Source organism: Burkholderia sp. S-53, from assembly GCF_025560745.1.
Classification (GTDB): Bacteria; Pseudomonadota; Gammaproteobacteria; order Burkholderiales; family Burkholderiaceae; genus Burkholderia; species Burkholderia pyrrocinia.
The window spans coordinates 747,056-977,741 of the sequence record NZ_CP090482.1; the positions used below are offsets into that span (position 1 = coordinate 747,056).

The 230,686-nt window shown below is 65.4% G+C and carries 202 protein-coding genes and 4 pseudogenes (1 of these 206 only partly in view); 102 read left to right on the forward strand and 104 right to left on the reverse strand.

Features of this window, described 5'->3' with window-relative positions; translation table 11 throughout:
* Positions 1-1,974, reverse strand: partial view of a LamG-like jellyroll fold domain-containing protein gene (locus LXM88_RS03035; protein WP_262530464.1) — the 5' portion only. 240 nt of this gene lie to the left of the window's left edge; 1,974 of the gene's 2,214 nt are visible here — the first part of the coding sequence; the start codon lies at positions 1,972-1,974; the stop codon falls past the left edge of the window.
* Between the two features lie 453 nt (positions 1,975-2,427).
* Between LXM88_RS03035 and LXM88_RS03040 the strand changes: the two genes are divergently transcribed.
* Both LXM88_RS03040 and LXM88_RS03045 read left to right on the forward strand, forming a co-directional pair.
* Complete coding sequence (locus LXM88_RS03040; RefSeq protein WP_262530465.1) at positions 2,428-4,032, forward strand: glycoside hydrolase family 28 protein; 1,605 nt, start codon at positions 2,428-2,430, stop codon at positions 4,030-4,032.
* A gap of 448 nt (positions 4,033-4,480) precedes the next feature.
* A complete protein-coding gene (locus tag LXM88_RS03045; RefSeq protein ID WP_262530466.1) occupies positions 4,481-6,676 on the forward strand; it encodes a TonB-dependent siderophore receptor in 2,196 nt (731 codons plus the stop codon).
* A 29-nt stretch (positions 6,677-6,705) separates the two neighbouring features.
* Here the strand turns inward: LXM88_RS03045 and LXM88_RS03050 are convergent, their stop codons facing one another.
* Positions 6,706-7,512, reverse strand: a complete 807-nt coding sequence (locus tag LXM88_RS03050) for a response regulator transcription factor (protein WP_262530467.1) — start codon at positions 7,510-7,512, stop codon at positions 6,706-6,708.
* A gap of 1,090 nt (positions 7,513-8,602) precedes the next feature.
* Here LXM88_RS03050 and LXM88_RS03055 point away from each other — a divergent pair.
* Positions 8,603-12,196, forward strand: coding sequence for a YadA family autotransporter adhesin (locus LXM88_RS03055; protein ID WP_262530468.1), 3,594 nt, complete (start codon positions 8,603-8,605; stop codon positions 12,194-12,196).
* A gap of 88 nt (positions 12,197-12,284) precedes the next feature.
* Here the strand turns inward: LXM88_RS03055 and LXM88_RS03060 are convergent, their stop codons facing one another.
* The 5 genes from LXM88_RS03060 to LXM88_RS03080 all read right to left on the reverse strand — a co-directional run bounded on the left by LXM88_RS03060 (position 12,285) and on the right by LXM88_RS03080 (position 19,062).
* Positions 12,285-13,397 carry a Rieske 2Fe-2S domain-containing protein gene (locus LXM88_RS03060; RefSeq protein ID WP_262531627.1) on the reverse strand — a complete coding sequence of 371 codons (1,113 nt, stop codon included), beginning with the start codon at positions 13,395-13,397 and terminating at the stop codon, positions 12,285-12,287.
* A 24-nt stretch (positions 13,398-13,421) separates the two neighbouring features.
* Positions 13,422-15,122, reverse strand: a complete 1,701-nt coding sequence (locus tag LXM88_RS03065; RefSeq protein WP_262530469.1) for an NAD(P)/FAD-dependent oxidoreductase — start codon at positions 15,120-15,122, stop codon at positions 13,422-13,424.
* A 51-nt stretch (positions 15,123-15,173) separates the two neighbouring features.
* Positions 15,174-16,259 carry a monodechloroaminopyrrolnitrin synthase PrnB family protein gene (locus LXM88_RS03070; protein WP_262530470.1) on the reverse strand — a complete coding sequence of 362 codons (1,086 nt, stop codon included), beginning with the start codon at positions 16,257-16,259 and terminating at the stop codon, positions 15,174-15,176.
* Positions 16,259-17,875, reverse strand: coding sequence for a tryptophan halogenase family protein (locus tag LXM88_RS03075; protein ID WP_262530471.1), 1,617 nt, complete (start codon positions 17,873-17,875; stop codon positions 16,259-16,261). The genes LXM88_RS03070 and LXM88_RS03075 overlap by 1 nt, the downstream gene beginning before the upstream one ends.
* A gap of 587 nt (positions 17,876-18,462) precedes the next feature.
* Positions 18,463-19,062, reverse strand: a complete 600-nt coding sequence (locus LXM88_RS03080) for a LysE family translocator (RefSeq protein WP_262530472.1) — start codon at positions 19,060-19,062, stop codon at positions 18,463-18,465.
* A 483-nt stretch (positions 19,063-19,545) separates the two neighbouring features.
* On the opposite strand from LXM88_RS03080, the gene LXM88_RS03085 reads away from it, so the two are divergent.
* The 10 genes from LXM88_RS03085 to LXM88_RS03130 all read left to right on the forward strand — a co-directional run bounded on the left by LXM88_RS03085 (position 19,546) and on the right by LXM88_RS03130 (position 35,288).
* A complete protein-coding gene (locus LXM88_RS03085; RefSeq protein WP_262531628.1) occupies positions 19,546-19,701 on the forward strand; it encodes a hypothetical protein in 156 nt (51 codons plus the stop codon).
* A gap of 580 nt (positions 19,702-20,281) precedes the next feature.
* Positions 20,282-22,153, forward strand: a complete 1,872-nt coding sequence (locus LXM88_RS03090; protein ID WP_262530473.1) for a hypothetical protein — start codon at positions 20,282-20,284, stop codon at positions 22,151-22,153.
* Between the two features lie 280 nt (positions 22,154-22,433).
* Positions 22,434-23,477, forward strand: a complete 1,044-nt coding sequence (locus tag LXM88_RS03095; RefSeq protein ID WP_262530474.1) for a LacI family DNA-binding transcriptional regulator — start codon at positions 22,434-22,436, stop codon at positions 23,475-23,477.
* A gap of 240 nt (positions 23,478-23,717) precedes the next feature.
* Complete coding sequence (locus LXM88_RS03100; protein ID WP_262530475.1) at positions 23,718-25,712, forward strand: hypothetical protein; 1,995 nt, start codon at positions 23,718-23,720, stop codon at positions 25,710-25,712.
* Between the two features lie 47 nt (positions 25,713-25,759).
* On the forward strand, positions 25,760-26,911 hold the full coding sequence (locus LXM88_RS03105) for an ABC transporter ATP-binding protein (protein WP_262530476.1): 1,152 nt from the start codon (positions 25,760-25,762) through the stop codon (positions 26,909-26,911).
* Between the two features lie 79 nt (positions 26,912-26,990).
* The gene (locus LXM88_RS03110) at positions 26,991-28,229 is read left to right on the forward strand and encodes an ABC transporter substrate-binding protein (protein ID WP_262530477.1); all 1,239 of its coding nucleotides are present in this window, start codon (positions 26,991-26,993) and stop codon (positions 28,227-28,229) included.
* Positions 28,230-28,287: 58 nt separating this feature from the next.
* Positions 28,288-29,211: a carbohydrate ABC transporter permease gene (locus tag LXM88_RS03115; protein WP_412524078.1), complete on the forward strand. Its 924-nt coding sequence runs from the start codon at positions 28,288-28,290 to the stop codon at positions 29,209-29,211.
* Complete coding sequence (locus tag LXM88_RS03120) at positions 29,212-30,063, forward strand: carbohydrate ABC transporter permease (protein WP_262530478.1); 852 nt, start codon at positions 29,212-29,214, stop codon at positions 30,061-30,063. It begins immediately after the preceding gene.
* 4 nt (positions 30,064-30,067) lie between these two features.
* The gene (locus tag LXM88_RS03125; RefSeq protein ID WP_262530479.1) at positions 30,068-32,221 is read left to right on the forward strand and encodes an alpha-galactosidase; all 2,154 of its coding nucleotides are present in this window, start codon (positions 30,068-30,070) and stop codon (positions 32,219-32,221) included.
* Positions 32,222-32,528: 307 nt separating this feature from the next.
* Positions 32,529-35,288, forward strand: a complete 2,760-nt coding sequence (locus LXM88_RS03130) for a UPF0182 family membrane protein (RefSeq protein ID WP_262530480.1) — start codon at positions 32,529-32,531, stop codon at positions 35,286-35,288.
* Between the two features lie 36 nt (positions 35,289-35,324).
* On the opposite strand, the gene LXM88_RS03135 is transcribed toward LXM88_RS03130, so the two are convergent.
* Positions 35,325-36,695 (reverse strand): MFS transporter, encoded by a 1,371-nt coding sequence (locus LXM88_RS03135; RefSeq protein WP_262530481.1) that lies wholly within the window; start codon positions 36,693-36,695, stop codon positions 35,325-35,327.
* A 132-nt stretch (positions 36,696-36,827) separates the two neighbouring features.
* Positions 36,828-37,361, reverse strand: a complete 534-nt coding sequence (locus LXM88_RS03140) for a toxin (RefSeq protein WP_262531630.1) — start codon at positions 37,359-37,361, stop codon at positions 36,828-36,830.
* A gap of 283 nt (positions 37,362-37,644) precedes the next feature.
* Between LXM88_RS03140 and LXM88_RS03145 the strand changes: the two genes are divergently transcribed.
* Both LXM88_RS03145 and LXM88_RS03150 read left to right on the forward strand, forming a co-directional pair.
* Positions 37,645-38,409 (forward strand): SDR family oxidoreductase, encoded by a 765-nt coding sequence (locus tag LXM88_RS03145; RefSeq protein ID WP_262530482.1) that lies wholly within the window; start codon positions 37,645-37,647, stop codon positions 38,407-38,409.
* Positions 38,397-38,948, forward strand: a pseudogene (locus LXM88_RS03150) (AMP-binding enzyme); the annotation flags it as partial. The gene LXM88_RS03145 and the pseudogene LXM88_RS03150, both read left to right, overlap by 13 nt.
* A 20-nt stretch (positions 38,949-38,968) precedes the next feature.
* On the opposite strand, the gene LXM88_RS03155 reads toward LXM88_RS03150, so the two are convergent.
* Positions 38,969-39,208 (reverse strand): hypothetical protein, encoded by a 240-nt coding sequence (locus LXM88_RS03155; protein WP_262530483.1) that lies wholly within the window; start codon positions 39,206-39,208, stop codon positions 38,969-38,971.
* A 65-nt stretch (positions 39,209-39,273) separates the two neighbouring features.
* Between LXM88_RS03155 and LXM88_RS03160 the strand changes: the two genes are divergently transcribed.
* Positions 39,274-39,732, forward strand: a complete 459-nt coding sequence (locus tag LXM88_RS03160; protein ID WP_262530484.1) for an enoyl-CoA hydratase/isomerase family protein — start codon at positions 39,274-39,276, stop codon at positions 39,730-39,732.
* 245 nt (positions 39,733-39,977) lie between these two features.
* On the opposite strand, the gene LXM88_RS03165 is transcribed toward LXM88_RS03160, so the two are convergent.
* From LXM88_RS03165 to LXM88_RS03180, 4 genes are all read right to left on the reverse strand, one after another.
* Positions 39,978-41,069 (reverse strand): hypothetical protein, encoded by a 1,092-nt coding sequence (locus tag LXM88_RS03165; protein ID WP_262530485.1) that lies wholly within the window; start codon positions 41,067-41,069, stop codon positions 39,978-39,980.
* A 399-nt stretch (positions 41,070-41,468) separates the two neighbouring features.
* Positions 41,469-43,166: a M4 family metallopeptidase gene (locus LXM88_RS03170; RefSeq protein WP_262530486.1), complete on the reverse strand. Its 1,698-nt coding sequence runs from the start codon at positions 43,164-43,166 to the stop codon at positions 41,469-41,471.
* An 843-nt stretch (positions 43,167-44,009) separates the two neighbouring features.
* A complete protein-coding gene (locus LXM88_RS03175; protein ID WP_262530487.1) occupies positions 44,010-44,909 on the reverse strand; it encodes a hypothetical protein in 900 nt (299 codons plus the stop codon).
* 99 nt (positions 44,910-45,008) lie between these two features.
* Positions 45,009-45,683, reverse strand: coding sequence for an RNA polymerase sigma factor (locus LXM88_RS03180; RefSeq protein ID WP_262530488.1), 675 nt, complete (start codon positions 45,681-45,683; stop codon positions 45,009-45,011).
* A gap of 544 nt (positions 45,684-46,227) precedes the next feature.
* Here LXM88_RS03180 and LXM88_RS03185 point away from each other — a divergent pair.
* From LXM88_RS03185 to LXM88_RS37245, 3 genes and pseudogenes are all read left to right on the forward strand, one after another.
* Positions 46,228-46,485: a transposase gene (locus tag LXM88_RS03185; protein WP_262530489.1), complete on the forward strand. Its 258-nt coding sequence runs from the start codon at positions 46,228-46,230 to the stop codon at positions 46,483-46,485.
* A gap of 409 nt (positions 46,486-46,894) precedes the next feature.
* Positions 46,895-46,972: pseudogene (locus tag LXM88_RS37240) on the forward strand (hypothetical protein); the annotation flags it as partial.
* The gene (locus LXM88_RS37245; protein WP_412524079.1) at positions 46,950-47,180 is read left to right on the forward strand and encodes an integrase core domain-containing protein; all 231 of its coding nucleotides are present in this window, start codon (positions 46,950-46,952) and stop codon (positions 47,178-47,180) included. The pseudogene LXM88_RS37240 and the gene LXM88_RS37245, both read left to right, overlap by 23 nt.
* 259 nt (positions 47,181-47,439) lie before the next feature.
* Here LXM88_RS37245 and LXM88_RS03190 read toward each other — a convergent pair whose 3' ends face one another.
* Positions 47,440-48,378 (reverse strand): response regulator, encoded by a 939-nt coding sequence (locus LXM88_RS03190; RefSeq protein ID WP_262530490.1) that lies wholly within the window; start codon positions 48,376-48,378, stop codon positions 47,440-47,442.
* 244 nt (positions 48,379-48,622) lie between these two features.
* On the opposite strand from LXM88_RS03190, the gene LXM88_RS03195 reads away from it, so the two are divergent.
* Positions 48,623-49,096, forward strand: a complete 474-nt coding sequence (locus LXM88_RS03195) for an acyl-CoA thioesterase (RefSeq protein ID WP_262530491.1) — start codon at positions 48,623-48,625, stop codon at positions 49,094-49,096.
* A gap of 13 nt (positions 49,097-49,109) precedes the next feature.
* Here the strand turns inward: LXM88_RS03195 and LXM88_RS03200 are convergent, their stop codons facing one another.
* Positions 49,110-50,552: a sensor histidine kinase gene (locus LXM88_RS03200; RefSeq protein WP_262530492.1), complete on the reverse strand. Its 1,443-nt coding sequence runs from the start codon at positions 50,550-50,552 to the stop codon at positions 49,110-49,112.
* 637 nt (positions 50,553-51,189) lie between these two features.
* Between LXM88_RS03200 and LXM88_RS03205 the strand changes: the two genes are divergently transcribed.
* Complete coding sequence (locus LXM88_RS03205; protein WP_262530493.1) at positions 51,190-52,392, forward strand: WG repeat-containing protein; 1,203 nt, start codon at positions 51,190-51,192, stop codon at positions 52,390-52,392.
* 9 nt (positions 52,393-52,401) lie between these two features.
* Here the strand turns inward: LXM88_RS03205 and LXM88_RS03210 are convergent, their stop codons facing one another.
* From LXM88_RS03210 to LXM88_RS03230, 5 genes are all read right to left on the reverse strand, one after another.
* Positions 52,402-52,959, reverse strand: a complete 558-nt coding sequence (locus tag LXM88_RS03210; protein WP_262530494.1) for a hypothetical protein — start codon at positions 52,957-52,959, stop codon at positions 52,402-52,404.
* 81 nt (positions 52,960-53,040) lie between these two features.
* Complete coding sequence (locus tag LXM88_RS03215; protein WP_262530495.1) at positions 53,041-54,438, reverse strand: hypothetical protein; 1,398 nt, start codon at positions 54,436-54,438, stop codon at positions 53,041-53,043.
* 25 nt (positions 54,439-54,463) lie between these two features.
* Positions 54,464-54,871, reverse strand: coding sequence for a hypothetical protein (locus LXM88_RS03220; protein WP_262530496.1), 408 nt, complete (start codon positions 54,869-54,871; stop codon positions 54,464-54,466).
* Positions 54,872-55,005: 134 nt separating this feature from the next.
* Positions 55,006-56,601 (reverse strand): DUF7822 domain-containing protein, encoded by a 1,596-nt coding sequence (locus LXM88_RS03225; protein WP_262530497.1) that lies wholly within the window; start codon positions 56,599-56,601, stop codon positions 55,006-55,008.
* A 61-nt stretch (positions 56,602-56,662) separates the two neighbouring features.
* Entirely contained in the window at positions 56,663-57,433 is a 771-nt protein-coding gene (locus LXM88_RS03230; protein WP_262530498.1) for a hypothetical protein, read from the reverse strand.
* 309 nt (positions 57,434-57,742) lie between these two features.
* Between LXM88_RS03230 and LXM88_RS03235 the strand changes: the two genes are divergently transcribed.
* Entirely contained in the window at positions 57,743-58,039 is a 297-nt protein-coding gene (locus LXM88_RS03235; protein ID WP_262530499.1) for an H-NS histone family protein, read from the forward strand.
* Between the two features lie 22 nt (positions 58,040-58,061).
* Positions 58,062-58,271: a hypothetical protein gene (locus LXM88_RS03240; RefSeq protein ID WP_262531631.1), complete on the forward strand. Its 210-nt coding sequence runs from the start codon at positions 58,062-58,064 to the stop codon at positions 58,269-58,271.
* 669 nt (positions 58,272-58,940) lie between these two features.
* Here LXM88_RS03240 and LXM88_RS03245 read toward each other — a convergent pair.
* The 3 genes from LXM88_RS03245 to LXM88_RS03255 all read right to left on the reverse strand — a co-directional run bounded on the left by LXM88_RS03245 (position 58,941) and on the right by LXM88_RS03255 (position 61,883).
* Positions 58,941-59,255, reverse strand: a complete 315-nt coding sequence (locus LXM88_RS03245) for a helicase (RefSeq protein WP_262530500.1) — start codon at positions 59,253-59,255, stop codon at positions 58,941-58,943.
* Between the two features lie 487 nt (positions 59,256-59,742).
* Positions 59,743-60,792, reverse strand: a complete 1,050-nt coding sequence (locus LXM88_RS03250; protein WP_262530501.1) for a PDDEXK nuclease domain-containing protein — start codon at positions 60,790-60,792, stop codon at positions 59,743-59,745.
* Positions 60,793-61,118: 326 nt separating this feature from the next.
* Positions 61,119-61,883 (reverse strand): TetR/AcrR family transcriptional regulator, encoded by a 765-nt coding sequence (locus tag LXM88_RS03255; protein ID WP_412524080.1) that lies wholly within the window; start codon positions 61,881-61,883, stop codon positions 61,119-61,121.
* A gap of 343 nt (positions 61,884-62,226) precedes the next feature.
* Between LXM88_RS03255 and LXM88_RS03260 the strand changes: the two genes are divergently transcribed.
* The 7 genes from LXM88_RS03260 to LXM88_RS03290 all read left to right on the forward strand — a co-directional run bounded on the left by LXM88_RS03260 (position 62,227) and on the right by LXM88_RS03290 (position 72,526).
* Positions 62,227-63,393 (forward strand): efflux RND transporter periplasmic adaptor subunit, encoded by a 1,167-nt coding sequence (locus LXM88_RS03260; protein ID WP_262530502.1) that lies wholly within the window; start codon positions 62,227-62,229, stop codon positions 63,391-63,393.
* Between the two features lie 23 nt (positions 63,394-63,416).
* Positions 63,417-66,560, forward strand: coding sequence for an efflux RND transporter permease subunit (locus LXM88_RS03265; RefSeq protein ID WP_262531634.1), 3,144 nt, complete (start codon positions 63,417-63,419; stop codon positions 66,558-66,560).
* Positions 66,560-68,026, forward strand: coding sequence for an efflux transporter outer membrane subunit (locus LXM88_RS03270; protein WP_262530503.1), 1,467 nt, complete (start codon positions 66,560-66,562; stop codon positions 68,024-68,026). The genes LXM88_RS03265 and LXM88_RS03270 overlap by 1 nt, the downstream gene beginning before the upstream one ends.
* Before the next feature lie 129 nt (positions 68,027-68,155).
* A complete protein-coding gene (locus LXM88_RS03275) occupies positions 68,156-69,490 on the forward strand; it encodes a paraquat-inducible protein A (RefSeq protein ID WP_111021528.1) in 1,335 nt (444 codons plus the stop codon).
* Positions 69,491-69,529: 39 nt separating this feature from the next.
* Entirely contained in the window at positions 69,530-71,125 is a 1,596-nt protein-coding gene (locus LXM88_RS03280) for a PqiB family protein (protein WP_262530504.1), read from the forward strand.
* 26 nt (positions 71,126-71,151) lie between these two features.
* Positions 71,152-71,823: a PqiC family protein gene (locus tag LXM88_RS03285; protein WP_262530505.1), complete on the forward strand. Its 672-nt coding sequence runs from the start codon at positions 71,152-71,154 to the stop codon at positions 71,821-71,823.
* 175 nt (positions 71,824-71,998) lie between these two features.
* The gene (locus LXM88_RS03290; RefSeq protein WP_096476057.1) at positions 71,999-72,526 is read left to right on the forward strand and encodes a TetR/AcrR family transcriptional regulator; all 528 of its coding nucleotides are present in this window, start codon (positions 71,999-72,001) and stop codon (positions 72,524-72,526) included.
* A 75-nt stretch (positions 72,527-72,601) separates the two neighbouring features.
* Here the strand turns inward: LXM88_RS03290 and LXM88_RS03295 are convergent, their stop codons facing one another.
* From LXM88_RS03295 to LXM88_RS03320, 6 genes are all read right to left on the reverse strand, one after another.
* Positions 72,602-73,126 (reverse strand): hypothetical protein, encoded by a 525-nt coding sequence (locus LXM88_RS03295; RefSeq protein ID WP_262530506.1) that lies wholly within the window; start codon positions 73,124-73,126, stop codon positions 72,602-72,604.
* A 266-nt stretch (positions 73,127-73,392) separates the two neighbouring features.
* Positions 73,393-75,318: a molecular chaperone DnaK gene (dnaK, locus tag LXM88_RS03300; protein WP_262530507.1), complete on the reverse strand. Its 1,926-nt coding sequence runs from the start codon at positions 75,316-75,318 to the stop codon at positions 73,393-73,395.
* 81 nt (positions 75,319-75,399) lie between these two features.
* A complete protein-coding gene (groL, locus tag LXM88_RS03305; RefSeq protein WP_262530508.1) occupies positions 75,400-77,022 on the reverse strand; it encodes a chaperonin GroEL in 1,623 nt (540 codons plus the stop codon).
* Between the two features lie 183 nt (positions 77,023-77,205).
* Entirely contained in the window at positions 77,206-78,129 is a 924-nt protein-coding gene (locus LXM88_RS03310) for a hypothetical protein (RefSeq protein ID WP_262530509.1), read from the reverse strand.
* Positions 78,130-78,529: 400 nt separating this feature from the next.
* The gene (locus LXM88_RS03315; RefSeq protein WP_262530510.1) at positions 78,530-78,907 is read right to left on the reverse strand and encodes a hypothetical protein; all 378 of its coding nucleotides are present in this window, start codon (positions 78,905-78,907) and stop codon (positions 78,530-78,532) included.
* A 106-nt stretch (positions 78,908-79,013) separates the two neighbouring features.
* Positions 79,014-79,397 carry a hypothetical protein gene (locus LXM88_RS03320; RefSeq protein WP_017335030.1) on the reverse strand — a complete coding sequence of 128 codons (384 nt, stop codon included), beginning with the start codon at positions 79,395-79,397 and terminating at the stop codon, positions 79,014-79,016.
* 249 nt (positions 79,398-79,646) lie between these two features.
* On the opposite strand from LXM88_RS03320, the gene LXM88_RS03325 reads away from it, so the two are divergent.
* From LXM88_RS03325 to LXM88_RS03340, 4 genes are all read left to right on the forward strand, one after another.
* A complete protein-coding gene (locus LXM88_RS03325) occupies positions 79,647-80,087 on the forward strand; it encodes an Hsp20/alpha crystallin family protein (protein ID WP_262530511.1) in 441 nt (146 codons plus the stop codon).
* A 15-nt stretch (positions 80,088-80,102) separates the two neighbouring features.
* Positions 80,103-80,510, forward strand: coding sequence for an Hsp20/alpha crystallin family protein (locus LXM88_RS03330; protein WP_262530512.1), 408 nt, complete (start codon positions 80,103-80,105; stop codon positions 80,508-80,510).
* Positions 80,511-80,588: 78 nt separating this feature from the next.
* Positions 80,589-80,870, forward strand: coding sequence for a DUF6566 family protein (locus LXM88_RS03335; RefSeq protein ID WP_262530513.1), 282 nt, complete (start codon positions 80,589-80,591; stop codon positions 80,868-80,870).
* Positions 80,871-80,920: 50 nt separating this feature from the next.
* Complete coding sequence (locus LXM88_RS03340) at positions 80,921-81,472, forward strand: Hsp20/alpha crystallin family protein (protein WP_262530514.1); 552 nt, start codon at positions 80,921-80,923, stop codon at positions 81,470-81,472.
* Here LXM88_RS03340 and LXM88_RS03345 read toward each other — a convergent pair.
* Positions 81,469-82,560: an IS630 family transposase gene (locus LXM88_RS03345; RefSeq protein WP_262530515.1), complete on the reverse strand. Its 1,092-nt coding sequence runs from the start codon at positions 82,558-82,560 to the stop codon at positions 81,469-81,471. The two genes, LXM88_RS03340 and LXM88_RS03345, sit on opposite strands and share 4 nt — an antisense overlap.
* A gap of 294 nt (positions 82,561-82,854) precedes the next feature.
* On the opposite strand from LXM88_RS03345, the gene LXM88_RS03350 reads away from it, so the two are divergent.
* Complete coding sequence (locus tag LXM88_RS03350) at positions 82,855-83,163, forward strand: hypothetical protein (protein WP_262530516.1); 309 nt, start codon at positions 82,855-82,857, stop codon at positions 83,161-83,163.
* Between the two features lie 72 nt (positions 83,164-83,235).
* Here the strand turns inward: LXM88_RS03350 and LXM88_RS03355 are convergent, their stop codons facing one another.
* From LXM88_RS03355 to LXM88_RS03380, 6 genes are all read right to left on the reverse strand, one after another.
* Positions 83,236-83,550: a hypothetical protein gene (locus LXM88_RS03355; RefSeq protein WP_262530517.1), complete on the reverse strand. Its 315-nt coding sequence runs from the start codon at positions 83,548-83,550 to the stop codon at positions 83,236-83,238.
* A 139-nt stretch (positions 83,551-83,689) separates the two neighbouring features.
* On the reverse strand, positions 83,690-83,944 hold the full coding sequence (locus LXM88_RS03360) for a hypothetical protein (RefSeq protein WP_262530518.1): 255 nt from the start codon (positions 83,942-83,944) through the stop codon (positions 83,690-83,692).
* Positions 83,945-84,052: 108 nt separating this feature from the next.
* Positions 84,053-85,675, reverse strand: coding sequence for a chaperonin GroEL (gene groL, locus LXM88_RS03365; RefSeq protein WP_262530519.1), 1,623 nt, complete (start codon positions 85,673-85,675; stop codon positions 84,053-84,055).
* Positions 85,676-85,752: 77 nt separating this feature from the next.
* On the reverse strand, positions 85,753-86,070 hold the full coding sequence (locus tag LXM88_RS03370; protein WP_262530520.1) for a co-chaperone GroES: 318 nt from the start codon (positions 86,068-86,070) through the stop codon (positions 85,753-85,755).
* A 168-nt stretch (positions 86,071-86,238) separates the two neighbouring features.
* Positions 86,239-86,877: a diguanylate cyclase gene (locus LXM88_RS03375; RefSeq protein ID WP_262530521.1), complete on the reverse strand. Its 639-nt coding sequence runs from the start codon at positions 86,875-86,877 to the stop codon at positions 86,239-86,241.
* Between the two features lie 157 nt (positions 86,878-87,034).
* On the reverse strand, positions 87,035-87,955 hold the full coding sequence (locus LXM88_RS03380; protein ID WP_262530522.1) for a LysR family transcriptional regulator: 921 nt from the start codon (positions 87,953-87,955) through the stop codon (positions 87,035-87,037).
* A gap of 132 nt (positions 87,956-88,087) precedes the next feature.
* Between LXM88_RS03380 and LXM88_RS03385 the strand changes: the two genes are divergently transcribed.
* The 10 genes from LXM88_RS03385 to dctA all read left to right on the forward strand — a co-directional run bounded on the left by LXM88_RS03385 (position 88,088) and on the right by dctA (position 97,995).
* Entirely contained in the window at positions 88,088-89,038 is a 951-nt protein-coding gene (locus LXM88_RS03385; protein ID WP_262530523.1) for a ketopantoate reductase family protein, read from the forward strand.
* Positions 89,035-89,427, forward strand: coding sequence for a VOC family protein (locus LXM88_RS03390; RefSeq protein ID WP_096476049.1), 393 nt, complete (start codon positions 89,035-89,037; stop codon positions 89,425-89,427). The genes LXM88_RS03385 and LXM88_RS03390 overlap by 4 nt, the downstream gene beginning before the upstream one ends.
* A 2-nt stretch (positions 89,428-89,429) precedes the next feature.
* Positions 89,430-89,888, forward strand: coding sequence for a MaoC family dehydratase (locus tag LXM88_RS03395; protein ID WP_262530524.1), 459 nt, complete (start codon positions 89,430-89,432; stop codon positions 89,886-89,888).
* Positions 89,888-91,108 (forward strand): CaiB/BaiF CoA transferase family protein, encoded by a 1,221-nt coding sequence (locus tag LXM88_RS03400; protein WP_096476047.1) that lies wholly within the window; start codon positions 89,888-89,890, stop codon positions 91,106-91,108. The genes LXM88_RS03395 and LXM88_RS03400 overlap by 1 nt, the downstream gene beginning before the upstream one ends.
* On the forward strand, positions 91,108-91,941 hold the full coding sequence (gene aroE / locus LXM88_RS03405) for a shikimate dehydrogenase (RefSeq protein WP_262530525.1): 834 nt from the start codon (positions 91,108-91,110) through the stop codon (positions 91,939-91,941). Before LXM88_RS03400 ends, aroE begins: the two co-directional genes overlap by 1 nt.
* A gap of 17 nt (positions 91,942-91,958) precedes the next feature.
* The gene (gene aroQ, locus LXM88_RS03410) at positions 91,959-92,402 is read left to right on the forward strand and encodes a type II 3-dehydroquinate dehydratase (protein ID WP_262530526.1); all 444 of its coding nucleotides are present in this window, start codon (positions 91,959-91,961) and stop codon (positions 92,400-92,402) included.
* Positions 92,403-92,609: 207 nt separating this feature from the next.
* Positions 92,610-94,037 (forward strand): MFS transporter, encoded by a 1,428-nt coding sequence (locus LXM88_RS03415; RefSeq protein WP_262530527.1) that lies wholly within the window; start codon positions 92,610-92,612, stop codon positions 94,035-94,037.
* A 122-nt stretch (positions 94,038-94,159) separates the two neighbouring features.
* The gene (locus LXM88_RS03420) at positions 94,160-95,362 is read left to right on the forward strand and encodes an MFS transporter (protein WP_096476418.1); all 1,203 of its coding nucleotides are present in this window, start codon (positions 94,160-94,162) and stop codon (positions 95,360-95,362) included.
* Positions 95,363-95,721: 359 nt separating this feature from the next.
* Entirely contained in the window at positions 95,722-96,645 is a 924-nt protein-coding gene (locus tag LXM88_RS03425) for a LysR family transcriptional regulator (protein ID WP_096476043.1), read from the forward strand.
* 33 nt (positions 96,646-96,678) lie between these two features.
* Entirely contained in the window at positions 96,679-97,995 is a 1,317-nt protein-coding gene (dctA, locus tag LXM88_RS03430) for a C4-dicarboxylate transporter DctA (protein ID WP_262530528.1), read from the forward strand.
* A gap of 40 nt (positions 97,996-98,035) precedes the next feature.
* Here dctA and LXM88_RS03435 read toward each other — a convergent pair whose 3' ends face one another.
* On the reverse strand, positions 98,036-98,818 hold the full coding sequence (locus LXM88_RS03435) for a substrate-binding domain-containing protein (protein ID WP_096476417.1): 783 nt from the start codon (positions 98,816-98,818) through the stop codon (positions 98,036-98,038).
* A 54-nt stretch (positions 98,819-98,872) separates the two neighbouring features.
* On the reverse strand, positions 98,873-100,168 hold the full coding sequence (locus LXM88_RS03440) for an MFS transporter (RefSeq protein ID WP_096476041.1): 1,296 nt from the start codon (positions 100,166-100,168) through the stop codon (positions 98,873-98,875).
* A 217-nt stretch (positions 100,169-100,385) separates the two neighbouring features.
* Between LXM88_RS03440 and LXM88_RS03445 the strand changes: the two are divergent.
* A pseudogene (locus LXM88_RS03445) lies at positions 100,386-100,490 on the forward strand (phosphate ABC transporter substrate-binding protein PstS); the annotation flags it as partial.
* 569 nt (positions 100,491-101,059) lie between these two features.
* On the opposite strand, the gene LXM88_RS03450 reads toward LXM88_RS03445, so the two are convergent.
* Positions 101,060-101,809, reverse strand: a complete 750-nt coding sequence (locus tag LXM88_RS03450) for a TetR/AcrR family transcriptional regulator (RefSeq protein WP_096476040.1) — start codon at positions 101,807-101,809, stop codon at positions 101,060-101,062.
* 136 nt (positions 101,810-101,945) lie between these two features.
* Here LXM88_RS03450 and LXM88_RS03455 point away from each other — a divergent pair, with 136 nt between their 5' ends.
* Genes LXM88_RS03455 through LXM88_RS03470 form a run of 4 tightly spaced genes read left to right on the forward strand, consistent with a single transcriptional unit; the run spans position 101,946 to position 106,423 of the window.
* Positions 101,946-102,356, forward strand: coding sequence for a hypothetical protein (locus tag LXM88_RS03455; RefSeq protein WP_231944195.1), 411 nt, complete (start codon positions 101,946-101,948; stop codon positions 102,354-102,356).
* A gap of 12 nt (positions 102,357-102,368) precedes the next feature.
* The gene (locus tag LXM88_RS03460) at positions 102,369-103,439 is read left to right on the forward strand and encodes a VOC family protein (protein ID WP_262530529.1); all 1,071 of its coding nucleotides are present in this window, start codon (positions 102,369-102,371) and stop codon (positions 103,437-103,439) included.
* Positions 103,440-103,475: 36 nt separating this feature from the next.
* Positions 103,476-104,432: a fumarylacetoacetate hydrolase family protein gene (locus LXM88_RS03465; protein ID WP_262530530.1), complete on the forward strand. Its 957-nt coding sequence runs from the start codon at positions 103,476-103,478 to the stop codon at positions 104,430-104,432.
* Positions 104,429-106,423: an acyl-CoA synthetase gene (locus tag LXM88_RS03470; RefSeq protein ID WP_262530531.1), complete on the forward strand. Its 1,995-nt coding sequence runs from the start codon at positions 104,429-104,431 to the stop codon at positions 106,421-106,423. The genes LXM88_RS03465 and LXM88_RS03470 overlap by 4 nt, the downstream gene beginning before the upstream one ends.
* Before the next feature lie 13 nt (positions 106,424-106,436).
* On the opposite strand, the gene LXM88_RS03475 is transcribed toward LXM88_RS03470, so the two are convergent.
* Positions 106,437-107,528, reverse strand: a complete 1,092-nt coding sequence (locus LXM88_RS03475) for an IS630 family transposase (protein ID WP_262530515.1) — start codon at positions 107,526-107,528, stop codon at positions 106,437-106,439.
* Between the two features lie 173 nt (positions 107,529-107,701).
* On the opposite strand from LXM88_RS03475, the gene LXM88_RS03480 reads away from it, so the two are divergent.
* From LXM88_RS03480 to LXM88_RS03495, 4 genes are all read left to right on the forward strand, one after another.
* A complete protein-coding gene (locus LXM88_RS03480; protein ID WP_262530532.1) occupies positions 107,702-108,439 on the forward strand; it encodes an OmpW/AlkL family protein in 738 nt (245 codons plus the stop codon).
* A 54-nt stretch (positions 108,440-108,493) separates the two neighbouring features.
* On the forward strand, positions 108,494-111,472 hold the full coding sequence (locus tag LXM88_RS03485) for a molybdopterin-dependent oxidoreductase (protein WP_262530533.1): 2,979 nt from the start codon (positions 108,494-108,496) through the stop codon (positions 111,470-111,472).
* A gap of 10 nt (positions 111,473-111,482) precedes the next feature.
* Positions 111,483-112,352 (forward strand): 4Fe-4S dicluster domain-containing protein, encoded by an 870-nt coding sequence (locus LXM88_RS03490; RefSeq protein WP_262530534.1) that lies wholly within the window; start codon positions 111,483-111,485, stop codon positions 112,350-112,352.
* Between the two features lie 143 nt (positions 112,353-112,495).
* Positions 112,496-112,741 carry a hypothetical protein gene (locus LXM88_RS03495; RefSeq protein WP_262530535.1) on the forward strand — a complete coding sequence of 82 codons (246 nt, stop codon included), beginning with the start codon at positions 112,496-112,498 and terminating at the stop codon, positions 112,739-112,741.
* A gap of 126 nt (positions 112,742-112,867) precedes the next feature.
* Here LXM88_RS03495 and ltrA read toward each other — a convergent pair whose 3' ends face one another.
* The 12 genes and pseudogenes from ltrA to LXM88_RS03555 form a co-directional block, all read right to left on the reverse strand.
* The gene (ltrA, locus tag LXM88_RS03500; protein WP_262530536.1) at positions 112,868-114,115 is read right to left on the reverse strand and encodes a group II intron reverse transcriptase/maturase; all 1,248 of its coding nucleotides are present in this window, start codon (positions 114,113-114,115) and stop codon (positions 112,868-112,870) included.
* 571 nt (positions 114,116-114,686) lie between these two features.
* Positions 114,687-115,442 carry a histidine utilization repressor gene (gene hutC / locus LXM88_RS03505; RefSeq protein ID WP_262530537.1) on the reverse strand — a complete coding sequence of 252 codons (756 nt, stop codon included), beginning with the start codon at positions 115,440-115,442 and terminating at the stop codon, positions 114,687-114,689.
* Positions 115,443-115,499: 57 nt separating this feature from the next.
* The gene (locus tag LXM88_RS03510) at positions 115,500-116,993 is read right to left on the reverse strand and encodes an HAL/PAL/TAL family ammonia-lyase (protein WP_262530538.1); all 1,494 of its coding nucleotides are present in this window, start codon (positions 116,991-116,993) and stop codon (positions 115,500-115,502) included.
* 7 nt (positions 116,994-117,000) lie between these two features.
* Positions 117,001-117,792, reverse strand: a complete 792-nt coding sequence (locus tag LXM88_RS03515) for an ABC transporter ATP-binding protein (protein ID WP_262530539.1) — start codon at positions 117,790-117,792, stop codon at positions 117,001-117,003.
* Positions 117,793-117,819: 27 nt separating this feature from the next.
* On the reverse strand, positions 117,820-118,566 hold the full coding sequence (locus LXM88_RS03520) for an ABC transporter permease (protein WP_262530540.1): 747 nt from the start codon (positions 118,564-118,566) through the stop codon (positions 117,820-117,822).
* A 12-nt stretch (positions 118,567-118,578) separates the two neighbouring features.
* Positions 118,579-119,301, reverse strand: coding sequence for an ABC transporter permease (locus LXM88_RS03525; protein ID WP_262530541.1), 723 nt, complete (start codon positions 119,299-119,301; stop codon positions 118,579-118,581).
* Between the two features lie 107 nt (positions 119,302-119,408).
* Positions 119,409-120,239 (reverse strand): transporter substrate-binding domain-containing protein, encoded by an 831-nt coding sequence (locus tag LXM88_RS03530; RefSeq protein WP_262531635.1) that lies wholly within the window; start codon positions 120,237-120,239, stop codon positions 119,409-119,411.
* Positions 120,240-120,699: 460 nt separating this feature from the next.
* Positions 120,700-121,011: pseudogene (locus LXM88_RS03535) on the reverse strand (glyoxalase); the annotation flags it as partial.
* Between the two features lie 60 nt (positions 121,012-121,071).
* Positions 121,072-121,518: a DoxX family protein gene (locus LXM88_RS03540; protein ID WP_262530542.1), complete on the reverse strand. Its 447-nt coding sequence runs from the start codon at positions 121,516-121,518 to the stop codon at positions 121,072-121,074.
* A 1-nt stretch (position 121,519) separates the two neighbouring features.
* A complete protein-coding gene (locus tag LXM88_RS03545; RefSeq protein WP_262530543.1) occupies positions 121,520-123,415 on the reverse strand; it encodes an amidohydrolase in 1,896 nt (631 codons plus the stop codon).
* 19 nt (positions 123,416-123,434) lie between these two features.
* A complete protein-coding gene (locus LXM88_RS03550; RefSeq protein WP_047904242.1) occupies positions 123,435-123,602 on the reverse strand; it encodes a DUF1427 family protein in 168 nt (55 codons plus the stop codon).
* 165 nt (positions 123,603-123,767) lie between these two features.
* Complete coding sequence (locus tag LXM88_RS03555; protein WP_262530544.1) at positions 123,768-124,454, reverse strand: hydrolase; 687 nt, start codon at positions 124,452-124,454, stop codon at positions 123,768-123,770.
* Positions 124,455-124,763: 309 nt separating this feature from the next.
* Between LXM88_RS03555 and LXM88_RS03560 the strand changes: the two genes are divergently transcribed.
* Together LXM88_RS03560 and LXM88_RS03565 are read left to right on the forward strand one after the other, a co-directional pair.
* The gene (locus tag LXM88_RS03560) at positions 124,764-125,033 is read left to right on the forward strand and encodes a XapX domain-containing protein (RefSeq protein ID WP_262530545.1); all 270 of its coding nucleotides are present in this window, start codon (positions 124,764-124,766) and stop codon (positions 125,031-125,033) included.
* A 318-nt stretch (positions 125,034-125,351) separates the two neighbouring features.
* Positions 125,352-126,260 (forward strand): LysR family transcriptional regulator, encoded by a 909-nt coding sequence (locus LXM88_RS03565; RefSeq protein ID WP_096476026.1) that lies wholly within the window; start codon positions 125,352-125,354, stop codon positions 126,258-126,260.
* Between the two features lie 59 nt (positions 126,261-126,319).
* Here LXM88_RS03565 and LXM88_RS03570 read toward each other — a convergent pair whose 3' ends face one another.
* The 3 genes from LXM88_RS03570 to LXM88_RS03580 all read right to left on the reverse strand — a co-directional run bounded on the left by LXM88_RS03570 (position 126,320) and on the right by LXM88_RS03580 (position 130,175).
* Complete coding sequence (locus LXM88_RS03570) at positions 126,320-127,783, reverse strand: mechanosensitive ion channel family protein (protein WP_262530546.1); 1,464 nt, start codon at positions 127,781-127,783, stop codon at positions 126,320-126,322.
* A 365-nt stretch (positions 127,784-128,148) separates the two neighbouring features.
* Entirely contained in the window at positions 128,149-129,942 is a 1,794-nt protein-coding gene (locus LXM88_RS03575) for an ATP-binding protein (protein WP_262530547.1), read from the reverse strand.
* 65 nt (positions 129,943-130,007) lie between these two features.
* A complete protein-coding gene (locus LXM88_RS03580; RefSeq protein WP_262530548.1) occupies positions 130,008-130,175 on the reverse strand; it encodes a hypothetical protein in 168 nt (55 codons plus the stop codon).
* A gap of 271 nt (positions 130,176-130,446) precedes the next feature.
* On the opposite strand from LXM88_RS03580, the gene LXM88_RS03585 reads away from it, so the two are divergent.
* Entirely contained in the window at positions 130,447-131,088 is a 642-nt protein-coding gene (locus tag LXM88_RS03585; protein WP_262530549.1) for an HD domain-containing protein, read from the forward strand.
* 58 nt (positions 131,089-131,146) lie between these two features.
* Here LXM88_RS03585 and LXM88_RS03590 read toward each other — a convergent pair whose 3' ends face one another.
* From LXM88_RS03590 to LXM88_RS03600, 3 genes are all read right to left on the reverse strand, one after another.
* Positions 131,147-131,968, reverse strand: coding sequence for an alpha/beta fold hydrolase (locus tag LXM88_RS03590; RefSeq protein WP_262530550.1), 822 nt, complete (start codon positions 131,966-131,968; stop codon positions 131,147-131,149).
* Between the two features lie 75 nt (positions 131,969-132,043).
* Positions 132,044-132,469 (reverse strand): DUF3331 domain-containing protein, encoded by a 426-nt coding sequence (locus tag LXM88_RS03595; RefSeq protein ID WP_262530551.1) that lies wholly within the window; start codon positions 132,467-132,469, stop codon positions 132,044-132,046.
* 220 nt (positions 132,470-132,689) lie between these two features.
* Positions 132,690-132,839 carry a hypothetical protein gene (locus LXM88_RS03600; protein ID WP_262530552.1) on the reverse strand — a complete coding sequence of 50 codons (150 nt, stop codon included), beginning with the start codon at positions 132,837-132,839 and terminating at the stop codon, positions 132,690-132,692.
* Between the two features lie 190 nt (positions 132,840-133,029).
* Between LXM88_RS03600 and LXM88_RS03605 the strand changes: the two genes are divergently transcribed.
* A complete protein-coding gene (locus tag LXM88_RS03605; protein ID WP_262530553.1) occupies positions 133,030-133,851 on the forward strand; it encodes an alpha/beta fold hydrolase in 822 nt (273 codons plus the stop codon).
* A 151-nt stretch (positions 133,852-134,002) separates the two neighbouring features.
* Here LXM88_RS03605 and LXM88_RS03610 read toward each other — a convergent pair whose 3' ends face one another.
* Entirely contained in the window at positions 134,003-135,583 is a 1,581-nt protein-coding gene (locus tag LXM88_RS03610) for an MFS transporter (protein ID WP_262530554.1), read from the reverse strand.
* 83 nt (positions 135,584-135,666) lie between these two features.
* Between LXM88_RS03610 and LXM88_RS03615 the strand changes: the two genes are divergently transcribed.
* The 4 genes from LXM88_RS03615 (at position 135,667) to LXM88_RS03630 (ending at position 139,442) form a co-directional block, all read left to right on the forward strand.
* On the forward strand, positions 135,667-136,695 hold the full coding sequence (locus LXM88_RS03615; RefSeq protein WP_412524081.1) for an HlyD family secretion protein: 1,029 nt from the start codon (positions 135,667-135,669) through the stop codon (positions 136,693-136,695).
* Positions 136,692-138,116, forward strand: coding sequence for an efflux transporter outer membrane subunit (locus LXM88_RS03620; RefSeq protein WP_262530556.1), 1,425 nt, complete (start codon positions 136,692-136,694; stop codon positions 138,114-138,116). The genes LXM88_RS03615 and LXM88_RS03620 overlap by 4 nt, the downstream gene beginning before the upstream one ends.
* A gap of 269 nt (positions 138,117-138,385) precedes the next feature.
* Positions 138,386-138,667, forward strand: a complete 282-nt coding sequence (locus LXM88_RS03625; protein ID WP_262530557.1) for a DUF3303 domain-containing protein — start codon at positions 138,386-138,388, stop codon at positions 138,665-138,667.
* Positions 138,668-138,704: 37 nt separating this feature from the next.
* Entirely contained in the window at positions 138,705-139,442 is a 738-nt protein-coding gene (locus LXM88_RS03630; protein WP_262530558.1) for a hypothetical protein, read from the forward strand.
* A gap of 156 nt (positions 139,443-139,598) precedes the next feature.
* On the opposite strand, the gene LXM88_RS03635 is transcribed toward LXM88_RS03630, so the two are convergent.
* From LXM88_RS03635 to LXM88_RS03645, 3 genes are all read right to left on the reverse strand, one after another.
* Entirely contained in the window at positions 139,599-140,273 is a 675-nt protein-coding gene (locus LXM88_RS03635) for a response regulator transcription factor (RefSeq protein ID WP_262530559.1), read from the reverse strand.
* Between the two features lie 106 nt (positions 140,274-140,379).
* Positions 140,380-140,751 (reverse strand): response regulator transcription factor, encoded by a 372-nt coding sequence (locus LXM88_RS03640; protein ID WP_262530560.1) that lies wholly within the window; start codon positions 140,749-140,751, stop codon positions 140,380-140,382.
* Positions 140,752-140,854: 103 nt separating this feature from the next.
* Positions 140,855-142,333: a winged helix-turn-helix domain-containing protein gene (locus LXM88_RS03645; protein ID WP_262530561.1), complete on the reverse strand. Its 1,479-nt coding sequence runs from the start codon at positions 142,331-142,333 to the stop codon at positions 140,855-140,857.
* 15 nt (positions 142,334-142,348) lie between these two features.
* Between LXM88_RS03645 and LXM88_RS03650 the strand changes: the two genes are divergently transcribed.
* Positions 142,349-147,775 carry a trifunctional serine/threonine-protein kinase/ATP-binding protein/sensor histidine kinase gene (locus LXM88_RS03650; RefSeq protein WP_262530562.1) on the forward strand — a complete coding sequence of 1,809 codons (5,427 nt, stop codon included), beginning with the start codon at positions 142,349-142,351 and terminating at the stop codon, positions 147,773-147,775.
* 27 nt (positions 147,776-147,802) lie between these two features.
* Here LXM88_RS03650 and LXM88_RS03655 read toward each other — a convergent pair whose 3' ends face one another.
* Positions 147,803-149,074 carry an NAD(P)/FAD-dependent oxidoreductase gene (locus LXM88_RS03655; protein ID WP_262530563.1) on the reverse strand — a complete coding sequence of 424 codons (1,272 nt, stop codon included), beginning with the start codon at positions 149,072-149,074 and terminating at the stop codon, positions 147,803-147,805.
* Between the two features lie 218 nt (positions 149,075-149,292).
* On the opposite strand from LXM88_RS03655, the gene LXM88_RS03660 reads away from it, so the two are divergent.
* From LXM88_RS03660 to LXM88_RS03695, 8 genes are all read left to right on the forward strand, one after another.
* Positions 149,293-149,565, forward strand: a complete 273-nt coding sequence (locus LXM88_RS03660) for a ubiquitin carboxyl-terminal hydrolase 14 (protein ID WP_262530564.1) — start codon at positions 149,293-149,295, stop codon at positions 149,563-149,565.
* Positions 149,566-149,631: 66 nt separating this feature from the next.
* A complete protein-coding gene (locus LXM88_RS03665) occupies positions 149,632-150,756 on the forward strand; it encodes an FAD binding domain-containing protein (protein ID WP_262530565.1) in 1,125 nt (374 codons plus the stop codon).
* Between the two features lie 415 nt (positions 150,757-151,171).
* Complete coding sequence (locus LXM88_RS03670; protein WP_262530566.1) at positions 151,172-152,452, forward strand: c-type cytochrome; 1,281 nt, start codon at positions 151,172-151,174, stop codon at positions 152,450-152,452.
* A complete protein-coding gene (locus LXM88_RS03675; protein ID WP_262530567.1) occupies positions 152,449-152,949 on the forward strand; it encodes a (2Fe-2S)-binding protein in 501 nt (166 codons plus the stop codon). Before LXM88_RS03670 ends, LXM88_RS03675 begins: the two co-directional genes overlap by 4 nt.
* Positions 152,949-155,210: a xanthine dehydrogenase family protein molybdopterin-binding subunit gene (locus tag LXM88_RS03680; protein WP_262530568.1), complete on the forward strand. Its 2,262-nt coding sequence runs from the start codon at positions 152,949-152,951 to the stop codon at positions 155,208-155,210. The genes LXM88_RS03675 and LXM88_RS03680 overlap by 1 nt, the downstream gene beginning before the upstream one ends.
* A gap of 76 nt (positions 155,211-155,286) precedes the next feature.
* Positions 155,287-156,204: a LysR family transcriptional regulator gene (locus LXM88_RS03685; RefSeq protein WP_262530569.1), complete on the forward strand. Its 918-nt coding sequence runs from the start codon at positions 155,287-155,289 to the stop codon at positions 156,202-156,204.
* 442 nt (positions 156,205-156,646) lie between these two features.
* A complete protein-coding gene (locus LXM88_RS03690; RefSeq protein ID WP_262530570.1) occupies positions 156,647-157,864 on the forward strand; it encodes an MFS transporter in 1,218 nt (405 codons plus the stop codon).
* 164 nt (positions 157,865-158,028) lie between these two features.
* Positions 158,029-159,141 (forward strand): alkene reductase, encoded by a 1,113-nt coding sequence (locus LXM88_RS03695; RefSeq protein ID WP_262530571.1) that lies wholly within the window; start codon positions 158,029-158,031, stop codon positions 159,139-159,141.
* An 87-nt stretch (positions 159,142-159,228) separates the two neighbouring features.
* Here LXM88_RS03695 and LXM88_RS03700 read toward each other — a convergent pair whose 3' ends face one another.
* From LXM88_RS03700 to LXM88_RS03710, 3 genes are all read right to left on the reverse strand, one after another.
* Positions 159,229-159,900 (reverse strand): phosphohydrolase, encoded by a 672-nt coding sequence (locus LXM88_RS03700; protein ID WP_262530572.1) that lies wholly within the window; start codon positions 159,898-159,900, stop codon positions 159,229-159,231.
* Positions 159,901-159,998: 98 nt separating this feature from the next.
* Positions 159,999-161,888 (reverse strand): amidohydrolase, encoded by a 1,890-nt coding sequence (locus LXM88_RS03705; RefSeq protein WP_262530573.1) that lies wholly within the window; start codon positions 161,886-161,888, stop codon positions 159,999-160,001.
* A 164-nt stretch (positions 161,889-162,052) separates the two neighbouring features.
* The gene (locus LXM88_RS03710; RefSeq protein ID WP_262530574.1) at positions 162,053-164,944 is read right to left on the reverse strand and encodes an ATP-binding protein; all 2,892 of its coding nucleotides are present in this window, start codon (positions 164,942-164,944) and stop codon (positions 162,053-162,055) included.
* A gap of 397 nt (positions 164,945-165,341) precedes the next feature.
* On the opposite strand from LXM88_RS03710, the gene LXM88_RS03715 reads away from it, so the two are divergent.
* On the forward strand, positions 165,342-166,256 hold the full coding sequence (locus tag LXM88_RS03715; RefSeq protein WP_262530575.1) for a helix-turn-helix domain-containing protein: 915 nt from the start codon (positions 165,342-165,344) through the stop codon (positions 166,254-166,256).
* Between the two features lie 60 nt (positions 166,257-166,316).
* On the opposite strand, the gene LXM88_RS03720 is transcribed toward LXM88_RS03715, so the two are convergent.
* Together LXM88_RS03720 and LXM88_RS03725 are read right to left on the reverse strand one after the other, a co-directional pair.
* A complete protein-coding gene (locus tag LXM88_RS03720) occupies positions 166,317-167,258 on the reverse strand; it encodes an MBL fold metallo-hydrolase (RefSeq protein ID WP_412524098.1) in 942 nt (313 codons plus the stop codon).
* Positions 167,259-167,466: 208 nt separating this feature from the next.
* Positions 167,467-168,117, reverse strand: coding sequence for a DsbA family oxidoreductase (locus tag LXM88_RS03725; RefSeq protein ID WP_262530577.1), 651 nt, complete (start codon positions 168,115-168,117; stop codon positions 167,467-167,469).
* 120 nt (positions 168,118-168,237) lie between these two features.
* Between LXM88_RS03725 and LXM88_RS03730 the strand changes: the two genes are divergently transcribed.
* On the forward strand, positions 168,238-169,143 hold the full coding sequence (locus tag LXM88_RS03730; protein ID WP_262530578.1) for a LysR family transcriptional regulator: 906 nt from the start codon (positions 168,238-168,240) through the stop codon (positions 169,141-169,143).
* A gap of 33 nt (positions 169,144-169,176) precedes the next feature.
* On the opposite strand, the gene LXM88_RS03735 is transcribed toward LXM88_RS03730, so the two are convergent.
* From LXM88_RS03735 to LXM88_RS03745, 3 genes are read right to left on the reverse strand one after another with little or no spacing between them, the layout of a single operon-like run.
* The gene (locus tag LXM88_RS03735; RefSeq protein WP_262531636.1) at positions 169,177-170,640 is read right to left on the reverse strand and encodes an alginate export family protein; all 1,464 of its coding nucleotides are present in this window, start codon (positions 170,638-170,640) and stop codon (positions 169,177-169,179) included.
* Positions 170,640-171,581: a VOC family protein gene (locus LXM88_RS03740; RefSeq protein ID WP_262530579.1), complete on the reverse strand. Its 942-nt coding sequence runs from the start codon at positions 171,579-171,581 to the stop codon at positions 170,640-170,642. Before LXM88_RS03740 ends, LXM88_RS03735 begins: the two co-directional genes overlap by 1 nt.
* A gap of 48 nt (positions 171,582-171,629) precedes the next feature.
* A complete protein-coding gene (locus tag LXM88_RS03745) occupies positions 171,630-172,367 on the reverse strand; it encodes a YoaK family protein (protein ID WP_262530580.1) in 738 nt (245 codons plus the stop codon).
* 352 nt (positions 172,368-172,719) lie between these two features.
* Here LXM88_RS03745 and LXM88_RS03750 point away from each other — a divergent pair, with 352 nt between their 5' ends.
* The 4 genes from LXM88_RS03750 (at position 172,720) to LXM88_RS03765 (ending at position 176,644) form a co-directional block, all read left to right on the forward strand.
* Entirely contained in the window at positions 172,720-173,439 is a 720-nt protein-coding gene (locus LXM88_RS03750) for a TetR/AcrR family transcriptional regulator (RefSeq protein ID WP_262530581.1), read from the forward strand.
* Positions 173,440-173,580: 141 nt separating this feature from the next.
* The gene (locus LXM88_RS03755) at positions 173,581-174,456 is read left to right on the forward strand and encodes an alpha/beta fold hydrolase (protein ID WP_262530582.1); all 876 of its coding nucleotides are present in this window, start codon (positions 173,581-173,583) and stop codon (positions 174,454-174,456) included.
* A 39-nt stretch (positions 174,457-174,495) separates the two neighbouring features.
* Complete coding sequence (locus LXM88_RS03760; RefSeq protein ID WP_262530583.1) at positions 174,496-175,638, forward strand: FAD binding domain-containing protein; 1,143 nt, start codon at positions 174,496-174,498, stop codon at positions 175,636-175,638.
* A gap of 163 nt (positions 175,639-175,801) precedes the next feature.
* Positions 175,802-176,644: a hypothetical protein gene (locus tag LXM88_RS03765; protein ID WP_262530584.1), complete on the forward strand. Its 843-nt coding sequence runs from the start codon at positions 175,802-175,804 to the stop codon at positions 176,642-176,644.
* Between the two features lie 145 nt (positions 176,645-176,789).
* On the opposite strand, the gene LXM88_RS03770 is transcribed toward LXM88_RS03765, so the two are convergent.
* Positions 176,790-176,999, reverse strand: coding sequence for a hypothetical protein (locus LXM88_RS03770; protein ID WP_262530585.1), 210 nt, complete (start codon positions 176,997-176,999; stop codon positions 176,790-176,792).
* Between LXM88_RS03770 and LXM88_RS03775 the strand changes: the two genes are divergently transcribed.
* Positions 176,986-177,222 (forward strand): hypothetical protein, encoded by a 237-nt coding sequence (locus tag LXM88_RS03775; RefSeq protein ID WP_262530586.1) that lies wholly within the window; start codon positions 176,986-176,988, stop codon positions 177,220-177,222. The genes LXM88_RS03770 and LXM88_RS03775 overlap by 14 nt on opposite strands.
* Positions 177,223-177,257: 35 nt before the next feature.
* A complete protein-coding gene (locus LXM88_RS03780; protein WP_262530587.1) occupies positions 177,258-177,734 on the forward strand; it encodes a hypothetical protein in 477 nt (158 codons plus the stop codon).
* Between the two features lie 83 nt (positions 177,735-177,817).
* Here LXM88_RS03780 and LXM88_RS03785 read toward each other — a convergent pair whose 3' ends face one another.
* Positions 177,818-178,816, reverse strand: a complete 999-nt coding sequence (locus LXM88_RS03785) for an ABC transporter substrate-binding protein (RefSeq protein WP_262530588.1) — start codon at positions 178,814-178,816, stop codon at positions 177,818-177,820.
* Between the two features lie 53 nt (positions 178,817-178,869).
* On the reverse strand, positions 178,870-179,214 hold the full coding sequence (locus LXM88_RS03790) for a DUF3088 domain-containing protein (protein ID WP_262530589.1): 345 nt from the start codon (positions 179,212-179,214) through the stop codon (positions 178,870-178,872).
* Between the two features lie 487 nt (positions 179,215-179,701).
* Between LXM88_RS03790 and LXM88_RS03795 the strand changes: the two genes are divergently transcribed.
* Positions 179,702-180,886 carry a porin gene (locus LXM88_RS03795; RefSeq protein ID WP_262530590.1) on the forward strand — a complete coding sequence of 395 codons (1,185 nt, stop codon included), beginning with the start codon at positions 179,702-179,704 and terminating at the stop codon, positions 180,884-180,886.
* Between the two features lie 191 nt (positions 180,887-181,077).
* Here LXM88_RS03795 and LXM88_RS03800 read toward each other — a convergent pair whose 3' ends face one another.
* Entirely contained in the window at positions 181,078-182,313 is a 1,236-nt protein-coding gene (locus LXM88_RS03800) for a DKNYY domain-containing protein (protein ID WP_262530591.1), read from the reverse strand.
* Positions 182,314-182,731: 418 nt separating this feature from the next.
* On the opposite strand from LXM88_RS03800, the gene LXM88_RS03805 reads away from it, so the two are divergent.
* Entirely contained in the window at positions 182,732-183,013 is a 282-nt protein-coding gene (locus LXM88_RS03805) for a helix-turn-helix domain-containing protein (protein WP_047904202.1), read from the forward strand.
* Positions 183,006-184,307, forward strand: a complete 1,302-nt coding sequence (locus LXM88_RS03810; protein ID WP_262530592.1) for a HipA domain-containing protein — start codon at positions 183,006-183,008, stop codon at positions 184,305-184,307. The genes LXM88_RS03805 and LXM88_RS03810 overlap by 8 nt, the downstream gene beginning before the upstream one ends.
* 239 nt (positions 184,308-184,546) lie before the next feature.
* Here the strand turns inward: LXM88_RS03810 and LXM88_RS03815 are convergent, their stop codons facing one another.
* Both LXM88_RS03815 and LXM88_RS03820 read right to left on the reverse strand, forming a co-directional pair.
* Positions 184,547-184,759: a twin transmembrane helix small protein gene (locus tag LXM88_RS03815; RefSeq protein WP_006489184.1), complete on the reverse strand. Its 213-nt coding sequence runs from the start codon at positions 184,757-184,759 to the stop codon at positions 184,547-184,549.
* Positions 184,756-185,106: a hypothetical protein gene (locus tag LXM88_RS03820; RefSeq protein ID WP_262530604.1), complete on the reverse strand. Its 351-nt coding sequence runs from the start codon at positions 185,104-185,106 to the stop codon at positions 184,756-184,758. Before LXM88_RS03820 ends, LXM88_RS03815 begins: the two co-directional genes overlap by 4 nt.
* A 236-nt stretch (positions 185,107-185,342) precedes the next feature.
* On the opposite strand from LXM88_RS03820, the gene LXM88_RS03825 reads away from it, so the two are divergent.
* On the forward strand, positions 185,343-186,101 hold the full coding sequence (locus tag LXM88_RS03825) for a YoaK family protein (protein WP_262530605.1): 759 nt from the start codon (positions 185,343-185,345) through the stop codon (positions 186,099-186,101).
* Positions 186,102-186,187: 86 nt separating this feature from the next.
* A complete protein-coding gene (locus LXM88_RS03830; protein WP_021158209.1) occupies positions 186,188-186,373 on the forward strand; it encodes a ribbon-helix-helix protein, CopG family in 186 nt (61 codons plus the stop codon).
* Positions 186,374-186,417: 44 nt separating this feature from the next.
* Here the strand turns inward: LXM88_RS03830 and LXM88_RS03835 are convergent, their stop codons facing one another.
* Together LXM88_RS03835 and LXM88_RS03840 are read right to left on the reverse strand one after the other, a co-directional pair.
* On the reverse strand, positions 186,418-187,254 hold the full coding sequence (locus tag LXM88_RS03835; RefSeq protein WP_262530607.1) for a spermidine synthase: 837 nt from the start codon (positions 187,252-187,254) through the stop codon (positions 186,418-186,420).
* 41 nt (positions 187,255-187,295) lie between these two features.
* Complete coding sequence (locus LXM88_RS03840) at positions 187,296-187,640, reverse strand: zinc ribbon domain-containing protein YjdM (RefSeq protein ID WP_031401187.1); 345 nt, start codon at positions 187,638-187,640, stop codon at positions 187,296-187,298.
* A 426-nt stretch (positions 187,641-188,066) separates the two neighbouring features.
* Here LXM88_RS03840 and LXM88_RS03845 point away from each other — a divergent pair, with 426 nt between their 5' ends.
* From LXM88_RS03845 to LXM88_RS03855, 3 genes are all read left to right on the forward strand, one after another.
* A complete protein-coding gene (locus LXM88_RS03845) occupies positions 188,067-188,318 on the forward strand; it encodes an HPr family phosphocarrier protein (RefSeq protein WP_262530614.1) in 252 nt (83 codons plus the stop codon).
* Positions 188,319-188,383: 65 nt separating this feature from the next.
* Positions 188,384-188,605 (forward strand): hypothetical protein, encoded by a 222-nt coding sequence (locus tag LXM88_RS03850; protein WP_262530615.1) that lies wholly within the window; start codon positions 188,384-188,386, stop codon positions 188,603-188,605.
* 197 nt (positions 188,606-188,802) lie between these two features.
* The gene (locus LXM88_RS03855) at positions 188,803-189,345 is read left to right on the forward strand and encodes a carboxymuconolactone decarboxylase family protein (protein WP_096475959.1); all 543 of its coding nucleotides are present in this window, start codon (positions 188,803-188,805) and stop codon (positions 189,343-189,345) included.
* A gap of 113 nt (positions 189,346-189,458) precedes the next feature.
* Here the strand turns inward: LXM88_RS03855 and LXM88_RS03860 are convergent, their stop codons facing one another.
* Complete coding sequence (locus LXM88_RS03860) at positions 189,459-190,283, reverse strand: MBL fold metallo-hydrolase (protein WP_262530617.1); 825 nt, start codon at positions 190,281-190,283, stop codon at positions 189,459-189,461.
* Positions 190,284-190,537: 254 nt separating this feature from the next.
* Here LXM88_RS03860 and LXM88_RS03865 point away from each other — a divergent pair, with 254 nt between their 5' ends.
* Positions 190,538-191,158 carry a helix-turn-helix domain-containing protein gene (locus LXM88_RS03865; RefSeq protein ID WP_262530619.1) on the forward strand — a complete coding sequence of 207 codons (621 nt, stop codon included), beginning with the start codon at positions 190,538-190,540 and terminating at the stop codon, positions 191,156-191,158.
* A gap of 249 nt (positions 191,159-191,407) precedes the next feature.
* On the opposite strand, the gene LXM88_RS03870 is transcribed toward LXM88_RS03865, so the two are convergent.
* Together LXM88_RS03870 and LXM88_RS03875 are read right to left on the reverse strand one after the other, a co-directional pair.
* Entirely contained in the window at positions 191,408-191,794 is a 387-nt protein-coding gene (locus LXM88_RS03870; RefSeq protein WP_262530620.1) for a RidA family protein, read from the reverse strand.
* Positions 191,795-192,514: 720 nt separating this feature from the next.
* A complete protein-coding gene (locus LXM88_RS03875) occupies positions 192,515-193,516 on the reverse strand; it encodes an AraC family transcriptional regulator (RefSeq protein ID WP_262530622.1) in 1,002 nt (333 codons plus the stop codon).
* Between the two features lie 617 nt (positions 193,517-194,133).
* Between LXM88_RS03875 and LXM88_RS03880 the strand changes: the two genes are divergently transcribed.
* The gene (locus LXM88_RS03880) at positions 194,134-194,673 is read left to right on the forward strand and encodes a GNAT family N-acetyltransferase (protein ID WP_262530623.1); all 540 of its coding nucleotides are present in this window, start codon (positions 194,134-194,136) and stop codon (positions 194,671-194,673) included.
* Between the two features lie 47 nt (positions 194,674-194,720).
* Here LXM88_RS03880 and LXM88_RS03885 read toward each other — a convergent pair whose 3' ends face one another.
* Positions 194,721-195,203 carry a DUF1641 domain-containing protein gene (locus LXM88_RS03885; protein WP_262530625.1) on the reverse strand — a complete coding sequence of 161 codons (483 nt, stop codon included), beginning with the start codon at positions 195,201-195,203 and terminating at the stop codon, positions 194,721-194,723.
* A gap of 368 nt (positions 195,204-195,571) precedes the next feature.
* Here LXM88_RS03885 and LXM88_RS03890 point away from each other — a divergent pair, with 368 nt between their 5' ends.
* On the forward strand, positions 195,572-196,225 hold the full coding sequence (locus LXM88_RS03890) for a hypothetical protein (protein WP_262530626.1): 654 nt from the start codon (positions 195,572-195,574) through the stop codon (positions 196,223-196,225).
* Between the two features lie 18 nt (positions 196,226-196,243).
* Here LXM88_RS03890 and LXM88_RS03895 read toward each other — a convergent pair whose 3' ends face one another.
* The 7 genes from LXM88_RS03895 to LXM88_RS03925 form a co-directional block, all read right to left on the reverse strand.
* Positions 196,244-196,642, reverse strand: coding sequence for a RidA family protein (locus LXM88_RS03895; RefSeq protein WP_262530627.1), 399 nt, complete (start codon positions 196,640-196,642; stop codon positions 196,244-196,246).
* 89 nt (positions 196,643-196,731) lie between these two features.
* Positions 196,732-197,508, reverse strand: a complete 777-nt coding sequence (gene benD, locus LXM88_RS03900; RefSeq protein WP_262530628.1) for a benzoate diol dehydrogenase BenD — start codon at positions 197,506-197,508, stop codon at positions 196,732-196,734.
* Positions 197,505-198,527, reverse strand: coding sequence for a benzoate 1,2-dioxygenase electron transfer component BenC (gene benC / locus LXM88_RS03905; RefSeq protein ID WP_262530629.1), 1,023 nt, complete (start codon positions 198,525-198,527; stop codon positions 197,505-197,507). The genes benD and benC overlap by 4 nt, the downstream gene beginning before the upstream one ends.
* 39 nt (positions 198,528-198,566) lie before the next feature.
* Entirely contained in the window at positions 198,567-199,055 is a 489-nt protein-coding gene (gene benB, locus LXM88_RS03910) for a benzoate 1,2-dioxygenase small subunit (RefSeq protein ID WP_262530630.1), read from the reverse strand.
* Positions 199,052-200,410 carry a Rieske 2Fe-2S domain-containing protein gene (locus LXM88_RS03915; protein WP_262530631.1) on the reverse strand — a complete coding sequence of 453 codons (1,359 nt, stop codon included), beginning with the start codon at positions 200,408-200,410 and terminating at the stop codon, positions 199,052-199,054. Before LXM88_RS03915 ends, benB begins: the two co-directional genes overlap by 4 nt.
* 113 nt (positions 200,411-200,523) lie before the next feature.
* Positions 200,524-201,459, reverse strand: a complete 936-nt coding sequence (gene catA / locus LXM88_RS03920) for a catechol 1,2-dioxygenase (RefSeq protein ID WP_262530632.1) — start codon at positions 201,457-201,459, stop codon at positions 200,524-200,526.
* A 51-nt stretch (positions 201,460-201,510) separates the two neighbouring features.
* A complete protein-coding gene (locus LXM88_RS03925) occupies positions 201,511-202,647 on the reverse strand; it encodes a muconate/chloromuconate family cycloisomerase (RefSeq protein WP_262530633.1) in 1,137 nt (378 codons plus the stop codon).
* 660 nt (positions 202,648-203,307) lie between these two features.
* Between LXM88_RS03925 and LXM88_RS03930 the strand changes: the two genes are divergently transcribed.
* The 3 genes from LXM88_RS03930 to LXM88_RS03940 all read left to right on the forward strand — a co-directional run bounded on the left by LXM88_RS03930 (position 203,308) and on the right by LXM88_RS03940 (position 207,252).
* Positions 203,308-204,780, forward strand: a complete 1,473-nt coding sequence (locus LXM88_RS03930; RefSeq protein ID WP_262530635.1) for a benzaldehyde dehydrogenase — start codon at positions 203,308-203,310, stop codon at positions 204,778-204,780.
* 14 nt (positions 204,781-204,794) lie between these two features.
* Positions 204,795-205,922: an NAD(P)-dependent alcohol dehydrogenase gene (locus LXM88_RS03935; RefSeq protein WP_262530637.1), complete on the forward strand. Its 1,128-nt coding sequence runs from the start codon at positions 204,795-204,797 to the stop codon at positions 205,920-205,922.
* 160 nt (positions 205,923-206,082) lie between these two features.
* Positions 206,083-207,252 carry a helix-turn-helix domain-containing protein gene (locus LXM88_RS03940; RefSeq protein ID WP_262530638.1) on the forward strand — a complete coding sequence of 390 codons (1,170 nt, stop codon included), beginning with the start codon at positions 206,083-206,085 and terminating at the stop codon, positions 207,250-207,252.
* A 107-nt stretch (positions 207,253-207,359) separates the two neighbouring features.
* On the opposite strand, the gene LXM88_RS03945 is transcribed toward LXM88_RS03940, so the two are convergent.
* Positions 207,360-207,797, reverse strand: coding sequence for a hypothetical protein (locus tag LXM88_RS03945; protein WP_262530640.1), 438 nt, complete (start codon positions 207,795-207,797; stop codon positions 207,360-207,362).
* A gap of 247 nt (positions 207,798-208,044) precedes the next feature.
* The gene (locus LXM88_RS03950; RefSeq protein ID WP_262530642.1) at positions 208,045-208,620 is read right to left on the reverse strand and encodes a hypothetical protein; all 576 of its coding nucleotides are present in this window, start codon (positions 208,618-208,620) and stop codon (positions 208,045-208,047) included.
* A gap of 303 nt (positions 208,621-208,923) precedes the next feature.
* On the opposite strand from LXM88_RS03950, the gene LXM88_RS03955 reads away from it, so the two are divergent.
* A complete protein-coding gene (locus LXM88_RS03955) occupies positions 208,924-209,373 on the forward strand; it encodes an ester cyclase (protein WP_262530644.1) in 450 nt (149 codons plus the stop codon).
* 106 nt (positions 209,374-209,479) lie between these two features.
* Here LXM88_RS03955 and LXM88_RS03960 read toward each other — a convergent pair whose 3' ends face one another.
* Positions 209,480-211,528: an alpha-galactosidase D gene (locus tag LXM88_RS03960; protein ID WP_262530646.1), complete on the reverse strand. Its 2,049-nt coding sequence runs from the start codon at positions 211,526-211,528 to the stop codon at positions 209,480-209,482.
* A 13-nt stretch (positions 211,529-211,541) separates the two neighbouring features.
* Here LXM88_RS03960 and LXM88_RS03965 point away from each other — a divergent pair, with 13 nt between their 5' ends.
* The gene (locus tag LXM88_RS03965) at positions 211,542-211,670 is read left to right on the forward strand and encodes a hypothetical protein (RefSeq protein WP_262530647.1); all 129 of its coding nucleotides are present in this window, start codon (positions 211,542-211,544) and stop codon (positions 211,668-211,670) included.
* 321 nt (positions 211,671-211,991) lie between these two features.
* Here LXM88_RS03965 and LXM88_RS03970 read toward each other — a convergent pair whose 3' ends face one another.
* The gene (locus tag LXM88_RS03970; RefSeq protein WP_262531637.1) at positions 211,992-212,894 is read right to left on the reverse strand and encodes a LysR family transcriptional regulator; all 903 of its coding nucleotides are present in this window, start codon (positions 212,892-212,894) and stop codon (positions 211,992-211,994) included.
* Positions 212,895-213,052: 158 nt separating this feature from the next.
* On the opposite strand from LXM88_RS03970, the gene LXM88_RS03975 reads away from it, so the two are divergent.
* Positions 213,053-213,829, forward strand: a complete 777-nt coding sequence (locus LXM88_RS03975) for an SDR family NAD(P)-dependent oxidoreductase (RefSeq protein WP_262530648.1) — start codon at positions 213,053-213,055, stop codon at positions 213,827-213,829.
* A gap of 121 nt (positions 213,830-213,950) precedes the next feature.
* On the opposite strand, the gene LXM88_RS03980 is transcribed toward LXM88_RS03975, so the two are convergent.
* On the reverse strand, positions 213,951-215,162 hold the full coding sequence (locus LXM88_RS03980; RefSeq protein ID WP_262530649.1) for a sugar transporter: 1,212 nt from the start codon (positions 215,160-215,162) through the stop codon (positions 213,951-213,953).
* A 207-nt stretch (positions 215,163-215,369) separates the two neighbouring features.
* Between LXM88_RS03980 and LXM88_RS03985 the strand changes: the two genes are divergently transcribed.
* Positions 215,370-216,044: an HAD family hydrolase gene (locus LXM88_RS03985; RefSeq protein ID WP_262530650.1), complete on the forward strand. Its 675-nt coding sequence runs from the start codon at positions 215,370-215,372 to the stop codon at positions 216,042-216,044.
* A 48-nt stretch (positions 216,045-216,092) separates the two neighbouring features.
* On the opposite strand, the gene LXM88_RS03990 is transcribed toward LXM88_RS03985, so the two are convergent.
* The 7 genes from LXM88_RS03990 to LXM88_RS04020 form a co-directional block, all read right to left on the reverse strand.
* Entirely contained in the window at positions 216,093-216,470 is a 378-nt protein-coding gene (locus LXM88_RS03990; RefSeq protein ID WP_262530651.1) for a DUF5594 family protein, read from the reverse strand.
* Between the two features lie 37 nt (positions 216,471-216,507).
* The gene (locus tag LXM88_RS03995) at positions 216,508-218,040 is read right to left on the reverse strand and encodes an FAD-dependent oxidoreductase (RefSeq protein ID WP_262530652.1); all 1,533 of its coding nucleotides are present in this window, start codon (positions 218,038-218,040) and stop codon (positions 216,508-216,510) included.
* A 280-nt stretch (positions 218,041-218,320) separates the two neighbouring features.
* Entirely contained in the window at positions 218,321-218,569 is a 249-nt protein-coding gene (locus tag LXM88_RS04000; protein WP_262530653.1) for a hypothetical protein, read from the reverse strand.
* A 32-nt stretch (positions 218,570-218,601) separates the two neighbouring features.
* Complete coding sequence (locus LXM88_RS04005) at positions 218,602-219,057, reverse strand: DUF1269 domain-containing protein (protein ID WP_262530654.1); 456 nt, start codon at positions 219,055-219,057, stop codon at positions 218,602-218,604.
* Between the two features lie 129 nt (positions 219,058-219,186).
* Positions 219,187-219,384: a hypothetical protein gene (locus LXM88_RS04010; protein ID WP_262530655.1), complete on the reverse strand. Its 198-nt coding sequence runs from the start codon at positions 219,382-219,384 to the stop codon at positions 219,187-219,189.
* Positions 219,385-219,425: 41 nt separating this feature from the next.
* A complete protein-coding gene (locus tag LXM88_RS04015) occupies positions 219,426-219,875 on the reverse strand; it encodes a phosphate-starvation-inducible protein PsiE (protein WP_262530657.1) in 450 nt (149 codons plus the stop codon).
* Complete coding sequence (locus LXM88_RS04020; RefSeq protein ID WP_262530658.1) at positions 219,872-220,249, reverse strand: helix-turn-helix domain-containing protein; 378 nt, start codon at positions 220,247-220,249, stop codon at positions 219,872-219,874. Before LXM88_RS04020 ends, LXM88_RS04015 begins: the two co-directional genes overlap by 4 nt.
* A 376-nt stretch (positions 220,250-220,625) precedes the next feature.
* Here LXM88_RS04020 and LXM88_RS04025 point away from each other — a divergent pair, with 376 nt between their 5' ends.
* The 5 genes from LXM88_RS04025 (at position 220,626) to LXM88_RS04045 (ending at position 228,766) form a co-directional block, all read left to right on the forward strand.
* Positions 220,626-221,693 carry a Dyp-type peroxidase gene (locus LXM88_RS04025; RefSeq protein ID WP_262530659.1) on the forward strand — a complete coding sequence of 356 codons (1,068 nt, stop codon included), beginning with the start codon at positions 220,626-220,628 and terminating at the stop codon, positions 221,691-221,693.
* Positions 221,686-222,501: a family 1 encapsulin nanocompartment shell protein gene (locus LXM88_RS04030; RefSeq protein ID WP_262530661.1), complete on the forward strand. Its 816-nt coding sequence runs from the start codon at positions 221,686-221,688 to the stop codon at positions 222,499-222,501. Before LXM88_RS04025 ends, LXM88_RS04030 begins: the two co-directional genes overlap by 8 nt.
* Before the next feature lie 105 nt (positions 222,502-222,606).
* The gene (locus LXM88_RS04035) at positions 222,607-222,876 is read left to right on the forward strand and encodes a hypothetical protein (RefSeq protein ID WP_262530664.1); all 270 of its coding nucleotides are present in this window, start codon (positions 222,607-222,609) and stop codon (positions 222,874-222,876) included.
* Between the two features lie 636 nt (positions 222,877-223,512).
* Positions 223,513-226,362 (forward strand): ATP-dependent Clp protease ATP-binding subunit, encoded by a 2,850-nt coding sequence (locus tag LXM88_RS04040; protein WP_262530665.1) that lies wholly within the window; start codon positions 223,513-223,515, stop codon positions 226,360-226,362.
* 124 nt (positions 226,363-226,486) lie between these two features.
* Positions 226,487-228,766, forward strand: a complete 2,280-nt coding sequence (locus tag LXM88_RS04045; protein ID WP_262530668.1) for an FdhF/YdeP family oxidoreductase — start codon at positions 226,487-226,489, stop codon at positions 228,764-228,766.
* Between the two features lie 133 nt (positions 228,767-228,899).
* On the opposite strand, the gene LXM88_RS04050 is transcribed toward LXM88_RS04045, so the two are convergent.
* Positions 228,900-230,321 (reverse strand): purine-cytosine permease family protein, encoded by a 1,422-nt coding sequence (locus LXM88_RS04050; protein ID WP_262530670.1) that lies wholly within the window; start codon positions 230,319-230,321, stop codon positions 228,900-228,902.
* Between the last annotated feature and the right edge of the window lie 365 nt (positions 230,322-230,686).

The window sequence follows — 230,686 nt, forward strand, 5'->3', positions numbered from 1 at the left end:
CCATTGTCCGGCCGGCAGTGCGGCGTTGCCGTCGATCGCGCGTTCGCCATGTCCGCCGTTGGTCGTGATCGCGAAGCGCATCGTCCCGCCATGGCTCCTCGGCGTGACGAACAGATAGCGTCCGGTGCCCGAACCGAAATCGAACAGGCGCGCCCACGTTTGTCCGCCGTTCCAGTTCACCCAGGCCGCGATCGTGAAATCCGACACGTCGGCGACGATGTCGTTCGGCAACGCAACGTAGCCGGTCGAACCGTCGAGCGACACGGCGTCGCCGGTTTTCCCGGGCCCACGCGAAACGCCACCGGCGAGCGTACCCGCGTGACCGTTGCCGGATGCGTCCGCTGCGGCCGTGCCGCCGGTCTCGTCGAACGTCAGCAGCGTATGCAATTGCAGTGCCGTCGACGCGGCGACTTCCGCCGAATTCGCGGTTTCGCCCGACGCGGTCTGCCCGCTGATCACGTAGTACCAGATGCCCGTCGCCGGGCTGTCCGTGTACGTCAGCGGATCGGCGATGCCGCTCGCGATGGTCGTGTAGGGGCCGCCCGACGCGGATGCGCGCTTCACGTTGTAGCTTGCGGCGTTCGCGACGCCCCACCACGACAGCACGACCTGTCCGGCGCCCGGCCAGGCGGTCAGGCCGCTCGGCGCGGCGGCGGGCGCGACGGGATCGCGCGTGCAGGTGAGCGTGCCGTAGCCGAGCTGATCGTAGCCGCCGCTCGCTTCGCCGTAATTGCCGCCGCCGCCTTCGGGCTGGATCGCGAGCGCGAACTTCGTCGACCAGGGCGCCGACAGCCCCTTGCGGTTCACGTAATGGTTGTAGACGAGTGCCCAGCACGGGCGGATCGTGCCCTGGCCGGCTGTCGAGAATTGCGTCTGGGTCACGTCGACATTCGAGTACGACGCGTACGGCACCGGCAGAAACGTGCCGTCGGGCCGCACGAGATTCGCCTTCGCGACGTATTCCGCGCCCGCGAGAAAACGGTTGTTGTCGTAACCGTACAGGTCGATGCCCTGGTTCCACGCCATTTCGCAGATCGCGCCGCCCAGCGCGATGCCGAGCGTGTTGTGCCCCTGGTCGCGGCCCGACTCCTGCCACTGGCCCAGATGGCCGGGGTGCAGGTAGTAGACGGCCTGCGCGATCGCGCCGTTGCCCGGCCCGTCGATGAAATAGTTGACGGCCTCGTCGAACTTCGCGTGGTCGTCGCACAGCACGCCGATCCCCATGATCGATGCGAGGTTGCACAGATCCCAGTTGGCCCAGTAGTGCGTGATGTCCGTGTTGTTGTGGCGACTCAGGAAGTCGGCGTTGATCGGGTAGAACTTGTCGGCCATCATCGTCTGGAACGCGGCGAAATCGGTCGCCGCCCAGCCGGGATAGGTGCGCATGATTTCGCCGGCGTTGGCGAATTCGTAGCCGTAGATGCCGGCTGCCAGGTCGACGTTCGAGTCCCCGGCGAGGTTCTGCAGCGTGGCCGACCACGCATTCATGATCTGCACGGCCTTGTCCGCATAGGCGGCATTGCCCGAGATCTTCCAGCGCAGCGCGCACGCATAGGCGGCTGCGATGTCCTTGTACAGCACCGGGTAGTTTTGCGTGCCGGTGCCGCCGCGCGTCACGACGGCCTGCGGTCGCGGCGACCACGACAACTGCGCATGACCGTTCGTGACGAGCCGGTTCCAGCCGTCGAGCCAGGGCGACGCGGCGGCCGATACCTTCCGCGCGATCCGGTCGAAATCGGCTTGCGTGTGCAGCAATCCCGGATGTGCGAACGCTTCACGCGTTGCGACGGTCGCGGTACCCGTCGCAACGCGTGCGAGCGCACGGTTACCCGCCGCGGCAACTGCGATGCCGGGGGCGCTCCCGGTCGCGTCCGCGCCGCCGCAGGCCGACAGCGCGAGCGCACCGACGCTGTAAAGGAAGGTGCGCCGGGAGATGCCTGCACCGGATCCGGGCCGAAATCGCGTGTCGTTCATGGTTGTGTCGTTCCTTGACGAGACCCGCTCGCGGGCACCGCGGGCGAGCGGGGCGACCGACCGCCGAGCGTCATCTTGAGCGTCATTGAAATCAGTCATCGCATGACGACGCGGAGTGTAGCGGAAGCATCACTGTTCCGGAATAAAAAGTTGTCACGAAACAATCATTCGATCCGATAGCGATTGTGACGAATCAGTTGATTAACATGCTAATAAAACGGAAATAAATGTTGATTGATACGTTTGCGAGATATTATCGTCGCCGGCCCTGCGAACAGCAGACACGTCAGGTGTGCCGATCGATGCCAGTTCGCTATTTTTATTGTTGTCACACAACTGACAATTAAATGATGTTCTGCGCATCGCATGCCGGTTCGCGGGCCGGTACGACTTCATGCCGGCGCAGCAACGCCGGCGTCGCTCGACGCATGAAAAAAACCGGAGAACAACACGATGACGAGAAGAATCGCAGTCCTTGACGATCGATTCGCGCGACGCGCGGTGCGGATGGCTTCACTTGCCGCGCTGGCCGGCGTCGGCGCGATGGCGGTGCCGGCCACGGCGGCGACGACGGTCGGTACGCAGTGGGGTACCGTGAGCGAACCGGTGCTGCCGACGAGCGTATGCGGCACCGTCGCGGCGCAGCTCACGCCGGTCGGCGGCTCGGTCGACGCGCTCGATTCGACCGCGTCGAATTCGGAGCACGATACGACGCGGATCCAGAACGCGATCGCGCAATGCGCGGCCGGCTCCGCCGTGCATTTGACGGCCGGTGCGAACGGCCAGACGGCGTTCATCAGCGGGCCGCTGACGCTGAAATCGGGCGTGACGCTGTGGCTCGACAAGGGCGTCACGCTGTTCGCGTCGCGCAATCCGGCGCTGTACGACAACGGCGTCGGCACGTGCGGCACGGCGACGTCGAGCAGCAAGAAGTCGTGCAACCCGTTCATCAGCGCGTCCGGCACGGCGAACGCGGCGATCGTCGGCGACGGTGTAATCGACGGGCGCGGCGGCAGCCTGCTGACGAGCGGGCCGAATGCGGGCCTGCGCACGTGGTGGGACGTCGCGTACCAGAACAAGACGCAAGGCCTGAACCAGCAGAACCCGCGGCTGCTGGAAGTGAAGGGCGGCAGCCACTTCACGCTGTACCGGATCACGCTGCAGAACTCGCCGAACTTCCACGTGGTGACGAACGGCGTGACCGGCGTGACCGCGTGGGGCATCAAGATCGTCACGCCGAGCGCGGTCTATACGCGCAGCGGCTATGCATGCCCGAGCGGCACGCAGCCCAACGAGACGACCCCCGCCACCTGCTTCACGCCCGACACGGCGAAGAACACCGACGGTTTCGATCCGGGGCAGTCGAGCCAGGTGCTGCTCGCGTTCTCGTACATCAGCACCGGCGACGATCATGTCGCCGTGAAGTCGAGCGCGTCGCCGGGCGCGAAGCAACTGACGATCGCGCACAACCATTTCTACTATGGCCACGGCATGTCGATCGGCAGCGAAACGAATGCCGGCGTGTCGGACGTGGATGTGCGCGACCTGACGATGGACGGGTTCGACAGCCCGAACGGCAACGGCCTGCGGATCAAGTCCGATTCGTCGCGCGGCGGCCTGGTGACCAACGTGCGTTTCGCGCAGGTCTGCATGAGGAACGTCGCGCGGCCGCTGGTGTTCGATCCGTTCTACAGTTCGTCGACCGGCACGCTGTATCCGGATTTCACGAACATTACAGTCCAGGACTTTCACGACGTCGGCAGTGCGAAATTCGGCGGCGGAAAGGTCACGTTCTCCGGCTATGAAGCGAACGGGCAGCACTTTCCGCTCGGCATCGCGCTGAACAACGTCGTGTTCGACGGCACGCAGCCGACGTTCGAGAAGGACGCCGCGACGCACTATACGCTCGGGCCGGGCGCCGTGAGCTTCTCCGGCTCGATCGTTACGTCGAGCGCGAACGACGTGACGGTCACGGGCACGCCGGGCACGTCGACGCCGTACGACTGCAGCGCCGCGTTCACGACGCTGAAATCCGTCGCGCCGACTTCGCCGATCTGATCCGGCCGGCGTGCGCGCGACGCCGGCGATGGCGTGGCGCGCACGCCGCCGGTTCGGCGCGTTCTCCGTCGAACCGGCACGTCACGCATTCCGCTGAGCGGCGTTCCAGGGGCCGGCGCGTGGCGGCGGATCGGCTTCGATGCGCAATTTCGATTTGCCCGGAACGCTTGAGATGTGCGACTTCGCATGCCGTCATGCCGCGATCGGAGGCGGCATGAATCGCAGAATGCGCACTTTCAAACGTCCACGCATTTTTTTAAAGACCGTGCCGCGTTCGACCGGTATGATCGCTGCGCTCGCGAACGGCGCGATCGGCCAGTGCATGCCGATTCGCGCGCGACCGACATCACCAGCACGACAATCACGACAGCGCAGGACGGACGCCGGCGGCGCACCGTGCCTCGATCCGGCCGAACGGGCCAAGACAGCACGACGGAGTATTCAAACGATGTTGATGGAGACAGGGGCGGTGCGACGCGCATGGGCGATCGCTGCCGGGGGAGCGTTGTGCGCGGCCGCAGCGGGCGGCGCGCACGCGCAGGCGTCGAACTCGGCGGCGGCGGTGCCGCAGGCCGGCACGGCGACGGCCGTGCTGCCGCCGATCGACGTGACGGGAAAGGCCGGCCGATCGTCGGTCGGGCTCGTCGGGCTGCGCACCACCGTCGGCACGAAGACCGACACGCCGGTGGCCGAGATCCCGCAGACGATCAACATCGTCACCGCACAACAGATCGAGATGACCGGCGCGGCCGACCTGAACCAGGCGCTGCGCTACGTGCCGGGTTTCTCGACGTTCGGCGCCGACAGCCGGACCGACTGGTATGCGGCGCTGCGCGGCTTCACGCCGACGCTGTACGTCGACGGCGTGCCGGCGCCGAATACGGCCGTGATCGCGAACTGGCGTGTCGACCCGTACACGATCGACTCGATTGCGGTGCTGCGCGGGCCGACGTCGGTGCTGTACGGCGCGGGCGAGCCTGGCGCGATCGTCGACGCCCACACGAAACTCGCCGACGGCGAGCGCGTGCGCGAAGCCGGCGTGCAGATCGGCAACGATGCGCGCAAGCAATTCATGCTCGACGTCGGCGACCGGCTCGATCCGGACGGCCGGTATGCGTATCGCTTCGTCGGCGTGGCGCGCGACGGCAATGCGGTGACCGGCCCGAACGGCGACCGTCGCGTCGCGCTCGCGCCGTCGTTCCGATGGCGGCCGAACGCCGACACGTCGCTGACGTTCTCCGCGTCGTTCCTGCAGGATAGCGGCGACATCTCGTCGAACTTCCTGCCCGCGTCGGGCACGGTACTGCCGAACCCGAACGGCCGCCTGTCGCAGGACATCTACATGGGCGACCCGGGGTTCAACGACTACCGGAAGAAGCAATGGTCGCTCGGCTATGCGCTGGAGCACCGCGTGAATGCGATCTGGACGCTGCACCAGGACGTGCGCTGGTCGCACCTGTCGCTCGACGATGCGACGGTGTTCGGCAACGGCCTGGCGCCCCGCAGCACGACGAACATGATGCGTTTCGCGGGGCTGTTCCAGCTCAACTACAGCCGGCTCGATATCGACAACCACGCGCAGGCGCGCTTCGGCACGGGGCCGCTCGAACATACGCTGCTGCTCGGTACGCAGTTCGACCGGCAGACGACCACCAACAGCGTCTGGCTCGCGCTGGCGCCGTCGCTGAACCTGTACCATCCCGTCTATCGGCCCGTCACGGCCGCGATCTTTTCCGGCCCGACGTCGCTCGGCCATGTCGACCAGTACACCGCGATGAACGCGGTCGGCGTGTACGCGCAGGACCAGATCCGCTGGCAGCGCTGGACGCTGACGCTCGGCGGCCGCGAGGACTGGGTCAATGCGCGGTTCGACGACCGGACGGCCGGCAAGCAGACGCAGCAGGACGTCAGTGCGTTCTCCGGGCGCGTCGGGCTCACCTATCAGGGCGATGCCGGGTTGTCGCCGTATGTGGGTTATTCGACGTCGTTCGATCCCGTCATCGGCGTGCGAATGGTCGGCGGCGGCCTGCCGAAGCCGACACGCGGCACGCAGACGGAAGCCGGGCTGCGCTGGCAGCCGCCGGGCAAGAACCTGATGCTGAACGCGGCCGTCTACCAGATCGACCAGACCAACGTCGTGACGCCGACGCCGGTGAATCTCGACCCCACCGGCACGACGTCCGTGCAGACCGGCAAGGTGCGCTCGCGCGGCATCGAGCTGAGCGCGGTCGGCAAGCTGACCCGCGAGCTGTCGGTGGTCGCGTCGTATGTCTATCAGGACGTCAAGAACGTGCAGGCAAACGACGCGTCGCTGAACCACTGGCCGGTGGCCGTGCCGCTGCCGCGGCAGATGGCGTCGATGTGGGCCGACTGGACCTGGCATACGGGCGCGCTGTCCGGGCTCGGAATAGGCGCCGGCGTGCGCTACCAGAGCGCATCGGCCGGTGCGCCCGACAATTCGCTGACGGTGTCGAGCTATACGCTGTACGACCTGGCGATGCACTACGAGATGGCCCACTGGCGGTTCGCATTGAACGTCGCGAACCTGTTCGACCGGCGTTACGTCAGCGGCTGCCAGTCGTACGCGGTGTGCGTGTTCGGCAACGAGCGGACCGTGCTGGCCAGCGCGAAATACAACTGGTAGCGGGTAGTCGCGAGCATGCCGAACGCGGCCTACGCGCCGCGCTGCGGTTCGCGGGTCGAGGCGCGCCGGCCCGCGTGGCGCTGGCGCCGCCACTCGGTCGGCGTGATGCCGAAACGTTCGCGGAATGCGGTCGCGAAGTTCGCCGGCGTGGAAAAGCCGATTTCCTTGGCGATGCTGGCGATGCTGAGCGACGTCGAATCCAGCAGGTCCTGCGCGATCCGCAGCCGCTCGTGCCGCAGATACTCGAACACCGTCTGGCCGAGATTGTCGCGAAACGCGCGCGACAGCCGTTTTTCATGGGTGCCGACCGCGCGCGCCAGCTGCTCGACCGTCGGCGGATCGTTCAGCGTCCGCGACAGGTGGCGAATGGCCGCGCGCACGATGATGTCGTCGTCCTTGCCGGCCGCGAACGGGCTCTCCGTCTCGACAGGCCGCTCACGCCTGGTTCGTGCGAGCTGCACGCGAATCCGCGCGAGCACTTCGGCCGGCTCGAACGGCTTCACCACGTAGTCGACGCCGCCGATTTCGAGCCCCTCGAGGCGCTCGTGCAATTCGCCGGCCACGGTCAGGAAGATGACCGGAATCGCGCTCGTCAGCGGATCGGCGGCCAGCAGCCGGCACGCGGTGAAACCGTCCATGCGCGGCATGCGGACATCCATCAGGATCAAGTCGGGCATCAGCGCCTGCGCGCGCTGGCACGCCTGCGCCCCGTCGGATGCGATGGTGATCCGGCACCCCGTGCCGCGCAGGATGTCGATCAGCAAACGGAGCTGGTCGGGCTGATCGTCGACGATCAGCAGATGGGCGTTGCTCAATGCGGAGATCGATGGAGGCATCGTGCACCTGTTCTGGAAAGGCGGCTGGCTGCGATCCCGCGGGTGGCCTACCCGGTTGGGGGAATCGTCGGAAGCCGCTCTATGTCGACGCGCAACCGCATCGCTCGCTCGCATCGATATTCGGATTGGGCCGGACTGCGCGGCAGGCAACCGGTCGGCGCATGACACGGCGTTCGTTGTTTTGATCACTGAGCCGGTTAAGACGCGGACGATTGCCGTGGTCGCGTCGTGAATGGTCGCGGCTGCCGGTATCGATGCGAGCGAAATTGTAGGAGCATATTTCGAATCCCGCCAGATGGGTTGTCGATATTCGCACCATGTCGTTTTATGCGGCTTCGAAATGTGCTGCGGTTTACGCCTGCAGTGTTGCCGCGTTGATGTGCGTCAAAAATCGTGGGCTTGTCCGATTTTGTTTAATTCAAATCCGCTTCGGCAAAGTATTTATCCTCTCCTAAAAAGATTCCTATTAATCTATATTATGCGCAATCGTTTGCGAGACGCTCATATTTATCGTAACGCATTGAATATATTGGGTTTTACAATCTATAAACAATGCCGACTTTGATATTCATTGATCGTGTCTCATAATTCGTCCGAACTTTGAGCGACGGATGGTGCAGACCAACGGAAGGCACGACGAACCGCGGCGGACGTTGCGCGATTCGAGTCCGGAGCATCAGTTGATGCATGCCTGAGCGAATGTCCTGCACATCGGAACGGAAATCCGGTTGCCGGAGATGAAATAAAAGAAACGGGGTTGGTCGCGATCGGCGCGACGTCGGATTCCGGGTGGTTATAAAGACGGGTTGAATCTCCGGATTCAGTCGGGGTAGCGCTCGTCCATAAATAACAATACGTATTCCTAATGCATGTAACGAATTAACGGAACGGGCTGTCAAGAGACGGCGTGCCCGGGCTTTCGAACGCCCTGCCGAATTGCGCGGTCGGTGCGTGTCGCGTTCGACACGGCCGGGCCGCGCATCGTGAACGGGTTCCGCACTGAAGTCGTAATCGCAATCGAAGTCGAATCTGTAAATAAAAGTAAGTAGTCCGTATTCAAACCTTACGATACAAAACGGAGCAGAACAGCATGAAGAGGAACCAGATTTCGGCGCTTGTCGCCGCCATGTTCACGGGTGCAGGCGTGTTGATCGCGGGAGGCGCGCACGCGGACAATTTCGTCGACCGTGGCAACCCGGACAACGCGTTGAACGGCCAGTGCATCGACGGCACGAACCCGCTCTGCGTGGCAACGAAGAGCGGGAGTTTCGTGGCGGTGAGCACCTCGAACGTCACGCAGGGAACGAATGCCAGGGCCGGCACCAGCGGTATCGCGATCGGTGACCAGTCGAACGCAAGCAGCAAGGGCGGCACCAGCAGCGGTGGCGCGATTGCGATCGGTGTCGGCTCGCAGGCGCTGGCGAACTCGGCGACGGCGATCGGCACGGTGGCGGTTGCGCAAGGCAATACGTCGCTTGCGGTCGGTCGTCAGTCGGCGGCGATCGGCGACTTCTCGATGGCGCTCGGCAACGTCGCCGACGCGCACGGCACGAGCTCGATCGCGCTCGGCCACTCGGCGCTGGCCAGCGGCGATCGCTCGATCGCGATCGGCGGCGCCAACCCGACGTCGAGCGACGGCGTATCGAATGGCGCCGCGTACGACGCGGCGACGCAGACGCGTGCCGGCGGCACGCAATCCGTGGCGATCGGCGCGGGCGCGCAGACGAACGACAACAACCAGGTGGCGATCGGCTCGGGCAGCGTCGGCGCGAACAACGGCGGCACGCCGGTCTTCGGCGGCACGGCAGCGCCGGTCGGCGGCGCGGTGTCGTTCGGTGCGCTCGGCAACGAACGCCAGCTCAAGAACGTCGCGGCCGGCGCGGCCGATACGGACGCCGTCAACGTCCAGCAATTGAAGAACGTGAACAGCGCGCTCAGCACGAGCATCGGCAACGTCGACGCACGCGTGACGTCGGTCGGCGATTCGCTGTCGACTTCGATCACGAACGTCGACCAGCGCGTGACCAGTGTCGGCAACAGCCTCAGCACCAGCATCGTCTCGGCAACGAAGAACGTCGTGAAATACACGGACGATTCGCATGCGGCGATCACGCTCGACGGCAGCAACGGCACCACGATCGGCGGCGTCGCGGCCGGCGTTGCCGATACCGACGCGGTGAACGTCGGCCAGTTGAAGGGCAGCGTCGCGCCGCTGCAGACGTCCATTTCGACGGCGGCTTCGAACATCACGAACCTGCAGAACAGCGTGTCCGGCATCAACACGTCGCTGAGCACGGCGGCCTCGAACATCGGCAACCTGCAGGCGGCCGATACGCGCAACGTGAAGTACGACGGCGCGAGCGGGTTCGATTCGGTGACGTTCGCCGGCACGAACGGCACGACGCTGCACAACGTCGCGGACGGCAAGGACGTGCACGACGCGGTCAACGTCGGCCAGCTGAACGGCGGCCTCGCATCGCTCAGCACGAGCGTGACGAACAACCTCAGCACGACGCTCGGCAACCTGAGCACGTCGATCACCAGCCAGATCGGCAACGCGACGAAGAATGCGGTGCAGTACGACGACGACGCGCACGGCGGCGTCACGCTCGGCGGCAAGGGCGCGCAGGCGCCGGTCGGCCTGCACAACGTCGCGGACGGCATCGCCGCGGGCGACGCGGTGAACGTCGGCCAGCTCGGCAAGGCGACCGACACGCTGAATCAGTCGATCACGACCGTCGGCAACCAGGTGACGACGAACACGGGCAACATCGCGGCGCTGCAGCAGGATGCGCTCCAGTGGAACGCGGGCCTCGGCGCCTACGATGCGAGCCACGGCGGCAACGGCCCGCAACGGATCAGCAACGTCGCGGCCGGCAAGAACGGCACGGATGCAGTCAACGTCGACCAGTTGACCGCGGCAGTTCAGAACGGCACGAGCCAGCTCGATGCGCTGGCCGTGAAGTACGACGATGCGAGCAAGCGGCAGGTGTCGCTCGGCGCGGGCAACGGCGGGAGCCCGGTGCGCGTGACCAATGTCGCGGAAGGCAACGTGGCGTCGGGCAGCACGGACGCAGTGAACGGCGCGCAGTTGCGCCGAGCGATCGGCGGCACCGCGGCCGCGCTCGGCGGCGGCGCGACGGCGAATCCGGACGGCTCGATCAGCGCGCCGGCATACAAGGTCGGCGGCGGTTCGTTCAACAACGTCGGCGACGCACTCACGAACCTCGACGGCCGCGTCGGCAGCAACACGACGACGCTCGAGAATCACGAAACGCGCCTCGGCAACGCCGAAACGAACATCGCCGGCAACACGGCCGCTATTGCCGGGCTGCAGCAGGACGCGCTGCAGTTCGACCCGAAACTCGGCGCATACAGCGCGGCGCGCGGCGGTGCGCCGACGAAGCTGACGAACGTGGCCGACGGCAACGTCGCCGCGGGCAGTACCGACGCGGTGAACGGCGGCCAGTTGTCGGGCGTGAAATCCGATCTCGAACAGCAGATCACGCAGGTGTCGAACCAGACCGGCGAAGCCGTGAAGAACGTCGTCAAGTATGACGTCGACACGAACGGCAACCGGCTGAATTCGGTCTCGCTCGTCGGCGGCGACGCCAATTCGGCGGTCGTGCTGAAGAACGTCGCGGCGGGCACCAGCGATACCGACGCGGTGAACGTGAAGCAGCTGAAGGACGTGCAGTCGAATCTCAACCAGCTCGGCGCGCTCGCGGTGCAGTACGACGACAGCTCGAAGAGCACGATCACGCTCGGCGGCGCCGGCGGCACGCGCATCACGAATGTGCAGGCCGGAACGCTCAGCGCAACCAGCACGGACGCGGTAAACGGCTCGCAGCTCTACGCGACCAACCAGCAGGTGTCGAAGAACACGACCGACATCTCGAACCTGCAGGGCAGCGTGACCAACATCGCGAACGGCAAGGCCGGCCTCGTGCAGCAGCAGAGCCCGAACGGCGCGATCACGGTCGGGAAGGACACGGGCGGCACCAGCGTGAACTTCTCGGGCACGGCGGGCGACCGCGTGCTGACCGGCGTCGCGGCGGGCGTGAACGACAACGATGCGGTCAACGTCGGCCAGTTCAACACCGCGTTGAAGAGCGTGGCGGCCAACGACAAGATCCGTGCGGCGGTCACCGATGCGAACACCACGTGGATCGCGCGTGCCGATGCGGGTGCGATCGGGTCGACGGCAACCGCGACCGGCAAGAACGCGGTGGCGGTCGGCCAGGGCTCCGTCGCCGATCGCGACAACTCGTTCTCGGTCGGCGCGAAGGGCAGCGAGCGCCAGATCACGAACGTCGCGGCCGGGACGGCGCCGACCGACGCGGTGAACGTGCAGCAACTGAACGACAACTTCACGGCCGCTTCGACGCAGGCGAAGAGCTACACCGACCAGCGCATCGGGCAGGTGTACAACTCGTTCAACGACCTGAAGAAGGACATGTACGGCGGCGTCGCGTCGGCGATGGCGGTGGCCGGCTTGCCGCAACCGACGGGTGCGGGCCGCTCGATGGTGTCGGCAGCGACCGCGAACTATCACGGCCAGCAGGGCTTTGCCGCCGGGTACTCGTACGTGACGGAGAGCAACCGCTGGGTCGTCAAGGCGTCGGTGACGGGCAACAGCCGCTCGGACTTCGGCGCGGTGGTGGGCGCGGGTTACCAGTTCTGATCAACGGTCCGGCCAGGGGCGGCAAGCGCCGACGGGGCAAAACGGCCAGGCGTGGAGCCTGTCGTGAACCTGGATCACGCATCGCCGCTCACTCGCGGCGGTGCGGTCGAGCAGCCGTCTCGGCGACGCGGTCGACCCAGCCCCGGTAGAACGCGCGGTACTTGAGCACGAGCTTGTCGTACTTGCTGTACGCGCCGCCGCCGTCCGGCTTCATTCCGTTCCAGATCTTGACGTCGTACCCCGCGGCCTGTCTGGTCTGCAACCCGAACAGCACGTAGTCGGTCGCGCGGCGCAGGGCGCCGCCGACCTTCTTGATCGAGATGAGCATGTGCATGACGTTTTTGCCGTCGCTCACCGGCGTCACGCACTGGAGCAGCTTGTATTTGAAGTCTCCGTCCAGCGCGACGGTCATGACGCACCCGCCCGGGTAGCCGTCGAAGTGCAGGTTCATCTGCGACATGTTCAGGCCGAGCGCGCGCGACAGCATGCCGAGGGGCCCGAAGTACCGGTCCACGGTGAAGTCGATCCCGGCACCGAACCACGCGCTCGCCCGGGCCAGCGACTCGACCTCCGGCCACTGGCGCCAATCGTCGAAGAGCTTGAGTTCGAAGGCCGAGATCGGGAGCGCGTGCACGGGGGTCGCGTGCTGCGCGTCGTAGAAGTTCTCGACGATCCGCAAGACCGCCGTCGTCGTCTCGAACGCGAAGTGCAGGTGCATGAAGTCGCCGTTGTCGACGTCGGCCGCGGCGATTTCGGGCAGCGGGTGCAGCGGCTGCGGCGAGCCGTACCAGACCCACACGTAGCCGTATCGCTCGGCGGTGACCAACGTCGGCTGGCGCGCGCCGCGCGGGACGGGCTCCAGCCGGCACACCGCCGGGCTGTGGCCGGGGATGTGAACGCACTGGCCCTGCTCGTCGTACCGCCAGTGGTGAAACGGGCACTGGATGCACCCGTCCTTGACCCGCCCGTCGGCCAGGTTCGCGCCGAGGTGCGAGCAGTGGCGGTCCATCACCACCGCCCGCCCCGTCGCGCCGCGCCACGCCACGCACGGACGGCCGAAGAGCGTCAACGCCGTCGGCTTGTCCTTGAGGTCGTCCGAGCGCATCGCGACGTACCAGCTCGCGGCCAGGCGCGTGGTCGCGTCGTAAGCCCCCGGGAGGTGCTCCTTGGCGACAGCTTGATCCAATTGAACGTCGTCCATCGTTTTCATGTAGGTGTCGGCTGACTACTTCAGCGCCAGGCCGATGCGGGTCGTGATGTACGCCTTGAGCAGCGCGAACATCGGGTTGTAGTCGAAGTACTTTTTCACTTCTGCCGGCGCGCTGGTTTGCGTCCAGTGCATCAGCTTCAGCGCCGGCAGCAGGCTGTACTTCGAGTTGTTGAGCTGCGGCCTGGCCCCGGTGATGCAGTACCCGAAGCCGAACATCGGCCTGGCGAAGTCTCGTTCGTCGATGAGCGCGTGAATCCGCGCCGCGGCCTCGTCGGCCGGCTTGCGCCCGGCGCTCACGGCCTCGACCTCGGCTTTGGCGTCGTTGAACAACTGGTAGTACCCCTCCATGTCCGCGCACAGGTACCCGAGGTACGGCGGGTCGTTGTCGAGGTGATCGAGGTCACCCTCGTCACGCGACGCGCGGAACCTCGCGTGGGCTTGCACGAGCCGGAACTGCCCGAGGATCGTGCCGACCGCCCACAGCCGGTGGAACGCGTCCCACAGGCGGAAGTCCGAGAACGCCGTGTAGCAGCAGCTGACGAAGTCGTCGTTGTGGTCCAGAAGCTTCTGCTGCAGGCGCTCGATGTACTCGAAGCGCTCGGGGGAGAAGTCGTCGTCGCGCAGCGCCTTGATGAGGCGCGCCGCGAGCGCGTGGATGGTCACCGCGGTGTTCTCGAGCCCCCGGGAGAAGAGCGGATCGATGAACCCGTTCGCGTGCAGCATCAGGCAGTAGCGGTCGCCGACGCAGGCGTTCGACGAGAATTGCAGGCGGTCGGTCTTGACCCAGTCGCGCACCGGCACGGCGTCCCGGAACTGCGCGCCGATGCTCGGGAACCGCGCGAGGAACTCGTCGAATTCCTGCTGCGCGGAGATGTCCGTTTTCGGGTAGACACGCGGGTCGAGCTGCAGGCCGACGCTCACCAGGTTGTTGGTCGACCGCGGGTGGTTGTTGAACGGAATCACCCAGAGCCAGCCGCCCGCGAACATGTGGTGCAAGGTCCCCTCGTGCCAGCGCCAGCGCTGCCCCTTGACCTTGAAGATGTCGTCGAACGGCTTGACCCCGAGCATGTGCGTGTAGAGGCTGCGCGAGTGCGTCTTGAAGCGACACGGCTCTTCGCGGAGCTTGAACTTGGTCGCGAGCGGCGCGCGGGGGCCTCCGCAGTCGATCATGTACCGGCCGGTGAACCGTTCGCCCTGGGCGGTGGTCACCGCGACGCCGTCCTTGTCGGCGTGGTATTCGGTCACGTTCGTCTTCTGGCGGACCGTGCAGCCGTATTTGATGGCGGCTTGCAGCAGGTAGGCGTCGACGTCCTGCCGGTAATAATGGCTCTCCGGACCCCACGGCAGCTCGGGAATCACGCACTGCGTGAATTCCTTCGGGTCGTGCTCCTGGCCGGGCTTGTGGAACACGAAGCCGAAGTTGCGCTTGATGCCCGTGCTCGACGCGACGTAACGCTGCGTCGAGTAGAACGACGTGATGCGGTCGAGCTCCGGAATGCCGTAGCGATCGGCGATGATGCGATTCATGAGAGACGTCTCGGGGATCGACGATTCGCCGATCGTGAACCGCGGGTGCGACGACTCCTCGACGATCAGCACGCGAAACTGCTGGTTGGCCAGGATGGCCCCCATCTGGGTGCCGGACATGCCCGAGCCGAGGATGATCACGTCGAAGTGGTTGCTGTCGCGCCCGTTCGCGGGGCTCTTCTGAGTCATGGGGGCACACTCTCCTTGTGAGATGGAACACATGGCTGCACGCGTGGTGCGTCAGGGTTTGTCGAGCGCGGCGCGGATGCGGGACCGCGCGGCACGCGTGAGCGTGAGCAGATCGACGAGCGCGCTTGGCGCGTACCCCCCGCTGCCGATCGTGGGGCCGCTTTGCCCGACTTCGTACGCCCGCTCCGCCAATTTGAGGTGAGGCGCGCGGAAGCGCAGCAGGACCTCGAAAACTCGGTCGAGGGCCGCCAGCCCGGCCCTGACTGGCTCGCCCCGCGCGCCGGCCGCTTGCACTTCGTCGAGCACGCGGTCGACGAGCGCCGGCTCCCCGGCGAACCGGGCGTAGACCGTCCTGAACGCGGGAAGCACGTAGGGCAGGTACGTCTCCTTGAATTCCCGATAACCAGGGTGGTCCGACTGCGAACCCCACAGCACGTGCTCCAGCACGAAGAGGGGCATTTCCACCGCACCGGGGCCGAGGTAGCTCCGGCCCCCGACCCGAATCGGTTCGTAGTACGGGCGAAGCTCGTCGTAGAAAACCTGCACCGAGATATAGCGGTAGGCGTAAACGATCGATTCGACCATCTTGTGGAGATAGTCCGCCAGTTCGTCGCACCCTTCGGCGAATGCCGGCGACCGCAGGGGCACGTCGTACAACTCGACGGTCAGCTCGATGGCCGCCTCGAGGGCCGCCATCGAGATGCGCACGCTCTCGAGCAGGTGCGCTTCGTCGCGCAGCCCGGTGTAGCTCCGCTGCGCGTCGGCCGCCGCGGGGTTCCAGACCGTCACATGCAGGAGCGTCTCGCGCGGCGGCAGGTCGGTCGCGCGCGCCAGGTCGAGCAGCACCGGCTCGAGCCCGGGCACCACGTCCGCAGGCTCGTGTCCGTGCCGCTTGAGCGAGCCCAGGAAGAAGCCGATGTCGCGCATCGCGGCGGCGGCTTCGACGAAACCCCAGCCGGCAGGCACGCCGCGTGCCGGCAGGAACTCGCGCAACAGGCCGACGATGCCGGGCACGTCCTTTTTACGGTTCAGGCCCGGCAGCTGCAGAACGAGCGCCCGCGCCCGCAGCGGATCGCAGGCCGCCACCGCGGCGTGCGTGGCCGCGAATGCGCATACCCGGTCGAGAGTGCGCTCCACTACAGGAATTCCGGCGTCGCGAGCGTCGGCCCGGGCTGGCCGCGAGACAGCCCCGCGTCGCCCTCACGCAGCGAGCGCAGGTAGTCGTAGTTCGTCGGCAGGCTCGTCCGCAGACGCTCGGCCTCGCGCCGGATGCGGGCGAACATCGCCTCGGCCTTGTCGATCGATTCCGGCCGGTGCCGCAAGAGCGGCAGCGACCGGTCGGGCAGCATGCCCAAGCCGGCAAAGATGCAGTAGTAGTTTCCGTTCAGCCAGAAGTTCTTGAATTCGTAGTCGAACGTTTCGTAGTACGTAGAATCGTCGAACGACGTGGTGGTCAGCGGCAGCCCTGCCTTGTAGCGCTGAACCTTCTCCTTGATGGCGTCCGAGAGCCGCAGGTCGTGCCGGTTCGCGAGCCAGAACGGCGTGTCGTCGCGCGACGTGGCGAAATAGTGCGCCTGGACGAAATCCCGGCAGTCGTCGAACATGTGGACGATCTCGGCGTTGAACGCGTCGGTCAAGCGCGGATCGAACGAGGTATCGGGGAAGTGCTTCACGAGCTGGTAAAGCGCCGCGTAGATGAAGTAGATTCCCGTCGATTCCAGCGGCTCCAGGAAGCACGACGACAGCCCGATGGCGACGCAGTTGTTGACCCAGGCCCGCCCGTTGCGCCCGACCCGGAACTTGATCTGGTTGAGCGGCTGCTTGTCCGAGAGGCCCCAGAGGTTGAGGAAGTCGGCGGTGGCCTGGTCGCGCGACGTGAACTTGCTCGAGAAGACGTAGCCGCTGCCGAACCGGCCCAGCATCGGAATCTTCCAGGTCCACCCCGAGTTCATGGCGATCGCGGAGGTGTACGGCTCGATCCCCACGCGCGCGTCGGCGTTGGGCACGGCGCTGGCGACCGCGCTGTCGCACAGCAGGTAGTCGGACATGTCGATGAAGGGCTCCTTCAGGGCCTGGTTGATCAAGAGCCCCCGCATGCCGGAGCAGTCGATGAACAGGTCCGCCTCCAGCGCGCGCCCCTCCTTGGTGGACAGGCTGGAGATGTAGCCGCGGTCGTTCAGGCGAACCTCCACGACTTCGTCGACCACGCGTTTCACCCCGCGTTCGATGGCCCAGCGCTTCAGGAAATCGGCCACCAGGTGCGCGTCGAAGTGCCACGCGTGGGACATCTGGCGGGTGCCGTCGGGCAGGCACGGTGCCAGCTTGCCGTCGAGCGCGTCGGGCTGCGGGTAGCAGGCGTACTCCATCGGCTGCTGGAAGCCCTGTTCGCGCTTGCGCAGCCAGTAGTGGGTAAGCGGCACGCCGTCGCAGTTCGGCACGCTGCCGAACAAATGGTAGAAGTGATCGTCGCGCGAGCGCTCGGGTGACTTCCTCCAGTTCACGAACTTGATGGCGGCCTTGAACGCGCCGTTCACCTGGGGCATCCACTCCCGCTCAGGTATCCCGAGGAAGTCGAAGAACACCTTCTGCAAACTCGGGATGGTCGCTTCGCCCACGCCGATCCGGGGGATCGCCGCAGACTCGACGAGCGTGATGTTCGTCTGCTGTTGGAGCGCCCTGACGAGGTACGAGGCGGCCATCCAGCCCGCGGTGCCGCCGCCCACGATGACGATATTCTTGATCGGGTTGCTCATGACACTCTTCTCATAGGATTTAAAACCTGATTGGATAGTGCCGCCTTGTCGAGCCGAACTCGCAACTCGTCCGATCCGGGGCTGTTCCTTTCTCGATTCAAATGGAAGCACAATCGAACAATGCGAGGCGCCCGTCGCATCGGCGGCACGCCGCGTAAGGGATGCCGCATCAACAGATTGATTTGCCGATGCGGCTAATCGCCATTAGCGCATCGAGATGCACAGACAACTTCAGCTTCGCGAGGCTTGCCATGCCATGCACGTAACCTCTGCGATACACCATAACAGTGTTCACGATGGCACAGCTCGCAAAATTTCATATCAATCTCAATTGATCCAGAGGAATACTCAATCCGGAAAATATTGGAGAAATATTTTCCGGCAAACTATTTACCTTTTTAAAAGTGAATCATCTTTTTAATTTTTATCGTGCGCGCCGTTATTGTATAAAAATGCGAAATGAACGACTGAATTTACGGAAAAAATAGGGTCGTCGCCATTTCCGAAACAAAGATGTCAACCTTTGCGCATCTCGGCGGTCTTGACCTGCTCCCCGCGTTTGGAGAGTGTTATGAACTTCGGGGGCTCTAGCGGTTGAGTACGGAAAACGCCAGCGTGCCCGCGAACATCACCAGCACTACCGACGCACCGCGAAGCAGCGTTCCGGTATGGGTGGCCAGAGACCGGCGCGCCGTCAAGACGCCGCCGATGGTGAGCCACATCGAACCGATCGTCACGGCGAGCGCCGTGAAGACCGCGATCGAGCAGAGATAGAACGGAACCGATACGAAAGCCTGCGGGGGAAAGATCGCAGTGGCGAACAATAACGCCTTCGGGTTCATGGTCGTCGCGACGAACATGTCGCGAAAGCCGATGCTACCCGACCGGATGTCTTCAAAGCGTGGGCTTTTCCATAGCTGCAGGGCGAGATAGAAAATATAGGCCGAGCTCCCCAGCTTCAGCACATCGTAAAGCCATGGCCGTGTGGCCGCGAATGTCGCCAGGAAGAAACCCCACAGTGATATCGCGAAGCCATAGCCCGCTGCCTCTGCAGCCAGGAGAGGCGACGATTTCCGGAAGCCGACCTTGATTCCCGAGGACAGCAGCAGGGTATTTGTCGGCCCGGGCGTGGCCAGGACCAGCGAAACGTAGAGTGCCATCCTCAACATCACCTGGAATGTCGGCATCTTGCTTCCTTGGTGTCGATGACGGTCGCCGCGCGTCGGCGCGAACCGTCGTATTGGTTGTCAGTCGTTGCTGTTGGCGTTCGCAATAAGTGCTGGCAGCGCTCGGTAACCATGATGACGGCGATCAATCGCAATCCGTCCGGTTTCGAGGAGTTTGGGGGAAATGGCGCATTTGTCACAGTATTTTCGTTGCGCAACCAATAATGCGAGCTCTGTTCACTAACTTTGCTGGCGCTCCTGTGAACACTGCTAGCGTTAATTGCGAACGCCTACACTTTCCGCGTCACAAACTCTCGCCGGTCTCTCGTGTTGGCTTTTCCGCGGCTATTCGTAGCGCGCGATAAATCGATTAAAGACGATGGGTGGGTTCAGAACCTCGGCGGATTCGTTCTCCAGTGCCTCGGCCCCGTCGTCATCACTGATCGTGACGAACAGCGTGATCGTCTCGCGGTCGATACTCTGGGTCAGTTGCTGGCACTGCATGTGACACCGGCCGACGATCAGGATCGCGCACAGGTCGAGCAATTGGCCCATGCGGTACAGGAATTGGCCGGCCGGAGCGTGGCGCTTGCGTACGTGGATCGGGGCTATACCGGCGAAGCGGCTCGTCACGCAGCACAAAGCCACGGCATTGAGTAGGAGGTGGCCAGGCACACCGAGGCCAAACGCGGTTTCGTGTTGCTGCCCAGACTCCGGGTGGTCCGGCGCAGCTTCACATGGGCTGCGCGCTTTCGACGCCTCGCGCGCGACGATGAACGCTTGCCTCACGCGCTGGCCGGATTTCATTTCCTCGCCTTCGCCTGCCTGATGCTGCCCAAAATCATCGACATCATTCAGATAGGGTCACCACAGACTCTAGGGAAACCCCTAGGCCGGCCGATCTTGACTTGATGATGCAAGATTCTAAACTAACGCGTATTAGTTGCTGAGGCTCCAGGCCGAGAACATTTTTCGCCATTGCTTGTCATCGAGCATGGACGTTCATATTGTGGGCTGGAGCTTTTATTTTGCTTCGTAACTAACGCGAGTTAGTAAGCCGCATCGGATTTCGGCCCGGCATTGCGCCGGCTTGCATTGACAGCGCGAGCGTGTCGTTCCCGGCAACGGCTCCCGCCGTCACGTGTTTCGAACTGCGAATCATTGTCCGCGGATGAGCGGAAGAGGTGAGCCGTACCGGGAGCGCCGGATTGCGCTTGTCAATTATGCAAGGAGAGTCACGATGGACGTCCGTTCAACGGGGCGCGCGGTTGCGCGCTTGAATCTCAAACGCATTGCAAGCGGTTCGGAAGCCGGCGGCGGAACCGCGCCCCATCGGCTGCGCGTGCTTGCCGCCGTTGCCGCGAGCGTGTTCCTGTTCGGATGCGACGGGCAATCGGACAATCCGGTCGCGCGCTCCGTCGCGGCACTGAATGCCGCGGTTGCGATCGACAATGGCGAGCTGACCGCGCATGCCAGCAGTTCCGATTCCGCGAATTCCGCTGCGGCACTAGCCACGGCATTCAACCAGGCTGTCGTCGAAGCCCGCAAGCTGAACTTCGTGGCCGACAACTGGACCTTCTTCAGCACGCCACAGCCGGCCGGCCTCGGATGGCCGAGCGCTTCGAGCGATGCGCGTTGTCCGTCGTCGGCGCAGGATCTGCAGCCGGGTTATCTCGCGGGGCTGCAGAATCGTTGCGCGTACTACTCGCGAGACTATGTCCATCATGCGACCGGGGCGTACTACCTCGGCTTCTACGAACAGAACTACCAGATGGCCGATCACTTCGTGAAGCTCCTGCACGACAACGGTGGCGCGATGGCGCCTTACTGGGCAATCGGTGCGAACGGAACCGTATACGAGCAGAACGACGAATCGCCGGCACCGTTCGAGATCGGCGAGAACATCGCGAGGATGTACCGGTTGACTGCAGACAGCCGCTATCAGGGGGCGGATTTCACGAACTATACGAACAACCTCAACAACGGCTTTACCAATGTCAGCAACAGCAGCTACATCAATGCCGAGGGTTTCCGGATGGCGCGGGCCCAGACGAACGGCGAGGCGGCGACCTACAACGAGTTCGTGTACGACCGCGGCAACAACCTCCCGAGCAATCTCGTCATCCTGCTGGGCGGCGATATGGCGGCAAGCGAGATTGCCTACTACCGCGAGATCTCGGCTTATCCGTCGCTGCTCGCGCAAGGCGATGCGACCAACGTGACGACCCGGTTCGGCACGCTGTCGACGAGTTTCAATGGCGACTGGTACCTGCCGGCCGCGCAGCATTTCTCGGTGGGGCTCGTCGGCACGACGAGCACGACGTACAACGCATCTAATTACCAGACCCTGCAGTACTACGATTACTACGCGCAGGAGCCCAATCTCTTCCCGCTTTACAAGGGCGTGATTACCGATCCGGGGAAACTGGCGAACCAGGCGAACTACGTCGATACGCAGTCGGAAGCGCTCTATCAGGCACACGGCCTCGCGTATCCGGGCATCGAATCGCATACCTATCTGCCGACGGCGTTCTACAACGCGAACCAGCCGGATACGGCATGGAAATGGCTGACGCGGCTTGCGTCGTGGGAATCCGGCCATGGCGTCACGGGCTATCCTGAAGTCGCGTTCGCGATGATTTCCGATGTGATCACGAAGGTGCTGGGTCTCGATTTCGATGCGCCCAACAAGAAACTCGTCACGCTCGCCCGTCTTCCGTCGTCGTTCCAGGCCGGCAACAGCGTCGCCGTCAACAACATCCCGCTGTACTTCCATGACGCCGGCAACACGATCACGGTCAAGGCGGGCATTGCGCAGACGATGACCGCGAACGGCACGATCGAGACGGATTTCACCTACAATTCCGATCCCGTCGCCCAGCCGAGAAGCGGGTTCCGCTGGCTCGTGAAGTTCCCGTCGAAGGGCAGCAATACGCAATGCAAGGTCGTGCAGACCTGGGCCAACGGCACGCAATCGACGGGGTACTACGCGCTGACATCCGATTCGAACGGGGTGCCGACCTGCGGCGGCAGCGATGGTTCGGGGATCTGGATGAGCACCGGCGATCCGAACTGGACCGTGACGAAAATGGCGGTCACGCTGTCCTCCTGAACTGCGATCCGGAGCGCATGCGGATGCATCACGCATGCGCACGCCGCGCCGGCTGACCGGCGCGGCAGCCCTGCGCCGGTCTAAGGGTATTCACTCAATTTCGTTTCCTTGACCTGTTGCGTGCCGTCTCTATACTAAACCGCGTTAGATGGCGGTTCGGCGCGATGCGGCGGTTGCGCCGACAGCGTCGGGTATATTGGGGTCGACGATCAACCTGGGGCGGGGATGACCTGCGCCAGCCTTCCAGGCCGTAACTAAATCGAATCAGGAGCAGTTCGTCGTGAGTCGCGTAACGAGTACCCAGGTCGCCCAGCTTGCCGGCGTATCGCGCACGACGGTGTCGTTCGTGCTGAATGGCGTCACCGGCATGGGAATCAGCGAGGAAACGCGCGAGCGCGTGATGATGGCCGCAAGGCAGCTCGGTTACGTGCCGAACGCGATGGCCCGATCGCTCGCCAGCGGCTCCACGAAAACGATCGCGCTCCTGATGCCGCATGGCGATCACGTGCATGTCGACGTCGACGCCTATCTGCCGCGCTTTCTCGCCGGCCTCAGTGTCGCGTGCCATGCGCACGGCTACAAGGTCATGCTCGAACCCGTGCAGGAGACCGACCGGCCCGGCGCCTTCCTCGATCTCGTCGACAGCGGGCGCATCGACGGCCTGGCCGTCCTGAATCCGCGACGGCTCGACGAAGGCCACCTGCACGAGCTGGCCGAGAAGGGGTTCCCGCTCGTCGTCTTCGGTTCGAACCTGGCCGAGCAGCGTACCGTGTGTGCGATCGGCGTCGACAACCGCGCGGCCGCGAAGCAGGCGACGGAACACCTGCTGGAGCTCGGTCACGAGCGGATCGCGCACATCGGCTTCGCATCGGAGGACTATCAGGTCGTCCGCGATCGCCTGGACGGTTTCCGGCACGCGATGGCGATGCATCGCGTGGACGTGCGGCCCGAATGGATCGCCTTTGCCGATTACAGTTCGCAGAGCGGTTATGACGCGATGCGCGCGATGCTCGCCGGTTCGCCGCGCATGACGGCGCTGTTCGCCGGAAACGACACGATCGCGTTCGGCGCAATGGCGGCGATTCGCGAAGCCGGGCTGCGCATTCCGGAGGACATCGCGATCGTCGGTTACGACGACATTCCGCTGGCGGCGTTCGCGACGCCCCCGCTGACGACAGTTCGCACCGAGCCGTTCCAGGAAGGGCGCGACGCGGCGGCCACGCTGGTCGGGATCATCTCGGGAGATGCGCCGGACGGCCTGTATACCCGCGATATCGCGCCGCTGATCGTCCGGCAATCCTGCGGCGCGAGCCGCAAGACGTAGCAGCGCGTACGCGGCGCGACCGGGGTCACGCCGCCGCTTCGCCGCCATGCGCGGCAAGCCGGCGCCGGGCACGAGACAAGCAATCGCCGGAAACGGAAGCTCGACGTAGTCCCGTGCGAAGAATTTTTCAAAACAGTAAGGAATGCGAATATAAACGAGGATTGAAAAATCATGAGAAGAGACAATCGGAAAGGTGCGATCGCACAGCGCAAACTTCACGCGACGATACTCGGCGCAGCAATGCTTCATGCCGCCGGATTCGCGCACGCCGCATGCCCGGCCAACTTTCAGAGTCTGCAGTTCGGCGATCCGGGTTTCGAATCGGCGGGGGCGACGGGTTATGCGTGCCCGACGTCGTGGACGGTCACATCCGGCGCCGGATGCGCGTCGAACAATCCGCATGGCGGCGGGCGCGCGGCATTCCTGAACGGCGGGGACGGCTACTCCGTGTCCCAGACCGTGACGGCGCCTGTCGCGGGCAACTTCGATATCTCCGCGTGGATCGCCACGTCCGCGAACGGCACGGGAGGTACCTTCTCCGTCCAGGTGGCCGGCCAGACGGTTCAGACCGTCACGCTGCCGTCGGCGATCGCGAATTCGAACTACATCAAGTACACCCTTCCGCACGTTGCCGTTGCCGCGAATCAGGCCGTGACGATCGCATTCACGTCGTCGAGCGGGCGCGCGTGGATCAACATCGACGATATCGAGGTCGCCCCTTCCGCACCCAACGATCCGCAACTGTCGTCGGACAACACGACCGTCGTCGCGCTGTTCAACTGGGCGAAGGTCAAGGCGAATTCGTGGACGCGCATGGCCTGCACGACCGGCGTGACCAACATGGACGAATCGCACCTGAGCGGGCAGGGCGCCGCGACCTACGCGCCGTCGTACTGGGCCGGTTATCCGTTCCGCTCCTATTACTACGCGCGCGATTTCGCGCATCAGTTCGTCGGCGCGCACATGCTGGGGCTGGATGCGCAGAACAAGGCGATGCTGGCCGCGTTCACCGCCACCGCGAATGCGGCACGCGGCGGCTACCCTGTCTGGGCGCTGAACTTCGACGGATCCATCGGCCTCACCGACTATTCGAGCGATACGTCGTTCGTGCGGGAGCTGCCCGCACCGTTCGAGCTTGCGCAGCGCATCGCGGACGGCTACCGCTGGACCGGCGACACCGACTATGCGGCATCGGGCGGCCCGTTCTATGCATTCGTCACGAACACCGCGAGTGCGTTCGTCGACGCGCACTACGGACCGCTCGTCGACGGCACGGCCAACGGCCGGCAGGTCAAGGTCGCGCAGGAAAGCGGCGCCGACATCTGGGCCGGCGTGGCGAGCTACAACGAAGGCGCACCGGGCAATCCGGTCGAAGCGGCCGACGCGCTGTCCAGCCAGTACCGTGCGTACGTCGCGATGCAGCAGCTCGCGACGGCGGCAGGCGATACGACGACGGCGAACACCTATGCGACCCGGGCCGGCGATCTTAAGACCTATTACAACGCGCCTTGGAGCGTGGTTTCGTCCACCGATTCGACCGACGTGGTGCGCTCCTACGATCCGTCGGCGGTCAAGTCGATCGCGTGGGGCGGCGAGATGAGCTGGTTCCCGCCGATGAAGGGGATCATGAACGCGGGCACGCGCCGCGACCAGTACATGGGATGGCTCAACACCACCGCGCTTGGCCAGGCGCCGGCCAACCTCGAAGCCGCGACCTATCTGCCGGACGCATTCTTTGCGGTTCACGACGGCACCACCGCGTGGGCGTGGATGCAATACGTGTACAACCGCATCAACGACGTCCACGGCGGCTACGGCAACAACTTCGTCAACGGAGACTATCCGGAGGTGTCGTTCACGCTCGTCGGACAGGCGATCGCCGGGCTGCTCGGCGTCGAGCCCGACGCTGCCGCCGGCAAGCTGACGACCCTGTCGCAACTGCCGGCCACCGGCATGGCCTGGCTGCAGGTCTCGCACGTTCCGATCGGCGCGGGGAAAGTCACCGTCCGACACGACGGCGCCACGCGCAGCACGCTCGCCAACGAGAACCCGGCGGGCGGAACCTCCTATGCATGGCATGCGCGATTCGCGGGCAACTACCCGACCGTCGTCGTCAACGGCGTGGCGCGCGCGGCGAGCACCGAACAGCCTGAAGGCAGCGGCGGACCGACCTATACCTACGTCGACGTGACGGTCGCCCCGCAAGGCACCGCGGTCGTACAGGTGTCGAAATAGGCCCGCGACATGCGCGTGAACAACAAGACATTCAAGTGGAGACTGGCATGGCAAGCGTAGTACTGAGAGGCGTGTCGAAGGCATACGGCAGCGGTGTGCCGATCGTGCGGGATGTCGATCTCGACATCGCCGAAGGCGAGTTCTGCGTATTCCTGGGCGCATCGGGCTGCGGGAAATCGACGTTGCTGCGCATGATCGCCGGGCTCGAGGACATCACCGACGGGGAGATCTTCATCGGCGACCGGCGGATCAACGACGTGCCGCCCGCGCGGCGCGGCGTGTCGATGGTCTTCCAGAGTTATGCGCTCTTTCCTCACATGACCGTCCATGAAAACCTGTCGTTCGGCCTGACGCTGTCGCGCGTCGACAAGGCGACGATTCGCGACAAGGTGCTCGGTGCGGCGCGCGCGCTGCAGATCGAACACCTGCTCGATCGCAAGCCGCGGGCGCTGTCCGGTGGCCAGCGGCAGCGGGTTGCGATCGGGCGCGCGATCGTGCGCGAGCCGGGCGTGTTCCTGTTCGACGAACCGCTGTCCAATCTCGACGCCGCGTTGCGCGTGCAGACGCGCCACGAGATTGCGCGCATCCACCGCGAGATCGGCCGTGTATCGACGGTCTACGTGACGCACGACCAGGTGGAGGCGATGACGCTCGCCGACCGTGTCGTGCTGCTCAATTCGGGCGAGGCGACCCGTCAGCACGGCAGTCTCGCGCAGGCCGGATCGCCGCTCGAGCTCTATCACCATCCGCGCAATCGCTTCGTCGCCGGTTTCATCGGGTCGCCGAAGATGAATTTCATCGACGCCGTGCTGGTCGACGCCGGCGAGCGGCAGGCGCGGGTGCGTCTCGCGAGCGGCGAAGTGCTGTCGGCGTGCGTCGATGCCCGCCGGTTGCGCCCGGGCGAACCGCTCACGCTCGGCATTCGCCCGGAGGATTTCGCACCCGGCGGCGACCGGCAGCATCTCGTGCGCGAGGCGACCTGGCAGGAGCGGCTCGGCGAAGCGACCTACGTCTACCTGCGCGGCGACGATGCGGGGCAGCAGTGGATCGCCAGGCTGCCCGGTACGACGAACATCGGTGCGGGCCACCGTCTTTCACTGTTCATGCCGCCCGACAAGCTGCATGCGTTCGACAGCAGCGGGCAGGCACTGCGGCGCTGCATCGACGAGGAAGCGCCGCTGCTGGCCTCGTACGCGTGAACCGCGCGTGAACCAAAAGCAATCGACGCAACGATACGAGCGGCGCGACGCCGCCGCGAACCACCAGGAGGAGATCCCCATGAATACACGCAGGAACGTGTTGACGACCGTGTTGTGCACGTTGGCGGCCACGGCCGCATTGAATGCAGGCGCCGCAACGCTCGTCATCAACACCGATACGTCCGATGTCGCGGTGAAGGCCGCGTTCGACGCCGCGGTGGACGGCTTCAAGGCCGAAAATCCCGATGTGCAGGTCAAGGTCAACCGCTTCGACCACGATGCGTACAAGACGGCGATCCGGAATTTTCTGACCGCCGACGCACCCGATGTCGTGAACTGGTATCCGGGGCACAAGATGGAGCCGTTCGTGCATGCGAAGCTGTTCGAGGACGTGTCCGATCTGTGGGCGAAGGGGAATCTCGACGTCAAGCTCAAGTCCGCGTCGGCGGCGATGACGCTGGACGGCAAGAAGTGGGGCATCCCGTACACGTATTACCAGTGGGGCATCTATTACCGGAAGGACATCTTCGCGAAGTTCGGCATCGAGCCGCCGAAGACGTGGCAGGAATTGCTCGACGCGTGCGCGAAGCTCAAGACGAACGGCATCACGCCGTTCGTGATCGGCACGAAGGAGCCGTGGACGAATCTGGCGTGGTTCGACTATCTCGACCTGCGCGTGAACGGCTTTCCGTTCCACATGGCGCTGACGAGCGGCAAGGTGCCGATGACGGACCCGCGCGTCAAGGCCGTGTTCGATCGCTGGGATCAGCTGACGAAGCCGGGTTATTTCCTCGCCAATCACGCGTCCTACACGTGGCAGGAGGCAGCTGCGTCGCTCGCGCAAGGCAAGGGCGCGATGTACCTGATGGGCAACTTCGTGGTGGCGCCGATGAAGCAGGCCGGCCTCGGCCCGGACAAGCTCGGCTTCATGCCGTTCCCGACGATCGACCCTGCGGTCCCCCGTGCGGAGGAGGCGCCGATCGAGTCGATCCATATCCCCGCCAACGCACGTAACAAGGCCGATGCACGCCGCTTCCTCGCGTACATGGCGCGCGCGGACGTGCAGGCCCGGTTCGGCGAGCGCACCGAGGAACTGCCCGTCAACCAGGATGCGCCGCCGCCGAGCGATCCGTATCTGAAGGCGGGCGCGGCGCTGCTCGCGAAGGCGCAGGGGCTGTCGCAGTTCTTCGACCGCGATGCCGCGCCCGAACTCACCCAGGCCGCGATGGACGGCTTCGAGCGATACATGCTGAAACCCGACACGCGCGGCGAAGTGCTCGACCGGCTGGAGCAGGTGCGCCAGCGCGTCTACAAATAACGATTGAATCGTGCCCCGGACGGATGCGGTGTCGCGTTCGTCCGCCACCGGAGGTTTCGTGCAATCCACTGTCACATCCGTCGGCGCCCCGCGCGTCACGTTCTGGGAGCGTCACCAGCGCGCGATCGCGCCCTGGCTGTTTCTCGCGCCCGCGCTCGTGCTGTTCGCCGTGTACGTCGTCGTGCCGATCGTCCGCTCGATCGGCTTCGGCTTCTATGCGTGGGACGGCTTGAGCACGCCCCGCTTCGTCGGGCTGGGCAACTACCTCGAGCTCCTCGGCGATCCCGATTTCTGGACGGCGTTCAGGAACAACATCGTCTGGCTGGTCGGCTTTCTGCTGGCCGTCCCGGCCGGCTTGTTCTTCGCGCTGTTCCTCAATCAGAACGTGTTCGGGATGCGCGCCGTCAAGTCGATGTTCTTCTTTCCGTTCGTGATCTCGCAGGCCGTGATCGGGCTCGTGTTCGGCTGGTTCTACGATCCGTCCAACGGCCTGCTGTTCCACGTGCTCCACTGGTTCGGCATCCCGCCCGTGGCCGTGCTGTCCGACGAGCGTTACGTCACGTACGGCATCGTCGCCGCCGGGCTCTATCCGCAGATCTCGTACTGCATGATTCTCTATCTGACGGGCCTGTCGAACGTGCGGGCCGACCTGATCGAGGCAGCGCGCCTCGAAGGTGCGCACGGCTGGTCGATGCTGCGTCGTGTCGTGCTGCCGCAGTTGCGCTCCGCGACGTTCGTGGCGATCGTCGTGACGGTCGTCGGCGCGCTGCGCAGCTTCGACATGGTGTCGATCATGACCCAGGGCGGCCCGTACGGATCGTCGAGGGTGCTGGCCTATTACATGTACGAGCAGGCGCTCGGCGATTACGGCTATCGGGTCGGCTACGGCTCGGCGATCGCGACGATCCTGTTCCTGCTGATGCTCGTCTATATCGGCTTCGTCATCGTTCGCGTCTACACGCAGGAAAAGGAGCTTGCCTGAATGTTTCCCACACCGATCGAACAGGCAAGCCGTTCCGCGCAATGGCTGTACCGCGCCGTGCTCGCCGTCGCGCTCGTCGTCTGGCTGCTGCCGCTTCTGGCCGTCGCGCTGACGTCGATACGCGGCTCCGCCGACATCTTCGCCGGCAACTACTGGGGGTGGCCGACCGAGTGGCGCGTCGTGGAAAACTATCGCGCCGTGTTCACGGATACGCCGCTGGCGCGCTATCTCGTCAACACCTGCCTGATCACGCTGCCCGCGGTGATCGGCGCGGTGGCCCTCAGCTGCATGGCCGGCTTCGCGCTCGGCGTCTATCGGTTCAGGCTGAACCTGCCGGTCTTTTTCCTGTTCCTGGCCGGCAACTTCGTGCCGTTCCAGATCCTGATGATTCCGGTCCGGCTGATGAGCCTGCAACTGGGGCTCTACAACTCCGTGCCGGGCCTCGTGCTGTTCCATGTCGCGTTCAATACCGGCTTCTGCACGTTCTTCATGCGCAACTTCATCATCGAGCTGCCGCGCGAACTGATCGAAGCGGCGCGCATGGACGGCGCGACCGAGTTCCAGGTCTTCTACAAGGTCGTGCTGCCGCTCGTGCGGCCGGCGATGGCGGCGATCTCGGTACTGGTCTTCACCTTCGTGTGGAACGACTACTTCTGGGCCACGGTGCTGGTGCAGGGCGATCACGCGATGCCGGTCACCGCCGGGCTGAAGACGCTGAGCGGCATCTGGGTCGCTCAATGGCATCTCGTCGCGGCCGGGTCGATCGTCGCAGCCCTTCCGCCTGTCCTGATCTTTTTCTTCAAGCAAAAACACTTCATTGCCGGCCTCACGATGGGGGCCACCAAAGGGTAAGCCTATGCTCGATACGAAACTGGTGTGCCTGAACGGCTCCAACGTCTGCATTGCACTGGAGGAGTCGTCCGGCATGCCGCCGATATGGCGTCACTTCGGCGCGAAACCCGATGAACGCGCCGGCTTCTGGCGCGCGGCGAGCGCGCGACCGCACCCGCCCACGGTGCTAGACGGCGATCCGCCGTTCACCGTCCTGCCGACGCACGGGTTCGGCTGGTTTCACCAGCCTGCACTGGCAGGCGCCCGCCCGGGGACGGACGGCGATACGGACTGGGCGCAGCAATTCCGGCTCGACGAAGTCCGCCGAAACGAACACGGCTTGTTGCTGACGCTGAGCGACGAGCAAGCTGCGCTGGGCATGACGCTGGGTTATGCGATCGACCCGGCGTCGGACGTCGTGACGATGTGGGCCGAGGTGGAGAACCGCGGCGAGACGCCGTTTCGCGTGGACTGGCTGGCCGCGGCGTCGGTGCCGTTGCCGCCCGACGCAGACCAGGTACTGGGTTTCTCCGGGCGCTGGACACTGGAGTTCCAGGAAACGCGCGAGCGCCTGGGCGTCGCGACGTGGCGCCGGGACAACCGGCGCGGTCGTACTTCCCACGACTCGTTTCCGGGCGTGATGATCGGTTCGTCGCTCGGGGACGATGAAGGCCATGTTTATGGCGCCCATCTGGGATGGAGCGGCAACCATTCGATCGTCGTCGAACCGATGGCCGACGGTCGCCGGCAACTCCAGTTGGGCGAGTGGCTGGCGCCGGGTGAAGTCGTGCTGCGCCCCGGGCAACGCTATCGCACGCCGTGCGCATACCTGTCGTACGGCGAACGTGGCCTGAACGGACTGAGTGCCGGGTTTCATCGCTTCGTTCGCGCGAACATGCTGAACTCGCCGCAGCAACCCATGCGCCCGCGTCCCGTCATGCTCAATACCTGGGAGGCCGTGTATTGCCAGCATGATCCGGCGGATCTCGAGGAACTGGCCCGTGCCGCCGCGCGGCTGGGCGTCGAGCGCTTCGTGCTCGACGACGGCTGGTTTCATCGACGCAACAACGATCGTGCGGGGCTGGGCGACTGGTGGCCCGATGCCGACAAGTATCCGCGCGGACTCGCGCCGCTCGTCGAGCGCGTGCGCGGCCTCGGCATGGAATTCGGGATCTGGATGGAGCCGGAGATGGTCAATCCGGATAGCGAACTGTATCGCGCCCATCCCGACTGGGTGCTCCGGCTCGACGGCAGGCCGCTGGTGACGGGGCGCAACCAGCTGGTGCTCGATCTCGCGGAGCCCGATGTGGACGCGCATCTGTTCGAGCAGGTCGGTGCGTTGTTGCGCGAGCATCCGATTTCCTACGTCAAGTGGGACATGAATCGCGATCTCGCGACCGCGGGCCATCGCGGCCTCGCGGCCTACCGTCGCCAGACCCGTGCGTTCTACGCATTGCTGGACCGGCTGCGTCGCGCGTTTCCGTCGGTGGAGATCGAGAGCTGCGCATCCGGCGGGGGGCGTGCCGATTATGGCGTGATGGAGTACGTGCAGCGGATCTGGACGAGCGATTGCAACGACGCGCTGACCCGGATCGGCATCCAGCGCGGCTTCCTGCGTTTCTTTCCGCCCGAAGTAATGGGCGCGCACATCGGCGCGGAATGCTCTCATACGACGGGGCGGCGGCATACGCTGGCATTCAGGGCCGCCGTCGCGATCTTCGGTCACCTCGGGCTCGAAATCGATCCGCGAACCTTGTCCGTCGAGGAATTCGACGAAGCCCGCCACTGGATTGCGCTGTACAAGACGTGGCGGCCGGTCCTGCACGGCGGAACCCTGCGGCAGGGGCATGCCGGAAGTGCGTTGGCGTGGACCCAGGCCGTCGCCGACGACGGGATGTCATCGCTGCTGGCGGTCTATCGATTGCACGAGGACGACACGCGCTATGCATTGCCGCTGCGCATCGAGGGACTGCGGCGCGATGTCGTTTATCGCGCCCGCTTCCTTCATGTGCCCGTCGCGCCGCACTTCGTGCACCAGACCGACCTGTTTGCCGCGATGGCCGGCGAAGGGGCAAAGTTTTCGGGGGCGACGTTGCTGGATATCGGCGTGCCGCTACCGCCGATGCCGCCCGAATCGTGCACGCTGATCGCGCTGGAGCCGGTGACGAACACGGCGTAAGCGGTCGGTTCGACGAGCCCTGCACCGAGCGCCCGTTCGTGACGGTTCGTCAGCAGGGAGGCGATCTCGTGCGGGTCGTCTACCCACGCTTCGTATGGCGTACCGAGAGCGGGATCGAACGAATTTGCTGCACTGCACTGCGATCGATCGTCGCAAGTGACGCCGCGCACGCCGTTGGATGGCGACGTGCCGGCAACGGGCGTAGCATTCAGACATGCGGCCGGCCGCGATCCAGACTGACGGATCGGCGGCACACCCCGATCCGGCCGCAGCCGGCCACGCACGATGGCCCGGCAAAGGAGCCTCGATGCGCTCGCAAGCAACGTCCGCCTCGCGCCTGAGGCGCTATGGGATCGCGGCTGCGGTCGTCGTCGCGTGCCTGATCGTCATCGGGCGCATCACCGGTTTCCTGGTCGACTGGCTTTGGTTCGCGTCGGTCGGCTATGCCGGCGTCTTCTGGACGATCCTGTCGGCGAGGGTGCTGCTGTTCGTCGCGGTGTTCGCCGCGTCGGCGGCCGCGATCGGCGCGTCGGGGTTGATCGCGCATCGTCTTGCAAGGCCTGTCGATGTCTGGCAGGTGGAAGACACGTCGTCGACGCGTGCGGAGGACGTCCTTCGGGCGCTGGCAGGGGAGGTCGCGTCGCACATTCCATGGCGCGCGGTGATCGCCGCGGGCGCCGCCCTCCTCGGGCTTGCGATCGCCGCCGGTGCGATGTCGAACTGGGATGTTGCGCTTCGCTTTCTGCATCGGGTGCCGTTCGGCACGAACGATCCGATCTTCGGCAAGGACATCGGTTTCTATCTGTTCGCGCTACCTGTCTGGATCGTGCTGAAGAATTTGCTGCTGCAAGTGGTCGTCTGCTGCACGATCGTCGCGGGCAGCGTCTACTGGCTGCGCGGCGACGTCATGCTCCGTCCGCCGAAGGGGCTTTCGTCGGCTGCCGCCGTTCACGGTTCGGCGCTGCTGGCGCTGTTCTTCGTGCTGAAAGCCTGGTCCTGGTGGCTCGAACGCTTTCTGCTGCTCTACGACAACAACGGCGTCGTGGTCGGCGCCGGCTATACGGATGTCCACGTGATGCTGCCGGTGCTGTGGCTGCTCGTCGGCCTCGCCGCTGCGTCGGCCGTTGCGATGCTGGTCAACATGCGCCGGCCCGGCTATCGGCTGCCGGCCGCTGCGGTGCTGCTGGTGTTCGGCACTTCGTTTGCGCTCGGCATCGTCTATCCCGCGCTGTTCCAGCGCTTCTACGTCAAGCCGAGCGAACTGCAGCTCGAGACGCCCTTTATCCGGCACAACATCGCGTTGACGAGGCAGGCTTACGGTCTCGCGCAGATCGAGGTCAAGCCGTTTGCGGCCGAGCAGGGCCTGAGTCTCGCGGCGCTGCAGGCCAATCGCGCGACCGTCGACAACATCCGCCTGTGGGATGTGCAGCCGCTGATGGATACCTATGCGCAGTTGCAGGAGATCAGGACTTACTACAAGTTCTTCTCCGTGAACATCGATCGCTACCGGCTCGACTCCGGCTACCGGCAGGTCATGCTGTCGGCGCGCGAACTGGAGCAGACGATGCTGCCGGAGAACGCGCGAACCTGGGTGAACCTGCATCTGCTGTTTACCCACGGCAACGGCGTCGTGATGTCGCCGGTCACGGAGAAATCCACGGAAGGCCTGCCGTCGCTGTATCTGCGCGACATTCCGCCGGTCGCGGATGGCGGACCGGCGATCCGCGAACCGCGCATCTACTTCGGCCAGGGCGGGCAGGGTTATGTGATCGTGAAGGGCAGCGTGCCCGAATTCGACTACCCGAAGGGAGACAGCAACGTCTATACGTCCTACAGCGGGCGCGACGGTGTCGCGATCGGCGGCGCGGCGCGGCGCAGCCTCTTCGCGTGGCAGTTCGACGATCCCAACATCCTGCTGACGCACTACATCACGAACGACAGCAGGATCCTGTTTCACCGCAACATCCGGGACCGGATACGCACGATTGCGCCGTTTCTCGCGCTCGACCACGACCCGTATGTCGTCGCAAGCAACGGACGCCTGTTCTGGATGCAGGACGCCTATACGACCAGCCGCTGGTTCCCGTATGCGCCGCCCGGCGTCGGCGACGGCGCCAACTACATTCGCAACGCGGTCAAGGTGGTGGTCGACGCATACAACGGCACGGTCGATTTCTACGTCAGCGATCCTGCCGATCCGCTGGTGCGGACTTACGCGCGGATCTTCCCCGGCATGTTCAAGCCGCTCGACGCGATGCCGCAGGATCTTCAACGGCATATCCGCTACCCCGAGGATCTGTTTCTGATCCAGGCGAACCTCTATCGCGCTTATCACATGGATGCACCGGAAGTGTTCTATAACCGCGAGGACCTCTGGCAGTTTCCTCGCGCGCTGGGCGATATCGACGGGGGCGACGCCACGAACACGCAGATGGCGCCGTACTACACGATCATGAGGCTGCCCGGCGACGCGCAGGCCGGCTTCGTGCTCATGCTGCCGATGGTGCCGAGCCAGCGCGAGAACATGATCGCGTGGCTGGCCGCGCGTTGCGATCCGCCCGGATACGGCAAGCTGATCGTCTACGCGTTCCCGAAGGACAAGCTGATCTATGGGCCGTACCAGATCGAGGCGCGCATCCAGCAGAGCACGGAAATCTCGCAGCAGATCTCGCTGTGGAACCAGATGGGCTCACGCGTGATCCGCGGCCATCTCGTGGTCGTGCCGATCGAGCACTCGATTCTCTACGTGTCGCCGCTTTATCTGCGCGCGGCGTCGGGCCAATTGCCCGAACTGAAACGGGTGATCGCAGCCTATGGCGATCGCGTCGTGATGGAGGAAAACCTGAGCGACGCGCTCGCGGCGCTCTTCAAGGAGACGGGGCCGAGGCCGGTCGCGGCGCCGGCCGGCGGTGCCGCGGATGCGCGCGCCCGCGACGCGCTGGCCCATTACGACCGCGCGATCGCGCGGCTGAAGGCGGGGGATTGGGCCGGCTTCGGCGCGGAACTCGAAGCGCTCCGGCCGTTGCTCGAAGCGCTGGGCGCCGTTCGCGCGGACAACAAGAAATAAGCAGCATCCTCGATGGCTCGATCGCCGGCCACGCTGTCAGGTCAGCGGCGGCGCGTGCCCGTGATCCTCCAGACCGCGCGCATCGTCGTATTCCCGCGAAATATCCTTGTTCGTGTAGTCTCCGAGCTTCGACGCGGCGACCAGGCTCATCACCGCGCACACCAGCACGTACACCGCGATCGCATACCCGGAATGGTAGTAGGCGAACAGCGCGGTCGCGATCAGCGGTGCCGGGCCACCTGCAATGACCGACGCGAGCTGATAACCCATCGACGCACCGCTGTATCGCAACCGCCCGGTAAACGACTCGGCAATCAATGCAGCCTGCGGCCCGTACATCATCGAATGCGGGACCAGCGACAGCACGATGGCCGCGAAGATCCATGCCGGATTCCGGCTATCGACCATCGCGAAGTAGAGGAATCCGAACACCCCGACGGTGGCCGCTCCGATCATGTACATCCGCCGCCGCCCGATCAGATCCGACACGTGCCCGAACAGCGGAATGGTGAAGAACTCGACCGCGGATGCCACCAGCACCGCGGTCAGCAGCAGTTCGCGCGTGACGCCCAGCGCCGTGATCCCGTAAGTGAACACGAACGCCGTGAAGATATAGAACGGCGCCTGTTCGGCCATCCGCGCAAACGCCGACAGCACGATATCCCTCGGCTGCTTGCGCAGCACTTCGAGCATCGGCGCCTTCTCGATCCGGCGCTCGGCCAGCAGTTTCGCGAAGATCGGCGTCTCGAGAATGTTCAGGCGGATATAGAGTCCGATCGCGACCAGTACGATGCTGAGGAAAAACGGCACGCGCCAGCCCCACGCGAGGAAACTGCTGCCGGAAAACCAGCTCATGGCCAGCACGGCGAGGTTGGCGAGAAACAATCCCGCCGGCACGCCGAACTGCGGCCACGACGCGACGAAGCCGCGATGCGCATTGGTACGTGCCCACTCCATCGACATCAGGACCGAGCCACCCCATTCGCCGCCGACGCCGACGCCCTGGATGAAGCGCAGTACCGTGAGCAAAACGGCACCCCAGATGCCGATCGTTGCGTAGGTCGGAACGAAGGCCACGGCGAACGTGGCGACCCCCATCAGCAACAGGGTCACGATCAGCGTGGCCTTGCGTCCGATGCGGTCGCCGTAATGGCCGAAGATCGCCGCGCCGACCGGTCGCGCGATAAAACCGACGGCATAGATCAGGAACGCTTGCAGCGTGCCGACGAGCGGGTGGGACTGGGGAAAATACAGCTTTGCGAAGACCAGGCCGGTGACCGTGCTGTAGAGGAAAAAGTCATACCATTCGATCGTGGTGCCAATCGTGCTGGCTATGACGGCGCGGCGCAACTGGCGCCGGGCTTCCTCGTCGGAGAGGGGCGTGGCCGCGGTTTGCATGGCAGCCATTTTGATATCTCCCGGAAAAGGGAAACAGACAAATAAACCATACGCCGCGCAATAGGTTCCGGCAAGTGCAAGCTACGAACGGTTTGCACTGTGTTCAGGCCTTTCGGTCAGAAGTCCTGATATATCGAAAGCTCAACCGCTGGCGCGGGCGTGCATGTCGATGAACGCGCGGGTACGCGCCGGCTCGGTGATTTCCGTCCATTGCAGATGCGCGTATTTCGGATCGTCGCGCAGGGTGGCGAACTTGACGCGGTTCTTGTCGAAGGTGGTGTATGACCACAGCAGCACCGAGTCCCGGGAGCAGAAGGCCATCCGCAGCGACTCCCGGTTGCCGTGGGAAAGCGCTGTGCGCATGAGTCCGCGGCTTACCGTGCGCCAGAGCACCCGGGAGAATACCGTCCATCGCCCGAAGTTGAGCCAGACGACGTGCGTGGCCCTCGACCAGAGCACATCGCGCACGGCGCTGTAGTTGCCGTCGGCGACCCATCGGTCGCCGGCCGTCGCGGCCAGCACGGCGTTCTCGAACTGTTCCGGCGGCACGGCCGTCCAGTCGGGGCCCCAGTAGAGTTGGTCCAGTTCGATGTACGGGCAACCTGCAGCGGCCGCCAGCGCACTGGAGAAGGTGGATTTCCCCGACCCGCTTGTTCCGACGACGACGAAGCGCATGTGTTTTACCGCGATCGAATTTCGAAGCCGCGTATTGTGCCTGATGCGTGCCTGGTGCGTCGAAGCGGCGGATCGTTGCCGATCGGTTCCAGGCCATTCGAGAATCGCCTGACGGATTCCGCTATGAGTTGCCGGCTCAAGATCGCTTGAGACGTTTTCTATTTTCCTGGCCGGCAGCCAGCCATGGAAAATTCCGCCCGAATTTAATAGCAAGAAACGGAATGTTTGCGCGGCTGGATGCGACCAGACTAACCACCGATCAATCCGAACATGAGAAAAGACAATGAACGTGCTTGCAAACAAAGTCGCCATCGTCACCGGCGCCAGTTCCGGAATCGGACGCGCGACCGCGTTGCTTTTCGCTAGCGAGGGCGCAGCGGTGGTCGTTGCCGCCCGTCGCAAGGCCGAGCTGGAAAGCCTTGTGAAGGAAATCACTGCACTTCAAGGAACGGCGATATGCGTCGCGGGCGATGTCAGGGATGAGGCTTATGCGCAGACGCTCGTCCAGACGGCCGTCGACCGCTTCGGCGGGCTGGACATTGCGTTCAACAACGCGGGGACGCTTGGCGAAATGGGGCCCACGCCACACATATCCGAGACGGGTTGGGGCGAGACGATCGACACCAATCTCACGAGCGCGTTCCTCGGCGCGAAGCATCAGATCCCCGCGATGATGATTCGTGGCTCGGGAAGCGTCATCTTTACTTCGACTTTCGTCGGGTACACGGTCGGCTTTCCCGGTGTTGCGGCCTACGCCGCCAGCAAGGCAGGATTGATCGGGTTGACCCAGTCACTCGCCGCGGAGTTTGGGCCGAAGGCCATTCGCGTCAACGCAATCCTTCCTGGCGGAGTCGACACCCCGATGGGGCGCGCAATGAGTGCGTCGCCCGAAGCAATGGCGCATGTGGCGGGACTACACGCGCTCAAACGTATTGCTACACCGGAAGAACTTGCGCAGTCGGTCCTCTACCTGGCTTCCAGCGCCTCTTCATTCATGACCGGCGGGGCGCTGCTGGTTGACGGGGGAGTATCGATCAATCGCACCTGATGTGCAAGGTAGTCGACGTGGACGGGAAGGTCGTGCCGGTCGGAGCGACGGGCGAGCTGTGCACGCGTGGCTACTCGGTCATGCTCGGCTACTGGGATGACGAAGCGCGAACGCGGGACGCGATCCACGACGGCTGGATGCACACCGGCGACCTTGCGACGATCGATGCCGACGGCTACTGCAATATCGTCGGGCGCGTGAAGGGCATGCTGATTCGCGGCGGCGAGAACGTCTACCCGCGCGAGATCGAAGAGTTCCTGTTTCGCCATCCCAAGGTGCAGGCCGTGCAGGTGTTCGGGGTGCCAGATCAAAAGTATGGCGAGGAGATTTGCGCGTGGATCGTGCTCAAGCCGGGCCAGGATGCGTCCGAGGACGAGATCCGCGATTTCTGCCGGGGCCAGATCGCGCACTTCAAGATCCCGCGTTATATCCGCTTCGTCGACGATATGCCGATGACCGTGACCGGAAAGGTGCAGAAGTTCGCGATGCGCGAAAGCATGATCCGGGAACTCGACCTGAATGTAAGCAGAACTGCCTGATCAAGGAGATCCACATGAAATCAGTCCGATTCGAGCGTCACGATTCCGTCGGCCACATCGTGCTCGGCAACCCGCCGCTCAACCTGATCGCCACCGCGTTTTCCGAACACCTGGGCGAAGCCATCCACGCGGCCAGCGAAGCGAACATCCGGGCGCTTCTCGTTCGCGCGGAAGGCCCGAACTTCAGCCAGGGCGGCGATATCCTCGATTTCATCGACATGGAATTCAATGCGTGGCACACCTTCATCCGCGACATGCATCACGCGTATCGCAAGATCGAAGCGCTGCAGATTCCGACCGTGTGTGCGGTGCGCGATTCGAACTGGTGCTCGCGTGCGACCTGGTCGTCGCGGCGGATAACGCATCGTTTCGCTGCATCGAGCCGTCGGTCGGCACCATACCCGTGTGCGGCGCCGTTCAACGGATTGCGGAACGTGCGGGGCCGGCACGCGCGGCGCGCTACGTGATGTTGAGCGAGGTCATGTCGGGTACGACGGCAGGTGAACTTGGCATTGCCGCATTCGTGGTTCCGGAAGCCGAGGTGGAACAGGCTGCGCTGGATCTGGCGATCCGGCGTTCGAATGGTCCGACGCGCTCGTATGCGGCCACCCGCGCGCTGCTGAAAGCCTGGTCGGCGGGCGGTGTGCCCGGCGCCGACCAACTGGTGCTCGATCTCGGGATGCCGCTGCACAACACCGAGGATGCGCGACGCGGACGGACGGCGCGCGTCGACGCGATGAAGCGGGGCGTGGAACCCGAACCGGTCGTCTTTTACGGGCGATGATGCGAGTTTGAATGGTTCGTCGGTGTACGGGGTTCGAGAAGCCGTAGTGCGGATGCGCTCGGGCTCTGTGCCGACTGAAGAGAAGACCAGGCGCTCAATCTGCCATCGACGGATTTCGGTGCGGCGCGCCGCGACGCCAGACGCTGTATCGCGCCTCGCGTCCGCAGAATCGCTTGCGTCGCGGCCGGCAAGCGGGACCGTTGCCCGAGCCCGTTACTCGCCAGCCGAAGACGGATTGCTTCCGCTCACTTGAGCGACACCACCATGTTTTGCGTGTTGCCGACGCGGACGTAATCGAAGTTGAGGAGCGCGTCGGTCGATTGCGGTACGCCGTCGACGGCGACAACCCGCTTGCTCAGCATGGCCGATTTCTCGATCGCGCTTCCGGCGCCATAGAGGGTGAATTTACCCTTGCTCTTGGATTGCGGGGTGGCTTGAAAATTGAACAGCCCCTCGGGGTATTTTGTATCGCTCAGAAAATCGAAAGGCTTGCTGCCGGAATACGTTTCGAATTCCACATTGGCGTCATGAGCGATGGAAAATGTTGCCGTCGACGCGCTGTCATAAAAATCAACCGAGTCGGTGACGAACCTGGCATTAGCGTTGTCCTGGGCTGCGACCCCAACCCTTCTGCGCAAGATGATCTTCTTGCTCTTCATCGAGCTCTTTGCATTCTTTCCGAAGGCGAGCCGCGACTCGGCGATTTCCATCGTGCCGCCCGTCGATTCCATGTCCAGCGAATAATCGCCGCCCGGAAGTTGGGGCAGGAGCGTCGGCGAAACATAATATTCGCTGAACGTCAGCACGATCTCTTCGGCCCGGACATTGACCGCGGAACGATCCTTGACATGCAACTTCTTGGTGCTGGCGTAGATTCGGCAGTCGACGTGATAGCGGCTGGTGCCCGCCATTTGCAGATCGAGGAGCAGGTCGACGTTCACGCCGAGCAACGGCGGGACAGGGCCGCCGGCATTCACCGTATCGAAACGGCTGACCTCGAACGATGCGTCGAGAATCCGGAGGTTGACGAACGGATGACCGATAAATTTTTGTGCATACGGCCCCATCGTGAAATCGACGCCCTTCGAGACGCTGGACAATCCGCGCATGACGAGCTCGCCGCTACGAAGATCGATTTCGACCGGCGGGATCCTGTCGTCGACACTCCCGCCCCACACTGACGACTGCCTGGAAAGCAGCGTCAGCGTTCCGGCGGGGGGGATCATCGAGAAGGATTTGCCAGCATCCTTGTCAAAGGAGGGGGCGCTCGATTCATTCTTCCCCGGGATGTTGTAAACCTGGTTTTCATGGGGATTCCAGGTGAAGATTTCCGGCATGATTTTCTCCTGATTCATTCGAACGAAATGTGCGGGATTGTCGATTTCTTCCGCATCAATTTCGTGGCCAAATGAAAGATGACTGGCGGCTGAGCAGCTCTATTCGCAGAACCTGAAAATGGGCGGCTTGCGAATGAGTGACACCAATATAGGAGCGTTTTTTTCCGGAATCGACTACACCTGATTACACGGACATCGCGCCGGCGGCGCTTTCGCGAACCCGCAGTCGCGCCACACGGATGAATTGTCCGTCGATCAGCCGCCTGCCATCGCAGGCGGCTGATCGACACCTGCCTTTCTCACGCCCGAGCGCCGTGCGACCTCGATCGGCTCGTTTTCCTCCGAACCGAAGTACCGCCACGCGACCTTCCGGCGTTCAACACACCCGCACAAGCGCGCTCAATTCACCCCGACCGCACTCCACGCGCGCGCGACCGTGGCGCTCTCGGCCGAGTTCGCGCCATACAGGTCGTTTGCCGCCTGAATCGATGCTCGCCGCGCGCTCGGGTAGCTCGAGTTCGCGTTCAGGTACACGGTCAGCGTCCGGTACCAGATCTTGCCGGCCTTCTCGCGGCCCAGGCCGCTGAAGGTCGTGTCGCCGTTGCAGACCAGTTGCGTCCTCGACAGGCCGGTGTCGGTCGACGGCACCGCCGGGCCTTCCGACAGCAGGTAGAAGAAGCGGTTGCCGACGCCCGACGTGAAGTGCGGATCGTGGCGCGGATTCGACCACGAGAAGCCGCCGGACGGATAGCAACTGAACGACCGGCCATCGAGATCCTGCTTGTACATCTTGCGCAGGCCGCCGCTCACCACGCGCGCACCGATCACGTAGTTGCCGGGATCGTTCGGGTTGTTCGCGTAGAACTTCACGAGCGTGCCGAAGATGTCCGACGTCGACTCGTTCAGGCCGCCCGCGTCGCCCGAATAATCCAGGTTGGCGGTGGCCTCGGTCACGCCGTGGCTCATCTCGTGCCCGGCCACGTCGACCGACACGACCGGTTTCGGCAGGCTCGTGCCCGACTGGCCGTCGCCGTATACCATGATGTGCGACGGCATCCATGCCGCGTTCGCGCCGGTCGTGCCGCTGCCGGTGTCGAACACCACGTGCGCGAAACTCTTCACGCCGCGCCCGTCGTTGAAGATGCCGTTGCGGTTGTGCGCAGTCTTGTAGTAGTCCCAAGTCAACGCGAGGCCGTAGTCGATGTCGGCGGCGACGGTCTGCCGGTCGGTGGTCGAGCTGTTGCCCCACACGTTCGTGCTGCTCGTGAAGATCGGCAGGTCGGTCGCTTGCTCGACGTCCTCCGCGATCAGCCCGCGGCCGTCGTAGACGGAGCCGCTGCCGCGGGTCGGATCGAGCATCCGGTACGCGTTCGTGCCGGTCTGGTCGGTGGTCAGCGTCAGGTTGCCGTAGTACAGCGAGCGGCCGGTGCCGTTCGCGGCGGCAGTCTTGATCAGGTCCTGCGCGTCGAGCACGGTGCCCGTGCGCGCGTCGACGTAGTACAGCACGGCATCGCCGTGCGTATCGGTCGCCTTGCCGTACACGCGCACCGCGTAGGCCAGCGTCGGCATGACGTCGCGCGCGAACACGACGAGTTCCGCGTCATCGACACGGCGCACGTCCGACGCGAAACGCGCGGCCGCGATGCGCTTGACCCTGGCCGCGCCAACGTCGGGCGCGTTGCGCACGACGAAGCGGTCGCCGACCTTGCCGATCTTGCCGGCGAGATTGATCGGCGCGGGCTGGGTCAGGCTCGCTTGCTTCAATTGCCCGTGGTTCGAGTGCACGACGACATCGCCGCCGATCACGGGCAGACCCGCGTAGAAGCGGTCGAAGCGCACGTGCTCGGTGCCGTCGGGATCGACGACCACGTCGCGTACCTGGAACTGGTCGCCGTCCGTCGGCGTGCTCGCCTGCGGCGCCGCGAACTTCAAGGTGCGTGCGGCGCTGCCGGTAGCCAGGCTGAAGGCGGACGGGTTCTGCTGGATCAGTTGCAGCGCCCTGTCGACCGCGGCCGGCTGGTCGCCGGCTTGGGCAAAAGCACTGAGACTCGCGAGGGTAATCGCGGTGATGGACAGCAGACGAGACAGTTTCTTCATGTAATCCCCCAGATTATGAATAAAGGCGTGATTTTCGAGGAATGCATCAAGGACCAACCTTGATATAAGACATGTCGCGAACCGCAGGGGCATGCTAGAAGGTCGCTCTTATAATTACAAGATATTTTCTGTCGGGTTAATTATTTATTCTTTCCATGTTAATCACGTCAGGATTTGGTGAGAAATATGAAATGATCTTGTCGGCCGCATTGGCGGGATCGGAAACATCGCGTGAGGGAGGGTGCTTGGGGAGCGTAGGGAGAATCTGGCGTGGAGCGAGGCGGGGCGTGACGCTGCTCGAACGGAGCGGGAAATCTGAAGCGGAACGACAACGACTGCCGTGATTTACTTTATTAAATATTCGCCATGATTGTTGCCGTCTTTTTTGCGGCAATTCAATTGATCCACGGTTCATCGTTTTTCATTCGTGATGAATGTCTTCAGGTGCGAAATGGACGTATGGGGAACAACCGGCGGTCAGGTTTCGACGATTGAAACAACACGGCAGGCGATTACAAGGACCGCGCGTCGATGTGCTGGATCGCGTATGCGGCATCGGTACCGTTGCCGGCAACCCATCACGACCTGCTGGCGCGGGCCGACGCGGCGAGGTCGAGCGCACGCTGCATGTCAAGACACGGAGTCTGTCCGCCCGTTCCGATCCGTGGACCGATCGAAATCCGGGCTGGCATGAATGGCCTGATGTCGCCATCCGGCACCCGCCAGCCCGGCACATGCTTCAGGGTTTGACCCAGCGTTGCGCGGTATAACGCCGAACCGCGTAGTTGCTCCCGGACATGTCGATCTCGACGGATCGGCTCCAGGCGCCCCCCGTTGCCGTGATTACGGGGTGACCCATTTCTGGGCCTGATACTTTCGTGTGGCCGAGTTCACCGTGGTCAGGTTGATTTCGATCGCCCGGCTACGCGCCGTGCTGAAAATGGTCGAGGTGACGATATTCTGCTCGAACCAGACCAGCACCGATTCGACCGGCGTCAATTCGGCCACCCCGGACACCATGGCTTTTGGCGCAACATAAATAGGCGTGCAGATCAGCTTGCCGTTGATGCCCGTCGAGACCTGGTTCAGGCCGGGATGGATGGAGCCGTACTGATTGTCGAGCGTAATGGCCGTCGGTTTGCCTTTGGTTTTCGGCTGGTTCAGGATGCCGTTGTCATCCAGCAAGCTTGTTTCGCCGATGCCGATATCGACGACATTGCTGCTGACATCCACCTCGATGTTGTCCTTGAAGGTGTTGCTGCCGAACAGCTGATACATCGGAGTCCACGAGAAGGTGTTGGTGGCCACGAATTTATCGTAGCTTTGCCAGACCACGTTGTAGTCGCCTTCGGCCACCTTCTTTGCGAAGCACAAGCGATAGCCGTTCTCTTTCAGGTCCTTCAGATCTTCGAGTGCGATTTCGATTCGCACCGATTTCTGCACGGCGAGCAAGGAGGCTTGAAAGGCCGTCACGGCACGGCCATGCACCAATTGCTCGCCCGTCAGCTCCACCGAGCTCTTGGGCGCGAATGTCGCGACCCCGCCCTTGTCAGCGCCGGTGACGCAAGGATACCAATCGACGGGTGGCTTCTTTCCTTGCGCGACGAGATAGGAGTGGCCCTGTTTGACCTTGCCGTCTTCGATATCCACCGACCAATTCTCGTCCTTTGAAATATCCCCATCGCCATCTGCGGCCCACGACGGATTGCCTCTGAAGTTGGTATAAAAATGCAGTTTCGACATGACGATAACTCCCGATTGGCTCTACTGGAAAACGCACATGGCACGAGCCGGGATCATGTGCGCGCTACACCTGTTCGATCCATTGAGGGTGAAGTATTTCTATTCGCGCATGGCCAAATGGCTTTCAGCTTGATCGAGTTCGATTCGTGCATGGGTCGCCGGATTGAAAGCGACGGAATCCTCAACCAGAATCGATTCGAGCGATTTCTTGATCAGGGTTTTGGCAAGCTGCAATCGTTTCCGGACCGCATCATCTGATAGTCCCGTGCAGGCGGCGATGTCACGTGATGGCAGTTCCTCCACGTACCGGAAAATTGCGATTGCCTTCAGATTGGGCGGCAGTGCGTCGATTGCCTGTTTCAGGTGGAATAAAATTTCCGAGTGCAAGTAGAGCTCCTCCGGAGAGGGCGCGGTCATGCTTTCGAAATCGATCTGAAAAAAATACTTCCTGATCCTTGCGGCTTCGGCGGCCATCTTCCGCCGCTCGTCTATATGCTGGTAAAGCGCGACTTGCCTCAGCCATCCACCGAGGTGCTTGATCTTGATGAGATTTTCCGAGTCCTCGGTAAGCAAGCGAAGGATGATCACCCCATATAAATCCTCGCTGGCGCTTCGATTTCCGTTGCAAAGCCTTTTGCACTGGTTCAACAGATACAGCTGATATCTGCGAAGCATTTCGTCAAATGCGCCGGTCTCCCGCCGGGCCAATCCGATAATGAGTTGCGTTTCCGTGCAGGTATCCCATTTCCCGTGCGTTGCATCAAGCTGGGCCATTTTTTTCTCTCTCCGGACATGCTTGCGTGGGCTTTTGAATTTTTTCGGCAACTTCCTAGGTCGGATATGACCTAGCCTCGGCGCAGTTGCGACGCGCACCCGGTAAGACGGAAGCACGAGAGAAAATGTGAGGTCCGGTAGCCGACGGCGAATCGAGGACGACAAACGTCACCGATTCCGCGGCTTGGGAAGGATCGCAGCGGTGTCGATCCGTTCGATCCGGCATGAGACGCGTACTGCCGGCGCAGCAACCGCAACGGTTATCTGGTAAGCGCGCGATCGTGCATGCGACCGATTTGTGGCCGCTCGAGTGGGGCGGGGAACCGCGGGGGAAGGTGGGTGCGGCACGGCCTGAAGAAACGGCAGAACGACAACCGTGTGTGCGAAGAGGCGGGCAAGCGTGCGACGCGCCGATGCCGCTGCGCGTCGTGCCGCTCACGCTGGAAATCGCGCCGGCCGACACGCCGCTGATCGCACGTCTCGCGCCCGGCGACGCACTGCACCCGGACGTGGTCTGACGGCTGTTCAACGGGATTTTGCGCAGTTGGCGACGTCGTACCCGGACGCGGCCGCGGACCTGCGCCGCAAGCACGGCATATCGGATGCGACGCTCGATAACTGGCGTAGCCGCTACAGCGGGATGGATGTCACGGAGGCGCGTCGTCTTCGGCAACGGGACGAAGAGAACCAGCGGCTCGAGCGGCTGGTCGCTGAGCCAGCGCTCGACATCCAGGTGTTGCAGGACGTTCTCGGAAAAAACCGGGTTCGCCCGCGCAGCGCCGGGAGGTCGTGCAACAGGTAATGGAGCAGCACGGCTACCCGGAGCGCCGGACGTGCGCGCTCGTTGGCTCGAATCGACGGACGTTTCGGCGGCCGGCGCCGGCAGATGTCGACCGTGCAGTTCGGCATCGTCTGCGCGAACCGCACAGGAGCGGACTCGGTTTGGTTCGCCGCGCCGGCACGTTCTGCTGCATCGAGAACGATTGGTTCAGAACCACAAACGGACCGAACGGCTGTACCGCTAAGAAGATCTGTCGCTTCGCTTGAAGCGTCGAAAGAAGCACCCGAGCCATCTGCGCGTGTGCTCGAGCAGTCAACGCAACGAGGCCGATGTCCCAACCCGATTCAGGTTGACAACGGGCCGGAGTTCGTGAACAAGGCACTCGACGCCCGGGGGCACAAGCATGGCGTGAAGCTGCAAGCCGCTCGAAAACGCGCACATTGAGCGCTTCAACGGCCGACTGCGCGAAGCGTGTTTGAACCCGTATGCGTTCGTCAGTTTCGACTGATGCACGCAGGCGTATCGACGCGTGGCGCCCGGACTACAACTCGGTGCGTCAGCATAGTGCTGTGGGGAAACTGGCGCCGGACCCATTCCTGCAACTGCATCTGCTGAAAACCAGTGAGCCACTCACTGACGAATGGTGTACTCGGCGGGGTAAGGTCAGGTCCGCCAGTCGGAAATTGACGGATCGCTTGGCGCTGCGGCTTTCGTGAAGCGTGATGACAACATCAGATCGAGAATCGATCGATATTGGGAGGCGGCGCAGACCGCTGGGCAACGGCCTGCTCTGATTGGATGTGCCGTCTGATTGGAATAGTGGGTGGCCCTCGGAATAGGGTGCTATTGGAACAAAAGTCCGTGCCGATGATAACTGTCAACATTGACAGGGATTGTTCCCATTCGCGTTGCTACCGAGTCGACGACAGCACCGCTTCGCCTATCCGCTCCGTTTAGGGACGGGCGGTTGATCTCTTACGCGTGACGCCATTTTGCCAACGTGGGCAGCTCGCGCTCGGTGGCTGCATCATCCAGACGGGTCCAGCTATAAAACGTGCCGCCCCATCCCGGAACGGGTAGCGGGGCCGCGCAGTGAATGTCCACAAGGCCCGGCCGATAGGCCTGAGATGGCCAGAACAGCGGCATGATGCGGCGCGCTTCCATGCCGTGGCGCAATTCGGCCGGCCCGTCCGCGTCGGACACGATATCGCAGTGGAACGACCAGTCCTCTTCGTTCCAGGCGAGCAATACACTTGGCGCGCCGCCGGCGTCGAACATCAGCACCGCGTCCTGATTGGGGCGCCAGTAGTATTCGACGATGCCTTCCCGCGCGGCCACCTCATCGATCAGTTTGACGATCCGCGGATCCCGGTAGGTCGCCCCCGCTTCATGCAGGCTGATGTGCCCGCGGGCCGCGCAGTGCTTGCGTTTCGCGTTGTCCAGCACGGTTGCCAGCTTACGCGCCATCTCGACGTCGGTTTTCTTCAGATAGCAATCGATCAGTCCCGCGTTGAACGCGTCCACCGCCACGCGCTCATCGGCGATGCCGGTGAGCAGGATTTTCATGCAGTTCGCGTTGCGGATGGAGGACAGAAACTGGATGCCGTCGACCTCCGGCATGGAATAGTCGACCACCACCGCGCCCACTGCCTCGAATCGGGCGGGATCGGTGAGCGCATCCTGGCCGATCGCGTTTCCGCCTTTTTTCTCCGCACCGAAATAGTCCGCGGCCGTTGGTGGCATCTCCGCGTCACGCGACGACACGAAGTCGAGCGCCGCCTGCGGTTGCGTAAAAAAGCGGTTCAGGTGTTCGTCCGGAAATGCGCCCCGCAGCGCCTGCAGGAAATCCGGATTGTCGTCGACAAACACCACGGACACGGGATAGAGCACCGGCTGCCTAACGAAGGGTTGCATACGAGTCTCGATAAATCAGCAGAAGAAGAGGCGGTACCGGAGACGCATTACCGCGAATGACGGTCGCGTTGCACGACCGCGCCAATTATCCGGCGAAAGTGGGATGCATTTCAACTGCTCGTCAGCCGCGAATTCGGCACGTTTTAACCGCACCGCTCAAAGGAATTGCACGGGGAGAATCGGGCCATTCCTTCTCGTTGAAGGAATGCGCCGCTACCGCCAGTAGCGATTCAAGGAGTTATCCATGTTGACGCAAGACGCGATTCTTCACGTCCTTTCCAACGAAACGGCACATCTGTCCGAGAAAACCTTCCACCACGTGATCGACATTTACCTCAAGGATTCCAATGCCTTCATGAATACCTATTTCGCACGCTACTTCGAATGGCAGGGTGTATGCCGTGAACGCTGGTTTCACGAATGCATCCACAACAACCTGCTGGCGGCCGGCGGGTCGTTCGTGACGAAGCGCGCGCATCAGGAATATGTCCACGAGACGTTTCCGTTCCAGCGGGTCGATTGCTTGCTCAATACGTTCGAGGTTCGGCAGTGTTCGGCCTATCTGCTGTTTCGCTTCTACGTTGACGGACGACAGGTGTCGCTGGGGTATCAGCAGATCGTGTTTGCCGGTCCCGACAAGCGGATCCGCCGGTTTCCGCCGGGCATCATCGAGCGGGTCAAGGCGTATGAACTGATCCTGCCGTCCGCCGCGAACTGAATGTGAGACCGCCTTACCCGATGCGATAGCGCCGGGTGGGCGCCGGCGGATCGCGCAATGCCTGGTCCGCCGGCGAACCGGGCTCCGGCAGCCGAATCGTGAACGTGGTCCGGACGCCGGGGATGGATTCGCACGCGATGGTGCCGCCGAGCGCTTCGCATACGCGGCGACAGAAACTCAAGCCCATGCCGGCGCCGCGACCATGCGATTTGGTCGAGAAGAAGGCGTCGAAGATTCGAGGGAGTACATCGGGGGCGATGCCCGGGCCCGTATCGCTGAAACGCACCACGCAGTAACCGTTGCTGCGATGGGCGTCGATCTCGATCTGCCCGCGGCCGTTTGCGTGGATCGCGTACAGCGCGTTTTTCAGCAGATTGAAGATGACGAAGATCACGAGCGAGTCGGATCCGGAGAACCGAAGGTCCGGATCGATCGCGCCGACCGATACGCGGTCTCGCTCACCCGGACGGAAGGGAAAGCGATCCACCGCGGCGTCGACACAGGCCCGTATCGGATAGGCCGCGAAGCCGTGTCGATCGAGTCGGTCCAGCGTAAAGGACGCCAGGGACATTTCGACCACCGTACTCGTGGTGTCGACCTGGCGCCGGATCGACGACGCGAGCGTCGGCAGCCGCTCCAGCTGCCCAGGATACAAGCCGTCGGCGCACAACCGGTGCTCCACCGCCAGCCGATACCCGCGCAGCAGCACCGGCAGGACGGTGCGCAGCTCGTCCGCGTGCAGGCCGATCGCCGCCAGCGGCGTGGCCACTTCGTGCGCAACCGTCGCGGCCAGGAGATAGGGGCCCATCAGGCCATAGCGGACGATCGATGTCGCGAGAATCCCGAGACTGATCGCGATGAACAGCACCCCCACCGGATAGAACTCGACACCGTAGTTCACCGCATAGTCGGTGGCTGCGAGCGAGTAGAGGCCCAGGCTGACGAGACATTGAGTGAGCAGTTGCCGGACGTCTCGCGCTCGCGCCTGTCGTCTTGCGTCGATCAGGAGCCAACCGCTGCGGCCGACCAGGAATACCGTCTGCACGACGTGCAACGGATGCAGTGGGCCCGCCTTGGGATACGCGCCAAAGAAATGCGGGCGGAATCCATCGACGACCATATTGCTCGTGACCAGCAGCACAGCCAGCAGGACGCAGAGTCCGTAGGATGCGAACATGATCGGCCGCTCGTCCCGACGCGACACGATCTCCGTCACGAAATGATAGAAGGTCGTCGGCAGAAAAAGGATGAACAGATAGCCTGCCTTGACCAGCAAGTTGGCGACGTCCGCCTCGGTCGTCTGGAACAGGAAGGCCCATGTTCCCTGCCAGACGAAGGTCGTCGCGCACATCAAGACGAACGGGACGGATACGCGCGTGAGACCCTTGGTGGCCAGCACGTAGAGGCCAAACCCTAGAAACAACGCAGATACGAACGCGGGCAAGATCGAGTACATGATGCGTGAATCCACAATGTTCACTGGTCGCGCACCACTGAACTGTCTTGGCCGGTGCCATTGACGAGAGCAGCACGCAGCGGTAGGCGAGCGGGCGCGGCGGGTTTGCACACGGGGTCTCCCCGCATCACGATTGTTGATCACGCGCGCGACGGAGCCCGAACAGGATAGCCGAATGCCATCATGATCACGAACTGGCCATAGAATACAACCTGGCCGCTCAATCGACGCGAGACTCACTGCCTGACTGGCTACAAAATTCCGCCTCAGGTCAACCCAATGCGGCATGAATAAAAATCCGGCAGAGAGTATTCGATTTTATTGGATATTATTGTAGGCGCGGATCGGAAGCCCTTATCACGCTTCATCAGGCTCCCGCGGTGAAGTGCATCGGAATCAAGGGAATCCCGGAAAGGTAGAAGTTCAGTTGCTTCTGGCGTGGTTGCACGAGACAAAATCGCACTGTGAAACCCATTCCGCCCGCTGCATCGCTCGATGGCCCGTTTCCGTTGCGCGGAATCCGGCTGCGACGCTTGATTTGCTGTCGATCAGACGCCGGAAAACGTAACGCCGGCAGACATGACATAAGCATCCGGACGCTGATTTGCCAACGCGTCACTCATGACAAGGAACCTCGATGGCGCATCGCATGTACATGTTCAATCTGCAAGACATCGGTCCGGCCGACACGCCATGTCTGAACATGGTGGAGTGGAACTACGACTTCCCGACGGTGTTGAGTCCGCTGCTGGCGGTAGCGCCATTCCTTGCACGCAATCGTTGCAACGATACCGGCAATGACGACGGAATGTATGCCGAAGCGGAGGGCGGCAAAGCGCGGATGGCCAGGTTGTACGCGTTTCTGGAGCGTCATGCCGACCGCCTGATCGACGATCTCGACGCGTTCCGGGAAGCCAAGCGCAAGATATTCGCATTCCTCGAAAATCGCGCGATCCACCGGTACTTTCATCTGAACGGATGGGATGTGTTCAACCTGTCGGCGGAGCCGCACGTCGAACTGGCCCAGGCGTTGCTGGCACGCATCGAGCGCGACAACGCGAGAATCGAGCACGCGATCGAGGCCGACGATCCCGCCATACTCGACCAGTGCGAGGGTCTGGCGGAAGAAGATGTCACCAGTTTTCGCGAACTGATCAACCAGGACCACTACGACTACGGGTGGGAACCGTTGACCTCGATTTACTACGAGCAAGTCGAAGTGTTCGAGCAAGACGGGAAGATGGGCGTGATGGCCATCACGGGCGAGACGCTGGTGCCACCGCGCTACGACGAGATCTGCTTCGATTCATGGATGGAAGTTGCAATCGTGCGGCAAGGCGACCGATACGGACATATCGATAGCCACGGGAACGCGATTACGCCGGTGCAGTACGAGCGCGTATGGGCGTTCTGGCGCGGGGAATATGCGCGGGTGCAGTACGACGGAAAGTTCGGGGTGGTGGATCGCAACGGGGTACAGGTCATCCCGTGCCGTTATACGGCCTTGACCGTGCTGCTGCACTCCGGCAGCCGATGCTGGGCCGCCTGCGAACACGAGCGATGGGGCGTGCTCGATGCTTCAGGGCAATGGCGTCTGCCGGCCGATTACGAATCGATCGACGACTCGATCGGCCGGATCGTGGGGACCCGTCCCGGCAAGGACGTGCCGGACATCTTTACCCGTCGCTTCGTGCGGCTCGGCACATTGCCCGACGACGATATCGTGGCGTTCGAGGTCGAACACGACGAGGACAGCAAGGTGTTTCGCTATGAAGTCAAGCAGGCGGGCACCGAAACGGTCACCGTGTTCGACGAAGATGGCCAGCCGGTCGGCACCTGACACGACGAATCAATCGTGCCTGTTCGCCGGATGTGCGGGTGGCGGGCGCCGGTGTGCAGGCGAGGGCGAACAGGCCGCCTTGAGGCGGTCGATTTTCGCCTTTGCTCCGCGCAACGGAAGCGCAATATCGCGGTCGCGCGTGACAATATGGAGATCCCCGGTTCCGTCGAACAGTCGGTAGAACCTCGCGAGATCGCGGACCTCGCCGTTCGCATACATGTCCAGGTCGGATAGCTGGGCGGTTGCGCCGATCAGAAGCTTTCCGGAGTTCGACGAGAGTCTGATCGTCGCGTGCTGACCGTCTTGCCATTCGCTGCCGTCGACCATCACGGAGACACCGATCCGCCCGGCGTCGCATACGACATAGAGCACGTTCCCGTCCGTGTCGGGATCGCCGTATTCAAGCACGGTTCCGGATTCGTGCCAGCGTCCTGCATGGTCGACCGTGCTGCCGGAGTCTGCCCCTTGGCCCATGACAGGCATTGACGTCAGGATGACGCTTGCCAGGATCGACAATCTTGCAAAGCGGATGTGCATGTCGTTCTTCGTTTTATCCGTCTGATTCATATCTTGCGCGACTTGAATTGCGGATCACGTTGCGATGGAATGCTGAAATCGATCCCGTGCCATTCGTCATGCACGCGGAATTCAGTCCAGCGGATAGCGCTCGATCACCGTCTTGTCGCCGTGCACTGCGTGAATCAGCAGCGCACCGCCCGCATCGTCCAGACCCAGCAGCGCACCTTCCTGCTCCTGCGACAGACGGAACGGTTGCCAGGTCTTGCCCTCGTCATGCGAACGGAAGAAGGTTGTCGTGTAGGTGTCGCCCGAGAGCAGGTGATCGGCCAGCGTCGAGACCACCCACGCGTGACGGCCGAACCAGGCTTGATCGATGCGTGCCGTCGTCCCGCGCACGTCGGGCGTCGTGGCAACCTGGCGCCAGGACAGCGTGGGTTTGTCCAGGCGGTAGATGCGGTTGCCGATCGTCCCGAATACCGTCTGGTCTACCGCGAGCTGCCGATACCGATCTTGCTCGGGCACTTCATGAATGCCCGGCGTGACGACGATATCCGGAGGTCCACCATTGCGGAACCGCACCTCGAAGCGGCGTGTCTCGAGCGTCTTGCCGCGAACGTTCGAGTTGGGTTGCACGAGCTGACGCCAACTCCAGCCGACCGCACGCTCCGCATCCACCGGGTACAGTGACCAATCGTAGGTCAGGCTTTCGGTAGCCTGCGTACCGGCTCTTTCTTCGTATGCCCGATCGAGCGTTTCCGCATCCGGCCAGACGCGTTCGGTGATCGCGATGGACGACCAATGCCGCGCGCCATCCGTGCTGTAAAGCAACTGCTTGTCCTCCATCGCAACGATGCGATTCTCCGTGAGGAACGCCGGATACGTCAGCGTCGGGGACAACACGATATCGGGATCGTAGCGCCAGTGCGTTCCCAGATCGTCCGAGCGGAACGTGTCCCACGCAGTGGGCTGCCCGTTTTCGCCAGAGTGGCGGATGGTGCTCGTGACCAGATACAGCGTGCGGCCCTGCGGCGTGCCGATGAGCGTCACGCCGTTGCTGCTGCCGACCGACGCCAGCAGATCAAAACCGCCGGCCGGCCGGTCACGATAGACCACGCTGCGCTTCGTGTCTTCCATGGCGGCCTTGCCGGCAACGATCATGTTCGCGGCAAGATCCGTGTGCCCGTTTACCAGCGCATTCGCCGCACCGGCCACGACCAGTTGCCGTTGCTGCGCCAGCAGCCGTTCTCGCAGCGCCGGCACTTGCGTATCGAGCACGGCGGCACGTTCGAGTTGCGCGATGTCGTTCGGCGACACGGTCGTTTCGGTGGTCAGCAGCAGACGACCTGCATCACGGTACGTCACCACGCGTGTGTAGGGGCCGAACGCCGGACCATCGAGTTCGCCGATCACCTCGTGACGCCCGAGCGGTTCGCCCATGGGCATGATCTGGTAGAGGCCGTAGGCAAGGGCGCCCGCAACCGTAATCGCGATGACGGAGAGGGGGAGTGCGATGCGGAGATGGAACATGCGGCGTGTCGTTGTCATCGTGTGATCAAGCCGAGGTTGCGGGTTTCATGAAATACGTGTGGAATGCCCGCAGCGCGGACGCTACCCATTCGCGCTCGTCCTCCGACACGTCGTCGAACGGCGTGCCGATCTTGTCCTTTGTGTAGTGATCGCCAAGTGCGCCGCGAATGCGCCGGTTGGCGCCTTCGGCGTCGAGCAGGGTGCGTTCGATCCGTACCGCTCCTTCCAGCGCATATAGCGTGAAGCGAAAGCGCAGGCTTGCGACATCCGTCAAGATCCGCTTCAGGTCAAACTGCAACCGATCCGGAAAGACCGTGAAATAGATGAAGTCCTCGCGGTCCTCCGGCGTGCCGAAACAATCGATCGCGTGCCCTTCGGGCTGACCATGGCGCTTCAGGATGGCGCTCAGTAACGTGTGGTCTTGGATATCCATTGCGTGTTGTAATTTTTTGCGCCGCCTCGTACCACGGCACGACGGCGACAATTGGAAGGGCCTGTCCTTGCGCCAACGCACGTCCGGATCGGCCGGCGTGACACACCGAACGGCACCGCGCAGACGCGCGATCCTTACTTCGGCAGCCAGTCTTTCAGGCCTTCCGTGAGCATGTTCACGCAATCGGCACGGGTTTCGCCGGTCTCGGTGAAACTGTAGTCGCTCAACGCGACCCAGATCGCTCGCGCGTCCATGCCTTCGTGGTCGAACGCCAAGACCTGGTTGTTCTTCACTATCGGCGTCCAGATCCACGGCTTCATGTCGCACTCCGGCGCCGCCAGCAGGACACCGTCGGGCGAGTAGAAATGAGGGCGCCCGTCCGCCGTAATCGCCAGCAACTGGCGCCCGTGCAGGAGCTTCGGTGGCTGCTTGTAAGCGTGATGGATGTGTGCGTATGTGCAGGGGATGACCAGCCGGCCGCTTTCGTGCACCACACCCTGCAGGACGCCCGGATGGCCCGGCGACGGCTGTTCGGGCGGACACCACTCGACCACCGCGAGGCGGAGCTTCCGGTGGAACGCGAACACGTTCTTGTAACGCGTGTCGAATAGCGGCTCACCGGTTACCGCATCGAGAGCGGACACCGTATCGTCGGCATGGAAGATGCGGACCTTGCCGTCATCGTGGAGCATCCCGCCGGTCAGGTCGTCGAACAGCGGCTCGCCACCGGGCCAACGAAGCAACTCGACCGTCCTGTCCATTCCTTCGGACCGTGGCGAACGTCGCCCCAGCGCCAGCGTTCGTGTGAGGGGAGACAAATCGACGTAGCCGGCCGATGGCGGTACGAACCACCGGCCATTCAGGTCCTTGAGGCCGCCGGGAATCCCGGCATTCCAGTCACCGTGTTGCCTGATGACGATATAGCCTGCCTCGACGTCGATCCATTCCGCTCCGTCGTCGGGGTGCACGAGCCAGCGTCCATATGGCGTGACGAGCCCGGCCGCGGCGCGCACTCGATCGGAGTCGGCTGGAGCCGATTCGCCGGCGGCGCGATCGAGTCGCCTCACATAGTACGCCTGCACCTCGTCGACCCAGGGCTGCCAGTCCCTTGCCGGCTCGTAACACGCCCGCAGATCATCCGGCCATTCGTCATGAGGCTGCGCTTCGATCGTGTAAATGCGTTCGATCACGTTCGGATTCCACCATCCCCATTGCCCTGTCGCGTCGCTCAGCAACGGCAACAGGATGGGCGGCAGGTCGCCGGCGCCCGGCTCCGCTACGGCGCCCCATTCGGCACAGCGTTGTCGCACCTGCTGCAGGAATGCGTCCATGTCGGGCGTGCCGATGGCCGCGTCGCACAACGGGCTGCAGTCGAGGATCAGCCATTCGCGCGTCGTCGTGGCGACGGTGGCATGCATGTGCGCCCATTGCGCCCGGGCGTCGTCCGGCAATTGCGGCAATCGCGGCCGCATGTGCCGATCCAGCGCATGCCAGCGTTCCCGCACCTCGGCCATCGGCGCCATCAGGCAGGCGGGCGACTCGACATCGCCGAACATCGCGCACGGTGCGACTTGCGGCAGATTCGCTGCGTCGCCGATCAGATAGAGGAACAGTTGCGGAATCTGCTCGAACCATTCGGCCCAGCCGTCCATCTGGCCGTTGTCGATATCCCACACGCTGTTGGGTGTAGACGGGTGGTCGTGAGCAAACAGGCAAGCATAACGAAGCATTTTCCCGGAATCTCTCTCGTTTGGTTATGTGTGTAACTTCGGTCGTCCACGACCGGCAAGGTCAGATCCGGTCGAAGTTGAAAGGCGTCACGTCGGGCAAGCCGTCGATCCATTGTACGTCGACGCCGCACCAGGTACTGATCATGTCCGCCATGTGACGCGCGCCAGCGCCATCGTTGACCCGGCCCATCAGGTCGATCGGCTTGCGGTCGCGAAAAACCAGCACGAGTTGCACCAGTTCGCTCTGGAGCAGCGTCAGCGAGCCGCCCACGACTGCGCCATCGACGCTTCGCCGGCCGCCCACCAGCAGACGCTCCAGATCGCGGCACGCGTACGTATTCAGTATCGGCTTGCGTAGCAGGCGGGTCGTGCTGATATCGATCCAGCGTTCTCCGTCGCGCCAGCAGAAGCGGGTTTCGTGCAACGGGCCGGCAAACCAGCGCGCGCGCATCAGCTTGCGGCCGATCCAGATCAGCAACACGCCCACGCAGACGATGAATACGCCCGTGATACCAAGACCGAGCCATTCGTACCATGCACGTGGTTCGTCTTCGGTCAGCGGCCCAACGAGCGCGGGTACGCAGATCACGCAGGCCAGCCCCAGGGCGCCGAGGCCGAAGCCGAGCGACCACCAGACGAAATGGCTGAAGCGCAGGCGGCGCGGCGACAGGATCAGGTTTCGGCCGTCGGGAACGCATGCATAGCCGGCGTCGAACACCCACCGGTCCGGGGTAAGCGGCCAGATCATCATGCAGAGCAGACCGAGTGCGCCAAGCACGATGGCGGCCCAGCCAAAGATTGCTTCGATGAAAGGAGGCATTTGCACGCCCAATTGAGATCCGCCGCGTCGCACGAAAGGACGTCAGAGCGGATTCGGTCGTCGCGATTCTGTCCGATCTCGGGACGGGCGGCAAGCGAATCGCCGGGATCGCCGCTGTGAAACCAAACCGGCTGGCTGCATGGTCGGCTCCCGCATATCCGCAGAAGCAGGCAGCTTGCCAGCTCAAACACCGCGACATTTCAATTTAGCGGGAAGTTCGCGGGAATATAATGTGCATGCATCGTAGTCAACAGCCTTTCGCCATCCCGGGACGCTATTCACTCACTGACCAATTTTCCAAGAGGATATCCCGTCACACTCATGGCTACCTATCGCGAACTTAAAGCGCAGGCAGACGCGCTGGCACAGCAAGCAGAAGAAGCGCGGCTCGCCGAGCTGGACAGCATCATCACGACGATGCGTGAGCAGATCGCCGAATATGGCATCACACCGGAGCAGCTTTTCGGGCGGCGCCGTGCGGTTGCGACGAACACGCGGGCGCCGATCGCGCCGAAGTATCGCGACCCGAAGACCGGCGCGACCTGGAGCGGGCGTGGCAAGGCTCCCCAATGGATTGCGGGCGCGAAGAACCGCGATCGGTTCTTGATCGAACAATAAGCCCGAAAGACGGTTGAGCACGATGTCGACATCGTTACCCGATGGGAAATACTGGGCGACGTGTCGTGAGCGGACAGTCTTTGCCGCCACGGCAAACGGGCATGGCGACATATTTCCGCGCGCAGAGATGATCGTAAAAGATGGATGGGCTACGTTCACCCGTGACGGCGTCGAAGTGTGGAACTGCAGCGCGCGCTACGCTGCTGCGCACTTCGACGTTCAGTCCGCTTAGGAGCAACTGCCGATGAGCCAGCTTGTTCAGATTGCGCCTGGCGTTGTGTTCTCATCCGATGTGCTTGGCGTCGATTGGGTGCGGAAGTTTCGACAGGACGACGGGGATACTCAGTCCACGGAACGACAGGGCCCGGCGGTAAAGGAAAGCGATCAAGCAGTTCGCACAAGCATACCGGCTCAGTTGTCGTTGTTGTAGAGAACCGTGGGCGACAGACACCTTGAGACTGTCGGGCTTCGCGATACCGCCGACGTTCCCTCCCGAGTCGGTGCCCGACGCCTGTACCTGTTTCGTTCGTGAGTGCGTGCCGGGCCTGACCAAACGTCAATTACTAGCGCGCACGCGCGCGAGAGGTTGGACGCCGGCGTGGCGCCCTCTGACGCATTGTGTGCGGGAGGGGTTTGAAGCGTTTGCCTTCGACTTGATCGTCGATGGGGCGCACGTCCCTGTGGTCGCCTGGATGCAACGTGTAGGGAAAGATGTCGAACGCGTCTGGGTACCCATTCGAGATCCACGGCAGCTCCCCCTGTTTTAATAGCGGCGCAGCTCGATTCAGCCCGACGCGCGCGTCCAACTCGAGGCAAGCGTATCCGAAAGCGTGCACTGGATAATCGGACCCGGCTCCAGAACAGGCGCAACGCTCCCGCCGGCTTCCGTTCTGACCGCCTGTTACGCGTCGTTCAGCCAGGGCATTTCCACGGGTGACACGACCAGTTGCCGGAATTCGCGTTTCAGATCGAAGATGAACCCGACCAGAATCATGGAGTCGGCGTAAGGAATCGGAAAGACATGCGGATTTTCCGGCGTCCGCAGGGGGCGCTCGGGCGTGTCCGCTGTCGCCGCGGCGTTCTCGCGAACGCTTTCCAGTTCGTCGGCCATGGCGAGGCCACTGATTTTCAACACACGGCTACGGAGATCGCTGAAGGGCTCGATGCGCGCAGCGTCTTCGTGGTATTCGGGCACTTCGTAAACGAACCAGGACATTGTCGTCTCCCATGAGAAGGGGCGCTATTCTAACGCTGCGCGAGAATCCACCGAAAATCGGCCATGTCGTGCGATCGCCGCGGTCGCTGCAGGGTGGGCTAACAGGGGCGATTCTGATGAGGCGGGCCGCCGCCGCGGCGCTGGAAGCGTAGCCTTGCACAAGACCGTGAGCCCGTTTCTGCCGTCGTCCAACCTGGACTTGCACTGCCATGCCGCGACGGCTGGGCGTTGCTTGCATGGCGTTCAATGCCGCTAATTCGGATTAGCGGCATGGTGTTTCTGTCGCCTGTCGCAACGCCCTCCGTGCACCACAAAACGACCAGTCTGGTTTCAGCGATGACAGGCTCTTCATGCCTGGCGTCGGCGGTCAAGCATCGACAGGGCGCTGAGATCCGGCCTGCACGGCCCCGTGGACAAGAATTCTCCCACGACCTGATCTAATTTCAGTTCTTTCATTGCAGCTCATTCGAGTTATCGGCCTTGCGCGTTATGCAGTGGCATCTGGAAGATCGGGACGGAGCTCGGCCTCGATCTGATCGATGGTTGGCAGACCTGTCTCCAGCGACGCCGGTACCTCCCGCATGAGCTGATACTCGGCCACGCCCATCGGTTTGGCCACGCCGCGCAGCGCATATTCCGCGACAAGCCGATTTTTCTCCTTGCACAGAAGCAGACCGATGGTTGGCTGATCTTCCGGCGCCTTGACCTGCGCATCGAGCGCGGAAAGGTAGAAATTCAGTTGCCCCGCGTATTCGGGCTTGAACGGCGTCGTTTTCAGTTCGACGACAACATAGCAGCGAAGCTTGAGATGGTAGAAGAGGAGATCGATGAAGAACTCGTCGCCGCCCACCTCCAGGCGGTACTGACGCCCGACAAATGCAAACCCGGCGCCCAGTTCGAGAAGGAAGCGCGTAATGTGCTGCGTGAGCGCACGTTCGATGTCGCGCTCCTGGGCATTCTCGGTCAGGCCGAGGAAGTCGAAGATGTAGGGGTCCTTGAGCGCTTCGCGGGCGAGATCCGACTGCGGAGGCGGCAGCCGATCGGCGAAATTTGTTACCGCGTTGCCGGCGCGCGCATGGGCGGCCGTTTCGATCTGCATTGTCAACATGCTGCGTGACCAGCCGTGCTCGAGCGACTTTTCCGCATACCAATGCCGCTGCGGGGCGTCGTCAAGTTTGTCGAGCAGTGTCACGACGTGCGACCAAGGTAATTGTGCAACGGGCTGTTGCACAAATTCGGGCTGCGGAAAAGCTTGAGCCAGGGCGCGCATGTACTTGAGGTTGCGCGGAGAAAACCCGCGCATGTCCGGAAACGCCGCCTTGAGATCGCGCGCAAGTTGGTCGACGACGCCGGCACCCCAGCCTTGTTTTTGCTGCCGGTCGAGAATGTCGCGGCCAATCTGCCAGTACAGCGAGACCAGCTCGCGATTCGCGCTGGCCATGGCGCGCTGTCGCGCACGCTCGACGCGCTGCTTGAGCTCGGTGAACCAGCGGCGATAATCTTCAGCCCACGCGGGCGTGCCCAGATCTTTGGTCATGTGTTCCGTTGGCAGGCACCGGCGGGCGCCCGAAAGGAAATTATCTCGGCGGAGCCGGCAACCGACAAGCGTGGCCGACGTGAAGCCTCAATTTTAACACCGACCCCATTTTGTCGATAATTTAGCTTATGTCAAATAAAGTGAAGAGTATCGACGCGCTCGACGATCAAACCTCCTTTTTCATACCGTTCGCCGAGTCGCCCAACACTCCTGCTGCGATATCCCGCAACCGCGGATCAAATTGAGCCCGGCGGTGTGCTCGCCGCCGGACATGATAGTGGTTACTCAACTGGATCAGCCGGACATGCGCCGGCGGCACCCAACCGTCAACTGCTCTCAGCGGCGGTGAAGTCGCCGGGCGGCAATGGTCGGTTCGCCACGTCCTTTGCTTCGGCGCGCGTCAGGCCGAGCGTCTGCAATACCATTGCCGCAGCCCGCTCGGGGAGCCGGCCTTCGTCTCCCCCCGGCTTCCTCGCATCGCCCGCAGCCGTGTCGGCCGCGTAGCACTCCGCCGCGATCGCCGCCAGGATCGTCCCCGTCATTGCGAGCACGCTCATGAACGGATCGCCGACGACGAAGCGGCGTACCGCGATTCCGCGCTCGCTGTCCCGCCGCAAACGCCGGCCCAGCCCGTGGTCGAGCGCACGCGCGGAAAAGCCCTCCCGCATCAGGAACCGTCCCCAGAGCCGCTCGCGGCGCGCGCGCATCAGCGTGTGACGCACGCAAACCGACACGACCTCGGCCGGATCCGACAGACCGCTCGCAAGACGCTCGAGCCCGTCCGCGAAATCGTCGAACACCCACTCGGTCAGCGCGGCGAAGATGCCGTCCTTCGATTCGAAGTGGTAGTAAAACGAGCCGAACCCCACATCCGCCGCCTCGGTGATCTCGCTGATCGCGACGTTGTCCCTGCCCTTTTCCGCCATCAGGCCGAACGCCGCCCGCAGCAAGCGCATACGTGTCGCCTCCTTGCGCCGGGCACCGCGCGGTTGACGCTGTTCCGCTTCGGCCACTGACGCGTTCGGGCGACGCGGCCGGACCGGTTTGTCGTCCACGAGCGCACCTTCCCTTTCCATAAGAATTTTCTGCATGCTGCAATTTTAGATGACTCACTCATACTTGACAATATTATCAGTTATGAGTCTAATCTCGAAAATGGCAGAACCGGTTCCTGTCCAGACACTGTTCCGGACCCACGCCAGCGAGCGTCGGTGACGCGCAGGCGGCCCCGTCGGCACACTCGGCGGCGCATCGTCGTGCGCAAGCCGTGTCATGTCGGCAATCGGAACGATCTGCACCTCAAACGTCGGAGTACTGATTGATCGTCATGCGCACCGTCGGCGGAGACGCCCGCGCGCGCCTGCATAAACCGGGGTGACCCGACGTGGTCGCCGAACCATTTTTAGTTAGACCCTCACTTGTCTTGGAAACATCGTGAAATCACCCGGACTTGACGCGCGGACTTCAACGCGCCCGTTTCTGACACGCATCGCGCCACCGCTTCGGCGCGCCCCGATCGCATTCGCCTGCTGTGCGATTCTTCTCGCGGCTTGCCACTCGCACGAGGCCCCGGCGCCCGAACTGCAACCGGTGGTCGCGCTGCCGGTTCATGCGGACGACGGCGCAGTGCAGCGCGTGCTGCCCGCGCAGGTTCAGGCGCGATATTCGACGCCGCTGTCGTTCCGGGTCGGCGGCAAGATCGTCGAGCGGCGCGTGCGAATCGGCGACACCGTCAAGGCCGGCCAGACCCTCGCGATGCTCGATCCGGCCGATCTGCACAACACGTTGCTGAACGCGCGTGCGCAGCTCGATGCCGCCGAGCATCGCCTCGCCTATGCGAAGCAGCAACTGGATCGCGACCGCGCGCAGGCTCAGGCCAACCTGATCGCGCCCGCGCAGCTCGAGACAACGCAGGACGCGTATGCATCGGCGGTCGCGCAACGCGATTCCGCGCTCGCGCAAATGGCGCTCGCGGGCGATCACCTGCGCTACGCGACGCTGGTCGCGGATCACGGCGGCGTCATCACGTCGGAGGATGTCGATACCGGGCAGAACGTCGAGCCCGGCCAGGCGGTGTTTCATCTGGACTGGAGCGGCGACCTCGACATCGTCTGCGACGTCGCGGAGCGCGATCTGCGCGGTCTCGCGGTCGGCCGCACCGCGCACGTCAGCCTGACGGCACTGCCGGGCAAGGTGCTCGACGCACGCGTGCGCGAAGTCGCGGCGGCGGCTGATCCGCAAAGCCGCACCTGGCGCGTGAAGCTGACGCTGGTCGCGCCGGGGCCGGACGTCCGCTCCGGGATGACCGCCAGCATCTCGTTCGACGGCGCCGCCGACACCGCCGCGGACCACGCGATCACGCTGCCGGCCACCGCACTCTTCCATCGCGGCGAAGCGCCGGCGGTCTGGGTCATTCGCAAAGGCAGCGACACGCTGGAACTGCGCCCGGTAACGGTCGGACGCTACGACGAGCGTACGGTCACGGTCACGTCCGGCCTCGCGGAAAACGAGCGCGTCGTGATGCAAGGCGTCCATACGGTGAGTACCGGCCAGCACGTGCGCGTCGTGCCGCCGCTGCATGCGGAGGACTTCGCATCATGAACGCTCCAGAACACCGGTCCTCGATGGACGGTGCGCTCGGCGCACAAAGCGGTGCCGCGTCGCGCGACGACGGCCATTTCAATCTGTCGGCATGGGCGCTGAACCATCAGCAACTGGTGATCTTCCTCATCGGCCTCGCGACGATTTTCGGCATGATCGGCTATACGCGCCTCGCGCAATCGGAGGATCCGCCGTTCACGTTCCGCACCATGGTGATCCAGACCTATTGGCCGGGCGCCACGGCGCGCGAAGTGCAGGAACAGGTCACGGACCGGATCGGCCGCCAGCTCCAGGCCGCGCCTTACGTCGACAACATCAAGAGCTATTCGCGCCCCGGCGAGTCGATGATCTTCTTTGCGATGAAGGATTCGGCGCCGGTCGACCAGGTGCCGGAAACCTGGTATCAGGTGCGCAAGAAGGTCGGCGATATCCGGGCGACGCTGCCGAAGGGCACTGTCGGCCCGTTCTTCAACGACGAATTCGGCGACGTCTATACCAACATCTATGCGCTCGAAGGCGACGGCTACTCGCCCGCGCAACTGCACGATTACGCGGACAAGCTGCGCACCGTGCTGTTGCGCGTGCCGGGTGTCGCGAAGGTCGACTACTTCGGCGACCCCGCCCAGCACGTATTCGTCGAGATCTCGAACGCGCAACTGACTCGGCTCGCGATCACGCCGCAGCAACTCGCGCAGGCCATCGATGCGCAAAACGCCGTCGCACCGGTCGGCACGATCACGACAGCGGACGACCGCGTGTTCGTGCGGCCGAGCGGTGCGTTCAAGGACACGCAGGCGCTCGCCGACATGCTGATCACGGTGAACGGCCGGACGTTCCGGCTCGGCGACGTCGCGAAGGTCACGCGCGGCTACGATGATCCGCCCGTCACGCAGATGCGTACGAACGGTCACGCGGTGCTCGGCATCGGCGTCACGATGCAAAAAGGCGGAGACGTGATCGACCTCGGCAAGGCGCTCGACGCGAAGGCAGCCGAGCTCCGGGCTGGTTTGCCCGCAGGACTGAAGCTGGCCGCGGTGTCGAGCATGCCGCATGCCGTCAAGCACTCAGTGGACGATTTCGTCGAAGCGGTCGGCGAAGCCGTCGCGATCGTGCTCGTCGTCAGCCTCGTGTCGCTGGGCCTGCGCACCGGCATGGTCGTCGTCATCACGATTCCGATCGTGCTCGCCGTGACGGCACTGTGCATGCACGTGTTCGGCATCGGCCTCGACAAGGTGTCGCTCGGCACGCTGGTGCTCGCGCTGGGGCTGCTGGTGGACGATGCGATCATCGCCGTCGAAATGATGGCGGTGAAGCTCGAGCAGGGTTGGAGCCGCGCGCGCGCTGCGGCCTTCGCCTACACGAGCACGGCGTTCCCGATGCTGACCGGCACGCTCGTCACGGTATCCGGCTTCCTGCCGATCGCGCTCGCGAAATCGAGCACCGGCGAATACACGCGGTCGATCTTCGAGGTGTCCGCGATCTCGCTGATCGTGTCGTGGTTCGCGGCCGTCGTGCTGGTGCCGCTGCTCGGCTACCACATGCTGCCCGAGCAGCAGCATCACGACGCTCATGCACATGGGCAGGACGTTTATGAAACGGGTTTTTACCGGCGGCTGTCCGGATGGATCTCGGCGTGCATCGAGCGCCGCTGGGTGGTGCTGGGCGTCACGGCCGTGCTGTTCGCGATCGCGATGGCGGCATTCACGCGCGTGCCACAGCAATTTTTCCCGAACTCGGAGCGCCCCGAACTGCTGGTCGACATGCGTTTGCCCGAAGGCGCTTCGTTCGACGCGACACTGCGTGAGGCCACGCGGCTCGAGAAGGTGCTCGACGGTCGGCCTGAAATCGATCACGTGGTCGATTTCGTCGGCACCGGTGCGCCGCGCTTCTACCTGCCGCTCGACCAGCAGCTCCAGCAGCCGAACTTCGCGCAGTTCGTGATCACGGCCAAGGACGTCGAATCGCGCGACCGCTTGTCGCATTGGCTCGAGTCGACGCTGGCAAGCCGCTTCCCGACCGTGCGCACGCGCGTCGCGCGCCTCGAGAACGGGCCACCCGTCGGCTTTCCGATCAAGTTCCGCGTGAGCGGCGACGACATCGCGACCGTTCGCGGCATTGCCGAAAAAGTCGCGGACACGATGCGCGCCGATGCCCGCACGCGCAACGTACAGTTCGACTGGGACGAGCCGGCGGAGCGATCGGAGTCGTTCGAAATCGATCAACTGAAGGCACGCCAGCTCGGCGTGACGTCGGAAGACGTGTCGAGTTTCCTCGCGATGACGCTGTCCGGCTATACGGTCACGCAGTATCGCGAACGCGACAAGCTGATCGACGTCGACCTGCGCGCGCCGAAGCGCGAACGGATCGCCCCGTCGCAGCTCGCCGGCCTGGCGATCCCGACGCCGCACGGCCCGGTGCCGCTCGGCACGATTGGCCACGTGCGCGACACGCTCGAATACGGCGTGATCTGGGAACGCGACCGCCAGCCGACCGTCACGGTGCAGGCCGACGTTCGTGGCGAAGCGCCGAGCATCGGCGTGACGCGCGCCATCGACGGCACCCTGGCTACGCTGCGCGCCACGCTGCCGACCGGTTACCGGATCGAGATCGGCGGTGCAGCCGAGGAGAGCATGAAGGGCCAGACGTCGATCAACGCGCAGATGCCGCTCATGATCATCGCGGTGCTGACGCTGCTGATGATCCAGCTCAAGCGCTTCTCGCGCACCTTCATCGTCGTGCTGACGGCTCCGCTCGGCCTGATCGGCGTGGTCGCTGCGCTGCTGCTGTTCGGCAAGCCGTTCGGCTTCGTCGCGCTGCTCGGCGTGATCGCGATGTTCGGGATCATCATGCGCAACTCGGTGATCCTGGTCGACCAGATCGACCAGGACATCGCGGCCGGGCAGCCACGCTTCACCGCGATCGTGGGCGCGACCGTGCGCCGCTTCCGGCCGATCATGCTGACCGCCGCGGCCGCGGTGCTCGCGCTGATTCCGCTGTTGCGTTCCGGCTTCTTCGGCCCGATGGCCACCGCACTGATGGGCGGCATCACGATCGCGACGGTGCTGACCATCTTCTTCCTGCCGGCCCTCTACGCGACCTGCTTCAAGGTGCGCAGCGACGAACGCGAGTCGCGCGCGATGGACGTCGCGTCCTCGGAGACATGCTGATGAAATTTCCCCTTACCACATCGGTGCTCGCCGCGAGCGCGGCGCTCTGCCTGAGCGGCTGTGCAATGGCCCCGAGCAGCACGCCGCCGGCGATGCCGTCGCCGGCGCACTACGGCGCGACGCCTCAGGCGCCGCGCACCGCCGAAGCGGCAGGCGTCGCGCAGCAGTTCGACGTCGGCGCCGCGCCCGTTCCGCAATGGTGGCGCCTGTATCGGTCCAGCGCGCTCGACGCGCTGGTCGACGAAGGCCTGCGCGCGAACCCGACGCTGGCCGCGGCGGAAAAGACGCTCACCGCCGCGCAGGAGGAGCTGCGCGCGCAGATCGGCGCGTCGACGCTGCCGTCGATCGACGCGAACGCGCAGGTGGCCCGCACGCGCACGCCGGACATCTCCGGCGCAGGCGCGCAAAGCCTGCGCTACAACGTATTCGTCGGACAACTGCAGGCGCATTACACCTTCGATCTGTTCGGCGCCACGCGATATGCGAACGAGGCGAGCGCCGCGCGCGTCGACGTGCACGGTTGCGAGCTCGAAGCGGCAAGGCGTGCGCTGGCGGCCAACATCGTCGGCACCGCCATCCGCGCCGCGACGCTCGACCGCCAGATCCTGCTGACGGAGCGCCTGGTCACCGTTGCCGAGGCATCCGCACTCGAAGACCAGCAGCGTTACGCGCTCGGCGCGGTGTCCCACGTGCAGGCGTTGGCGTCGACGCAGGTCGCGGCGTCGCTCGCCGCGACGCTGCCGCCGCTGCGCCAGCAGCGTGCGAGCGCGGTTCACGCGCTGGCGATCCTGCTGGGCCGCACGCCCGACGCGCCACCGCCGGTCCCCTCCTTCACCGGACTGTCGCTGCCGGAACACGTGCCCGTGGTCGTGCCGTCCGACCTGCTGAAGGCACGGCCGGACATCCGCGCGGCCGCGGCAGCCGTGAAGGCGGCATCGGCGGACGTCGGCGAGGCGACCGCCCAGTTGTTCCCGAGCCTGTCGCTCACTGCGACGATGGGGCGCGGCGGCTTCAGCTGGCCAGCGCTGTTGTCGGGCGCGGGCGGCCTGTGGGCCGTCGGCGCCGGGCTGTCGCAGCCGATCTTCCACGGCGGTGCGCTGCTGGCTCACCGGCGGGCGTCGCGCGATGCGTACGACGCCGCGGTGCTGCAGTACAGGGCGGCGGTGCTGTCCGCATTCGGCGACGTCGCCGATTCGCTCGCCGCGCTGGACAACGACGCGCAAGGACTGGCCGCGAACGAACTCGCGGCGCGCGCGGCAGGCGAGGCTTTCCATGAAACGGCGCAACGCCGCACATTGGGTGCCGTTCCGATGTCCGCGCAACGGTCGAGCGAACAACTCTATCTGAACGCGGAACTCGATGCGGTGCGTGCCGCGAGCCGCCGGATGACCGATACGGCGGCGCTGCTGCAGGCAATGGGCGAACTGCCGCCCGCTACTGGCACGACGGTTGCGGCCCGGCAATAGCCGCTGCTTGCGTCGATGGACCGGCCGCGCGCCTTCGGGCCGCACCGGTCCGCAATCTCGAAGCCCGGTGCCCGGCGTACCGTGCATCGCGCGGCGCCGCGCCTTCATTACCCGCATGGTTGATTCCCGATGAAATCCGACAACCTGGTCGCCTGCCACGAATGCGACCTGCTGATTCAGCGTCCGCCGCGCCTGCGCGCGCTCACGGCACACTGCCCGAGATGCCGCGCGCGTGTGAGCGGTGCGGCGCACGGCCGCCGCTCGCTCGACCGGCTGTGCGCATTGACGGTCGCCGCGCTGGTGACGTGTTGCGTCGCGCAGGCCTTTCCGATCGTTGCGCTCGATGCGGCCGGCATCGCGTCGCATGCGACGCTCGGTGACGCGGTTCGCGCGCTATGGTCGAACGGTCAGCCGCTGGTGGCCGCGCTCGTGTTCTGCACGACGATGCTGTTTCCAATTCTGGAGCTCGCCGCATGGCTGTACCTGCTCGCGCCGCTGCGCGCGGGCCGCGTACCGCTCCACTTCGCACAAGTGCTGTGCGCCATTCACCGATTGCGGCCGTGGAGCATGGTCGAGGTGCTGATGCTCGGCGTGCTCATCACGATCGTCAAGCTGACGAGCCTCGCACACGTGCTTGCCGGGCCCGCGCTATTCGCGTTCGCCGGGCTTACCGTGATGCTCTGCGTGCTGTCGACGATCGAACCGGCCCGACTGTGGGAAGCGCACGACGAACTCGTCGCACTGCGGTCAGGCGATGCCGACCGTACGAAACCGCCCCGCCCCGACACGACGCGACATGCTGCGCCCCGGGCCGCGGAAAGCAGCGGATCGGCGGGCATGACGGCCAGCGCCGCGGGATGGATCGCCTGTCACCTCTGCGCGCGCGTGCAGCCGGCACACACATGCGGCGAGCGCTGCACGCGCTGCGGATCGCCGCTGCACGCGCGCCGTCCGCACAGCATCGCGCGCACGGGCGCGCTCGTCGCTGCCGCTGCGTTGCTCTATATCCCGGCGAACCTGTTGCCCGTCATGCACGCGACCTCGCTCGGCCGGGCCGAGGACGACACGATACTCGGCGGTGTCGCGTACTTCTGGACGTCCGGCGACTGGGCACTCGCCGTCATCGTGTTTATCGCGAGTGTGCTCGTGCCGATGCTCAAGCTTGCGGCCCTCGCATTCCAGGCGATCGCCGTCCATCGCGGCGTGCAATGGCGGCCGCTCGAACGAGCCCGGCTGCATCGGCTGGTCGAGCGCGTGGGCCGCTGGTCGATGCTCGACGTATTCGTCGTCGCGCTCACGATCGCGCTCGTGCATTTCGGCTCGTTCGCCGACATCACGCCCGGCCCCGGCGCGCTCGCGTTCGGCGCCGTGGTCGTGCTGACCATGTGCGCGTCGATGCAGTTCGACCCGCGGCTCATCTGGGACGGTGCGCCCCGCCCCGTCGCCGCCCATCACCAACCTTGAACCGGCGCAAGCGCCCGCTTTATTTCGAATCCCAAAACGATGTCTTCTTTCGATTTTTCTCCACCCGAGATCCGGCCGCGCAGCCGCTGGATCCCGTCTCTCGTCTGGATCGTGCCGCTCGTTTGCGCGCTGATCGGGCTGTCGCTCGTAATCCGGACCGTCACCGCCAACGGTCCGACGATCACGGTCACGTTTGCAAACGCCGAGGGCCTCGAAGCCGGCAAGACCAAGGTCCGCTACAAGGACGTCGATATCGGCTCCGTCCAGACCATCACGCTCACCCCCGACTTCAAGCGCGTGGTCGTCGGCATTCAGCTGACGCACGACGCCGCGCGCTTCGCGAACCGCGATACGCGCTTCTGGGTCGTTCGACCGCGCGTCGGTGCCACCGGCATTTCCGGCCTCGGCACGCTGCTCTCCGGCGCATTCATCGGCGCGGATCTCGGCCGCTCGCCGCAGAAGCAGACCGATTTCACCGGTCTCGAGACGCCGCCTGCCGTCACCGCGGACCAGCAGGGCCGACGCTACCTGCTGCACGGCGACTCGCTGGGCTCGGTCGACATCGGCTCGCCGGTGTTCTATCGGCATCTGCAGGTCGGTCAGGTCGTGGGATTCTCGCTCGACAAGGACGGTACCGGCGTTGACGTTCAGGCGTTCGTGAAGGCGCCCTACGACAAGTACGTCAGCGTCAATACGCGCTGGTGGCACGCAAGCGGCGTGGATCTTCGGCTCGATTCGAGCGGCCTGAAACTCAACACGCAGTCGCTGGCGACCGTGATCGTCGGCGGTCTCGCGTTTCAGTCGCCGCCTGGACAAGCGGACGCGCCGCAGGCAGCCGACAACACGTCGTTCCGGCTCGCACCCGACCAAGCGGACGCGATGCGCGACCCCGACGGCACGCCGCTGATGGTCGTCATGCGCTTCGACCAGTCGCTGCGCGGGCTGTCGGTCGGCGCGCCGGTCGATCTGCGGGGCATCGTGCTCGGTCAGGTCACGAACATCGGGATCGAGTACAACGAACACACGCGCAACTTCAGCATGAAGGTCGCGATGGCGCTGTATCCGTCGCGACTGAGCCGACACAGCGATACGGCGCTGCCCGCGCCCGATACGGCCGGCGGCCACGAACTGCTCCAGCACCTGGTGCTCCAGGGGCTGCGCGGGCAGTTGCGCACCGGCAGCCTGCTGACCGGTCAGCTCTACGTGGCGCTCGACATGTTCCCGAAGGCGCCGCACGCGAGCGTCGACGCGCGCCGCACGCCGGTGGAACTGCCGACCGTGCCCAACACGCTCGACGAACTGCAGGTGCAGATCGCCGACATCGCGCGCAAGCTCGATCAGGTTCCGTTCGACCGGATCGGCAACAATCTGAACGGCGCGCTCGCGCATGCGAACCAGTTGTTCGGTCACCTCGACGAGCAGGTCGTGCCGCAGGCGCGCGACACGCTGGCCGCCGCGCAACGCACGTTCAGCGCGGCAGAGTCGACGTTGGGGCAGAATTCGCCGATGCAGTCGGACGTTCATGAGGCGATGCAGTCGCTCACGCAAACGCTGCAGTCCTTGAATGCGCTTGCGGACTATCTGGAACGTCATCCCGAATCGCTGCTGTTCGGCAAGAAGGGGGACCGCCAATGAAAGCGCGTTCGTTTGGTCGTCTCCGTATGCCGGCGCGCATCGCGACGTGCGTCGCACTCGCGGTACTGAGCGCGTGCGCGTCGCCGCCGGTGCATTTCCATACCCTCGCGGTGACAGACGATGCGGGTGTTGAGGCCACCGCTGCGCATCCCGCCTGGCTGATCGACATCCAGGCCGTGCACGTCGCGGCGCCTGCGGACAGCAACCGGCTCGTCGTGCAACGCGGCCCCCAGCGGACCGACATCCTGGAGCAGGAGCGCTGGGCTGCGCCGCTCGGCGACGAAATGCGCGGCGGACTGTCGACACGCGTCGCGTCCGTGCTCGGCACGATCGATGTTCACCGCGTCGCCCACCCGGACGGCACGCCCGTCTACCGGGTCGCGGTGGACATGCAGCATGTCGAGTCGTGGCCGACGTCGCACGTGCTGCTCGATGCGGCCTGGAGCGTAAGTTCCGGGGTCGGACAGCCGGCACTGACGTGCCGCAGCATCGTTCGGGCCGATACGTCGGCGGGCTACGATGCACTCGTCGATGCGTATCGCCGCGCGCTGGATGCGCTCGCGCTCGGGATCGCCGCGGGCATTCGCGCGGCGGCCACGCACGCCGCGCCGCCGGCCGATTGTCGAGCGGGCGCATTCAAGCGCCCGATCGCGTCCTCCGCTGTCAATCGCGGCGCGTCGGACGCGCTCGACGATTGAATCGGCGCCGTGACGACGCGACAGACCGGACCATCGACACGATTCCGATCACCGGCTTCAGCAGAATCTTCAAGACCGGAGCTCGTCCATTCGTTCCAGCTCCAAGCCGACACGACATTTCGCGCGGCGCGATATTGCGCCGCTTCAATCATTTCCACCGCACGGACAGCACAGGATGAAACCCGCCCGCCTCACCCGCATGCAACGCCGGCTCGACACCCGCGAGCGGCTCATCGTCGCCGCTCGCGAATGCTTCATCGCGAAGGGCTTCGCCGACACGACCGTCGAGGATATCGCGGAGCGCGCGGGTTACACGCGCGGCGCGTTCTATGCGAACTTCGGGCACAAGCGCGAGCTGTTGATCGAGATCCTGCGCCGCGACCGCGATCGACTGCTGACGAAGGTGCGGCCGGCGACGCGCACGCGTTGCGGTTCTCGTACGGTCGCCGACTACGCGGACATTGCCGCCAGTTGGGAATGTTTCCCGCTGTGGGTCGAGGTCCATCTGTACGCGCTGCGCGATGCCGGATTCCGGCAGGTCGTCGACCGCCTGCATGCCAAACCGGCCGCGCCACCGGATATGGCAGGCGGCTTGGCGGGTGCCGCGGACACGATGCCGTTCCCGACCGAATGGGCGGCCGCGCTCGGCGTTGCGCTGCTGAGCGTCGGCGCGCGATGCGCACGGCGTGACGATGCGGCGTAGCGGACGGGCCATGCGAGCGCTCGTCGGGGCCGTCGCCGTACCTGATGCCGTCGTGGGTCCAGACGGACCGTGTTGTTAGCGGATGGTCTTCGTTCCACTCACGTCTGTCTCCCTCCTTTCGAGACGCAGAAAGGTGTCTGCGGCCACCAGTCCGAACACGATGTGGGCAATGAGGCTGATCCAGCTCCTGGCGTCTGCGAACCAGGGAAACAACCGGGTCATGCCGTAGAAGTCGACCAAGTACACGGCGACACCGAATAAAGCCCCCACCAGCGAGGCCATTCCGATGCTCGAATCGAAGCTGAACGGCGCCATGATCACCGCAAGAATGAGCGCGAAAACGATCGATAGCGCAAAATGGACGACGAGCGCCACCAGCATGATGCCCGGGTCAAACGTGGCAGGCTGGGCAAGCGCATCACGTCCCAGGGCGATTGCCGCGATCATTCGCGGTGGTCCCCATGGGCTCTGCCCCGTGACCCACATGGCAAGCAGTTCGAGCACCAGGAAAACCACGCCTGCGACACAGCCGCCGATCACGGCTGCGCGCCAGTCAGGCGGACGGCGAGTGATATGGTGCGAATGCATGTGAAGTTCCATGGCGACCTCCTTACAGTAACGCGGCTCACCTGTACCGCTCGCGCGAGCTGCCGTGGACGTGATTGGCGAGCTTGCTCCCCGATTGATACATCCCAGGTTCCCGAAAGCGTGCTTCGACGTGATACTTCTGCCTTCGACGTTTCGTTTTGCACGAAATCGTGTCCGCCGCAACAGCGAATGACATGAACTGGCTATTACGAGATGTCCGTGCCGGGTATCGGTTCGTCCACGCCTGGAATCGAGCCGAAGCATGACTTTGCTGCGGTTTACCGCTTTGTCTTTACCTCCTTGAACTCCGCATCCACTACATCGTCCTCTTTTGTCGCGCCATCGGCTTCCTGACCGGTCGGGCCGCCTGGGCCTACGGCTTGCGCGTCGGCATACAGCTTTTCGCCGAGTTTCTGCGAGGCCGTGGCGAGCGCATGCACGCGGGCGTCGATCTCGGCCTTGTCGGATCCCTTGAGCGCCCCCTCGAGCTCCTTGACCGCGGCTTCGATCTTTTCCTTCTCGCCCGCCTCCAGCTTGTCGCCGTACTCGGTGAGCGCCTTCTTCGTGCTATGCACCAGCGCATCGCCATGGTTACGCGCGTCAACCAGCTCGCGCATTCGGTGATCTTCAGCGGCGTGAGCCTCGGCATCCGCCACCATCTTCTGTACTTCCTCCTCGGACAGACCTGAATTGGCCTTGATGGTGACGCGGCTTTCCTTGCCGGTCGCCCTGTCTTTGGCCGACACATGCAGGATGCCGTTCGCGTCGATGTCGAATGTCACCTCGATCTGCGGCACGCCGCGCGGCGACGGTGGGATGCCTTCAAGGCTGAACTCGCCCAGCAGTTTGTTGCCCGTGACCATCTCACGCTCGCCCTGATAGACCTTGACCGTCACGGCAGGCTGGTTGTCGTCGGCGGTGGTGAAAATCTCCGAGAATTTGGTCGGGATGGTGGTGTTCTTCTCGATCATCCTGGTCATCACGCCGCCCTGTGTTTCGATGCCGAGCGACAGCGGGGTGACGTCGAGCAGCAGCACGTCCTTGCGCTCACCTGCGAGCACCGCGCCCTGGATGGCTGCGCCCACCGCCACGGCTTCGTCAGGATTGACGTCCTTGCGCGGCTCTCGGCCGAAAAACGCCCGAACCTTGTCCTGCACCCTGGGCATGCGGGTCATCCCGCCCACCAGAATCACGTCATCGATCCTGTCCACTGCCAGGTCGGCGTCCTTGATGGCGATGCGGCATGGCGCCATCGTGCGCTCGATCAGATCTTCTACCAGTGCTTCGAGCTTGGCCCGCGTGAGCTTCAGCGTGAGATGCCTGGGGCCGCTCGCGTCGGCCGTGATATACGGTAGATTGATTTCGGTCTGCTGGGTCGACGACAGCTCGATCTTCGCCTTTTCGGCGGCTTCCTTCAGACGCTGCAGTGCGAGCACGTCCTTCGACAGGTCGACGCCTTGCTCCTTCTTGAACTCGCCGATGATGTAATCGATGATGCGCTGGTCGAAGTCTTCGCCGCCGAGGAACGTGTCGCCGTTGGTCGACAGCACTTCGAACTGTTTCTCGCCCTGCACGTCGGCGATCTCGATGATGGAAATGTCAAAGGTGCCGCCGCCGAGGTCGAACACGGCGATCTTGCGGTCACGGTTTTCCTGCTTGTCCAGGCCGAACGCGAGCGCCGCCGCGGTCGGCTCGTTGATGATCCGCCTCACTTCGAGGCCCGCGATGCGACCGGCGTCCTTGGTCGCCTGGCGCTGGCTGTCGTTGAAGTACGCCGGCACCGTGATCACGGCATCCGTGACGGGCTCGCCGAGGTAATCCTCGGCGGTCTTCTTCATCTTGCGCAGCACTTCCGCCGATACCTGCGGCGGGGCGAGCTTCTTGTCCCGCGCCTCGACCCATGCGTCGCCGTTGTCGGCCTTGAAAATTCTGAAAGGCATCAGGCCGATGTCCTTCTGCACTTCCTTCTCTTCGAAGCGGCGGCCGATCAGCCGCTTGACGGCAAACAGCGTGTTCTTTGGATTGGTCACGGCCTGGCGCTTCGCCGGTGCGCCGACGAGCACTTCGTCCTCGTCCATGTACGCGACGATCGACGGCGTGGTGCGCGCACCTTCCGAATTTTCGACTACCTTGACCTGATTGCCTTCCATCAGCGCCACGCACGAGTTCGTGGTGCCGAGGTCGATGCCGATGATCTTGCCCATGGTGTTCACTCGCTCGATCTGGTTCGGGGATGGTCACGTGAGTCCCGCTCCGTCACGCCGCCATCCCACCGCGCATCCCGGTCAATACTCCATCTCGGGCGGTGACACGGCGGGTCGGGCCTCTTCCTTCGGCAACTCCGCCACCACCGCGTCCGTAGTGAGGATCAGCCCGGCGACCGACGCGGCGTTCTGCAGGGTCGTGCGCGTCACTTTCGTCGGATCGACCACCCCCATCTCCATCAGGTCGCCATAGGTATCGGAGGCCGCGTTCCAGCCGAAGTTGCCAGACTGCTCCTGCACCCGATTGAGCACGACCGAGGGCTCTTCGCCCGCGTTCAACGCGATCTGGCGCAGCGGTTCCTCCAACGCGCGCAGCACGATCCTGATGCCGGCATCCTGGTCGGTGTTGGCGCCCCGTAGTTCCTTGAGTGCCGCACGAGCGCGCAACAGCGCAACGCCGCCGCCCGGCACGATGCCTTCCTCGACGGCCGCACGCGTGGCGTGCAGCGCATCCTCCACGCGCGCCTTCCGCTCCTTCATTTCGACTTCGGTGGTCGCTCCTACCTTGATGACCGCGACGCCCCCGGACAGCTTCGCGATGCGCTCCTGCAACTTCTCCCTGTCAAAGTCGCTCGTCGTCTCTTCGATCTGACGTCGGATCGCCTGAATGCGTCCGTCGATCGTCTTGCGGTCGCCCGCGCCGTCGATGATCGTGGTGGCTTCCTTCTCGACCTCCACCCGCTTGGCGCGTCCTAGGTCTTCCAGCGCCACGTTCTCGAGCTGCTTGCCGGTTTCCTCCGAAATCACCAGGCCGCCGGTCAGCGTCGCGATGTCTTCCAGCATCGCCTTGCGGTGATCGCCGAAGCCCGGCGCCTTCACCGCCACCGTCATGAGGATGCCGCGCAGCGAGTTCACCACAAGTGTGGTTAGGGCCTCGCCCTCGACGTCCTCGGCGATGATCAGCAACGGCTTGCCCGCCTTGGCGACCGCTTCCAGCACGGGCAGCAGGTCGTGGATGCTCGAGATCTTCCGGTCATGCACGAGAATGTACGGTTCCTCGAGCACGGCGAGCTGCTTCTCGGGCTCGGTGATGAAATATGGCGAGAGCCAGCCGCGATCGAACTGCATGCCTTCGACTACCTCCAGTTCGCTCTGCAGCGACTTGCCTTCTTCAAGGGTGATCGCGCCATCCTTGCCGACCTTTTCCATCGCTTCGGCGATAATCTGGCCAATCTCCTCATCGGCATTCGCCGAGATGGTGCCGACCTGGGTGATTTCCTTGCTGGTCGTCACGGCTCTCGAGAGCTTCCTGAGCGCGTCGACAACGACCGCCGCAGCCTGGTCGATACCGCGCTTCAGGTCCATCGGATTCAGGCCGGCCGCGACGTACTTCATGCCTTCACGCACGATGACCTGGGCGAGCACGGTGGCAGTGGTCGTGCCATCACCGGCGACATCGGAGGTCTTCGCGGCGACCTGCTTGACCATCTGGGCGCCCATGTTCTCGAACCGGTCGCGCAGTTCGATGTGCTTCGCCACGGTCACGCCGTCCTTGGTGACCGTCGGCGCGCCGAACGAGCGCTCGAGCACGACGTTGCGTCCCCTTGGACCGAGCGTGACCTTGACCGCGTCGGCAAGCAGATTGACGCCCGTCAGAATGCGGTGGCGGGCGAGATCGTGAAACTTGACGTCCTTGGCTGCCATTTTCCAGTTCCTCCCGACATGTCGGACAAAATACAACACCGTGCGATGGTGCCGCCATCGATCTCCTCATGGAGCGGAATCTGCAGTCACCACCGCCAGCAGGCATGGCGATTCCGCGCAGGGTGCTCAGCCAGCCCCCGAAGTCACCGCGGGGCGCCTGATCGCGGATCGTCCGCAGGTTGACTAGATCCCCTGGCCGGGTGCTACAGACGTACGGTTTGCTCGTCTCGACGCCCGGCGTGTCCGCGGCGCGCCCGCCTCGGACGCCAGCGTGCATGCATGGCGTCGCTGGACGGAAAGGTTTCCCGCAGCGCCTCGTCGAGCAGCGCGTCTGCATGGGCGAGGTCCGAGTGTGGCGTCCTGAGGGTCTTCATCGTTCACCTCCATGCTCTCGTCATCGTCTTCGTGCGGCTCGCGCAACTGAACCGGCGGTCCGCCTTCCAGGGAGATCCATCGGCCCTCGTCGGTCTGCCGGCGGCTCACTTCCTCGGCGAGCACGTCGAGCGCGATCTGGTAGAGCCACTGTCTCGGCTCGAGCTTGCGTCGACGCTGTGCGAGTCTTTCGCAGGCGCGGGCCAGCGTCTCGTCGACGACCTCATCGACGGCAGGGTCCCCCGTTGCGAGATCGCCGCGCGCCTGCAGGTAGGCAAGTTCGCGTTCCACGAAGCGCTTGAGCTCCGGCAGCAATGGGCGCACGAGATCGCTGAATAGCGCCAGCCCGGCGCCAGCGGGACCGGTCGCCGTGTCTTTGAGGCGCAGCAACCCCGCGCGGCGCTCCTTGCGGCGCCAGTTGTCCTCGTGACGCAGATGGGCGATGTGGCGCTCGAGTTGCCGCTCCAGTTCCGCGAAGGAGAGTTCGAGGGCTTTGCCGAGCTCGGGCGATTCGTCTGAGCAGGCGAGTGTGGCGCTCGGAAATCCAAGTCGGAGCCTTGCCCGGTAGAGCCTGCGATGGCCGCTTCGTTCGAGGGTCGCACGCAACCGGACGAGTTCGGCGGGGAAGTGCGACAGGTGCGGCTGGAGGTGTCGGCCGAGGAGATTGCCAATCAGGCCTTTCAGGTCGGGGCGGGCAAGCTCCGAAATGTTCCGGTAACTGATCGCCGTTTTCATGACAGCCCTGCACGTCTTCCACTGGCCGCCGCATCGGAGGCGGCCGTCACTCTCTCAGGGGCGGGCGCGCGATCGCCGGCGGGACCACCGGCCCGACGCTTGCGCTGCGAGGCTCACCGCATCCGGCGAGATTTCGCTTCGCACCCCTGACTCTGCCCGCTCGCCGTGTTTCCCAGACACGCGTCATCCGACGTCACGGGCATACGCCATTTGCCCTTCATCGCTATCCGGGCTGGCAAAACAAAATATAAAAACAGTGGCGAAAAAATCAAGGTCGTCGATGCACTGTTGGACATCGCGGGCGACTGCAACGACATCCGCCCGGTGCGCGGACCGAAGCCGCGCGGAAAATGGACGCCGCGCTCGGTAGCGCATGCGCCTTGGAAGCTCTTCCGCCGGCTCAGTAGATCGGGAATACGAAGTCCGGCGTCGGTGCAAACTGGATTCCGGAATCCGGGCAGGTAATGCGCCCTTTCACCGCGACCCGCTGGTTCAGATACGGCAATAGCAGCAAGTGTTCGGTGGTGCCGGCCTGGCCGAGCAGAATGTCGGTCACGACCTTGTCGTTGCACGGTGACGCGGCCGGACGATCCAGCCGGATCGTCGTATAGTCCCCCGGGGCGAACTCCCCGTTGCCCCGCTGGATCGTGCCGGAGATCCAGATGTCCTGCAGGGCCGGCAATGTCCGCGGCAGCGGCGCCACGGCAACCACCGCTCCAGGGAAGGCACCCGCGGCCAGGGCGGCCGCGGCGAGTAGCCCGCGTGAACTTACTTTCATGATGGTGCTCCCATTCCGCGATCGTTGCCGCCGCGCCCGCCCCGCGCTGGCATGGCAGGAGACGCGAACCTGTGCCGGCCATATGGCGGAGCGCTGGACCGATCGGTCATTGGATCGGCGGTGCCGCACCCAGCTTCTCTGACAACATTCGCTCGTACACACCGAAGTGTAGATCGACCTCCTTCTGTGTGACGTGAGTAACCGTGATGTTGATCTGGTCAGGCAACAGGCCCAGCACAACCGCAACCGCGGCTTCAAGTTGCGGTGCACAAACCTTGTCCTCCGCCATCGTCGTGCCGACCAGCACGTCGTAGGTCTTTTCATGCCGGCAGACGACCTCGACGAGTCGCGCCCGCGCGCTCATGTTGTTGTCGATCGCGAGCCTGACGACCTCGGTCACAGTGCGCATCGTCTCGGTTGGAAAGCCCTTCATCGAGCGCAGCCGGATACGATGCCTGCCCAGCGTAAGCCAGTCCGTGTCGAATTCCATGGCGTCCTCCGCATGCAGTAACGAGCCGCTGCGATGATAGGTGCCAGCACCGAAATTTCAAGTGCAAAAATCTGCCGACGCCCCTTGAAATTTTCCGCAGAGTGCCTATCTTAAGTTTCGCTCAGGCAGCCGCGCGGATCGCTTCATTCCGTGCGCTGCGTGTTTCGATTTGTTTGCCAGCAGTCCGGCAGGCGAACTGGAGCGCGTAGGCCCGTTCGCCTCCCGGCTGCACTCAAGGAGGATACGATCATGAGCGATCTTTACTTCGGAACCGATCTCTTCAGCGAGTTCGACCGTCTGCAGCAGCAGATGGCGCAACTCTTCGGCGGTTTCCCGTCCAGCATCCGCGCCGGCCGGCTCGGCGCGTTTCCTCAGATCAACATCGGCGCGACCGACGAGTCGATCGAGATCGTTGCCTTCGCCCCGGGCATCAACGCCACCGAACTCGACGTATCGATCGACAAGGGCCTGCTGACCATCAGCGGCGAACGCAAATCGACGCAACCCGACACTGGAAGCGAGTCGCGCACCTATGCGCAGGAGCGCTTTGTCGGCACCTTCCGGCGCGTCATCGAGCTGCCCGACACCGCCGATCCCGACAAGGTCCAGGCACGCTACGAAAATGGCTGCCTGTCGATCAGTGTCGGCAGGCGCGAATCGTCCAAGCCGCGCGCCATCACCATCCAGTAATCCGAGGAGCCGATCATGACTGACACGACCCAACTGGCCGAACGCGACCCATCCACCGGAGCACGTCGCGACACTGAACAGTCCACGCGCCGGATGACGCTCGTCCCGGCCGTCGATATCTACGAGGACAGCCAGGGCGTCACGCTATGGGCGGATCTGCCCGGTGTAACGAAGGACAAGCTGGACGTCAAAGTTCACGACAACAGTCTCTCGATCGAGGCCGAGGCGGTGGTGCCGACGCCGGCAAATCTGCGGCTGCAGCATGCCGAGGTCCGCGAACCGCACTTCGCCCGGACGTTCACGCTGTCACCGGACTTCGATACGTCAAGGATCGAGGCGAGCCTCCAGGACGGGGTGCTGAAGCTGACAATCCCGCGCCGCGACGAGGCGCGCCCACGGCGCATTGAAGTCAAGTCCGCCTGACCGTCAGCAACGGCAGGTCAGAAGCAGCGGCGGAAGCGATCGCGCTGCCGTCGCTGCGAATTGGGAGCAGAGGCACCGGTGTCTGATGTCATGCAGGAGTCCTGGAAAGGACATGCGATTCGCATCCGTACGATTCCCGTGCGACAGATCGTGACACACATGTCCATACCGGACGGCTATATCGCGAACGTCCGGATCGACGGGAACGATGAGGTGTTGGCCGACTGGCATCTGCCGCGCTTCAGCGAACGCTGGGGAACCGCGGCCGAAGCGCAGCGTGATGCGCTCGAATACGCGGTGAAACTGATCGATCGCGGCGTGCCTGGAGCAGTCGAAGCCCAGGGCGCGCTCGCTGCCTGATGGGCTGGCCGCCACGCTCAAATCAAGTTGAAGCTGAATCGGAGGACGCTATGAATACCGATCTGAAAAAGTGGAACCCCTTCAAGTTCCTTCGCGGAGCTGCTCGCAAGTCCGATGCAGAAGGCCCGGAAAGCCCGCCGACAAGCGAACAGTGGATGGCCTCGTGGCCTGACGTTCCGCGGCTGTTCTCGCGTGCAGTGGAGGAGTTCTTTCATGACCCGTTTGCAGGCCGTGGCGCGCTCGAACGATGGTTTGGCGATTTCAGTTCATCGCGCTTCCAGCCGCGCATCGACGTCGCCGATGAAGGGAAGGTGCTGCGCGTGACCGTCGAACTGCCCGGCATGGAGCGCGAAGATCTGAAGGTGAGCGTCGAGGATGGGGCAATCGTGCTGCGCGGAGAGAAAAGGCAGGATGTGCGCAGCGAGGAAAATGGCTGCTACCGGCTGGAGCGCGCCCACGGAAGCTTCATGCGCACGATCCCGATGCCGGAAAACGCCGACCCCGATCACACCTTGGCAAAGTTTGATAACGGTGTACTCACGTTGACCGTGCCGAAATCGGAGCCGGCGCAGTCCGCGAGTCGCACGATCGACATCGGCTAGTGTCCTGTTCCGCTGATTCGCGAACAAAGTCTGTGCAGCTTTTCGAGGATGGAATCGGCTGACGCGGTCCAGACGAACGGTTTGCAGTTTTCGTTGTAGTGGGAGACGAATTGATCGATACGGTTGATCAGTTGTTTGACCGAGCTGAACGAGCCTCTGCGGATCGCTTTGTCAGTGATCAGCGCAAAGAAGCGTTCGACCTGGTTAAGCCACGAACTGTAGGTGGGGATGAAATGCATGTGCCAGCGGGGGCGGGCTGCCAGCCACGCCTTGACCTTCGGATGCTTGTGACTGCCGTAGTTGTCCACGATGCAGTGCACGTCGAGATCAGCCGGGACAGCCTTGTCGATTTCACGCAGGAACGACAGGAATTCCTGGTGTCGATGACGTGGCTTGCAGGTCGCGAGCACGGCGCCATTGAGCACGTTCAGTGCAGCAAACAGCGTGGTGGTACCGTGACGAACATAGTCGTGCGTGACGCCTTCGACGTAGCCGAAACCCATCGGCAGCATCGGTTGCGTGCGCTCGAGCGCCTGACACTGGCTCTTCTCGTCCACGCACAGCACCAGGGCGTTCTCCGGTGGGCTCAAGTACAAGCCGACCACATCGCGCAGCTTCTCGATGAAGAACTGATCGGTCGAGAGCTTGAAGCTTTCGCTGCGATGCGGTTGCAGACCCAGCAGCTTGAAGTAACGGTGCACGCTCGTTGGCGAGATGGCAGTTTCGGCGGCAATCGTGCGCACGCTCCAGTGAGTGGAGCCATCTGCTGGCTTCGTGTGCAGGGTCTTATGAATCAGTTGAGCCAGCCGCTCGTCGTCGATCGTGCGTGGCTTGCCGGGGCGTACTTCGTCATAGAGTCCGTTGATTCGCTGCTCCAGAAACCGCAGACGCCACTTGCCCACCGTGGCACGCGTGAGTTGCAGGCGTTGCGCGATCGCGCTGTTGGGTTCGCCGTCAGCAGCCGCCAGCACGATGCGCGCCCGCGCGACCAGCGCAGCCGAAATCGAACGAGAACGTGCTATCGACATCAGCTGAGAGCGCTCGTCTTCGCTCAGCACCAGTTCCGCCTTCGGTCGTCCCATCGCCATGCTGACGTCTCCCGTTCCGTTGACGTCAACATGCTACGTGAACATAGATCAGTTAACAACAGAACAGGACACTAGGGCAAGCACGCAAAGTGCCACGGTGGCGGACCCACGGGGCGGATATCGGACGAAACGCGCCATCAACGCGGGCTGTCTCGACGACACCGGTTCGCCGGCGCGCTTCTTTGCGTGACGGGTCGCGCTGCATGGTAGCGCGGCCCCTATACGGCCTGCACGACGTGTCGTTTTTCTGCACCGTTCCCCTGCATTCGGGACCATGTTTTACGGGAGACGGAGATGCTCAGTCCACACGAATTTGCGACCTTGATGCTGGTTCGCCAGGCGCCGGAGCAGATTGACATGAATCGCGCCGAGCTTGACGCGCTGCTCGAACGCCAACTGGTAATGCTGGAACATTGCGCCGCGGGCGCACGCCGCGCGTACCTGACCGAGAAGGGCGAAACGTTCCTCGACGCGCTCCACCCGAGCGACACACCACGCCGAAGCCGGAAGACCGCCGGCAACGGCGGTGGGGAAAGCACGGAGACGCCTTCCGTGCAGGATGGCCGCACAAAGGAGATCGTGGCGCCTGGACGCGCAGGCTGAATGGCTGCGCGATCGCAACGACAAGCTTGTCGTCGCCCCCGTGCTTAAGATAGGAAATTGCGCTTACCTTGCTCATCCCCCCATGAAGCTGGAAACGCTCGACGCATATCGCACTGCGTCGTCCTCTGAACCTGGCTTGATCTCGCACCAGAATTCCTGATGACGGGCACCGAGACGCCGGGCGGCCTCATAGCGGTGAAAGTGACTGGCGAGCCAGAACCGGCAGCCATCAAAGAAGACCTTCATTGCCGGCCGTGCCGCACGCATTGAACCAGCGCGAATGGCGCTCATGGCTTCCTCCAGCGCTTCGTCGCCGAGTGACGCCTCGCCGAGAAGCTCATCATCAACCGAAAGTTGTAGAAACTTGAGGTAGTCGATTCCGAGCACGCCAGCAGGAAGCCGAACCGATGAGCGGACAGACGAACGAGAATCGCTGGGCATCGTGATGTCTGATTCTGCGGGACAGCAAGACAGTCGAGACACGGATCTATGTCGCCACCGCCCTAACCTGCCTGGTCGGGCAAGTTCATTCGTCGGCCATGAGATGACGGATGACCAGCGCCGGGTCTGCGATATCCAGAATCAGCCGGCGAAGTATGCGTCTGCGCATGTGCTCCTCGTCGAGACTCCAGGGCTCGCCCTTTTCGCTGAGGTAGCGCGCAAGTGTGTCCTTGTTGTCTGCACCTGCGGGCAGGTTAAGTCGGGCGGTCAGCAGTCCTGCCACGACGTCGTCGAGCTCGATTTCAAGCGGTTTTGCGTCGATGCGAAGTTCGAGTTTCATGTTGGTTCCCGGCAAAAAGCGGCGCCGCATTACGAGGTCAGCGTGCGGCGCCGAACGCATTGCGCCGGCTGCGACTGTTGACCGGCGTATGCACGACCCGCTGCCGGGTCAGTACTCGAGTTCCGGTGTGGCGGACTGCACCGGCATTTCGTCTTTCGGCGCTTCGGCAACCGTTGCATCCGTCGTCAGGATCAGCCCGGCAATCGATGCGGCGTTCTGCAGAGCCGTACGCGTGACCTTGGTGGGATCGACCACGCCCGCCTCGACAAGATCGCCATACTCGCCGGTGACCGCGTTGTAGCCGAAGTTGTCCTTGCCTTCGAGTACCTTCGCGATGACCACCGAAGGCTCATCCCCCGCGTTCGAGGCGATTACGCGCAGCGGTGCTTCGAGCGCGCGCAGCACGATTTGGACACCGGCGTCCTGATCACCGTTGGCGCCTTTCAGGCTCGTCACCGTCGAACGCGCTCGCAGAAGCGCGACGCCACCACCCGGCACGATGCCCTCCTCGACCGCCGCGCGTGTGGCATGCAGCGCGTCGTCCACACGGTCCTTCTTCTCCTTCATCTCGATCTCGGTCGCCGCCCCGACCTTGATGACGGCTACACCGCCCGCGAGCTTCGCCACGCGTTCCTGCAGCTTCTCGCGATCGTAGTCGCTCGTGGCTTCCTCGATCTGCGTACGGACGGACTTCACACGCGCTTCGATGCGCTTCTCGTCGCCCGCGCCGTCGATGATGATCGTGTCGTCCTTGCGCACCTCGACGCGCTTGGCACGTCCGAGATCCTCGAGTACGGCCTTCTGCAGTTGCTTGCCGGTTTCTTCCGAGATCACGGTCGCGCCGGTCAGGATGGCGATGTCCTCGAGCATGGCCTTGCGCCGGTCGCCGAAACCGGGCGCCTTGACCGCCGCCACCTTCAGGATGCCTCGCATCGCATTGACCACGAGCGTGGCCAGCGCTTCGCCATCGACATCTTCCGCAATGATCAGCAGGGGCTTGCCTGCCTTGGAAGCCGCCTCGAGGACCGGCAGCAGATCCCGGATGTTCGATATCTTTCTGTCGTGCAACAGGATCAGCGCGTCGTCCAGATACGCGGCCTGCTTTTCCGGATCGTTGATGAAGTACGGGCTGACGTAGCCGTGGTCGAACTGCATCCCTTCAACCACATCCAGCTCGTTCTCGAGCGACTTGCCATCCTCGACCGTGATGACACCTTCCGTGCCGACCTTCTCCATGGCGTCGGCGATTATCTTGCCGATCGTCTCGTCGGCGTTCGCCGAGATCGAACCCACCTGCGCGATCTCCCGGTTCGTGGAGATCGGCTTTGACAGCTTGCGCAGCTCGTCGAGCACGGCGGCGACAGCCTTGTCGATGCCGCGCTTGAGGTCCATCGGGTTCATGCCGGCGGCAACGTGCTTCATGCCTTCCTGCACGATTGCCTGCGCGAGTACGGTGGCCGTGGTGGTACCGTCGCCGGCGACATCGGCGGTCTTCGATGCGACCTGCTTGACGATCTGCGCGCCCATGTTTTCGAAACGATCCTTCAGCTCGATTTCCTTCGCGACCGACACGCCATCCTTGGTGATGATGGGTGCGCCGAAGCTGCGCTCGATCAGCACATTGCGGCCCTTCGGCCCCAGCGTGACCTTCACGGCATCGGCGAGGACGTTCACGCCTTTGACGATACGGGCGCGGGCGCTGTCATGGAATCGGACGTCTTTTGCACTCATGTTGTTGCTCCGGGTAGTAGTCGTTGACTCAACGCGCCGCGAACAATCCGTCGGGTGTTCGCGACCGGCTCAGGATTTCAGGCGGCCTTGCGGGAAGCGCCGATGTCGGCCTCGAGGAGGCCCATGACGTCTTCCTCGCGCATGACGAGTAGTTCCTCGCCATCGACCTTGACGGTCTGGCCTGCGTATTTGCCGAAGAGAACCTGGTCACCGACTTTCAACTGGAGCGCGCGCAGCGTCCCGTCATGCAGCAGCCGGCCGCTGCCGACTGCGACGACTTCGCCTTGTTCTGGTTTTTCTGCCGCTGAATCGGGTATCACGATGCCCGAAGCCGTCGTCCGCTGCGTCTCGATTCGCTTGACGATAACCCGGTCGTAGAGGGGACGAATCTGCATTTCCATCTCCTGAGCGATTAAAGGATCACCAATAAGGGAATCCGGCTGCATACCGGGGCGCATGGAACGCCGCAGTGCAGCCGAGCCAATGTCTGGCAGATTGCGAAATAGAGGCGCCCATCGCGTGCTTCAAGAGGGCGTGAAAACGGCTCTTTGTAACAAATTGTTTCAGCGCGGCAGCAGGATGCGATGGACCCTGCCGAGGCGATATACGGTGCGGCCACGTCCCTCCGGGCGGCGAGGCTCAGGCGGCACGGGACAGGGGGGCTGGCGTCCGCCATCGGCGTCTAGGGTGTCGTCGGGCTCGTCGAGCGTGCGCCACAGGCCGCTCTTGACGGGCCGGAACAGCCAGCGAACATAGCCCCTGCGTGCAGCGAGTTGCATCAGTTCGTCGCGAGCGGTCTCGTCAATGAGAAGCTGCAGGTTGCGGGCCACGTTCTCTCCGTAGTCGCCGAACGCCTGACGGCACGCGAGCGCCTCCGCAGCGCTGGCGCCGATCACGTTGCAGCCGCGCCGCTCGACGCGCTCGACCTCCCATGCTCCGGATCGCCAGGCGGCATCGAGCAGCATGGCATCCACGGCCTCGAAGCTGTGCCACGGCGCATCGATCTGGACGGCCGAGCCCGGAACCGGTCGTGGCGGGATCTCGACGCCGGGCAGGACGAGCGGTGTCGCGCGCCGGAATCCGTGCCAGTGGAGTATCGCAAGGAGCGGCGTATTCACCTGTGCGGCCGCCGTGAGCGTGACGGCAAAGAGCGGCATGCGCACACTCTCGATCTGTTCCTGAAGCCTGTCAAAAAGGTCCATGAAGCCTCCCGGATGATGTTGCAGGGCCTCTTGAAATTTCCATCGCTTGCGCTATTTTATGCATCGCTCAGGCAGCCGCGATTAGCGCTGCGCGTTTCGATTTGTTTGTCAAACGGGATCCCCGGGCAGCGAACCGGAGCGCGTGGTCCGGTTCGTTCTAATGCGATGCACCGAACAATCGAATCACGACGCCGCGCAGCCACCGGTTGCCCGCCTCATGGTGATAGCGCGCATGCCAATGCTGCCGTACCGCGAAGCCTTCGACCGGGATCGGACACGCATGAACCGCCAGATCGCTCGCCTGAGCCAGTGTCTGGCCGATATGACGGGGTAGCGTCGTGATCAGGTCGGTCGTCTGGACGATCGCGCCCAGACCCAGAAAACCCGGCAACTCCAGCACCACATCTCGCTCGATGCGCGCCTGCCGCAGCGCCTGTTCGAGGAGTTGCGCCCCGGTTCCCGCGGTAATGGCGACGTGGCCTTCGGAACGATACTGCTTTGCCCCGAGGCGACCGCGAATCCTCGGATGATGCCGGTTGGCCAGACATACCCAGTCCTGGTCGTACAGCTTCTGCTGATAGATGCCGCCACCTAGCCACGGCACATAGCCGATCGCGAGATCGGCTTCGCCGGATTCGAGCGCGCGTTCCGTATTGCCGTCGATCCGTGCGGCTTCCAGCCGGACACCGGGCGCCTGCGCCCGGACATGGGCCAGCAGCCTTGGAAGCAGCGTGATGTGGCTCGCGTCGGTCATGCAGATGCGAAAGCGTCGCTGGGCCGTCGCTGGATCGAACGCGATCTCCCACGCGGTGAAGCGCCGCAGGGATTCGAGAATTTCCCGGCATGGCCCGATCAGCGCGTCGGCTTGCGGTGTCGGCGCCATGCCGCCGGGTGTGCGGATAAAGAGCGGATCGTGCAGGTGTTCCCTCAAGTGCCCGAGCCAGATGCTGACCGTCGGCTGGCTCTGGCCAAGTTGCTCGGCGACGCGCGTGACGCTGCGCACGTCGTACAGGAGATCGAAAAGCTGAAGCAGCTTCAGGTCGGGCAGGTCGGCGGGCATCGTGGCCTTATTGTCCATAGCAATGACGCCATTGTATCCATTGCATTGTCGGCATGAGCGGCGACTCCTATCGTGAGGCCATACGTCAGATTTGCATGGGACCAGAGTAAGGCGCCAAAGCGCCAACTCTGGTCGACAAAGGAGAAGCCATTGAAAATAGCAATTCTGGGCGCTGGCGCACTGGGCTGCGCGATCGGCGCCACCCTTACCCAAGGCGGCCACGAGACCTGGCTGATCGACCGCTCGCCTGCACACGTCGATGCGATGCGCCGTGACGGCCTGCGCGTCGACGACGCGGGCGGCACCCGCCACGTACGCGTCCACGCGACGACCCAGGCTGCCGATGTCGGCGTGGCCGACCTGGTGGTGGTGCTGGTCAAGTCGTTCCAGACCGATGCGGCCATCCGCGGCGCCCAATCGCTGGTGGGGCCGGATACCGCCGTGCTGTCGCTGCAGAACGGCCTCGGACACGAGGACATCCTGATCGACGTCGTCGGCCGCGAGCGCGTCCTCGCGGGCAAGACCTACGTCGGCGGCGTGCTGCGCGGCGCGGGTCATATCGAATCCGGCGTGATCGGCAAGTACACGTATATCGGCGAACTCGACGGCCGCATCACGCCGCGCGTGCAGGCGATCGCCGACGCGTTCAATACCGCCGGCCTCGCCACGACGATCAGCGACAACATCGTCGGCACGATGTGGGACAAGCTGCTGGTGAACGTCGCGACGGGTGCGCTGACGGGGCTGACCGGCCTCACCTACGGGCAGCTTTACGACGAAGCGCTGCTGAAGGCGACGTCGCTCGCAGCCGTGGCCGAGGCGATCGCGGCGGCGCTGGCAGCCGGCGTGAAGCTGTCGATGACCGATCCCGAACAGGCATGGACGTTGGCCGCCGAGGGGCTGCCCGCGACCTTCAAGACGTCGATGCTGCAAAGCCTGGAGAAGGGCTCGATCACCGAGATCGACTTCATCAACGGTTCGGTCGTGCGCTGCGGGCAGCGCTACGGCGTGCCGACCCCGGTGAATGCCACGCTCGTCGCCTGCATCAAGGGGCTCGAGCGCGCGATGGCCGATCGCCAACGGCAGGAGGCCGCCGCATGAATGCCACGAAAGCCTATCTCGAACACGTTGCGATCTGGGTCAAGGACATCCGCTGGCACATCCGCTTCTTCGAGGACGTGCTCGGCATGACCCTGCGCGAAGTGGACGGCACGCTCGACGCGCCGCGGCAGTACTGGACGCTCGGTGGCCTGCAGTTCATCCACGCGCCGGAACACGATGGTCCGGAAGGCCGCCTCGCCCATCTCGGCGTGATGTGCGAAGACCTGGAGGCCGCGCTGGCCGCAGCGCAACGATTCGGCGTGACGGAGATGCCGCAGGGGCGGAACTGGCTTCGCCTGCCCGACGGGCTTGCCGTCGAACTGATCCAGGCCAGACCGGCTTCCTGCGTGGCGCAGGCGCTGGCCATTGACCCGCGCTCGGAGGCGTGACCATGACGATCGTCGAGAAATACTGGGACGACGCCCGCGAGGGTGACATATGCACGAGCCCGAGCTACACCGTGACTAAGGCGCGCATTCTCGCGTACGCCGACCTCACGGGCGACCATACGCCCGTCCACGTGGACGAGGCATACGCAAACGCGAGCCATTTCGGCTGCCTCGTCGCGCACGGGCTGTTCGGCTTGTCCATCGCCGACGGCCTGAAGACGCAGAGCGACTATCGCTTTCTGCCGGGCATGTCGCTCGGCTGGAGCTGGGATTTCCTGCTGCCGATCAAGGTCGGCGACGTGCTGCACGTGAAATTCCGCGTCGGTTCGATGCGGGCCAGCAAGAGCCGCCCGGATTGGGGCATCGTCGTGCTGCCGTCGGAGCTGATCAATCAGGACGGTCAGGTCGTTCAACACGGCGAGCATCGCCTGATGGTGCCGCGCCGCCCGGAGGCACTGTGATGCAGGCTCGCCCACTCGAAGGCATTCGCGTCGTCGACTACAGCCACTTCCTTGCCGGGCCGTATGTCGGGCGCTGCCTGGCCGCGCTCGGCGCCGAAGTCATCAAGGTCGAGCGCCCCGGGTCAGGCGACGCCGGACGCCAGCACGCGACCGTGCTCGACGACCAGCAAAGCGGCTACTTCCTGCAGCTCAACATGGGCAAGCGCGGCGTGAGCGTCAACATGAAGGACGCGCGCGGCAAGGCGTTCATGCAGCGGCTGTGCGACTCCGCCGACGTGTTCATCGAGAACTATCGGCCGGGCGCACTGGACAAGCTCGGGCTCGGCTATGCCGAATTGTCGGCGCGCAATCCGGGCCTCATCTACTGTTCGATTTCGGCGTACGGGCATACCGGTCCCGATGCGCATCGCGCGGGCTTCGGGCTGATCGCGGAAGCCAAGAGCGGAATCATGCAGATGGTGGGCACGCCAGGCGAGCGGCCGCCGCTACTGCGCATCTCGCTCGGCGACATGTACACCGGCATTCATGCGGTCGCGGCCATCAACGCCGCGCTGCTGGGGCGCGTGAAGAGCGGCCGCGGGCAACACATCGACATGGCGCTGTACGACACGCTGGTATCGATGCACGAATATGCGGTGCAGTGCTACACGCTGCAGGGCGTGCTGCCCGAGCAGACCGGGCACGACATGCCGACCTCGACGCTCTACGGCGTATTCCGTGCCGCGGACGGCGATCTCGTGATCGCCGCGCAAGTCGACGACGCGTGGAAACGCTTCGCCGATCTGATCGCGACGCACGGCGGCCCGGCGGACTTCGGCGCCGACACCCGGTTTCGCGACAGCACCGGCCGCAACGCGTACCGCGCGGAGATTCTGTCGGTGGTCGAGCCGTGGGTGGCCGCGCGGTCCGTCGCGTCGGTGCTCGAACTGCTGGACGGCATCGACGTTCCGTGCGCGAAGGTGCAGCGCATCGACGAGGTATTGAACGATCCGCAGATCCAGGCCAGAGGCATGGTCGTCGAACAACAGCATCCGCGCTACGGGACGCTGCGCCTGCCCAACCTGCCGTTCCGGTTTTCCGATTGCGATACGACGATACGCGAGGTCGCGCCCGATCTCGGGCAGCACAACGCGGAAATCGCGCTTTCCCTCGGGTTCGATTCGGCCGAAATCGACGCGATGCAGGCCGACGGCGTCCTCTATTCAAAAGCGAGCCAATGATGACCGACCAATACGCGGTGATCGGCAATCCGATCGGGCACACGAAATCCCCGTTGATTCACGGCCTCTTCGCGCAGGAGACGCGGCAGGACATCAGCTATACGGCCATCGAGGGGCCGATCGAACCGGCAGGCGCTTTCGCTGCCGCGGTTCGTGCGTTTTTCGAGGGCGGCGGCAAGGGCATCAACGTCACAGCGCCGTTCAAGCTCGACGCGTTCGCGATGTCGGACGAACGCAGCGAGCGTGCGCAGCTCGCGGGCGCGGCCAACGCGCTCAAGTTCGACGGCGGCCGCATCCTGGCCGACAACTTCGACGGCATCGGACTGGTTCGCGATATCGAAGCGAACCTCAATCTTCCGATGGCCGGCAAGCGTGTCCTGGTGCTCGGTGCAGGCGGCGCGGCACGCGGCGCGCTTTTGCCGTTCCTCGAAGCCGGACCGGCTGAACTGGTCATCGCGAATCGCGACGTCGACAAGGCGCGCGCACTGGTCGCGCAGGTTGCCGGACGCGGTCCGCTCGTTGCCGGCGGCTACGCAGACCTCGCACGGATGGGGCGTTTCGACCTGGTCGTCAATGCGACGTCGGCCAGCCTGACCGGCGACCTGCCGCCGGTCCCGCCGAGCGTGTTCAGTCCGGCCGGCACGGCCTACGAACTTGCATACGGCAAGCGTCTGACGCCGTTTCTTCGGCTCGCGAAAAATGCAGGCGTACACGGAATTGCGGATGGCGTCGGCATGCTGGTCGAGCAGGCGGCCGAAGCGTTCGCGTGGTGGCGCGGCGTACGCCCCAAGACCAGTTCGGTGATCGATCGGCTGGCCGTGCCCTTTGATTGAACACGATGGAGATTCGCATGAAGAAGATCCTGATGCTGCACGGCATCAATCACAACATGTTCGGCAAGCGCGACCCGGCACAGTACGGGACGATCACGCTCGCGCAGATCGATGCACGGCTGCAAGGACTGGCGACGGAACTGGGTGCACAGGTGGAATCGTTCCAGACAAACAGCGAAGGAGCGATGTGCGAGCGCATTCATCGCGCTTTCGAGGAACGCCAGGACGCGGTGCTGATCAACGCGGGCGCATGGACGCATTACAGCTACGGCATTCGCGATGCCCTTGCCATCCTCACGTGCCCGATCGTCGAACTGCACATGTCCAACATTCATGCACGCGAGCCGTTCCGGCATCACTCCGTCCTGGCCGAGATCGTCAGCGGGCAGATTTGCGGCTTCGGCGTCCAAAGCTATCTGCTGGCGCTGAGGGCCGCGGTCTCGGCGCTCGGCGAGGCATAGGCCGATTCACGCATCGGCTGCCGATGCGGGACCGACGCACATGCACAGCCGTCCCCTGGTGCACGGCGTGGCGCACCGCGGTGGTTCGCCGTGCGTCGTATCGACGGGCCCCGGTCAGGTCACACAACGGAGTCGATACATCGGGCAGTGACGACTCCACGCATCACCCGCGTTGCCCGGCACACATATCAATATCTGGAGACGACGATGACCACGACCTTGCGAGACACGCCCAGGGGCAGGCAACAATCGAGAAAAGCCGCCGTCAGCGGCTGGATCGGCTCGGTGCTCGAATACTACGATTTCTTCATCTACGCCACGGCATCGGCGCTGATCTTCCCGCAGATATTCTTTCCGCACGGCAGCCCCACGACGGCCATCATCGCGTCGCTGGCCACTTACGGTGTCGGCTATGTGTCCCGCCCGATCGGCGCGTTCGTGCTGGGTCATCTCGGCGACACGCGCGGACGGAAAACCGTCCTGCTCTTCTGCATGTTCCTGATGGGAATCTCGACCGTCGGAGTCGGCCTCCTGCCGACCTATCAGCAAGCCGGGCTGATCGCGCCGGCGTTGCTGGTGGCGCTTCGCCTGCTGCAGGGTTTCGCCGTGGCCGGCGAGATCACCGGCGCGAGCTCGATGATCCTGGAGCACGCGCCGTTCGGTCGGCGCGGATACTTCGTCAGCTTCACGCTACAGGGCGTGCAGGCCGGGCAAGTGCTGGCCGCCGCCGTGTTCCTGCCGCTCGCCTACTACATGCCGTCCGCAAAATTCGATAGCTGGGGCTGGCGCATTCCGTTCCTGCTGAGTGCGCTGGTCATCGTCGCGGGTTTGATCATTCGCCGCGAGGTCGACGAGTCGCCGGCCTTCGATGAAGCGGTACGCAACCGGTCGCAAACCGGCTCGCCCGTTGCCGACGCTTTCAGGCACCACTTTCCCGATATGGTGCGCGTTGCCTGCATGTCGATGATGAACGTGATTCCGGTCGTCGCCACGATCTTCGGCGCAGCCTATGCGGTCCAGCCGGCGTATGGAATCGGATTCCAGAAAGATATCTATCTCTGGATCACGGTGGTGGGCAATATCGTTGCGATGATCGTGATTCCGTTCGTCGGCAACCTGTCCGACCGGGTCGGACGCCGGCCGCCGATCATCGTCGGCTCGCTGGCGGCCGGCCTGCTCGCGTTTGCCTACCTGTATGCGATCAGCATCCGCAACGTGCCGCTCGCATTCGCGATGTCGATGCTCATGTGGGGTGTCGTGTATCAGGGCTACAACGCCGTATTTCCCGCCTTTTACCCGGAACTCTTCCCGACCCGCACGCGCGTCTCGGCGATGGCAATCGCGCAGAACCTCGGTACCGCGGCCACGGCGATGCTGCCCGCGCTTTTCACGGCGGTCGCGCCGCCCGGCGCACATCACGTCTGGCTGATCGTCGGTGCGATCGCGTTCGGCATCACCGTGATTGCGTCGCTCGCAGCCTTGAGCGCACGCGAGACCCATCGTGTCCATATGAACGACCTGGGACGAGCGAACGCTCAACCGGTCGACAAGGCAGAATACGACCGGTTGCGCGTCGCGGCGATGTCGCGCCATCGCATCGTGCGCGAACACGTGCCAGGATCCGTCGGCAGCTAGGCTGCGTTCGACGGGGCGTCGTGTTCGGCGCCCCATCCGCCAATCATTTCCAGCTTGCGCCGCGCCCTCACTGACAGAGCCCGCTTGCGTTACCGATGCCTGATACCGTGCCGAAAACCGTCATGCCGGACACCATGCGCCCGGCTCGCCTGAACTTCGCGCTCATGTTGCCGCTTCTGCTGGCGGCCCAGCCGGTGGCGACCGACAGTTACCTGCCGGCGCTGCCTGAAATCGCCGCAACGCTGGGATCCGCCAGCGTCAGCCTCACGGTTTTCGCATTGATATTCGGTATCGGGCAATTGCCGATGGGCAGCCTGTCCGACCGATTCGGCCGCCGTCCCGTGTTGCTGAGCGGCCTTGCGCTCTATGCGATGGCAGCGCTCGCGGCTGCGCTCGCCTCGAGCGCAGCGATGCTGGTAGCCGCTCGCGCGATGCAGGGTTTTGCCATGGCCGCGATCCTGGTATGCGCGCGCGCGACGGTGCGCGACCGGTATTCGGCAGCCGATGGCCCGTACGTGATGGCACGTGGTTTCATGGGAATGGGGATGATGGCGTTCCTCGCGCCGATTCTCGGTGCGTATGTCGCACAGCATGCCGGATGGCGATGGGTGCTCGCGGGGATGAGCCTGTATGCATTCGGGCTGCTCGTCATGTGCTGGTACGGCTTCGAGGAAAGCTTCGTCAGAATCGCTTCGAACCGAGGCTCGATCCGGGACGTGCGCGAGATATTCGGCAATGCCACGTTCAGGGTATGGGCGTTGCTGGCCGCCTCGACGTACACCGGCATGTTCTGCTTTCTCCTGCTGTCTCCTGCAATCTACATCGGGCAGCTCGGCATCTCGCCCCAGCGTTATGGCTGGATACCGGCGGGCGGTACGCTCGTCTATGTCCTGAGTACGTATGGCTGCCGCCTGTTGTTGCGACGTCAGAGCATGCTGCGAACGGTGCGGCAAGGCGCAACGCTGAGCCTCTGCGGCGCGGTGATTCAGGCATTGGGGTGTGCGCTGCTTCCCGGCAGCATCTGGCCGCTGCTCGCCGGGCATGGCGTGTATTGCCTCGGCCACGGGATCCATCAGCCGTGCGGGCAAGCAGGGGCGGTCAGCGGCCTGCCTCACCTTGCAGGCCGCGCCGTATCCTGGTCCGGCTTCATCATGATGTTCTTCGCCTTCAGCGTAGGACAGACGGCAGCCGGATTCGCCGATCCGCGTTATCAGTGGGGCGCGTGGCCCATGGTCGTGCCGATGCTCGTCGTCGGCGTGACGCTGGTAACGATTGCGTATGCGTGGCTGCCAAAAATCATCCACGCGACCTTGGTCGCCAGGTAATCTCCTCGATTTCCATGATCCGACGATCTGCCGCAGCGCAAGGATCACACGCCTCGACGAGACCGGGCTTTCACCGGCCCGTTACCTGCTGGCTGCGCGTGCCGGGCGTGCGACGGCACTGCTGGAGCGGTGCCGACTCGCCGCTCGAACGGATCGCCGAACGATCGGGATCCGGAAGCGCGGACGCGTGACAGCGTGCGTTTGAAAAATGCGTCGGCGCATCGCCGCGGGACTATCGTGCGCGGTTCGGGCAACAACGGCGGGCAAACCCGAAGACATCGGGTTTCAGGCAATGCAACGCGCATGGCGCCGGCAGAATCATGCACAATGCTCAGCATCTGAGTGGCGGAGATCTGCCTGTGGGGATCAACTTCGACTTAACCGACTTGCAGGCATTTCGCGCCGTTGTGGAAACGGGAAGCTTCCGAAAGGCCGCCGACGCAGTCAACATTTCCCAGCCGGCCTTGAGCCGTCGTATCGACAAGCTCGAGGAAGCGCTCGGCGTACGACTATTCGAGCGCACCACGCGTAGCGTCTCGCTCACCACAGTCGGTCGCGTGTTCGCGCAGAGTGCCGAACAACTGCTCGACGATCTCGACGCCGCCCTGCTCGGCATTCGCGACGTTTCATCGAGCCGCCTGGGCCATGTGACGATCGCATGCGTGCCGTCGGTCGCCTACTACTTTCTTCCCGCCATCATCGCGCGCTATCATCAGCGCTTTCCGCGCATCAGGGTGAAACTGCTCGATGCAAGCGCCAACGAGGTGCTCGGGGCCGTCATCAGCGGCGAGGCGGATTTCGGCGTGAGCTTCATCGGCAGCCAGGAGGCGGAGATCGAGTTCAAGGTGTTGCTCCAGGAACGGTTCGTTGCCGCCTGTCGCCGCGACCACCCGCTCGCTCGCAAGAAGCGCGTGACCTGGAACGAACTTTACGAGCACGAGTATGTGTCGGTCGACAAGACTTCCGGCAACCGCCTGCTGCTCGACCAGGCGCTGACCGCCGTCGCCCCGCACGTACCGAGCGTCTGCGAGACACGCCACGTGACGACCCTGCTCGGATTGATCGAAGCGGGGCTCGGCGTCGCCGCGGTACCCTCGATGGCGATGCCCGGGCATGACCACCCTATTCTCACGAGCGTGCCGCTCGTCGAACCGGTCGTCAAACGACGTGTGGGAATCGTGAAGCGGCGCGGACGACCGCTCACACCAGCCGCCGAGGCATTTCATCGGATGGTCATCGAGGCGAAGCGTGGCGGTATCGCACGCAGCGGCGCATCGGTGTAACGACGACAGAGAGACACGAAGGAAGAACGGACAGTGAGGTTGGCCAGGCTGCTTAGATCGCTTTACGTGCAGGTTCTGCTCGCGATGATGCTCGGCATGGGCATCGGTCACGCATGGCCGGCGGCGGGCGCGATGCTCAAGCCCCTCAGCGATGCGTTCGTCGGCCTGGTCAAGATGACCATCGCCCCGATCGTCTTTTGCACGATCGTCTCGGGCATCACGTCGCTGGCGAACGGGAAGGCAATCGGCCGCACGATCGTGCGGGCACTGGCGCTCTTCTATCTGTTGACGGCCGCCGCGCTCGCGCTCGGGCTCGTCACCGCATACGTGCTGCAACCCGGCGCCGGCATGCACATCGATGTCCACCACCTGGATGCGAGCATCCTCGCTCCGTATGCGAAGCATGCGGAACCGCGGGGGCTTGTTGCGTTCGGGCTGAGCGTGATTCCGGACACGATGCTCGGCGCGTTCGCCAAAGGCGACGTGTTGCCGGTGCTGCTGCTGTCGCTGTTGTTCGGCTTCTCGTTGAATGCGCACCCGCGGGCCGGCCGGCCCGTTCTTGCGCTGATCGACGGCGTCGCCCAGGTCGTCTTTCGCGTGCTCGCGATGATCATGCGGCTCGCGCCGCTCGGCGCATTCGGCGCGATGGCCTTCACAGTGGGCCGTTTTGGCATCGGTTCGGTCGGCTCGCTTGCGAAGCTGATGGCGTCCTTCTATGTGGCCTGCGTGTTGTTCGTCACGCTGGTGCTCGCACCGTTTGCGCGACTGCACGGTTTCGCGCTGTGGCGGCTCCTGCGCTACCTGCGCGAAGAATTGCTCATCGTCCTCGCGACGTCGTCCACGGAGCCCGTTCTGCCGCGTCTGATCGTCAAGCTAGAGGCACTCGGCTGCGACAAGGGTATCGTGGGACTCGTGCTGCCGGCGGGCTATTCCTTCAATCTGGACGGTACCGCGATCTACCTGACGCTCGCCGCATTGTTCATCGCGCAGGCGTGCGACGTGCCTCTCTCCGCGTCGCAGATCGCGGTGATGCTCGCCATCATGCTGCTCACATCAAAAGGTGCGGCCGGTGTTTCCGGTAGCGGGCTGGTTGCGCTGGTCGCCACGCTCGCCGTCATGCCCGACCTGCCCGTCGCCGGGGTGGCGATGCTGGTCGGCATCGACCGCTTCATGTCCGAGGCGCGCGCGCTGACCAGCGTGATCAGTAATGCCTGCGCGGTGATCTTCGTGTCGTCGTGGGAAGGCGCGTGCGATCGTACACGTCTTACGCAGAGGCTCGCCATGTCTGACCCGGCATCCCCGAACGGAGCCGATGACAACACGGTCACGGCAGATGCCGGCCGGCGGTGACGGGAAGGCGGTCTGACGCAGGCCTTCCCGCCGATCGGGCTCAATGAGCGGAAGCGGAATCCAGCCCGGTCGATTTCACGTCGGCCTGCACGTCGGGCGACACAAGATAGTCGAGCAGCGCCTTCGCTTCCTTCGGATGCTGCGCGCCAACGGGGATGCCGGCGGCGAAGCGCGTGACGGACTGCAGCGATTCGGGAATCTTGTCGACGAAGGTCGCCCCCTTGACCGGCAGCAGCTCGCTGACCTGCTGGAAGCCGATTTCGTAGTCGCCGTTCGCGACGACAGAAGCGACCGGAATCCGCGGAATCATCTTCGCCTTCGACTTCACCTGGTCCTCGATGCCGAGCTTCTTGAACAGCTCGCGTTCGATATACACGCCGCTCGCACTGTCCGAGTAGGCGATCGACTTCGCGTGCAGCAGCGCCTGCTTGAGACCTTCGGCGGTGCTGATGTCGGGCTTTGCCGCGCCGTCGCGCACGACCATGCCGATGCGCGAGTCGGCCAGTTCGACGCGGGATCCGGGGATGACCTTGCCTTGCTTGATCAGTTCGTCCAGCGCGTAGCCGACCATGATGACGGCGTCGGCGGGCTCGCCGCGCGCGAGCCGGTTCGGAATCGCTTCGGGCGACTGGCCCATCGACGGGCCGAGCGCGGTATCGAGCGTATTGCCGGTCGTGGACGCGAACCGGGGGCCGAGCAGTTTATAGGCGGCGGTGAAGCCACCCGAGCTCATCACGTGGAGCTCGGCCGCCTGCACGTTGACCGCAAACGCCGCGGTGGCGACGAGCGCGGTCGCGCAAAATTTCAGGAGCTGATTTCTCATGGTCGTGGTCATGCGAACTCGTGTGTGTTGGTGAAGTTCCGGATGGGCCGAACGTCAATGCGCCGGCGTGAGCGTTGCCGTGCGGTGACGGTAGAGCGCGAACGTCGCGAGCAGCGCGCACACTGCGGCGAAGCTCATCCAGTAGCCGGGTGCTGCCTTGTCGCCCGTCATGTGAATGAGCCCGGTCGAGATGGCCGGCGTGAAGCCGCCGAACACGGCCGTCGCGAGGCTGTAGGCGAGCGAGAAGCCCGCGACACGCACCTGCACCGGCATCACTTCGGTGAGCGCGACGACCATCGCACCGTTATAGATCCCGTACATGAACGAGAGCCAAAGCAGGACGAGCAGCATGTTGGCGAACGACGGCGCGTGAGCGAGGAACGACAGCGCCGGATAGGCGGTCAGGACGGTGAGCATCGTCATGCCGACCAGCAGCGGCCGACGGCCGATCCGATCGGACAGCGCACCGCCGAGCGGCAGCCACACGAAGTTCGACACGCCTACGCAAAGCGTCACGAGCAGGCTGTCGGCGGTGCTCAGATGCAGCACCGTCTTGCCGAAGGTCGGCGCGTACACCGTGATCAGATAGAAGCTCGTGGTGGTCATCGCGACCAGCATCATGCCAGCGACCACGACGCCCCAGTTCTGGACCAGCGTACCGAACACTTCCTTCATCCCTGGACGATGCTTGCGGGCCTTGAACTCCTGGGTTTCCTCCAGGTTGCGGCGCAGCATGAAGATGAACGGCACGATCATGCAGCCGACGAAGAACGGCACGCGCCATCCCCAGGCGGCGATCTGCGATGCGTTCAGCCACTGATTGAGCGCGAAGCCGAGGCCCGCCGCGATGACGATCGCAACCTGCTGGCTGGCCGATTGCCAGCTCGTGAAGAAACCCTTGCGGCCAGGCGTCGCCAGTTCGGCGAGATAGACCGATACGCCGCCCAGTTCGGCACCTGCGGAGAAGCCCTGCAGCAACCGCCCGATCAGCACGAGCACGGGCGCCAGCAGGCCGATGGTCGCGTAGCCCGGCACGAACGCAATCAGGATGGTGCCGCTCGCCATGATGGACAGGGTGACGATAAGACCCTTGCGGCGGCCGACTTCGTCGATGTACGCGCCCAGCACGATGGCGCCCAGCGGGCGCATCAGGAAGCCGGCGCCGAACACGGCGAAGGTCATCATCAACGAGGCGAACTCGCTCTGCGCGGGGAAGAAGACGTTGGCGATCTGCGTGGCGTAGAAGCCGAACAGGAAGAAGTCGAACTGCTCGAGAAAATTGCCGGCCGTGACGCGAAAGATCGCAGCGGCCTTCGAACGTTCGGCCGGAAGGCTGGACGAGGGGTGCATCTGGGTGTCTCCTGAAAAACCTGAAATACGCGGGATGAGGCTGGTCGATTGTCGTTTTCTGGAATGTTCGCCCGGCATCGATCAAACGATAAGTGCGATTTTTGGAAGGATTGATGCAATGTGGTTATCAATCGACGCGACCTCGCCTGTTTCGATCAGCGCCTGGCCCACCGAACGTCGCGCCGCACGGGGTCACGATGGCACGATCCTCGCCCGCAAGGGCAACGACGGCGTCGCGGCCTTCGTGCAGCGCCTGCCGGGCGCGATCGGCTACGTCGAATGGGCATACGCGAAGCGGAACAACGTGGTCTACACGGCCCTGTAGAACTCGACTACATAGACATCGGCTTGCGTTCCGGTGCATCGACCAGGATCGGCGACACCGCATGCAAGCTCGACCGGATTTCGTCCGACGGAATCGGCAACAGTCAGAATGGCATGCTAGCGCATGCGAGCCAGTTGTTCGGCCCCCCCCCCGACGAGCGGGGCGTGTCGCGCACGGGACACGCTGGCCGCTGCACAACGCACGTTCAACGCGTTTGAGTCGACGTTGCAGCAGGATTCGCCGATGCCAACCGTCGTCCACGAGTCCATGCTGGAGCTGACCCGTACGCTCCAGTCGCTCAATGCACTCGCGCACTATCTGGAGCGTCATCCGGAATTGCTCGTATTTGGCAATAAAGGAGGTCAGCGGGTTAGCCGCGAAAGCGACCTTTCGTGCGACGTCCGGATGGCGAGCATCCGATATGACGCCCGCATCGACCATGCGCTGCCCCGCTTCGACGTGTGCCGGCTGGACGAAATACGCCAGGCTCGGCGCAACAAGTCAGCTGACGGGTACTGCACAAGCGCTTGCGATGGTCTCGCCGGCGCTTGCGTCACCTCGTTGTGTCACTGTGCCGTCTCAGCCGCCTCCACGACCGGCAGCGGCCGGCTTGCGATCTTCTCGGCTTCCGCACGCTTGAGCCCCAGCGTATGCAGAAGCGTCGCCGCCGTGCGCTCCGGAAAATGCTCTCCGCTGAAGCCGAGTTCCTTGAGAACACCGGCCGCCGGCGCGCCCGGAGCGACGAAGTTGAGCTCGGCGGCAATCGCGGTCAGCACTGTACCGCCAACCGAAAGGAAGCCGATGAATGGGTCGGCAACGACGAAGCGCTTCTCGGCGATACCGCGCTCGATGTCCCGCAGCAGGCGTTGACCCAGGCCAAGCGTCAGGACGCGCGCCGAAAAGCCCTCGCGTATCAGGAAGTGTCCCCATACCGGCTCGCGCCGCGCACGCATCAGCGTATGTCGCACCGAGACGGAGATGATTTCCGCCGGGTCGGACAGGCCGCTTGCCAAGCGATCGAGCGAATCCGCGAACTCCTCGAATACCGATTCCACCAGAGTGGCGTAGATCGCCTCCTTCGATTCGAAGTGGTTGTAGAACGAGCCGAAGCCGACGTCGGCGGCCTCGGTGATCTCGTTGATGGCGACGCCTTCCATGCCCTTTTGCGCCATCAGTCTGAGCGCGGCGTCCAGCAGGCGGGCACGGGTCTCCCGCTTGCGGCGCGCGCCACGCGGCTCACGCTCTTCGGCGACCGCGGGACTGGATGCTTCCGGAGCGGAGCGCTTTGGTGTCCGGCGACTCGGGGTATTCGTCATGACGTTTCCGATGCTTGTTCGTGCCCAAGTATAGATTCAAACGTCTACATTGACAAAATTATCATCTATGACTTTAATGTCACAAAAGGTGGCTGACAAACCCTCAAGAACCGATCGAACGACGAATGGAGATACGGTGGAGACACAACTGCACACGGGCGCCCGCGCGTCCATTGACAACAACTCGCGCTCTTCGACCGAGCGTGCGCTGCCTTTGGCGCTCGGCACACTGATCGCAGGATTCGGCGCATTCGGCGCCGCAATGGCCAATCGGCGGGCTCGTTACGAAGTCAACGTCTTGATCGTCGACAAGGCTGCCGAGATACGCGTCGCCCCACGCGCAATCGCACTCGGCGACGAAGCGCTGCGGACTCCCGGCACCTGCGACGAGGAGCGCCGCCTCCATGCGAAATCGACGATCGACTTCGCAATCTTCACGGGCCGGCAAGTCACGTCGTGCCGCGATTCGATTGCATGCCTGTCGTTGCGCGGCAAGCCCCTCGGTGCGACGGCGTGTGCCTTCGCGAGCACCATTCGATCCGCCTGATTGTCATCCGCCATGAAACTGACCACCACACAACCGGCTCGCCACCCACACCCCACAACGAAGGCGTCGGCGCTCGCCTATCTGATCTTCGATCGTCCCGATCTCGACGAGGCGGAGCACTTCCTCAACGACTTCGGTCTCCGAACGGTGCTTCGGAACGACTCGCTGTTGCTGCTGCGTGGAACGGGCACCGCACACTTCTGCTATGTGGTTCGCCAGGCGCCGAAGGCCCGCTTCGTGGGCTTCGGATTGCGGGTCGACAGCCGTGCCGATCTGGAGGCGCTCGCCAAAGTCCCTGGCGCGTCGGCGATCGAGGCATCGGATTGGCCCGGTGGCGGCCACCGGGTGCGTCTCGCCGATCCGTCGGGTTTTCGGGTCGATGCGATTGCCGGCCAGACACGCGCCGACACGTTGCCGCATCGTGCTCCGCTCCCGTTCAACTCAGTCGACACCCCCGTGCGGATCAACGAGACGCAGCGCCCGCCGGTGCGCGCGCCCGAGATCATTCGGCTCGGGCACGTCGTGCTCGAACTCGCCGACTACCAGGAAACCTGCGCGTGGTACACGCAGCATTTCGGGTTTATCCCCAGCGACGTCCAGGTGCTGCCGGACGGCTCACCCGCCGTTGCGTTCATGCGGCTCGATCTCGGCGAGAGGCCGGCCGATCACCATACGCTCGCGCTCGCTCAAGGGTTCGTGCCGACGTATAGCCATAGCGCGTACGAACTGGTCGACGCCGATGCCGTCGGCATGGGCCAGCGCATGCTCCGCGACAACGGGTGGACGCACGCGTGGGGCATCGGCCGGCACATTCTCGGCAGCCAGATCTTCGACTATTGGCAGGACCCGTGGGGCGACAAGCACGAACACTATTGCGACGGCGATCTGTTCACGGCCGACGAGCCGACGGGCGTGCACGCGGTCAGCCGCGAAGCGATGGCGCAGTGGGGCCCGACGATGCCGCGCAGCTTCACGAAGCCACGGCTCACGCCGTCGAGCCTCGCGGCGCTGTTCCGCAACCTGCGCCGCAGCCCCGATCTGACGGTCAGCAAGCTGCTGACCCTGGCGAAGCTGTTCGCCTGATCCCCAACCGCCCATTCGACTCACGAGAGATCATTCATGTCACTGCATGTCCTGCACTTCCGGCATCATGGCCGCGCCCAATGGGGTGTGGTCGCCAACGGCGCCGTCACGCCGATTCCCGGCGACTTCGAGACAACCGCGGGCTTTCTCGCGGCGAATCCGGTTGAACGACTCGCCACGCTCGACGGATCGACGATTCCGGAGTCAAACGTGGAGTGGCTGCCACCGGTCACAGCCAACCAGCAATTCGTTTGCCAGGGCGCGAATTATCGTCGCCACATGATCGAATCGGGCATGGATCCGGACGCGAAAAAGTTCAACATGATCTTCACGAAGGCGACGAGTTGCATCGTCGCCGCCGACTCACAGGTCGTGAAACCGAGGCACGTCCGGTTTCTCGACTACGAAATCGAGCTCGGCCTCATCCTCAAACGCGACATCACGTCTCACCGGCAGATCACGGACGCGAACTTGCACGACTATGTCGCCGGCACCGTGATCGTCAACGACTATTCCGCGCGCGATGTCCAGATCCCGCAGATGCAGTTCTACAAGGGCAAGAGCTTCCGGACGTTTGGCCCGGTCGGCCCCTATCTGTGCCTGCTCGAGCGGCGTGACTTCCCGAAGCTGAAGGCGCTCGACCTGACGTTGACCGTCAACGGCGCGGTGCGCCAGCAGGACTCGACATCGAACCTCGTCTACGGTCCGGCGGAAACGTTGACCGAGTTGTCGGGCGTGCACGACCTTCGCGCCGGCGACCTGCTCGCGACCGGCACGCCGGCCGGCTGCGCACTCAGCATCCCGTCGCCGCTCAAGCAGCGAGCCGTCGCGCTTTTTCCCGAATCCGTCAAATGGAAGATGTTCATGAAGGTGCAGGCGGGGCGAGCGCAGTATCTGAAGGCCGGAGACATCGTCGAAGCCCGGATCGCGAGCCGCGACGGGTCGATCGACCTGGGCGTGCAACGTAACGAGATCGTGGACGAAGCAGCATGAACGGTATCGCGACCCAGGACGACGTGCTGGCAATCGAAGCGCAGGGCCTTCCGGCCAACCTTCCGGCCAGCACGTACGAGATGATTTGCGCCGGTGCGGCCATCGATCCGTCCGCCCCCGCCCTCTCCTTTTTCATGACCGCCGACGCGCACCGCGACGCCGAGTGCTGGACCTATCGCGAGCTGGTCCGCGACATCACGCGCACGGCCAACATGTTCGCGCGCCTCGGTGTGAATTCGCAGTCGGTGATCGCTTATTTGCTGCCCAATCTGCCCGAAACGCATTTCGTGATCTGGGGCGGACAGGCGACCGGCATCGTATGCGCGATCAATCCGCTGCTTGAAGGTGAAGCGATCGGTCAGCTGCTCAAAGCCGCCGGCGCCAGCGTGCTCGTGACGCTCGCGCCATTTCCCGGGATCGATCTCTGGCAAAAAGTCGCGGACATCCTTCATGAGGTCGAGCCGCTGCGGCATCTCGTGCTGGTCAACCTGGCCGATCGCGTGCGGGGCATGGCGCAGTCAACGGCACGCACGCTCCAGCACGACGCGTGTGCGCAGCTGTACGGCGCTGGCGGTTTGCGCAGCGCAGTGCCTGCGCACATCCAGATCCACGACTTCGGTACGGCAATCGCGCGGGAATCCGGTACAGCGCTCGACAATGTGCGCCGCATTCAACCCGGCGACATGTCCTCCTTCTTCTGTACCGGTGGAACCACCGGGTTGCCGAAAATCGCGATGCGCAGTCACGGCAACGAAGTGGCGAATGCCTGGAGCGCCGGCCGGTTCCTCGCCGACAGTATCGGCCCCGGCAAAACGACTTTTTGCGGCTTGCCGCTCTTTCACGTCAACGCCGCGATGGTGACCGGCCTCCTGCCATTCTCGCGCGGTGCCCATGTCGTGCTCGGCACACCGCAGGGTTACCGGGGCGACGGCGTCGTCAAACGCTTCTGGGAAGTCGTCGAACATCATCACATCAATTTCTTCAGTGGCGTCCCGACGCTTTATGCTTCGCTGCTCGACATTCCCTCCGAGGATCATGTCATTGACTCGCTCGAATACGGCCTGTGCGGTGCCGCGCCGATGCCGGTCGGCGTCTTCAGGGCCTTCCAGGAAAAAACGGGCATCCGGATTCTCGAAGGTTACGGCCTGACCGAAGGAACGTGCGTGAGCAGCGTCAACCCGCCGAACGGCGAGCGTCGGCTGGGATCAATCGGGCTTCGCATCCCCTTCCAGGCGATGAAGGCGGTCGTCGTGGACGATGCGGGACGGTATCTGCGCGACTGCGCGGCTAACGAGGAGGGGTTGCTCGTGATCTCCGGGCCGAACGTGTTCACCGGCTACACGCGTCCCGACCAGAACGAGGCCCTGTGGCTCGATCTCGGCGACGGCAAGCGCTGGCTCAACACCGGCGACCTCGGCCGCTGCGACATCGACGGTTACTTCTGGCTGACCGGCCGCAAGAAGGATTTGATCATCCGCGGCGGACACAATATCGACCCGGCGACGATCGAGGAACCGCTGCATCGACACCCGGCGGTCCAGATCGCCGCGGCAATCGGGCGCCCCGATGCGTATGCCGGCGAGTTGCCGGTCGCGTATGTTCAGCTCAAGCCGGGCATGACCGCTAGCGAACACGATCTGGAAATGTTCATGCAGCAGGAGATCGCGGAACGCGCCGCCCTGCCCAAGCACGTCCGAATCGTCGAGGCGATCCCGCTCACCGGCGTCGGCAAGATATTCAAACCGGAACTCAAGCGCCGCGAGACGAGTGACGCACTCCGCGCGGCATTGGACCAGGGTGGAGCGCCAGGCGCATCAGTCGACGTCTCGACCAGCGGTTCCGGCGGAGTGTCGGTCTCGGTCGAGCTGAGCAATCCCGGGCTCGAGACTGCCGCGCGCTTCGTGCTAGGACGTTTTCCGTTTGCGTTCTCGATCTCGTTCGCAGCGGAACCCATTCGGTCGTCCGGTCCGGCAGCAACAGATCTGCGGTGACGGAGGCGCGCGACTAGTGTCCTGTTCCGCTGATTCGCGAACAAAGTCTGTGCAGCTTTTCGAGGATGGAATCGGCTGACGCGGTCCAGACGAACGGTTTGCAGTTTTCGTTGTAGTGGGAGACGAATTGATCGATACGGTTGATCAGTTGTTTGACCGAGCTGAACGAGCCTCTGCGGATCGCTTTGTCAGTGATCAGCGCAAAGAAGCGTTCGACCTGGTTAAGCCACGAACTGTAGGTGGGGATGAAATGCATGTGCCAGCGGGGGCGGGCTGCCAGCCACGCCTTGACCTTCGGATGCTTGTGACTGCCGTAGTTGTCCACGATGCAGTGCACGTCGAGATCAGCCGGGACAGCCTTGTCGATTTCACGCAGGAACGACAGGAATTCCTGGTGTCGATGACGTGGCTTGCAGGTCGCGAGCACGGCGCCATTGAGCACGTTCAGTGCAGCAAACAGCGTGGTGGTACCGTGACGAACATAGTCGTGCGTGACGCCTTCGACGTAGCCGAAACCCATCGGCAGCATCGGTTGCGTGCGCTCGAGCGCCTGACACTGGCTCTTCTCGTCCACGCACAGCACCAGGGCGTTCTCCGGTGGGCTCAAGTACAAGCCGACCACATCGCGCAGCTTCTCGATGAAGAACTGATCGGTCGAGAGCTTGAAGCTTTCGCTGCGATGCGGTTGCAGACCCAGCAGCTTGAAGTAACGGTGCACGCTCGTTGGCGAGATGGCAGTTTCGGCGGCAATCGTGCGCACGCTCCAGTGAGTGGAGCCATCTGCTGGCTTCGTGTGCAGGGTCTTATGAATCAGTTGAGCCAGCCGCTCGTCGTCGATCGTGCGTGGCTTGCCGGGGCGTACTTCGTCATAGAGTCCGTTGATTCGCTGCTCCAGAAACCGCAGACGCCACTTGCCCACCGTGGCACGCGTGAGTTGCAGGCGTTGCGCGATCGCGCTGTTGGGTTCGCCGTCAGCAGCCGCCAGCACGATGCGCGCCCGCGCGACCAGCGCAGCCGAAATCGAACGAGAACGTGCTATCGACATCAGCTGAGAGCGCTCGTCTTCGCTCAGCACCAGTTCCGCCTTCGGTCGTCCCATCGCCATGCTGACGTCTCCCGTTCCGTTGACGTCAACATGCTACGTGAACATAGATCAGTTAACAACAGAACAGGACACTAGCCGCGACAACACAAACTCCGAGAGCGGCTCGTCACGATCAATAAGGTATCCAAATTAACTGCAGTTAATTAATCGGACCGAGACAGAGGAGACGCAAGATGAAATTGAGGCGAACGACGAGTTTCGCAGGTGCGGTGGTTTGCATCTGCACGGCAGCACTTGCCGACAACGCAGATGCGCAGACCGCCGGAAGCATCACTACGTCGGTTGGATGGCTGCACGTCGCGCCCCAGGGCGACGCGACGCCCCTGACCGTGCAAAGTGTCGGCGGCGTAACGGTGAATCAGCAAATGGCTGGTACCGGGGCGCATGCCAGCTCGACGGATACGATGGGCATCACCACCGAGTACTACGTCACCGACAACATTGGTGTCGCCATGCTGTTTGGACTGCCACTGACAGTCAATCTGGTCGGTGACGGGACGTTGCAGAAGTACGGAACCCTCGGCACGACAAGGCCGATGCCGCCCGCCATCGAACTTCGATATCACCTGTTTTCAGCTGAATCGAAATTCCGTCCGTACGTAGGACTTGGCGTCAACTACACGTGGTTCACCCAGGTTCGGGCGACCAATCGCCAGTTCGTCACCGACAGCTTCGGGCCGGGCGGCTCGGCGCGCGCGACACTCAGTTCATCGTGGAACCCGGTGTTCGAGCTCGGGGCGAGTTACGCGATGACCAAACACTGGTCGGTCGGTGCTTCCGTCGGCTACATGCCGGTGAAGACCCATCTCACGTTATACGGACAGACCGCGACCGGGACGCAGATCGTTTCCACATCGACGCTCCGACTCAATCCCGTCAACGTTTTCCTGAACGTCGCTTATACGTTCTAACGGGTGCGCCCCGATGCCAGTCCCCCGCATGGAAGCAACACTTTGGATCGAACGATGAAACGACAGGCTCTCAAGACCATTCTTTTTGCCTTGCCCAAGGTTCTGGACCTGACGGCGCGCCGCTTCCCCGCCTATCGTGATCGCCTCAAGGAGCGCAATCTCGTCGCGTGGATCGGGCTCATGGATCAAAGCATCGGTCGCGCCATCGAGTTCAGGAATGGCCGCATTCGGTCGCGCGCCGGCAAGCATCCGCGGCCCGACGTGCGCATGGCCTTCAAGGATGTCGCCACGGCCCTGAAGTTCCTTTCGCCCAGCCCGGACCAGGGCGAAATCGTCCACGCCGCCAAGAACTTCAAGGTGGTCACCGAGGGCGACGACGAACTGCTGGTTTGGCTCATGCAAACCCTGAGCATGATGCGCACCGTCGGCCTGCCGATGGGCACGCCCATGCGCGACGGCACCAGACGCTACACCACCTGTACCAATGGCGGGCCCTTGTTCGTCTACGTCAAGGATGGACGCATCGTCCGCGTGACCCCCATCGAGCTGGACGATACCGATGCGTCAAGTTGGGTGATCGAGGCACGTGGACGCCGCTTCAGCCCACCACGGCGTGGATTGGTCGCGCCCCACGCGTTGACCCTCAAATCGCTGGTCTACTCCGACAAGCGCATCCTTCACCCGATGAAACGCGTCGACTTCGACCCTGACGGCGAGCGCAATCCGCAGAACCGCGGCAAGTCCGGCTATGTGCGTATCAGCTGGGACGAGGCCCTGGACATCGTTGCCAAGGAAATCAACCGGCAGAAGCGTATTTACGGCCCCGGCTCCATCACGTTCCCGATGTCGTCCCACCATCAGTGGGGTAACGTGGGCTACTACCTCAGCGCGCTGACGCGCTTCGCCAACCTGATCGGCTTCACCCGGGTCGCCGCGAATCCGGATAGTTGGGAAGGCTGGTACTGGGGCGCCATGCATCATTTCGGCAACTCGATGCGCGTCGGCGTGCCCTCCGGCTATGGCGGCCTCGAGGATGGTCTCAAGGAAGCCGAAATGATCGTCTTCTGGTCCTGCGACCCCGAAAGTACCAACGGGGCCTATGCCGGATTCGAAGGAACGCCGCGCCGCCTGTGGGCCAAGGAGCTCGGCATCGAATTCGTTCACATCGACCCGCACTGCAATCCGACCGCACAGCTGCTGGGCGGCCGCTGGATCCCGATCCGGCCGCAAACCGATGCCGCCCTGGCGACCGCCATCATGTACGTCTGGACCGTGGAGGGCCTGTACGACAAGGATTACGTCGCGACGCGCACGACCGGCTTCGACGATTGGAAAGCCTACCTTCTGGGCGAGACCGACGGTACCCCGAAGACTCCCGAGTGGCAGGAGAGCGAGACCGGCGTGCCGGCCAAGGACGCCCGTGCGCTTGCGCGCCTATGGGGCAAGAAGAAGGTGCATCTCGCCGTCGGGATGACCGGCGCGGGATTCGGTGGCGCGGGCCGCGGCGCGACCGGGGCGCAATGGGCGCGCTGCATGATCATGATGATGTCCATGCAGGGCTGGGGCAAGCCGGGGGTGAATTTCGGCTGCCTCGAAATCGGTGTCCCGCACGATCTCCAGTTCTACTTCCCTGGCTACGCGGACGGCGGAATTTCGGGCGACCTGGCGTGGACCGCCAATGCGGTGGACAACTACCAGCGCATGCCGCATATCCTGACCATGAATCCCGTCAAGCAGATGGTGCCGCGACAGCAGATGCCCGATGCGATTATCAACGGTCACGCCACCGGTTATCTCTGGGACGGCATGTCCCAGGAAGCCCAGTTTGCGCCGTTCACCTACCCGATGCCCGGCTATCCGCCGATCCACATGATCTATCGCTACGGCGGATCCGCGTTCAGTACCGTGACGAATTCCGGACGCTGGACGGAGGCCTACCGGCACTCGAGCATCGAATTCGTCGTCAATCAGTCGATCTGGATGGAAGGCGAAGCCCAGTTCGCCGACATCATCCTGCCCGCGTGCACTTCACTGGAGCGCTGGGACATCGGGGAATGGGCGAATTCGGGCGGCTACGCCCACCATGGGTATGGCACGGTCAACCATCGCATGCTGACGCTGCAGCACAAGTGCATCGAACCCTTGGGCGAGTCCCGCTCCGACTACGACATTTTCACCGCCATCCTGACTCGGTTGGGCCTGGGTGGCATTTTCACCGAAGGCTGTGGCGATCTTGACTGGGTCAAGCGCGTGTTCGACTCGTCGGATCTGCCCGATCACATTTCGTGGCGCAAATTCTGCCGCAAGGGCTACTTCGTCGTACCGCCCGAAAAGCCCGAGCTACGCCATCCCGTGGACATGCGTTGGTATGCGGAAGACAGGAGGAAGGACCTGCCGGAACCTCATCCGCTGCCGTCACAGTTCTCGGAAAAGTTCGGCAGGGGCCTTCAGACGCCAAGCGGCAAGCTGGAGTTCGTGCCCGAGTTGCTGAAGCGGCACACTGCGGACAATCCCGAGCGGCCACCGCTCAACCGATATATCCCCTCCTGGGAGGGCCTGCGCTCGGACCAGGCTCGGCGCTACCCGCTGCAATTGATCGCCACTCACAGCCGCTACAGCTTTCATACCCATTGTGACGGCAAGAATTCCGCAGTGAACGGCATCGACGATCATCGCGCACTGATCGCAGGGCACCGGTTCTGGCTGCTGAGGCTCAATCCGGCTGACGCCGCCATTCGACGCATTGCCCATCGCGATCTCGTCAAAGTGCACAACGACCGCGGCGCCGTGATTTGCGCGGCCGATGTCTCGCCCCTGGTGAACGCTGGAGTGGTGAAATCCTACGAGGCGAGCGCTGAATTTCAGCTGATCGAAATCGACGGCGAGCAAGTCGAGATTGGCGGTTGCATGAACATGCTTACCCCCGACCGGCCGCAGACCTCCGGCACCAGCAGCATGAGTCCGAATTCCTGCCTGGTGCAGGTCGAGAAATGGCGCGGTGCCGAGGCGTTCATGCTCGGTCGCGCAGCGTGAGGAATTTCAAATGAGCAAGTGGAACCTGATTATCAAAGTCGGGCGTTGCGAGAACTGCCAGAACTGTGTGATCGCCGCGCGGGACGAGCACGTCGGCAACGACTTCCCCGGTTACGCGGCACCCGCTGCGGCCAGCGCCGAGAGCCCTATCCGCATCCTGCGTCGTGTACAGGGTGATTCGCATATGATCGAGACCACTTATCTGCCGGTCATGTGCAACCACTGTGACGACGCGCCCTGCATACGTGTGGGCGGTAGCGCCATTCGTAAGCGCGCCGACGGCATCGTCATCATCGATCCGGACAAGGCGCGAGGCCGAAAAGACATCGTGAAGGCGTGCCCCTACAAGGCGATCGTCTGGAACGAAGAACTGCAACTGCCCCAGATCTGGATCTTCGATGCTCATTTGCTCGACCAGGGGTGGTCCCGTCCGCGTTGTCAGCAGTCGTGCCCCACCGATGTTTTCGAGACGGTCAAGCTCGATGACGCAGCGATGACTGAGAAGGCCCGACGCGAGGGACTCAAGGTATTGCGACCCAACCTGGGCACGAAGCCCCGCGTCTGGTATAGCGGCCTCGAGCGTTGGGAAACGTGCTTCGTCGGCGGAAGTGTCAGTGTCCAGGCAGGAGACGTGGTCGAGTGTGTCACGGATGCGGCCGTCACCTTGTACGTCGGCAATCGGCAGGTAGCCGAAACCGTCTCGGACGGCTTCGGCGATTTCCGGTTCGACGGCCTAGCCAGGGGCAGCGGCCCCTACCGAGTCAAAATCCGACATGCCCTCGGCAACGCTTGGCGCGAGTGCGAATTGGACGACAGCACCTACCTGGGCGAGATCAGGCTCAGTCAGTCGACAAACGCCGTGGCGATCGAGTGCTCATGATCCGAGCAAGGCTGGCCGCTGCGGCAGTCGCACCGGTCTCCGTAGCACCGCCCGCTGGTTGCATGAGAACTTCACCGACCACAGCCAGGCGGCTACCGTCTCCGGTGGCCGTGACCAAACTTCATTGAATCGGAATATCCGGGATGACACACCTGCATGCCGATTTCAGCAACATCGGCGATCCATCGGTAAGCCGACTGCTCGCGGCTTCGATCGGTGCAGCGCACAAGGGGGTCAATCCTTCAATTGAAATTGCCGGCCATGACCTTGCTGCCGAGCAGCTGGACCATCTCAATAGTCCCGAGTTCGCCGTGGTACGAAGCTCGGAATCGCTCGCCTGCCCCACTGTATCGTATAGTCAGCAAGCCTATGATTATTTTGACTATTAAATTGGGGCCTTGACGCAAAGGACCGCCAGGCCGAGGTGGATCTAACCGGAAAGTCGAGTAGCGCACGGGAATCGCACCCGCACGCTCTCACAGAACCGGACGTGAACCTCTCGATTCATCCGGCTCCTATCGTCCAACCGTAGTCTCCATAACCCAATGCGCGAACAAGCTCGGCTGCCGGGACTTAATGTCCTTCAACCATGCTGCGGCGCGCACCTTCCGGCCGTGGAGGTGTTTGTATTTCCGTTGAGCCCAACGGACCAGAGCGGCATCAACCGCAAGGAGTACCTGGCCCAGTGCGGACCGATAAAATCGACCGTAGTACTGAATCCAGCCAAGCAAGGTCGGACGCGTTCGGTCCGCCAACTCAGACAGACTCAGATCATGACGGTGCAATGCACTGCGGCGACGCAATTGCTGCCGAATCGCCTTCGCAGCCTTGTTGCTGACCGCAGGCAGGAAGCCTACCGTCAACTTACCCATCCGATTCCTGACACTTCGCGGTCTGAACGTATAGCCCAGGAAGTCGAACTGACAGAGCGGATAGCTGGCTGACCGGTTGGCCTGCTTGCAGTACACGATTTTGGTCTTTTCCGGATGCAGTTCCAGCTTGCATTCGATCAGCCGCTTCTCCAGTCCCTGCCTGAGCTCGCGCGCCTGCGCTTCGCTCTTGCAATGACAGATGGCGTCATCAGCATAACGTTCGAATGGCACACCCGGGTGATGCTTCTGCATCCACCGGTCAAACGCGTAGTGGAGAAACAGGTTGGCCAGCAATGGACTGACGACACCGCCTTGCGGCGTGCCCCTGTCCGGATGCACCACAGACCCGTCAGGCATTTGCACGGGCGCCTTGAGCCAGCGCTCGATATAAAGCAGCACCCACGCACAATCCGTATGGCGACGCACCGCCCTCATCATCAAGTCCCATTCGATACTGCCGAAGAAGTTCTTGATGTCGAGGTCCAGCACCCACTCGTACTCCCAGCATCGCTGCCGGGTCGCGTCGAGCGCTTGATGCGCCGAACGTCCGGGACGATACCCGTATGAGTCGCTGTGGAACACAGGCTCCACGAGCGGCTCCAGATATCGCTTGACCACCGTCTGCGCGATGCGATCAGAGATCGTCGGTATCCCCAACGGCCTCGTACCCGCACCTCCCGCTTTGGGTATGTCAACCCGCAGAACCGGCGGCGGCATGTAGCTGCCGGAAGACATGCGATTCCAGATCCGATACAGATTGTTTTTCAGATCCACCTCGAACTCCGCCATCGACTGCCCGTCCACGCCCGCCGCCCCACGGTTGGCCTTCACCTGCTGATACGCTTCCCACACCTCACGTTTGGAAATACAAAACGGTTTTGCCTTATCCATGCGGGTCCTCCCCTTGCGGGTTGCCCGCAGGATAAAGCCAGACGATGACGCCCCTTCGGTCCAGTCCCATTACGGGCCCCTCAACCCTACTACGGACGTCTCCGCCCCTGTGTCCCGCATCGGTACTCTCATCCTTGCGGAGGCCTTCCGCTTGGATTTCTCCCTTCGCATCGGGACGACAGGTTCCCAAGTTCCTTACCGAAGCCTGAGTCAAAGTCACGCCGCCTTTATGCCGGATGCCGAATGGGCCGTCAGCAGGCATCGCCCAAACTTGTCCCGGAGCATGCAATCCCCCCGGTTTTGACATCGAATATGATTTTTACGACACGTCATCAGCGGTTCACTCACGTTCGTCTCTTTGACTCCCACCTGCCGGGAGTGCCCCCGGCTTTTCCAACAACGCTCACCACGAGGGCTCTTTACCCACGCAGCTTGTGGCGGTTTGAAGCCTGCTCCTGCAAGCCGACTTCGAGGGGCCGTCCCTCATCTTCGGTAAAGCATCGCAAGCATCGGTCAGTTGATGCCCGCGTTCTTGGCACACATTGCACAGAAATCAAAGGCCTCCCCCTCCCTAAACCTTCCCCGCCAGATGAAACCGCGACGCCGGATGCCACAACCGCACCGACGTCGCGACCTGTTCACCGACCCAAGTCCGCCGCCTGAGCAACAGGCATGGCTCGCCGATTTCCATCACCAGATGCCGGCGCACCTGCGCGTCGGGCTTCTGCGCATAGATCCGGAACTCCGCGCGCTGGATCGGCGCAAGCCGCACCATGTAATGATTCGGCGTCTCGACCGTGAAGTCCTGTTCCAGATACGCGGGAAACAACGCCGGATTGACGTAACGATCCTCGAACTGGATCGGTTCCTCTTCTTCGTAATGCACGATGCGCGAATGGAACACGGGCCCCGACCGCAGCCCGAGCGCTTCGACCGCCTCCTGATCGTCGCTGCGATCGATCAGCAATACGCGTGCGCTGTGCCGATGGCCGCGTTCCGCGATCTCGTCCGCGATGTTGCGGATCTCCAGCACCGTCGATTCGTAATGCCGCCGTTCGACGAACGTGCCGGCGCCCTGGATGCGGGTCAGCACGCGCTCGGCGGTCAGCTCGCGCAGTGCGCGCGACACCGTCATCCGCGCGACGCCGAACTCCTTGACCAGCTCGGCTTCGGTCGGAATCGCACCGCCGGGCTTCCAGTCGCCGTTCGCGATCCGCTCGACGACGTAGCGCTTGATCTGCTGGTACGCCGGCAACGCGCGCGCCGGCACGTCGTCGCCCGACGCGACCGCCAGCGTGGCGGGAAGGTGTCGTTCCGTCTGGTTCATGCGCCCTCGATCGAATGATTTATGGATGCGTCGCCAATCGTTTTCCATCGCGCCCCGTCACAGCACCGGCGGCGGCACACCCGCGACGATGCCGGCGGCGATCGCGATGTCGTCCGCGAGCGGCCGGTCGTCCTGGTACGCCGGCACGCGTTCGCGCACATGCCGCCACAGCGCGTCGGTGGGTGCGGCTCGCGGCGCGCCGTCGGCCTGCAGATCGTAGGCCTGCGCGGCAGCCAGCAACTCGATCGCCAGCACGCGCGTCGTGTTCTCGATGATGTCGAGCGCCTTCAGCGCGGCCGGCGTCGCATGGCACAGATGATCTTCCTGCAGGCCCGACGTGATGCCGCCGTCGAGGCTCGCGGGCGCCGCGAGCCGCTGGTTCTGCGCGACGAGCGCGACGGCCGTGTACTGCGCAATCATGAAGCCGGAGCACGTGCCGCCCGGCATTGCGAGAAACGCCGGCAGCCCGCTCACGAGCGGATTGACGAGCCGGTCGAGACGCCGTTCGGCGATTGCCGCGACCTGCGCCATCGCCGCCGCGAGACTGTCCATCGCGAGCGCGATGCCCGCGCCGACCGCATGCGCCTGCGAATGGACGGTCGGCGCGTCGCGCGTGCCAGCCACGATCGGATTGTCGGTCACCGACGCCAGTTCGCGATCGACCACCTCCGCCGTCACGTCGAACACGTCGCGCGCCGCGCCGTGCACGTGCGGAATCGTGCGCAGGCTGAGCGGATCCTGCGTATGCCGGCCGCTGGCCGCCGCCAGCATGCCGCTGTCGGCGAGCAGCGCACGCAGCCGCGCGCCGACGTGCCCGATGCCGGGCGAAATCCGCAACGCGAGCGACGCCGGATCGAACGCGGCGAGTTGCCCGCCGAGGTTCTCGAAACTCATCGCCGCCACCCAGTCGGCCCAGTCGAGCAACCGCTCCGCGCGGGCAAGCGCGAGCGCGGCCAGCCCCGTCACGCACGGCGTGCCGTTGACCAGGCTCAGCCCTTCCTTCGCACCGAGCACGAGCGGCGCGCGGCCGATGCGGCGCAATGCGTCGTCGCCGCGAATCCGCTCGCCGCGGTGGCGCGCATGGCCATGGCCGATGCAGACGAGCGCGACATGCGCCATATGGGTCAGATAGCCGACCGAGCCGTGCGCCGGCACCTCCGGCAGGCAATCGTGTTCCAGCAACGCGACGAGCTGGTCGACGACGTCGGCGCGCACGCCCGAATGCCCGTGCGCGTAGTTGTTGATCGCAGCGGCCATGATCGCGCGCGTTTCCGCCGCGCCGAGCGGTGCGCCGACGCCGACCGCGTGGCTCATCAGGATGTTGCGCGACAGCGTGCTCTGCTGCGCCGGCGACACGATCACGTTGCACAGTGCGCCGACGCCCGTGTTGACGCCATACGCGCGGATGCCGCGCGCGACGATTTCGTCGACGAGCTCGCGCGCCGCGACGACGCGTACGCGCGCCGCATCGGCCAGCGCGAGCGGCTCGCCGGCCGCCACTGCCGAAACCTGCCGCCAGTCGAGCGGCTTTGCCGAACGGAATACGGTCATCGCGGCCTCAGTTCGTGGTGCGGTCGTGGTGGCTCGACACGAACTGCCGGAAGCGCTCCGAGCACTGGCCGCCGAACAGATCGCCGGGCGCGCCGTCCGAATCGACCTCGCCCTGATGCAGGAACATCACGCGGTTCGACACGTGCCGCGCAAAACCCATCTCGTGCGTGACGACCAGCATCGTGCGCCCTTCCTCCGCGAGCGAGCGCATCACGCGCAGCACTTCGCCGACCAGTTCCGGATCGAGCGCCGACGTCGGTTCGTCGAACAGCATCACCTTCGGATGCATCGCGAGCGCCCGGGCGATCGCGACACGCTGCTGCTGGCCGCCCGACAGGTGCGCCGGATAGTAGCCGCGCTTGTCCGCGAGGCCGACGCGCGCGAGCAGCGCCTCGGCTTCCTCGACCGCTTCCGCGCGGCTGCGCTTCTGCACGCGCAGCGGGCCTTCGACGAGGTTGTCGAGCACCGTCATGTGCGACCACAGGTTGAAGTTCTGGAACACCATCCCGAGTTGCGACCGGATCCGGTCGACCTGACGCCGGTCGCCCGGATGCAGCTTGCCGTCGCGCGTACGCTTCATCTTCAGTTCCTCGCCGGCGAGCGCGACGGTGCCGTCGTCGGGCGTCTCGAGCAGGTTCAGGCAGCGCAGAAACGTGCTCTTGCCCGAGCCGCTCGCGCCGAGGATCGAGATCACGTCACCCTCGTGCGCATCGAGCGAAATGCCCTTCAGCACATGGTGATCGCCGAACGACTTGTGAATGTTCCTGACCGACAGGGCAACGGGAGCAGCGGTGTTCATCGGATTCTCCGGGAAGGAAGGATGCGCTCAGGACGCGACGCGCCGGGCATTGCGCGTCGCCGCGGCGGATGCGCCGGCCTGCTTCGGCGCGCGCAGGTGGCCCGACAGCCGCCATTCGAGCGCACCGAGCAGGCGCACGACGATGAAGTTCAGGCCGAGGTAGATGAGGGCCGCGCACACGAACACCTCGGTCGTGCGGTAGGTCTGCTGGATGATCTGCTGCGCGACGCCCGTCACTTCCCACACCGTGACGAGGCTGGCCAGCGCGGTCGACTTGACGAGCAGCACGGCTTCGGTCGAATACGCGGGCAGGCACTGGCGCAACGCGATCGGGCCGATCACGCGCCGCAGCAGCGCGAAGCCCGACAGGCCGATCGAATAGCCGGCCTCGATCTGCCCGACCGGCACGGCCATCAGCCCGCCGCGCAGGATCTCGGCCGTGTAGCCGGCCGTGCACAACGCGAGCGACAGCACCGCGCATACGTACGGTTCGCGCAGCAGCGGCCACACGAAGCTCTCGCGAATCACGCCGAACTGGCCGAGCCCGTAGTACACGAGGAACATCTGGATCAGCAGCGGCGAACCGCGAAACACGAGGATGTATGCGCGCGCGAAGCGGTTCGGCAGCCAGTGCGGCGACACGCGCATCGTGACGATCACGAGCGACAGCAGGCCGCCGAGCACGAGCGACGCGAAGAACAAACCAAGCGTGGTCGGCACGGCCGCGAGCAACTGGCGCAGCGTGTCGAGGAGGAAGTCGAAATCGATGGACATGCGTGCTCTCCGTCAGTTGCGCGCGAAATTGCGGCGGAACGAGCGGCCGACGATCGCTTCCGCCCGGTTGAACACGCGATTCGACAGGCCCGTCATCACGAGGTAGAGCGCACCGCCCGCGACGAAGAACACGAAGTACTGGTGCGTCGAGTTCGCGGCGATCTGGCTCGTGCGCAGCAGCTCGGCGAGCCCGGTGACCGAGATCAGCGCCGAATCCTTGAGGCTCAGTTGCCACACGTTGCCGATGCCGGGCAGCGCGAAGCGCAGCACCTGCGGAATCAGGATGCGGCGCAGCACCATGCTGCTCGGCATGCCGATCGAGCGCGCGGCTTCGAGCTCGCCCTTCGACACGGCCAGCACGGCCGCGCGGTAGACCTCCGCCTGATACGCGCCCGAGATCATCCCGACCGCCAGCGCGCCGATCACGAACGGCGGCACGCCGATGAAGCCTTCCGCGCCGAACCACTGGCCGACGGTCGTGACGAGCGTCGAACCGCCGAAATAGAACAGGTAGATGACGAGCAGTTCGGGCACGCCGCGAAACACCGTCGTGTAGAGATCGCCGAGCAGGCGGGCGCTGCGGTGGCGCGACAGTTTCGCGGCCGCGATCGCGGCGCCGATCACCGCGCCGACCGCGAGCGCGGAGAGCGTCAGCGCGACCGTCATCAGTGCGGCGAGCAACAGCACGCCGCCCCAGCCTTCGGTTCCGAAGCCCAGCATTTCAAGGATCGCCATGCGTGCCTCCCGGCAAGCGTTGAATGGATCGTCAGGATGTGCGCCGCCGCGCGTCGCGGTGTCGTTGCGTCGTGACGTCGACTACGCGACGGCGGCAGGACCTGCGCTTACGGCGTGACGTCGGTCTTGAACCACTTGTCGGCGAGTTTCTTCACGGTGCCGTCCGCGAGTGCCGCGCCGATCGCCGCATCGAACTTCGTCTTCAGGTCGGCATCCTGCTTGCGGAACGCAAGACCTTCACCCGGCCCCCAGATCGGCCCGCCGAGCTTCGGGCCCGCGAGCACGATCGACGCGTTTTCCTTTTTCTCGATGTTCGCCGCGTAGTACGTGACGTCGTCGAACGACGCGTCGATGCGCCCGGCGACGAGGTCGAGATCGCGCTCGGGCGAAGTCTTGTACACGCGGATCGACGCGATGTCCTTGAAGCTGTCGTTGATGAATTTCGTATAGACGGTGCCCGACTGGATGCCGATCGTCTTGCCCTTCAGCTGCTTGCGCAGCGCGTCGACGGTCGGCTTGTCGGCGTTCGCGTCGCCGGTCAGCTTGACGGCCGGCGCGCCGGGCGCGGCCTTCGGGATGATCTTCGTGTCGGTGACGGCGAACGTCGCCGGCGTGGCCGCATACGGGCGCGAGAACAGCAGGATCTTCTCGCGCTCAGGCGTGATCGAGATCGCATCCATCAGGACATCGAACTTGCCGGCCTGCAGGCCGGGAATCATCCCGTCCCAGTCCTGCGCGACCATGTTGCACTGGACCTTGATCCGGCCGCAGACATTCGCGAGCAGTTCCGGCTCGAAGCCGCCGAGCTTGCCGCCCGGCAGCGTGAGGTTCCACGGTGCGTAGCCGCCTTCGAGCGCCACCGTCACCGTCTTCCATTCCTTCGCCTGCACCGGTGCGGCGAGCGTCGCCGCCGCGGCCGCGATGGCGCCGATCGTCATGATTGCCCACTTGATGCGCTTGCCGTTCACGAGATTTCTCCTTGCGTTGAAGTTCGTCGTCATCCCTTCGGTCATGCAAGCCGCCTCAGGAATTTGTCTATACAAGCATGCAAGAAGAAAAACGGCGGGACAAGCGCTGATCAAAAAAAACGGCGTAAACGCGGGAAATCCCCTAAAAACAGGCCTCCGATGCGCATCGTTGTGGGGAATCCGGGCACGAATTTGGTGCAGCGGACATGGACAAATCGCAAGGATGACTAGACAAATTTCGAATTCGATTGCCTGGGGGATTGCGAATCGGCGCGTGGAGCCCGACATGTCGGACTGACCGACATGAGGTCTTCGGATGGGAGATCCGGTCCATGCTCGATCGAGTGTTCCGGGCCACGCTTCGACATCACGCGAGTCCCGGCTTGGTCGCGCCCATGTCGGTCGCGAGGTAATCCATGCGCTCCGATCAGAACGCCCGGGGGATCGGTGTCTTGAAGACGAACACGGAAATCTTGCCGGATGGGGTAGAGACGAGCCGAGGCAGAGTCTGGTTCGGCGCGGGCGTCACCTGGAAGACGCCCTGCTTTGACTTGCTGCCGCGAAACGTCGCGACGAAGGGGGCGGTGAAGCGGTCGATATCTTCGGCGACGACGTACACGTGCGTCGTGTCGTATCGCAGACCTGCCGCGAGCGCAGGTGCAAGCGTAGCGGCGGGCTTGGGAAGCGTTGCGAACGAAGCGAAGGGGCGACGAAGCGGTCCGCCGGCGTCGGCGCAAGCGATGCCGCGCGAACCTGCCCCAGGATTGAGTTTTCTTCCTGCGTCAATGCGCCGGAAAAACGATCAGGCGCGACCGTCCCCTTCCCCGCTTCGAACATCGCCAAGCATGGTGACGAGGACGAGCGCGGCAATCAGGCCCAGGTGCTCGAAAAAGCTGTTGAGCGCCATGAAATGCTCGGCGCCCGCGCGGTTCCAGAAATCGTTCGCCACCAGCATCGCGACGAGCGTCAGCATGCCAAGGCTGCCGGCGCCGAGCCACGTGAAGCGGCGAAACACCACACACAGCGAACCGCCGATCTCGACCACAACCGCCAGTGCAGCCCAGAGCGCGGGCGGGTGCAGGCCGAAATGCGCCTGCTCCGCGATCGCATCGTCGAAGTGCATCGCCTTGTTGACGCCTCCGATCAGAAAGGCGGAAACCAGCGCAAGTCGTACCAGCACGCCGACCCACGGCTGAGCAAGCAGCACACGAATCCACCCGGGGCTGTACCGGCCGGTTGTCGTCGGCATGTCAGACCGCCCAGCACGAACAGCCGAACGCGCCCCAGAAGCCCTTCGCGTCCGATGTCGGCAACGTGCGGCCCCACGCGCTCGCATGTGCATGCTCGTGTACGTTGCACGCGCTCGCGCAACCGCACATCGCGGCAGCGGCAGCCGCCGCGCGCTGCAGCGGTGCACCGTTGCGCTGCGTCGCGCCCCAGCCACCATAGCCGCCGTACTCGCGCACCGGCGACCAGTCCGGCATCGCGGGCGGAATCGGCGCGTCGTGCGACGCGAACGGCCCTGCGCCCCACACGATCTTTCCGCCGACCACCGTCAGCAATGCAGTCGTGTCCGCGATATCGTCTTCCGCGCACGCGAAGAAATCGCGATCCGGGACCACCAGGTCGGCAAGCTGCCCGACCGCGATGCGCCCTTTCTTGCCCTCTTCGTTCGAGAACCACGTCACGTATTCGGTCCACATCCGCAGCGCAGTCTCGCGATCGAGCAGGTTGCGCTGCGGGTACATGCGCATCCCGCCGACCGTCTTGCCCGTCACGAGCCACGCGAGCGACACCCACGGGTTGTACGACGCGACGCGCGTCGCGTCGGTGCCGGCCGACACCTTGATGCCCTTCGACAGCATCTTCGCAACGGGCGGCGTCGCTTCGGCCGCCTGCGCACCATAGCGCTCGACGAAGTATTCGCCCTGGTACGCCATCCGGTGCTGCACCGCGATGCCGCCGCCCAGCGCCGCAATACGATCCATCGATTTCTCGGTGATCGTTTCCGCGTGATCGAAGAACCAGTTCAGCCCGTCGAGCGGGATGTCCTTGTTGACCTTCTCGAACACGTCGAGCGCGCGGTCGATCGTTTCGTCGTAGGTCGCATGCATGCGCCACGGCCAGCGGTTCTGGGCGAGCACGCGCACGACGCCTTCGAGATCGTCCTCCATCTGCGCCGGCAGATCGGGACGCGCGACGCGGAAATCCTCGAAGTCGGCCGCCGAGAACACCAGCATCTCGCCCGCGCCGTTGTTGCGAAAATAGTCGGTGCCGTCGTGATACTTCGTGCTCTTGGTCCAGTTCACGAAGTCTTCCTTCTCCGCATTCGGCTTCTGCGTGAACAGGTTGTACGCAATCCGGATCGTCATCTCGCCTGCGTCGTGCAGCTTGCGGATCACTTCGTAATCGTCCGGGTAATTCTGCGACCCGCCACCTGCATCGATCACGCCGGTCACGCCGAGACGGTTCAGTTCGCGCATGAAGTGGCGCGTCGAGTTGTACTGGTATTCGAACGGCAGCTTCGGCCCTTTCGCGAGCGTCGCGTAGAGGATCGTCGCGTTCGGGTTCGCGAGCAAGAGCCCGGTCGGGTTGCCCGCCGCGTCGCGCAGGATCGTGCCGCCCGGCGGCTCCGGCGTGTCCTTCGTGTAGCCGACCACACGCAGCGCGGCCGCGTTCAGCAGCGCGCGGTCGTACAGGTGCAGGATGAACACCGGCGTATCGGGCGCGGCCGCGTTGAGTTCTTCGATCGTCGGCAGGCGCTTCTCGACGAACTGGTGTTCGGTGAAGCCGCCGACCACGCGCACCCATTGCGGCGCGGGCGTGATCGCGACCTGCCGCCTGAGCATGTCCATCGCAACCGCGAGCGACGGCACGCCATCCCAGCGCAGTTCCATGTTGTAGTTCAGGCCGCCGCGAATCACGTGGCAGTGGTTGTCGATCAGGCCCGGCAGCACGGCGCGGCCCCCGAGGTCGACGACCTTCGTCGCACGGCCGGCAAGCGGCATCACGTCCGCTTCGTTGCCGACCGCAACGAAGCGGCCGGCGGCGATCGCTACCGCTGTCGCGGTGGGGTTTGCGCGGTCGAGGGTCGTGAACCTTCCGTTGTGAAGGATCAGATCCGGTTGGGACTCGGTTGCGGTCATGTACATCACCTCGTTTCGATCAGAAGCCAAAGAGCTGTTTGAGGGCGGGGATGGCCTGCACGCCGATCACCATGCCGAGCAACCCGACCAGTGCAATCAGCGGCGGTGCCGGGGAGCGAACCTTGATTGCGCTGTAAATGACACCGATCAGCAAGCCCGCACCAAGGGAAACCAGATAAGGTTCCATACGATCAATTTCTCGGACAGGTTGGAATGCAGGTCGTAACGTCCTGGCAAACACGCGGCGGGCGACATCCGTGAATCAACCACGTACCGCCGCCCGCGATTTCATGGTGTCGATGCCGCGGGTTCTCGTGGAACACGCGGCATCGACGGTCGCAGCTGTCTGCGATTACTTCGCCGGCACGGGCGCGATCGACTCGTGCGGCGTCGCGGTGCGCTGCGGTGCCTTGTGGACCATCGTGTACGCGTAATCGACACCCATCCCGTACGCGCCCGAGTGCTCCTTCGCGATCGCCATCACGGCGTCGTAAGTCTCGCGGTGCGCCCAGTCGCGCTGCCACTCGAGCAGGACCTGCTGCCACGTCACCGGCACCACGCCGGCCTGCACCATCCGCTGCATCGCGAAGTCGTGCGCATCCTTCGACGTGCCGCCCGATGCGTCGGCGACCATGTAGATCTCGTAGTCGCCTTCGAGCATCGCGCACAGCGCGAACGTCGTATTGCAGACCTCCGTCCACAGGCCGGAGACGACCACCTTCTTGCGACCGTTCGCGGCCAGCGCGTCGCGCACCTTCTGGTCGTCCCACGAGTTCATCGACGTGCGTTCGAGCGTCTTCTGGTTCGGGAACACATCGAGCAGCTCGGGATAGGTATGACCCGAGAAGCTCTCGGATTCCACCGTCGTGATCGTGGTCGGGATGTTGAAGACCTTCGCGGCCTTCGCGAGCCCGACGACGTTGTTCTTCAGCGCCTGGCGATCGATCGACTGCACGCCGAATGCCATCTGCGGCTGCTGGTCGATGAAGATCAGTTGGCTGTTGTGGGGGGTGAGTACTTCAAGCTTCGGATTGCTCATGGCGGTCATGTCCTTTGACGTGGAGAAAAAATTGCCTGCCTCGCCGGCAAACCGGGAGGCGCCCAATGCGCTGTGCCGGGAGGTTCGCCTGCCAGCCGTTGTCATTCAACACGCGAATTCATGGTAACGCCACTTAATCAATTCTATTAATAAAATCCCTAAAACCAGGCCTTAAAAGATCTTAAAACCATCGAATTGAATGATCACATCAGAAAAGACCTGCTACGCTATCGAATGAATTCATGCTCGTCTCCGGATCGGTAGTTATCCGTATTTTTCACACGGTTGTCATTCACTTGAACCTGAATCATGAAGCCGTATATTTCGTCGCTACTTGCCGGCATTCTCGCCGGCGCCGTCTACTACCTGATCGGCGTGCAATCGCCCGCTCCACCCACCATCGCGCTGGCCGGCCTGCTGGGCATCCTTGCGGGCGAACAGATCCTGCCGATCGCACGAAGGATGCTCGCAGGGATTCATCTGAAAACCGCGTGGAGCGACGCGAAGTGCAGCCAGCACATGTTCGGCTCCCTGCCCGGCGCCCAGGCATCCGAAGCCGCCGCGAAAAAACGTCAATAGACACCGTGGTACCCCACGCTGATCGACCGGATTCGGTGGGGCCGATCGGTGGGCCAACCGATCTGCCGACGACGACGACACGCGGGTAAACCAAAACGCGCAGCACCCGCGAAACCCGGCGCACGGCCCCCCCGTGCAATGACGCTCCGGAAATGGCGCACATCACCCATACCGATCGGACGCTGCAAGCGCGGGCGGCCATTCTGCCCGGAACAGGAGGGTGCGCGGCCCCGATCCACGGATGAATTGCCCTGTTCGTATTGGACTCGGCGGTGCTTGGCGATAACATGTCAGCCCGACGCCCCCGTGGAAACCATCATGAAGCTGTCATTCGAAGCGCTCGAGGCACTCGACGCGATCGACCGCACCGGCACGTTCGCCGAAGCCGCGGAGCTCCTGCACCGCGTACCGTCCGCGCTGACTTATCTCGTACAAAAGCTCGAAAGCGACCTCGACGTCGCCCTGTTCGACCGGAGCGGGCGCCGGGCGAAGCTCACGCACGCGGGTCGCGTGGTCGTCGAAGAGGGCCGCCGGCTGCTGCATGCCGCCGAACAGCTCGAACTCAAGGCGTTGCGTGCCCAGCAAGGCTGGGAAACCGAGGTTCGCATCTGTATCGACGAGATCCTGCCGTTCGAGGCGTTGTGGCCCTACGTGCATACGTTCTACGGACTCGAGATGAATACGCGGCTGCGCCTGTCCACCGAAGTGCTCGGCGGCACCTGGGATGCGCTGATCTCGCGCCGCGCGGATCTCGTCGTCGGCGCGGCGGGCGAGCCGCCGGAGTTGCCGGACATCGTCGCGCGGCCGATCGGCACGCTCAAGCATGTATTCGCGGTCGCCCCGACCCATCCGCTCGCGGCGTTGCCCGAACCGCTGTCGATGGCGTCGGTCGTCGAGCATCGCGGCGCCGTCATCAGCGATACCTCTCGCGAACTGCAGCCGCGCTCGGTCGCCGTCGACGCCGGGCAGCCGTATCTCGCGGTCCCCACGCTCGCCGCAAAACTGGCCGCGCAGTGCGAAGGGCTCGCCGTGGGCACGCTGCCGGATTGCATCGCGGCACGCGCGATCGCGCAGGGCAAGCTCGTCGCACGCCAGGTGACCGGCATGCGCGACACCACGCATTGCTATATCGCGTGGCGCGGCGACGAGGCCGGACGTGCGCTGCACTGGTGGGTCGATCAGCTCGCCCGCCCCGATCTCGTCGACCGCTTCACCGCGCTCGCCTGATTCCGCCACGCGTCGGCCGCGCCGCTCGATCGAACGTTTCCCCGCGATCTCCCGCCGCATCAGCCGAACGCATCGTGCAGGCGCTTCATCTCCTTCTCGAGCCATTCGATCAGGTTGAACGACGCATGCGCGTTCGCGGCCGGCGGGATCATCATCTTCTCCTCGGTCGCGATGTGCTCGGTCAGGGATTCGCACATCAACCGTCCGAGTTCCGGTTTCCTCGCGATCAGCGGCGTCAGGTCGCGGCTGCTCAACTGATAGGCCGTCACGGCGGTCACCGCGTACACACTCGCATGCAGTTGCGTGCCGGCCAGCACGACGGATTGGCCGATCGCGTCGCCGGGCGCCATCCGCCTGACCTCGATGTCGCCGGTCGCGCCCGGCACGAACACCGACGCGACACCGGACCCGACGATCGTCAGCAGGCGCGTATCGGAATTCGACGCGTAGATCACCTCCCCTTTGTGGAATACGCGTGACGCGAGCGCATCGGCCAGCACCGCCAGATCCTCGTCGCCGAGTTGCCGGAAGAGTTCGACCGCGCGCAGCAGCCGTTGACCGCGCGACACCGGTCGGTGAGTAGCAGCCGTCCCGCCGAGCGGGCGCAGCGCGATGTCCGCGGCGGCCAGGTGCCGGTGCGCCAGATCGTAGAGCCGGTTACGCACCGCCACCTTTTTTTGCAGCGCGTCGACGTAACAGACGAGTTCGTATTCGACGGAGTTGGTCCTGAATGCCTTGACGACCGAGACCGGCGCGGGGCTGGCCAGTACGTCGAGCGAACTGGCGGCAGCCCGGTCGAGCGCATCGACGACGACGGCCGGCCGCACTTCAGGATCGATCTCGATCGTCAGCGTCACGCCGTGCACGCTCGGGGGTTCGCTCAGGTTGACGATCGTCGCCTTTGCCGCCGTGCTGTTCGGCACGACGACCAGGTTGCCAAGGCTGTTGATCATCTTGGTCGCGCGCCAGTTGCTCTCGACGATCCGCCCTTCCAGCTCGCCGATGGCCACCGTATCGCCCAGGCGAAACGGCTGGGTGGTATTCAGGACGAGGCCCGAGAACACGTCGTTCAGCGTGTTCTGGACGGCCAGGCCCAGGATCACGGCCACCGCGCCCGAGGTCGCGACCAGGCCGCTCAGCGGCAGGCCCAGTACATAGCCCAGCGCGGCCACCGCGGCCGCACCGAACACGGCGCCTGCGGCGATGTCATGAAACAGCCGCTGGTTGCGCCACGCGCGCGGCAGCAGCAGATGGTCGAGCATCAGGCTGAACACCAGCGCGCACTGCAGCCACCACGCGACCCCGATCGCCTGGATCGCCAGCCGGTCGAACCGGTCGGGCGACGGCGGCACCGCGAGCGGGCTCACGCCGGTTGCGAACAGCACATAGGTCAGCGCGGCGAACGACGCACAGCGCCAGAGCGCTTTCGTCGTCGAACGGCCGGGCCCGAGCAACCGCCATGCAACGAGGTCGGCAACGACGAGCGGCGCGCCGTAGGCGACCGTGACGGACAGGTTCAGCATGCCGGAACGGGCCGCGTGCGCGCGGCGCGACGGGCGGGGAAGCTGCGCGATCGCATGGCTCGCGCTACCCGTTCCGGCGAGCGGCCGCCGGCAGCGAAGCGTGGCGAGACAGGTCGGACTGGACAGGTTTCATGCGCTTGTCGTTCGATGACGCGCGAAGTCGCCGGCGGCAACGCAAGTGCCGGCCGCCGCCCCACGCTGGTATTCAGTGGCGTCGCGACATCGATGCGCAGAGGTACGAGCCGGCCTGCTGCCCGCACGCGCGCAAATCGCCGACGGTCTCCGTGCATGCAATGTAGACGCACCGACCGGCCAAGTCCTGAGTTCAGGCTGAAACGTTCTGAATTCGCCGGCGGCGCGCGCCCTTACGATTCGCGCGGCGGCAACTCGGCCTCGCCCGCCTCGAACCCGAACGCGTGCACTTCGGACCACGCGTCGTGCACGATGTGCGTCGGCCCCGAAGTATGAGCGAGCGCGGCGGCATAGGCGGCCAGCAGGCGCACGCGCGCAATCTCGCGCGCCCGTGTCTCGTCCATGTTCCGCATTGCATCGAGCGCCGCGCGTGCCCGTTCGCGACATTCGTCCACCAGCGACAGGTCGAACAGGCACGGGACCGCGACAGCCGCCAGCGCGATGCCGACGTCCGCATCGCCATTCGGCGAAAACGCCCAGTCGAGCGCCGCGCGCAGATTGCCGAGTTCGCGCCGGACCACGTCGAGCCGCGATTCGGCCCGCGGCCCGTCGTCGGCACCGGGCGCAAGCCTGAACAGCGTATGGAAGTAGTTCGCATGCGCGCGTGCCGCGGCCGCGCATTCGCCGTTGTTCTCGAGCTGCTGCAGCGCATAGGCGCGCGTCGTGGTCAGCAGCCGGTAGCGCGGTGCGCCGTGCGCGCTCTCGAGGCTCAGCAGCGACTTCGACACGAGGCCGGCGATCGTATCGAGCAGGTCCGCATCGGCCAGCCCCTTCGTTCCGACGATATCCCGCACCGCGTCGATCGAAAAGCTGTCGCGGAACACGCCGAGCCACCGCAACAGCAGGCGCTCCGCGTCCCCGAGCAAGCGGTAGCTCCAGTCGTACATCGCCTGCAGCGTCTGATGACGCGGCAAGGCCGTACGAAAACCGCCGGTCAGCAACCTGAAGTGGTCGTCGAGATGCGCGGCCAGCACGTCGATGCCGAGCACGGCCGCGCGGGCCGCCGCCAGTTCGATGGCGAGCGGCAGACCGTCGAGACGCCGGCACACCGACGCCATCAGCGCCACACTGCGTTCGTCGAGCGGAAAGCGGGGATCGGCGGCACGCGCGCGCGCCGAGAACAGTTGCACCGCGCTGGCGTTCAGCGTCTCGGCATCGTCGGCGCCTTCGCCGGGGACATCGAGCGGCGGAACCGGACACAGCCGCTCGCCCTGGATACGCAGCGCCTCGCGGCTGGTCGCGAGGACGTACAAGCCGGCGTCGGACTCGGTCAGTGCAGTCGCGATCTGCGCGGCGGCGTCGAGCAGATGTTCGCAATTGTCGAGCACCAGCAGCATCCGCCGGTTCGCCACGCTCGCCAGCACCGCTTCGAGTGTCAGCGATCCGGCCGGCTGCACGATGCCGAACGCACCCGCCAGTGCGTCGGGCACGAATCGCGGACACGCAACCGTGGCCAGCGACACGAACGCGGCGCCGTCCGGAAAGCTCGCCTCGGCCCGCATCGCCGCTTCGAGCGCGACCCGCGTCTTGCCGATGCCGCCCGCCCCGACCAGCGTCACGACGCGCGCGGTGTCGAGCGCCGCAAGGACGTCGGCGACGGTCTGCTCGCGGCCGACGAGCGCGGTCGGCGCAGCCGTCAGCCGCGACATCGCGGGACGCGCGGGCGCCGCGCCTTCGGTCTGGCCGCCGACCAGCCGATAGCCGCGCCCCGGCACCGTGACGATCAGGTTGCGATCGTCGGCCAGCGCCTTGCGCAGCGCGGCGATATGCACCTGCAGGTTGTTTTCCTCCACGACCGTGTGCGGCCACACGCGCTGCATGATCTCGTCTTTCGACACCAATGCGCCGTTCGCCCGAATCAGGAGTTCGAGAATTTCGAATGCGCGGCTGCCGATACGCAGCAGTCTGCCGTTCGAGCGAATTTCACGCCTGTCAAGAAAAACGTGAAGCGTTCCAATCCGGATCATGGGAATTTTCAATCGATTGCGTACATCGATGCCCTGTCAAAAATGACATCGATTGGACGCCAATGCTACGGCATTTGCCTGTTGAGATGATTCAAATAATCAGAATCCAACGAGCAAAATTTTTGAATCGATGAAAACCACGATTTGCCCGATGGCTCCCGTGCGTGCGCCCGCCTCGCCTCGCGCGGCGCGGCATCACGCATTTGCAATGCGCGAAACAGTGATTCACCCATGAACCTGTTTCGTAGGATAAAACATCCGATTTGCCGAAATTGATTTCTCTATCTGGTTAATCGAAATGGCGCCTCGCACGATCGGCCTATAAAAACCAGGTAAAAAAGACGTGCAACGCGCAATGAAACCGATTCCGGGCGAAATGGCCGGTCGGATTTTCCGTTCAGAACGATTCAGCCGCCGCTCAGGACATTCAGCGGCGCGGCGCGCGACGATGGTTCCACGGCTTCAGCGTCGAGCGACCGCCGTCACGCCGAGAGGAACACGACCATGGGCAACCGCATCGCCGGCATCCGGATTCCCGACGGCCCGATCGCACGGGAGGCCGCCGCGACCGTGCGCGCCGGCGAGCCGGAACTCCTGTTCCGGCACGCGATGCGCGTGTTCGCGTTCGCGTCGATCATCGGGCTGCGTCGCGGCATCGCATTCGACGCCGAGCTGCTGTATGTCGCCGCGCTGTTCCATGACTTCGGACTGACGGAGCGCTACCGGCATTCGCGCCGGCGCTTCGAAATCGACGGCGCGAATGCCGCGCACGCATTCCTCGGCGGATACGGCGTCGCCGACGACGATGCGGCGGAGGTGTGGCGTGCAATCGCGCTGCATACGACCTTCGGCATTCATCCGTACATGACGCCGTTGACGGCGTTGCTCGGCGCAGGCATCGAGACGGATCTCTTTGCACGTCATTTCGACGAAGTGAGCCGGTCCGAACGCGACGAGATCGTCAACGCGTGGCCACGCGGCCCGTGTTTCAAGGAACTGTTCCTCGAGGCGCTCGCCGCGGGCACCGTCCATCGCCCTGCGACTGCATTCGGCAACGTCTGCGCCGACGTGCTCGAGCGGTGCGACCCGGACTATCGCCGGACGAATTTCTGCGGCCTGGTGCTCGGGTCGACATGGACGGAGTGAGCCGGCCGGTCGATCCGGCTCCGCCACGTCAAGTCACGTCACTTCAGCTCCCGCCGGGTCATGCGCGGGCGAACGCCAGCAGTTCGTCGTTCAATCGCTGCGCGTGCGTCAGATACAACGCATGCGGCCCGCCCTCGTAAACGCTCAGCGTCGCGTGCGGCACGCGCTTCGCCGCGGCGGCGCCCGTGAGCGCGAGCGGCACCGTCTGGTCGTCGTCGCCGTGAATCACGAGCGTCGGCACGTCGAACCTGTCGAGATCCGCCCGGAAATCGGTTTCGGAAAACGCGCCGACGCAATCGAGCGTGCCCTTCAATCCGGCCTGCAGCGCCATGAAGGACGTCCAGTCGAGCGTGGCGCGCGAGATCGCCGAAGCGGCCCGGTTCGAGCCGGTGAACAGCGGCCAGAAGTGCTCGAAGAATGCCGCGCGGTCGGCCGCGATGCCCGCGCGAATGCCGTCGAACACGGCGACGTCGACGCCGTCCGGATGATCGTCGCGCCGCGCGACCAGCGGCGTCACCGACCCGATCAGCACGGCCTTCGCGATGTGCCGCGTGCCGTGCCGGCCGATGTAGCGGGCCACTTCGCCGCCGCCCATCGAAAAGCCGACGAGCGTCACGTCGCGCAGCCCGAGCGTCTCGATCAGCGTCGCGAGATCGTCCGCCAGCGTGTCGTAGTCGTAGCCCGTCCACGGCTGGCCCGACCGGCCGAAGCCGCGCCGGTCGTACGCGATGCAGCGCAAGCCGTTCGACGCCAGATGATGCATCTGGACGTCCCACATGTCCGCATTCAGCGGCCAGCCGTGAATGAACACGACCGGGCGCCCTGCTCCCCAGTCCTTGTAGTGAATCGAAACGCCGTCGCGTGTCGTGAACGTGCTCATGCGAATTCCTTCCTCAGCGGTGAAAATGCAGCGGCCGCCGGCCATGCTCCGATGGACGGCGCGCAGCGCTCCGGGTCATGAACGGGACAGCCTGACGATGAACCGCTCCAGTTCGGCAGCGAGGATCACCTCCCGGTAGTTCGCGGGGCGCTTCGCGCCGCGCCATTGCGGCTTGTAGATCGCATCGCCGGTATGAATCGTGATGCCGGTCAGCGCGCAGCGCCCGAGGGCGCGGGATTTTGCGCTGATCCAGCGCTGCTCGTCGTACCGGCAGCGCGTCGGATCGCTCCACGAGATCAATACCGACGAATCGGTCTGCCGCTCGGCGGCGACGATCGCGCACCGGCGGCGCACGCCACCGCTCGACGCGGGCGGCGCATCGTCGCGATGGCGACGGCGCGCGGGTTCCGGGTCGCGAAGATACGGCGGCGCACAGCGGCTCGCGTCCGGCGACGGGTCGAGCAGCGTCATCACGTGCTCCCAGCGATTGAATTCGTCCATGGCGGCGTACCCAGGCAAGTGGCGAGGGGTCCGGATGTTGCACACCCGCCCGCGTCGCGATCGCCATCCGCCGACGCGAACCGGCAACGACCCGCGACGGGATGACCTGATGCTGACGATAGCGAGCCGCCGCTGAAGAGTCTTTATTCCGGGCTTAATTTTTCTGGCCGATTCGGCCGCACGGGCGCGCGGCGTGCACCGCAACCGGGTTCACGAAAATTCAGCGGGATTTCAGTACACGGCGCATGGCCGCGGGATAGGCTCCTGTCGGCGTTCGTTCGCTGCCTTCGCGCGCCTGCCGGCGCGCGACCGTGAACGCCCGCCGGCTGCCGGCGAAATTGCCGCATGCGGGCAGATCCGAACCATCCATCCAACGCGGCATCGTTCCACCGCACGTTCAAGGAGTCCCAATGCGTCCCGCAGACATCGACGCCGTTCCCTCGGCGCGTCGCCGAGACATGCTGCTTGCCGGCGCGACCGCCGTTGCAGCCGCCGCGCTGCCGGCTGCCGCCGCAGCAGCCCCCAAACACGCCGCTTCCGCCCATCAAGGAGCCCATGCGATGAATACGATCACCACCAAAGACGGTACGCAGATTTACTTCAAGGACTGGGGCAGCGGCCGCCCGGTCGTCTTCTCGCACGGCTGGCCGTTGTGCGCCGACGCGTGGGACCCGCAGATGCTGTTCCTCGTGCAGCACGGCTATCGCGTGATCGCGCACGACCGCCGCGGTCACGGCCGCTCGAGCCAGCCGTCGCAAGGCAACGACATGGACACCTATGCCGACGACCTGGCGGCGCTGATGAATGCGCTCGACCTGCGCGAAGCCACGCTCGTCGGCCATTCCACCGGCGGCGGCGAAGTCGCGCACTACATCGGCCGTCACGGCACGAAGCGCGTGTCGAAGGCCGTGCTGATCGGCGCCGTGCCGCCGCAGATGGTGAAATCGGCATCCAATCCCGGCGGCCTGCCGATGGACGTATTCGACGGGATCCGCAAGAACGTCGCCGAGAACCGTTCGCAGTTCTACAAGGATCTCGCCGTGCCGTTCTTCGGCTTCAACCGTCCGGACGCCAAGGTGTCGCAGGGCACGATCGACGCGTTCTGGGCGCAGGGCATGATGGGCGGTGTCTACGGCCAGTATCAGTGCGTCAAGGAATTCTCCGAGATCGACTACACCGAGGACCTGAAGAAGATCGACGTCCCGACGCTGATCCTGCACGGCGACGACGACCAGATCGTGCCGATCGACGATTCGGCCCGACTGTCCGCGAAGATCGTGAAGCACGCGCAACTCAAGGTGATCCCCGGCGGATCGCACGGGATGTGCGTCGTCAACGCCGACCGGATCAATGCCGAACTGCTCGCGTTCCTGAAGGCGTAAGCGCAAGCGTCACCGTACGGCGCGCCCGGCCATCGTGCCGGCGCGCCGTTTAGTGCGTTTCAGGATTTTTCAGGTCGTCGCGATTCCGTTGCGGCGTGCGCGATCGCCAAGATCGTCGATGCGCGACCTGCGCCGATCCGGCGTCGGGCGCTCACGGCGCCCGCGCCGGCCTGAGCAGCATGCCGATCAGCGCTCCCGCGACCGCGAACGTCATCGCGACACGGAAATTGTCGGCGAGCGCGAGCGTCGTCGCCTGGACGCGGACGGCCCGATCGAGCAACACGTAGGCCGCCTGGTCGCCCGTCGCGAAGGTCGCGCCGTGCGACACGAGCGACGCCGCGCCGGCCCGCAGGCGCTCCAGCGTTTGCGGATCCGACAGCGTGACATGCAGACCGACGAGATTCGAATGGGTAGCCTCCATGATGCGCTGGACCACCGCGATCGACGTCGTGCCGAGCTGCCCGCTCAGCAGGCGTGTCGTCTGCACGACCGCGCCGAACGTGAGCGCGTGCTCGGCCGTCACGTGCTTGCCGAAAAAGAAAATGACCGACGTGAGCGCCATCGTCTGCCCCAACGCCTGGAGCAATTGCGACGGGATGAAGTCGGGTTCGGCCCAGACGGGCGTGAGTTGCGCACCGAGCGCGAACGCGACCGCCACCATCGCGAAGCCCGCCACGATCAGCCGGCGCGGATCGACGCGTTGCAGCAGCCACGCCACGCACGGCGCGAACAGCAGTTGCGGCATCGCGATCCAGCGCAGCGTATCGCCGATCTGCAGCGGGCGCAGCCCGTAGGTGCTTGCGAGAAACGCCGACGGAATGAAGCTCGTGTTGAGCACGGTAAAGCGCACGAGGCCGACGAGCAGGATCAGCAACGCGACGTTGGGCAGCGCGAGATAGCCGAGATCGAGCCCTGCCCGTCGCGACGCCAGTTCGTGGATCAGGAACGCGGCCACCATCACGATGCCGATGCCCAGCAGCGCGACGATCAGCGGCGACTGGAACCAGAACAGCCGTTCGCCCTGATCGAGCGCGATGCACAGGCATGCGAACCCGCCGGCGCCGAGCACCATGCCGCGCGTGTCGATGCCGGACGCGAAGCGCTTGATCGGTTCGGTGGACAGCGACAGCATCAGGCAGACGATGAACGGCACGGTCAGCAGTGCGTTCTGCCAGAACAGCCAGCGCCAGCTCAGGTGTTCGCTGTACCAGCCTTCGAGCGTCGCCGACAGGTTGAGCGACATCTCGAGGTTCATCGCATACGCGGCGATGCCGAACGGAATCAGCCGCGGCGGCAGCGTGCGGACGACGAACCCGACGGTCAGCGGCACGAACACGCCGGACGCGAAGCCGGCCACGCTCTGGAACACGATGAACGTGCCGAAGTTCGTACACAGCGGCAGCACGCTTTCGACGACCAGGAATACCGCGGCGCCCGCCAGCAGCACGCGGCGCGTGCCGAACACGAAGGCCGCCGCGATCGCGAGCGGCCCGACGAACATCTGCGACGCGATGAACGCGGTGTTGATCCACGCGCCCTCGTCGAACCCGACGCCGAGCGCGCCGCGCACGTCGGCGAGCCCGAGCGACGTGATGCGCGACGTCAAGGTCGAAATGATCGCGCCGAGCAGCACGGCCGCGATCGCGGCGATCGAACGAAACGTCGGTATGTCGGAGTCCGGCGCTGCGGCCGGCCCCGGTGTCGCGCCACCGGGGGCGAACGTGGTGTTCATCGTCGAGCGGCTCCCGCACAAAAAGCTCGCGCAAGCATAGCGCGATGCGAAAAACCCTGTTTTTTCGATGGAGTATCCCGATCGTGACCACGAACTCGCCGGACGTGCCGCCCACTTCCACCGCACGGTCGCGAAAGTGGCCGGTCGTACTGATCGCCGGATGCGCGCTGTTGCTCGTCGCGCTGCTGGTCTACGAATTCGACGCGCATGACCGCGGCACCGACGACGCGTACGTGACGGGTCACCTGCACGTGATCTCGCCGCGCGTGGCCGGCACGGTCGAGCGTGTGCTGGTGAACGACAACCAGTTCGTGCACGCGGGCGACCCGCTCGTGCAGCTCGACCCGCGCGATTTCGACGTGCGCGTCGCGCTGCAGCGGGCCCGCGTCGCGCAAGCGCACTCGGATGCGAACCGCGCGAAGGCGCTGGTCGAACAAGCCGACGCGGCGCTCGTGTCGGCGCACGCGGACGCCGAGAAGGCCGAGCTCGACTACGCACGGGCACGCGAACTGACCCGCGAAACGCCGCGCGGATTGTCGCAGCAGGAATTCGATGCCGCCAACGCGGCACGCAAGTCCGCCCGCGCGCGCATCGAGGCGGCCGAAGCGCAGCAGCGCAGCGCGCAGGCCGCGCGGCAGGCTGCCGATGCCGTGTCGAACCAGAACGACGCCGAGTTGCGCGATGTTGAGCTGCAGCGCCAGTACACAATCGTCGTGGCGCCGTCGGACGGCCACGTCGGCAAGAAGACGGTCGAGACCGGCGAGCATGTCGCGCCCGGCCAGGCGCTGCTCACGGTTGTCGAACCGCACCCGTGGGTGGTGGCGAACTTCCGCGAAACCCAGCTTCGGCACGTCCGCACCGGCGACGTCGTGCAGCTGCGCTTCGACGCGCTGCCGGACCGGACCTTCAACGGACACGTCGACAGCCTGTCGCCCGCGACGGGCGGGCAGTTTGCACTGTTGCCGCCCGACAACGCGACCGGCAACTTCACGAAGGTCACGCAGCGGGTGCCCGTCAAGATCCTGCTGGACGGCCCGGCCTCGGCCGAACCGCGCATTCGGCCCGGCCTGTCGGTCATCGTCTCGCTGCAACGCGGCCGCACGCAGCCATGACCCGCATCGCCGCCCTGCTCGCCGCCGGCCTGCTGAGCGCGTGCACGATCGCGCCGCAGCCGCTCGCCCCCGTCGCGGTCGGATCCGACCGGTTCCGTCATGCGGATGCGCCCGGCGAACCCGCACCGTCGCTCGTCGAATGGCCCGCATCGTTCGGCGATCCGTCACTCGTCGCACTCGTCGACGCCGCGCTCGCCGGCAACCACGACATCCGCGCCGCCGCGGCGCGCGTCGACCAGGCGCAGGCGCTGCTCGGGGTGCGTGAAGCCGCACTCGCACCGACCGTCGGCGTCGATCCGTCGTTCAGCCGCTCGCGCGTATCCGGCACGGTCGACAACGCATTGCCGAAACGCACGATGCACAACTGGTCGGTGCCGTTCAACGCCAGCTATGAAGTCGATCTGTGGGGGCGCCTGCGCGGCGATGCGGAGATCGGCAGGCAGAACGCGCTGCAGGCGGACGCGGATCGTGCGGCCGTTCGACTACGCGTCGCGACCGACGTCGCGAGCGATTACCTGACGCTCCATTTCGTCGAGCAGGATCTCGCGACGCTCGCCCGCGCGATCGAGTTGCGACGCACCGCACTCGACGTGATCGCCGCGCGCGTGCGGGCCGGCGCGGCAAGCGATCTCGACGCGCTGCGCGCGGCAGCCGATCTCGATACGGCTCGCGCCGATCTCGCGGACAGCCGGCGGCTGCGCGAAAACCTCGTCGACGCGCTCGCCGTGCTGACCGGTGTCTCGCCGACCGCCTTCACGGTCGCGCCGACCGCCTCCGCCATGCGCGTGCCGGAGGTGCCGCCCGGCCTGCCGTCCGCGCTGCTCGCGCGACGCCCGGACGTCCATGCGGCGGCGCGCCGCGTCGACGCGGCGTCGCTCGAAATCGGCGTCGCCCGTACCGCGTGGCTTCCGACCTTGACGCTGACCGCGCAGGGCGGGTTCGCCAGCCGCGACCTCGGCACGTTTCTCGACCGCAACAGTTCGCTGTGGGGCCTCGGCGCGAGCGTGGCCGAAACGGTGTTCGACGGCGGCAAGCGCGAGGCCGCAGTCGCCGCCGCGACGGCCGGCGCGGCACTCGCCGACGCGAACTATCGCTCGACCGCGCTGGGCGCGCTGCGCGAGGTCCAGGACGCGCTCAACGACATCGCCGCGCAGAAAGAGCGGATCGTGCGCTACGACAGCGCGGCGCGCGCCACCGAAGCAGCGGCGCGGTTGTCGCTGAGCCGTTACGGGCACGGCTACGTCAGCTATCTCGAGGTCATCGACGCGGACCGGGACGCGCTGACTGCGCAACGCCAGCTGATTCATAGCCGCCAGGCACTCGCCATCGCGACGGTCAATCTCGTGCGTGCGCTGGGTGGAGGATGGACGCCGCCTGCAGCGAAACCGGCGAACGTCGCGAATCGCGAAGAGCGGTTCTGAGAAAACATCGACGTGCCGTCGGCCTTCGCTCGATCGGCCTCACGCATTTTTTTATCGCTCGTAAGCTTACCTAACGTTTTTTGTATTTCCCGGTTCCGGCGTGCCGCATGAATTGATCGTATCGAGTCCGCCGAAGCGAGGACCTGTCACGATCTTCTCCTGGCGTCGACTTGCGTCGCAGTGCACACGCCCGATTGCACCCACCCGTAAGCCGTCATCGCGCGTATAAATTGAAGGAGGTGGACGAGCCACCTTCAGGAGACACAGCCATGAAATTCATGATGACCTTCCACTGGGCACCGGATACCCAGCAGCGTGCCGAAGCCATCGAGCGCTTTCAGCGAACCGGCGGGCTCCCGCCCGACGGCGTCCGGTTGGTGGGCCGGTGGACACGAGCCGATCTGAGCGCAGGGTTCGATCTGCTCGAAACAGATGATATGAAGAAACTCACCGAATTCGCCTATCAGTGGAGCGACCTGATGGAGCTGGACATCGTCCCGGTGCTTGACGACGCCGAGTTGGGCGAGGTGCTGGGGCGCGTAATGAAATAGAGGGGTCAACGCACGTTCGATATCGACGCCATTCGACATGAACACAACCGGGCGCCCCCGCAGCCACGACCTGCGGCACCGCGCGATCCTTTCGGCTGGACCGGGACGCCGGCGACGGACGATCCTGGCCCTGCTCGTCGTTCTGATCGGCTATGCCGCCGCCGATCTCTTCTGGCCGTTGCACCGTGACCTGAGCCGCTTCGATCCCGTCGCGACGGGGACACTCGAAACGAAAATATGGCGCTCCTACTATGAGCGCCAGCACGTCGCGCTTTTTCTTGAATTGGCGCAATCCCTGCGCACGCAATACCACCTTCCGTGGCTAAGGTCGTACGCCGGCGCTTACTACGGCGCATCAGCCGCATTCACGTTCAAGGAGGGCAAGGAACGCAGCGATTACGAAAAAGCGTTGCCGGCGCTGCATACCTATTTCAGCCTGATCCGCAACACCGGGAACCGCGACTTCGATGTCTCGCGCACGACCGCGCTCGAACTGGAATGGTGGATCGTGCACCGGCAGCGTGGACGTTATCCGCCCGGCGCGTTGGGCAGCGCGTGCGCTGAAGCCGCCGCGTCGCTGTACAGGGTGCCCGCGGTCTCGACTCTCGAACACGGCCAGTTGCGCGCGCAAGCGATGCTGCTTCGCGACGCCCGTGAAGATGCGGGCAGCGTCACCGACGCCGATTGGGCAACCATCGAATCGCTGCTGCACCGTAGCTACCTGTCGCTCGGTCATGCCGTTTCATCGACCAATGCGGTCGCCGGCGCGCGATGAGCGACGCGCATCTCGCTGGCCTGTGCCGCGACGCCGGGAGCGCCGTACCCACGTTGAAGCGGAAGTGGCCGCATGAACGCCGTCGTTCGCGCCATCGCGGCCCGGCCCGCCACGTCGAAGCCCGCGCCGCCGCGTCGAACGATCCGGCGCGCCCGCTCAGTCGCGCGCGCCGGCCGGGCCCACGCCCAGCGCTTCGGCTTGCCGCACGAGATCCGGCAGCGTGCGGACCTGCATCTTCTTCATCACCTGGGCCCGATGCACCTTCACCGTGATTTCCTGCAGGCCGAGATTCGCTGCGATCTGCTTGTTCATCAGGCCTGCGACCACCTGGCTCATCACTTCGCGTTCGCGTGGCGTCAGCGACGCATAGGCCCGGCGCACCGCGTCCAGCGCACGGTCGCGCGCGAGGCGCTCGCCGTCGCGGGCCAGTGCGCGGCCGACGGCATCGAGCATCGTTTCGTCGTCGAACGGCTTGGTCAGGAAATCGAGCGCGCCGCCCTTCATCGCCTTGACCGTCGTGGCCACGTCGCCGTAACCCGTCATGAAGAGGATCGGCACGTTCAGGCCCGCCCGCACCGCTTCCTCCTGAAGGGCCAGCCCGCTCTCGTCGGCAAGACGCACGTCGAGGATCAGGCAGCTCGGCACGGCGGGCCGCTCGAACGCGAGAAACGCCCGCGACGACGCGAAGGTCTCGACGCGCCATCCCGCCGAACGCAACAGCGAGCTCAACGCGCGCCGCAGCGTTTCGTCGTCGTCGACCACATAGACGATCGGCGCGGAGTCGCCCGCGCCCCGGTTGCCGATCGACGTCATATCCGGCGTGCTCGCCATTGCTTTCCCTGTGTAGACATCCGCTTCATTATCGAATGATAAACTAAGAAAAAGCCGAGCGGAACTGCCGCGCCGCTCGCGGCGCGGCCGGTCGACGGGCCGCCGCTCACGCAGGCGGCGCGCCGGATGCGATGTGATCGATCAGGTTGAGCATATCGTCCGATGGAAACGGCTTGCGCAGGAACGCGACCGCGCCTTGCGCAAGCGCGCGGCGGACCGACTCGTCGTCGCCGTGCGCCGACATGAAGATGACCGGCAGCGTCGCGTTGCGCTCGACCAGCAGGCGCTGGACGTCGAGACCGCTCATCCCCTTCATCTTCAGATCGACCAGCACGCAAGCCGCGTCGTCCAGCGGGCCGGCCGCAAGGAATTCCTCGCCCGACGCGAACTGCAATGCGGTATGACCAGCCGATTTCAGCAGGCTGGCGAGACTCCTACGGACCGACGCATCGTCATCGATGATGCAAACAATGGCCATGAAATGGGAACCTGAAAATTGTGTCAATCCAGAACATCGCGACACAGCTTACGCCGCGTCGACAGGCGTTACCGCTGCGCGCCACGCCCGCGCGTCCCGTGTGTCATGCCCACGACCCTGCCGCCAGCCGCGGTTGCGCGGGCGCGGCCGGCGCCGGCGTAGCCGAGCGCTCTTCGCCGACGAAGGACGCGCACCGGGCATGGATGCGGCCGGCTTCGCCCGATTCCGCCAGCTTCTCGAGCGCATACGCACGCACGACCTCGAGCAGCGAATAGCGCTTCGAGAGTCCGACCGAATGGACGACCAGCAGCGATTTCGATGCAAGGCTGACCAGGCAGTCGAGCACCCGGGCGGCGCCCAGTTCGTCGCAGGCCGCCAGCGCGCACGCCGCGTCGAGCCGGAACGCATCCGGAAACGCCGCGAGGCGGCACAGCACGGTGCGCTCCGCTTCGCCGAGCAGCCTATAGCTCCACTCGATGGTGGCCCTGAGCGTCTGCTGGCGCGGATGGGCCGTACGCAGGCCGCCGGACAACGACAGCACGGACTTGTCGAGATCGGCTGCCAGCCCCTGGATCCCGAGCAACGCGACTCGGGCCGCGCCGAGTTCGAGCGCGAGCGGCAGGCCGCTCAGGCGGCGGCAGATGGACGCGATCGCGTCCAGCGTCTTCGCATCCGCGGGAATGTCGGTGCCCATTGCGCGCGCCCGGGCCAGAAACATGCGGACGGCGCCGCACGCGACGATCTCGCCGTCGTCCGCGCCGGCCGGCGGCACGGGCAGCGGCCCGACGCGATAGACGCGCTCGCCGGCGACACGCAGCGGTTCGCGGCTGGTCACGACGAGTATCGCGCCGGCATTCGCGTCCGCGATCGCTTCGCAGAGATCCGCCAGTTCGTCGACATGCTGCTCGGCGTTATCGAGCACCAGCATCACGCGCTGCCCGGCGATCGCGCGCACGACATCGGCCGGCCCGGCGGCCGGGCCGCCCGGCAGGTCGAGCGCGTCCAGCACCATGGACTCCAGCGTCGCGCCGCCCTGCCAGCCGGCGAGATCGATCCGGACCATCTCGATGCCGCGCACCGCCGACCAGGCCGTGGCGACCTCCAGCGCGAGATGCGTCTTGCCCACGCCGCCGGGGCCGACCAGCGTGACGAGCGCCTCGCATTCGAGCAGCGCGTGCAGCTCGGCCGCTTCCTGCTCGCGGCCGATCAGCGGACATTTGCGCGGCGCGGTGCCCGCGCGGGCGCCGCGCGCCGGCTCGATCCCGTCCGGCTGACGGTCGACATAGGCCAGGTCGGCCGGCGGCGCGAGCCGATAGCCGCGACCCGATTCGGTCCGTATCCACCCGTGCTTGCCGCCGAACAGCTTGCGCAGCGTCGAGATATGCACCTGGATGTTGTTCTCGACCACGATCGTGTTCGGCCACACCGCTTGCATGATCTCGTCCTTCGACACGAGCCTGCCCGCCGCCTTTACCAGCAGCTCGAGAATCTCGAATGCCCGGGCGCCGATATACCGTGGCTGCCCGTCGACGCAGACTTCGCGGCATTCAAGGGAAACCGTCACCTGCCCGAACGTATACATGATCCGCACTCGCTTATGCTGCTCCGCACCTTGCGCCGCCTCGCGAGGCGACACCCCCTGTTCCGCCCGCCGGACACGCATCGATGCGTGTCGGGAGGCTTGAAGCCATCGTATGGTGCGGCGGGCGCGCCGGCCATTATCTATAGGTTTAGTCGGGTACCGGCCGGCCCGGTCGTCGGGAACGGTGTGTGGCGGGTACTGCAAATTTCCTCAGGCTGGCGGACAATGCACGGGGCCGCCCGGACGGGCGCAACCCAGCCCGGCCGACCCCGTTTTTACGACCCGTTTTCACCCTGCTCCACCCAGCCTGCCCCCACCGTGAACCAACCCTTGCGCGACCCGGACCACATGAACCGAATGGATGCCGACTGGCTGGCACGCGCCCGCCTGTCGAACGCCGTCCGCTCGGGCGACGTGCTGCGGTTCGACCTGACCGACGCCGGAACGGGGCGCGAGTGGTCCGCGTGCCAGACCGGGTGGGAATCCGACCAGCGCTGCCGGCAGTTCGAGCACGAATATGCATTGAACGCAGCGCTGGAACCGGCGTGGGCGCTCATGCCGGTTGCGCTGATCCGCGCCGCTGACGGCCCGGTGCTCGTCTATCCTCGCCCGGACGTGCGTGCGTTCGACACGCTGGCTGACGGGCGGCTGCCGCTCGACGTCTTTCTCGACGCGGCGATCCAGGCCACGCGCACGCTCGGGGAGCTTCATCGGCGCGGCTGGCTGCATGGCGATCTGCAACCGTCCAGTTTCGTCATCGCACCGGACGGCACGGTCATGCTCCGCTCGTTCGCCCATGCGTGGGACCGTCGGACGGAACGACCCGCGGCGAGCACGATGCGCACCGATTTCGCGGCCTACGCGGCGCCCGAAGTCTCCGAAGACTCGTACGTCGACGAGCGCTCCGACCTGTATGCGTTCGGCATCACGCTGTTCCGCCTGCTGACGGGCTCGATGCCTTACAAGGCCACGTCGACGTCCGAATGGGTCCACGCGCACGTCGCCATGCAGCCAGCGCCGGCCACGGCCTTTCGCAACGACCTGCCTGCCGTCCTGAACGACCTGATCCTGAAACTGATCGCCAAGGAGCCCGCCGATCGCTACCCGTCCTGCGAAACGGTGCAGCACGATCTCGAACGTATCCTGCGCGACTGGCGGGCGGCCGGCCGCGTCGAGCCGTTCGCGCTCGGCGGCAGCGATCCGCTCGCCGGCTTGCATGCGCCCGACCTGCTGGTCGGCCGCGAAGCCGAATCCCGCCGGCTCGAAGCGGTGCTGGCGGCCGTATCGCGAACCGGCGAGACGGCCATCGTGCTGATCGACGGGCCGGCCGGCGTCGGCAAGACCGCGCTGGCGGAGGACTTCATGCGCCATGCGCGTGCGGCGTCGCATACGGCCTGGTGTACGTCGGCGAAGATCGATCAGTTCCAGCCCGCACGGCCCTACGCGCCCGTGCTGCAGGCATTGCGCACGCTGTTCGGCAGCGCGCTGGCCAGGCCCGACGACGAAATCGCGGCGATCGCCGCGCGGCTGCGCGACTGCGTGGGCCGTCAGGCCAGCCTGCTGTCCGGCATCTTCCCGGAGATTGCGTGGCTGCTCGATGTCGAGCCCGTCGCGTTCGACCATACCGATGCGATTCCGGAATTTCATCTATGCCAGATCGTCGTGAATGCGTTCCGTGCGTTCGCCGCGCCAGCCGAACCGCTCGTCATGGCGCTGGACGACATCCAGTGGGCCGACGACGCGACACTCGCGTTTCTTGCGTCGATCGCGGTCGATCCGCCGGCCAATTTCTGCATCGTGGCCGGTTATCGAAGCGGGCCGCAGCACGACCACTCGCCGGCCTTCCACCGCTTCCTGCAGCAGCTCGACCCCACCCGCCTGTCGGCGCTGACGCTGGCGCCGCTCGACGCACCCGATGTCACGCACATGCTGGCCGGCATGCTCCGGGAAGCGCCGGCCCGGCTGTCCGGGCTCGGCGACATCGTTCACCGCAGGACCGGCGGCAATCCGTTCTACATCCAGCAACTGCTGCGCACGCTGATCGACGAGCGGCTCCTCAGCTACGACCCGGCGGCGCAAACGTGGCAGTGGCATTCGGCCGACATCGACGCGCGCCACGTGACCGAGAATGTCGTGAGCCTGCTCGCGATCCGGATGCAGCGGCTGCCGCCTGAATCGAGAACGCTGCTGACGCTGCTGGCTTGTATCGGCACTGACGCCGACGACGCGCTGTTGTGCGCCGCCGCCGGCAAGACGTGGGCCGAACTCCGCTTCTGGATGGACCCTGTGCGGCAGGCGGGCCTCGTATCGCTCTCCGGCAACCGCTGGCGCTTCGTTCACGACCGCATCCTCGAGGCCGTCTACGCAGTCACCGGGCGGGCGGAGCGCACGCTGCGCCACGCCCGGATCGCCGCCGCGATGCTCGCGCGCATGGACGCGCAGTCGACCGAATCGCTGCTGGAACTCGCCGCCCAGATCGAGCAGGCGAAAACCGCACCGCTCGACGGCGCGCTCGCGCTCGCTTTCGCGAATGCGCTGGTCGCAGCCGCGGAAGCGGCGGCAACGGCCGCCGCGCGAGATCGCGCGCTGTCGTTGCTCGCGTCTGCGCAAGCGCTGCTCGGTCCGCACGCATGGTTGCAACACTACGGTCTCGCGAGCCGGATCGGCATCCTGCGCAGCGGACTGCTGCTCGCGACCGGCGAAGCCGCTCAGGCATCCGACGCGATCGACGAACTCATGGCACGTACGCGCACGCCGGCAGATCGCGCGGAGGCGCACCGGCTGAAGGCCGCGCAGCTCACGGTGGAGTCGCGCTACCGGCAGGCCGTCGACGTCGCGCTGGCCGGGCTGGCGCTGCTCGGCGTGAAACTGCCGGCCGAGCCGGCCGAGGCCGATCTCGCGGCGGCCTGCGATGCCGTGCGGGAAGCGCTCGACGGCCGCGCCATCCGCGATCTCGTCGACCTGCCGGTGATGACCGACACGCGCGTCGAAGCCACGATGGCGCTGCTGACCGCACTCGAAGCCGCGATGTTCTATCCGAGCGGCGGGCTGATGTTGCTGCATTTCGCGACGATGGTCCGGCTGACCCTGCGCCACGGCGTCACCGCCGCGTCGGTGCAGGGGCTCGCGTGGTACGGCGTCAGCATCGCGGGGCATCACGACGCGTACGAAGACGGCTTCGAATTCGCGAAGGTCGCGCTCGCGCTGGTCGATCGCCACGGCTTCGAGCGCTACCGCTCCGCGACGCTGATCGCGCTCGACCAGGTGAGCGTCTGGACCCAGCCGCTGCCGTACGCGCTCGACCGCGCGCGCGATGCGAAAGCGGCGGGCAATGCGAGCGCCGAGCTGCGCTGGATGTGCTACAGCTGCAACCATATCGTCAGCGATCTGCTGTCGATGGGCGAAGCGCTGCCGGCGATCCGCGACGAAATCGATCCGCTGCTGCAGATCGCGCGCGGCGCGCGTTACGACGACATCGTCGACCTCGTGTCCACCCAGTCCGAATTCGTCGATGCGCTGCAGCTCGGCCACCACCGGCCGATCGGCACCTGGCGCGCCCGTGCGTCGACGAAGACGCCGATGTCGGTCCTGCAGTTCTGGACCGACGTGCTCGCCGGCCAGGCGGCCTTCATCTACGGCGACGCGGATGCGGCGCGTGCGTCGCTCGATGCAGCCGCATCGAGCGCGTGGTCGACGCCCGCGCACATCATGCTGTCCGACTTCCACCTGTTCGGCGTGCTGGCCGGCATCGCGAGCGACCGCGGCGCCACGCCGCCCGAGCGGCTGCTCGAACGCCATGCGCCGCAACGCGCCCGCTTCGCCGCGTGGAGCGAACGCAATCCGGCGACGTTCCGCAACAAGCTCGCGCTGATCGATGCCGAATTCGCGCGCGTGCGCGGCGACCATATCGTCGCGATGCAGCAGTACGAGGCATCGGCCAGCCTCGCGGCGGAACACGGTTTCGTGCACGAACAGGCGCTCGCGCACGAACTGGCCGCGCATCACGCCACGTCGCTCGGGCTCGCCGGCCCCGCGCGCCACCAACTGCGGCTCGCCCATGCGTGCTACCGGCGCTGGGGCGCGGCCGGCAAGGCGCAGGCGATGGAAGCGCAGCATCCGTTCCTCGTGATGGACCCGTCGCCGGGCGGCCCGGCCATGCCCGCGCGCGAAGATCTCGATTTCTCGCTCGCGATGCGCGCGGCCCATTCGCTGTCCGAGGAGATCGTGCTGGAGCGCCTGATCCAGACGCTGATGCGCAACATGATCGTGTACGCCGGCGCACGCCATGGCCTGCTGCTGCTCGCCCGGCACGACCGGCTGACGATCGAGGCGACCGCGCGCATCGTCGGCAGCGACGTGATCGTCGATATTGCCCGCGGCGAACCCACCGAGCAGGATGTCCCGCTGTCGATCCTGAACACCGTCGCCCGGACCCGCAAGCCGGTCGTGCTCGCGAACGCGCAGCGCGAAGGCGTGCCCGACCACGCCGACAGCCTGCGCGCGCACCCGACGCGCTCGCTGTTCTGCCTGCCGTTGTTGAAGCAGGGTGCGCTGATCGGCGTGCTGTATCTCGAGAATGCATTGTCCAACGGCGTGTTTTCGCCGCGGCGCATCGCGATGCTGGAAGTGCTCGCGCCGCAAGCGGCCAATGCGCTCGAATCCGCCCGGCTCTATGCGGAACTGATCGACGAGAACGCGCGCCGGCTCGAGACCGAGGCCGCGCTGCGGCATGCACGGACCGAGCTCGCGCGCACCGCGCACATGACGGTGATGGGCGAACTGGCCGCGTCGATCGCGCACGAGATCAATCAGCCTCTGACGAGCATCGTGTCGAGCGTCGGCGCGTGCATGCGCTGGCTGCGCGGCACGCAACCCGATCTCGGCGAAGCGCTCGCGAGCCTCGAGGACATCCGCGCGTCCGGCGTGCGTGCGGCCGACATCGTCCGCGCGTTGCGATCGCTCGCGCGCCAGGCACCGCCCGCACTGGCGCCGCTCGCGATCGACGACCTGATTCGCGACATGCTGCATCTCACCGCGACCGAAATCGACGCGAAGCAGGTCGCGCTGCGCGTCGACCTGAATTGCAACGACATCCGCGTGATGGCGGATCGCACCCAGCTCCAGCAGGTGATCCTGAACCTGGTCACCAACGCGCTCGACGCGATGGACGGACTCGCCACGGCGTGCGAACTCGAGATCGCGTCGCACGTTGACGACGGTTACGCAGTCGTCTCCGTTGCCGACCGCGGCCCCGGCATCGATGCCGGGATCGCGAACCGGATCTTCGATCCGTTCTTCACGACGAAATCGCACGGCATGGGGATGGGCCTCGCGATCTGCCGATCGATCGTCGAAGCGCATGGCGGCACGCTCGAAGCCGCGCCGCGCGACGGGGGCGGCACCGTGCTGACGTTCCGGCTGCCGATTTCCGTGACACGCTGACGCAAGGAGCGAACGCGCGGCTCAGGCTCAGGTGCCGCTCCGCCGATGCGCGTCTTCGCCGAGGAACCGGTGCACGAACGTCACGGCCATCGCCCCTTCGCCGACCGCCGACGCCACCCGCTTGACCGACCCCGACCGGACGTCGCCCGCCGCGAACGAACCGGGCACGCTCGTTTCCAGATAGTAGGGCCGACGCTCGAGCGGCCACACGCGCTCGAATGCCGGGCAGTCGTACAGATCGCTGCCGGTCACCAGATAGCCGCCCGGATTGCGGATGATGTTCGTATCCCGGGCCCATTCGGTGTTCGGCGCACCGCCGATGCAGACGAACAGGTGCGTGGCCGGCAGCACGTCGCGCGCACCGTCTTCCGAACGAATCACGATCGCTTCGAGCCGGCCGTCGCCATGCAGCGCGTCGACGGTCGAACAGTACCGCACCGTCACGTTCGGCATGCGCTCGATGCGGTCGATCAGGTAGCGCGACAACGTCGCCGCCAGCGACGTGCCCCTGACGATCATCGTGACTTCGCGCGCGTGCCGCGCGAAGTTCATCGCGGCCTGCCCCGCCGAATTGCCGCCGCCGACGATGAACACATGCTTGCCTTCGCACATCGGCGCTTCGCTCGACCCCGCGCCGTAGAACAGGCCGGCGTTGAGAAACTTCTGTTCGTCGGGCAGGCCGAGACTGCGGTATTCGATCCCGGTTGCGCAGATGTTCGAGCGCGCGGTCAGGATCGAGCCGTCGGCCAGGTCGACGCGAATCTTGCCGTCGACGAACGTCGCGTGCACGCCCTCGCGCATCATCAGCAACTCGACGCCGAACTTGACCGCCTGCTGGCGCGCGCGCTCGGCCAGTTCGGCGCCCGGAATGCCCTCCGGGAACCCCATGTAATTCTCGATCAGCGAACTCGTTCCGGCCTGCCCGCCGATGGCGTCGCGTTCGATCACGACGGCCCGCAGCCCTTCCGACGCCGCGTAGACGGCCGCCGACAGGCCGGCCGGACCGGCGCCGTAAATCGACACGTCGTACTCGATGAAACGCGGCCGGGCGACCCAGCCGAGCTTGGCGGCAATCTCCGGCAGCGTCGGCTGGAAGATGCACGAGCCGTCCGGAAAGATGACGGCCGGCAACCGGATGTCGCGCAGCGGCGCGATGCCCAGCTCGCGCGCGCAATCGCTGTCGGACGTCAACTCGCACCATTCGTACTCGACCACGCCGCGCTTCAGGAAGTCGCGGATTGCATAGGCCTCCTTGCTGTTCGGCAAGCCGATTACCTTGACATGCTGCGACTGAGTCATAAGCGCCTCCCGATGACCGCCATGTCGGATCCCGGCCGGATATCGGGCCGGCCGCACTCGTGACTGTACGTCCCCCTGCCCTCCGGGCCGACACGCTTCATAAGAATTAAGGTCGCGCTCGCGACACGACCGTCCACAATGAACCGTATCCAACCCAGCTTGCAGCTTCGCGCCGGCCGCGCTGCGAGCGATCTCCGGCGCCGGCATCGGAGCGAAAGATGGCCACGACCTGCACCCATCTTGCAGAAGCACGCATCCTGACCACCGACAAGGACTACTGCGAGGAATGCGTGAAGTCCGGCAGCCGGTGGGTGCATTTGCGCCTGTGCCTGACCTGCGGGCACGTCGGCTGTTGCGACTCGTCACCGAATCGCCACGCCAGCCGGCATTTTCACGAAACGACTCACCCGCTCGCGCGTTCGATCGAGCCCGGCGAGCGCTGGGTCTGGTGCTATGCGGACGACGTCGTGGCCGGCGAAATCGCGTCGTAGCGCACAACGCATCACGCCGACCGGCCGGCGACGCGCGCCGCCGGCCGAACACGGGAGTCACGCACGATGAAGATAGTCATTGCAGGCGGATCGATCGCGGGGCTCGCGGCCGCGCTGACGCTCGATTGCATCGGACACGACGTCACGGTCTGCGAGCGCTCGCCGTCCCCGCTGCGCGGCCAGGGCGGCGGCGTGGCCGTGCTGCGGCGCATGATGTCGTTTCTCGAACAGCATGGCCGGCATTGCCGCCAGATGATCAGCGTGCCGACGCATCGGCGGCGCTGGATCGATCGCGACGGCGTCGTCACGCGCGACGAACCCGAAATGCTGCCGTTTTCGTCGTGGGACGCCGTCTACCGCTCGCTGTGCGAGACGCTGCCGCGCGGGCGCATCCAGTACGGCCGCACGGTCACCGGTTTCGACCAGGACGCGGACGGTGTCGACGTACACGTCGACGACGAACGCATCCGCGCGGATGTGCTGATTGCCGCCGACGGTGCCGGCTCGCACCTGCGCGCGCACCTCTTCCCCGGCTATACGCCATCGTTTGCCGGCTACCTCGCATGGCGCGGCATCGTCGACGAAGCCGAATTCGACGCCGCGTCGATCGCATCGCTGGTCGAGAACATGACGCTTCACAAGGCGCCGGGCGAGCTGTTCATGGCATTCCTGATTCCCGCGCTCGACGGCTCGCTCGCGCCGGGCGCGCGCCGGTTCAACTGGCTCTGGTATCGCAACGAAGCCGATCGCGACGCGCTGCGCCGGCACCTGACCGATCGCGCCGGCCACGTTCATCACGCGTCCGTGCATCCGGGGCAGCTTTCCGACGACACCGTCGCGACGCTGCGGCAACTCGCCGGCGAACGGCTGCCCGCATCCCTGTCGCAACTGGTGCTCGCGACGTCCGCGCCATTCAACCAGGCGATTTTCGACGCACTGAGTCCCGGCTTCGTCGGCGGCCGCGTCGCACTGATCGGCGACGCGGCCTGCACCGTGCGCCCCCATACGGCTTCCGGCACGTCGAAGGCGGCGAGCGATGCCGTGTCGCTCGCCGAAGCGTTGCCGGCCGATGCGACCGATGTCGTCGAGCGCCTCGCGCAATGGTCGGCCCGGCGGCGGGAGGAAGTGACGTCGTTGCTCGACAAGGGTCCGCAACTTGCCGCGGCGTTCGGCCTCGGCACGCCGCGCTGACGCATGAACGCAAGCGCCGGAACGGCCCGTGCGCCCGTTCAGAACGTTTCAGCGCAGCTTCAGGAAATGGCGTCGGCGCCCGCGTAGACTGCCTCCACCAACGAGCGCGCAGGCCACGGCCCGCGCGCGGCCACCACCCCTGGAGTAACGACATGATCTCCGTCGCGAATCGCTGCCGCCGGGCAGGCTTGCCATCGCCGAATCGATCGGCGATGCAGCGCCGCCATCCGGCGGCGCCGACCGGAACGACCGTCGCGAGCGCGCGCAAGTCCGGCCACGCACGCTGGCCCGCCCGTCGCGGCAACCGGATCCGCAGTGCCGCGTACGATCGTCATGCGGGCACGCGCAGCCGATGTGCTGTCTATTGCCCGGCCTGTCGAACGATGCCGGACGCACCGGTCCGCGTGGAGCGCGCATGAAGCACAAACGGCTCTGGTTTGGCGCCGCAGGCATCGCGATCGTCGGCCTGGCGGTCGCGATCGGCATCATGGTTCGGCCGTCGATCGCGCCGATCGATCCGCCTGCCCGCGCGTCGTTCGATCCGCAACTGATCAAGGCCGGCGCGCGCGTGGTCGCACTCGGCGATTGCATCGTCTGCCACACCGCGAAGGACGGCAAGCCATTTGCCGGCGGGCTGCCGCTCGCGACGCCGTTCGGCACGATCTACGCGACCAACATCACGCCGGACGCCGACACCGGCATCGGCCGCTGGTCGCGTGACGCGTTCGCGCGCGCGCTGCGCAGCGGCATCGCCCGCGACGGCCATCCGCTCTACCCGGCGTTTCCGTACATTCACTTCACGCGTATGTCCGACGACGACATCGCGGCCGCGTACGCGTACCTGATGACCCGCGAGCCGGTCCAAACGAAGACGCCCGCGAACGACCTGATCTTCCCGCTCAACTTCCGGCCGCTGGTCGCGTTCTGGAACGTGCTGTTCCTGCGCGAGGGCGCGTACCGGCCGGACCCGTCGCAATCCGCGCAATGGAATCGCGGCAAGCTGCTCGTCGACGGCCTCGGACACTGCGCATCCTGCCATTCGCCGCTGAATGCGATCGGCGGAGAAGAGGCCGGCAAGGCGTTCGACGGCGGCATCGTCGACGGCTGGGAAGCACCACCGCTCAATACGCTCGGCAACGCGGTCCACCCGTGGACGCAGGCGCAACTGGTCACGTACCTGCGCACCGGCCGCGCGAGCGAGCACGGCGCGGCCGCCGGACCGATGCTGCCCGTCACGCGCGATCTCGCGACGGTGCCGGTCGAGGATGTCGAAGCCATCGCGGCCTATGTCCTGTCGATCCAGAAGCCGGCCGCCGCACGGCCCGCGACGACCGCCGTCGAGCGCCATGCGACGACGCCCGCCGGCCAGCGCGGTGCGGTGCTGTTCCAGGCGTCGTGCGCGCAGTGCCACGGGCCTGCAGCGCCGATGCAGTCGATCGGCGAGCGGCCGACGCTCGCGTCCAGCACGGCGATCGCCGCCGACACGCCGCGCAACGCGATCCAGATGATGTTCAACGGGATCGGCTGGCATGGCGAGGACACGCTGAACTACATGCCGTCCTACCTCGACCAGTACGACGACGCGCAGATCGCGGACCTTGCCGCCTACATCCGCGAGACCTACTCCGATCGCCCCGCGTGGAGCGGCATCGATACCCTGGCCGCGAAACTCAGAAAGGAGGACAGCGCGCGATGATCACCCTCACCGTGAATGGCGTGCGGCACACGCTCGACATCGATCCGTCCACGCCGCTCCTTTACGCGCTGCGCAACGACCTGCACCTGCACGGCGCGAAGTTCGGCTGCGGCCTCGGACAATGCGGCGCGTGCACCGTGATCGTCGACGACAAGCCGATGTTCTCGTGCCTGATCCCGGTCGCCGCGATCGCCGAGCGCCGCGTCAGGACCGTCGAGAGCCTCGGCACCGCCGAGCATCCGGGCAAGCTTCAGCAGGCGTTCATCGATCATCAGGCGGCGCAGTGCGGTTACTGCATCGCGGGCATGATCATGCGCGCGCAGGCGCTGCTCGAACGCAAACCGAAACCGACCGAACAGGAACTGCGCACGCACATGGAACCGAATCTGTGCCGTTGCGGCACCCACATGCGGATCCTGGCGGCCGTGCGCCAGGTCTCGGGCTTGCCGGACCCGGAACCGGCAGCCGCTCCGGTCATGATCAGCAAGGGGCTCTGATGAACCCACCCGACGACATCGACGAAGGCCGCCGGCACTTCATGGTTTCCGGCGCGCTCTTCGTCGCGTTCAGCCTCGCGCCGGCCGCGCGCGCCGCCGCCGAGGTCGTGATCGCAGACGAAGGCGCCGCCGTCCACGTGGCCAAGGCCACCGAAACGCTGGCCGGCAGCCTGAAGACCAATCCGCTGCTAGACGCGTGGATCAAGATCACGCCCGACGGCAAGGTCACCGTGTTCACCGGCAAGGTCGAGCTCGGCACCGGCGTGCGTACCGCGTTGCTGCAGGTGGCCGCCGAGGAACTGAACATGAAGCCGTCGCTGATCACGTTCCTGACCGCCGACACCGGCGCGTCGCCGGACGAGGGCTTGACGGCCGGCAGCCACACGATGGCGGACAGCGGCTCCGCGTTGCTGAACGCCGCCGCGCAGGTGCGCGGGCTGCTGGTCGACGGCGCGGCGAAGCAGTTCGGCGTCGAGCCGCGCCTGCTTACCGTCGCCGACGCGGTCATCAAGGCGCCGGACGGCCGCACGATGCGCTACGGCGACGCGGTCCGGACCGTCGACCTGCATCGCAACGCGACGCCGACGTCGCCGTTGAAGAGCCCGGCCACGTTCGCCGTGATCGGCACGTCGCTGCCGCGCGTCGACATCCCGAACAAGGTCACGGGCGGCGTCAGCTACGTGCAGGACATGGAACTGCCCGGCATGCTGCATGCGCGCGTCGTGATGCCGCCGGTGTACGACGCGAAACTGCTGTCGTTCGACGAAGCCGCGATCCTGAAGATGCCGGGTGTCGTGCGGATCGTGCGCAACGGCAGCATGCTCGCGGTCGTCGCGCAGGGCGAATGGCAGGCGGTCGTCGCGCAGCGCGCACTGGCCGCCGGCTGCCGCTGGTCGCCCGGCCGGGCGCTGCCCGATCGCAATACGGTTCATCAGGACCTGAAGCGGATCGCGACGCAGCGCATCGAGATCGCCAATACGCATGCGCAAACCGCGCCGGCCGCGAAGACGCTGAGCGCCACGTTCCTGAAGAACTACCTGCTGCACGGCTCGATCGGGCCGTCCTGTTCGGTCGCGCATCTCGAGAACGGCACGCTGACCGTGTGGACCCACTCGCAGGGCGTGTACCCGCTCCGCGATGCGCTCGCCGAGATGCTGTCGATGCCGAAGGCGAGCGTTCGCTGCATTCACACCGAGGGCTCCGGCTGCTACGGGCACAACGGCGCGGACGACGTAGCCGCGCATGCGGCGCTGATCGCGGCCGCGATGCCCGGCAAGCCGATCCGCGTCCAGTGGATGCGCGAGCAGGAACATACGTGGGACCACTTCACGCCGGCGATGGTCACGGAGCTCAGCGCATCGCTCGACGCGAGCGGCCGCATCGTCGACTGGAACTACGCGCTGTGGAGCAGCTCGCACAACGAGCGCATCGTCAATGCCGGCCGGCTGCTGCCCGCGCGGATGCTCGAACCGCCGTTCGTCTCCGCGCCGTCGACGCCGATGCTGCAGCCCGAGGGCGGCGGCGATCGCAACGCGATCCCGCTGTACGCACTGCCGAACATGCACATCGTCAACAACTTCTCGCCGACGATGCCGCTGCAGACTTCGGCGATGCGCTCGCTCGGCGCGCACACGAACGTCTGGGCGATCGAGAGCTTCATGGACGAGCTGGCGCACGCCGCCGGCGTCGATCCGGTCGAATTCCGGCTGCGTCACATGCAGGATCATCGCGCGAGCCAGGTGATCAAGCTCGTCGCGACCAAGTTCGGCTGGCCCCGGCCGCCGCGCGAACGCAACCGCGGCGTCGGCTTCGCATTCGGCAAATACAAGAACCTGATGGCCTACGTCGCGATCGCGGTCGAGGTGTCGGTCGTTCCGGAAACCGGCCAGGTGACGCTCGAACGTGCGGAAGCGGCCGTCGACGCCGGCCAGGTCGTATCGCCCGACGGCATTCGCAACCAGATCGAGGGTGGCATCATCCAGTCCGCGAGCTGGACGCTGTACGAGGCACTGAAATACGATACGCAACGCGTGCGCAGCTTCGACTGGAGCAGCTATCCGATTCTCCGCTTCGACGCCGCACCGCAAAGCGTCAAGGTGCATCTGATCAATCGTCCGAGCGCACCGTTCCTCGGCGCGGCCGAGGCGTCGATGGGGCCGACCGCGGGCGCGCTCGCAAACGCCATCTTCGACGCGACCGGCCAGCGCGTGCGCGAAATGCCGTTTGCCGGCGAAGGGCTCAGGAAACGCATCGACGCGTAGCGGCATCACACGACCACGACAAATCGCGCCGGCATGCACAGGCGCGGGCAACAAACAGGCTGGAGAGCTCTGAACGATGGATACCTTGCTTTCGATGCGCGTATTTACGCGCATCGTCGAGACGGGCAGCTTCACGCGCGCGTCGGACACGACCGGACTCACGACGCCGCGCGTGTCCGCGCTGCTGAGCACGCTCGAACAGCATCTCGGCTGCCGGCTGCTGAACCGCACGACCCGCCGGATTTCACTGACCGAGGACGGGCAGGCCTATTACGAACGCTGCGTCGGCGTGCTGCGCGAAATCGACGACATGGAAGCGGCCGTCTCGCAGGCGCGCAACGTGCCGCGCGGCCGTCTGAAAGTGAACCTGCCGCCGGCCATGGCGAAGCAGATCATGGTGCCCGCGCTGCCCGAATTTCTCGCTGCCCATCCGGGCATCATGGTCGAACTCGGCGTGACCGATCGCCAGATCGACCTCGTCGGCGAGGGTGTCGATTGCGTCGTGCGGATCGGCGCGCTCGACGATTCGGGACTGGTCGCGAAACGGATCGGCAGCCTGACCACCTGCACGTGCGCGGCCCCCGCGTATCTCGAACGATGCGGCGCGCCCGAAACGGTGGACGATCTCGCGCAGCACATCGCGGTCAGCCACATCTCGGCCGATACGGGCCGGCCCCGGCCCTGGGATTACGTCGTCGACGGCGAAACGCGGATCATCCAGATGTGCGGCACGGTCGCGGTCAACGACGCCGACACCTACATCGCGTGCGGCGTCGCAGGCATCGGCCTGATCAAGACCTCGCTGTACCTGGTCGAGCCGTATCTGCAGTCGGGGCGCCTGCGTGAGGTGCTGACCGATTTCAACACGCCGCCGCGGCCGATCTCGATCCTTTATCCGCCCAATCGCCATACGCCCGTCAAGCTGAAGGTCTTCGTCGACTGGCTCGCGGGGCTGTTCGCGCAGATTCCGACGCTGCAGGGCAAGCGCAGCTGAAGCCGGCGCGTCGTGCCGCCGCGCGCACCGCATGAAACAAGTGATTTAAGACGCGGTTTAAGACTATTCAGTCGGCTCGATCCAGACTGGCCTCATCGGGCTTCGCGATCCGCGATATCCGCGCCGGAAGCCCGTTTCGAGAGGCGCATCATGACGATCGCGACCGCCGCACCGTCCGTCCAGGCGGTTTTCGATGCCCTCAGTCCGCCCTTCGCCGCCGGCCGCTTCGCGTCGGCCAGCCTCGGCGCGTGCGCATGAACCCGCGCACGGTCCGGCCGCTTTGCGCGGCGCGCAATGCTCGATTGCGCGCCAGGCGTATTCCCTTTTTATCGATCGATCAATAATCTTGACGGCAATGCGGCGGCTTCCGTTTCGCCGCGACGGCAATCGTAACGCCCGCCCGACGAACGGGCACCCGACATCTCTTTCCAAGGAGTCGACCATGTCAGCAGAATCCACCCCGGTCGCGGCCCACGGGCACGCGACGAAGCTCACGCAGGGCCTCATCCTGCTGTTCGCGTTCAGTTGCGGCGCGATCGTCGCGAACCTGTATTACGCGCAACCGATCACCGAACTCATCGCGCCCAGCCTGCACATGTCCGGCGAAACCGCGAGCCTGATCGTGTCGCTGACGCAGATCGGCTACGCGCTCGGCCTGTTCTTCATCGTGCCGCTCGGCGACCTGCTCGAGAACCGCAAGCTGATGATCGTCACGGCCGTCGTGTCGATCGCGAGCCTCGCGGCGGCCGCGGTCGTGCAGACGCCCGGGCTGTTCCTCGCGATCTCGCTGCTGGTCGGCTTCAGCTCGGTCGCCGTGCAGATCCTGGTGCCGCTCGCCGCGCACCTCGCGCCGGATCATTCGCGCGGCCGCGTGGTCGGCACGATCATGAGCGGGCTGCTGCTCGGCATCCTGCTCGCACGCCCGCTGTCGAGCGTGGTGGCCGACGCGTTCGGCTGGCGCTTCGTGTTCGCTGCCGCCGCCGTGCTGATGACGCTCGTGACGGCCGTGCTCGCGCTGACGATCCCGTCGCGCCAGCCCGATCACCGCGCAACCTACTTCGAACTGATCGGCTCGCTGCTGCATCTGGTCCGCACGATGCCGGTGCTGCGCCATCGCGCGTTCTACCAGGGCCTGATGTTCGCGTCGTTCAGCCTGTTCTGGACCGCCGTGCCGGTCGAGCTGACGCGTCACTACGGGCTGTCGCAAACCGCCATCGGCCTGTTCGCGCTCGTCGGTGCGATCGGCGCGACGTCGGCGCCGGTCGCCGGCCGCCTCGCGGATGCCGGCCATACCGTGCGGGCGACGCTGATCTCGCTGGTTGCCGGCACGCTGTCGTACGCGGTCGCGCTGATCCACGGCGCCGGCCTGTATGGCCTCGTGGTCACCGGCATCGTGCTCGATTTCGCGGTGCAGATGAACATGGTGCTCGGCCAGCGCGAGATCTACGCGCTGCATGCGGCGAGCCGCAACCGCCTGAACGCGCTGTACATGACCAGCATCTTCGTCGGCGGCGCCGTCGGCTCCGCGCTCGCGAGCCCGCTGTACGAGCATGGCGGCTGGCCGCTCGTCGCCGCGGTCGCCGGCGCGTTCCCGATCGTTGCGCTTGCTCACTACCTCGTGATCGGGCGTCCGCACGCGGAACGCCACGCACGGACCTGAACCGGCGCCGGCACCGGTTCACGCGCGACGCCCGCCCGGGCCGTTCGCGCGCCGGAACGCCGCCGGAACGCTGCCGGCACGTCACCCGCGTCACACCCGAACTTTCCGCAGGGCCCGCCGGACCATACGCGGCGCCGCCCTGCTCCACGCCAAAGGAATCCATCATGTCTTCCCTGCTCAGCCACTACGACCTGCGCGGCCTGCCGCTTCCCAACCGTGTCGTGATGGGGCCGATGACGCGTTCGCGTGCGCCGTCGCGCGGCCAGCCGACCGAACTCATGGCCGAATACTACGCACAGCGCGCATCCGCCGGCCTGATCGTCACCGAAGCGACCAACGTCAGCCCGGCCTCCGCATCGTTCGAACTGACGCCGGGGCTCGTCACCGACCAGCAGGCGGTCGGCTGGAAGCAGATCACGGACGCGGTCCATGCGAACGGCGGCCGCATCTTCGCGCAGTTGTGGCACGGCGGCCGGGTCAGCTCGCTGACGCTGCTCGGCGGCGCCGCGTCGCTGTCGCCGTCCGGCGTCAACGACGATCTCGAGCAGTTGCAGGTGTGGGCGCAGTTGCAGAACGGCTATTACACGAAGATCCACGCGACGCCGTCGCGTGCGATGACGACGGACGAAGTCGCCGGGACGGTCGACGAATTCCGCCAGGCGGCCGTCCGCGCGATGGCGGCCGGCTTCGACGGCGTCGAGATCCACGCAGCCAACGGCTACCTGCCGCACCAGTTCCTGTCGTCGACGCTGAACCGCCGCGACGACCGTTACGGCGGCTCGGTCGCGAACCGCACGCGCTTCCTCGAGGAAATCGTCGACGCGGTCGGCGGCGTGATGCCGCTCGACCGCGTGGGCGTGCGCATCTCGCCGTACGCGAAGTACAACAACGTGCGCGACGCCGATCCGGATGCGACGTACGCGTACGTCGGCCGCATGCTCGACGAAGCCGGCGTCGCCTATCTGCACGCGGCGGACACCAACGGCTGGAGCGGCGAGCCCGACCTGCCGCGCATCGTCGAGAACACGCGCAAGGCCTTCGGCGGCACGCTGATCGTCAACGGCGGCATTGCGCCGGAGGCCGCGAATGCGCTGATCGATGCGGGCGACGCGGATCTCGTCGCGTTCGCGCGCGCGTACATCGCCAACCCCGATCTCGTCGAACGCCTCGCGACGAATGCGCCGCTTGCCGCGCCGAAGGCGGTCGGCTGGTATGGCGGCGACCGCGCGGGATACGTCGATTATGCGCGTCACGACGCGGCGGGCCGGAACGCCTGAACGCCGCACCGGCGGCAGCCCGACGGCATGACCGGCGGGCTGCTCCGACTGCCGCCGAAGCCGGCGGGTCGTTCCGCACGGATGCCGTCAGGCGCCTTTCCAGCGCGCGCCCAGCACGCGTCCGCAAAAATTCGGCCGGTGAAAATCCGGATCGGCGCGCTCGAGCACGTCGGCGCTCCACGTGCCGAACGTCGACGCCGGCCGGTGCGCGACGCCGCGCGCGATCGCGTCGAGGAACGCGTCGCTGAACCCGTCGCCGCGCGGGTACGCGGCGAGCAGCGCCCGCCGCTCGTCGGCCGAATACGCGTCGAAGTCGGTGGCCATCAGGTCGGTCGATACGGCGGACGCCAGCACGCGCGCGAGCGGCGACACGCGCGCGGCCACGCCGGGCGTCGTATGCAGCGCGATCGCGCGCCACACGTCGTCGCGCATGCACTGCGACGTCTGGTGACGCAGCAGGAACGCGTCGGCGGCATCGGCGCTGTCGAGTTCGTAGCGCTCGGTCGAGCGGCCGTACGCGGTGCTCAAGCCCATGTTCGCGTACATCGCGGCCACGTACAGCGCATCGGCATCGCAGGTCTCGCCTGCGCGGCGCGCGGCCAGCGACGCGAGCACGAACACCCGGCAAGCGTGATCGGTGATCACCTGCGGTAGCGACGCGCATGCCGCGTCGGCGGCCTCGATCGCCATCGGCGTCCGGGGAATGCGGACGCCGGCGACTTCGTCATCGACCCGTGCGCAGGTGTGCGCAGTACTCATCTCGTCTCCTTCTGCCCCGCGCCGGGGGCGAAAAATTGTCCATGCATGTCGCCGCGCGGCACGACGCGTGCCGACATGCCCGTTGAAACAGCGTCAACCTAACAGGCGAAACCGGGGTAGCCGGATGCTTCGCACTGCTCGACAGCCTCCATCGCGGCCGCATGAAGGCGCTGCACGAAACGACGCCGGTGAGCGCGTGCGGAACCGGCGTCCGGGCCGTCTGCCGCCGCCGCGCGCGGCTGCGCCGACGCGGCCGGACGACGCTGGCCGATTCCGCCGACACCGCCGAATTCGGCCACCGGCGACCACGCGGGGCTGACCGGCAGCGGCGGCGGCGCGAGCGGCGCGAACTCGTCGTCCGCATGCACGACCTTGCCGTCGACGACCGTCAGCACCGACGACAAGGATTTGATCAGGGGTTCGTCGATCGTGAAGTAGTCGTCCGTCAGCACCGCGAAATCCGCATACTGGCCGGGCACCAGCGCGCCCTTGCGGTCGTCCTCGTTCGAGAACCATGCGCTGCCGACCGTGTAGCGGCGCAGCGCTTCCATCCTGCTGAGCCGGTTGCGTTCGGGATAGAGCGCCGTGCCGCCGACGGTGCGCCCGGACACCATCCAGTACAGCGACACGAACGGGTTGTAGCTCGCGATGCGCGTCGCATCGGTGCCCGCGCCGACCGGCAGCCCGGCCGCCAGCATCGCGCGGATCGGCGGCGTGCGCGTGGCCGCGTCGGCGCCGTAGCGCGCAATGAAGTACTCGCCCTGGAAGGCCATCCGGTGCTGGACCGTCACACCGCCGCCGAGCGCGGCGATGCGTGCGATGTTCGCATCCGAAACCGTCTCGCAATGATCGAAGAACCAGCGCAGCCCGTCGAACGGCATGTCGCGGTTCACGGCTTCGAGCACGTTCAGGAAGCGGCCGATCGATTCGTCGTAGGTCGCGTGCAGCCGGAACGGCCAGCGGTGCCGCACCAGCAGCCGCACCACCGCGGCCAGTTCGGCCTCGAGCGCTGCGGGCAGATCGGGGCGCGGTTCGAGAAAATTCCCGAAATCGGCGGCGGAGTACACCAGCAGTTCGCCGGCGCCGTTCATCCGCAGGAACGCGTCGCCGTCGCCGGGCTTCGCCAGCGTCACCCAGCGCGCGTAGTCGTCGAGTTCGCGTCCGGGATGCTGCACGAACAGGCTGTATGCGATGCGCACCGTCAGTTCGCCGCGCTTGGCGAGCGCCAGGATCGCGCCATTGTCGTCCGGATAGGCCTGGAAATCGCCGCCCGCGTCGATCGCGCTCGTCACGCCGAGACGGTTCAGTTCGCGCATGAAATGCCGCATCGAATTCATCTGGTCGTCGTGGCCGAGCTTCGGGCCCTTCTCGAGCGCCGTGTGCAGGACGGCCATGTCCGGTCGCGCGATCAGCATGCCGGTCGGCCTGCCGAGGCGATCGCGCTGGATCTCGCCGCCGGGCGGATCGGACGTGTCGCGGCCATAGCCGATCGCGCGCAGCGCGGCCGCGTTCAGGAGCGCGCTGTCGCCCAGGTGCATGATGAAGACCGGCGTGTCGGGCGCGATCGCGTTGAGTTCGGCCACCGTCGGCCCGCGCTTTTCCGCGAACTGGAATTCGGTCCAGCCGCCGACCACGCGCACCCACTGCGGCGCAGGCGTGCGCAGCACCTGGCGACGCAGCATCGCGAGCGCATCGGCCAGCGTCGGCACGCCGTCCCAGCGCAGTTCCAGGTTGAAATTCAGGCCGCCGCGAATCATGTGCAGGTGCGAATCGTTCAGCCCCGGGATCACGGTGCGGCCGTTCAGGTCGATGCGCAGCGTGTCGGCGCGCGCATGGCGCATCACGTCGTGCCCGCTGCCGGCCGCGAGGATCCGGCCGTCCTTCACCGCGAGCGCGGTCACGAACGACTGCCGGTCGTCCTGCGTCGCGATCTTGCCGTTGCATACGATGAGGTCCGCCGCTTCGGCGGGTTCCGTCGCCTTAAGCACTGTCGTGCCTCCCGCTTGCGCCGAAAGCCGGCATACGGCCGCACGCGGCATGCACCCGGATTGACGATACACGGACCATCCACTTCCCCTTGAACGTTGATCGATCGGCCCGGCAGGCCGCGGCGCGATGGCGCGGCGGCGTCCTGCGCGGGCCGGGCGTGCCGCTACGCCACCTGCTGCATCGCATCCGCCGTCTCGTGCCGCATGCGCGTACGGGACGTCGACGGTGTCGTCTCCGGGCGAACGAAGTTCTGCACGCGTGCCAGCCGGCGCACATCGAACGCGCGCGATTGCGGGTCGAAATGCCCCGACAGATTCGCTACCAGCGACGAAGCCTGCGCGGTGCGCCCGCGCTCGATCAGGTGATCGGCGAGATCGAGCGTGCCGCGCAGCGCCCACATCGCGGCCCCTTGCCCGTTCGCGGTATGGATCCCCATCAGCAGATGACGGTGTCCGTCGGCTTCGCAGGCGATCGCGACGTCCGCATCGGCGCTGCGGGCCTGTTCGAGCATCGCGAGCCCCCGGGCGCGCAACAGTTCGGGCACGAACAGATGCTCGCCGTGCGCGCGGCAGCGCGCGAGCGTCGCGTCGAGCTTCGTGCAGGCCTCGGCCGCGCGGCCCGTGCGCGTCAGTCCTTCCGCGTACGCGACGGTCAGCGGCGCGAGCACGCGCCGGAATCCGCTCGTTTCGATGCGCCGCAGCGCGGGCTCGAGCCGCGCGAGACCGGCGCCGGGGTGCCCGGCCTGCATGTCGAACTGCCCGGCCAGACATTCCGCGTGGCTGAGCCAGATGTCGAACCCGTTCGCGTCGGCGGTCGATCGCAGCGTGCCGAGATAGTCGGAAATCACGTCGTGATCGCCATAGCGCAATGCAATCGGTACGGCTGCGGCGCCGAGCACGACGCACAACGCCAGCCCCGACCCGGCGCGGCGCGCGCATTCGACCGCCTGCGCAGCCAGTCGCATCGCATATTCCGGATCGCCCTGCATCCACACGAGCCGCGTCAGCATCGTCCGGCCAAGCGTCGCGACGTCGATGCCCAGCGCCGCCTCCGCGCACGACGGTTCGCCGACCTCGGCCAGATCGGCCATCGCCGCCTCCAGCCGCTCGCGCGCCTGCGCGTGCTCGCCGAAGTAATGCAGCGAGGTCGCGACCATCGCGTTCGCCAGCAGTCGCTGCGACCGGTCGCCCCGCCGCTCGGCGGCGCGCTCGAAGCGCGTCGCGTAGCGCAACGATTCATGGATGTCGGAGCGCGTCAGCATCGTGTTCCACAGCCCGACCAGCGCGCGCGCATCGAACGCCTCGTCGCCGATCCGGCCCGCAAGACCGAGCGTCCTGTCCCACATCGCGGCGGCCGTATGCGTATCGCCATCGGTATGCAGCAGCGCCGCCGCATAGGCCGCGCGCAAGCGCATCTCGCGCGCCGCGTCGACGACCGCGGCCCCGTCGGACTCGATCGCGTCGAGCGCCCGTCTCGCCGTCATCGAACATTCGCGCATGCGCGCCGGCTCCAGCAACGCGAACGCCAGCGCGTCCGCTTCCAGCGCCTGCGGCTCGGCCGCCACGGGCGCGCGCGGCGCCGGTGCGTCCGTGGCGAGACGCAGGCTCGCGAGGTCCGCGGCTTGTGCCTGCGTCTGCATCCGCGCTTCTCCCTGCTCGCGCTCGTAGCACGCATGACGCTCGGCGATGGCGTCGAATTCGCCCTCGTTGTGCAGCTTTTCGAGCGCATACGCACGCGTCGATTCCGTCAACCGGTAGCGCGCCTGCGCGCCGTCGAACTCGACGGTCACCAGCGACTTCGCAACCAGTTCGCCGAGCACCGCGATCATGTCGGCGGCCGACATGCCGGGTTCCATCGCGATCTCGCGGGCGGCATCGAACGTAAACGGGCCGATGAAGCACGCCATCCGGCGAAACAGCGACCGCGCGGCCGCATCCAGCAGCACGTAGCTCCAGTCGAACGTCGCCCGCAACGTCTGGTGGCGCGGCAGCGCCGAGCGCAGTCCGCCCGTCAGCAGGTTCAGCCGGTCGTCGAGACGCGACGCGACGATCTCGAGCCCGAGCGTCGCGACGCGCGCGGCAGCCAGTTCGATCGCCAGCGGCAGCCCGTCGAGACGCCGGCAGATGTCGCCGATCAGCCTGATGCCGGCCGGATCGACCGCGCAGTCGGGCGTGGCGGCGCGGATCCGCGTCAGAAACAGCTCGACGGCCGAATGGCGCACGATCTCGTCGACGGATGCACCGCCCGCCGGCACCGCCAGCGGGCTCACGCGAAACACGGCTTCGACCGAGATATGCAGCGGCTCGCGGCTCGTCACGAGCACGCGCAGCGATGCGGCGCGCGACGTCAACGTATCGACGAGGTCGGCAACCAGATCGACGACGTGCTCCGCGTTGTCGAGCACGAGCAGGCCCGGCGACGCGGCGAACGCATCGCCGATCCGGTCGAGGCCCGGCAAGCCGTCCGTCTCGAGTCCGAGTTCCGCGGCAATCGCGAGCAGCACGTCGTCGCGCGTCGCGGCACTCGCCAGCGCGACGAACAGCACGCGCTCGCCGGTCCGGCCGCGCAGCTCGTGCGCGACCCGGTCGGCCAGGCTCGTCTTGCCGATGCCGCCCGCACCGACCAGCGTGACGACCGGCGCACGTTCGATCATGTCGACGATCTGCTCGATCTCGGCCTGACGTCCGACCAGCGGAACAGGACGGGCCGCCGCGACGGCGTCGGCCGGCAACGCGGCCGCGCGCGGCGCGACCTCGTGTGCGACGGCGGGATTCGCGATCAGCAGGTAGCCACGGCCCGGCACCGTCTTGATCAGGTCGCGGTTCGCGCCCAGCGCCTTGCGCAACGTCGCGACATGGACCTGCAGCCGGTTCTCCTCGACGATCAGGCCCGGCCAGACGGCATCCATGATGTCGTCCTTCGACACGACGGAACCATTGGCGCGATGCAGCACTTCCAGTATGTCAAGCGCGCGTGCGCCAATACGCAACGACGCGCCGTGGCAGCGAATGTCCCGCTGCTCGAAATCCACCGACAACGTCCCGATCTGGATCATGGCCGCCTCCAGGTTCCCCACGATGACCGCCATGTGAACACGGCAGTTCACCGGGGCGGGAGTGCGCACCCGGCCAGCCCTGCAGGCCGGGCGCAAATCTCAAAAAGTGGGCCGAGTGTAAACGCCGTATAAACAAAAATCTTGAAGGAAAATGCGCTGCCCTGTTCCGCCCCGGCCCGCCTGCGAACGCGCGCCGGACGATTGAAAATGGGGCAACATCGACCGCGACAGCGCGTTCGCGTGCCCGCCAGGGCCGGCGCAGCGCGAGTCGGTCGAACGCAAGCAATTCGTCAGCAAGTGGACAATTATTCAAGTTAACTTGGGCAGGTCGGGCGCACCGTATAAACTTCGCGTCAAAACGCTCGCGCACCGCCCCCCATCGAAGGATTGTTCCGCCATGCCAGATCCCCTCGTCGCGCCACCTGCGGCGCCACCGAAAGACACGCTCGGATGCCTGTCGAGCCTGCTGTCCAAGGATATTGAAAGGTCGGTCGGCGGCCTGAAGCTCCATCGCAAGTGCATGCGCGACGAGCAATTCGAGCGCATCGAGATGGCGGCCAGCGATCGCGGTTTCCTGATCGGCGTGTCGCTCAACGGCGGGCACCGGCGCACGATCTACGGCGGGGCCGGCCAGTCCCGTTCCGAGCGGCGCTTCCAGCACAACTCGATCTACATTCGCGACTTTTCCCGGAATTTCCGCGCCGACCTGTACGGCAAGTTCGACTTCCTGCTGGTCGAGCTGTCGCACGCATATCTCGACGACCTCGGCCGCGAGCACGACGGTACGGAAATCGGCGGCCTGACCTGCGCGCCCGACGTGCAGGACACGGTGCTCGGCCATCTCGCGCACGCGGTCGCCGACAGCCTCGACGGGCCCGGCGCGCTGAATACGCTGTTCGTCGAGCAGATGGGGCTCGCGATCGGCACGCATCTCGCGCGCCAGTACGGCAACACGAGCGCACGCGACCTGCAGCGCAAGGGCCTGCTGTCGCCGGCCAAGACGGCGCTCGCGAAAGAGCTGCTGATGGAAAAGGCGGATCTCGGCGTATCGATCGAGGAAGTCGCGAGCGAATGCGATCTGTCGCGCGGCTATTTCATCCGTGCGTTCTCGCGCACGACGGGACGCACGCCGCACCAATGGCTGCTCGAACAGCGCGTGATCCGCGCGCGGCAACTGATCGAGACGACCGACATGACGCTTGCGGAAATCGCGGCCGTCTGCGGCTTCGCGGACCAGAGCCATCTGAACCGCGTGTTCGCGCGCATCGTCGGTCATCCGCCCGGCGCATGGCGGCGCGAACTGGCCCGCTGACGCAGCTGGAGCCACCGCTACGCGCGCGGCGCGCGCGTCATGGCGCGCACCGCTCGCCGCTCATCGAAGTGGCGTCGTGTCGTAATTGACCGGCACCCAGTCGTATTGCTCCCCGTCCCTGCGCAAATGCCCGAGCCCGGGAAACGCGATATGCGCGGCACCGACCAGGTAACGCTTGTCCGCGACGCGCTTGAACGTGTCGCGCCGGGTGCGTCGCGCCGCGTCGGCATCGCTGTCGTACTGGACGGTCGCGTCCGGATCCTGCAACTGGATCGCCGCGACGTGCACGATGTCGCCCCATGCGAGCAGCCCCGCGTTGCCGCTCTCGATCAGGTAGGCCGTATGGCCCGGCGTATGGCCGGGCATCGGCACCGCGCGGATGCCGGGCGCGAGCGCCGCTTCGCCGCGAAACGTCCTGAAGCGGCCGGCCGCGACGTACGGCGCGACCGACGCGGCGGCCGCATCGAAGAACGACGCGAGGAACGCCGGCGCCTGGGCCTTGTTGTCCGGATCGAGCCAGTAGTTCGCCTCGATCTCGTTCACGCGAACCGTCGCATTCGGAAAGGTCATCCTGCCGTTCGACACGATGCCGCCGACGTGATCCTTGTGCAGGTGCGTGAGCAGCACTTCGTCGATCTGCTCCGGCGCATAGCCTGCCGCACGCAGGTTCGCGAGCAGCTTGCCGCAGCAGTCGCCGTACAGCACGCCGGCACCGCTGTCGACGAGGATCCGCTTCGAGCCGGTATCGACCAGGAATGCGTTGATCGACCCCTGCACGGGCGGCTCGAGAAACGCGCGATCGAGATCGCGCCGGATTTCGTCCTTCGACACATCGCGGAACACCGTATCGATCGGGAACGCATGCGTGCCGTCGGACAGCGCGACGATCTGCAGGTCGCCGAGCTTCTGCCGATAGAATCCGGGGGCCTGGTTCCCGCCGCCCGGCTCGGCGGCAAACGCGACCGATGCGAGGATGCCGACGCACCACGCGACGAGCAGCATGCCGCGCGAGCGCGCCGCGCGCGTGCGCCAGTTCAGGTTCTTCATGTCCGTTTCCCGGTTGCGTAGCGACGTTGCGACGTTGCGCGCCGGCTTGCCGGTCCGGCCGGCGAGGTGCGCACGACACCGAGCTTACCGGCCGGGTTCGCAATAATCCTGAGCGGGACGTGAGTCGTTCTGAAAGCCGTGCCCCGGCGGCGCCGGCCCGGATTCAGGCGATTTGGTCGAGCGCGCGCTGCGCGTCGATCAATGCATTGCGAAACACGGCGGCCGGCTGCGCGCCACTGACGACCAACGTGCCGATGCGCGTCGACGGCACCGAAGCAACGCCTTCACGCACCGCTTCCGCTTCGAGCGCGACCACTGCGTCGAGACCTTCGCCGGACGCGAGGAACGCACACACCGCGTCGCCCTGCAAACCGGCGCCCGTCGCAATCTCGGCCAGCACGTCCGCATCGCCGATATCGCGGCCGTCGCGGAAATACGCGGCGAACAGCGCATCGACGAGTGCAACCGCGCTGTCGCGTTGCTGGGCGAACCACACGAGCCGGTGGGCAAGCCGCGTGTTCGGCGTGCGCGCGATCCGCGCATGGTCGAACACGAGGCCCGCCGCGCGGCCGGCTTCGACCACATGCGCGTCGAGTGCCTGCGAGCGCGCCCAACTGCCGAACTTCGCGCTCCGGTACGCCTTGCGGTCGATGCCGCCGGCCGGCATCGTCGGGTTCAGTTCGAACGGCACGAACCGGACATTCACGTTGCCACCCAGCCCGGCCGCGTCGATCGCGTCGGCGAGCCGGTGCTCCGCGATCCAGCACCACGGGCAGATGAGGTCGTAGGTCACGGTTACTTCGAGGGGTTTCATCGTCATCTCCTGTACATTGCAGTCCAGAAGATAGCGCTTGCGCGCCGGCGATAGAATGCCAGCGGCACGCAACGCATCGATGCGACACGCACAAAGGCACGAAGGCACAAAGGCGACGACATGGACAAATTCTCCGCGCTGCGCGCGTTCGTCGAAGTAGCGGAAGCCGGCGGCTTCTCGAGCGCGGGGCGCCGTCTCGAACTCGCGGCGTCGTCAGTGGTGCGCGCGGTGGATGCACTTGAAGCGTCGCTCGGCACCGTGCTGCTGAACCGCACGACGCGCCAGGTCACGCTGTCCGATGCCGGCTCCGTGTACTACTCCCGCGCGAAGCGGCTGCTCGAGGAACTCGCCGAAGCCGACGCGCTGGTCGCCGATCGCGGCGAAGAACCGTCCGGGCCGCTGCGCGTGTCGGTGCCGGTCGCGTACGGCGTGCGCCGCATCGCGCCGCACGTCGCGGCCTTCCTCGCGCGCTATCCGAAGCTCGACCTCGACCTGCAGCTCACCGACGAACGCGTCGATCTCGTCGCCGGCCGCATCGATGTCGCGATCCGGCTCGGCGAAGCGGCGCCGTCCGCGGAAGTCGTCGCGCGACCGCTCGGTACGTTCCAGCGCTATGTCGTCGCGAGCCACGACTACCTCGCCGCGCACGGCACGCCGGCGGCGCCGGGCGAGCTGGTCGACCACGCATGCCTGCGCTTTCACTTCGGCGGCGACCAGCAGGCGTGGTCGTTCGTCGATGCGCACGGCACGACGCAGGTGCTTGTCGCCGGGCGACTGAAATCGAACCACAGCGAAGTGTTGCGCGATGCTGCGCTCGACGGCGCCGGCATCGCGCTGCTGCCCGACTGGCTGGTCGATGCGGACGTCCAGTCGGGCCGCCTGCGCCGGCTCTTCGAACAATACGACGTGACGCCCGGCACGGCGCGCTCGGTGGTCACCGCGCTCTACCTGCCGACGCAGCGCGGCTCGAAACGCGTGACCGCGTTCATCGATTTCGTCGAAACGCTGGCGCGCGCGCAGCCCTGAGCCGCGCGCCGCGTCGCGCTGCGCTACGCCGCATTACCAGCCGAACTTCGCTTCCACGCCGACATAGTCGGCATTGCGCGCACCGAGCGCGCGAATCGAATCGGCGACCTGGAAGTGCACGGCCTCGACGGCCAGCGCGACGTTCGCATCGACGAGCCAGTCCACGCGGGCCTGTGCATACATCCCCGTATACGAACCGCCCTTGCCGGCCGTGCCCGGTACCGCCGACATCCCTTGCCCGTAGATCGCGTCGGCCGTCGTGTCGCGCCACTGGAAACCGACCGCGGTCAGCACCGTCACGTTGCTGGCGGGCTTGAACGTCAGCGACGGCTTCACGTGAATCAGGTTGCTGTAGCCGGTATAGCCGGCGAGCGTGAAGTAATAGCCGTTCGGGAACAGCGGGTTGAAGGTGCCCATGCGCCCGTCGCCCGGATGCCTGTCGCCCGACGCGCCGTCGACCTGGATGCCGATGCGCGGCGTGCCCGGCGTCTTCGCGAACGTATAGCCGCCCAGCGCGCCGAATGCCCACGCGCCGATCGTGTCCTGCCCGATATGCCCGGTCTGCAGCATTGCCTCGACGTCCCAGTCGAGCCGGCCGGATTTGCCCGCGTAGCGCATGTCGAATACGTCGCGCCGCTCGTTCCCGGCTCCGGCGAGATAACGCGCGTTGTCGCGCGTATAGCGCGACCAGTAGCCCGACAGATCGCCGGGGCCCGTGCCGTTGCGCTCGATGCGCACGCCGTCGAATCTCAGGTGCCGGTTCGACACGTCGTCGAACACCGCGTCGTTGCGATACTGCACCGGGCGCGTCACATAACCGATCAGCCGCCATTTGCCGATTTCGTAATCCGCCCACAGCGCGTCGAACGCCTGACGCACGTTCGGCCCGTCCCGCACCGACACGAACCGCTGCAAGTCGAAGGCCATCTCCTGCCGGCCGATGCGGGTCTTGAACGTGCCGCCGCCGATCTGGTCGACATACGCGACGAACGCCTGCTCGATATCGAGCTGGTCCTTGTCGACGGACCCGACCGTGTCCTTGCCGAACGGCCGCGCATCGACGAACTGGACGAACGCCTGGAAATGACCGGCATAACGCAGGTCCGCATGCACCGTCGCGCGCTGGATCACGTAATTGTCGTCATGCGCGGCGCCGAGCCCGAACAGCGGCGCGTTGTTCAGCTCGAAGCGCTCGCGCAGGTTCGCGCCGAGCGACAGGTAGGTCGACGGGTCGGCGCCCAGCGGGATGTACTTCAGCGCATCGAGCGGCTTGCGCGGCACGCATGGATTCGCGAGCACCGACCAGTCTTCCTGCCAGCGGTTGAACAGCACGGTCGGCCGCTTGGCCGTGCACGACGTGCCGGCGGTCGTGGTCGAGGCCGGCGCCGCGGATTCCTCGGCACCGGCCGCCGTACCGGCGTACGTCGCGACGCCGCCCGCCAGCACGGCGGCCGGCAGCACACGCCGCCATGCTCGTCCCATCCGCCGGCGGCCCATCATTTCGACCGCGCGTGGATCTCGGCGACGTAGCCGCCCGGGAACTGCACGAGCGCGGCATCGCGCCCGTCCGACGTGAACGTCGGCACCAGCACGGTCACGCCCGCGGCCTGCGCCTGCTTCAGCGTCGCGGCCAGGTCCGGCACTTCGTAGCCGGTCATCTCGCGGCCGAACGGGTAAGGCAGATGGCCGTCCGTTGCGAGCACCGTCATCTTGCCGAAACCCGACTCGATGCGGATGCGGCGATACGTGTCGTTCGGCCGGCCGATCTCGACGCCCGGCGCCTTGCGCACGTCGGACACGATCTTGCCGCGCGAGAACGCGACGAAGTCGTGCGCCAGCTTGCTCGCGCTTTCCGGCGACACGTACACGCGGTTTTCAGGCACCGTCTGCAGCGGGTCGTACTTCGGCGCCTGCGTGTGCCAGTACAGCTGCATGTTCACGCCGCCCGGCCAGCGGACGATCGCGTCGCGGCCGATCGGGTCGGGGAACGTGTCGACGATCACGTCCGCGCCATGCGCGCGCGCCGACTTCACCGCGACGTCCATGTCGGTGACGAGATAGCCGGTGCGCTCCGCACAGAACGGATACGGAATCGGCGTCTTGAAGCCAAACACCGAGACCGTGCCGACCGGCGTCAGCACGAGTTGCGACATCGTCTGGCTCGGCGTCGGCGTGACCTGGAACACGCCCTGCTGCGACTTCTTGCCGCCGAACGTCGCGACGAAGCTGTCGGTGAAGCGGTCGAAATCTTCCGGTGCGACGCACACGTGCGTCGTGTCGTATTGCGGGCCGACCGCGACGGCCGGCACCTTCGCGGACGAGGTCTCGAGCAGGCGCGTCTCGTCGGCATGGGCCGGCGCGGTCGCCAGCAACGCGCCGAGTACGGCCGTCGACGCGGCCGTCATCCGCAGTACCTGCTGCAATTTCAATGCAATCATCGAATTCTCCTTGAAAGTGGCAAGCGCAGCGGCACGCTGCGCTTGCATTCAGCGTGACGTCGGCCGCGCGTCGGGCCGACCGGATTGATAGGCGAGGAAGCCCAGCGCCGCGAGCGGCAGCGCGAGCGCCCAGAAAGCGGCGAACAGATAGGCCGCGGCCCCCGCGCCGGCCCCGAGCGCAAAACCAGCGACCGGCGGCAGCGTGCGCCGCAGCCGCACGCGCGCGGCGTCCCGTTCGGCAGGAGCGGCGAGCGGCACGAGCCAGTCGAATGCATCGATCACCGCCTGCGTGACGTTGCCCGTCATCACCGTATTGGCGACGACCGAACGGGCCGTCAGCCGGCCGTGCGCGTTCTGGACACCCATCGCCGCGGCGCCGAGCAGGCCGCACAGGATCGTCCTCGGCGCATCGGCGTCGGCGATCGGCGACGCCATCACGCCGGCCAGCATGAATCCGGCCAGCAGCACGGCCTGCAGCGCATACAGCGAACGTGCGCGCACGCCATGGCCCAGCGAACGCATCCGGTGATCGAGCACGCGCGCGCCGACGATGCCGGCGATGAAGGCCGGAAACGCGAGCCACTTGATCATGAGCCCTTGCCCGACGCCGGCCAGCCCCGAGCCGATCAGGATGAAGTTGCCGGTGACGTGCGCGGTGAACAGGCCGAACAGCGCGACGAAGCCGAGCGTGTCGACATAACCCGCGATCGACGCGAGAAACACGTCCTCGCCGCGCACGTGATCGGGCGCTGCTGCGGCGCCCGCGGTTACTGGCTGCGAGGGCATGACCCGGCTTCCTGGAAGGTGTCGACTGCGCCGGCGACCATCATGCATGCGCGCGGCGAGATCAGATAACGCATGTTCCGCTCCGGTTGCGCCGACCGGTCCGGCTTGCCGACTGGCGTCCGGCCCATGCGTCGGCTCGAGAGCTAGACTAGTTAAGGAAAGCCTTAATGTCATGGCGGCGGCCTGAATTTTTCTGAATGCGCCGCTCGCGCGCAGGACGGGGCTGCCGGCCCGATTCGATGCAGGACATCCCGCGCCGCAACACAAACCGCGCCGCAAACCGTCTTCGAGGCCCCGATCGTGTTATTTTTCGATCGATAGTTTAGGCATGCGCGCCATCAGGAGCCGACGAATGACCGAAAGAAAACGCAGCACGCCGGCCCGCGAGCCCGGGACCGACGCCGACGGCAACGCCGTCACGCCGGGCCGCCGGCTCGCGCCGGAGGCGCGCGAGCGGCAGATCGTCGAGAAGGCGATCGAGCACTTCGCGACGCACGGCTTTTCCGGCAGCACGCGCGAGCTCGCGCGGCAGATCGGTGTCACCCAGCCGCTGCTGTACCGGTACTTTCCGAGCAAGGAAGCGCTGATCGATCGCGTGTACGACGAGATCTACACGTGGAATCCCGACTGGGAAAAACTGATCGCCGATCGCACCGTCTCGCTGCACGACCGGCTCGTCGCGTTCTATCGCGCCTACGCGCAAACCATCCTGCGGCGCGAATGGATCCGCACCTTCATCTTCGCCGGGCTCAGCCGCGAAGGTTTCAACACGCGCTACCTGTCGCGGCTGCGCGAACGCGTATTCCTGCCGGTGTTGCGCGAGCTGCGGCACGAATACGACATCGCCACGCCGGCGACGGAGGCCCAGCGCAATGCGGAAATCGAACTGGTCTGGAGCCTGCACGCGAGCATCTTCTATCTCGGCGTCCGCAAGTGGGTCTACGGCCTGCCGGTGCCCGACGATCTCGACACCGAAATCGAGCGGCTGATCGACGCGTTCCTGAACGGCACGCCCGCCGCGCTGAAGCAGCTCGGGTCGGGCGCGACCACCCGGCGCCGCCGGCGCGCGTAACGCGGCGGCGGGCGGCGGGCGCGCGCGCAAGCGGACGAATTCAGAACAATTCATCCGGCGCGCCGCGCGCTTCACCTATCCTCGATAGGCATTCGCAGCCGCGCCTTTTGCGCGCAGGCCGAACCGAACCGGGACCGCCGCATGACCAACGCCACGCCTTCGATCGCCCATCACACCGTCACCGCGAACGGCATCCGCCAGCACTACATCGATGCCGGCAGCGGGCCCGTCGTCGTCCTGCTGCATGGCTTCCCGGAAACCAGCTTCGCGTGGCGCTTCCAGATCCCCGCGCTGGCGCAGCGCTACCGCGTGATCGCACCCGATCTGCGCGGCTACGGCGAAACCGACAAGCCGGCCGCCGGGTACGACAAACGCAACATGGCGCGCGACCTCGCCGGGCTGCTCGATGCGCTCGGCATCGGCCGCATCGCGCTCGTCGGGCATGATCGCGGCGCACGCGTCGCGACGCGTTTTTCGAAAGACTTCCCCGAGCGCGTCGACCGGCTCGTCGTGATGGACAACGTGCCGACGCGCATCGTCGCGCAGAACATGACCGCGCAAACGGCGCGCGCGTACTGGTTCTTCCTGTTCCACCAGGTGCCGGACCTTCCCGAGGCGTTGATCGCCGGCAAGGAAGCCGAGTGGCTGAGCCATTTCTTCTCCGACTGGTGCTACAACCCGCACGCGATCTCCGGCGACGCGTTCGACACCTACGTGCGCGCGTATCGACGCCCGGGCGCCGTGCGCGGCGCACTGGCCGACTATCGCGCGAACGCCGAGGATGTGAAGCAGGATCTCGTCGATGCGGACGTCCGGATCGGCTGCCCGACGATGGCCCTCTGGGGCGAGGATTTCCATGCGGTCGGCAAGATGTTCGACATGAAATCCGTGTGGGAAGGCATGGCCACGAACCTGCGTGCCGAGCCGATCGCGCAGTGCGGGCACCTGCCGCAAGAGGAACAGCCGGAGCGCGTGAACGCGCTGCTGCTCGACTTCCTGAAGCACTGGGAAGGCTGAATCGATGCGCACGCAACGAATCCTCGGGAGGAACGCATCATGAGCGACGTTTCGGGACCGCTCGCGGTCGTGATCGGCGGATCGGTGGGCGGACTGTTCGCCGCGACCGCGCTGCGGGCGGCCGGATGGCGCGTCAAGGTCTTCGAGCAATCGCCGAACGACCTCGACAGCCGCGGCGGCGGCATCGTGCTGCAAGCGCCGATCGAACGCGCCTTCACGTTCGGCGGCGTGCCCGTGCCACGCGATGCGGGCGTCGATTCCATCGACCGGATCTATCTCGACGAGCACGACCGGATCGTGCAACGCCTTTACATGCCGCAAACGCAGACCGCGTGGAGCGTGATCTATACGGCGCTGAAGCGCGCGCTGCCCGCCGGCGTCGTGCATGCCGGCGTATCGTTCGAGCGGTTCGCGCAGGAAGGCGACCGGGTGATCGCGCATTTCGCGGACGGCCGCGTCGAGCAGGCCGACCTGCTGGTCGGCGCCGACGGCGGCCGCTCGAACGTCCGCGCGCAACTGCTTCCCGACGCGCGGCCCGCGTACGCGGGTTATGTCGCGTGGCGCGGGCTCGTCGACGAGCACCTGCTTCCCGACACGGTGCTGCAGGTACTGCGCAACCGCTTCACGTTTCAGCAAGGCGACGCGCATCTGTTCCTGACCTATCTGGTACCCGGCCGCGACGGCGCGATCGAACCGGGCAAACGCCGCGTGAACTGGGTCTGGTATCGGCGGCTCGCGCAGGATCGCGTGCCGTCGCTGTTCCTGGCGCAGGACGGTACGCAGCGCGACGGTTCGCTGCCGCCCGGCGCGATGCGGGACGACAACCGGCGCGAACTCGTGGACGCCGGCCGCCGCATGCTTGCCCCGACGCTCGCCGCGCTCGTCGATGCGACGCACTCGCCGTTCGCGCAGGCGATCCTCGATCTCGCGGTCGACCGCATGGTTTTCGGGCGCGCGGTGTTGCTCGGCGATGCGGCCTGCCTCGTCCGGCCGCACACGGCCGCAGGCGTCGCGAAAGCGGCGGAGAACGCGGTCGGTCTCGCCGAGGCGCTGCGCGGCGTCGTGCGCGGCCCCACGTTCGACACCGCGCTGTCGCGCTGGGAAGCCCTTCAGCTCGCGACCAACGCTTCGCTGTCCGAATTCGGCATCTCGCTCGGCACCCGGATCATGGGGCGCGCGTGACCGGCCGGCGGCCAGACGCCAATCCATGGCTCACGTACGCCATGACGTCGACAAGGCGTTATATTCTCGTTCCATGCAGGGCAACGCGTGTCGCATTCGCGGAAGGCGCCCCGCCTTCGCCGCGTTTTCCGACGCGCTTCCTCATCCGGAGAGAACGAGAAAAATGGACCACGCGCAGTACTTCAGCCAAAGCTCGCTTCAGGCCGCGAATCTTCGTCTGCACTATCTGTCGCAGTTGCTGCGCGAGCAGACCGGCTCGATCGTCCAGTACGGCATCCTTCGCGGGTTTCCGATCGGCGTCAGTCATTGGGCGGAGGTCGCGGTCGGCGGCTACCTGCTCGGCACCTATGAGATCGCCGTTTGCGCGATTCTCGAAGCACTCGGGTCGCCCCACAAGGTGCTGGTCGATCTGGGGGCCGCCGACGGGATTTTCGGCATCGGCCTGGTCAGCAACAACGTCTTCGGCCGCAGCCTGTGTTTCGAGATGGACGAGCAGCGCCGCCAGGCCATCCAGCACCGAGCCGCGGAGATGGGGCTGGCGGATCGGGTCGCTGTCCATGGCCAGGCCGATCGCAACCTGCCGGCAGTCCTGTCGGCGCACGGCGGCGATCCGGCCGAGCGGGTTGTCCTGTGCGATATCGAGGGAGCGGAGTTCGACCTGTTCGACGACGCGCTGCTGGAACAGCTCTCGGGCAGCCACGTCATCATCGAAATCCACGATTTCCTGCTGTCCGACCCGGAGCGGGCCGCACGCGCGTTCGACGAGTTGAGTCAGCGCGCCGGCCAGCATTTCCACGTGTACGAGATTCGCGACGGGCTGCGGGACATTCGCAACATCCCGCTGCTGCGACACTGGTCGGACTGGGACGCATGGCTGATGTGCGTCGAGGCCCGTTACCGGATGATGCGATGGCTCTGGCTCGAGCCGAAAAGCCAGCCGCGGCGCTCCGATCAGGACATCGATCGCCTGATCCTCGACTACCAGCGCCGGATCTTCGCCGGCTGACGAAACTGCGGCGGCCCACGTCGGGCCACGACGCGCCCGGCTGTCGCGCAACGTTCGAGCGCTCATGCGACACGCTCGATAACGCCCGTGCTCCGTCCGGGTTCCGACCGACACGGGGCTGCGGCGAACCCGATTTATCGTGGCGTCACGCGTACCGCACGACGATATCCCACGCGGTATGACACACCTGCCCCGGCAGCGTGAGCGCGCGCAGTGCGATTCGATCGCCCTGTTGCGTCGCGAGGCTGAGTTTGTGAGGCGCCTGCAACAACACCGTTGCGCCGTTGTGCTCCAGTTGGACGCAGGGTGCCGAAGGCTGGCCGCTCAGATGGGACAGGCAGATGTCCAGCACCATCCATTCGCGCGTCACCGCGAATTCGACAGCGTGCGACGCCCATGCATTGATTATCGTCATACGATATCGACAGGAATCAATTCAAGGGCTTGACCCGTTCGTCGAGAAAGGGACGCTCGATCGTAGTGAATATCGACGGATCCTTGCAGGCGGACCGGCGCTGAACCGTACGCAAGCCGATTACCCGATGATTGCCGCGGCGCGATATTCCGATGCGACCTGAAAATACGCCGGGACTCCGAACATTTGTTAAATAGCTTGAATGACCGACAAACGGCCGGCAATTTGCCTTACCATCCGGCCGTCATTCCGACTGATGTCGAACCCCGCCGACCGACTTGGACATCGGCCGTGGTTTTTATTCTTCAGGTGCTCGAACCGGGCGCCGATTTCATTCGAACGCCAGGACCGATCATGTTCCAGTCCCCGGGAGATTCCTTCGTCAGCGGCTCGTTGCTGGGCCTTTGCGTCGAGGTTCCGCTCGCCGCGCTGGTTTCGCTCGCCATGCACGGCGTCGACTGGAACGGACAGCGCATCGCGATGCTCATCGCGACGCCCGTGCTGATCGCATGCTTTGCGCTGCTGACCCGCCCGGTGGCATTCAGCACGGTATGGAAGCACAAACGCTCGCCTTTCGTGCTCGACGACAATGTTCGCGCATCGATCTACGGCCGGCTCTGCGGGATCGCGCTCGGCGTGGTATTCGGGGTCATGGTCGCGACGACGTTCTCCTGATCCGGTCGCGCCGGATCGCCCGACGAAGTCGACGTCGGGCTGGAAACCGCGAAGTCGCACGGGCGTCTTCCCGCAGCACCGCGTTAACCAGTTGCAACCAGCGAATTGAACGACGTATCCCAGAACGGCGCGACATTCGCCGGCCCGTCCAGCACGCCGATGCGAGCAAATACATCCGCGACCTGCTGATGCTGCGCCACCACGTCGGGCGTCACCGGCAGCAGCGCGTAGTCGTCGCTGCGCTGATCGAACATCGCGACGAGATCGGCAACCGGCATGCGCGTCTCGCGGTTCTGCACGAGCGCATAGTCGCGGAAATGCCCGTTCGCCCACGCATACGCGTGCCGGAACCGCAGCAGCAGATCGCCCGTCGCGGCACGACGGCGCGCATCGTCGAGCGTGCGCGGGTTCGCGTAGACGGGAAAATTCCCCGACAGATACCCCTTCCCCGTCTTCAGCACGCGCGCGCCGTAGCGATTGCGCGCGAGCTGGCCGTTGTAGCCGTAGATCGCCCACGCGTCGATGTCGCCGCGATCGTAAGCGGACAACCCGTCGGTCGGCGACAGGTTGATCGGCTGGATGTCGTCGAAGCTCAAGCCCGCTTCCGCAAGCTGGCGATACAGGAAATAGTGCGACGTCGTCGCGCGCACGTAGCCGACGCGCTTGCCCTTCAGTTCCGCAATGCCGCGGATCGGCGTGTCCTTGCGCGCGAGCGTGACCTGGTTGTTCAGGTCTTCGCGTGCGCGGGAGATGAACCGCACATTGGCCTTCTGGCGCGCCGCGAACACCGCCGGAATTTCGCTGCCCGAACCGATATCGAGCGCATCCGCATTGAGCGCCTCGATGTGCAGCACGCCGTTATTCAGCTCGCGCCATTCGATCCGGTAAGGCGTGTCGCCGAGGCCGGCCGCCTGCAGCAGCGCGCGCCAGCCGCCCTTGTAGGTCGCCACGCGCAGAGTCGTGCCGGCGAGATCGGCATTGACGGCCGGCGCGGCGAACGCGGCCCTTGCGGCCAACGGGGCCGACACGACCGCGGCACCGGCGAGCAGCAGGCGGCGGCGTGCCGCCGAAATTGACGACATCGGATGCTCCTGTCGGTCGGATAAGAATCGAATAAGAAGTGCAAACCGATGCGTCAATGAAGCACCGGAAACCCGTGGCGTTCGGCCAGCAGTTCGAGGATGCGCCGCGCGTCGGTGACGAAGCGCACGTCGCCGAGTGCCTGCGCGTCGTCCGGCGCCGGCTGGTCGCGACCGAGCACGAGCACCGGCAGGCCCTGGTGCGCGTCGTCGAGCGCATCGATCACCGCGTGCCGCGGCCGCTCGAAGCCGATGCGCCGCACGTCGATGCGGCCGGCGCGCTCGGGCGCGCTCGCCAGCAGCCCTTCGATCGACAGTCCATGCGGACAGACGAAGCGTTGACCTGGATGCTTCGGATCGGTAAAGCCCGGTTCCAGCAAAAACAGCACATCGCGACTCATATCGAACGGTTCCCGTGTACGTTGTACGACCGGGACGAACGCGCACGTCGGCGCCCTCGTGCTCCCGGAGCATGCCGGCCCGCGACCGGATGCCCGACTCTACCGTCACGCCTCGCCCTGCCATACCAACGTTTTGCGAAATCGATATGCGGCCGCGCTTAGCGCATCGGCCGTTCTCCGCACAGGGGGCCGTTGCGTAAAAGCATCGCGAGGCGAGCCGCATGCGTTGTGGACATCGAACGATTTCATCGATCGATATGACGGCGGTTGCACGTTTCCGGCGCTCGACGTTCGCCGTCGGTGCGATGCGTTCGCCGCAGCATGCGCGCCGGACGCGATCGCGACGCACGTGTCGAGCGTGCGGCAATGCACATTACAAATCGGCCGCGCAGCGATTTACAAACCACGGATCGACCGTTCGGCGCGGCGCCCGTCGTCAATAGCATCGTGATCCTCGCAGACGTAGTCATAAAGGCAGAGGATGGTCATGATCAAAAAATCGGTAGTCCTGGGTTTGGTTTCGATCGGTTCGGTCAGCGCGCATGCGCAGAGTTCGGTCACGTTGTACGGTGTCGTCGATGCCGGTATCGCCTATACGAACAATCAGGGCGGTGCGAGCAACATCCAGCAGACGAGCGGCAAGCTGAGCGGCAGCCGCTGGGGCCTGAAAGGCGCGGAGGATCTCGGCGGCGGCCTGCAGGCGGTCTTCACGCTCGAAAGCGGGTTCCGGCCGAGCGACGGCGGGCTCGGCCAGGGCGGCCGCCTGTTCGGCCGCTCCGCCTACGTGGGCCTCGCGAAGAAGGGGCTCGGCACGCTGACGTTCGGCCGCCAGTACGAGCCGATCACCGATCTCGTCGCGCAGTATTCGGGGTCCGGCTTCTGGTCGCCGGCCACGCACGTCGGCGACAACGACAACCTGAACCAGAGCTTCCGGCTGAACAATGCGGTGAAGTTCCGCAGCGACACGATCGCCGGCTTCACGGCCGAGCTGCTCTATGCATTCAGCAACCAGGCGAACGGCGGCGCGGGCACGGGTTTCTCGAACAACAACGCGTGGGGCGTATCGGCGAACTACGTGAACGGCCCGCTGTCGGTCGGCGGCGGCTATGTACGGCTCAATCATCCGAACGCGACGTCGAATACGAGCGGTGCGGTGGGCGGCGCGACCTCGACCACCGGCAACGACTACAGCGGCGCGTTCTTCTACGGGCTGAACGGCGGCGTGCTCAAGCAGCAGATCGGCGCCGTGGGCGCGAACTACGCGCTCGGCCGCGCGACGCTCGGATTTACGTGGAGCCACACGCAGCTCGACTATGTCGACGGCTCGTCGCGCAAGTTCAACAACTACGACGCGAACGCGCGTTACCAGATCACGCCGGCAGCGACGCTGATCGGCGTCTATACGTTCACCGACGGGCGCGCGAGCGGCCTGCCGGGCACCGGCGGCCAGACGCTGAAGCCGCGCTGGCACCAGTTCACGCTCGGGTTCGACTACGCGTTGTCGAAGCGCACCGACATCTATCTGTCCGGCATCTACCAGCTCGCGGCCGGCGATCCGAGCACGGCGACGTCGGGCGGTTATCGCAAGATCGCGGCGATCTCGAACATCGGCAGCGCGTCGTCGACGAACCGCCAGATCGCGCTCGTCAGCGGGCTGCGCGTGAAGTTCTGACGGCACGCGCATCGGGCGCGGCACGACAAGCAAAGCGGGAATCGTTGTTTGCCGCGTCGCGCCCGGTTGCCGGACTGCGTCAACGAAGCGATTCGGATACGTTTATCTGCTGCGGACATCAAGATCGATGCTCGGGCATACGCACCGCAACGAGCAGTTGCGCCACGCGCGGAACCGTCCGATCGGGGCCTTCACGATTCCGTCGACCGGGCCGGTACGCGCACGATGCCTTCCGGATAGCGAATGTCGATCAAGCCGTCCCGATCGCGGATGCTCATCGACGACACGACCTCCACGCTCGCGCGGTCGACACCTTCGCAAACGGCCAGGTTCGTGTCGGTCCGGTAGTAGACGCGATGGTCGTCGACCGCATAGAAACGCGTCAGAAAGCGCAGGCTTCTGGCATCGATCCCCGGCAACGGCTTGCGATAGTTCTGCCCCCACAGCACGTGGCCGACATCGTCGACCAGCACGTCGTGAAAGACGGCACGCGCCGTCTCGACGTCGATGCGCCCCGGCTTGGTCACGATCTTGCCGTCGTAAAGAATCTGCGCGCCGAGCCGCGCATACCGGTAACCGAGGCCGACCACGCCGGCCGGATCGGCGATGCCGCGCTTGCGCACGCCGGCGCAGAACAGGTGCTTCGCATCCCGCGCGTACGCGCCGCCGATATGCGTCAGGCTGGCGACGTCTGCCTTGACCACGGTCAGGTGCCATTCGCCGCGGTCGTAGATGTCGGGGCCGAAATAGTAGGCCTGCCGTGCATCGCGATACCAGTCGCCGCCCAGCGATTCCAGCGTCGCGGCATCGCCATCGGCAACGAGTCCTTCGCCTTCGTCGTCGTAGCTGAACGCGGCGCCGCTCGCGTAGTAGCGCAGCCCCGACGCATCGACGGCAAAGTTGTCGACCAGATGCCGAAAGCTGCCGAGATCGAAATTGTTGAGCGCACGATACCGATGCCCGCTGCCGATGCGGGCCCATACGCGTTCGCCGTCGCTATGGAACGGCCCGCCGAGCGGCGCAAGCGGCTCGGTCCGCGTGTCGCGCTCGTGCCGCGCTTCGGCTTCCTGCCGGCGCTGCGCCTCCTCGGCGTCGTAGGTCGCCTGCTGCTCCGGCGTGACCGCCGATGCGTCCAGATGCCGCTGCATGTGAAGCGCATGCAACGATTGCACGGTCGCGATGCAGAACACCGCATGCGGGATCGCGCGCAGATACAGTGCCCAGTCCCCGTCGTCGCACCGGTAGAACCCGTGCACCGCCTCGCCGTCCCATCCGGCCGGATCCGTGCGCGCGAGCAGCGCGGCCTTGACGTCCTTGACCTTACCGGGCACGACGAAAGAGAGGCTGTAGCCGGTCTCGCCGAAGACTTCGAGACTGTCGTCGACGAACAGGCTTCGCACCAGTTTTTCGAGTTCTTGTACGGTCATGGGTTCATGTCGATCGGGTGACGGGCCACGGAATGGGCGGATGTGCCGCGGTCATTCTAACGATGTCGACGCGCGCTGCCGTCCGCGGCACAGCGGAGTCGACGCGCGCCGCACGATCGTCGGACCGACGTGCTGGCTCTTGTCGTTCCCAACGTCGCGTCAGCGTCGATGCGCGCCATGCGGTGCCCGGGCGGCACGCGCGGCCGGCCGGCTTCGTCCTGCGCGCCAATCACGTATCCGCCCGGATACGAAAAATCCCGTTGCCTGCGATTCCATGCCATTCGGTTCCCGCTCGGGAACGGAATAGCCATCCAGCCACCTGCCTGGCCATTTCGTTTCCGAACGGAAACGAATCGATGCCCGAACCCGCAAGTTGTGCAATACTGTTCCCGCTCAGATACGAAGCACGGAGAACGTCATGCCGGAGACTCGGTCCGTCAACACGATCGGCGCCCTCGCCAACCTCATTCGCGCCGTGCGGCTCCAGCAGGGGTTCACGCGGGACGAGCTCGCGAACGCCACGGGGCTCTCGCCGAAATTCATCAGCCAGGTGGAAGCCGGGAAGCCGACCGCGCAAATCGGCAAGGTGCTGCTGCTGCTCGGCGAACTGGGCGTGAGCCTGTTCGCGGAGTCGTCGATCGAGATTTCGGCGGAAAACGCGCTCAAGGCCGCTCAACGCCGCAGGAGCAGCCATGGCTAGAACGCTGATCGCGTCCGCGAACGGGCTGCGCATGGGCAGGCTGACCGACGACAAGGGCGTCTGGTCGTTCACGTACGACCCGCAGTGGCTGGCCTCGCCGCACGCATACCCGCTGTCGCCCGCTTTCGCGCTGCGCGCCGACACCTTCACCGACAGCTCGACCGATCGCCCGGTCCAGTGGTTCTTCGACAACCTGCTGCCCGAAGAAGGCATGCGGACGTCGCTCGCGCGCGAGGCGAAGATCGATGCGGCCGATGCGTGGGGCCTGCTCGCGTATTTCGGGCGCGAATCGGCCGGCGCGCTCACGCTGCTGGCCGAAGGCGAACAGGAGGCCGCCGGCAGCATGCAGCCGCTTGCGCTCGACGAACTCGAGCGCCGCATCCAGGCCATGCCCGAGCGCGCGCTGACGGCCACCGCGCCCAAGCGCATGTCGGCGGCCGGCGCGCAGCAGAAGCTGCTGCTGATCCTGCGCGGCGACCCGCCGGACTACGCGCTGTTCGAACCGGTCGGCAGCGAGCCGTCGATGCATCTGCTGAAGCCGGACATGCGCGCCGCCGGCTATCCGCATTCGGCGATCAACGAATTCTTCTGCATGAAGCTCGCGAAACGGATGGGCCTCGACGTCCCGGACGTGCATTTTCTTCGTGCGCCGTCGGCGTGCTACGTGATCGACCGCTTCGACCGCGATACCGCGTCGGAGCCGGCCGGACGCCTGCACACGATCGATGCGATGCAGTTGCTGAACTACGATCGCGGCTTCAAGTACCAGCGCGCGAACGCGGAGGAACTCGGCCGCGCGATCGGGCAGACCAGCACGCGCGCACTCGCGCGCCTGTCGGTGTTCCGCTGGACGATCTTCAACGTGGTGGTCGGCAATGGCGACGCGCACCTGAAAAACCTGTCGTTCTTCGTCGACGCGCGCGGCTACCGGCTTGCGCCGTTCTACGACATCGTCAGCACGGTCGTCTATCACACGCCCACGCACCGGCCCGACCATCGCGGCGATCACTGGCCGCACTGCGAACTGACGATGCCGCTCGGCACGGCGACGCGCTTCTCCGACATCGACGCGAGCGCGCTGATCGCGTTCGGCAACGCGCTCGGGCTCAAGGCGAAGGCGGCCGAAGACGAGCTTCGGCGCTTTCTCGAACCGCTCGATCGCAGCGTCGCGCAGACGCTCGATGAAGTGCGCGAGATCGCCCGCCCCGATGCCGGTGAAATCCGCCTGCTGAACTCGATTGCGTCGATGCCGATCGCGGAGATGGGCCGCGCGCTGCGTCAGGCGCGCGGATAAGCGACTGTGCGCGGGTAGCGCGTCGGCAGAATGCCGCTGCCCTCGCCGGTACACGCGCACCGGGCTGCGACTTCATCGCGGCCCGGTGATATGAAATGACCGTTTCGACGTTGCAATTCCACCGGCCGCCGACATTCGCATCAACTGCATCAGGATAAGTATTCTTATCACAACACGTCGATCACCGAATCAAACTCCGATTCCCGAAAACGCCCCGCATGCAACGGGGCGTGCCCCGCTCAACGCCCGATCGGCAACCCGGTCGGTTCGATCCAGCCGAGCTTGTACGCGATCAGCAGCGACAGAAACAGCGTGACCGACAACCCGACGCGTGCCGCGAGCGACCACGCCATCCGCTTGGACTTGCCGCGATCGTGATTCATGAAATACAGCGCGAAAATCAGGCTCGCGATGATCATCGCGAATGCCACAGAAACCAGCAGAGTTTTCATGGGTGTTGTCTTTGAAGATCCGAATCGGCCTGAATCAGTTCGGCCAGCTTTTGTCGTTCGTCCGCGATGTCGCCGACACCTGACGCCGGCCAGTCCAGCGCGACGCCGTTGCCCAGCGAATCGCGCACGAGTGTCTGGTAACGCCGGTCGTTGATCCGGCCGTGGTCCATCGCTTCCGAGATCTCGTGCCGGAACGGCAGCGGGAAGCTCGCGTACGCACGCGACAGCGCCGCATATTGTCTCGCATCGATCTCTTTCGACGATGGTATGACAGTCCAGACCACCACGGCCACGATGGCCGTGAAAGGGATCGCGGTGTAGCGAAGAATGAACTTGATCGGGGTCATGAAGCGGTGAGTAGAAGTGAGCGCAGGCCGCGCGGCAGCGAAGCCGCAGGCCGGCTGCGCGTCGGACCATTGTACTGAAAGCGCCATCCGGCTAACAGAGTATGATAATGGCATTATCATGTTCGTCACATGATTCGAGAGACCCGGTGCCCGGTGCAGGCGGCCTGCCCGCGCGGCCGTCCGGCGCCGGTCCTGCCGTCCGTGCCCGCGATCCGCGGCGATTGAGCGAAGCCCCTATGCCAGCGCAGTACTTTCGAAACCTGACGGGAAAACACCGCAGCGCGACCGCCAACCGTCAGCTCGGGTTTTCGCTCGCGTTCGTCGCCGGCGCGGCCAATGCCGGCGGCTTCCTCGCGGTCAGGCAATACACGTCGCACATGAGCGGCATCGTGTCGGCGATCGCCGACCAGACGGCGCTCGGCGACGTGCGGCTCGCACTGGCCGGCATCAGCTCGCTGGGGTCGTTCCTGGTCGGCGCGAGCTGCTCGGCGATCCTCGTCAACTGGGGGCGCCGCCGCGGCCTGCACAGCCAGTTCATGCTGCCGCTGCTCGTCGAGGCCGCGCTGCTGCTCCTGTTCGGGCTGCTCGGCAGCCACCTCGCGCTGTGGGAAACGTTCTTCGTGCCGGTGACCGTGACGCTGCTGTGCTTCATCATGGGGCTGCAGAACGCCACGATCACGAAGCTGTCGGGCGCGGAGATCCGCACGACGCACATGACCGGCATCGTGACCGACCTCGGCATCGAGCTCGGCAAGCTGTTCTACTGGAACCGGTCGGCCGCCGACGTCGACGCGCATGCGGTGATCGCCAACCGCTCGAAACTGAGGATTCACGCGACGATGCTCACGTCGTTCTTCGTCGGCGGCCTGGCCGGCGCGATCGGCTTCAAGCATGTCGGCTACGTGTCGACCGTGCCGCTCGCCGCCATCCTCGTCACGCTCGCGATCGTGCCCGTGATCGACGACCTGCTCGTGTTGCTCCGCACCCGGCGCTGACCGGACGCGACGATGGCACGCCGGCGGTGTCGCCGAAAGCGGATCGATTATAATTTGATTAACATACCGACCACGCTCGCCTCGCAATGGAAACGAAAACCGCCCGCCTGACCGTCCTGATCGACCCCGCGAAGAAAGAAGCCTTCGAGATGCTCTGTGCGGAGCAGGATCTCACGCCGTCGCAAGTCGTGCGGCAGTTGATCCGCGAGTATCTCGACCGGCACGGCGTGACGTACAAGACCAAGAGCGCGCTCGGCAAGCGCGTGAAGTAAGCGCGGCCGCACAGGCCGCGCCCGCGGCGCCGGTTACGCGCCGGTTACGCGCCGATTTCCCATCGCCCGTGCGATTGCGCACGCCGGACCAGCCGCTGCGGATCGACGCCTTCCCCGGCCTTCATGCGCCTTGCGGTGGCCGCCAGCTTGAGTTCGCCCGCCTGCGCACACGCGAGCGCGCGTTCGAGCAGGATGCGCAGCGACGGCAGCCGGCGGTCGTCCTTCCACGCGAACACGATGAAGTTGTTGTCGTCGCCGCACGGCACCAGCGCATACGACGCACCGAACACCGATCGCAGTTGCTCGAGATGCTGCGGCAGCGCCGGATCGTCGTCCATCAGGTTGATCGCCAGCACGCCCGTATCGCTCAGGCGCGCGCGACACGCGTCGAGGAATGCGGCGCCGGTACACCGGCCCGGCGTGCCGTCGGCGACAAACACGTCGTGCAGGATCACGTCCGTCCGGACGTCCGCCCTTTCCACATGATCCGCGCCGTCGGCGCGCACCACCGCGAACCGCGCATCATCGGCAGGAATCCTGAACACGTCGCGCAGCGCGATCACGTCCGGGTTGATCTCGACCGCGTCGATCGCCGTGCCGGGCAGGTGCCGGTAGCAGTACTTCGCGAGCGAGCCGCCGCCGAGCCCGAGCATGCAGATATGTGCAGGCTCGGGCTGCAGCAGCAGAAAGCCCATCATCACGCGCGTATAGCCGAGCTCGAGCCGGCCCGGATCCCTGAGCGACATGAAGCTCTGCGTGCCGAAATGATCGAAGTGCAGCGAGAGCGCGTGCCGCGTCTCCAGCACGAAAGGCCGGCCGTCGTTCAGCGGTGTCGCCAGGAACCTGACGAACGCTTCGTAGGAACTGCGATCCTCGATCATGCTCGGGTAGTCGGATGGGAATGGTCGATCGCAGTATGCGCTCAGACCTTCTTCAGATAACAGGCCTTCAGCATGAAGCCGCCCATGTCGGTCTTGCAGTCGACTTCGTGATCGCCGCCGACGAGCCGGATGCTCTTCACCTTGGTGCCCATCTTCAGCGTGATCGACGAGCCCTTCACGCGCAGGTCCTTGATCAGCACGACCGAATCGCCGTCCGACAGCACGTTGCCGTTCGCGTCCTTGACGACGTCGCCCGCCGGCTCGTCGCCCGCTTCGGCGCCGGCGCCGGCCGACCATTCATGGCCGCAGTCCGCGCACACGGTCAGCGTGCCGTCCGGGTAGGTGTTTTCCATCGCGCATTGCGGGCAGGCGGGGGCGGCGTTCATTGCAGCTTCCATTCGGGAGGAGTTCGGGTCGGTCGATAAAGAAATGCCGGGCGAGCAGGCTGCGCGCCCGGGCAAGGGTGGCCGGGACATGCCCGCCAACGGAGCGGCAGGCCGGCATCGGCGCACACGACATTATAATGCAATACACATAATCTGACCTATGCATTATAATCCCCCACTTCGCGACATTCAGCGAACTTGAAAGCAGCTTCCGTGAGGATGCCGGCATGTTCGCACCGAATGGCGCACCTCGACCGCCCGATCGACGCCCCGCGCCCCTGCGGGAAACCGTGAAAGGCCGGCCATCCGATGTACGCGACACGTGTCGTGAAACCGCGTTTCGCGCGCCCCCGGTGCGTTGCCAACCCGGCGCCGCGTACCGCCCGACCACCCGTCCGGAGGCTTTCCAGCATCGTGGCAACCGTTGTGTACGTTCAAATCGGCCCCGCGTGGAACCGCAACCGCGGCTGCGCCGCACGAGACGCAGCCGTCGACGCGGCACGCCGCTTCGAAAGCGACATCCTGCTGATCGCGAACGGGCATCGCGAGAACGCGAAGGACGGCGCCGCCATCGCGGCGCTGCAGGTACACGGCGGCACGTCGGCCCAGGTGCTGGCTACCGGCCCCGACGAGGAAGCGGCGCTGCACGCGCTGATTCCGTTGCTGCAGGCGCGCTGACGCTTGCCCCGCCACTCTCGCGGCATCGCGCCGCCCACCCCGAATCACCATTCCCCGAGGAAGCGATGAGCGACAACGACACGTCCAACACCCCCAACCTGTCAGCCTCCGCAATCTGGGCGCTCGAACGCCTCGCCGACGTTCGCTACGGACGCGATGCGCCGGCGCTCGGCTGGTCGATCGCGCGGGAGCTCGTCAGCGCGGGTTTCGTCAGCCATCCCGCGCACGGCCGCTCCGGCGCGTCGATCACGACCGAAGGGCGGACCTTCCTGAAAAGCCGGAAGTAGAGCGCCGGCGAGCCGCCGGGCTCGGAGTCGGTGCCGGTGCCGGTTTCCGGTACCGGCGATCCCGAGCTGCCGCACATCCGGTTGATACTTTTGAGCATTGGTTTGGCAATTTTGCGACTTACGAGGATCAGTCTGCGCTTCTAAAGTGGAGTCACCCCGAACGAACGGGCGTCAACTTTCCGATCAAGGAGCCAGTCATGAGCCGCATCGCCATCCCCGCCATCGAATCCGCCACCGGCGCAACCGCGGACGTGTACGCACAAGTTCGCAAGGTCGCCGGCGGCACCGTCCCCAACCTGTTCGCCGCCGTCGGCCATCTCGCGCCGAACGCGCTCGCGGCCGTGCTCAACGCCGAAGGCGTGCTCGCCGGCGGCACGCTGAGCAAGCAGGATCTCGAAACGATCAAGCTGCTCGTCAGCGCCGACACCGGGTGCGACTACTGCGTCGCCGCGCACAACCTGCTCGGCAAGATGACCGGGCTGTCGGCCGACGCGCTGCGCGCGATCCGCTCGGCCCAGCCGAACACCGGCGACGCGAAGCGCGATGCGCTGATCCGCTTCGTGCTGAACCTGCAACGGACCAGCGGCACGATCACCGACGACGAATTCGCGTCGATCCGGGAAGCCGGCTACACGGACGCGCAACTCGCGGAAATCTCGCTCGCGATCGCGCTGACGATCTTCACCAACACGTTCAACCGCATCAACGACACGGTCGTCGATTTCCCGCCCGTGAAGTAAGCACGGCGGCATCGCCGGCATGCGGTCCCGATGTCGGCCGTTCCTGCGTTCCGATCGATATCGCGATTGATCCACAACGTCGCGCGTTCGTCATTGACGAACGCGTCGACGTGTCACTCGACGCCAACGGGATGAAACGCGAAGCTGTCACCCGCTGCCGTCACGCTCCCGATACCGGGGAAATCCAGATGGGCGCCAGCCACGAAATAATGCGGCTGTGCCGCACGCTCCAGAAGTGCCAATCGTGTATCGCGAGCGCTCGACTGATTGCTGTCGAATTCCCATGCAATTTCGGGGCGCCCGAACTGCACCGACGGCACGTGGATAATGTCGCCCCACACCAGCAAGCGCCCGACACTGCTTGCCACTTCGTACGCGGTGTGTCCGGGAGAATGCCCGGTCGCGCGAACCGCAGTGATCCGGTCGCTCACGGAGAAATTGTCTGTCACCGGCGTGACGCGATCCCGCAGCCGGGCCAACCGGCCGGTAAATTCCGGGATTTCCTCCGGGCCGACGAGGATTCTCTTCGCTTGCGGAAATGCGTCCGAACCGTCCGGTGCGATCAAGCCGTTCACATGATCCTCATGGGTGTGCGTCAGCAACACGTCCGTGATACCGGACCTGTCGATCCCGGCTTCAGCGGCCCCATCCACCAGTTTTCCCATCGTGGAATACCACGTGTTCGACGCGCCAGTGTCGACGATGACCGACCGTTCGCCGTCAACGATCACGAACGCATTGACCGACAGTCGCAATTGGTTGTCGACCAGATGCGTCCCGACGGGTGGCGTGTCGAAAGTCTCCCCATCGACTCGCCGGAGCCGCGTGGCAGGCATGTCGACGTATCCGTCGCGGAGCGCAACGATCTTCAGATCGCCAAACTGGAAGGATGCGAAGTTCCGACCTTTTGCAATCGGCTTCATCGTGTTCGTGTCCATGCTCGACGCCCCTCGAAATCAGATAATCGATCCATCAATGGGTGGAATAATATCTACCATAGAAGACTCAAGCAAGCGTACGGCCCGGGGGTAACGTTCAGCCATTCGTGCAGCCCCCGTGGCCGCGCATCCGGGCCCGTATCCGATAGTCCTTCCAGACGACGCGTGCCCGAGGGCACGGCAAGACGCGTCTTGCATGCTTGATTGCTTCTTCTATGGTGGATGATAATATCGGTTTGTCGCATCGACTCATCATGGAAAAGGAACCTATGCCGCAGGGACAAGACACCGAATCGGGCATGGCGGACGAGAACGACTCGCTCTCGCGTGCCTTTGGGGGCCGTGTCCGCGGATTACGGGAAGCTTCCGGGTTGACGCTGGAGCAACTGTCGCAACTTTCCGGGGTCAGCCGCGCCATGCTCTCCAAGGTCGAGCGCGGGGAGAAGAGCCCGACGATCGGCATCGCAACGAGAATCGCGCACAGCCTTCAATCGTCGCTGACGGAACTGGTCGGGGGAGATCAACCCGGAGGCAATACGGTGGTCATGCGCAGGGCGGCACGTCCGGTCTTTCGCGACCCCGAAACAGGTTTTGAACGGCACATCGTTTCGCCGGCGACAGGCGGCGGCCGCGTGGAGCTCATCTATCACTATCTTCCCGCTGGCGTGTCGACCGGCCTGCTTCCTGCGTACCCGTCCGGGGTGGAGAAACAGATCGTCGTGACGATCGGCAATCTCGTCGTGGAGTTCAGGGCAAAGAAGGAATATCTGGAACCAGGCGACTCGCTGTTCTTCCAGGCCGACGTCGAGCACGGTTTCGTCAATCAGACGGCGGAGCCGTGCGGCTATTTCATGGTCATTTCTCGCCGAGCCTAGCCCGCCCGTCCTGCCAAGCCGCATCGATACGGTTGCGTCCGGTCGCCCGGCGGATCGCCGCGGCAATCCGCGTTGAACCGGTACGCGCGCGGCTGTTCGCTGGTGCCGCGGTTGCCCGGACGGCTTGCCGACAGACGAGCCGTGGCAGGCGCACGATAACTGCCACGACTCGCGATGGACGCCAACGCCTGGTCAAGCGCCGAACACGGTTCAAAGGATGTCCACCGCCCGACCAGAACTGACATTGCGTCAGCGGGCCGCGACCGCCTGAATCTCCACTAGAAGATTCGACTCGGCCAGCCCTGCAACGATGACCATCGTGGTTGCAGCAGCGTGCCCCGCAAATCGCCGTTCGCGCTCCTTGCGGAAGAACGGCACGAGGTCCGGGCTCGTGATGAAGCCGTCGACCTTGACCAGATCCTTCGCGGTCATCCCGGCATCGGCCAGCACGGCCAGAAGGTTATCCCACGCCAACTCGGTTTGCCGCTCCGGATCGTCCGGAACGACACCGTCCGCCGTCACGCCCACTTGACCGGAAACATACAGCCAGCGTGCGTCACCGGGCACCGAAGCGCCCTGACTGTAGCAGGAGAACGGCGGCGCCATGCTGGCGGGATTGTGCAATTTGATGCTCATCGCTAACTCCTTTGAAGGCCCGACTCAAGAGAAACAACCCATTAATGCCGCACCGGCGGCTACCTTTTATCCCGCAGGTCGGCACCGAGCGATCCGGCTGATATTTCTAAGCAGTACAAAATATGATGCGGTAACTGCTGGAGGACTCGAATCCGATCTCCTCGCGCAATCGTGCTGCCGACGGCCAATCATTCGAGAAGATTTCCGACCCGCAACGACTGGCAACTCGGAGATTAAATCTCCTATAGAAGAAAATCAACGCGCACATCCAAATTCGCAGAGCCCCTCATGCGAGGCCCCGTGCGTGGCCATACGACGCGATCCGGCGTCCCGTCACACTCAATGCCCTATGAACCGCATGTCCCACGGACTTGCCGAGCCTCCCGCAAACAACGCGATTCCCCTGGCTGCCTCGCCCGGGCTTGCATGCAGCCGAACAGCTTGCCGCAGGTTTTGCATCCGACAGGCTGATCTTCCAAAGGAGAATAAGTCTCCAGCAACGCAGCCGGTGCCAGCTGGGGCGCGGCCCGGATTCCCGACGTCGATTGCGCTCGGCCCGATTCGCGCACAGGCGTTGCGCTTCGACGGCACGCCGTTCGTTCCGGCAACAGTCGGTGTGAACCGAAAGCCGGTCGAGATGCGGCCTGGCAGAGCGTCGCGTCAGCCCGCGACGGCCGTCAGGGCAAACGACACAGGATGCGACGCCTTCCCCCTTCCCGGCTACTCCACGTCGTCGACGACACCTTCGTCCGCTGCTGCCGCATCTCGTCGATCGCCGAGCGACTGGCGCCGCCAGTCGCCGGGCGTCATCCCCGCCCAGCGCGTGAACACGCGCCGAAACGCAGCCACCGACTGGTAGCCGACGTCGGCCGACACACCCTCGGCGCTCGCCGACGGTTGACGCAACGCATTCGCGGCAAGGCTCATCCGGATGTCGGTCAGCAGGTCGGCGGCCGAGTGCCCGAGCTTCGACTGGAAATGACGCATGAAGGTCGCGCGCGACATGCTGCACAGCGCGGCCAGCTCGGGCAGCGTCCATGGCCTGGCCGGATCGTCGAGCATCGCGACGATCGCGGGTGCAAGGCGCGGATGGCCGGCCAGCGCCAGCAGGCCGGTCGGCGCCTGTCCCGATTCGCTGATCGCGCGCAGCGCGAGCGCGAACAGCGCCGCCGACAACGCGTTCAGGATCGCGAGGCCGCCGAGCTGCTGCTCGAGCGATTCCGCACGCATCAGTTCCACCAGCGCGGTCAGCCGCGCAGTCGCGGCCAGCGCATCGGGCGTCCGGCTGTCCGCCGCCGAACGCACGACGAGATCCGTCGGCAGGTGACGCCGGATCAGCCGGTCGTGCGGCGGCGCGACCACGAAACGCCCGCACAGCATGTCCAGCCGCTCCCCGGTGCCGGCGTTCTCGCCGATGAAAACGTGACCGCCGGGCCGCTTGGTCGCCGGCACCGGCGGCAGCCCGCTGCCGTCGTGCAGCACGTGCGGAGAGCCGTGCGGAAGCAGCACGAGGTCGCCGCCGCCGAGTTCGCGCATCGTGCCGTCGTCGGGATTCTCGAGGATCGCGCGGCCGCGCAGCACGACGTGATACGGAATCTCGCGCGCGGGCGACCGCTCGTACGCGATCGCCCACGGCGCGCCGAACGCGCAGCGGATTTCCAGCTTCCCCGTGACCGTGACGAGCGCCATGAAGCGGCTGAGCCAGTCGGATTCGAGCGTCATGATGAGTGGTGGAGGCGAATCGGGAATGCGGCGCGCGCACGACGCGCGCCACGTGCAATCCCGATTATCGCGCGGGACGGCCATGCAATCTCGCCCGGCCGTGCCGCCGGCCGCGGCAGTGCGCCGCTGACGCGCCAAGACAGCACGACGTTCTACGGCGGCGATGCGCGCGGGTACACGGACTATCCGTTTCATCGGGAAGCAGCGGTTGCGTGATGCCGGGCCTGCCGCTTGCGCGGGCGACGCGTCGGAACAGCATTCGCTGAATGCCGACCGCCGTGCCGTGCGCTGCGGCGGATGAGATGATCCTTGGCGGCGAAGGACGGTCTACTGGCCCGGGCCGTATGTCGCCCCGTATGTCGGCGTTGCACTCGCTCACCCGGGGCGAGGGGTTTTGATATCATTTCGGCGCTCTGCCGTGCGGGCCAGGTAATCGCCGTCATCGCTTCGTCGAAGCGGATGAAACGCAACCTGTCCGCGATCGCGAGCGTCGAGCCGCTCGACATGCCGATCACCGATACAGGCGCCGATCCGGCCGTTGCCGGCGACCGTCGGTAACGCGGCATCGACGCGCCGTCAGTCCAGCCGTCCTGTTCAACTCGTTCCCGGAAACCGCGATGCCGCCTGTCTCCTCCCCGCCCGTTCTCGACACGCCGCGCCTCATCCTCGAAGGCCATCCGCTCGGCGACTTCGACGCGCTCGCCGCGATGTGGGCCGAGCCGGAGGTCGTCGCGCACATCTTCAACGGTGAACCGTCCGCGCCGCGCGACTCGTGGATGCGCATGCTCGCGTATCGCGGGCTGTGGCCGCTGCTCGGTTACGGCTACTGGGCGATTCGCGAGAAGGCGTCCGGCCGCTATGTCGGCGATCTCGGCTTCGCCGATTTCCACCGGCTCATCGAGCCGTCGATTCGTGGCGTGCCGGAAGCCGGCTGGGCACTCGCGACCTGGGCGCACGGCAAGGGCTACGCGACCGAGGCGCTCGCGGCCGCGCTTGCATGGCTCGACGGGCAGCAGCGGTTCGAGCGCAGCGTGTGCCTGATCGCGCCGACCAACGTCGCGTCGATCCGCGTGGCGGAAAAAGCCGGTTACGGCGATCCGGTGCGCATCCGCTTCAACGACGCCGATTCGTTGCTGTTTTCACGCAAGAGCCGCTAGGCGGCAGGCCGCACACTCGCGCGCGGCCGATCCGCCGCGCGGCGCTGTCACGGGTCCGGCGTTTTCTCGCCGAGCGCCGTCACGACCTGCCCGGGATCGCGCGCGAGCCCTTGCGCGAACACCTTCAGGCCTTCCAGCAACGGCGTCAACGCATCCCACAGCGCTTCGTCGTGTAGCAGCCGATATGCGCCGCGCACGCCGGGCGCGACATGTTCATGCTGCGAGGGCTGCCACGCGCCCACGTGATGCAGCGCGTCGGCCGCCGCGAACACGGCCTTGCCGAACTGCTCGGGCGGAATGCGCGACAGCGCCGTCAGCAGCACCGCGAGATTCTGCATGCCGCTCTGCATGCCCGGCTTGTCGAGCGCATCGACGAACGTGTCGGCCAGCCGCGCATTCGCGCTGACGACCTCGTTCGCGAAATGCAGGAAGCCATGCCGGTGCAGGCTGCCGAGCAGGTGTTCGAGCGCATCGTGCGCGCTGGGCTCCGCGTGCGGAGGGGTCATGTCGGGGGGCTGGCGTTCGGTCATCGGCTTGTCTCCGGATGGGGCGCCACGTTGCCGGCGGGCCGGCAGCCATATGCGCGCCGAATGCGTGTCGTTCGCCTGCCGCCGCGCGGCTGGTGGCGGCAGGCGCAGGGTTCGACACCGGGCCGGGCATCGGTACAGCGCGACACGCGTGCCGCAGCGCGTCAACACCTGGAGAATCGCACGGCCAACGTCCATACTAGCGCTCGCGATCGCGACCGTCCGCTGGTTCGGTTCCTCCCGTGGCTCAGGCTGGCCGATACGCCGGATCATGAAAGTCGTCCTGTGCGGCTTCGAATAACCATCCACGTTCATTGAAGAATCGACCGATGCGACTCCGCCCCATCCGATCCCGTTGCGGGAAGTTCGCCATGACGGCGCTGCTGCTGGCGCTGGTCCCGTCCGTGAGCCATGCGGAAGCCGGCGAGCTGGGTGGCATCGCGATGGCCGCGTTCACGGTGGCGTCGGCCTTCTGGGTCGTGATGACCCTGCTGGTGTTCGTGCTGCTGCTGCGCCGGATGCCGATGCCGAAGCGGCTTGCGTATGGCGTGCTGTTCTTCTTCCTGCCCGTCCTGCTATGCGGTGCCGAACTGCTCAGGGAATACGCGCTCGACGGCTATCACGACCGGGAAGAGGTCACGACCAGGCCGCAGCAGGTGCTCGGCGTGACGTTCCCGCCCGGCAGCCATGCGGTCTACAACGGCGAAGGCGGCTTTTTCGGCTGGGGCGCAAAGCGCACGCTGCAGTCGATTCACAGCCCGCGCCCCGTCCAGCTCGGCAACGTGCCGATCGACGGGCTGATCTTCATCCCCGACAACTGTTGCGACCGGGCCCGCGCAGAGGTGAGCGCAGGCGCGGTCATCGACGGCTGGCCCTGCGGCGATACGAATTTCGACCTCACGCCGGCCGGGCCCGCGCTGAGATCGTGTTTTCTGGCCGCACCCGTTACGTGGCACGGAAAGCAGTGGCCGGCAGGGTCGTTTGTCGACATCACCGCACCGCTCACGCCGGAAGACGCAAATTAACGCCGACGACGAACCGGATCAGTCAGCCAGCACCGCCACCGCCTTGATCTCGACGATATAACCGGGCGACCCGCCCAGCATGTGCGCGCCGACCGCCGTCCACGCCGGCTTCGGGTGTGCATCGAGGTAGCGGTCGCGCACCTGCATGAACAGCGGCAGGTCGCGCATGTCGGTATGAAACGTCGTCAGGTCGACCACGTCGTTGAACGATGCGCCGGCCGCCTCCAGCACGCGCTTCAGGTTCTCGAACGCCTGCACGATCTGCGCTTCGCGGCCTTCGACGAGTTGCATCGCCGCGTCGCGGCCGATCTGGCCGGATACGTAAAGCGTATCGCCAACCTTCAGGCCCGGCGCGTAGCCGATTTTTTCGTACACCGCTTCCATTCCCGCCGGAACGATGGCTTTGCGATCACGCATGGATGTCTCCGTGGCTGGCGTCTCGGCGCCGGCCGGTTGGTTGGTTATCGATGAACACATGCAAGGCAAGCGGCTTCACCGCGCGCCGCTCAACCCGTATCGCCGCCTGCGACCGGCAGCACGGTGCCGGTGATGTAGCTCGCCTCGTCGGAGGCCAGGAACAGGATCGGCGCGATCTGCTCGTCGAGGCTGCCGTAACGCTTGAAGAACGTCGAGTCGGTCACCTGCCGCACGGCTTCGCTCATCCACGCCTGTTCCTGCTCGCTGTCGCCGGCCGCATTGCGCGGCACGCGGCGCGGCGGCGCACTGGTGCCGCCGGGCGCAGTCGCGACGACGCGGATGTTGTGCTCCGCGTATTCCATCGCGAGCGCCTGCGTCAGCGCATTGACGCCGCCTTTCGCCGCCGAATACGGCACGCGGCGGATGCCGCGCGTCGCGTTCGACGAGACGTTGACGATCGTGCCGCCGCCGCGCGCGAGCAGGTGCGGCAGCACCGCGTGACAGGTATAGAGCGTCGGCATCAGCGAGCGGCGGATTTCCGCGTCGATCTGCGCCGGCTCGAATTCGGCGAACGGGCGCATGCGAATCGCGCCGCCGACGCCGTTGATCAGGATGTCGATGCCGCCGAACGTCTGCACCGCGCAGTCAATCGCCGCGTGCGCGCCGTCGTAGGTTTCGAGATCCGCGACGAATCCGGCCGTCTCGCCACCCGTCGCTTCGGCCGCCACCTCGGCGACGAAATCCGCGCGATCGACGAACAGCACCTTGCCGCCTTCGGCCGCCGCGCGCAGCGCGACGCCGCGACCGATGCCCTGCGCCGCACCGGTGACGACGACGACCTTGCCCGAGAATCGTTGCATGGTCATGCCGCCTTTGCCGTGACGTTGGGGGTGAACTTCTCGTAGTGGAAGCTGTTCGGCTTCACGCCTTCGTCGTCGAAGTACTTGCGCACCGCGTCGACCATCGGCGGCGGCCCGCACAGATACACGTCGACATCGCCGTCGTTCAGCGCATCGGCCGGAATATGCTGCGTGACCCAGCCCTTGCGCGGATGGCTCGACGCGGCGTCCGCGACGACGGTCGCGAAGCTGAAGTTCGGCAGTTTCGCCGCGCAGGCTTCGATCGCGTCGACCAGCACGAGATCGAGATCGCGCGTCACGCCGTAGATCAGGTGCACCTTCTGCTGCGAACCGGTGCGTGCCAGCACCTCGAGCATCGACAGGAACGGCGCAAGCCCCGTGCCGCCCGCGAGGAACAGCAGCGGACGCTGCACGTCGCGCAGGTAGAAGCTGCCGAGCGGCCCGTGCAGTTCCAGCGTGTCGCCCGGCTGCGCCGATTCGAGCCACGTGCTCATCACGCCGCCGGGAATCTTCTTGATCAGGAAGCTGACCTTTGCATCGGCCGGCGCCGAAGAGAACGAATAGGAACGGTGCTGGCCGCTCGCGGGCACGTCGATGTTCACGTACTGGCCCGGCAGGAACACGGGCGCGGCCGCGCCGACGTCGAGTTCGAGCACGACGGCCGCATCGTTGTGCTGCTCGACCTTCGTCACCGTCGCGGCGAACCCGCTCTGGCCGGTCTTGCATGCGACCGACGAGGTCGGCACCGCGATCACGCAATCGCCTTGCGGCACCATCTGGCACGTCAGCACGAGGCCGCTGTCCTTTTCGTCTTCGGTGAGCGCGTCGTCGATGTAGTCGTCGCCGAGGTCGTAGCGGCCGCTTTCGGCGCGGCACTTGCAGGTGCCGCACACGCCGTCGGAACAGTCCATCGGCAGGTTGATCTTCGCGCGGAAGGCCGCGTCGAGGACTTTCTCGCCGGCCTTGCAGTCGATGAAGCGGGTCACCCCGTCCTCGAAATTCAGTGCAATCTTGTAGCTGGACATGGCATCACCTCCACTTCCCTTCATGACAAAACAACGGCGTCAGACGTGGTAGACGTCGAGCACCTGCCGGATGTAGTCGTTCTTCAGCACGATCTTCTTGTACGAGATCAGCAGCGCGTCGCCCGACTTGCGCAACGTGACGAACATCGTGCCGAAGAAGTGATCGGTCACGCGGTAACGATGGTTCAGCGTGTGAAAGTTGTAGCGCACGTCCACTTCGTTGTCGCGCTCGGCCAGCACCTCGACGTTCGTCACGTTGTGGCTGGTACGCGGCTCGGGCGTCGACGCGCCGCTGCGCTCGGTCTTGATCCGGAACACGCGATCCTCGAGGCCGCCGCGATCCGGGTAGTACATCAGCGAGATCTGGCTCTGGTGGTCGTCGGTCGGCCGATCGTCGTCGTCCCACGCGGGCATCCAGTACGTGACGTCTTCCGTGTAGCAGGTCAGCCACTCGTCCCACTGGCGATCGTCGAGCAGGCGCGCTTCGCGATACAGCGCCGCGCAGACAGTCCGGTAATCGAAGCTCATGCCGCCACCTCCCCGCGTTCCTTCTTCAGCGCATCGCGCATCACATGCACCCAGTGTTCGTGCTGGCACACGAACAGCCCTTCGTCCTCGCTGCGCTCGCCCGAGATGCGCGGGTTCAGCCCCATCTTCGTCGCGTTCTCGTCGGGGCCGTCGACCCACAACGGCGCGCCGCGCGACAGGTCGTTCCACATCGCCGTGATGCCCGCGTAACCGGCCTGGCATGCGCGGAACTCCTCGAGATCGTCGGCCGTGCCCATGCCCGTCACGTTGAAGAAATCCTCGTACTGGCGAATGCGGACCGTGCGGTCGGCTTCGCTCTCGCCCTTCGGCGCGAAGCAGAAGATCGTGACTTCGGTCCTGTCGACGCCGAGCGGCCGCACGACACGAATCTGCGTGCTGAACTGGTCCATCAGGAACACGTTCGGGTACACGCACAGGTTGCGCGTCTGGTTGACGATGAAATCGGCCTGCACGTCGCCGACGCGCGCCCTGATCTCGTCGCGATGCTGGTACACGGGCCGCACTTCCGGGTTCATCGTCTGCGTCCACAGCAGGATGTGGCCGTTGTCGAACCCGTACACGCCCGCGACCGACTTGCTCCAGCTGTTCGCGTCGACGGCCTTGGTGCCGTCTTCCTTGCGGCGGCCCATCGTCGCCGCGTAGTTCCAGTGCACGGTGCTGACGTGGTAGCCGTCGCAACCGTTCTCCATCTGCATCTTCCAGTTGCCTTCGTAGATGTAGGACGAGTTGCCGCGCAGCACTTCGAGCCCGTTCGGCGCCTGGTCGACGATCTGGTCGATGATCACGCGCGTTTCGCCGAGGTAGTCCTCGAGCGGCAGCACGTCGGCGCTGAGGCTGCCGAACAGGAAGCCGCGGTAGTTCGCGAAGCGCGCGACCTTCTTCAGGTCGTGCGAGCCGTTCGTGTTGAACTGCACCGGATACTCGGTCGTCTTCTCGTCTTTCACCTTCAGCAGCTTGCCGGTGTTCGAGAACGTCCAGCCGTGGAACGGGCACGTGAAGCTGCCCTTGTTGCCGTGCTTGCGGCGGCACAGCATCGCACCCTTGTGTGCGCACGCATTGATGACCGCGTGCAGCTCGCCGGTCTTGTCGCGCGTGATGACGATCGGCTGACGGCCGATCCACGTCGTGTAGTAGTCGTTGTTGTCCGGGATCTGGCTTTCGTGCGCCAGATACACCCAGTTGCCCTCGAAGATGTGCTTCATCTCGAGCTCGTACAGCTCGGCGTTGGTGAAGATGTCGCGGCGGCAGCGGAAGACGCCGGCCTCCTTGTCATCCTGCACGGCGGTCGCAAGCAGGTGATCCAGTTCGTTGGCTTGGTCGATGATGGCGGACATGTTGGCTCCTCCCATGCGCGTGCCGCGTCCTGCAAGCACGCTCGCATCGGTATCGGTTGAATCTCGCGGGAACCCGGCCGGCGGCGGCGCATCCGCGCCGCGCCGTCGGGCGGTCAGGCCGTCGCGGCTGCGCGCAGGCGGTGGACGATCTGGTTGTCCTTGCCCTGTACCAGCGGCGTCAGCACGAAGTTGAACTCGATGTCCTGGTAGGCATCGGCCTTCATGCCGAGCGCCGTGCCGCCGGTCTTGCCCACCACCGGCGGAATCAGCTCCTCGCGCGTCGCATACGCGAAGTCATCCCAGATCAGCGGGTCGCCGTCGATGTTGAACTGCGTCGTCAGCTTGCGGTGATCGTGGCTGTCGACGAAGAAGTGCACGTGCGCCGGGCGGTTGCCGTGGCGGCCGAGACCGTTCAGCAATTGCTGGGTTGCGCCCTGCGGCGGGCAGCCGTAGCCGACCGGCATCAGCGTGCGGAATTCGTACTTGCCGTCGGCGCCCGTCTTCACCGCGCCGCGCAGGTTGAACTCGGTCTGCGCGCCGGTCGGGTCGAAGTGCGAATAGAAGCCTTTCGAGTTCGCGTGCCAGCATTCGACCACCGCACCCGCGACCGGCTTGCCGTCGAGGCCCGTCACCGTGCCGTGGATCACGAGCGGGCCCGCGCCGTCGTCCGCGTCGAGGTCGATCTTCGAAACGCCGTCGCGCACCGGCGCGCCCGCTACATACAGCGGCCCCTCGATCGTGCGCGGCGTGCCGCCGTCGAGGCCGACCGCCTGGTCCTCGGCGTCCATCCGGATGTCGAGATACTTCTCGAGGCCGAGGCCGGCCGCGAGCAGCGCTGCTTCGCCATCCTGACCGAGCTTGTTCAGGTAGTTGACGCCGGCCCACACTTCGTCGGGCGTGATGTCGAGATCGTCGATCGCCTTGAACAGGTCGCCGAGCAGGCGCAGCACGACCTGCCGCGTCCGCGCGTTGCCGCCGTTCCCGCCGGCGTTCGACGCGGCCTTCAGCAGATCCTGCACTTCCCGGGTATCGAAAACTTTGACGCTCATGATGATGTCTCCACGTGGTTTTAGGGGAATGACGGCTTTGCGTGACTCGTATTACCGCGCGACTTTCGTCAGCCCGTCGCGGGTGAAACGCCTGACCTTGTCCTCGTCGAGTTCGATGCCGAGACCGGGGCCGTCCGGCACGGTCAGTTCGAACTCGCTGTAATCGAGCGGCTGCGTCAGGATCTCTTCGGTGATCAGCAGCGGCCCGAACAGTTCGGTGCCCCACTGCAGGTTCGCGAAACTCGCGAACAGGTGCGCGGAGGCCACCGTGCTGAACGCACCTTCGAGCATCGTGCCGCCGTACAGCTCGATGCCGGCCGCGTCCGCGATCGCGGCCACGCGTTGCGCCGCGAAGAGTCCGCCGCTCTGTTCGATCTTGATCGCGAACACGTCCGCGCCGTGATGCTTCGCGATGTCGAACGCGCTGTCGGGGCCCTGCAGGATTTCGTCGGCCATCAGCGCGACCGGGAAGCGGCGCATCAGGCGCGCAAGCGCCGCGGCGGACGCGACCGGCTGCTCGACCAGTTCGCAGCCGGCATTGGCCAGCGCCGGAATCGCACGCACGGCCTGCGTTTCGCTCCACGCCATGTTCACGTCGACGCGCACCGATGCGCGATCGCCGACGGCCTTCTTGATCTCGGCCACGTGCCGGATATCCGCGTCCGGCGATTTCGCGCCGATCTTCAGCTTGAATATGTTGTGGCGGCGCAGGTCGAGCATCCGTTCGGCTTCGGCGATGTCGGCGGCCGTGTCGCCCGAAGCGAGCGTCCACGCGACCGGCAGGCGGTCGCGCCGGCGGCCGCCGAGCAGTTCGCTCACCGGCACGCCGAGCCGCTTGCCGTGCGCGTCGAGCAGCGCGGTTTCGAGCGCGCTCTTCGCGAAGTGGTTGACCTTCGCGAGCTTGCCGACGAATGCCATCAGCGTCTGGATGCGCGTCGCGTCCTTGCCGACGATCGCCGGCGCGAGGTACGCGTCGATCGCGAGCTTCATCGCCTCGGGGCTTTCCGGGCCGTAGGCCATGCCGGCGATCGTGGTGCCTTCGCCGATGCCCGTCACGCCGTCGCTGCAGAACACCTTCACGAGCATCAGCGTCTGGCCGTGCATCGTCGCGACCGACAGCTTGTGCGGGCGGATCGTCGGCAGGTCGACGAGACGGGTTTCGATGCGTTCGACGGTGGCGGAGGACATGGGGCACGCTGCAAGTGGGGAGTTCATGGGACGGATTTATACGCGCCGGGCAAATGCACCGTCCAATACTTTTAGGCGTGTTTTTCAATACCTGACAGGTATTGAAATTGGACTCGATACGCGAAATATTGCGATGCGCCATACCTTATCTGGCTAGGTATATGGGCCTGAAGGCCTGACGGCACGGGGTCGTGCGCGCTCGAGCCGCTGCTTGCGCGGGGGCGTGACGCGGCGGCTCCCGGAGCCGGGGAATCCGGCCGAAATCCACGGCCCGCCGGGAGCGGATCAGGGTTTTCCTGAGGGAACAACGGCGTGGCTGGCCTGCCGGATTGCGACTTCGACTTCGGTGAACGATCGGCAGGAAGTCGGTACGCGGATATCGACGTCCTCGCCGATTCGTGCGGCGACACCCGCTGTTTCGCTCGACGGCGCGCGTCCCAGCCGCCGTGAGGGCGGAAACGACACGCCGTTCGCCCGGCGGTATCGGAGTGTTCAGTTTCCGCACACGTCGACGCGCGCCCCCACCGGCCGGCGCGGGTGCGGCGGGTGGGAACAAACCCGGATGGCTCCGCTTCCTCCCGGCCGCCTACCCTCGCGCGCATGCCGGTCGGGGCGATGCAAGGCCCGATCCGGCGGGTCGGAATTTCCTCAGGAGCGTACATGGATAGCAGCAGCAACACGGCACTGTTCGACGCCGACGTCTGGCACGGCAAGACTTTCAACGGACGCTGGCACGCCAGCCCGCACGCGGTCGACGTAGTCGAACCCGCGACCGGCAACACGCTCGGCCGCGTCGGCCTCGCGGACGGCGCGGCGGTGGCCGACGCGGCAGCCGCCGCGCATCGCGCGCAGCCCGCGTGGTTCGGCCTGCCGTACGACGAGCGCGCGGCCGTCCTGCGCCGCGCGGCTGCCGTCGCGGAAACGCACTTCGATTCGATCGTCGACTGGCTCGTGCGCGAAAGCGGATCGACGCGCGCGAAGGCGTCGTTCGAAACGTCCGTCACGATCAAGGCGCTGCACGAAGCGGCGGGGTTGCCGTCGCGCGCGGCCGGCGAAGTCCTGCCGTCGGCGGCCGGCCGGCTGTCGCTTGCGCGGCGCCGCCCGCGCGGCGTCGTCGGCGTGATCTCGCCGTTCAATTTCCCGCTGTACCTGGCGATACGCGCGGTCGCGCCGGCGCTTGCGCTGGGCAACGCGGTCGTGCTGAAGCCCGATCCGCGTACCGCCGTATGCGGCGGCGTCGCGATCGCCCGCGTGTTCGAGCTCGCCGGCCTGCCGGAAGGCGTACTGCACGTCTTTCCCGGCGACGGCGCGGCCGGCGCCGCGCTGGTCGCCGATCCGCACATCGCGATGATCCAGTTCACCGGCTCCACCGCGGCGGGACGCAAGGTCGGCGAGGCGGCCGGCCGCCATCTGAAGAAGGTCTCGCTCGAGCTCGGCGGCAAGAACTCGCTGATCGTGCTCGACGACGCCGACCTCGACCGCGCCGTCGCCAATACCGCATGGGGCGCGTATCTGCATCAAGGCCAGATCTGCATGGCGACCGGCCGCGTGCTCGTGCAGCGCGGCATTCACGACCGCTTCGTCGCGAAGCTCGTCGAGAAGGCCCGAAGCCTGCGCGTCGGCGATCCCGCGACCGCGGACGTCGGCCTCGGGCCGCTGATCAATGCCGCGCAACTCGACCATGCGGCGAGCCTGGTGAACGCGGCCCGTCGTGCGGGCGCGCGCGTCGAAACCGGCGGCGGCCATCGCGACCTGTTCTTCGAGCCGACCGTGCTGAGCGGCGTCGCACCGGGCAACCCGGCGTTCGACGAGGAAATTTTCGGGCCGGTCGCGGTCGTCGTGCCGTTCGATACGGACGAGGACGCCATCGCGCTCGCGAACCGCAGCGAATACGGGTTGTCGATGGCGATCCTGTCCGCCGACGTCGGCCGGGCGCTCAGGATCGGCGAGCGCCTGAACACCGGGCTGCTGCATATCAACGACCAGACGGTCAACGACGAAGTGATCAACCCGTTCGGCGGCGTCGGCGCCTCGGGCAACGGCTCGAGCATCGGCGGCGCCGCGAACTGGGAGGAGTTCACGCAGTGGCAGTGGCTGACGATCAAGGGCGAAGCGCCGCTGTATCCGATTTGACGAGGAGACCGAACATGTACACGGAAAACGATTCACGCGTCGTCACCGCGGCCGTCGCGCGCGCAGCCGGCGCGCCCTTCTCGATCGAATCCGCCCGCCTGCGCGCGCCGCGCGGCGACGAGGTACGGGTGCGCGTCGTCGCGACGGGCCTGTGCCACACCGACCTGATCGTGCGCGACCAGTACTACCCGGTGCCGCTGCCGGCCGTGCTCGGTCACGAGGGCGCCGGCGTGGTCGAAGCGGTCGGCCCGAACGTGACGACGCTCGCCGCGGGCGATCACGTCGTGCTCACCTACGGCGCGTGCGGCCACTGCCCGTCCTGTGTCGGCGGTCACGGCGCGTATTGCCGGCACTTCTTCGGGCTGAATTTCGGCGGCGCCGACGCCGACGGGCAGACCGCGATCCGCGACGAACACGGGCAGCCGCTGCACGACCATTTCTTCGCGCAGTCGTCGTTCGCCAGCTACGCGCTCGCGCGCGAGAACAACGCGATCAAGGTGCCGCCGGAAGCGCCGCTCGAACTGCTCGGGCCGCTCGGCTGCGGGATCCAGACCGGCGCCGGCGCGGTGATCCATTCGCTCGCGGTGCGCCCGGGCAGCAGCTTCGCGAGTTTCGGCGCGGGCGCGGTCGGCATGAGCGCCGTGATGGCCGCGCGCGTCGCCGGCGCGACGACCATCATCGCCGTCGACATCGTGCCGTCGCGGCTCGCGCTGGCCCTGGAGCTCGGCGCGACGCACACGATCAACAGCAAGGAAGTCGACGTCGTCGACGCGATCCGCACGATCACCGGCGGCGGCGTCGACTTCGCGCTCGAATCGACCGGACTGCCCGCCGTGCTGTCGCAAGGGATCGAAGCGCTCGGCTCGCGCGGCACGATGGGCGTGGTCGGCGCGCCGAAGCTCGGCACGAAGGCGGAATTCGACGTCAACAACCTGCTGCTCGGCGGCCGCTCGATCCGCGGCATCGTCGAAGGCGACAGCGTGCCGCAGACGTTCATCCCGCAGCTCGTCCAGCTCCATCTGCAAGGGCGGTTTCCGTTCGACCGGCTGGTGAAGTTCTATCCGCTCGAGCAGATCAACCAGGCCGCGGAGGACAGCAGCAACGGCATCACGCTCAAGCCGATCCTGCGCTTGCCGCATTGAGCGCGGGGGCGCCGCCGGCTGCCGGGGCCGCCCGGCGGCACGCGGCGGCGCCCCGTTTCGGGAAAATACCCCGCTTCGAGCGCCGGGCTATATTACGCATTCGCGCGACACGCCACGCCGGCACGCCCGGCCCGGACCTTCGACCCTCATGGAGCGCAGCGTGAAGACGGCACCCGAATCTCCCTCGCGGCCGGTCGACCTCGACCGGCTCCGCGCCCGCTTCGCCGCGGGCGAACCGCTGCCGGAAACGGCGTTGCCGGCCAGCGTCGCGCGCTCGTGGCTGCGTTCGCGCGACGCCGGGCTCCGGCCGTGGCAAATCGCCCACTATGAAATGCAGCGCGAGCTCGACGAGTCGCGCGCCGACCGGCGGCTGACCCGCTGCGTCGCGCAGGAAATCGAGCAGCTGTGGGCCGCGTTCGGCGGCAGCGAGTGGACGATCTTCTGCGTCAATCCGCGCGGCACGATCGTCCATGCGCGGCGCAGCCCGCATTGCGACGACGCGCTGCTGACGCCGATCATCGCCGGGCGCCGGATCGTCGAGCCGAACATCGGCACGACCGCGCCGAGCTGCGTGATTCACGACGGCACCGAGGCGATTGTCGCGGGCGCGCAGCACTATCTCGACGAATTCTCGCGCGTGTTCTGTCTCGCGGTGCCGCTGGTCGGTTTCGACGGGGAAGTGATCGGCGCGCTGGACATCACCGGCGTCGGCCGGCGCAATGTCGTGCAGTTGCGCGAGCAGTTCCGGCATGCGGCACTGTCCGCCGAGCAGCGGCTGTATGCGATGCTGCGCGACTGCCATCTGCTGCAGGTGCAGTACGATCCGCGCTGGCTCGGCACGCCGCTCGCGGGTGTCGTCGCACTCGACGAGGCGGGCCGCGTGCGCGCGGCGAGCCGGCTCGCGCGACAGATGCTCGAGCTCGCGCCGGCCGGGTCGATCGAACCGCGCGATCTCCGGCAACTCTTTCCCGGCGCGACGCCTGCGCAGCAGCGCCGTTTGCTGATACCGGCGCGCACGCCGCAGCGGATCGCGCGCGACGACGGCAGTCACGTCTGGGTGCGGGCCGTGCGCGCGCCGCTCGATCGGGCGACGATGCGGCGGCAATCCGATGCGCTGGAAGATGCCGCCGACGTGCGCGGCACCGCGTCGGCCGCCAGCCCGCAGGCAAGCCTGCACGAGCAGTCGCTCGACGCGATCCGCCGTGCGCTCGACGAGCACGACGGCAATGTGTCGGCCGCTGCGCGACAACTCGGCATCTCGCGCACCACGCTGTACGCGAAGCTCAGGCAACTCGATGCAACGGGAATCACGAACGACGGGCCGCATTGACACGGCGTGCGGCGATGGCGCCTGCGCCCCACCGCACGCCTCTCATGCAGCCGCAAGGCGAGCCAGGTGATCCCGACCGCGAACGCGCCAACCGCGCCGCCGAAGGATCAGCGGCCAGCCGCCGCGACCGACGCCTGCCATTCCAAGGCCACGCCGGCGTAATCCCTGACCTTGAATGCCGAGCCGTCCTGGACATGGACCCAGCCCAGCATCCGGTCGGCCAGCGGCTTGTCGTGCTCGTCCGTCGCGATCTTGACGATCGCCTGCGCACGGATATGCACGAGGCCGTCCGGATAGTCGGACGACGGGTTCGCCAGCGTCACCGTCACGAACGGGCCGAGATCCTGCAGAAGTTGAGCGGCCGGCGGATGGTCCGCCATCAGCAAACTGCCGCCCTTGACGCGATCGTCCACGCGGATGGCCATGCTGTCCGGCCGCCGGTGCGCGGCGGTCGGCAGCGACATCCAGAGCACGTGGTCCGGGTTCACATGGACGACATCGGGATCGCCCATCGCGTCGCGCGTTTCAATCCGGGGTATCGGCATGCAGGGTCTCCAGTCGATCGTCAGGCACCCGGCATGGGTGCGGCGGCTCCATGATGATGCCGCAATGTGTCAACGTCGACCAACGGCTGTAGCCCCGCCACGCTCCCGTCCGAAGGCACGGGGAAGGCCCCGAAGCGCACGCCTGGCGTGCCGATCCCTCAGGGGCAGGTGATGCAGGTTGCAATGCCGGCGCGGCCGCCCCGCTGGAACCTGGTCCTCCGATTGCGCCCCGGTATGCCCGGTCGGGTCACCAGCCTGGAAACCTTGCGATCAGCCTGATCCAGATCGTCAGGCAACCAGCGTCGTGCATGTAGCGCAACGCCTCGTTCGCTCGCCACGTGCACGGTACCCGTCGCAACCAAATGGAATCGGCTCCGGATCGGTACATCCATACGATCGTCGCAGCCATCATTTGTCGTTCCGGGGCCATCGCGCGAAAGGCGGCCCGCCACTCCGCCATTTCTGCCGGATGATGTTCCCCCGAACGCTCGTCATAAGCGGCCGGACAGATACCCCGATGGAATTCTCCTTGACTGCTGGAACAGAACAAACTCGACAGTCTCAGTTCGGTGATCGCCTGCTTCAGGGCAGTGAAGAATTGGGCAGGTGTACGCATCGTTGTCGCGCGTGTTCCGCCGGCCAACTCCTCCAGTACGAGCGCTTCGTGGCCGCCGAGATCCAGCGATCCGGCAACCAGCCGGTCCAATCGGACTTCGTCCGTCGGCGTCGAGATCCGGGCCTGTGCGTGCAGCACTTGCAGGACCGCATCCACGAAGCTCACGGCTCCTTCGCACTCGGTTGCGAATCGAGAATCGATGCTCATGACATCCTCACCAGGCCGAAGCGATCATTCACGCGAATCCACCCACGCCCATCGGACGCTTGCGTGCAACATCCGCTACTCGCGCGAGCCGCCTTCTCGACAAGAACGATATCGCTACGAGATGGATGCTTCGATCCGTTTCTTGCTCTCAAACTCTCACGGACACGTGCCATTGAAGCTGATGAAGATTCATTGAACCGCACCGCAAGAAACGAATAGTAGTGCGCAGGATCGATCGCTATTGTTCGTTCCGAGCGGAGCCACTCCGTCTCTCCATCAACCGAAATCACCAAGGAGTCGAACATGTCGAAGGAAGACGATAACAAGGCAGTCGTCGGCCGCTGGTTCACGAATTTCTGGGGCGAGAAGTGCGACCTCGGCATCGTCGACGAAATCGCGGCGCCGGATATGCTGCTGCAATACTCGCTTCATGAACCGCGCCGTGGCCGTGAGGATATCAAGTCATTCATGACCGACTTCCGCGCTGCCTTCCCGGATCTCAATTTCCGGGGCGTTACCGATCTGATCGCCGAAGGGGATTACGTGGTCGGTCAGTGGCAAGGGGGCGGCACGCACACGGGCCCGGCTTTCAGCGACTTCCTGATGGGCTCGCTGCCTGCGGCGACCGGTCGGCGGATGCACTTCACCGGGACTACGGTTCTGCGCCTGAAGGACGGCCTGATCGTCGAAGAGCTCGGCCTCGACGACGGAGTGACGGCACTCACGCAACTCGGGCTGATCAAGAAGGCATAAGCACGCACTCGCCTGTCGTCGTCGAGCGCGACGACGAACCTCGTCGGGTTCGCACCCCGGCGCATGGCGCGGCCGCCCGTGACCGGGTAGCCGCGCCGTGCGCACGCTATTGCTTCGTCGGCGCGGCGATGCCGTCGATGTCGGGCGCCCAGCCCGTCGGGTTCGAGAACTTCAGCGTGTTGGCGCTGCCCTGCTTGAACGCGCCCGTCACCGTCAGCGTCGATACGTTGCTCCATCCGCCGGTCGACGGGAACGACACGGAAACCGGTGCCGCACCGTCGAAGCCGAGCTGCGCGCTACGCGGCGTCGAATCGCCGTTCACGTAGGCGATCACGACGCTGTACGTGCCGTCCGCCGCCACCGAGATGCCGTTGATCGTCAGCGTCCCGTTGCTGGTGCCATCGCCGTTGCCGATATAACCGACGTCCTGCCCACCGGAGCAGGGGCCGCACGACGACACGCGCGCCGCACCGGCGAGCGTGTTGGCGGCGGCCTCGGCCTCATACGCCATCGGCGGCGGCGGCGGCACCTTCACCGGCCCGGCCACCACCGCGAGCGACGTGATCGCGGGTGCCGCGGTCGTGCCGTCGACGCTCGACAACGCCAACGTGTTCTGCCCGGACTTCAGGTTCACGAAGACCGTCACCGTACCGACTGCGTTCCCCGTAGGCGGGAACGCGAGTGTCGTGCCGTTTCCGCCGTTCGCAACGAGTTGCGCGTTGACGGTTTCCGTTCCGGTGTTCAGGTACGCGACCTGAATGTAGCCGCCTGCCGTTTGCGACGTCACGTTGCCGAACGTCACCGTGCCCAGCCCGGTCACCTTCTTCCCGCTTGCGCACGCCGCGCAGTCCGAATACGTCGCGCCGCCCGACAGCGTGCCCGGCAGGTACGTCGTCGACGGCAGGTCCGTGCCGCTCAGCACCAGCATCACCGTGCCGCCGGCCGGTACGCTCGCGACCGTATAGGAACCGGTGGCCGAACCGAGATCCTTGTGCGCCCAGATATCGCGAACCGTGGCCGACTTGCCGGCCGCCAGGCCGAGCTGCTGCCACGTGACCGTCATCGCACTCGCCGCAGTGCCGTTGTTGAACAGCAGTACCGCACGCTTGCCCGCACCGGCCAGCAGCTTCGCCCAGACCTGCTGGCCGTTGGCGTCCGCGACCTTCAGGCCTTGCAGGCCCAGCAGGTCCTGGTCGATTGCAATCAGCTCGGGATTCGTGAGCAGGCTCACCGTATCGCTCGACAGCGTCTTCGACAGGTCGTTGCCGAGTATCATCGGCGCGCCGGCAATGGCCCACAGATTCACGTGCGCGAGATCGTTCGCCGCCGTCATCCCCATGCCGGCGACCATCATGTCCGGATCGTTGTAATAACCGGTGTGCTGGCCTGCGGGGTGATAGTTGCCGTTGAAGTTGCCGAGCACCGAGCCGAAGTTCGGTACGCCGCTTCCCGGCCCGTAGATGTCGCCCGTCGTCCGCCATGAAGTCGCGATGCCGGCGCCCCAATCCCACGGCCCGAGGCCCGCGTCCGGATAACCGCTCTTGCCGATCGTGCCCCAGTCGCACATGTTCAGCACCAGCAGTTTTCCGGTCGCGGCATACGCTTTCCGGATCGCCTGCGAGATCGCCGTATAAGCCTGCTGAGGATCGTAGCCGGCCGCGCTTCCGCCGCACCAGTCGACCTTGACGAAGTCGTAGCCCCATTGCGCGAACTGCAGGAAATCATGATCGTAGTGCGCGTAATCGCTGCCGACGAAATGCGTGCCGTTCGTGTTGCCGCAGCCCTGCGGACCCGCATCGATATAGATGCCGGCCTTCAACCCCTTGCCGTGAATGTAATCGGCCATCACCTTCATCCCGCCCGGCCATTGGTTGGTGCGATTGCCGTTCATGTCGACGTTGAGGATGAAGTTGCCGTTCGCATCCCGCTTTCTGGAGGTCCACCAGCCTTCGTCGATATTCACATACTGGTACTTGTTGCCCGTCGCGAGATTCGCGTTCAGCGCGGCCAGCCCGTCGGCCTGTGCCTTGATCGTGGCAAAGCTGACGTTTTCCTCGAGGCTGTTCCATGACGACCAGCCCATCGGCGGCGGATTCACCGCGATCTGCCGCAGCGCCGTGGGCGACGTGGTTGCCGTTCCACTGCCTGCGCTCATCGTCGACGTTCCGGTGGCCGATGTCGAGGTCGTGCCCGTCGCCGCCATGCTCGCTCCCGAGGACGACCCGGCATCGTCGCCGCCACACGCGGACAAACCTGTCGCCGCCAAAACGAAGCACATCATCAATATTCCTAAATGATTTCTGCCCTTCATCTTCATCTCCCGATTGTTGTGAATGACGCGCGCCGGTCCGCTTCGCACGCGTACGCAGATTAATGACGTTCCTTTCCCTGTTTCAATCTTTGCAGCATGCGGTCAAATACTGGGAGAGTGTGATTTCCGGATCGGGAATGACCTTGTCGTCATTAATTCAAATAATTGACAGGAAAAAACCAATCTTTGGAGAGTCGATCAACGAAACGGAAACAATCCGGATCGTTATTGTCGATTCAGTGTGAAACCGGGCATTCACCGCGCTGCATCACGACTCGATCGTTTCCGGGCATCCGCGCGGCTCCGACTATCCCCGCCACGTTGCCTGCGCCAGCTTCGCGACCAGTTCGTCGTACACCACCCTGATACGGCGCGGTATCGGGCCGCGCCGCGGCCGATAGACGTGCAGCTTCCACGGTTCGGGTTCCAGGCTGGACAGCACGCGCACCAGGCGCCCTTTTTTCACGTAGGGCCGGGCGAGATATTCCGAGCACTGGCCGAATCCCAACCCTGCACACACGGCGTCGATCTCCGCCTCGGCGTCGTCCGTCAGATAGGACGGCGACACTGGTTTGAATTGCTGCTCCCCGCGAAAAATCCACGGCCACGCGCGGCCGCTCGCGCGGTCGATCAGGCACGTCACCGGCATCGATTCGAGTGCCTTGAGGTTGTTCGGCTCACCCCGCCGCTTGATCAGCGCCGGTGCGCCAACGACCCACATCGGCAACGGCCCGACCATGCGCGCGACAAAACGGTTGTCTCCGATCGCGCCGACCCGCACGCCGATGTCGATCTGTTCGTCGACTACCGGCGACGGCACGTCCGACAGCCGCAGATCCGGCACGAGACCCGGATACCGCTGCATGAGATCGGTCAGGACCGGCTGCACGTAAGAACGCCCCATGCCTGACGGGGCCGTGATCCTGACGACGCCGACCGGCTCATCGGGCTGACCGTTCGCGGGCCCGAACAGCCCGTCGACCGCGGCAAGCGCCGCCTGCGCTTCGAGCGCGAACGACTGGCCGAAGGCGGTGATCCGGATACTGCGGGTCGTCCGATGGAACAGCGTTTCGCCCAGCATCTCTTCCAGTTCGCGCACCGCGCGCGTGACGACCTGCGGCGACACACCGAGACGCGCCGCCGCCTCGCGGAACGTGGGCGCCGCGGCTGCCGCGGCAAATATCTTCAGGAGGTCGAGTCGGTTGAGCATGAGGAACCCTTCGGACGCCCGGGAAGCAGCGATTTTAATTCCTTCCACTGGAATTCTGAATTCGCCATTGTTCCATTTCTTTACGACCGACGAACGACCACAATGCGCATCAGACGTCGCTTCGACGTGGATGGTCAACCACTCTGGAGAATCTCATCATGAACGCAAGCACGCATCCGGCTCAACTCGAGGGCCGCATCGCACTGGTAACGGGTGCCAGCTCCGGCATCGGCCGCGCATCCGCGCTCGAACTCGCACGTCGCGGCGCGAAGGTCGTCGTTTCGGCACGGCGCAAGGCGGAACTCGATCGACTGGTCGAGGAAATCACGGCCGCCGGCGGCGAAGCCAGCGCATTCGCCGCGGACGTCGCAAACGAAGACGATCTCCGCAAGCTCTTCGACTTCACGGTATCGACTTACGGACGCCTCGACATCGCGTTCAACAATGCCGGCACGGAAGGCGTGTTCGCGCCGCTGCTCGAGCAGGATGCCGAACGCTTCGACATGGTGTTCGAACCGAATGTGCGCGGCGTGTTCAATTCGATGAAGTACGCGGCCGACATCATGCTGCGCCAGGGTTCGGGCAGCATCATCAACAACGCGTCGATGGGCGGGCTCATCGGCTTCGAGAATGCGTCGGTCTATATCGCGAGCAAGCACGCGGTGATCGGGATGACGAAGACCGCTTCGATCGAATGGTTCAGGCGAGGCGTCCGCGTCAACGCACTGTGCCCCGGGCTGATCGAAACGCCGTTCCATCACCGCGGCATCTGGCCGTCGGACGATGCACGGCAGGGCTTTGCCGCAGCAACACCGGCAGGACGGTGGGGGTCCGCCGAGGAAATGGCGACGATCGTCGCGTTCCTCGCATCGGACGATTCCAGCTATGTGTCGGGCCATGCGCTCGTGGCCGACGGCGGCTATTCGATTGCATGACACCCGCAGCGCGATCCGGCATGCCGCGGCCGTTCACCGGTGCGAACCGGACTGACTGCGCGCGGTCGGATCGCTCGATCCGGTTGGCACGGGCACCGAACGCGTCGGGTCGCCGCCGCCTTCAGTGCAGACCGGAGGCCGGCGCTGGATGCGCCGCTGCCCGTTTCGCGTGCAGGCGCAACGCGAGCCATGCGATCCCTACCGCCAACGCGCCGACCACGCCGCCGAAGGTGCCGACCCACGGCAGCCCGAAGTCGCCCGCGATATGGTTGCCGAGCAGCGCGCCGGCGCCGATGCCGACGTTGTACAGGCCCGAGAAGATCGACACGGCCAGGTCGGTCCCCTCCGGCGCCAGCTTCAGCACCCACGCCTGCATCGCGAGACCGAAACAGACGATCGCCCCGCCCCAGACCAGCGTATGCACGGATAGCGTGACGATGTTCAGCGCGCACGGGAACAGGATCAGCAGGCAGCCCGACAACGCGACGATCGACGCCAGCAGGAACTTGTCCGGCTGGTGCGGATAGACGCGGTTGAAGCAGATCGCGGCCGGCATGCCGGCGATGCCGAACAGGATCAGCACATACGTGATCCGGCTGTTGCTCGCGTGGTTCACGCTCTGGACGAAGGGCTCGATGTACGTGTACGACGTGAAGTGCGCGGACACGACGAGCACGGTGATCGCGTACAGCGCCACCAGCGCCGGCTTGCGCAAGAAGACGCCGATGCTGCTGAGGGATCCGGCGCCCTGGCTCGGGAGCTCGGGTAACGTCGCGCGCAGCAGCAGCAACGCAATGCCTGCCGCGCCCGCGATGATCAGGAACGTGACGCGCCAGCCGAACGCCTCGCCGATCACGCGCCCGAGCGGAATGCCGGCGACCATCGCGATCGACGTACCCATCGCCAGCATGCTCAGCGCGCGGCTTTTGCGGTCGCTCGGCGCGAGCCGCACGGCCAGCGGGACGGAAATCGACCAGAACACCGCGTGCGCGCACGCGATGCCCAGCCGGCCGACCATCAGCACCGCGAAATTCCACGCGACACCGGTGACGATGTGGCTGACGATGAACACCAGCAGCGCCCCGACCAGCAGCCTGCGGCGCTCGACGTGACGCGTGACCAGCGTCAGCGGCAGCGACACGACGGCAACGGCCCACGCATAGATCGTCAGCATCAGGCCGACGTCGGTCGGCTGCATGTGCAGGCTGTCGCCGATCGCGCTGAGCAGCGCGACGGGCACGAACTCGGTGGTATTGAAGATGAAGGCAGTGAGTGCCAGGGCCAATACGCCCCACCACGCATGCCTGGAACTGACGGCGTCCAGTGTTGCCATACCTGGAATCGACGAGACGAGGGTTGGGGGTGCGCACGGCGCGGAAAACCCGGCCCGGCGCATCGCCGCGATTGTACCAGCGGCGCTTGACGCTTCACCGCACGTTGCGGCCACGGGACATCGCCATGACATGGCCGTGCGCCGATAATGTGTCGACAGGATTTTCACCGACGATTCGCCCGAACCCGATCGGGCCAGGAGATTCACATGCGCATTGAAACGTCTTTTCTGTTCGATCTCGACGGCACGCTCGTCGACAGCGTCTATCAGCACGTGCTCGCGTGGAAGGAAGCGCTCGATGCCGAGGGCATCGAACTGTCGGTATGGCGCATCCACCGCAAGATCGGGATGAGCGGCGGCCTCTTCCTGAACCAGCTGCTGCGCGAGACGGCGGGCGACATCGACGCCGAGCGCGTCGAACGGCTCGCCCGGCTGCATGCGGCCGCGTACCAGCGGCTGCGCGCGCAGGTTCGGCCGCTGCCGGGCGCGCGCGAACTGGTGGCCGCGCTGTCGAGCGCCGGCATCCGCTGGGCGATCGCCACCAGCGGGCGGATGGAAACCGCCGCCATCAATCTCGAGGCGCTCGGCGTCGATCCGGCGAAGAACGTCGTCGTCACGCGCGACCAGGTCAAGTACGCGAAACCGGACCCCGACCTGTTCCTGACCGCGGCCGCGCAACTGAACGTGCCGATCGAACACACCGTGGTCGTCGGCGACAGCATCTGGGACATGCTCGCCGCCAGCCGCTGCCGCGCGCTCGGCGTCGGGCTGCTGTCGGGCGGATACGGCAGCGACGAACTGGAACGCGCTGGCGCGCTGCGCGTGTACGACGATCCGGCGGATCTGCTGTGGCATCTCGATGAAATCGCCGCGCGGCCCTGAATCGTCCGGATCGCCGTCCACCCGTCACGCGCGAACGGCACGACGCGATCACGCATCGAAATCCAGATCGCCGATCAGGATCTCGCGGTCGCGCTGGGTCCGCGTGCTGAAGTCGACCGGCAATTCCATCTGCCATCGTTCGATCGTGACCGGCAGCGCCGCGAGATAGCGGTCGAAGCGGCTGCGGTCGGGCTCGGCCAGCAGATCGTCGATCGCATCGTCGCGCCGCGCGAGCCGCGCGTTCAGCGGGTTCGGCAAGCCGACGCTCGACGTGAGGCCGATCACGTCGACGCAGGTCGGGCTGCCCTGCCCGTCGTGCGGCACGACATCGACCTTCACTTCGCCGGTCCGGTACAGGCCGAGCAGGCGCGCCGCGATGCGCGGCGCGAACTCGGTTTCGAATCGTGCACGGACATCGGGATTCATTGTTCCTCCCGGTTCGAATCAGGTCGCCGGGCCGCTGTCACGCGGCGGCAATCTGCCCCTCGAATGCCGCTTCCGCGTTCAGGCTGGCGAGATCGCGGCCGATCGTCGCGACCGCGAGCCGCGTGTCGCCGCGCCAGTACGCGATCGAGCAGTCGTGCGCGCCGAGATCGCCGTCGATCTCGACGCGATCCCACCGCTCCGCATGCCCGACATAGTTGATCGTCATGTCGTAATGCTGGCTCCAGAAGAACGGCACCGCGTCGAACGGCCGCTGCTGCCCGAGCATGTTGCGCGCCGCGACGATGCCCTGCCGCTCGGCGACGACCCAGTGCTCGACGCGAATGCGCTCGCCCGTCAGCGGATCGGGCCAGCGCGCGATATCGCCGGCTGCGTAGATGTCGGGTGCACTCGTCTGCAGGAAGCGGTCGACCGTCACGCCGCGCTCGACGGCAAGACCGGCGTCCTGCGCGAGCGCGACGTTCGGACGGACGCCGATGCCGACCACCACGACATCGGCCGGCAGCATATCGCCGGTCGACAGCGTCACGCTGTCCGGTGCGATCTGAGCGGGCGTTGCGCCGAGATGGAACACGACGCCATGCGCTTCGTGCAGCGCCTTGATCGTGTCGCCGAGCGCTTCGCCGAGCACGCGCGCCATCGGTTTCGCGTCGGGCTCGACGACATGCACGTCGAGCCCGCGCGTGCGCGACGCGGCGGCCACTTCGAGACCGATGAAGCTCGCGCCGATCACGACGCAACGGCGCGCCGTTTTCAGCTTGCCGATCAGCGCATCGGAGTCGGCGCGCGAACGGAGCACGCATACGTGCGGCAAGTCGGCACCGGGCAGGGTCAACCGGTTCGGTTCGGCGCCCGTTGCAAGCAGCAGCGCGCCGTATCCGACGCGGCTGCCGTCGGCCAGCTCGACCGCATGCTGCGCGGGATCGATCCGTGCGACACGCGTGTCGCACCGCAAGTCGATTTGATGATCGCTGTAGAAGGACGGCGCGCGCAGCGGCAGCCAGTCGGCGTCGGCCGTGCCCGCGAGATAGTCCTTCGACAGATTCGGCCGGTCGTACGGCGGATCGCGATCGGCGCTCAGCAGCGTGACGGGATGCGGATAGCCTTCCTGCCGCAGCGTCACGGCGGCTGCGATCGCAGCCGCGCCGCCGCCGACGATCACGACCGATGCGGGCAACCCGGCCGTATTCAGCACCGGCGGCACGGCGGCCGGCCGCGCATCGAGCACGACGGCGCGGCCATCGCGGCGTTCGACGCGCCAGCACGGTAATCCGTCGAGCGCCGGCGTGCGCAACAGCTCGCCGGTGCGCAGGCAGAACGCCGCGTGGTGCCACGGGCAGCGGATCGTGTCGCCGACCAGCAGGCCGTCGGCCAGCGGCGCGCCGTAGTGCGGGCAGTGCGCGCCCACCGCAAACAGTTCGTCGGCGCGGCGCACGAGCAGCACCGCTGCTTCGCCGACGTGGCCCTCGATCATCGCGCCGTCGGCGATGTCGTCGAGCGCGATGCCCTGCGCGAGATCGGGGGGTGAAGACGAGGAGTCGCTTCCGGACATGACGTCGCTCCCGCAGAGTCAGGTAACGATCCCATTATCGGCGTCCCTCATGAAAAGAACAGGTACAGACGCCCCGCAGCGCACGCAAACACCGACTGTAGCCTGTACGCGGTCCATGACCGGCGTAGAACGTCAGCAACGTTGCGGCGCAACACGCAGCCGTGGCTTAACCGGGCTTCCGCGCGGCAGCCATTCGCCCGGCACTTTGTATTTCTGATTGCCGTCAGCCGACGATCGCACGACGCGCGCATGGCCCGGCAATGCGCGGGATCCTGCGGACTCACACGTCGTCGACATTGTCCGCGTAGTGATCGATCGCGACCTTGCACTCGTCGAACACCACCGTCAGCTGCGCGACGTCGTTCGACTCGACCCACTTGCGGATCTGCAGGAAGTAGCCCGTGCCGAGATCGGCGATGCGGGCCGGATCGGCGGTCGTCACGTCGACGGTCACGATCGCGCGGTTGCCGGGAAGCGGCGACAGCGCCGCCGCGATGTCGAAGCGCCGGTACGATTGATCGATGCGCATGCTGTTCTCCCGCTGCGGTTGGAAAGCGGCACTCAGTCGAGCGACTGGCGGAAGACCTTGCCGCCGAATCCCGTCACGACGTTGTCGACCGAGAACGGCGTGGCTTCCTTCGCCTCGAGAATGATCGCCACGCTGCCGGGCATGAGCCGCGTGGCCACCGTCTCGACGAACGTGCCGTCGAGCAGCGCGTTGCCGGCCGCTTCCGCGAGAATGCCAGCGCCCGCGCCCGCCGCGATGCCGGTGATAAAGCCGAGCGGCCCGGCGAGCAGGCCGAGCAGGCCGCCCGCGATTGCGCCGATCACGCCGCCCTTGAACGGCCGCGATTCGGCATCGAGCACCGCGAGCTTGCCGGCCGCGTCCTTCTCGACGACGACGCCGTTCTCGATGTGGAATCCTTCATTCTTCTCCGACAGCGCGTCGAAATCGTTCGCGGCCTGGCGGGCCGTGTCGACGTTGCCGAACACCGCGACGATCAGTTGCCTGGTCATGCGACACCTCTCTCGTGTAGATGGACATGTGCTGCCGCCGCACACCGCTTCGCACACCGCTTCGCACACCGCATCGCACGACGGTCCGGGGCCGCGCACGCGCGGTGCGCGGGCAACCCGGTGTTCAATTCAGACGCCGGTTGCCGCTTCACGTGCGCGAGCCGCATCGACATACGCTTGCGCGGCCGCCAGTTGCATCGCGACGACGGACGGCGAACGTGTGCGCGCCGTATCGGCGTCACGCACATCGCGCGCCAGCCGGTAGGCATCCGACGACGCTTGCTGCAATTCGGTCGCCTCCTTCGTTTTGGCGGAATGCGTGCTCATTCTGCCCCTCCCGTAGAGACATGGTGCATATCGTTCGCGCGTCACCGGCCCACATGCGCGTCCTCTTCGACATCGTCGACATCGGCCGGGAAACGATGCTGGCCGAAACTCAGGATCAGCACGCCTACCGCGAGCAGCACGATCCCCAACGTCGTCATCAGCATCCGCTCCGGGCTGTCGGTCGCGCCGCGCAGGATCAGGTCGCGCGCGAGCGACGTCATCGCAATGAACAGAGGAAACCGCACCGGCAGCCGGCCGAGCCGCAGGTAACGCACGTTCATCGCGAGCACTTCCAGATACAAGAACATGAGCAGCAGGTCAGTCAGCGACACCTCGCCCGCGAGCACGACCTTCCACGCTTCCTGCGTCATCGCGAACGCGGTCGCGAGCCCGATCACGATCAGCCCGGCCAGTTCGGCCGCGTGAAGGAAATAGCCGAAACGGCGTCGGATGCGCTCGGACGGCGAACAGGAAACGGTAGACGTATTCAAAGTGACAGTCGGTGCGACGATGGTTGAGCGGTGCCGGGCGGCGGGAAATCGGTGCAATGCGCACTGCGATGTGCGACATCGAGCGCATCCGGCACCGGCGTGCGAGCCGCACCGGCCGCGCCGGTCGCGCCGGTCGCCTGCTCGACCGCGGACAACGTTCGGCGGCAGCACACGTGAAACGCGACGCCCGCATCGGTACATGCCACGTCGTCGTGCTCGCGGCACACCAGCAGCCGGCAGCCGAGATACCGTTCGAGACCGTCGATCCGCTCGCTGACCTGCGCGTCGCCGAGCTTCAGTTCGGACGCGGCGCCGGACAGGCCGCCATGCTCGACCACCGCGACATAAACACGCATCGCTTCCAGCAGGTTCATGGTGACGCTCCTCGTCGGCGGCGCAGCGGGACCTAATCTACTGCACGCGACACGCACGCTCAAGAGCACAGCGCCGCGCATGCCAGGAGTACAGCTGCGCGGCCACCGCGCAAAATCCGGCCCCGTTTGATCCATTCGAATGACAGATTGCCGATACGTGTTCCAAACACCCGTCGAAGCTGCTAGATTGCATGCTCGACGACGTTACGCGGTGCGCGCAGGTCACGCGCCGGGCGGCCGGCCGCCGCTGCTGCGGCCCGTTGCGCGATGCCCGCGCAACGTCCTTCATCCGCATGTCACAAAGAGAACAGTCGCATGACACAGTTCAACCGTTCGCCTTCGCGCGCCGCGGTAGCCGCGGCCCGTCCGTCCCGACATGACTGACCGGCAGGCCGCGATGCAGACACCTCCCCCACTCTCCCAGGCCGTTCACAGCACGATCACGCGCAGCGCGATCTTCCTCGTGGCGACGATCAATCCCGGTGCCGATCACGCCGACACGATCCGTTCATGGTGCGGCGACATCGCCGCGCTCGTGCGCTCGGTCGGCAAGCGCGTGCCGGGCGGCAACCTGACATGCGTGTGCAGTTTCGGCGCCGACGCGTGGGATGCGCTGTTCGGCGACCCGCGCCCCGCGTCGCTGCATCCGTTCCGCGAGTTCGGCGCGGGGCAGCGCGTCGCGGTCGCGACGCCTGGCGACATCCTGCTGCACATCCGCGCCGAAGCGATGGACCTGTGCTTCGAACTGGCGACGCAACTGCTCGGCGCACTCGGCAGCGCAGTCACGGTCGTCGACGAGGTGCACGGCTTCCGCAATTTCGACCAGCGCGCGATGATCGGCTTCGTCGATGGCACCGAGAACCCCGAGGGCCGCGAGGCGGTCGACTTCACGGTGATCGGCGACGAAGACGCGGCCTTCGCGGGCGGCAGCTACGTGATCGTGCAGAAGTACCTGCACGACATGGCGGGCTGGAACGCGCTCGCGGTCGAGACGCAGGAGCGCATCATCGGCCGCACCAAGCTGTCCGACATCGAGCTCGCGCCGGACGTGAAGCCGTCGTGTTCGCACAGCTCGCTGACCACGCTCGACGAGAACGGCCAGGAAGTGAAGATCCTGCGCGACAACATGCCGTTCGGGCGCCCGGGCGCCGGCGAATTCGGCACCTATTTCATCGGCTATGCGCGTTCGCCGGCGCCGATCGAGCAGATGCTCGAGAACATGTTCGTCGGCCGCCCGCCCGGCAACTACGACCGCCTGCTCGACTACAGCCGCGCGGTCACCGGCTCGCTGTTCTTCGTGCCGTCGGCCGACCTGCTCGAAGCGCTCGCCGATCGCGCGGCACCGGCCGCCGACGCCGCGCAACCGGAATCCTCGTCGTCCGCGCCGCAGCGCGACGGCTCGCTGAAAATCGGCTCGCTGAAAGGAACCCAAGCCTATGAATAACCTGCACCGCGAACTCGCCCCGATCTCGTCGTCCGCCTGGGAACAAATCGAGGAGGAAGTGGCGCGCACCTTCAAACGATCGGTGGCCGGCCGCCGCGTCGTCGACGTCGACGGCCCCGAGGGCCCCGAGCTGTCGGCCGTGGGCACCGGGCACCTGGTGGAGGTCGACGCGCCGCGCGAGCACGTGAACGCGCGGCTGCGAGAAGTCCGCACGATCGTCGAGCTGACGGTGCCGTTCGAGTTGGGCCGCGATGCAATCGACAGCGTCGAGCGCGGCGCGCGCGATGCGGACTGGCAACCGGCGAAGGAGGCCGCGCAGCGGCTCGCGTTCGCCGAGGACAACGCGATTTTCGACGGCTATCCGGCTGCCGGCATCGTCGGCGTCCGCGAAGGCACGTCGAACCGCAAGCTCACGCTGCCGGCAGACGTCGCCGCGTACCCGGATGCGATCAGCGACGCGCTCGAAGCGCTACGGCTCGCCGGCGTCGACGGCCCGTACTCGGTGGTGCTCGGCTCGGACGCGTATACCGCGCTCAGCGAGGCGCGCGACCAGGGTTATCCGGTCCTCGGCCACATCAAGCGGATCGTCAGCGGCGAAATCATCTGGGCACCGGCGCTCAGCGGCGGCTGCGTGCTGTCGATGCGCGGCGGCGATTACGCGTTGCACCTCGGGGAAGACGTATCGATCGGCTACACGAGCCATACCGACAAGGCCGTCCGCCTGTACCTGCGCGAGACGTTCACGTTCCTGATGCTGACGAGCGAAGCATCGGTGGCCGTGGCGCCGCAGGGCAATCCGGCGGCCTGACAGCGGTTGCCTGCGCGCGCTGCCCGCCCGGGCGTCGCGCGCGACCTGCCGCGCTGCCGGCCGCATGTTCGTCGCCGATCGAACCCATCTTGCATGGAGGATGTCATGAGCGATACGAATGATGCACTGCAGGCACTGCAAGCGTCGGTCGACAGCCTGAAGAAGACGGTCGACGCGAACGCGGGCAGCCAGGCCGGCGATTCCGCCGTGCTGTTTACCGTCGTGTCGCTGATGCTGGCCGAGTTGCGGCCCGACACGCGCAACCTGATCGAGGATTCGTTCTCCGTCTGGGCCAATGGTCTGCCGAATGCGGCACTGTCGACGGACGTGAAGCAGATCGCCCGGCAGCGGCTCGCGATGAAACTGTCCGACTGATCGCGGCTCGCCACGGTCGGTGCCATGTCAGGCCCGCACCGTGCAATCCGACCTCTCCTTCGGCCGCTACGCGCGCATCGGCTGCGGTGCGCGCGTGGCCGGCCATAACCGGTTCGCGCACGCCACCGGCGCGCGCGCTCGCACTGCGGCACTGCTGCCGCGCGAGTCCACCCGCATCGCGATCCGTTTGCCGGCGACCAGCGCGCTGCGCGCCGATGTCGCACCGCGATCCGTTCGCGTTCCGTTCCTCCCTGCCCCAAGTCACCGCACGCGGCGCTCGCCGCGCACGCCCGTGCCGCCGCGTGCGCGCCCGTCTGTACTCCTTGCCCTCCGTGCACGCGCGCATGTGAGGGTGCAATTCGCGGTCGGTCCGGCGTGGAACTGTGTCTTGGATGGCCCCCGCCGATTCGCTATTTTGAACGCAGTCGAAGCGATGCCGTGGGCTCCTCGCAGCACTCGCGCTTCCCGCCCCGACCGCGACCGTGTGATACGCCAGCGCGCGCTGCGCGGCAGCGTCGGCGCAGCACGCGCACCGCCGCGCCGCGCGTCGTGCGGTCGCGGTCGGGACGCGCGAGCGTCGCACCGCATCGGGACGTCCCCGTTCGACCCACCTTCACCGACAGGAGCCAGACCACCATGCCCGCACTTTGCGATATCTGCCACGCCCGGCCGGCCGTCGCGCGCGCAACCGTGATGCAGGACGGCGAGCGCAAGACGATCTCGATTTGCGATTACCACTTCCGTCAGCTGATGCGGCATCAGAGCATGCTGAACCCGTTCGATTCGCTGCTGGGCGGCGGCGGCTCGTCGTCGCTGTTCGGCGAGCCCGGTGACGAATCGCCGCTCGCCGCCGAGATTCCGCGCGAATCGGTCGATCCGACCGACGCGTTCAGCGAACAAACGCTCGAACTGCTGCAGCGTGCGGCCGAGAAGGCGCACGAGCTGCGCCGCAGCGAGCTCGACACCGAACACCTGCTCTACGCGCTCGCGGACACCGACGTGTGCGCCGCGCTGCTGAAGGAACTGAAGCTGTCGCCGCAGGACATCAAGTCGTATATCGACGAGCATGCGCACACCGGCACGGCCGCCCCCGACGCGCCGCTCGACAAGCTGTCGATCTCGCCGCGCGTGAAGAAGGCCGTGCAATACGCGTTCCAGGCGTCGCGCGATCTCGGCCACTCGTATATCGGCCCCGAGCACCTGCTGATCGGGCTCGCATCGGTGCCGGACAGCATCGCCGGCACGCTGCTGAAGAAATACGGCGTGACGCCCGAGGCGCTGCGCCAGAAGGTCGTGAAAGTGGTCGGCAAGGGCGCCGAGGACGGCCGCGTCGACGCACCGACCGGCACGCCGAATCTCGACAAGTTCGGCCGCGACCTCACCGCGATCGCGCGCCAGGGCAAGCTCGACCCCGTACTCGGCCGCGCGCAGGAAATCGAAAGCACGATCGAAGTGCTCGCGCGCCGCAAGAAGAACAACCCGGTGCTGATCGGCGAGCCGGGCGTCGGCAAGACGGCGATCGTCGAAGGGCTCGCGCAGCGGATCGTCAACGGCGACGTGCCCGAGGTGCTGCGCAACAAGCGGCTCGTCGAGGTCAACATCAACTCGATGGTGGCCGGCGCCAAGTATCGCGGCGAATTCGAGGAGCGCGCGAAGCAGTTGATCGACGAAGTGACCGCTAAGCAGGACGAACTGATCCTGTTCATCGACGAGTTGCATACGATCGTCGGCGCGGGCCAGGGCGGCGGCGAAGGCGGCCTCGACATCGCGAATGTGCTGAAGCCCGCGCTCGCGCGCGGCGAGCTGAGCCTGATCGGCGCGACGACCCTCAACGAATACCAGAAGTACATCGAGAAGGACGCCGCGCTCGAACGGCGCTTCCAGCCGGTGTTCGTGCCGGAGCCGAGCGTCGAGCAGACGATCGTGATCCTGCGCGGGCTGCGCGACAGCCTCGAGGCACACCACCAGGTGACGTTCGCCGACGACGCGTTCGTCGCGGCCGCGGAATTCGCCGACCGCTACATCACGTCGCGCTTCCTGCCCGACAAGGCGATCGACCTGATCGACCAGGCCGCCGCGCGCGTGCGGATCGGTGCGACGTCGCGCCCGGTCGACATCCAGGAAGGCGAAGCGCAGATCGCGCAACTGAAGCGCGAGCAGGACTACGCGACGTCGCGCAAGCGCTTCGACGAAGCGAAGCAGTTCGAGGAGCAGATCAACGCGAAGCAGAAGACGGTCGATGAAAAGATGGAGGCGTGGCAGCGCAAGACCGGCTCCGAAACGCTCGAGGTGACGATCGAATCGGTCGCCGAAGTCGTGTCGCGCCTGACCGGCATTCCGGTATCCGAACTCACGCAGGAGGAGCGCCAGAAGCTGCTGAAGATGGAAGAGCAGTTGCGCGAGCGTGTGGTCGGCCAGAGCGACGCGGTGGTGGCCGTCAGCGATGCGGTGCGGCTGTCGCGCGCGGGGCTCGGCCAGACGCACCGGCCGATCGCGACGTTCCTGTTCCTCGGGCCGACGGGTGTCGGCAAGACCGAGCTCGCGAAGGCGCTGGCGGAGACCGTGTTCGGCGACGAGCAGGCGATCATCCGCATCGACATGTCCGAGTACATGGAACGGCACGCGGTCGCGCGGCTGATCGGCGCGCCGCCCGGCTACGTCGGCTACGACGAAGGCGGCCAGCTCACCGAGCGCGTGCGGCGCCGCCCGTACAGCGTGATCCTGCTCGACGAGATCGAGAAGGCGCACCCGGACGTCTACAACGTGCTGCTGCAGGTGTTCGACGACGGCCGCCTGACCGACGGCAAGGGCCGCGTGGTCGACTTCAGCAACACGATCATCATCGCGACGAGCAACCTCGGCGCCGCGATCATCATGGACAACCTGACGCAGCCGGAAGCCGCGCGCAAGACCGACAAGGCGATCCGCGACGAACTGATGCAGGTGCTGAAGGGCCATTTCCGCCCCGAGTTCCTGAACCGGATCGACGAGGTGATCGTGTTCCACGCGCTGTCGAAGGACAACATCCGCGCGATCGTGCAGATCCAGCTCGACCGCGTGGTGCGCACGGCCGCAGCGCAGGACATCACGCTCGTGATGGGCGATGCGCTCGTCGAGCACCTGACCGAAGCCGGCTACCAGCCGGAGTTCGGCGCGCGCGAGCTGAAGCGCCAGATCCGCCAGACCATCGAGACGAAGCTCGCGAAGGAGATCCTCGCCGACCGGCTGAAGTCCGGCGACCGCGTCGAGGTCGACTACGACAAGGACAGCGACGAAGTGACGTTCAACCAGCTCGCCGCGCCTGAAGCGAAGGATACGAAGGACGCGAAGCAGGACGCCGACGGCAAGGCGAAGCCGAACAGCAAGGCGGCCGCCAACGCGTCCGGCGAAGCGAAGGATAGCGAAGCACCCGCCGACGCGCTGCCGCCGCCCGCCGCGAAATCGTCGGCCAGGAAGTCGTCCGGCGCGAAGAAGGACGCGCACTGAAACCCCGCCTGCCCTGCAGCCCGGGGCACGCATGACCGGCTCCGTCCGACGGACGGAGCCGCACCACGCCGCGACACGGCACAACCCGAGCCGCCCGCACCGGGCCGGGCTCATGGAGACTCTCATGACAAATCGACGCGAAGTGCCAGGCATCAGGAAGTACGATGGGCCCGCCGGCGGTTGGGGCGCGCTTCGCGCAACAGCCGAGGCCGTGCGCACGCAGATGGAAACCATCGAGGCGCCGATCGTGCTGATGCGGACCAACCAGCCCGATGGTTTCGACTGCCCCGGCTGCGCGTGGCCCGACAAGGAACACAAGTCGACGTTCCAGTTCTGCGAGAACGGCGCGAAGGCCGTCACCTGGGAAGCGACGACCAAGCGCGTGACGCCCGAGTTCTTCGCGGCGAACACGGTGTCGTCGCTGCTGCGCATGTCGGACTACGAACTGGAGAACATGGGCCGGCTCACGCATCCGCTCGTCTACGATCGCGCGACCGACACGTTCCGCGCGATCGAATGGGACGACGCGTTCGCGCGCATCGGCGACGTGCTGCGCGCGCTGCCGCCCGAGCAGGTCGAGTTCTACACGTCGGGCCGCGCATCGAACGAAGCCGCGTACCTGTACCAGTTGTTCGCGCGCGAACTCGGCACCAACAACTTCCCCGACTGCTCGAACATGTGCCACGAGCCGACCAGCGTCGGCCTGCCGCAGTCGATCGGCATCGGCAAGGGCACCGTGTCGCTGGAGGATTTCGACCACTGCGAGCTGATCATCTCGATCGGCCACAACCCCGGCACGAACCACCCGCGGATGATGGGCACGCTGCACGAATGCTCGCGGCGCAACGTGCCGATCATCGTGTTCAATCCGCTGCGCGAACGCGCGCTCGAACGCTTCGCGGATCCGCAGGACATGATCGAGATGGCGTCGTTCGGCTCGACGCGCATCGCGTCGACGTACTACCAGCTCGACGCGGGCGGCGACGCAGCCGCGCTGAAGGGCATCATGAAGGCGCTGCTGCAGCTCGAAGCCGAGCGCGGCGACGTGCTCGACCGCGACTTCATCGCGCAGCACACCAACGGCTTCGACGCATTCTCGGCCGACCTGCAGGTCACGTCGTGGGACGACATCGAGCGCGCGAGCGGCCTCAGCCAGGCGCAGCTCGAACAGGTCGCGCTCGCCTACGCGAAGTCGAACGCGACGATCGTCACGTACGGGATGGGCGTCACGCAGCACAACAAGGGCACGGCAACCGTACGCCTGATCGCCGACCTGCTGCTGATGCGCGGCAACATCGGCAAGCCCGGCGCAGGCATCTGCCCGCTGCGCGGCCATTCGAACGTACAGGGCAACCGCACGGTCGGCATCACCGAGAAGCCGTCGGCCGAGTTCCTGAAGAAGATCGAGGAAGTGTGCGGCTTCACGCCGCCCGCCCATCACGGGCATGACGCCGTGCAGGCGATGCAGGCGATGGTCGACGGCAGCGCGAAGGCGCTGCTGTGCCTCGGCGGCAACTTCGCGGTCGCGCTGCCCGATCCCGAGCTGTCGTTCCCGGCGATGGCGAAGCTCGACCTGAGCGTGCACCTCGGCACGAAGCTGAACCGTTCGCACCTGCTGGTCGGGAAGGAAACCTTCATCCTGCCCGTGCTCGGCCGCACCGAGCTCGACATGCAGGCGAGCGGCCGGCAATCGATCACGGTCGAGGATTCGATGTCGATGGTCCACGCGTCGGCCGGCAAGCTCAAGCCCGCGTCCGACCAGTTGCGCTCGGAGCCCGCGATCGTCGCGGGGATCGCGCATGCGACGCTGCCGAACAGCAAGGTCGCATGGCTCGACCTGATCGCCGACTATGACCGTATTCGCGACCTGATCGACCGCACGGTGTCCGGCTTCGAGGCGTTCAACGAGCGCATCCGCACGCCGGGCGGCTTCAGGCTGCCGCTGCCGCCCACCGAGCGCGTGTGGCCCACGGCGACCGGCAAGGCGATGTTCTCGGTGTACAAGGGCGTCGCGGAAGACGCGGAAGTGCTCGGCGGCGAGCATGTGCTGCGGCTGATCACGCTGCGCAGCCACGACCAGTACAACACTACGATCTACGGGCTCGACGACCGCTATCGCGGCGTGTTCGGACGACGCGACGTGCTGTTCATGAACCCGGCGGATCTCGCGAAGTACGGGCTCGAACACGGCGACCTCGTCGACATCGAGACGATCACCGCGTCGGGCCGGACGCTGCGTCTCGAGAAGATCACCGCGATCGAGTACGACATCGCGCCGGGTTCGGTCGGCGCGTACTACCCGGAAGCGAACGTGCTCGTGCCGCTCGACTACATCGACAAGGAAAGCGGTACGCCGTCGTACAAGTCGGTGCCGGTGCGCGTCGCGCGCTCGGCGGTCGCGTAATGCGCGGGCAGGCTTGCGGCGCATCACCGGCCGCGAGTCTGCCCTCGTCATATCGAAACGCTTCCACGGGCCGCCGCATCGCCACCGATGCGGTGGCCCCGCTCTTCATTCTCCGCTGCGAATGGCGCCCCGCTTACTGCGCTGCCGTCGGCGGCAGATGCGCGCCGCCCTGCCGGCGCCGATACGCGCTGTCGCGCGACGCGAGCCAGTAGTACAGCGGCGACGTCAGCAGCAGCCCCACGAGCCACGACAGGTCCGCGCCGCCGAGATGCGCGGGAATCGGGCCCGCATACATCGGCGTGTTCATGAACGGAATCTGCACGAGGATGCCGATCGCATACGCGAGCAGCGCCTGCGGATTGAAACGGCCATAGATGCCGCCGTCCGCCATGAAGATCGACTTGATGTCGTACTTGCCCTTGTGGATCACGTAGAAGTCGATCAGGTTGATCGCCGTCCATGGCACCAGCACGACCAGCAGCGCGAGCACGAGATCGACGAGGTTGCCGACGAAGTTCGTCGACGCGCCGATCGCCGCGTAGCAGCATGCAACGAAGATCACGACCGATACCACCGCGCGCGTCCTTGCGGTCGGAATCCACTTGTAGGCGAACGTCTGCACCGACGTGATCACCGCGAGCACCGCGCCGTACAGGTTCAGCGCGTTGTGGCTGATCACGCTCAGCAGGAACAGCACGAGCATCAGCGGGCCGAGCGGGCCGGTCGCCTGCTTGACCGCATCCATCGTGTCCGCGCCGGCCGGTACCGCGAGCACCGCGACCGCGCCGAAGATGAACGCGAGCGTCGAGCCGATCGTGCAGCCGAGGTAAGTCGCCCAGAACGTCGACGCGACGCCGACATCTTCCGGCAGGTAGCGCGAATAGTCCGACACGTACGGCGCGAACGCGATCTGCCACAACGCCGACAGCGATACCGTCGCGAGCCAGCCCGCGAAGTCGAAGCCGCCGCGCGTCAGGAAATCGTCGGTCGTCACGTGCGTGAGGATCATCCAGAAGCCGACCAGGATTCCGATGCCGAGCACCCACGTGCCGATGCGGTTCAGGATATGGATGAACCGGTAGCCGACGATGCCGATCAGCCCCGAGCCGACCGCGCCGATCACGATGCCGACGGGCACCGGCACCGACGACGCAATTCCGTGCACCGACTTGCCGGCGAGCACGATGTTCGACGCGAAGAAGCCGACATACATCACGGCCGCGATCACCGTGACGAGCAGCGCGCCCCACGAACCGAACTGCGCGCGGCTCTGGATCATCTGCGGGATGCCCATCTGCGGCCCCTGCGCGGAATGCAGCGCCATCAGCACGCCGCCGACCGCCTGGCCGACGACGATCGCGACGATGCCCCACATCAGGTTCAGGTGGAACAGCTGCACGCCGAGCGCACCGGTCACGATCGGCAGCGGCGCGATGTTGCCGCCGAACCAGAGCGTGAACAGGTCGCGCACCTTGCCGTGGCGTTCCGCTGGCGGCACGTAGCCGATCGTGTGTTTCTCTATCATCGGGGACGCGTTGCGGTCCACGTTCGTCATGGTGAAGTCTCCTGTCCTGCGCGGCGATGCGCGCTTGCCGTTTCAGCCGGCGCGCGTTGGGGTGCGCGCCTGCAATCGGGTCCGGATACGCGAGCGACGACGCGTCGCGTGCACGCGCGGCGGTGCCGACCGAAGCGGACCATGCGCGGCACGCGGGGACGGATGACCTGCCCCGCCGGCACGTGTGCGGCCTCGTTGCGATCCGGATTGGAGACGATGGTGCGCCACGCGCGCCGGGGCCGGAAAATACTAAAAATATTTCCGGGACATACGAAAAAGCTCTGCAGCGGAAATTTCGGCCTGCGGCTTCTTCAGGTAAGGTGCTACGCGAAACAATGGACAGAATGCGCCCCGCCGCGACACGC

What these genes read in the sequence shown, in the direction of transcription:
- LXM88_RS03040 (WP_262530465.1), top strand. Translation starts at nt 2,428, where the DNA reads ATGACGAGAAGAATCGCAGTCCTTGACGATCGATTCGCGCGACGCGCG.
- LXM88_RS03045 (WP_262530466.1), top strand. Translation starts at nt 4,481, where the DNA reads ATGTTGATGGAGACAGGGGCGGTGCGACGCGCATGGGCGATCGCTGCC.
- LXM88_RS03050 (WP_262530467.1), bottom strand. Translation starts at nt 7,512, where the DNA reads ATGCCTCCATCGATCTCCGCATTGAGCAACGCCCATCTGCTGATCGTC.
- LXM88_RS03055 (WP_262530468.1), top strand. Translation starts at nt 8,603, where the DNA reads ATGAAGAGGAACCAGATTTCGGCGCTTGTCGCCGCCATGTTCACGGGT.
- LXM88_RS03060 (WP_262531627.1), bottom strand. Translation starts at nt 13,397, where the DNA reads ATGGACGACGTTCAATTGGATCAAGCTGTCGCCAAGGAGCACCTCCCG.
- LXM88_RS03065 (WP_262530469.1), bottom strand. Translation starts at nt 15,122, where the DNA reads ATGACTCAGAAGAGCCCCGCGAACGGGCGCGACAGCAACCACTTCGAC.
- LXM88_RS03075 (WP_262530471.1), bottom strand. Translation starts at nt 17,875, where the DNA reads ATGAGCAACCCGATCAAGAATATCGTCATCGTGGGCGGCGGCACCGCG.
- LXM88_RS03080 (WP_262530472.1), bottom strand. Translation starts at nt 19,062, where the DNA reads ATGCCGACATTCCAGGTGATGTTGAGGATGGCACTCTACGTTTCGCTG.
- LXM88_RS03090 (WP_262530473.1), top strand. Translation starts at nt 20,282, where the DNA reads ATGGACGTCCGTTCAACGGGGCGCGCGGTTGCGCGCTTGAATCTCAAA.
- LXM88_RS03100 (WP_262530475.1), top strand. Translation starts at nt 23,718, where the DNA reads ATGCTTCATGCCGCCGGATTCGCGCACGCCGCATGCCCGGCCAACTTT.
- LXM88_RS03105 (WP_262530476.1), top strand. Translation starts at nt 25,760, where the DNA reads ATGGCAAGCGTAGTACTGAGAGGCGTGTCGAAGGCATACGGCAGCGGT.
- LXM88_RS03110 (WP_262530477.1), top strand. Translation starts at nt 26,991, where the DNA reads ATGAATACACGCAGGAACGTGTTGACGACCGTGTTGTGCACGTTGGCG.
- LXM88_RS03120 (WP_262530478.1), top strand. Translation starts at nt 29,212, where the DNA reads ATGTTTCCCACACCGATCGAACAGGCAAGCCGTTCCGCGCAATGGCTG.
- LXM88_RS03125 (WP_262530479.1), top strand. Translation starts at nt 30,068, where the DNA reads ATGCTCGATACGAAACTGGTGTGCCTGAACGGCTCCAACGTCTGCATT.
- LXM88_RS03130 (WP_262530480.1), top strand. Translation starts at nt 32,529, where the DNA reads ATGCGCTCGCAAGCAACGTCCGCCTCGCGCCTGAGGCGCTATGGGATC.
- LXM88_RS03135 (WP_262530481.1), bottom strand. Translation starts at nt 36,695, where the DNA reads ATGGCTGCCATGCAAACCGCGGCCACGCCCCTCTCCGACGAGGAAGCC.
- LXM88_RS03140 (WP_262531630.1), bottom strand. Translation starts at nt 37,361, where the DNA reads ATGCGCTTCGTCGTCGTCGGAACAAGCGGGTCGGGGAAATCCACCTTC.
- LXM88_RS03145 (WP_262530482.1), top strand. Translation starts at nt 37,645, where the DNA reads ATGAACGTGCTTGCAAACAAAGTCGCCATCGTCACCGGCGCCAGTTCC.
- LXM88_RS03155 (WP_262530483.1), bottom strand. Translation starts at nt 39,208, where the DNA reads ATGCATGTCGCGGATGAAGGTGTGCCACGCATTGAATTCCATGTCGAT.
- LXM88_RS03165 (WP_262530485.1), bottom strand. Translation starts at nt 41,069, where the DNA reads ATGCCGGAAATCTTCACCTGGAATCCCCATGAAAACCAGGTTTACAAC.
- LXM88_RS03170 (WP_262530486.1), bottom strand. Translation starts at nt 43,166, where the DNA reads ATGAAGAAACTGTCTCGTCTGCTGTCCATCACCGCGATTACCCTCGCG.
- LXM88_RS03175 (WP_262530487.1), bottom strand. Translation starts at nt 44,909, where the DNA reads ATGTCGAAACTGCATTTTTATACCAACTTCAGAGGCAATCCGTCGTGG.
- LXM88_RS03180 (WP_262530488.1), bottom strand. Translation starts at nt 45,683, where the DNA reads ATGGCCCAGCTTGATGCAACGCACGGGAAATGGGATACCTGCACGGAA.
- LXM88_RS37245 (WP_412524079.1), top strand. Translation starts at nt 46,950, where the DNA reads ATGCGTTCGTCAGTTTCGACTGATGCACGCAGGCGTATCGACGCGTGG.
- LXM88_RS03190 (WP_262530490.1), bottom strand. Translation starts at nt 48,378, where the DNA reads ATGCAACCCTTCGTTAGGCAGCCGGTGCTCTATCCCGTGTCCGTGGTG.
- LXM88_RS03195 (WP_262530491.1), top strand. Translation starts at nt 48,623, where the DNA reads ATGTTGACGCAAGACGCGATTCTTCACGTCCTTTCCAACGAAACGGCA.
- LXM88_RS03200 (WP_262530492.1), bottom strand. Translation starts at nt 50,552, where the DNA reads ATGTACTCGATCTTGCCCGCGTTCGTATCTGCGTTGTTTCTAGGGTTT.
- LXM88_RS03205 (WP_262530493.1), top strand. Translation starts at nt 51,190, where the DNA reads ATGGCGCATCGCATGTACATGTTCAATCTGCAAGACATCGGTCCGGCC.
- LXM88_RS03210 (WP_262530494.1), bottom strand. Translation starts at nt 52,959, where the DNA reads ATGAATCAGACGGATAAAACGAAGAACGACATGCACATCCGCTTTGCA.
- LXM88_RS03215 (WP_262530495.1), bottom strand. Translation starts at nt 54,438, where the DNA reads ATGTTCCATCTCCGCATCGCACTCCCCCTCTCCGTCATCGCGATTACG.
- LXM88_RS03220 (WP_262530496.1), bottom strand. Translation starts at nt 54,871, where the DNA reads ATGGATATCCAAGACCACACGTTACTGAGCGCCATCCTGAAGCGCCAT.
- LXM88_RS03225 (WP_262530497.1), bottom strand. Translation starts at nt 56,601, where the DNA reads ATGCTTCGTTATGCTTGCCTGTTTGCTCACGACCACCCGTCTACACCC.
- LXM88_RS03235 (WP_262530499.1), top strand. Translation starts at nt 57,743, where the DNA reads ATGGCTACCTATCGCGAACTTAAAGCGCAGGCAGACGCGCTGGCACAG.
- LXM88_RS03240 (WP_262531631.1), top strand. Translation starts at nt 58,062, where the DNA reads ATGTCGACATCGTTACCCGATGGGAAATACTGGGCGACGTGTCGTGAG.
- LXM88_RS03245 (WP_262530500.1), bottom strand. Translation starts at nt 59,255, where the DNA reads ATGTCCTGGTTCGTTTACGAAGTGCCCGAATACCACGAAGACGCTGCG.
- LXM88_RS03250 (WP_262530501.1), bottom strand. Translation starts at nt 60,792, where the DNA reads ATGACCAAAGATCTGGGCACGCCCGCGTGGGCTGAAGATTATCGCCGC.
- LXM88_RS03255 (WP_412524080.1), bottom strand. Translation starts at nt 61,883, where the DNA reads ATGCAGAAAATTCTTATGGAAAGGGAAGGTGCGCTCGTGGACGACAAA.
- LXM88_RS03265 (WP_262531634.1), top strand. Translation starts at nt 63,417, where the DNA reads ATGGACGGTGCGCTCGGCGCACAAAGCGGTGCCGCGTCGCGCGACGAC.
- LXM88_RS03270 (WP_262530503.1), top strand. Translation starts at nt 66,560, where the DNA reads ATGAAATTTCCCCTTACCACATCGGTGCTCGCCGCGAGCGCGGCGCTC.
- LXM88_RS03275 (WP_111021528.1), top strand. Translation starts at nt 68,156, where the DNA reads ATGAAATCCGACAACCTGGTCGCCTGCCACGAATGCGACCTGCTGATT.
- LXM88_RS03280 (WP_262530504.1), top strand. Translation starts at nt 69,530, where the DNA reads ATGTCTTCTTTCGATTTTTCTCCACCCGAGATCCGGCCGCGCAGCCGC.
- LXM88_RS03285 (WP_262530505.1), top strand. Translation starts at nt 71,152, where the DNA reads ATGCCGGCGCGCATCGCGACGTGCGTCGCACTCGCGGTACTGAGCGCG.
- LXM88_RS03290 (WP_096476057.1), top strand. Translation starts at nt 71,999, where the DNA reads ATGAAACCCGCCCGCCTCACCCGCATGCAACGCCGGCTCGACACCCGC.
- LXM88_RS03295 (WP_262530506.1), bottom strand. Translation starts at nt 73,126, where the DNA reads ATGGAACTTCACATGCATTCGCACCATATCACTCGCCGTCCGCCTGAC.
- dnaK (WP_262530507.1), bottom strand. Translation starts at nt 75,318, where the DNA reads ATGGGCAAGATCATCGGCATCGACCTCGGCACCACGAACTCGTGCGTG.
- groL (WP_262530508.1), bottom strand. Translation starts at nt 77,022, where the DNA reads ATGGCAGCCAAGGACGTCAAGTTTCACGATCTCGCCCGCCACCGCATT.
- LXM88_RS03310 (WP_262530509.1), bottom strand. Translation starts at nt 78,129, where the DNA reads ATGAAAACGGCGATCAGTTACCGGAACATTTCGGAGCTTGCCCGCCCC.
- LXM88_RS03315 (WP_262530510.1), bottom strand. Translation starts at nt 78,907, where the DNA reads ATGAAAGTAAGTTCACGCGGGCTACTCGCCGCGGCCGCCCTGGCCGCG.
- LXM88_RS03320 (WP_017335030.1), bottom strand. Translation starts at nt 79,397, where the DNA reads ATGGAATTCGACACGGACTGGCTTACGCTGGGCAGGCATCGTATCCGG.
- LXM88_RS03325 (WP_262530511.1), top strand. Translation starts at nt 79,647, where the DNA reads ATGAGCGATCTTTACTTCGGAACCGATCTCTTCAGCGAGTTCGACCGT.
- LXM88_RS03330 (WP_262530512.1), top strand. Translation starts at nt 80,103, where the DNA reads ATGACTGACACGACCCAACTGGCCGAACGCGACCCATCCACCGGAGCA.
- LXM88_RS03340 (WP_262530514.1), top strand. Translation starts at nt 80,921, where the DNA reads ATGAATACCGATCTGAAAAAGTGGAACCCCTTCAAGTTCCTTCGCGGA.
- LXM88_RS03345 (WP_262530515.1), bottom strand. Translation starts at nt 82,560, where the DNA reads ATGGCGATGGGACGACCGAAGGCGGAACTGGTGCTGAGCGAAGACGAG.
- LXM88_RS03350 (WP_262530516.1), top strand. Translation starts at nt 82,855, where the DNA reads ATGCTCAGTCCACACGAATTTGCGACCTTGATGCTGGTTCGCCAGGCG.
- LXM88_RS03360 (WP_262530518.1), bottom strand. Translation starts at nt 83,944, where the DNA reads ATGAAACTCGAACTTCGCATCGACGCAAAACCGCTTGAAATCGAGCTC.
- groL (WP_262530519.1), bottom strand. Translation starts at nt 85,675, where the DNA reads ATGAGTGCAAAAGACGTCCGATTCCATGACAGCGCCCGCGCCCGTATC.
- LXM88_RS03370 (WP_262530520.1), bottom strand. Translation starts at nt 86,070, where the DNA reads ATGCAGATTCGTCCCCTCTACGACCGGGTTATCGTCAAGCGAATCGAG.
- LXM88_RS03375 (WP_262530521.1), bottom strand. Translation starts at nt 86,877, where the DNA reads ATGGACCTTTTTGACAGGCTTCAGGAACAGATCGAGAGTGTGCGCATG.
- LXM88_RS03380 (WP_262530522.1), bottom strand. Translation starts at nt 87,955, where the DNA reads ATGGACAATAAGGCCACGATGCCCGCCGACCTGCCCGACCTGAAGCTG.
- LXM88_RS03390 (WP_096476049.1), top strand. Translation starts at nt 89,035, where the DNA reads ATGAATGCCACGAAAGCCTATCTCGAACACGTTGCGATCTGGGTCAAG.
- LXM88_RS03395 (WP_262530524.1), top strand. Translation starts at nt 89,430, where the DNA reads ATGACGATCGTCGAGAAATACTGGGACGACGCCCGCGAGGGTGACATA.
- LXM88_RS03400 (WP_096476047.1), top strand. Translation starts at nt 89,888, where the DNA reads ATGCAGGCTCGCCCACTCGAAGGCATTCGCGTCGTCGACTACAGCCAC.
- aroE (WP_262530525.1), top strand. Translation starts at nt 91,108, where the DNA reads ATGACCGACCAATACGCGGTGATCGGCAATCCGATCGGGCACACGAAA.
- aroQ (WP_262530526.1), top strand. Translation starts at nt 91,959, where the DNA reads ATGAAGAAGATCCTGATGCTGCACGGCATCAATCACAACATGTTCGGC.
- LXM88_RS03415 (WP_262530527.1), top strand. Translation starts at nt 92,610, where the DNA reads ATGACCACGACCTTGCGAGACACGCCCAGGGGCAGGCAACAATCGAGA.
- LXM88_RS03420 (WP_096476418.1), top strand. Translation starts at nt 94,160, where the DNA reads ATGCCGGACACCATGCGCCCGGCTCGCCTGAACTTCGCGCTCATGTTG.
- LXM88_RS03435 (WP_096476417.1), bottom strand. Translation starts at nt 98,818, where the DNA reads ATGAGAAATCAGCTCCTGAAATTTTGCGCGACCGCGCTCGTCGCCACC.
- LXM88_RS03440 (WP_096476041.1), bottom strand. Translation starts at nt 100,168, where the DNA reads ATGCACCCCTCGTCCAGCCTTCCGGCCGAACGTTCGAAGGCCGCTGCG.
- LXM88_RS03450 (WP_096476040.1), bottom strand. Translation starts at nt 101,809, where the DNA reads ATGACGAATACCCCGAGTCGCCGGACACCAAAGCGCTCCGCTCCGGAA.
- LXM88_RS03460 (WP_262530529.1), top strand. Translation starts at nt 102,369, where the DNA reads ATGAAACTGACCACCACACAACCGGCTCGCCACCCACACCCCACAACG.
- LXM88_RS03465 (WP_262530530.1), top strand. Translation starts at nt 103,476, where the DNA reads ATGTCACTGCATGTCCTGCACTTCCGGCATCATGGCCGCGCCCAATGG.
- LXM88_RS03470 (WP_262530531.1), top strand. Translation starts at nt 104,429, where the DNA reads ATGAACGGTATCGCGACCCAGGACGACGTGCTGGCAATCGAAGCGCAG.
- LXM88_RS03475 (WP_262530515.1), bottom strand. Translation starts at nt 107,528, where the DNA reads ATGGCGATGGGACGACCGAAGGCGGAACTGGTGCTGAGCGAAGACGAG.
- LXM88_RS03480 (WP_262530532.1), top strand. Translation starts at nt 107,702, where the DNA reads ATGAAATTGAGGCGAACGACGAGTTTCGCAGGTGCGGTGGTTTGCATC.
- LXM88_RS03485 (WP_262530533.1), top strand. Translation starts at nt 108,494, where the DNA reads ATGAAACGACAGGCTCTCAAGACCATTCTTTTTGCCTTGCCCAAGGTT.
- LXM88_RS03490 (WP_262530534.1), top strand. Translation starts at nt 111,483, where the DNA reads ATGAGCAAGTGGAACCTGATTATCAAAGTCGGGCGTTGCGAGAACTGC.
- LXM88_RS03495 (WP_262530535.1), top strand. Translation starts at nt 112,496, where the DNA reads ATGACACACCTGCATGCCGATTTCAGCAACATCGGCGATCCATCGGTA.
- ltrA (WP_262530536.1), bottom strand. Translation starts at nt 114,115, where the DNA reads ATGGATAAGGCAAAACCGTTTTGTATTTCCAAACGTGAGGTGTGGGAA.
- hutC (WP_262530537.1), bottom strand. Translation starts at nt 115,442, where the DNA reads ATGAACCAGACGGAACGACACCTTCCCGCCACGCTGGCGGTCGCGTCG.
- LXM88_RS03510 (WP_262530538.1), bottom strand. Translation starts at nt 116,993, where the DNA reads ATGACCGTATTCCGTTCGGCAAAGCCGCTCGACTGGCGGCAGGTTTCG.
- LXM88_RS03515 (WP_262530539.1), bottom strand. Translation starts at nt 117,792, where the DNA reads ATGAACACCGCTGCTCCCGTTGCCCTGTCGGTCAGGAACATTCACAAG.
- LXM88_RS03520 (WP_262530540.1), bottom strand. Translation starts at nt 118,566, where the DNA reads ATGTCCATCGATTTCGACTTCCTCCTCGACACGCTGCGCCAGTTGCTC.
- LXM88_RS03525 (WP_262530541.1), bottom strand. Translation starts at nt 119,301, where the DNA reads ATGGCGATCCTTGAAATGCTGGGCTTCGGAACCGAAGGCTGGGGCGGC.
- LXM88_RS03530 (WP_262531635.1), bottom strand. Translation starts at nt 120,239, where the DNA reads ATGACGATCGGCGCCATCGCGGCCGCGGCGGCGACGCTCGCCGCACCG.
- LXM88_RS03540 (WP_262530542.1), bottom strand. Translation starts at nt 121,518, where the DNA reads ATGCCGACGACAACCGGCCGGTACAGCCCCGGGTGGATTCGTGTGCTG.
- LXM88_RS03545 (WP_262530543.1), bottom strand. Translation starts at nt 123,415, where the DNA reads ATGACCGCAACCGAGTCCCAACCGGATCTGATCCTTCACAACGGAAGG.
- LXM88_RS03550 (WP_047904242.1), bottom strand. Translation starts at nt 123,602, where the DNA reads ATGGAACCTTATCTGGTTTCCCTTGGTGCGGGCTTGCTGATCGGTGTC.
- LXM88_RS03555 (WP_262530544.1), bottom strand. Translation starts at nt 124,454, where the DNA reads ATGAGCAATCCGAAGCTTGAAGTACTCACCCCCCACAACAGCCAACTG.
- LXM88_RS03560 (WP_262530545.1), top strand. Translation starts at nt 124,764, where the DNA reads ATGAAGCCGTATATTTCGTCGCTACTTGCCGGCATTCTCGCCGGCGCC.
- LXM88_RS03565 (WP_096476026.1), top strand. Translation starts at nt 125,352, where the DNA reads ATGAAGCTGTCATTCGAAGCGCTCGAGGCACTCGACGCGATCGACCGC.
- LXM88_RS03570 (WP_262530546.1), bottom strand. Translation starts at nt 127,783, where the DNA reads ATGCTGAACCTGTCCGTCACGGTCGCCTACGGCGCGCCGCTCGTCGTT.
- LXM88_RS03575 (WP_262530547.1), bottom strand. Translation starts at nt 129,942, where the DNA reads ATGATCCGGATTGGAACGCTTCACGTTTTTCTTGACAGGCGTGAAATT.
- LXM88_RS03580 (WP_262530548.1), bottom strand. Translation starts at nt 130,175, where the DNA reads ATGGGTGAATCACTGTTTCGCGCATTGCAAATGCGTGATGCCGCGCCG.
- LXM88_RS03585 (WP_262530549.1), top strand. Translation starts at nt 130,447, where the DNA reads ATGGGCAACCGCATCGCCGGCATCCGGATTCCCGACGGCCCGATCGCA.
- LXM88_RS03590 (WP_262530550.1), bottom strand. Translation starts at nt 131,968, where the DNA reads ATGAGCACGTTCACGACACGCGACGGCGTTTCGATTCACTACAAGGAC.
- LXM88_RS03595 (WP_262530551.1), bottom strand. Translation starts at nt 132,469, where the DNA reads ATGGACGAATTCAATCGCTGGGAGCACGTGATGACGCTGCTCGACCCG.
- LXM88_RS03600 (WP_262530552.1), bottom strand. Translation starts at nt 132,839, where the DNA reads ATGGATGGTTCGGATCTGCCCGCATGCGGCAATTTCGCCGGCAGCCGG.
- LXM88_RS03605 (WP_262530553.1), top strand. Translation starts at nt 133,030, where the DNA reads ATGAATACGATCACCACCAAAGACGGTACGCAGATTTACTTCAAGGAC.
- LXM88_RS03610 (WP_262530554.1), bottom strand. Translation starts at nt 135,583, where the DNA reads ATGAACACCACGTTCGCCCCCGGTGGCGCGACACCGGGGCCGGCCGCA.
- LXM88_RS03620 (WP_262530556.1), top strand. Translation starts at nt 136,692, where the DNA reads ATGACCCGCATCGCCGCCCTGCTCGCCGCCGGCCTGCTGAGCGCGTGC.
- LXM88_RS03625 (WP_262530557.1), top strand. Translation starts at nt 138,386, where the DNA reads ATGAAATTCATGATGACCTTCCACTGGGCACCGGATACCCAGCAGCGT.
- LXM88_RS03630 (WP_262530558.1), top strand. Translation starts at nt 138,705, where the DNA reads ATGAACACAACCGGGCGCCCCCGCAGCCACGACCTGCGGCACCGCGCG.
- LXM88_RS03635 (WP_262530559.1), bottom strand. Translation starts at nt 140,273, where the DNA reads ATGGCGAGCACGCCGGATATGACGTCGATCGGCAACCGGGGCGCGGGC.
- LXM88_RS03640 (WP_262530560.1), bottom strand. Translation starts at nt 140,751, where the DNA reads ATGGCCATTGTTTGCATCATCGATGACGATGCGTCGGTCCGTAGGAGT.
- LXM88_RS03645 (WP_262530561.1), bottom strand. Translation starts at nt 142,333, where the DNA reads ATGTATACGTTCGGGCAGGTGACGGTTTCCCTTGAATGCCGCGAAGTC.
- LXM88_RS03650 (WP_262530562.1), top strand. Translation starts at nt 142,349, where the DNA reads ATGCTGCTCCGCACCTTGCGCCGCCTCGCGAGGCGACACCCCCTGTTC.
- LXM88_RS03655 (WP_262530563.1), bottom strand. Translation starts at nt 149,074, where the DNA reads ATGACTCAGTCGCAGCATGTCAAGGTAATCGGCTTGCCGAACAGCAAG.
- LXM88_RS03660 (WP_262530564.1), top strand. Translation starts at nt 149,293, where the DNA reads ATGGCCACGACCTGCACCCATCTTGCAGAAGCACGCATCCTGACCACC.
- LXM88_RS03665 (WP_262530565.1), top strand. Translation starts at nt 149,632, where the DNA reads ATGAAGATAGTCATTGCAGGCGGATCGATCGCGGGGCTCGCGGCCGCG.
- LXM88_RS03670 (WP_262530566.1), top strand. Translation starts at nt 151,172, where the DNA reads ATGAAGCACAAACGGCTCTGGTTTGGCGCCGCAGGCATCGCGATCGTC.
- LXM88_RS03675 (WP_262530567.1), top strand. Translation starts at nt 152,449, where the DNA reads ATGATCACCCTCACCGTGAATGGCGTGCGGCACACGCTCGACATCGAT.
- LXM88_RS03680 (WP_262530568.1), top strand. Translation starts at nt 152,949, where the DNA reads ATGAACCCACCCGACGACATCGACGAAGGCCGCCGGCACTTCATGGTT.
- LXM88_RS03685 (WP_262530569.1), top strand. Translation starts at nt 155,287, where the DNA reads ATGGATACCTTGCTTTCGATGCGCGTATTTACGCGCATCGTCGAGACG.
- LXM88_RS03690 (WP_262530570.1), top strand. Translation starts at nt 156,647, where the DNA reads ATGTCAGCAGAATCCACCCCGGTCGCGGCCCACGGGCACGCGACGAAG.
- LXM88_RS03695 (WP_262530571.1), top strand. Translation starts at nt 158,029, where the DNA reads ATGTCTTCCCTGCTCAGCCACTACGACCTGCGCGGCCTGCCGCTTCCC.
- LXM88_RS03700 (WP_262530572.1), bottom strand. Translation starts at nt 159,900, where the DNA reads ATGAGTACTGCGCACACCTGCGCACGGGTCGATGACGAAGTCGCCGGC.
- LXM88_RS03710 (WP_262530574.1), bottom strand. Translation starts at nt 164,944, where the DNA reads ATGATCCAGATCGGGACGTTGTCGGTGGATTTCGAGCAGCGGGACATT.
- LXM88_RS03715 (WP_262530575.1), top strand. Translation starts at nt 165,342, where the DNA reads ATGCCAGATCCCCTCGTCGCGCCACCTGCGGCGCCACCGAAAGACACG.
- LXM88_RS03720 (WP_412524098.1), bottom strand. Translation starts at nt 167,258, where the DNA reads ATGCTGCTCGTCGCGTGGTGCGTCGGCATCCTCGCATCGGTCGCGTTT.
- LXM88_RS03725 (WP_262530577.1), bottom strand. Translation starts at nt 168,117, where the DNA reads ATGAAACCCCTCGAAGTAACCGTGACCTACGACCTCATCTGCCCGTGG.
- LXM88_RS03730 (WP_262530578.1), top strand. Translation starts at nt 168,238, where the DNA reads ATGGACAAATTCTCCGCGCTGCGCGCGTTCGTCGAAGTAGCGGAAGCC.
- LXM88_RS03735 (WP_262531636.1), bottom strand. Translation starts at nt 170,640, where the DNA reads ATGGGCCGCCGGCGGATGGGACGAGCATGGCGGCGTGTGCTGCCGGCC.
- LXM88_RS03740 (WP_262530579.1), bottom strand. Translation starts at nt 171,581, where the DNA reads ATGATTGCATTGAAATTGCAGCAGGTACTGCGGATGACGGCCGCGTCG.
- LXM88_RS03745 (WP_262530580.1), bottom strand. Translation starts at nt 172,367, where the DNA reads ATGCCCTCGCAGCCAGTAACCGCGGGCGCCGCAGCAGCGCCCGATCAC.
- LXM88_RS03750 (WP_262530581.1), top strand. Translation starts at nt 172,720, where the DNA reads ATGACCGAAAGAAAACGCAGCACGCCGGCCCGCGAGCCCGGGACCGAC.
- LXM88_RS03755 (WP_262530582.1), top strand. Translation starts at nt 173,581, where the DNA reads ATGACCAACGCCACGCCTTCGATCGCCCATCACACCGTCACCGCGAAC.
- LXM88_RS03760 (WP_262530583.1), top strand. Translation starts at nt 174,496, where the DNA reads ATGAGCGACGTTTCGGGACCGCTCGCGGTCGTGATCGGCGGATCGGTG.
- LXM88_RS03765 (WP_262530584.1), top strand. Translation starts at nt 175,802, where the DNA reads ATGGACCACGCGCAGTACTTCAGCCAAAGCTCGCTTCAGGCCGCGAAT.
- LXM88_RS03775 (WP_262530586.1), top strand. Translation starts at nt 176,986, where the DNA reads ATGTCCAGCACCATCCATTCGCGCGTCACCGCGAATTCGACAGCGTGC.
- LXM88_RS03770 (WP_262530585.1), bottom strand. Translation starts at nt 176,999, where the DNA reads ATGGTGCTGGACATCTGCCTGTCCCATCTGAGCGGCCAGCCTTCGGCA.
- LXM88_RS03785 (WP_262530588.1), bottom strand. Translation starts at nt 178,816, where the DNA reads ATGTCGTCAATTTCGGCGGCACGCCGCCGCCTGCTGCTCGCCGGTGCC.
- LXM88_RS03790 (WP_262530589.1), bottom strand. Translation starts at nt 179,214, where the DNA reads ATGAGTCGCGATGTGCTGTTTTTGCTGGAACCGGGCTTTACCGATCCG.
- LXM88_RS03795 (WP_262530590.1), top strand. Translation starts at nt 179,702, where the DNA reads ATGATCAAAAAATCGGTAGTCCTGGGTTTGGTTTCGATCGGTTCGGTC.
- LXM88_RS03800 (WP_262530591.1), bottom strand. Translation starts at nt 182,313, where the DNA reads ATGACCGTACAAGAACTCGAAAAACTGGTGCGAAGCCTGTTCGTCGAC.
- LXM88_RS03805 (WP_047904202.1), top strand. Translation starts at nt 182,732, where the DNA reads ATGCCGGAGACTCGGTCCGTCAACACGATCGGCGCCCTCGCCAACCTC.
- LXM88_RS03810 (WP_262530592.1), top strand. Translation starts at nt 183,006, where the DNA reads ATGGCTAGAACGCTGATCGCGTCCGCGAACGGGCTGCGCATGGGCAGG.
- LXM88_RS03815 (WP_006489184.1), bottom strand. Translation starts at nt 184,759, where the DNA reads ATGAAAACTCTGCTGGTTTCTGTGGCATTCGCGATGATCATCGCGAGC.
- LXM88_RS03820 (WP_262530604.1), bottom strand. Translation starts at nt 185,106, where the DNA reads ATGACCCCGATCAAGTTCATTCTTCGCTACACCGCGATCCCTTTCACG.
- LXM88_RS03825 (WP_262530605.1), top strand. Translation starts at nt 185,343, where the DNA reads ATGCCAGCGCAGTACTTTCGAAACCTGACGGGAAAACACCGCAGCGCG.
- LXM88_RS03830 (WP_021158209.1), top strand. Translation starts at nt 186,188, where the DNA reads ATGGAAACGAAAACCGCCCGCCTGACCGTCCTGATCGACCCCGCGAAG.
- LXM88_RS03835 (WP_262530607.1), bottom strand. Translation starts at nt 187,254, where the DNA reads ATGATCGAGGATCGCAGTTCCTACGAAGCGTTCGTCAGGTTCCTGGCG.
- LXM88_RS03840 (WP_031401187.1), bottom strand. Translation starts at nt 187,640, where the DNA reads ATGAACGCCGCCCCCGCCTGCCCGCAATGCGCGATGGAAAACACCTAC.
- LXM88_RS03850 (WP_262530615.1), top strand. Translation starts at nt 188,384, where the DNA reads ATGAGCGACAACGACACGTCCAACACCCCCAACCTGTCAGCCTCCGCA.
- LXM88_RS03855 (WP_096475959.1), top strand. Translation starts at nt 188,803, where the DNA reads ATGAGCCGCATCGCCATCCCCGCCATCGAATCCGCCACCGGCGCAACC.
- LXM88_RS03860 (WP_262530617.1), bottom strand. Translation starts at nt 190,283, where the DNA reads ATGGACACGAACACGATGAAGCCGATTGCAAAAGGTCGGAACTTCGCA.
- LXM88_RS03865 (WP_262530619.1), top strand. Translation starts at nt 190,538, where the DNA reads ATGGAAAAGGAACCTATGCCGCAGGGACAAGACACCGAATCGGGCATG.
- LXM88_RS03870 (WP_262530620.1), bottom strand. Translation starts at nt 191,794, where the DNA reads ATGAGCATCAAATTGCACAATCCCGCCAGCATGGCGCCGCCGTTCTCC.
- LXM88_RS03875 (WP_262530622.1), bottom strand. Translation starts at nt 193,516, where the DNA reads ATGACGCTCGAATCCGACTGGCTCAGCCGCTTCATGGCGCTCGTCACG.
- LXM88_RS03880 (WP_262530623.1), top strand. Translation starts at nt 194,134, where the DNA reads ATGCCGCCTGTCTCCTCCCCGCCCGTTCTCGACACGCCGCGCCTCATC.
- LXM88_RS03885 (WP_262530625.1), bottom strand. Translation starts at nt 195,203, where the DNA reads ATGACCGAACGCCAGCCCCCCGACATGACCCCTCCGCACGCGGAGCCC.
- LXM88_RS03890 (WP_262530626.1), top strand. Translation starts at nt 195,572, where the DNA reads ATGACGGCGCTGCTGCTGGCGCTGGTCCCGTCCGTGAGCCATGCGGAA.
- LXM88_RS03895 (WP_262530627.1), bottom strand. Translation starts at nt 196,642, where the DNA reads ATGCGTGATCGCAAAGCCATCGTTCCGGCGGGAATGGAAGCGGTGTAC.
- benD (WP_262530628.1), bottom strand. Translation starts at nt 197,508, where the DNA reads ATGACCATGCAACGATTCTCGGGCAAGGTCGTCGTCGTCACCGGTGCG.
- benC (WP_262530629.1), bottom strand. Translation starts at nt 198,527, where the DNA reads ATGTCCAGCTACAAGATTGCACTGAATTTCGAGGACGGGGTGACCCGC.
- benB (WP_262530630.1), bottom strand. Translation starts at nt 199,055, where the DNA reads ATGAGCTTCGATTACCGGACTGTCTGCGCGGCGCTGTATCGCGAAGCG.
- LXM88_RS03915 (WP_262530631.1), bottom strand. Translation starts at nt 200,410, where the DNA reads ATGTCCGCCATCATCGACCAAGCCAACGAACTGGATCACCTGCTTGCG.
- catA (WP_262530632.1), bottom strand. Translation starts at nt 201,459, where the DNA reads ATGAGCGTCAAAGTTTTCGATACCCGGGAAGTGCAGGATCTGCTGAAG.
- LXM88_RS03925 (WP_262530633.1), bottom strand. Translation starts at nt 202,647, where the DNA reads ATGTCCTCCGCCACCGTCGAACGCATCGAAACCCGTCTCGTCGACCTG.
- LXM88_RS03930 (WP_262530635.1), top strand. Translation starts at nt 203,308, where the DNA reads ATGGATAGCAGCAGCAACACGGCACTGTTCGACGCCGACGTCTGGCAC.
- LXM88_RS03935 (WP_262530637.1), top strand. Translation starts at nt 204,795, where the DNA reads ATGTACACGGAAAACGATTCACGCGTCGTCACCGCGGCCGTCGCGCGC.
- LXM88_RS03945 (WP_262530640.1), bottom strand. Translation starts at nt 207,797, where the DNA reads ATGCCGATACCCCGGATTGAAACGCGCGACGCGATGGGCGATCCCGAT.
- LXM88_RS03950 (WP_262530642.1), bottom strand. Translation starts at nt 208,620, where the DNA reads ATGAGCATCGATTCTCGATTCGCAACCGAGTGCGAAGGAGCCGTGAGC.
- LXM88_RS03955 (WP_262530644.1), top strand. Translation starts at nt 208,924, where the DNA reads ATGTCGAAGGAAGACGATAACAAGGCAGTCGTCGGCCGCTGGTTCACG.
- LXM88_RS03960 (WP_262530646.1), bottom strand. Translation starts at nt 211,528, where the DNA reads ATGAGCGCAGGCAGTGGAACGGCAACCACGTCGCCCACGGCGCTGCGG.
- LXM88_RS03970 (WP_262531637.1), bottom strand. Translation starts at nt 212,894, where the DNA reads ATGCTCAACCGACTCGACCTCCTGAAGATATTTGCCGCGGCAGCCGCG.
- LXM88_RS03975 (WP_262530648.1), top strand. Translation starts at nt 213,053, where the DNA reads ATGAACGCAAGCACGCATCCGGCTCAACTCGAGGGCCGCATCGCACTG.
- LXM88_RS03980 (WP_262530649.1), bottom strand. Translation starts at nt 215,162, where the DNA reads ATGGCAACACTGGACGCCGTCAGTTCCAGGCATGCGTGGTGGGGCGTA.
- LXM88_RS03985 (WP_262530650.1), top strand. Translation starts at nt 215,370, where the DNA reads ATGCGCATTGAAACGTCTTTTCTGTTCGATCTCGACGGCACGCTCGTC.
- LXM88_RS03990 (WP_262530651.1), bottom strand. Translation starts at nt 216,470, where the DNA reads ATGAATCCCGATGTCCGTGCACGATTCGAAACCGAGTTCGCGCCGCGC.
- LXM88_RS03995 (WP_262530652.1), bottom strand. Translation starts at nt 218,040, where the DNA reads ATGTCCGGAAGCGACTCCTCGTCTTCACCCCCCGATCTCGCGCAGGGC.
- LXM88_RS04000 (WP_262530653.1), bottom strand. Translation starts at nt 218,569, where the DNA reads ATGCGCATCGATCAATCGTACCGGCGCTTCGACATCGCGGCGGCGCTG.
- LXM88_RS04005 (WP_262530654.1), bottom strand. Translation starts at nt 219,057, where the DNA reads ATGACCAGGCAACTGATCGTCGCGGTGTTCGGCAACGTCGACACGGCC.
- LXM88_RS04010 (WP_262530655.1), bottom strand. Translation starts at nt 219,384, where the DNA reads ATGAGCACGCATTCCGCCAAAACGAAGGAGGCGACCGAATTGCAGCAA.
- LXM88_RS04020 (WP_262530658.1), bottom strand. Translation starts at nt 220,249, where the DNA reads ATGAACCTGCTGGAAGCGATGCGTGTTTATGTCGCGGTGGTCGAGCAT.
- LXM88_RS04025 (WP_262530659.1), top strand. Translation starts at nt 220,626, where the DNA reads ATGACTGACCGGCAGGCCGCGATGCAGACACCTCCCCCACTCTCCCAG.
- LXM88_RS04030 (WP_262530661.1), top strand. Translation starts at nt 221,686, where the DNA reads ATGAATAACCTGCACCGCGAACTCGCCCCGATCTCGTCGTCCGCCTGG.
- LXM88_RS04035 (WP_262530664.1), top strand. Translation starts at nt 222,607, where the DNA reads ATGAGCGATACGAATGATGCACTGCAGGCACTGCAAGCGTCGGTCGAC.
- LXM88_RS04040 (WP_262530665.1), top strand. Translation starts at nt 223,513, where the DNA reads ATGCCCGCACTTTGCGATATCTGCCACGCCCGGCCGGCCGTCGCGCGC.
- LXM88_RS04045 (WP_262530668.1), top strand. Translation starts at nt 226,487, where the DNA reads ATGACAAATCGACGCGAAGTGCCAGGCATCAGGAAGTACGATGGGCCC.
- LXM88_RS04050 (WP_262530670.1), bottom strand. Translation starts at nt 230,321, where the DNA reads ATGACGAACGTGGACCGCAACGCGTCCCCGATGATAGAGAAACACACG.